This is a genomic window from Microbacterium sp. As-52, assembly GCF_049949185.1.
Taxonomy (GTDB): Bacteria; Actinomycetota; Actinomycetes; order Actinomycetales; family Microbacteriaceae; genus Microbacterium; species Microbacterium maritypicum_A.
On sequence record NZ_CP188171.1, the window covers coordinates 3,375,673 to 3,599,590 of the forward strand.

Genomic DNA, 223,918 nt, shown 5'->3' on the forward strand with positions numbered 1-223,918 from the left:
GGGTCGACAGTCAGGCAGGCGGCCTTATCGCGCCAGTCCATGGGGGCTCCTCGGTGTGGATTTCAAGAGATGTCGCGATGCGACCTCTCGGATTCGGGTAGTAGTTCGGGTTCCGCTACCCTGTTGAGATGCGGACGGAATGCCCGCGAATTGTGATGCGAGCGTGAACGCTCGCCCCACGCCGCTGTGGGAGCACATGACTTTCTCTATTCTGTTACATGAAAACCGTGAAATCAAGGGTTTTCTCCTCTTTCGATCCTTGGGAGACACCGTGCGCGCACCCGGAATCGCCCTCGCAGCTGCGGCGGTCCTCGCCCTCGAGGCGGTGGCTCTCCTGGTCTTCGCCGTGATCGAGCTCGCCGGCCTCGGTGCGGGCGACGCGGCCTCGCTGCCGACGGCGCTGGCACTCATCGTGCTCACGCTGATCGGTGCCGCAGCCCTCGTCGCGTTCGCCGTCGGCACACGCGTGGGCAAGTCGTGGGCGCGGTCCGGGGGAGTGGTCTTCCAGGTGCTCGCCGTGGCTCTCGCGCTGGCGTCTCTCACGCTGCAGCCGATCGCGTGGACATTCACCCTCGGTGTCGGGCTTCCCGGGCTGGTCGGATTCGTCCTGCTGATCTCGAGCGCGCGTCTGGAAGGCCCGCAGCGCGCTGCCGAGTGACCTCAGCGCCGTGCGGGCCGCGGGGCCCATCGGCCTCGGATCGAAAGTCGCGGCTCAGGCGTCGATGCCGAGCTGCTTGCGCAGTCGTGCGACGTGGCCGGTGGCCTTGACGTTGTACTGCGCGAGAGCGATCTTGCCCTCTTCGTCGAGCACGAAGGTCGAGCGGATAACGCCCTCGATGCGCTTGCCGTAATTCATCTTCTCGCCCCACGCGCCGTACGCCGTGTGCACCGCGTGGTCGGGATCGCTCAGGAGCGGGAAGGTCAGCCCGTCGCGCTCGCGGAACTTCGTCAGCGTGGCGGGTTCGTCGCGCGAGATGCCGATCACCCGATAGCCGGCGCCCTGGAGCGAGGAGATGCTGTCGCGGAAGTCGCAGGCCTCGGTGGTGCATCCGGGGGTCATCGCCGCCGGATAGAAGTACAGCACGGTCTTCTGGCCGCGCAGGTCGTCCAGACGGACGGTGTTCCCGTCCTGGTCGAGGAGGGAGAAGTCGGGGGCGGCGGTTCCGGGTTCGAGGCGCTGAGTCACGTGTCCAGCCTAACGGCCGGGCGCCTGCTCCGCCTTGTCCGCGAAGGTCTGCAGGAGCCGCTGCAGGGAGTCGAGCCGCGCTCGACCGGTCTCGCCCAGTTCGCCGCTCTCCGCGGCCTCGATGAGGGCACAGTCGGGGGCGTCGGCGAGGTGGGTGCAGCCGCGAGGGCAGTTCTCGGCGATCGCGGCGAGCTCGGTGAACGCCGCAAGGATGTTCGCGGGATCGACGTGTCCGAGACCGAACGAGCGCACGCCGGGGGTGTCGATGACCCAGCCGGTCCCGCGGGGGCCTTCGTAGCGCAGCGACACCGTCGACGACGAGGTGTGCCGCCCGCGTCCGGTGACCTGATTCACGTGGCCGGTGGCGCGCAGCGCCGTCGGGACGAGCGCGTTGACGAGCGTGGACTTGCCCACCCCGGAGTGGCCGACGAAGACGGTGGAGTGTCCGACGAGGGATGCGCCGATCTCGTCCACGGGCATCTGATCCTGCGCACTGGTGAACACCCGCAGGTCGAGCCCGTCGAAGTGCGTGAGGAACTCGGTGGGATCCGCGATGTCGGTCTTGGTGACGACGAGGAGTGGGCGGATGCCGGCATCCAGCGCGGCCACGAGATAGCGGTCGACGAGTCGGGCGCGGGGCTCGGGGTCGGCAGCCGCGACCACGACGAGCATCTGATCGGCGTTGGCGACGATCACGCGCTCGACCTGGTCGGTGTCGTCGGCACTGCGTCGCAGCAACGAGGTGCGGTCGATGATGCCGACGATGCGGGCGAGGGTGCCTTCGTCTCCCGATGTGTCGCCGACGACTCGTGCCTGATCGCCGGTGACGATCGGCATACGTCGCAGCTCCCTGGCGCGCGTGGTGGTGATCATGCGCTCCTCGGCGGTGTCCTCGCCGAGGAGGACGGAGTACCTGCCGCGGTCGACGCCGAGCACTCGACCCACCTGCGCATCCTCGTGCGCTGGGCGACGTTTGGTGCGCGGGCGGTTCGCCTTCGGGTTGGGGCGCGTCCGGATGCTGCTCTCGTCGAAGTCCTCGAAGTCGTCTTCGAGGTCGTCGGCGTCGTCGAGCCAGCTCATCCTCAGCCCCGCAGCATCCGCTCCCAGAGCATCGTGAACTCCGGGAGGGTCTTGGCGGTCGTACCGATGTCGTCGATCTCGACGGCGGGGATGCGCAGGCCGATGAGCGCTCCGGTGGTGGCCATCCGGTGATCGTGATGTGCGGCCCATCCGCCGCCCTGCAGTGGGCGGGGGATGATGCGGAGGCCGTCGGGAAGTTCTTCGGCTTCGCCGCCGAGCTTTCGGAGGTTGCCGATCAGTGCGGCGATCCGGTCGGTCTCGTGCAGACGGATGTGCCCGATGCCGCGGATCGTGGTCGGAGACTCCGCGAAGGCGGCGAGGCCGACCAGGGTCGGCGTCAATTCGCTGGCCGCGGAGAGGTCGAGATCGAGGCCGCGGATTCCGGAGCCGGCGCGCACGGTGAGCGTGCCGCCGTGACGGCCGACGTGCGCTCCCATGGCCTGGAGGATCTCGGGCAGCAGCGCACCGGGCTGGGTGGAGTGGGCGGGCCAGCCCGTGATCGACACCGATCCGCCCGTGACGAGTGCCGCAGCGAGGAACGGTGCGGCGTTGGAGAGATCGGGTTCGATCGCGATCTCCTTGGCGCGCGGCACGCCCGCTTCGACCAGCCATTCGCCGACAGCGGGGCGCTCGATGCGGATGCCGCGTCGGCTGAGGGCCTCGATCGTCATGTCGATGTGCGGGAGGCTCGGCAGGTGCTCGCCGGTGTGGACGAGGTGCAGGCCGACGTCGAACCGAGGAGCGGCGAGCAGAAGCCCGGAGACGAACTGGCTGGATGCCGAGGCGTCGATCTCGACCCGTCCACCGCGGATCCGACCGTGACCGCGGATCGTGAAGGGGAGGGCCCAGGTGCCCTCGTCGTCGATGTCGACGCCGAGATCGCGCAGCGCGCTGATCAGGCCGCCCATCGGACGGTGGAGGGCGGTCTCATGGGCGGTGAGATGCACGTCATGTTCCGCGAGTCCGGCGAGCGGGGCGATGAATCGCATCACGGTTCCGGCCTGCCCGCAATCGATCGTGGTGCCGCCACGGAGCTTCGCAGGGGTGACGACCAGATCGGGTCCGAACTCGTGTCCGGCGTCCACCTCCTCGATACCGACCCCGAGAGCGCGGAGAGCGTCGACCATGCGCGCGGAGTCGTCGGAGTGCAGCGGCGAGATCAGGCGGCCGGGACCGTCGGCGATCGCGGCGATCATCAGCTCGCGGTTCGTCAGCGATTTGGAACCGGGGATCGTGAGCTCGGCGTGCACCGGCACGTCGATCGTGGGCGCGGCATAGGCGCCCTGCACACGGGAAGGGGAATACCTGTTGGCGCTCATCGGTTCTCACCTTAGTAAACACAGGGAGCTTCGTCGCGAAAGACAGGCATCCGGACGCGAAGGAGAGAGTATGCCGGCGACGTTGGAGCGCGAGGTGTTCGACCTCAGCGGCCTAGACTGGCCGATGATGGATGACACCGCAACCGCAGACACCGTCAGCGACCCTCGGCGCGAGTTCGAGGAGCAGGCGATCCCTTTCATGGATCAGCTCTACGCCGCGGCGATGCGCATGACGCGCAACCCGGCCGACGCCGCCGACCTCGTGCAGGAGACCTTCGTCAAGGCCTACGGGTCCTGGGCGACGTTCTCGCAGGGCACGAACCTCAAGGCGTGGTTGTACCGGATTCTCACGAACACCTACATCAACATCTACCGCAAGCGCCAGCGGGAGCCGTTCCAGGGAACGATCGACGAGCTCGAGGACTGGCAGCTGGGCGGAGCAGAGTCGACCACGGCGTCGCACAGCCGGTCGGCCGAAGCCGAAGCCATCGACCGGATGCCCGCGTCGGTCGTCAAGGACGCGCTGCAGGCCGTTCCGGAGGATTTCCGGCTGGCGGTGTATCTCGCCGACGTCGAGGGCTTCGCGTACCAGGAGATCGCCGACATCATGAAGACCCCCATCGGCACCGTCATGAGCCGTCTGCACCGTGGCAGGCGGATGCTGCGGGAGCTGTTGGCAGATTACGCCGCTGAGCGGGGCATCGCCGCGGCTGAGACGAGGAGCAAGAAATGAGCGACTGCGGCTGCGACAAAGCCCGTCAGGATCTGGAGGAGTACCTCCGCAACGAGGTGTGCAAGACCGAGCACACCGAGATCCGCGAGCATCTCGAGAACTGCCCGTCGTGCCGGGACGAGGCGCTCGTCGCCACCACCCTCACCGATGTGATCGCCCGTGCCTGCAAGGAGACGGCTCCGGAGGAGCTGCGCGACCAGGTGTTCGCGCGTCTGCGGGCCGTTCAGGCGACACAGCACTGACACACGCGTCGGAGGCCGTCGCTAGTGTGGATGGATGACCTCCATCGATGCGCGCGACGTTCCCGCTGACAACACCTCGACGGAAAGACTGGCCGGATCCGGGCTCGAGTACCGAGTCGTCGATCTGAGCGACGAGGCGAGCGCTTCCGCCTTCGCCCGCGCTGTCGACCGAGGGTTCCTCGGGTCCGACCCGAACGCCGAGATGCGGGCTCAGGTGCGGAAGACGTTCGCCGAGCGACGGAACATCGGTGTCTTCGAGAAGACACCGCCGGCGACCGCTCTGCCGGTGGCGACGATCAACAGCTGGGTGACTCCGCTCACCGTCCCCGGCGGCGAGATCCCCATGTGGGCCATCAGCGTGGTCACGGTCTCGGCGACGCACCGGCGTCGCGGGATCGCCCGGGCACTGCTCGAGGGCGAACTGCGCGCGGCAGCATCCGCAGGGGTGCCGATCGCGGGGCTCACCGTGTCTGAGGCGACGATCTACGGTCGGTACGGGTTCGGATCGGCGATCCCGGTCGCGCGTCACACGGTCGACACCCGACGCGCAGGCTGGAGCGGTCCGACGCCGACCGGCCGGCTCGAGTACATCGATGGCGAGACCCTCGCCGCCGATCTCGGCACGGTGCACGAGCGCGCCCGGGGCCGGGCGTCGGGCCAGATCCCCGGCTGGCAGGGTCGATGGGAGGGGTACGCGGGCGTCGCGCCCACCCCGGATCGCGACCAGGCGCGCGGGGTGCGCTACCTCGACGAGGAGGGTGCGCTGCGCGGTGTGATGGCGTACACGGTGGGGGAGGCCGGCGGAACCTTCCGCTTCCGGATGGACGTGCGCCTGCTGGTCGCCGAGACCGACGATGCGCGCACCGCGCTGTGGCGTTTCGCGCTGCAGCACGATCTCGTCGACGAGGTGGTCGCCGACCTCCGCCCGATCGACGACCCGCTGCCGTGGCTGGTCCACGACACCCGCGGGGTGAAGCAGGAGGTGCACGATCACGGGTGGCTGCGCATCCTGGATCTGCCGACCGCCCTGACCGCGCGCCGCTATTCCGCACCGATCGACACGGTCCTTCGCGTGGAGGACTCTCTGGGCTTCGCGAGCGGCGACTGGCGTCTGCGCGTCGATGACGCCGGGGTCGCGACGGTGGACGCGGCCGCGGGAGGCTCCGCGGTCGACGTCACACTCGACGTCTCGACGCTCTCCGCGCTCTACGCGGGGGGTGTCCGTGCGTCCACACTGCACGGTGCCGGACGGATCTCCGCCGAATCCGAGGCGGTCGAGGCGCTCGATCGGGCGCTCGTCGCCTTCCCGGCACCGTCGCTCGACATCTGGTACTGATTCCGGAGGGGAAAACGAAAGGGGCGCCACGACCGAAGTCGCGGCGCCCCTTCTCGTCTGACGATCAGCCGAGGGTGACCGCCGCGCGGATCAGCGCGGCCTGCTCAGCCGCGTGGACCTTCGAGGATCCGGTCGCCGGCGATGCCGAGGCCGGGCGCGACACCGGGCGGAACGAGCGGTCTCCGGGAACGTCGGCGAAGGCGAGCGCCAGGAACGGCCAGGCGCCCTGGTTCTCCGGTTCTTCCTGCACCCACACCAGTTCTGCGTTCGGGTAGGAGTCGGTGATGGCCTTGAGCTCGTCGATCGGCGTCGGGTACAGCTGCTCGAGCCGGACGAGGGCGACCTCGGGGTTCGGGTTCTTCTCGAGCTCGGCACGCAGATCCCAGTGCACCTTGCCCGAGTGCACGAGCACCCGCTTGACGGCGGTGCGGTCGAGCCCGCGGTCGTCATCGATGACCGGCTCGAAACGACCCTGCGTGAACGCCTCGACCGGGCTCGTCGCGCCGCGCAGACGCAGCATCGCCTTCGGTGTGAAGACGATGAGCGGCTTGCGCGGTCGGGCGTAGGCCTGGCGGCGCAGCAGGTGGAAGTACGACGCGGGGGTCGACGGACGCGACACGATCATGTTGTCCTGCGCGCACATCTGCAGGAAGCGCTCGATGCGTGCCGACGAGTGGTCCGGCCCCTGGCCTTCGTAGCCGTGGGGGAGGAGCAGGGTCACGCTGGACTGCTGTCCCCACTTCTGCTCGGCGGCCGAGATGTACTCGTCGATGACCGACTGGGCACCGTTGACGAAGTCGCCGAACTGGGCCTCCCAGAGCACGAGCGCCTCGGGAGCCTCCACCGAATAGCCGTACTCGAAGCCGAGGGCGGCGTACTCGCTGAGCAGCGAGTCGTAGACGAAGAAGCGCCCTTGAGCGTCGGAGAGGTTCGACAGCGGCAGCCATTCCTGGCCGTTCGCACGGTCGTGCAGGGTCGCGTGCCGCTGCACGAACGTGCCGCGGCGAGCGTCCTGGCCGGCGAGCCGGACGGGCGTTCCCTCCACCAGCAGCGAACCGAATGCGAGCAGTTCGCCGAAGCCCCAATCGATGTTGCCGTTTCGGCTCATGTCGAGGCGCTTGTCCAGCAGCTGCTGGATCTTCGGGTGCACCGTGAAGCCCTCGGGCTTGTTCACGAAGGCGTCGCCGATCATCTGGATGACCTCGCTCGGCACACCGGTGACCTCGGGGGCACCGACCTGGTCGTCGACGGGGGCCTGCTCCGGAGCGATCGGCAGAGCGCCGGTCTCGGCGGCGTGCGTCTCGGCGAACGCGATCTCCAGGCGGTTCTGGAAATCGGCCTTGGCCTCGTCGTACTCCTGCTCGGTGATGTCACCACGGCCGACGAGCGACTCGGTGTACAGGCGGCGGACGGAACGCTTCGCCTGGATGAGGTCGGTCATCAACGGCTGCGTCATCGAGGGGTCGTCGCCCTCGTTGTGACCACGTCGGCGGTAGCAGACGAGGTCGATCACGACGTCACGGTGGAAGCGCTCGCGGTACTCGAACGCGAGCTGCGCGACGTGGATGACGGCCTCGGGGTCGTCGCCGTTCACGTGGAACACCGGCGCCTGGATCGTCTTGGCGACGTCGGTCGAGTAGATCGACGTGCGGCCGTCGTTCGGCGTCGTGGTGAATCCGACCTGGTTGTTCACGACCACGTGGATCGTGCCACCGGTGCGGTAGCCGCGCAGCTGCGACATCTGCAGCGTCTCGACCACGACACCCTGACCGGCGAAGGCCGCGTCGCCGTGCACGAGGATCGGCAGCCAGGCGAAGGTGCCGATCGGCTTGCGGTCCTGTTTGGCGCGGACGATGCCTTCCAGCACGCCATCGACGGTCTCGAGGTGCGAGGGATTGGCGGCCAGGTAGACCGGAAGCTCGGAGTCGTCGTCGGCGACGAAGGTGCCCTCGGTGCCGAGGTGGTACTTGACGTCGCCGGAACCGCGCTGGTTGCCCGGGGTCTGCGTGCCCTCGAACTCACGGAACACCTGGCCGTAGGTCTTGCCGGCGATGTTGGTGAGCACGTTCAGACGGCCGCGGTGCGCCATGCCGATCGCGGCGCCCTCGAGGCCGGCGGTCGCGGCGCCCTGAAGGATCTCGTCGAGCAGCGGGATGAGCGATTCGCCGCCCTCGAGCGAGAAGCGCTTCTGACCGACGAACTTGGTCTGCAGGAAGGTCTCGAAGGCCTCGGCCTCGTTGAGCTTGCGGAGAACCCGCAGCTGCTCGTCGTGGCCGGGCTTCTGGTACTTGACCTCCACCTTCTCCTGGAACCAGCGACGCTGCTCCGGGTCCTGGATGTGCATGTACTCGATACCGAGCGTGCGGCAGTACGAGTCGCGGAGCACCCCGAGGATGTCGCGGAGCTTCGCGATGCGCCGACCGCCGAACCCGCCGGTGACGAACTCGCGGTCCAGGTCCCAGAAGGTGAGGCCGTGGCTCTCGATCTCGAGGTCGGGGTGCGAGCGCTGCACGTACTCGAGCGGGTCGATGTCGGCCATCAGGTGTCCGCGCACACGGAACGAGTTGATGAGCTCCTGCACACGGGACTGCTTGTCGACGCGCTCGGCGAGGTCGACGGCGATGTCGGGGTTCCAGCGGATCGGCGCGTAGGGGATGCGCAGGGCCGCGAAGATGTCGTCGTAGAAGCCGCGCTGGCCGATGAGCAGCTCGTGCACCTTCTTCAGGAACTCGCCGGAGCCGGCGCCCTGGATGACGCGGTGGTCGTAGGTGCTCGTGAGCGTGATCGTCTTGCCGATCGCCAGCTCGTTGAGCGTCTTCTCGCTCGCGCCCTGGAACTCGGCGGGGTACTCGAGGGCACCGGCTCCGATGATGCAGCCCTGGCCCTTCATCAGACGCGGCACCGAGTGCACGGTTCCGATGCCACCCGGGTTCGTCAGCGACACCGTGGTGCCCTGGAAGTCGCCGGCCGTCAGCTTGTTGCCGCGGGCGCGGGTGACCAGGTCTTCGTAGGCGGAGAGGTACTCGGTGAAGGTGAGGGTGTCGGCGCGCTTGATGCTGGGCACCATGAGGGCGCGTGTGCCGTCGGGCTTGGGCAGGTCGATCGCGATGCCGAGGTTGACGTGCGCCGGCGCGACCACGGAGGGCTTTCCGTCGACCTCCGCGTAGAACACGTTCTGGCTGCGGAACTCGTCGAGTGTCCGGATGAGCGCCCAACCGATGAGGTGGGTGAAGCTCACCTTGCCGCCGCGGGTGCGTGCCATGTGGTTGTTGATGACGATGCGGTTGTCGATCATCAGCTTGGCCGGCACGGTACGCACGCTGGTGGCGGTCGGGACGGTGAGCGACTCGTCCATGTTCGCCGCGAGGGTCTTGGGCAGACCGCGCAGCGGCGTGACCTTGTCCTCTTCGGCGGGCGCCGGAGCGTCCTTCGACTCGGATTTCGCCGGCTTCGGGGCCTGGGCGGGGATCGGCGCGGCAGCGGCGGGCTTGGCCGTCGTGCGCGCCACCGGCTGCGAACCGATCACCGGGATCGGTGCGGTGACGGGATGAGCCGCCGCCGGCGCATCGGGTGTTGCCGCGGGAGCTGCGGAAGCCGTCTCGGAGTGGTACTTCTCCAGGATGGGCCACCACTCCTTGTCGACGGAGTCGCGGTTCACCTTGAACTGCTCGTAGAGCTCTTCAACGAGCCAGGAATTGGCTCCGAACCCCCCGTCGCCGTTGACGCCGGTCACCTGGTTCGACACTCTCGATCGCCCTCTTTCATCGCTGAAGCTCTCTGGTGCGGACGTCGACGCAGGATGCGTTCGGGCCCGCACACTCTCGACCAACAAGCCTAATGTGTTTCGCTATGGGAATCGTCGAAGCTGAGCGCCCACCGCGTCGCGATCTGGGTACCGTGGAAGCATGAAGTTCTCTGGAGAGCAGCCGGCCGTCGATCTGACCTACTCCGACGTCTTCCTGGTACCGCGCAGATCCGCGGTCACCAGCCGTCTCCAGGTCGACCTCGCCCCGCAGGACGGCACCCCGGCGACCCTGCCACTCGTCGCCGCGAACATGAACTCCGTGACCGGCCCGCGCATCGCAGCCGTGCTCGCGCGGCGTGGCGCGCTCGGCGTGCTGCCCCAGGACCTGCCGCTGCAGGATCTCGATGCGGCGATCCGCGAGGTGAAGTCGCAGCCCGTGCTCTGGGACACGCCCATCGTGCTGCCTCCCGAAGCATCGGCGGCCGATGCGCTCCGTCTGCTCCCGGCGACCAGCGGTCACGGGATCGTCGTCGCCCGCGGCACGGCGCCGATCGACGTCGAGCACATCCTCGGGATCCTCCCGGCGACCCGCCTGGCCACGGCGCTCCCTGATGCGCAGCTCGGCGACCTCGTGCACCACGGCACGCCGGCGATCGACGCGGACGACATCGGCTCGGAGCGGCACGCGTTCGATGTGATCACCGACGCAGGCGTCGAGATGGTGACCGTCGTGCACCACGGACACCTCGTCGGAACGCTGAGCGCCCGGAGTGCGCTGCGCTCGACGCTCTACCGCCCTGCGGTCGATTCCGATGGGCGCCTCGCGGTCGCCGCGGCCATCGGGATCAACGGCGACGTCGCGGCCAAGGCCAAGGCACTCGCAGCGGCAGGCGTCGACGTTCTGGTCGTCGACACCGCACACGGCCACCAGGAGGGGATGCTGCGGGCTCTGCGCGCGGTGGCGGAGCTCGACCTCGGCCTCCCCGTCGTCGCAGGCAACATCGTCACCGCCGACGGCGTAGCCGATCTGGTCGACGCGGGGGCCTCGATCCTCAAAGTCGGCGTCGGCCCCGGCGCCATGTGCACCACCCGCATGATGACCGCGGTCGGCCGCCCGCAGTTCTCCGCCGTGCTCGAGACCGCGCAGGCGGCACGCGAGCTCGGTGCGCACGTCTGGGCCGACGGTGGCGTGCGCTATCCGCGCGATGTCGCTCTGGCCCTCGCCGCCGGCGCGGCCTCCGTCATGGTGGGATCCTGGTTCGCCGGCACCATCGAGGCGCCGGGGGAGTTGCAGCGCGACGCAGAGGGGCGTCTGTTCAAGGAGTCCTGGGGCATGGCGTCGACCAAGGCCGTCCAGGCGCGCTTCGGTCGCCTCGACGCCTACGAGCGTGCTCGCAAGGAGCTCTTCGCCGAGGGCATCTCCTCATCGAAGATCTATCTCGACCCGCTCCGTCCCGGGATCGAGGACCTTCTCGACATGATCACCTCCGGTGTCCGCTCATCCTTCACCTACGCCGGCTCCTCGTCTGTACCGGAGTTCCATGAGCGCGCAGTGGTGGGCCTGCAGTCGGCGGCCGGCTACGAAGAGGGCAAGGCGCTGCCGGTCAGCTGGTGACCGCGAGCGCACTCCCCGTCGTCTTCGGTACAATCGTCGGCATAATGGACGACCCTCCCAGTTGTAGAACATCGCCCCACTGTCCGCCTCTCTCACAGGAGAGGAACCTCTGATGGACTACATCATGTTGGGCGTGGGGCTCCTGCTCACGGTCGGCACCGGCCTCTTCGTGGCGAGCGAGTTCGCATTGGTGAACCTCGATCGCGCCGAACTCGAGGCCAGGCAGGCACGCGGTGAATCGCGGCTCTCGCTCACGATCAGCGCCCTCAGGCACACATCGACGCATCTCTCGGCGGCCCAGCTCGGCATCACGCTCACGACGCTTCTGACCGGTTACACGATGGAGCCGGCGCTGTCGAACCTCCTGCGCCCGACCCTCATCGCCTGGAACCTCCCTGAAGCGGCCGTCGCGCCGATCGCGACCATCGTGGCGATGCTGGTGGCGACGGTGCTCTCGATGATCCTCGGCGAACTCGTGCCCAAGAACTTCGCCCTCGCTCTGCCGCTGGCCACGGCGAAGCTCGTGATCCCTTTCCAGATCGCGTTCACGACCGTGTTCAAACCGGCCGTCGTGGTGCTCAACGGCAGTGCGAACGGCGTACTGCGCGGCATGGGGATCGAGCCGAAGGAAGAGCTCTCAGGCGCCCGCAGCGCGGAGGAGCTGTCATCGCTCGTGCGGCGGTCCGCCAACGCGGGCCTGCTGGAGGCCGACACCGCCTCGCTGCTCGACCGCACCCTCATGTTCTCGCGCCTCACGGCCGCCGACGTGATGACGGCCAGACCGAGCATGCACGCGATCGCTGCAGGCGACTCGGTGGACGACGTCATCCAGCTCGCGCGACGCACGGGCCACAGCCGCTTCCCCGTGTACGACGACGACCTCGACGACATCACGGGCGTCGTGCACCTGAAAGCCGCCATCTCGGTTCCGCGCGAGCGGCGCACGGAGGTGCCGGTGGGCGCTCTCGCGACGGAACCGCTCCGCGTTCCGGAGACCGTGCACGTCGACGCCCTGATCGCGGAACTCCGTGCGCGCGGTTATCAACTCGCGATCGTCGTGGACGAGTACGGCGGGACCGCGGGGCTGGTGACCTTGGAAGACCTCGTCGAAGAACTCGTCGGAGAAGTCGCCGATGAGCACGATCGCACCCGCGCGGGAGTCATCCGCAACCGGGAGGGCGTCACGTTCCCCGGAGAGCTGCGCCCGGACGAGCTGCGTCGCCGTGCCGGTGTGGAAGTACCCGAGGGCGATGTGTACGACACCGTCGGCGGCTACGTCATGAGCGTGCTCGAGCGCGTGCCCGCGGTGGGCGACGAGGTCTCTCTCGACAGCGGCGTGCTGCAGGTGGTCCGCATGGATGGCAGACGGGTGGATCGGGTGCGCTACGTGCCGAATCCGCTCGATGGCGATGAGGAGGTGACCCGATGAGCGATTGGGCAGGACTCGCCTGGCTCGTCGTGCTCCTGGTCGCGAATGCGTTCTTCGTCGGTGCCGAGTTCGCGGTGATCTCGGCCAGACGATCGCAGATCGAGCCTCGAGCCGACCAGGGCTCACGCGCCGCGAAGACCGCGCTTTACGCGATGGAACACGCGACGCTGATGCTCGCGACGTCGCAGCTGGGCATCACGATCTGCTCGCTTCTCATCCTCAATGTGTCCGAACCGGCGATCCACCATCTGCTCTCCGTGCCGTTGCACGCGCTCGGGTGGCCGGACGGTGCGGTCGACGCCGTGTCGTTCACGATCGCATTGGTGATCGTGTCCTTCCTGCACGTGGTGTTCGGCGAGATGGTGCCGAAGAACCTGGCGTTCTCGGTGCCGGACCGTGCCGTGCTGATCCTCGCCCCACCGCTGGTGTGGGTGTCGAAGGTGTTCATGCCCGTGATCTGGGTGCTCAACGCGGCAGCCAACGGCGTCCTGCGCCTGTTCCGGGTCGAGCCCAAGAACGAGGCCGCATCGACGTTCACGCTCGATGAGGTCGCGACCATCGTCAGCCAGTCGCGTCGCGAAGGCGTGCTCATGGACACGGCGGGAACAGTCGCCGCAGCGGTCGAGTTCACCGACAAGAAGGCGCGGGACGTCGCGGTGCCGCTGAGCGATCTGGTCACGCTGCCCCAGTCGACGACGCCCGACGACATCGAGAAGGCGGTCGCACGATACGGGTTCTCGCGCTACGTGATCGTCGACGATGCATCCGTACCGATCGGCTATGTGCACCTGAAGGACATCCTCCGCGCGTCCGAAGGCCCCGACGCCGAGGCCAAGATGGTCGAGCCGGTTCCGGCCAAGCGCATCCACCACATGGTGCCGGTGCAGGAGGACACGGATCTCGAGGACGCCCTCGCGGTCATGCGTCGCGCGGGTCGGCATCTGGCGAAGGTGCGTGACGCGCAGGGCAACACCACCGCCGTGCTGTTCCTCGAGGACATCCTCGAGGAGCTGGTCGGGGAGGTGCAGGACGCGACCCGCCGCTTCCGCGGACGCTGATCGTCGCTCGGACGGACGAAGGCCGCCGACCCCTCTCAGGGGATCGGCGGCCTTCGTCGTCCGAGCACTGTTCAGCGCAGGCGGGCGCGCTCGTACTGCGGTGGCCAGACGATCTCGGCGTCGAGCTCGTGCGCGGCACGGAGCGCGAAATGGGGGTCGCGCAGCCACTCCCGTCCGGCGAAGATCGCGTCCGCGGCTCCCTCGCTGAGCACCTGCTCGGCCTGGGCCGCCGCGGTGATGAGACCGACCGCCGATACCGGGATCCGGCCACCCTGTCGCACGGTCTCGGCGAGCGGGACCTGATACCCGGGGAAGACGCTGATCCGCTGGTGCGCGACCAGGCCGCCGCTCGAGACGTCGATCAGATCGGCACCCCGCTGCGCGGCCCAGTCGCCGACGATCGCCGCTTCCTCAGGTGTGAAGCCGCCGTCGGCATGATCTGTGGCGGAGATGCGCACGAACAACGGCACATCGGCTCCTATGGCTTCGCGGACCGCGTCGACGACGCGCAGCAGCAGGCGGGCACGATTCTCGAGGGAGCCGCCGTACTCGTCCCCGCGCAGGTTCGACAGGGGAGACAGGAACTGGTGCAGGAGGTACCCATGCGCCCCGTGCACCTCGAGCACGTCGAACCCGGCGTCCGTCGCGCGCCGTGCTGCGGACGCGAATGCGTCGACCACACGGTCGATCCCGGCGAGGTCGAGGGCGACCGGCTCGTCGAAGCCGTCGAAGGCGATGGCCGAGGGAGCGGATGTCGTCCACCCGCCATCGGCGGCCGGCACCGATCCGCGTTCGGGTGCCCAGGGCCACCACGTCGATGCTTTGCGGCCGGCATGGGCGAGCTGGATGCCGGCGTGGGCTCCGCGGTCATGGATCGCCTGGACGATCGGGACGAGGGCGTCGCGCTGCTCGTCATCCCAGAGCCCCAGGTCACGCGGTGAGATCCGTCCCTCGGGGACCACGGCCGTCGCCTCGGCGATGATGAGTCCCGCGCCGCCGGACGCGAACTGTACGAGGTGCGTGTGATGCCACTCCTGGGCCACGCCGTCGACTGCGCTGTACATGCACATGGGCGAGACCCAGAGGCGGTTGCGGAAGTCGACGGAACGGATGCGCAGCGGGGAGAAGAGAAGACTCACGGTTCGACGGTACCGCCGCGCGGGTGCAGGACGGGCCGTCGCACTAACGTGGAGTCATGTTCGAGGTGCGCGAGTGGACACGCGGCGACACGGCGCGGTTGTTGCGTGCGCCGACCGCGGATGACGACAAGTACGCCCGCGGCGTGGTGGCGCTGCGCACCGGATCGCCCGCGTATCCCGGTGCCGCGGTGCTCGGCGTCGAGGCGGCGTGGCGAGCCGGGGCGGGCTTCGTCCGCTACGTGGGCACGGAGCGGGTGGCGGATGCCGTTCTCGCCCGACGACCGGAGACCGTCGCCGGGGCGGACCCGGGGCGTTCGAGGGTCGACGCCTGGGTGATCGGATCGGGGACGGACCCGGCGCACCGCAGCGACACGGAATCCGGGGCTCTGCGGGAGATCCTCTCCGGCACCGCCGCCGTCGTGATCGACGCCGGAGCGCTCGATCTCGCCGAACGCGCGACGGCGCCGTTCCTCGTGACGCCCCACGCGCGGGAGTTCGTCCGGCTGCAGGAGAGGCTCGGAATGTCCTCGACCGCGGAGGATCGCGCGCAGGCCGCGCGGCACATGGCGGATACGCTCGGGGGCGCCGTGCTGCTCAAGGGCGCGCGTACGCTGATCGCGGCCCCGGATGGGACGGTCATCGCCGTCGAAGCGGGGACCGGCTGGCTGGCCACCGCGGGGACGGGCGACGTCCTCGCCGGCGCGCTGGGTGCTGTGCTCGCGGCGAACCCCGGACGCCCGATCGCCGAGGTCGCCGCGGCCGGAGCATGGCTGCACGGCCACGCCGGGCGTATCGCCGCCGGCGTGCGTGACGGCGGGACGGGGCATCCGATCGTCGCGATGGACGTGGCCGAGGCCCTTCCGCTCGCGATCGCGGACGTCCTGGCGTGAATCGCGCGTCGACGGCCCGGGTGGTCGCGCTGTGGAGCGTCTTCCTCGTCGTGCACGCGCTGACCGCATGGGCCGGCTGGGTCTACCCCAGCCAGCCCATGGGCGATGTGGTGCTCGTGTACGAGCCCTGGGCGTCCTCTGCACTCGGCGGGGGACCGATCGTCGGTGTCACCGAGACATGGGTCTACCCTCAGCTCGCCCTCGTGCCGATGCTCGTCGCCGCCGTGCTCTCCGCGCCGCTCGTGCCTCTGCTCGGAGTATCCAGTGCGTATCTCGTCGGATGGGCCGTCCTGGTCGTGATCCTCGACGCTGTCGCCTTCGCTGTGCTGGTGGGGCGCGCGCCCTCGCACGCGCGCCGTGTCGCGGCCTGGTTCTGGTGCGGCGCACTGGTGCTCCTCGGACCGATCGCGCTCTACCGGATCGATGCGATCACCGTCCCGATCGCCGTGATCGGCGGACTCTGGCTCGTGTCGCGGCCCGCTGTCGGAGCCGCTCTCCTCACGATCGGGGCATGGATCAAGATCTGGCCCGGTGCGCTCGTGCTCGCCGCCGTCGTCGCGCTCCGCGCGCGCGTGCGGGTGCTGGTCGCCGCCGCCGTCGTCAGTGTCGGGGTCGTCGCGACTCTGCTCCTGCTCGGGGCAGACACCGAGGTCCTCGGCTTCCTGACCGAGCAGACCGGACGAGGGCTGCAGATCGAAGCCGTGGCCGCCACCCCCTTCCTGTGGCTCGCGGTCGCCGGCGCCGCCCGCATCGAGTACAGCTTCGAGATCCTGACCTTCCAGATCACCGCGCCGGGGGTCGACGTCGTCGCCGCGGCGCTCACACCCCTCATGGCGATCGCGGTGCTCGCGGTGACTGCGGTCGGGGCACTCAAGGCGGTGCGCGGCGCGAGCTTCCCGAGACTGTTCCCTCCGCTCGCTCTCACACTGGTGACGCTTCTGATCGTCACCAACAAGGTCGGTTCACCGCAGTTCCAGACCTGGTTGATCGCTCCGGTGATCCTGTGGCTCGTGCTCGATCGGGCCCGAGCACGCGTTCCCGCCGTCCTCGTCCTCGCGCTCTGCCTGCTCACGTGCCTCGTCTATCCGATCGGCTACGACGGGCTGCTGCGGGCCGACGCCCTCTCGGTCGCCGTCCTCACGGTGCGCAACATCCTTCTCGTCGTCCTGCTCGTCCTCGCAGCCCGCGCTCTCCTGCGCGTGCCTGTACGCCATCCGAAAACCCAGGAGTGAAACCATGCTGATCGCCTTCTCCGTCGCCCCGAGCGGCACCCCCTCCGCGGGAGCAGAGCGCACCGATGCCTCCGTGCATGACGCCGTGGCCGCCGCCGTGCGGGTGGTGCGCGAGTCCGGACTGCCGCACCGCACCACGAGCATGTTCACCGAGATCGAGGGACCGGACTGGGACACGGTCATGGACGTCGTGAAGCGTGCGACCGAGGCCGTGATGCCCTTCGGCTCGCGGGTCTCGCTCGTGCTCAAGGCCGACATCCGCCCGGGCTACTCCGGAGAGCTGGACGCGAAGATCGAGCGGCTGGAAGCAGCCATCGACGAAGCAACGGTCGAGGAGTCCGGTGACTGATTCCCCGTCGTCCATGTCGATCGCTCTTCGACCGGCGACGGCCGACGACTCCGAGTGGATCGCGGAACTCCGCGCCGAAGTGCTTCGGGCCGACCTGGAGCGGCTGGGGCGTTTCGACGAGACCCGCGTCCGGCAGCGGTTCCGTGATGCGTTCGAACCGACGCAGACCCGGATCATCGTCGTGGACGGCACCGATGTCGGCTCGGTCGCCATCCGTGCGGAGGGGGAGTCCCGCTGGCTGGAGCACTTCTACATCGCGACCTCGCATCAGGGCCGTGGTCTCGGTGACCGCGTGCTGGGGATCGTGCTCGATGACGCGACCCCGTATCGACTCAACGTGCTCCAGGGCAGCCCGGCGCGCCGTCTTTACGAACGCCACGGTTTCGTCGTCGACACCCAGGACGACGTTGATGTCTTCATGACGCTCGATCGCGCAGGGCGGGCGACCTCCGGGTCCGACGGCCGCTAAGCTGATCCGGTGAATCCCTCGACTGAATCGAGGGGTGCGGCGAAGTGGGCGCTCCTCTCCCTCGCCATCGGCAGCTTCGGCATCGGCATGACCGAATTCGTGGTCATGGGCCTGCTGCCCAACATCGCCGCCGACCTGCTGTCTTCGCTCTGGGCGACCAGCCAGGAAGATGCGCTGAGCCAGGCCGGCTGGCTGATCTCGCTCTACGCGCTCGGCGTGGTGGTGGGCGCACCGACCATCGCCGGCTTCGTCGCGCGTTACCCGCGGCATCGGGTGATGATCGTGCTGGCCCTCGCGTTGACGGTGTTCAACGCCCTCACGGTCGTGCTGCCCACGTTCGAGCTCGTCGCCGCGTCGCGCTTCCTCGCCGGGCTGCCGCACGGTGCATACTTCGGCATCGGTGCGCTCGTGGCCGCCGATGTGATGGGGCCGGGCAACCGCGCCAAGGGTGTGGCGTTCATCCTCACCGGCCTCACGGTCGCCAACGTCGTGGGCGTGCCGTTGGGGACGTTCCTCGGGCAGCAGTGGGGCTGGCGCTCCGCCTTCGCCGTCGTGGCGCTCGTCTTCGCTCTCGCCACCCTCTGCATCGCGCTCTTCGTCCCGGAACATCCGGGAGACCCGGGGCGCACGATGCGCCAGGAACTGCGGGTGTTCCGTATCCCGCAGGTGTGGTTCACCCTGGGCGTCGGCGCGATCGGTTTCGGCGGATTCTTCGCCGTCTACAGCTACATCGCCCCGCTGGTGACCGAGGTCTCCGGCTCCCCGGAGTGGGTGGTGCCGATCGTCCTCGTGCTCATGGGGCTCGGGATGACGGCGGGAAACCTCGTCGGCGGTCACCTCGCCGACATCGACCTGCGCCGCACGCTGCTCTTCGGACTCGCCGCCATGGCCGTGGTCTTCGCGCTGCTGGCGTTCCTGTCGTTCTGGATCGTCAGCCTGGCCGCGGTGGTGCTGGTGGTCGGGTTCGTCTCCTCCGTGCTGAGCCCGACGATCCAGACCCGGCTCATGGACGTGGCGGGCGACAACCAGTCGATCGCCGCAGCCATGAACCACTCGGCGCTCAACATCGGCAACAGCCTGGGCGCGTTCCTCGGGGGCGTCGTCATCGCCGCCGGCTGGGGCTTCACCGCACCGGCATGGACCGGTGCCGCGCTCGCCGTGGCCGGTCTGCTGATCGCGCTGCTCTCGTACCGCGTCGAAGGACGTCGCCCGGCGGCAGCGGAGCTCGTCGCCTCGTAGTTTCGCCGCGGTCGGTCCGGTCGTAGAGTGACGGGGTGAGTGCCCCCGAGCTGTCCCTGCCCGTCGCCGGCACTGCTGTCCTGCTGCGCGCGTCGGACCCCGCCTTCGATGTGCTGCTGATGCGTCGGCCCGATCGCGGGTCGTTCGCGGGAGCGTGGGTCTTCCCCGGAGGCAAGGTCGAACCGGGCGACGTCCACGACGGCGACGACGAGTCCGAGAACGCGCGCCGTGCCGCGATCAGGGAGACGCGCGAGGAGGTGGGCCTCGCTGTCGACGACCTCGTCGTGCTCTCCGAGTGGCAGCCGCCGGTGGAGGCCCCCACGCGTATCCGCACCTGGTTCTTCCTCGCCGAGGCGCCGGCCGGAGAGCCTTCGCCCGCTGCCGACGAGGTCGTGGAGATCGCCTGGGTGCCGCCGGGAGAGGCGCTCGCGAGGCACGCGGCGGGGGAGTGGACGCTGTATCCGCCGACGTGGATCACGCTCCACCAGCTTGCGGCGTTCAGCGACGTGGAATCGGCCCTGTCGTCGGGCGGTGCGGCGCAGCTGTTCCAGACCCGGGTGCTCGAGTCCGAAGCCGGGCGTGCCTTCGCCTGGGAGCAGGGACGCCTCGAGGCGGGTGCCCTGCCGTGGCGGTTCGTCGAGGCCTGAGGGATCGGGCTCAGCTGTCGAGCAGACGTCGTAGGTTCGCGCCCACGGCCTCGGTCTCGATGAGGAAGCCGTCGTGCCCGAAGTCGCTGGTGATGACGACGGCCTCGTCGTCGATGACGTTCGGGATGCTGCGGGCGATGCGCTGCTGCCCGTCGACGGGGAAGAGGCGGTCGCTGTCGATGCCGAGCACCAGCGTGGTGGCGGTGACGGCGTGCAGAGCTTCTTCGACGCCACCTCGCCCGCGACCGACATCGTGCGAGTTCATGGCTTCGACGAGCGTGATGTAGCTGTTCGCGTCGAAGCGGCGTGTGAACTTGTTGCCGTGGAAGTCGAGATACGACTCCACGGCGAAGCGACCGCCGTGCCCGAGCGGCGACACGTCGGACTGCCACGAACGCTGGAAACGCTGGTTGAGCTCGATCGGGCTGCGGTAGTTCAGCAGCGCCATGCGCCGGGCCAGTGCGAGGCCACGGTGTGGGCCGTCGCCGTCACCGAGGTCGTAGTACTCGCCGCCCTGGAACCGCGGATCCATCCGGATGGTCTCCAACTGCACGGTGTTGAGCGCGATCTGGTCGGCGGTGGTCACCGGGGGAGATGAGAGCACGGCGAGGCGCTGCACGCGCTCGGGATGTGTGGCCGCCCACTCCAGCGCATGCATCCCGCCCATGGAACCGCCGATGACAGCGGCCCAGCTCTCGATGCCGAGCGCATCCGCCAGGCGGACCTGGGCGGCGACCTGGTCACGGATCGTGAGGTACGGGAAACGGGAGGCCCACTCGTAGCCGTCGGGGGCGACGCTCGCGGGGCCCGTCGAGCCCTGGCAGCCGCCCAGCATGTTCGGGGCGATCACGAACCAGCGGTCCGTGTCGAGCGGAGCTCCCGGACCCGTGATGTCCTCCCACCAGCCCGCGGTGGGGTGCCCGGATCCCGCTGCGCCGCGCACATGGCTGTCCCCGGTGAGCGCGTGCAGCACCAGCACGGCGTTGTCCCGTGCCGTGTTCAGCTCGCCCCAGGACTCGTAGGCGATGCGGATGCCGGGGAGCTCGGCGCCGCTCTCCGTCGAGAAGGCGCCGAAGGCGGCGAACCGGCGACCGCCCACCGGGTCTCCGTCACGCCATGCTCCGGTCGCCGGCGGGCGGGCACGGAGCAGCCTGACGTCGGCCTCCGTCACGGGCGCCGAGGGCACCGTGTCCTCGGAGGTCGTCTGCCAGTCCATGCTCCCATTCTCGCCTGGTCCGCGACTCGTCGGTGGCAAGTTACGCTCCGATGTCCCGACCCTCCCGACCGCGACGATCGAGGCGGCCCGTCGGCATCGTCGCGTCGGTCGTCGGTCGTCGGTCGTCGGTCGTCGGTCGTCGGTCGCGGTCGTCGGTCGTCGGCAGGTGTATCAGCGCACTCGGGTCAGGGTGGCGAGATGATCGCTGTTCCCCGCCCGTATCGTGCCCGACGTGACGACATCGAGGCCGCGGACGAAGACCTGGTCGATGCGTACGAGGGGGAAGGCGACGGGCCAGGTGAGCCCGAGGCTCCCATCCGTCGGACGCACCCAATCGGCTTCCGCGCGCAAGGCCGTCAGGCTCGGATCGGTCGACGGTGCGTTGAAGTCGCCGACGGCGATGAGGGAGTCCGCAGGGTCGGAGCCGACCCGGTCCGCGAGTCCGCTCAGCATCGTGTCGCGGTCCTGCTGGTGCCCCGGCCGCACCGACGCGGCGTGCATCACGTAGACGGCGACCGGCGTGGACGGCACCTGCACCTCGACACGGAGCGCACGCTTCCAGCTGAGTCCCAGCGTCAGGGGCTCGGCGTTCGCGAGGGGATATCTGCTCCACACACCGACGGTTCCGACCGTGTACGAATGCGGGTACTGCCCGGCGAGGGCGTTCTGCGCCGCGGAGAGGCTGTCTCCATCGAGCTCCACGAGGGCGATCACATCGGCGCCGCTCTGCGCGAGCTCGGTCGCGGATGCGGCCGCCCCGCCGGATCGCGCCCTCACGTTCTGGCTCACGACCGTCAGCCCGGAAGCGGAGGCCGACTCCGACCCCGTCGGACCGGGGAGGGCGGGAAGAGCCGGTGCCATCGCGAGGATCCACAGGAGTGCGGGAACCAGGATCACGACGACCACTCGGCGGGCGAGGAACAGCGCGGCGATCAGCAGTGCGAGAAGCACGAGACCGAGCCAGGGGAGGGCGGCAGCGACCGCTGTGCCGACGATTCCGGGGATCCAGCCGCCGGCGATGACGAGCAGCACGGCGACGCCGGCGGCGGCGAGCCATCGCGCGCGGGTCGTCGTCACGCGTCGGACGCGCGGCGGTCGGTGTTCGACGTCGATCATGCTCTCCTCACGGCGGTCTTCCATTGTCGAGGCCGTCGCCTGTGGGTCGGCCGGGTGAAGACGTCGCCTGCACGCGAAGATGCCCCGGAGCTCGGGCTCCGGGGCATCTCGTGGGGTGTGCGGGTCAGGCGCGCGCGGCCTCCGACACGGCGCGGGCCGCGGCGAGAGCCTGCTCGAGGTCGGCCTTGAGATCGTCGACGTTCTCGATGCCGACGGAGAGTCGGACCAGGCCCGGCGTGACTCCGGCGGTGAGCTGCTGCTCCGGCGTCAGCTGCGCATGCGTGGTCGATGCGGGGTGGATGACGAGCGAGCGCACGTCGCCGATGTTGGCGAGGTGGCTGAACAGCGACAGGCTGTTCACGAACTCGCGTCCGGCTTCGACGCCGCCCTTCAGCTCGAACGACAGCACGGCGCCGACGCCCTTGGGCGCGTACTCGTTCGCCTTGGCGTACCAGGGTGAAGAGGGCAGACCAGAGTAGTTGACCGTCGCGACATCGTCGCGGCCGTCGAGCCACTCGGCGATCTCCTGGGCGTTCTGCACGTGGCGCTCGATGCGCAGGGACAGGGTCTCGACGCCCTGGATGAGGTTCCAGGCGCTCTGCGGGGCGATAGCGGATCCGAGGTCGCGCAGGAGCTGCACGCGGGCCTTGATGATGTACGCGAGCGGGTCGCCGACGGCGGCGGTGTAGCTGGCGCCGTGGTACGAGGGGTCCGGCACCGTGAGGCCGGGGAACTTGTCGACGTTCTTCGACCACTCGAACTTTCCGCCGTCGATGATGACGCCGCCGATCGTGGTGCCGTGGCCGCCGAGGAACTTCGTGACCGAGTGCACGACGATGTCGGCGCCGAACTCGAACGGACGGATCAGGTACGGGGTGGCGATCGTGTTGTCGACGATCAGCGGGACGCCGTTCTCGTGGGCCACATCGGCGACGGTGCGGATGTCGAGGATGTTGATCTGCGGGTTTCCGATCGTCTCCGCGAAGAACAGCTTCGTGTTCGGGCGGACCGCTCGACGCCACTCCTCGGGGTCGTCCTGGTTCTCGACGAACGTGACCTCGATGCCGAGCTTCGCGAGCGTGTACTTGAAGAGGTTGTAGGTGCCGCCGTATATGGAGCTCGACGCGACGAAGTGGTCGCCGGCCTGCGCGATGTTCAGGACCGCGAAGGTCGACGCTGCCTGGCCGCTGGCGAGCACGAGAGCACCGGTGCCGCCTTCGAGCGCGGCGAGACGCTGCTCGAGCACGTCCTGCGTCGGGTTCTGGATGCGGGTGTAGATGTTGCCGAACTCCGCGAGGGCGAACAGGTTAGCCGCATGGTCCGCACTGTCGAACACGTACGAGGTGGTCTGGTAGATCGGCGTGGCACGTGCCTTGGTGACCGGGTCGGGGGCAGCGCCCGAGTGGATCTGCTTGGTCTCGAAACGCCAGGACTCGGGTGCGGACATGTGATTCCCCCAGGAGTGGTCGGAAGGTCGTGTGGCGGATGCCGTTGCAGCGACAGTACGGAATATCGCTGTCTGTCAACAACAGACGGGAAATGTGACGTAACAGAGCGGAGGCCCGGAATCCTGCGGCGGATCGATCGACGACAACCCCAGGGGGGAGTCCGCATTCCGGGGAGAACGCCGTACGGTGGAGGCATGGTGAACAGACGAGCAGTGGTGACAGGTGCGAGTTCGGGCATCGGCGCGGCGACGGTGCGTGCCCTCCGTGCCCGGGGATGGGACGTCGTGGGGGTCGCGCGACGCGAGGACCGACTGTCGGCGCTCGCCGCGGAGACCGGAGCCTCGGCCATCGCCTGCGACCTCACCGATGCCTCCGCCGTCGACGCGCTCGTGGGCGAACTCGAGCGGTCGGGCCCCGTGCACGCTCTCGTCCAGGTCGCCGGCGGTGCTCGCGGCACCGACCGCATCGAGGACGCATCGGTCGACGACTGGCAGTGGATGTTCGACGCGAACGTGCTGGCGAGCCAGCGTCTCGTCGCGGGTCTGCTCCCGCTCCTGCGCCGAGCCGCGGCAGCGGACGGTCACGCGGATGCGATCTTCGTCACCTCCACGGCTGCGCAGACCGCGTACGCCGGCGGTGCAGGCTACAACGCCGCGAAGGCCGCGGAGTCGATGCTGGTGAAGGTGCTCCGTCAGGAACTCAACGGCGAGCCGATCCGTGTGGTCGAGGTGGCGCCGGGAATGGTGCACACCGAGGAGTTCACGCTCAATCGCCTGGGCGGAGACTCGGTCGCTGCCGAGGCCGTGTACGCGGGTGTCGACGCCCCGCTCGTCGCCGACGACGTCGCCGACGTGATCGCGTATGCGCTGGAGTCGCCCGGACGCGTGAACCTCGACCTGATCACGATGCGGCCGGTAGCGCAGTCCGCGCAGCACCTGCTCGCCCGCGGCCCGCTGCGGGTGCGCTCCATCGACTGACGATGGCCCAGACTCTCGCAGAGCTCGCCGAGGGCGGGCTGATCGACGCCGGATGGGCGGAGGCGCTGGCCCCCGTCCAGGACACGATCACCTCCCTGGGGGAGCGGCTCCGCGACGAGCAGGAGGCAGGGCGGGGATACCTGCCGGCGGGCGCGAACGTGCTCAGGGCCTTCCAGCGGCCGCTGTCCGACGTCCGCGTCCTCATCACCGGGCAGGATCCCTACCCCACGCCCGGACATCCCATCGGACTCTCGTTCGCCGTCGATCGCGATGTGCGCCCGCTGCCGCGCAGTCTCTCGAACATCTACAAGGAGCGCGAGACCGACCTGGGCATCCCTCCCGCACCGCACGGTGATCTGACGGCGTGGAGCGATCAGGGCGTCCTCCTGCTCAACCGTGTGCTCACCGTGCGTCCCGGTGAGGCGGCCTCTCACAGAGGGTGGGGGTGGGAGAAGGTCACGGAGCTCGCGATCCGTGCGCTCGTCGCGCGCGATCAGCCGCTCGTCGCGATCCTGTGGGGGAAGGACGCAGCCAACCTGCGGCCCCTCCTCGGGGAGACGCCGGTCATCTCCTCGGCTCATCCATCCCCGCTCTCGGCCCGCCGCGGCTTCTTCGGATCACGTCCGTTCTCGCGGGCGAACGCCCTCCTCGAGGAACGGGGTGCCGAGCCCGTGGACTGGAGGGTGGAAGGCGAAGCCTCTCCCTCTCTAAGCTGAGCGCATGCAGTTCGAGCCGGGGGACCGTCGTCGTGTCCTGCCGCGCCACCTGCGGCCTGCGCCCGCGCCCGAGATCTTCTCGTACACGATCCGCGCCGCGCGGCCTGCCGACCTGCCCCATGTGCGCGAGATCTACAACCACTTCGTGAGCAATTCGGCCGTGACACTCGACGAGCGACGCAGCAGCATTCCCTACTGGCGCGACAAGTACGCTCTGCTCGCCCGGCTCGAGCTTCCGTTTCTCGTCGCGGTGTCCCCGGGCGGCGAGGTGATGGGCTACGCCCTCGCGCAGCCATGGGCAGGCAAGAACGCCTACAAGTACACCGTCGAGGATTCGATCTACCTCGGTCCCGGTGCGGGAGGCAAAGGCCTGGGGGCGGTGTTGCTGCAGGCGCTCATCGATGCCTGCGAGCAGATCGGCCTCCGAGAGATGGTCGCGGTCATCAGCGACCACGGTGCGGAGGCGTCGATTCGACTGCACGAGAAGCTCGGCTTCGTCGAAGCGGGACGGATGGGACGCGTCGGGTACAAGTTCGGCCGAGACCTCGGTACCGTGTACATGCGCCGCGTGCTCAAGCCGACAGGGCGGCGGCGGGGAGGGCTCTTCGGCTCGCGGCGCTGAGGACGCTCGTCCGGTCTCGCGATCGATCTCTCAATGCCCGGGGCCGGCGGGGATGACGGGGATGGCCGAGAGCAGCCTCTTCGTGTAGTCCTGTGTCGGATGCAGGAGCACGTCGCGAGTAGCGCCCCGCTCGACGATACGGCCGTCCTTCATCACGACGACCGTGTCGCACAGGTTCTGCACCACTCCGATGTCGTGCGACACGAGCACCAGCGTGAGGGCGGTCGTGTGTCGCAGTTCGATCAGCAGCTCGAGGATCTGGGCACGAACGGTCACGTCCAACGCCGACAGCGGCTCGTCGCCGACCAGGATCCGCGGGCCATGCACGATCGCTCGCGCGAGGGCGATCCGCTGCCGCTGCCCGCCCGAGAACTCATGCGGATAGCGGTCACCCATCTCGGGTTCGAGCCCGACCCGGGCGAGCACCTCCCGCACACGCGCACGGTGATCCCCCTCGATGCCGAGGGCCCAGAGCGGTTCTCGCACGATCTGACCGGCCGTCATCCGGGGGTCGAGCGACGCGTACGGGTCCTGGAACACCAGCCCTGTCTCGCGGCGCAGCCAATGCAGGGACCTTGCCGATGCGGTGGCGTCGACCGGGCGGCCGCCGACGGCGATCGTGCCGGACGTCGGGCGGTCCAGTCCCAGCAGCAGCCTGACCAGCGTGGACTTGCCCGATCCGGACTCGCCGATGATGCCGACGGACGATCCTTCGACGATGTCGAGGTCGGTGGGAGCCAGGGCGGTCTGCGTGCGGGTGCGCTCGAATGCGGAGCGTTTCGGGACGAAGAAGTCGCGACTGAGCCCTCGGGCCTCGATCAGACTCACGCGGCACCCCCATCCGGACGCCACAGGGTCGCCGTCGCATCCCGCAGCAGCCCCTGGGTGATGGGCGAGGACGGTGCGGAGAGAAGGGTCGAGACCGGGGCGGCTTCGACCACGTGCCCGTGTTCGAGCACGACTCCCTCGGTCGCGACCTGTGCGAGCACGGCGAGGTCGTGGGTGATGAACACGAGGGACATGCCCTCGTCCGCGACGAGCGCGAGCAGCAGGGAGAGGATCTCGGCCTGGATCGTGACGTCGAGCGCGGTCGTCGGCTCATCGGCGATGAGCAGTCTCGGACGACACGCGAGTGCCATCGCGATGGCGACACGCTGGCGCTGACCGCCGGAGAGCTGGTGCGGGTACCGGTCCACGATCGACGCGGGGTCGGGAAGCCGCACTCGTGCCGCTTCCGCGATCGCCCTCTCCCGGGCCTCGCGGCGTCCGAGTCCCTCGTGGATGCGGATCGATTCCGCGATCTGCCGCCCGACGGTCCTGATCGGATTCAGTGCCGTGCGCGGCTCCTGGAACACGATGCCGATGTCGTCGCCGCGAAGGCGGGCCAGCTCGCGATCCGGCATCCCCACCAGCTCGGTGCTGTTCCAGCGGATGCTCCCGCTCGTGGTCGCGCCGTCCGGGAGCAGTCCCAGCACAGCGAGCGCGGTGAGGGACTTGCCGGACCCGGACTCGCCGATGAGTCCGAGTCGCGCGCCGTCGGGCACCTCGAAGGAGATGCCGTCGACGACGTGTCGCCCATCGATCTCGACCACGAGGTCCTTCACGGAGAGGCTCATGCGACCACCCCCGGGGTGTGGATCTCGGCGGCGCGATGCCGCAGCGTCGGATCGGTCGCCTCGCGCAGACCGTCGCCCAGCAGGTTCAGCGCGAGGACGGTGATCGTGATCGTGAGCCCCGGCCAGAGCACGGACAGCGGATGCACCCCGATATACCGTTGGAGGTCGGCGAGCAGCAGGCCCCAGCTCGGTTCGACCACCGAGGCGCCGAAACCCAGATACGAGAGACCGGCTTCGGCGAGGACTGCGACCGCCATCGACCACGACAGCTGCACGATGAAGACGGGGGCGACGTTCGGCAGCAGGTGTCGCACGAGGCTCTGAGCAGGCGTGACCCCCGCGGCTCGCGCAGCCAGGACGAAGTCGCTCTGCTGCACACGGCGCAACTCGGGGCGGGTGACGCGCGCGATGTTGACGCCGAAGCCGATTCCCACCGCCCAGATCACCACCCAGAGGGATCCGCCCCAGACCGAGGAGATCATCATGGCGATCAGCAGCACGGGGAATGCGATCAGGATGTCGACGAGTACCGCCACGGTCTCACGCAGCCAGCGTGCGGTCAGTGCTCCGAGGGCTGCGAGTGCGATACCGACCACGGTGGCGACGAGCCCTGCTCCGATGCTCACGAAGACGGTCGTGCGGGCACCCGCCATCAGCAGGCTCAGGATGTCGCGACCCGTGTCGTCGGTGCCCAGCAGATGCGGCCAGCTCGGCGGCAGCCAGCGATCGCCGATGTCCGATGCCTGCGGATCGAAAGGTGTCCAGAAGAGGGCGACGAGCGCGGTGAGGGCGATCACGACGACGACGATGGCACCGAAGCGCCCCGTCGAGGTGTCCCACAGTCGGCCCAGCCAGCGCGGGGTCATGCGGCCTCCCGCTGTCGAGGGTCGATCGCGCGGTGCACGAGGTCGACCAGGAAGCCCACGACCAGCACGAATCCGGTGAGCACGAGCAGCTCGCTCTGCACCTTGATGAGGTCTCGCGTTCCGACATCGGCGACGAGCATGCGTCCGATCCCCGGGAGGGTGAACAGCTGCTCGATCACGACCGATCCGACGATGATGCCGGCGACCTGGAGGCCGAGCACCGTGATGATCGAGAGACCGACGGCCGGGATGCCGTGCTGGATGAGCGCTCGGGTGCGAGTGAGCCCCTTCGCCGCGGCGGTGCGGACGAAGTCCTGTCCTGCGGCTTGGAGCGTCGCACTGCGTACGAATCGCATCAGCATCGCCCCCTCCACGATCCCGATCGTCAGCGCGGGGAGCAGGAGCGACTCGATCGCCCTTCCGGGCGTCGACCAGCCGGTGCGGGGGAACCCCTGCGGTGGAAGCCAGCCCAGCCAGACCGAGAAGACGACGATGAGCATCATGCCGGCCCACACCACGGGGACGGCGGCCAGCGCCTGAGCGCCGACGCTGAGCGCGGTGCCGCCGCGTCGGTTGCGCAGGAGCGCGGCCAGGATGCCGAAGGGCACGGCGATGAGCACGGCGATCAGGAGCGACATGATGCCGAGCGGGACGGTGACCTGGGCCTTGAGGAGGAGCTCTTCGCCGACGGAGGCGCCCGACAGCAGAGACGTGCCGAGGTCGCCGCGGAAGATGCCGCCGATCCAGTCGGTGTACTGGGCGAGCAGAGGCCGGTTCAGTCCGAGGGATTCGCGCAGGGCCTCGACCTCGGCGGGGGAGGCCTGGGTGCCGGCGATGAGCTGTGCGACATCGCCGGGGAAGACGCGGAGCGTCAGGAAGATGAGCACGCTCGACACGAGGAGCCCTGCGATGAGCAGGACTCCTCGGACGAGCGCATAGCGGATCACGAAGGGGTGACCGCTCGCTACTTCTCGGCGGAGACGGTGACGCCCGCGAGGTTGATGCGCGAGTTGATCGAGTCCTCAGGGAAGCCGGCCACGATCGGGCTCACCGCCGTGATCGTCTCGCCGTTGTAGAGCCAGTCGGCGGCGTGGTCCTCCGACACGATGCGTGCGGCCTGCGCGAGCAGGTCAGCGGACTTGTCCGGGTCGACCTCGGCCAGTGCCTTCGCGTACAGGTCCTGCACCTCGGCGTTGTCGTAGCCGAAGTAGTAGTCCGGGTCGGCGAAGTTGCCGAAGTCCCGCGGCTCGACGTGCAGAACAAAGCTGAGGTCGTAGTCGTGGTTCGTGTAGACGTCCTCCAACCAGGTGGGGAACTCGACGGAGTTGACTTCGAGCGTCACCCCGATCTTCTTGAAGTCCGAGATCAGGACCTTCGGCACGGTCGTGCCGTAGAAGGAGGGGATCGTGAGCGTCAGCTCCAGGTCCTTCTGGCCGGCCTCTGCGAGCAGGTCCTTGGCCTTCTCGGGGTCGTAGGAGATCACGTCGGACAGGTCTTCGTAGCCGGGGTCGAGCTCGGGGATCGGCCCGTACAGCGCGGTGCCGGCGCCGACCGCCTCGATGAGAGCTTCGTGGTCGATGGCGAGCCGGAGTGCTTCGCGCACGCGGACGTCGTCGAGCGGGGCCTTCTTGTTGTTGAAGGCGAGAGTGGCCTTATCGGTGGTGCGCCCGGTCGTGAGTGCGAAGTCTCCCGAGTCCTCGAGCTGCGGCGCGAGGTTCGGATCCACGGCCGTGAGCACGTCCACGTCGCCGGCCAGCGCGGCGTTCACCCCCGCGGTGAAGTCGGGGATGTACTGGAACTCGACCTGAGCGACGCCGGCCGGATCGCCCCAGTAGGCGTCGTTGCGCGCGAAGGTGATGGTGCTGCCCTTGTTCCAGCGCGTCAGAGTGAAGGGACCGGTACCATTCTCGGCCGTCTTCAGATCGGTGGTGTCTCCGGTCTTGAACACCAGACCGGCGGGCCCCGTGAGGGCGAACAGGAAGTTCTGGTTCGGTGCGGACAGCACGATCTCGACCGTCGTCGGGTCCGGTGCAGTGATCGCCGTCACCGAGGCGAAGTCCGCGTTGCCCTGGACGGTCGCATCCGTGCGCACGGTCTCGTACGAGGAGACGACGTCGGCGGACGTGAGCGGCGTGCCGTCGTGGAAGACGACGCCGTCGTTCAGGGTGAACGTGTACGTGAGACCGTCGGACGAGACGGTGTAGTCGGAGGCGAGGCGACCCTCGATCTCATTGTCCTGCGTGCGGGTGACGAGACCCTCGTAGATGTTGTCGATCAGGATCTGCTCGAGCGCGGCACCACTGGTGTGGCGGATGTCGAGATTGGTCGGCTCGAGGACGAGTCCGACGTGGAGGGTGGCGCTCGGGTCGGGTGTTCCCGCTGCGCTGCTGGGCTCGGGCTCGGTGGTGCCGGAGCAGGCGCTCAGGATCACGGCGGTGGCCGCGAGCGCGGATATCAGCGCGAGACGTCGGGTGCGTCGGAACATGGGCGTTTCCTCTCGGTGCGGCAGCTGCTGTGTGCCGTGGAATCGAGCCTAGAGATGTGAGGCGGGGTGAGGGTCGTGTATGGAACGGAGAGTCATATTCCGGCGGCGGGTGCTGCCGAGCCGATGAGACCGGCGAGAGCGGTCGGTGCCGTCTCCTGCACGTTATGGGTGGCATCGAGGACGACCAGCTGCGCCGCAGGCACGCGTCGCTGGAGCTCGGCGGCATCGGCTTCGCTGACGAATCCTCGTGCGGCCCGCACCAGGGTGATCGGCGCGCTGACTGCGGCCAGGTCATCCCAGCCCGTCTCGTGCAGCACCGACGGGGCGGTTGCCGATCCGGGGTCGTGAGCGGCGAGAGCCTGGGCGGCGAGGTGTGCGAAGTGGTGCTTCCACTCCACGCGTCCGTCCTCGCGTACGCGCGTGTTCAGGAAGACACCGCGTTCGGTCTCGGGGCGGGATCCGCCGAAGCCGAGCGCGATCGCCTTGTCGACGAGTTCATCCCGCGTGGCGAAGTCGGTCGGGCCCGCGTAGAACTCGCGCAGCGCTGCGGGTCCGGCTGTCACGTCGATCCCTGGCGTGATGTCGACGATGATGAGCTCGGCTACCAGATCGGGTCGTGCGGCTGCGAGCGCGGCACCGGTGAGTCCTCCGAGCGACTGGCCGACCACGACCTGGGGCTGCGTGGCCCAGGCGTCGAGCGCGGCGGCCACGTCGCGGGCGAGCGTTCGCGGCGTGTAGTCGATGTCGTCACGCCAGGAGGAGTCGCCGTGCCCGGCGAGATCGATCGCGAGCAGCGGCTGCTGCAGCGCAAGCGATGTGGTGTCCCAGGTGTGCGCGTTCAAGCCCGCTCCGTGCAGCAGTGTCACGCGCGGCTCGTCGGTTCCGAAACGAAGGGCGCTCAGGGTGCGTCCGTCCGGCAGCGGAAGGGTGAGACGCTCCACCGCCGGGAACGGCACGCCGAGTGCTTCGGCTTGTGCGGGAAGATAGCTGAACTCGCTGATGTCGATCGCCACCTCCACATTCTGCGCCCTCGCGCAGACGCGCAGGAAATACAGGACCATTACGACAAGCAATTGCGGCGTTTGGTTGCACATTATGTCTCTATGTTTCGCTCTCCTGTTGTCAATATGCATTTCCTGCAGACGCGTCAGTCGGAGCGTGGGCGATGCTCGCCGAATATCATGGAGTCATGAGCGAGACGCGTGTGCACCTGTCCAAGACCGAGCCGACGGCGTACCAGGCGCTTGACGCGTTCTCGAAGACCGTGGGGCAGATCTGCGCGGCCAACGGCATCGACGACCGCCTCAAGGAGCTCGTCATGATCCACTGCTCGCAGCTCAACGGCTGCGCGTACTGCGCGCGGATCCATGTCGACCGAGCGGTGGCGGCGGGGGTCGACACCGACACTCTCACGCAGATCCCCACGTGGCGCGAGAGCGGTGTGTTCAGCGAGCGGGAACGCGCCGCCCTCGAGCTCGCCGAAGCGTTCACGTTCATCGCCGAGGACGGGATCTCCGACGAGGTCTACGACCAGGTGGGAAGTGTGTTCACCGAGAAGGAGTACGCGGCGCTCAGCTGGGCCTGCGTGTCGATCAACGCCTTCAACCGCATCGTGATCGCGGGACGCTACCCCGTTCCTGCTCGCGATCCGAAGGGTCAGGCATGACGATCCTCGAGGTCGAGGGTGTCTCGAACATCCGGGATGTCGGGGGTATGCCGGCGAACGGTGGTCGTATCCGTTCCGGGGTGCTGCTGCGATCGGGACAGCTCTCGGGTGCGACCGCATCCGGCGCCGCCGCGCTGCGGGCACAGGTTCGGCACATCGTCGATCTGCGCGACGGCGAAGAGGTCGCTGCGGAACCCACGGAGATCGAGGGGCCGGACACCACACACCTTCCCTTGTTCCTGGGTTCGGTGCGATCCTTCTTCGAGGCCGACACGAGTCTCGAAGACCTGTATCTGCATCTGCTCGAGGAGAGCGGCGAACGACTCGTCGACGCCATCCGCATCATCGCCGCGGGAGAGTGCACGCTGGTGCACTGCACCGTCGGCAAAGATCGGACCGGCGTCACCGTCGCCCTCGCTCTCGCCGCCGTCGGAGCCGATCGCGAGGCCGTGATCGCCGACTATGCGCTCACCGAGTCGCAGCTTCCTGCTCAGCGCACGCGGTGGATCGCCGAGTACCTGCGGACCCAGCACCCGGAGGCCGTGCACGCGGTGGCGCTCGCGACCCAGTCCCCGGCGCCCGTGATGCGTCGTCTGCTGCAGCAGGTCGACGAACGGTGGGGGTCTGCTGCCGCATACCTGCGCGCGCAGGGGATGACCGAGGCCGAACTGGCCGCCTTGGTGGCGGCGCTCGTCGAACCGGCTTCCTCCACCGAAAGCTCCCGGCGATGACCGAGCTGATGCAAGGTTAGGCAAGCCTTCACTTGGTGTACGATGAAGACACCATGGACACCTCGCTCGAGACTCGCGGCACGCGCGCCGAACGTCGCGCGGCACGTCAGCGTTCCCATCACCTGGTGACGGCAGACGAGCACTCGCTCACTGAGCTCGAGGTGTTCCTCACCACGCTGCCGTTGTGCGCGTCGGGTCGTATCTTCATCGAGGTGCCCGAGGTCGCCGACATCGGCGTGATCGATGCTCCTGGTCGAATGACGGTCACGTGGCTCGCTCGTGAGCAGCGGTCCGGTGCTCCCGGAAGCGGTCGGGCGTGCGCACCCGGTCAGGCTCTGGCAAGAGCGACCTGCGCGTGGGCCGACGAGATGATGTGCGACGACGAGATCGAGACCCACGTCACTCTGCTCGGCAGCTACCTCGGCACGGCCGACATCATCGACCACCTGACGAGTGCGCTGGAGATCTCCCCGTCGCTCATCCACGCTCCCGAGCGCTTCGGCCTGCTGCCCGTCGACCGCTGATCCGCACGCGCAGGCGGCTCACGGCATGTTGACGTGCCGTCCAGTGGCCCGCGCCCATGCGAAGGCCGTCAGCCCGTCACCGCGTGCGGCGCACGTAGTTGCCGTCTTCGAGTCCCGCCTCGATCTCGAAGCGATTGCGTAGGGGGTTCCTCCCCGCAAAGAGGTACAGCACCGGCATCAGGAAGCCGTAGCGAAGCCACTGCTCCTTGTGCACGGCTTCGTGGCGGAGAACCGCCTCGCTGGGGCGGGTGCCACCCGTCAGGAAGCAGCCGCCGACGCACACCCCGCCGCGATTGAAGGTCCATGAGGGCATGCCCTGGAAGATCCACAAGCCTTCGCGCCGCTCGACGGGGCCGGTGCTCCACAGCGAGCCCCAGATCCACCCGATGGCCGTGCCCCAGGCGTAGCCGAGGCGGCTGATCGGAGAGCGCAGCAGGAAAGAGGGAATCCGTCGGTCGAGGCGTCTTCCGCGAGCGAGAGCCTGTTCTGCGGCCGGCCGCCAGTCCGTGGCGGCGGTCACGCCACCGCTCCGACCAGCCGCAGCAGCGCACCGAGGTCGTCGACCGCGTCGGCCGGAGACCGGGGAGCGAACCCGGCGATCGTCGCGCCCGCCAGTGGCACTTCGCTGCGCAGTGCGCGGATGGCAGTGCTCAGAGCCGCGGGCGAGAGTCCGAACGGCACGGAAGACGACACGCCCGCGAACTCCGAGGGATCGAGCACATCCACGTCGATGTGGACCCACACCCGCGTCGCCCCGGTCGCGCGGACCGCGTCGAGCAGCGCTTCGGGGCGTGCGAGGTCGTCGACCGAGAGGTTGCTCAAAGGGGCGATCTGCTCGACCTCGGCATCGTCGAGATTGCGCATCCCGACGGTCACCACACGGTGCGCGGGGATCGCGGGGGAGAGCACGAGTTGATCCTCACCCTCACCGAGCAGCGCCCGCAGCGCCATGCCCGAGAATGCACCGGACGGTGAGGTCTCGGGCGTGTGCATGTCGGCGTGCGCGTCGCACCACACCACGGCGAGCCCTTCCGTCCCTCCCGGGAGGGCATCGAGAGCGGCGACGGTCACGCTGCAGTCGCCGCCGATCACCACGGTGTCGTGGTCGATGTGCCCGTGTACTTGTTCACGGGTGCGGAGCAGAGTGCTCAGGCGTCGGACGTCGGTGCCCAGGGATTCGCCGGCCTCGACCGGCACGTCGAGCACCGTGGTCGCCGTGCGGGGGAGATCACCGGCGATCGCTGCGGCGCCGTCGGTGAGAAGCATCGCGCGCGGTGCGGGTGAACCCTGCCACTGCGGGATGACGAGGAATCGCACCATGGGTGCCTCCGAAGAAGAGAGGGCGGATGCCCCGGCGCGCTGCCCGGGGCATCCGCCGGTCGTGTCAGTTGCCTTCGATGGCCTGGCGGGGAGCGCTGCCGCCGGCCTTGAGCTCGGCGAGACGTGCCTCGACCTCGGTCAGTTCGCCGAGGTCTTCCAGGCTCTCGAACTGGGCATCGAGGCTCGACGCTGCGAGCTCGATCTTGCCCTGCGCGATGGCCTCCTGGCGGCGGACCTTGTCCTCGAACCGCCCCAGCTCGCTGGTGGGGTCGAGCACGTTGATCGAGCCGACAGCGTCCTGCACCTTGGTCTGCGCCTCGGCGACCTTGGCGCGCGCGAGGAGTTCGCTGCGCTTGTTCTTGAGCTCGACCAGCTTGTCCTTCATGCCGTTCAAGCCGCTCTTGAGCTTGTCGACGATCTCGGTCTGCGCCGCGATCTGGGGCTCAGCACCGGTGGCCTCGCGCTCGGCGCTGATCTGGCGCTGCAGGGCGATCTTGGCGAGGTTGTCGAACTTGTCCGCGTCGGCGGTGTTGCCGCTCGCGCGCATCTCATCGGCCTTGCGGCTGGCGGCGAGGGCTTTGTTGCCCCACTCGGTCGACGCCTGGACGTCTTCCTCGTGGTCGCGCTCGAGCAGGCGGAGGTTGCCGATCGTCTCCGCGATCGCCGACTCGGCGTCGGCGATGCTGTTCGTGTAATCGCGAACGAGCTGGTCGATCATCTTCTGCGGGTCCTCCGCAGAGTCCAGCAGGGAGTTGATGTTCGCGCGGACGAGGGTCGAGATACGTCCGAAGATGGACTGCTTGGTCATGCGTGATTCCTTTCAGAGGGCGTCTTCGAGAGCTTGTCGTATGTGTCTGTGTAGCGGATCAGAAGCGTCTACCTCCTGATCGGCCACTGCGGCCGCTGCTGCGGGAGCCGCCGCCTCCGCCGAATCCGGAGCTGCGGAATCCTCCTCCGGAGGAGCGCCAGCCGCTGCTGCTTCCCCGCCGCGAGGATCCGCCGCTTCCGCCGCCGGCGAGCAGCCCGCCGATGATGCCGCCGAGGATGTCCCCGCCGATCCCCGAGCCGCTGGACGACGACCCGGATCCGCCGAACAGGCCTCCGAAGCCGCCCTGGTCGTAACCGGGAGGGGCGTACGCCTGCACATCGGATTGCGCAGCCGACGTCGCCTGGCCTGCCAAGGCGAGCGCCCGGTTTGCCTCCGCCAGCGCGGCGTCGGGGTCGGTCGCCCGCAGGTTGAGCGCCTGCGCCAGGCTCGCTTCCGCGTTCGCGAGGCGGGTGCGTGCGGTGGAGCCCACGGTTCCTCGGCGGGTCTCGATGAAGTCACGAGCCGCGCGGATCTCGGAGTTCGCCTGTGCGAGGCTCTGATCGAGCATCTGCTGCACACGACGCGCGCGTTCGACGCTCTCTCTGCCCTGAGCGATCGCGGCATCGATCTGCGCGTTGGCGGCGGTGAGCGCCTCGAGAACGCGCTGCGGATTACGCGTGGAGCCGGCGAGGTCGGTCTGTGCCACCTGGAGCTGCTGTGCGGTCGCGGAGGCCGCGCCGGCGATCGCTCCCGAAGGATCGGGCAGCTGCTGCGCCGCCGCGAGGTCTCCCTGCAGCTCGGTGACGAGCGCCTGGGACTGCGCCTCGATCGTCGAGAGCTCGGTGCCCAGCGTCGTCACAGCCTGGGCGAGCTGTGCCGCCTGCGCCACCGACTGCTCTGCGGTGCGGATCGCGAACGCCGCCTCGCCCGAACGGCCGGCCGCGATCGCCTGCGCCGCTGCCTCGATCGATCGATCCGCGAGGTCGGCTCGCTCGCGGGCCTGTGCGGGGTTGTCCGCGACCATCGCGAGCGCCGCCGGAGCGTAGGTGGACGTGAGTGCGGAGAGGGCTGGAGCGGCCGCGGCGAGGACCGGGTCGAGCGCCGCGCGCTCACGACGGACCCGCTCGAGCTCCTGCGGGGCGTTCTGCTCCAGTTTGCGGAGCTCGTCGAATGCGGCGGTGTTGTCATCCAGGATGTCGTCGATCTCGTCCGCGATCTGGATGATGCGAATATGCCACGCCCTGCGGTCGTGGATCGTGTCCTCGATCTCGTCGTCGAGCTTCTGCTTCAGGTCGAAGGCCTCGGAGATCTTGGCCTTCGCCGCATCGACGACGCGCGTGAACTCCTCGGTCGCGCCCTCGCCGAACTGGGCGACGGCGAAGCCGAGTTCCTCCCGGCTCGAGGTGATCGCATCGTCCGCCTGCACGAGCGCGAGTCCGGCCTGTGTCTCGACCTGCTGGTCGGTCAGAGCGGAGAAGGGATCGGCGGGATCGGGGGTCTCGGGCATGGCGCCGCGCTCACGGATCTCGGCGCGGCGGCGCGCGCGGCGCACGAGAGCGACGACGAGCCACACCAGCAGCGCGACCACGACGATCGCGACGACGATCAGGCCGATCCGGAGCGCGCCGGCGCCCCCGTCTCCCTGGATCTCATCGGCGGCGAGGGTGATCGCTCCGACCCAGTCGCCGTCGGACGCGAAGGGAACCATCTTGTCCTCGATGCTGTCGAGCTGTCCGAAGCTCACGGGCCCGTCGGGGGCGGCGGAGATGTAGTAGCTCCGGCCGTCGACGGCGATCGCGAGAAGATACTGCTCGGTGCCGAGATTGTTGTCCTGTGCGACCGTATCCGCCCACTGCACGTTGTCGCTGGGATTGGTGAAGTCGTCGACGAGGACGACGAAGAGGTCGGCGTTCGAGTTGTCGGTGAGCTCCTGGAGCCGGGCTTCGACGGTGGCCTCTTCGTCGGCGCTCAGCACACCCGCCTGATCGGTGACGTACCCGGCATCGAGGGTGAGCGGATCGGTGGCCGATGCCGCGGAGGCGGTGAACGCTCCAGCGACCGCGGCGAGCGTGAGTGCGGCCAGCGCGAGCCACCGTTTCGTCATCGTGTTCCCTCCGACCGGCAGCCGAGCCCCATGCCACGAGTCTATGCACTGGATCCGACACGCGACAGCACTCGATGGTGCTTCTCCGTTCGCCCTCAGCGCAGACACATACGCTGGGAGGCATGGACGACATGTACGGTTCGGATGTGCTGGCCACCGGCTGGCGCGACCGCGGCGCGAAGCAGGTGCCGCAGGTCGCGGCGGAGACGGATCTCGTGGTGGAGGTCGCCGACGACGGTTTCTGCGGTGCCGTGACCCGCGTGCAGGGTGGGAACGTCGAGCTGGAGGACCGGGTCGGACGTCGACGCCTGTTCCCCCTCGGCGGAGGATTCCTGATCGACGGCGCACCGGTTCGTCTGGTCGTCCCCGCGGCGAAGTCCCAGGGCCCGCGTCGGACGGCGTCCGGGTCCTTCGTGGTCGCCGATCAGCGCGCCCGCGTCGCGCTGCCCAGCCGCATCCTCGTCGAGGGCAAGCACGATGCCGAGCTCGTCGAGAAGGTATGGGGTGCAGATCTGCGGGTCGAAGGCGTGGTCGTCGAGTTCCTGCAGGGGGTGGATCTGCTCGACGATCTGCTGGCAGCCGAACCACCCAGCGCGACGCGACGCTACGGAGTTCTCGTCGACCATCTCGTCCCGGGCTCCAAGGAGTCGCGGATCGCGGATGCGGTCGCCCGGGGCCCGCACGGTCGCCATCTCCGCATCGTCGGTCACCCCTTCGTCGACGTCTGGCAGTGCGTCACGCCGCGAGCCCTCGGCATCGCGAAGTGGCCGGAGATCCCGCGCGGCATCGAGTGGAAGGTCGGTATCTGCCGTGCCCTCGGGTGGCCGCACGAGACGCAGGCCGACACCGCGCGCGCCTGGCAGCACATCCTCTCGAAGGTGACGACCTATCGGGATCTGGAACCCGCCCTGCTGGGCCGTGTGGAGGAACTCATCGACTTCGTGACGGCGCCGACGCACTGAGCGCGGCTCTCGCGGGAGGTATCCGAGGCGCCGGACGCCGCGACGCCGACGGCTACCCTGGATTCATGCCCGAACCCCGTACCTTCCGAGACGAACCGGTGTCGTTCGTGCGCCGCAGCGGTCGGATGTCCGACGCCCAGGAGCGCGCGTTCTCCGAACTCGGCCCGCACTACCTGCTCGACGTGCCGCGAGACGTCGCCTGGACGTCCGTGCACCCCGAGGCCCGTCTCGACCCCGCGACCGAGTACGGACGCTCGGCCGATCTCTACGTGGAGATCGGCTCCGGGCAGGGGCATGCGATCGTGGCCGCGGCGTCGTCGCGCCCGGACGACGACTTCCTCGCCGTCGAGGTGTTCCGCGCTGGACTCGCGCGGACGATGCTCGACGCCGATCGCGAGGGTGCCGGCAACCTGCGCGTGGTCGAGGCGAACGCGCCGGAGGTGCTCTCCTCATTCCTCCCCGAGGCTGCGGCACGGGAGGTGTGGATCTTCTTCCCCGACCCGTGGCACAAGAAGAAGCACACCAAACGACGTCTGGTTCGCCCCGGTTTCGGCGACACCGCGGCGAGAGCATTGCGTGACGGCGGACTGCTGCGACTCGCGACGGACTGGGAGGACTACGCGCTGCAGATGCGCGAGGTGCTCGATGCCGAGCCGCTGTTCGAGCGTGCATTCGACGGGGAGTGGGCTGACCGCTTCGACGGTCGGGTGATGACGGCATTCGAGCGCAAGGGCATCGCGAAGGGGCGTGACATCCGGGACCTCGTGTATCGGCGCAGGACGCGCGCGTGACGGACGTGCGGCGTGACACGATGCAGCGGCTGGGCTTCGTGCCGGCGCTGCTCGTGTGTGCGGCGGCTCCGGCATTCTTCGTGCTGGAGATCCCCTGGATCGGCTGGACGCTGCTCGCGGCGGGCATCGCCGTGGCGGGTCTGATCGAGCGCGGCCGCCGCGCCGAGGACGAGGTCGTGCGCGTGGGGTCTCGGTTGGAGACCGCGAGGGTGATCGGAGTGCACAGGCCGCCGTCTCTCACGAGGGATCTCTCCCTGATCGCGATCGGTCTTCTGATCGTGAGCATCATCCCGTTGGCTGCGGAGCTCGACAACCTCGCGATGCTGCGCTTCACTCTTGCACTCGGCGGGGCGGTCGCCGTGCCGTACGTCATCTCGCGGTTCGTCTACTGCGACCGCGCGATCAGCTTCCCGTGGCGAACGCGTAGACGCTGGGGTCGGCTGCAATGGGGCTGGCTGGTCGCCGTGCTGGTGCTCGGCTGGCTCATCCTGCCCTTCTACTTCATCACCAGCGGGGTTTACCAGAACTGGCCGGTGGTCGACACCCCCGACCTCATCGCGAGGCTCTTCGTCGGCGTCGGCGCCGTCGGCATCTGGGACGAGCTGTTCTTCATCTGCACGGTGTTCGCGCTGTTGCGACGCCACTTCCCGGACCTGGTCGCGAACCTGCTCCAAGCGATCGTCTTCGTCTCGTTCCTCTGGGAGCTCGGCTACCGGGAGTGGGGACCGCTGCTGACCATCCCGTTCGCCCTGCTGCAGGGGTACATCTTCCTCCGCACGCATTCGCTCGCCTATGTCGTCACGGTGCATCTGCTGTTCGACGCCGTGGTGTTCGCCGTGCTGGTGCACGCACACAATCCGGGGCTGCTGCCGATCTTCCTCGTGTAGCCCCGCTCACCGGTCGGCTTGCTCCCGACCCCTCGGAACGGGAGAATCAGCCCATGCTCATCGTCGGTCTCGTCCTCGCCGCAGCCGCCGCTGCGTTCCACGTCTTCATCTTCGCGCTCGAGTCGCTCAGGTGGACCGATACCGAGACGCGGAAGATCTTCGGCGTCGCCAGCGAGGCCGATGCGGTCACCATGAAGCAGTTGGCCTTCAACCAGGGGTTCTACAACCTCTTCCTCGCGCTGACGACCCTGCTCGGCATCGGTCTCGTGATCGTGGGAGCCGAGACGGTGGGGCTCACACTCGTCTTCGCCGGTACCGCGATGATGCTCGCAGCCGCGCTGGTGCTCGTGCTGTCCGACCGCACCAAGGTGCGCGCGGCCACGATGCAGGGAGCCCTGCCACTGCTCGCGGTGGTCGCCACGGCGATCGGCGTCGCGATCAGCTGATGCTCGAGGGGTGACATCCGCGCCGTCAGCGACCACACTCGTTGCATGGCCGACTGGGTGCTGCACGTGGACATGGATCAGTTCATCGCCGCGGTCGAGGTGTTGCGCAGGCCCGAGCTCGCCGGCCTCCCGGTGATCGTCGGTGGTCGGGGAGACCCCACCGAGCGCGCCGTCGTGTCGACCGCCTCGTATGAGGCGCGCGCCTTCGGCATCGGTTCGGGCATGCCTCTGAAGATCGCCGCGCGCAAGGCACCCGATGACGCGGTCTTCCTCCCCGTCGACCACGAGGCCTATGCTCTGGCTTCCGGTGAGGTGATGGCCGCGCTCCGGGCGCTGCCGGATGTGGTGCTCGAGATCGTGGGGTGGGACGAGTGCTTTCTCGGCGTGACCACGGACGATCCGGAGAAAATGGCGAGGTCTGCGCAGGCCGCCGTGCTCCATGCGACCGAGCTGCACTGCTCGGTGGGGATCGGCGACAACAAGGTGCGGGCGAAGATCGCGACCGGATTCGGCAAGCCCCGCGGCATATTCCGCCTCACAGCGGACAACTGGTTCGAGATCATGGGAGACAGGCCGACGCGCGAGCTGTGGGGTGTCGGGCCGAAGGTGCAGAGGAGATTGGCCGCTCACGGCATCCTGACCGTGCGCGAGCTGGCCGATGCGGACGAGCCGGCTCTGGTTGCGGAGTTCGGACCGCGGATGGGCGTCTGGTATCACGGCTTGGGATCCGGAATCGGTCCGCGTACCGTCGACGACACCCCATGGGTCGCTCGTAGCCACAGTCGCGAGATGACCTACCAGCAGAACCTGACGACACCGGATCGGGTCGAGACGGCGATCAGAGAACTCGCCGCGCAGGCCTTCCAGGACTGCGCCGCCGAAGGGCGACCCGTCGTGCGTGTGCACCTCAAGGTGCGGTACGCCCCGTTCGAGACCAGGACGATCGGTCGCACGCTTCCGGGGCCGACCACGGATCGCCAGGAATTCGTCGCGGCCGCGGCAGCACTCGGCGCGACGCTCGATCCCGAGCGCGAGGTTCGCCTGCTGGGCGTGCGCGCGGAGATGACCATGCCGGACGGCGCCGACGATGCGGCGCGGACTCCGGTGCGCGGCAGGATCTGACCTCCTTCCCGCATGCCCCCACGGGTGCAGGGGGGTTCGATCAGTCCCGGACGACGGCGGCGACGGCGCTCACCTCGATCAGCGCACCGGGCACCCCGAGCCCTGCCACCAGCGCAGCCGTGACGAGGGGCGGGGCGCCTTCCCTGGCGAGCCTCGAGGCGACCGCTCCATAGGCTGCGCGCAGATCCGCTTCCTGATGGATCAGCACGGTCCAGCTGATCACGTCGTCGAGTCCGGCACCGACCGACTCGAGAGCGATCCTGGCGTTCTCCACCGCGCGCAGCGACTGCTCGCCGGCATCGGAGGAGACGACGGCCCCCGTGGTGTCGACGCCGTTCTGGCCGCCGATGTAGATCGTCGTCGCTCCAGGCGGAACGACCGCCACGTGGCTGAATGCCGGACTCGCGACGAGCCCTTCAGGCTGAGTGAGTGTGATGTTCATGCGCACACTCTGCCTTGGGGTACCGACATCGGAGAGCTCCTCGGAGGCGCACGCGCTCAGAAGCGGAGGAGCACCTTGCCGACGCGCCCTGCGGTGTCGCTCGCCTGCACGGCCGCGCTGATGTCGGCAGCGTCGAAGATGCCGGCGACGGGAAGGGTGAGGCTGCCGTCGGCGAGACGCTGGAAGAGCTCGCCGAACAGAGCGGTGCGCGTTTCGGCATCCAGACGGGGGATCACCTTGCTGCCCCAGAAGCCCTTCACCGTGGCCTGCTTGAAGATCACATCGGAGGACGCGATCTCCATGATGGGCGAGTCCATCGCGCCGAAGGCGACCAGGGTTGCTCCCTCGGCGAGCAACGAGAGCACCTGGCCCGCAGAAGCGCCGCCGACCGAGTCGACACCGGCGACGACGGGGGCACCGCCGGTGAGGGCTTCCACCTGTGCCTTCCAATCGGCCTGATCGGTGGCGACGATCCGGTCGATGCCCTGCTCGTGGAGTTCCGTGATGCCCGCCGCCCGACGCACGAGGCCGACCACGTTCACACCACGTGCGGAGGCGAGCTGCGCGAGCATGCGCCCGACGGCGCCGTTCGCGGCGTTCTGGACGATCCAGTCGCCCTCCTTCACCGCGAGGAAATCGAGCAGGGTGATCGCGCTGAACGGCATCGACACGAGCTGGGCGGCCGTCTCGTGGGGAAGCCCGTCCGGGATGGGGATGAGCCCCGCGGCGTTCGTCACGATGTACTCGGCCCATGCGCCGAAGGTCCCCCCAGTGGCGACGCGCTGGCCGACGGCGAGGTTCTCGACGCCGGCGCCGAGCGCATCCACCACGCCCAACGCCTCTGTGCCCGACGCCGCAGGGAGTTCGGGAGTGAAGCCGTAAGTGCCGCGCACCGTCCAGAGATCGTGATTGTGGATGGGGGAGAGGACCACTCGCAGGCGGACCTGTCCCTCGCCGGGCTCCGGAACGGGCCGGTCCTCGACGCGGAGGACTTCCTCCGGAGCGCCGAAGGTGGGGTGGATGAGTGCGCGCATGGCGGCTCCGTTCTGTCGGGGGTGAGGTCAGCGGGCGTCGCCCGGGCGGGCGCTGCCGAGGTCGATGGTCGCCTGCTGGAGGCGATCGGTGATGTCGTGCAACTCGGTGATGAGTGCTCTGCGGTGTGCGTCGTCGTGGAGTCCCGAGATCGCGGTGATCCTGGAATGGAACGGCGCGACCTCGGAGCGAAGGTCGCGCCCTTTTTCAGTGAGCGTCACGGTCACGACGCGCTCATCCTCGCGACTCCGCGATCGCGCCACGAGGCCTGCCTGTTCGAGTCGCCGAACGAGCGGGGAGAGCGTGCCGGAATCCAGGCGCATCACCTCGCCGAGTGAGCCGATCGTCTGCTCGCCGTCGAGCCAGAGCGCGGCGAGCACCAGGTATTGCGGGTACGTCAGTCCCCACGGCGCGAGCAGCGCCCGATATGCCTGCGTGGTGGCGCGAGCCGCGGAGTAGAGGGAGAAGCACACCATCTCATCGGTCACCGGCATGGATAAATCATTGCATGCAATTCGATTGTGCACAACTTGAATGACGGAGAACAGGGCGTGCCCGCGGTGCGCGGACACGCCCTGTGTCGGTCCTAACGGAGGACCTTGGCCTTGATCGTGTTGTACTCCTCGGCCGTGATGGTCCCGGAGTCCAGCAATGCCTTCGCCTTCGCGATCTCGTCACTCGGGCTCGTGCCGGCGACCTGCTGGATATAGGCATCTGCCGCGCTGCGGGCGCTCGCGGCCTCCGCATTGCTCCGCTCTGCCATGCCCGATCCCCGTGCGATCAGGTACACGAGCACCGTGAGGAACGGAACGAAGATCAGGAAGATGATCCACACCGCCTTCCACCAGCCGTTGAGCTTCCGGTCACGGAACAGATCGGCGACGATGGCGAACAGGGCGAACAGGTAGGAGATGAAGACGAACGCCAGCAGGAACCACCAGATGATGTCCCAGAACGATCCCCAAAAACTCATGACTACTCCTTCAAAAGATGTTCCGCGCGAAGTCGGCGGCTCGTCGGACGTTACCGGTGCGCAGGGCCGGCGGCACTGTCCGCGGCGGGAGTTCACCAGGGTGAGCCGCGCGTGGGACCCTTTCACCCGTGTTCCTCGCGGTGTCCGCCGCAGTACGCTTCTGACGACCCGACGACGGAGAGGCCGATGACAGTGACGAGACGACCCCCGTGGCTGTTCAGCACCGTCGTGGGCTACCGACGTTCCTGGATCCTTCGCGACGTGATCGCGGGGCTCTCGGCCGGTGCCGTCGTGATTCCGCAGGCGATGGCCTATGCGACGATCGCGAACCTGCCCGTGCAGGTGGGCCTCTACACCTGCATCCTGCCGATGCTCGTGTACGCGTTCCTCGGGGGGAGCAGGGCGATGAGCGTCTCGACGACGTCGACCATCGCCACGCTGACGGCGACGACCCTGGTCACGGCGGGCGTGGCGGCCGGGGCCGAGGACGCGATGGGTTCGTTGATGATGCTGACCCTGCTGGTCGGCGCGATCCTGCTGATCGCCCGGCTCTGCCGGCTCGGCTCGCTCGTGGAGAACATCAGTGGCGCCACGGTCCTCGGCCTGAAGATCGGTGTCGGTGCGACGGTCGCGGTCGGACAGCTGCCGAAGCTGCTGGGCGAGAGCGACGACTTCTCCGGTCATGGATTCCTCGCATCGCTCGGCGCGGTGGCGCAGGCCTTCGGAAGTGCGAACGGGCCCACGATCGCCCTCTCCGCAGGCTCCATCGCGGTGATCCTCGTGCTCAAGCGCTTCGCTCCGAAGGTTCCGGGCACGCTGGTCGTCGTGGTCGGAGGGATCCTCCTGGTCGGGCTGGCCGGAATCGATCGGCTCGGCGTCGACCTGATCGCTCCGGTGCCCAGCGGCCTGCCCGTTCCAGGAATCCCGGACTTCGGACAGACGGTGGTGCTGTTTCCGGGCGCGCTCGCGATCGCCGTGATGGCCTTCCTCGAGTCCGCAGCCGTCGCCCGAAGCCTTCGCGTCGCCACCGAGCCTCAGATCGACAGTGACCAGGAACTGCTTGCGACCGGCGCGGCGAACACAGTCGGGGCCTTCTTCGGAACGATGCCTGCGGCCGGAGGGTTCTCGCAGAGCGCGGTCAATCAGAGCGCGGGGGCGCGCTCGCAGGTGGCGACCCTCGTGACCGTGGTCCTCGCCGTCCTCGTCGCCCTCTTCCTCGGCCCTGTGCTCAGTCTGCTGCCGGAGGCGACGTTGGCCGCGATGGTGTTCGTCGCCGTGGCGGGGCTCATCAACATCCCGGAACTCGTGCGCTGGGCACGCATCAGCCGCGTCGACTTCTGGATCGCCTCGTCCGTCGCCGTCCTCGGTCTCACCGCGGGTCTGCTCCCGGCCGTGGCGGTCGGCGTCGTCGTGACGCTGATCCTGGTGCTGCGCGAGGTCAACATCCCGAAGGCGACCATCGTGGGTGGTGACGGCGGGGTGCTGGGCATCCGCCTGGACCGCGGTCTCTACACTGCGAACGCCCTGGCGAACGAGCGGATGCTCCTCGAGACCGTGGCGGCCCAGGGGGCTCCGGTCCGCGCGCTCGTGCTCGGGTTGACGCAGCAGGAGGTGATGACGATCACCGTGCTCGACGCGCTGGAGGATCTCGACCGCGAGCTCTCGCAGCTCGGGGTCGTGCTGCACCTGGCTGCGGTGCCGGCATCAGCCAAGGTCGTGGCGGAGCGCACACCGTGGTTCGCAGGCCTCGAATCGGCGGGGCGCGTCCACGGGACGTTGCGAGAAGGCATCACCGCAGCCGAATCGGCGATCGATGCGGGGATGCCCAGCCTTCACCAGGGTGAAGTGGACGACGCGCCCTGACGCACCGACGGCCTCCTCCCTAGGCTGGCTCCACAAGTGGGAGCGGCGGGCAGCCCCACGAGAGGGGGCGGTCGTGTCGAGCGACGAGCGGGCGGTTGCGGGGCCGAGGTGGACAGGATGGACGACCGCGCAGGGCTGAGTTGGCGGTGGTCTCGGTTCGGCCTCGGCATGCTCTTCGCCGTGCCCGCCATCGTGGTCGCCCCGTTCGATCTGTCGCTGGCGGTCGCCTTCGGGATCGGGGTCGTGCCCGCGGCGGCTTTCGGCATGCCGCCGCGACGGCGCAGTCGAGCGATCATCCCGGTCGTCGGGGTGCTCAGCGCCATGGCGCTGCTGCTCGGGTCCGTGCTGGCGGCTTCGCCCGTCATCGCCGTCGTCGGGGTGTTCGTGCTCGCGGTCCTGGCGAGCGTCAACGCGACGCGCGGACGCGGGGGTCAGCTCCTGCTGGTCCTGGCGCTGCCGATGACCGGTATCGGGCTGAGCTTCACCTGGTCGCCGGTCACCCTCGGTTTCGCGGCGTGCATCGTGGCCGGTTCGATCTATGCGTGGATCCTCATGCTGCTCTGGCCGGAACGCGACGAAGAGCCCCATCCGCCGCCGCCGGTGCCGCGCGGTCGCGCCATGCTGGTCTACGGAATCCTTCTCGGCGCGGGTGCGGCCACTGCCGCGGCGCTGGGCTTCCTGTGGGACCTCGAGCATGTCGGCTGGGCGACTGGTGCGGTGCTCCTGGTGATGAGGCCGGTGCGGGGGCAGCTCATCGCGCGCAGCATCGGGCGTGCGGTGTCCGTTCTGATCGGCGCACTGGCGGCGGCGGTCGTGGCGGTGCTCGACCCGGCGGACGTGGTCGTGGGGATCGTGGTGGGACTGGTCATCGGGTCGGCGTGCGCGATTCAGGAGAGCCGTTGGTACGTCGTGCCCGGATTCACCACGTTCCTCGCTCTGACGCTCATCATGTCGACGTCCCCGGAGCCCCCGGCGGAGCGGTTCGTCGAGCGCGCCGTGGAAACGCTGCTCGGGGTCGGACTCGCTCTCTTCTTCGGAGCCGTGGTGCCCTCGATCGTCTCGCTGCTCGCGAGGGTTCGGCGTCGTTCCTCCGCGTGATTCCACGCTAGACGAAAGTTCCTTGAGCCCGTGTTCTCTGGGGTGGGATACTTCGAGTGGGAGAGGGTCGAGTATCGTCTAACATGTTACGGGGGGTTCCGATGGCATCAGATGAACAGGCGTTCCGGCCGTCCTCTCGATCTCGACCGTGATCTGGAGGATCCGGACAGGGCGTACCAGGAGATCTGCCGGGCGTTGGGAAATTCGGACGAGCGTATGCACCTGATCGTCGACGATGCGCAGCGCGCGGGCGAGGAATGGCGCAGGGGACTTCTCGGCATGCTCGCCGAGCAGGCGCCGGAGAGTCTGCACGTCGTCCTGGTAGGGACGACCCTGCTCGAGCTGACGCTCTCCCGTCATCGGCTGATGCACCCGGAGGCCTTCGTCGGCGTCGACACCCTCAGCTTCACGGGAGAGGAGGTGCGACTGCTGCTCGACGGGGACGCCGTCCACCTCGAACCTGAGACGATCCTCGACGAGACTCAGGGGTGGCCGATCGCCGTCAGACTGATGATGATCGGCGGAGCGAGACCCGACGCGCAGGCGCAGAGCGCCTCGAGTTTCCTGGGCAGCTACGTGAGGGAGCATGTGCTCGGGAGCCTTCCTCCCGACGTCGCGGACTTCGTGCTCGAGGCGAGCGTCTGCGGAGAACTCACCCCCGAACTCGCCGCCGCTGTCACCGGGCGCCCCGACACCGTCACGCTGCTCGAGACCTGCGTACGGCTCGGTCTGTTCCTCGACCGGTTCGAGAGTCCACAGGGCGTCGTGTATCGATGGCATGCCGCCTTCGCACGACGATGCGCCGAGATCCTGGGCCAGGATGCAGCGCGCGCGAAAGAATGCCACAGGCGCGCCGCCGCCGCCCTGGAACCGACGGATCCGACGGCGTCGATCGCGCATTCGCTCCAGGCGTTCGACTTCCTCGCTGCGCGCTCGACCCTTCTTCGGCACTGGCTCGGGCTCGTGGTCGGGGCGAGGGCGGACGAGGTCGAGCGCACCGCGACCGAGATGCTGCGACGCACGCCCGACGACGCCCAGGTGCTGCTCGTGCGCGCCTGCGCGAGCGATGTGCTCGGTGACCATCGCGTGGCGCGCGAGTTGTTCCGGCGTGCGGAGGCGTCGATCGCGCGATCGGCCGAACCCGATGAGCCTGTGGTGCTCCAGATCGCCCGACTGTTCATCGCCGATGAGCGCGCGGAGGTCGCGAGCGCGAGCGCCACGGTGCGGCAGATGCTGCTCGATGACGATTCGACGGAGCTGAGCGACCGCGCCGCGCTCAACTACCTGCTGGGATGGACCGAGATCCGGCATCGCGGCAATCCCCTGATCCCGCTCGAGTACTTCTCCGCGGCGGCCAGGGAGGCACGCGGCTCCGGAGATCGGGAACTCGCGAAACGGGCATCGGGACACCTCGCCTTCGGGCAGACGTGGGCGGGTCGCCTCACCGAGGCCCGGCAGTCGCTCACCCGTGTGCACGAAGCGGAGGACGTCGGTCTGCCCTGGAGCACATACGCCGGCGGCAGCGCCGCGGCGGCCGCGGGATTCGTCTCCTACTGGTCGGGTGACCTCGTCGACGCCATCCGCGAGTTCGGGACGGTGATCGCCAACGGCAGCTCCGATCGCTCCTTCACGAGCGTGGCGCGCATGATGATCGCCTATGCAGCGGCGGAGACCGGAGACGTCACCGCCTGCCGTCGCGCGGCGATCGGCATCCAGGACATCCCGCTGGAGGTGGTGCACGGCATCTCCTGGCCGGCGTTCCGTGAATCATCGGTTGCCCTGCTCGAAGAGGCGGTCGGCCGGCAGGACCGGGCGATGCGGATCGCGCGCAGGTATGTCCATTGCCCCGACCTCCCCGTCGTCAACGTCGCACTGGCAGGGGTGTTCCGCCGGTCCGGCGAGTACTCGGCGGCGTTGGAGATGCTGCGATCCCTGCGGGCATTCAGCGAGGTGTCGTACGTGAAGTCGGCGACGCTCATCACGGCAGCTCTCCTACGCCGTCATGGCGGGCACCATGAGGAGGCGCACGAACTGTGCGAGGCTGCCGTCGCCGTCGCGGCGGGGGAGAACATCCGCCTTCCCTTCGGCCCGCGCGAGACAGCGGTGCGCAAGCTGTTGGGAGAGCATGTGCATTTCGGCACGCAGTTCGAGGACTTCATCGGCAGGTGTCTCGCCACGGATACGGCCGGGTCGCTCGTGGACGCGCTCTCGGAACGTGAGCGTGATGTGTTCCAGCAGCTCCAGACGGCGCGTACGCTGCAGGAGATCGCGCGGGAGCTGGCGGTGTCGATCAACACCGTGAAGACCCACCAGCGAGCGATCTACCGCAAACTCGGGGTGTCGTCGCGACGTGAGGCCGTGCGGACCACCGTCTGACGTCGACGGCGGCCCGGCAGGAGGCCTCACACCTGGTGCAGTGCCGACGAGAGGATCGTGTTCGCGATCGACGCCGGTATCGGCTGGGTCGCGAGGATGCGGTCCTCTCGGTGGTCGACGTCACGGGCGAACCGCTCGACCCAGATCGGCTCCACCAGGATGAGCGCCGCGAGTGCGCCGAGGGGAACCGTCGCCGCGAAGTGACGAGCGTCGTCCTCGCCGATGAGACCGGGAGTCTCGAGGGCGAGGCCGGCGAGTGCGAACTCGTCACGGTCGACCTCGACGATCCGGTGCTCCTCGAGGTCGAGCCGCTCGATCATCAGGAAGTCGAGGAGGCGGATGGCGCCGGCCTCCACCTGTCGCAGCAGGGCCTCGAGGACGTTCGGGCCGAGGCGGTCGCCCTCGAGGTGCACGGCGACGAACTCGACGTCGCCGAGCGCCTGCAGAGTCGTCACATCGACCACCTCGACCATGGCCTCAGCTCAGAGCGCGGGTCTTGATGGCCGCGAACTCGTCGGGGGTGATGGTCCCCGCGGCGAGCAGCTTCGATGCCTTATCGATCTCGTCGCTCGGGCTGGAGCCGGCGACGCTGCGGATGTAGGAGTCGGCTGCCTGCTGCTGGTCCCTGTAGGCGGAGACACTCCGCTCGCCCATGCCTCTGCCACGCGCGATCAGGTAGACGAGCGCCGTGAGGAAGGGGACGAAGATGAGGAAGATGATCCACACGGCCTTCCACCAGCCGTTGAGCGTGTGGTCGCGGAACAGGTCGGCGACGATGTTGAAGAGCACCATCAGGTAGGAGACGAACACGAATACCCAGAAGAACCACCAGATGATGTCCCAGAAACTGTCCCAGATGGACATGTCGCACCTCTTTCGTCGAGTGACTGCGTACGGCGATCGTGACAGGACGCATCTTCGCGTGGGGGAGTCGCTCACCCTGATCGGGCGACCCCGCACGACCGGCGGCGTGAGGGTCTCATCCGCTCGGGGTGAGAGAGCGGCCCGCACCGGGCGCGGCGATGCGAGCATGGTGCACAGTCGTGGCCGTGTGCCCCGTGAGAGAGGACCATCCATGAATGATTTCCGTTTCGGTCCCGCCGAGTTCTATCTCGTCGGGTTCGAAGGAACCCGGCCGGACCCCGCGACGTTCCGCGCGTTGACCGACCTCGTCGACAGCGGGATCGTGCGCCTGCTCGACTTCGTCGTGCTCGCGAAGTCGGAGACCGGGAAGGTCGAGATCGTCGAGCTCGACGACGACGACGGAGTCCTGGACCTCGGCGACTTCGAGCCGATCGCGGCTGGTCTTGCGGGCGAAGAGGACGTCGAGTCGTTGGCGGGCGCGCTCGCCCCGGGACAGTCGGCTGCCCTGGTCGTCCTGGAACTCGCGTTCGCTCGCACGCTCGCACAGAATCTCGCCGCGGCGGGCGGCCAGGTGCTGCGCACCGAGCGTGTTCCGGCGCCCGTGGTGAACGCCATGATGGACATCCTCGATCAGGAAGGTGAATGACATGCCCTTGAGAAGATTCGGTCGCCCCGGACTGATCGGCCTCGCCGCCCGGACGGCAGTCGTGGCCGGGACCGCATCGGCTGTCGGCGGCGCCATGTCGCGGCATCAGCAGGAGCGTGCCCAGGGAGAGTACGAGCAGCAGCAGTACGAAGCCGCGCAGCAGCAGGCGCAGATCGACGCCGCGGCTCAGAACGCCGCATCGCAGTACTCGTCTCCGCCTCCGGCCGCGCCCGCACAGGGGGATGACCTGATCGCGAAACTGCAGCAGCTCGCGTCCCTCAAGGACTCCGGCGTCCTCTCCGAGGCTGAGTTCGCCGCAGCGAAGCAGAAGCTCCTGGGCTGAACACACCGATGATCCGTCGTCTGCGGAATGGCCGAAGCGAGAAGGACGAATGAGCGAACTGGACGATCTGCGAGCGCGTGTCCTGCTTCTCGAACAGGAGAACGAGACGCTCAAGAAGCCCCGTCGGCGTCCGGTGGCCAGAAGCATCGTCGCGGGGATCGTGCTGACCCTCGCGGTGCTGATGGCCCCGGTCGCCGCGATGGGCACCTGGGCGCGCCTGCAGCTCGTCGATGCCGATCGGTTCGTCGCGACCTTCGCGCCTCTGGCCGAAGACCCGGACGTACAGGACTTCGTCGCGGATCAGGTCAGCTCGGCGATCCACGAGCAGGTGGACTTCGACGCGATCGTCGGCGAGGTGTTCGACGGGATCCGCGAACTCGACCTTCCGCCCCGTGCCTCCTCCGCCCTGTCGTTGCTGGAGGCTCCGGCGGCCAGCGGGCTGACCTCCCTCGTCGACGGTGTCATCCATGACGTCGTGGCATCGGACCAGTTCGCCGACATCTGGGCGCAGACGCTGCGCATCACTCATGAACGTGCCGTCGCGATCCTGCAGAACAGCCCTGACACCGCCCTGCAGCTCGCAGACGACGGGGTTCTCTCGATCGACCTGGGTCAGGTCGTCGACCGCGTCAAGGCGGTGCTGACGGAGCGCGGTGTCGGGTTCGCCGACCTCATCCCGGAGATCGACCGATCGGTTCCCATCGCCCAGGCGGATGCCCTCGTCCTGGTGCGCACGATCTATCAGATCGCGGTGGCCGCCGGATTCTGGCTGCCATGGGTCGTTCTCGGTCTCGTCGTCGTCGGCATCCTCCTCGCGAGGAACCGCGCGCGTGCTCTCTTCTGGACCAGCGCGGGATTCGCCGTCGCGTTCCTGCTCCTGTCGGCGGGGATGGGCATCGGAAGAACGTTCTTCATCGGCGCCGTGAGCCCGTCGATCATGACGGCGGCGGCCGCGCAGTCGCTGTTCGACGAGGTCACGTCGCTGCTGAGCTCGACGATCGTGGCTCTGGCCCTGGTCGGAGTGCTCGTCGCCGTGTGGGCGTGGCTGGCCGGATCGAGCCGCAGCGCCGTGGTGACGCGCGGAATCCTGGAGAGCGGCTTCACGGCGGTCCGGAGCACCTGGGAACGACGAGGCCTGTCGACCGGACGATTCGGCCTCGCGGTCGATCGCTTCCACGCTCCGATCCTTCTGGTCGGGTTGGTGCTCGCGCTCCTCATCCTCATGGCGTCGAGACCGGTCTCGTTCGGAGCGGTGTCCGGGGTGACCGTCGGACTGCTCGTCTTCGCCATCGTGGTCGAGCTGCTCAGGCGACCCCCGGGCGCAGCGATCGTTTCCCCGAGGGAAGAGCCACTGGTCGAAGAGCCGGAGGAAACCGACCCGGCCGACGCGGAGAACGCCCGACGGTGAGTCTCCGACGGGCGTTCTCCCCGACATCTCAGGCGCGCGCGGAGTCGGGAAACACCTGCTCCCAGTCGTCTCTGACGCTCACGACGGTGTAGCCCTTGTCCGCAGCGTCCGCGAGGGCCTTCTCGGCGCCCGCGTCGTAGGGGATGTCGCCGCGTGACGGGTCGTCGTGGTGGACGAGGAGTGCGAAACCCGGCCGGGGTCCTCGGCGTGCGAAGTCCATCATCGCCGTGTCGCCGTTGGAGTTGCCCCCCACGAACAGGGGGCGCCGGCCGATGCGGGTCCAGATGCGGATCGGCTTCTCGGGGCCGTCGTCGAAGAAGGCCAAGGAGGACGAGTACCGCACGGTCGCCTCGGCATCGTCCCACGCGAGACCGAAGGCCGACCCCACCACGCGCTCCGGGGGGATCCCGTAGTTGGCCTGCGTCATCGGACGCATGAAGTCACGCTCACCTCCCGAGACGATGTAGCAGGTGAAGCCGTGGTGCTCCAGAAACCTGAGCAACTCGACCATCGGCTGATACACGGTCTCGGCGTAGGGGCGCTGCAACGTCGGATGCTGCGCGGTGCGGTAGAACTCCGCCACCGACGTCGCGTAGTCCTCCACGCTCATCCCATCCGTGAGCCCGACCAGCGCCTGGATGATGATCCCGAGGTCGGAGTCGTCACCACCGTAGTGCTTGTCGATCGCCGCTCCCAGCCACGCGAAGTCGCCGCTCACGGCTGCGAGATACGGCTGCCTCTCGGCGAGCTCCGGTTGCCGCTCCGCAGCCGCACGCCACTGCTCCACGACGAAGTGCAGCTGTGTGATCATCGGCTTCTCCGACCACAGGGTCCCGTCGTTGTCGAACACCGCGATGCGCTCCTCGACGGGGACGGCGTCTGGCCCCGATGTCACGGAGGCGACGAAAGCCTCGATGTCTCGGCGTGTGCGGGTGTCGCGCCAGGAGGGGAGGGAAGGGTGAGCGGTCATGTGCGATCCTCGCGTCTCTTCGAATGCCGGCGGAAGCATCAGCGTGGCATCGTCCCGCGGTTCTCGACAGGCTGACATCACCCCGCCGGGGCGATGGTCCGCGCGGTCGAACACGGAGATCACCGCGTGATCGGAATACCCCAGGAGGGTATAGGGTTGACACGAAGGAGTACCCCACCCGGGTATGCTGAATCGAGAAAGGAACCCTCATGAACACGAGCGAGTACCAGGTGAGCGGAATGAGCTGCGGCCACTGCGAGGTCGCTATCCGCGGCGAAGTCAGCCAGATTCCCGGTGTCGATGCGATCGACATCAGCGCTCAGACCGGCAGGCTCGTCGTGACGAGCGCAGAACCCCTCGAAGACGCGGCGATCCTCGCGGCGGTCGACGAGGCGGGCTACCAGGCAGTACCTGCCTGATGAACACCGCAAGCCGTCTCGGTCTCTACGGCGCAGGTCTCGTGGTGGTCTTCGGGGTCGCGTTCGCGGTGGCCGGCGCCGTCGTTCCCGACAGCGCTGTGGCCTCCTGGACGGAGCGCGGGGGAGACGGCCACGATGAGCAGTCGGCGGAACCCGCCACGCAGAACACGGATAACGGGAAAGAGCAGGGGACAGACGTGAGTGGAGTGATGATCGCCGCATCCGGATACACCATCGGCGCGATCTCGGCCCCGGGGGAGACCGGGACCGCGGGGGAGCTCTCCTTCGTGGTGCGAGGGCCCGAGGGCGAGCCGGTCACCTCGTACGAGACGGCCCACGGCAAGCAGCTTCACCTGATCGTGGTGCGCAGTGACGGCAGCCGATATCGGCATGTGCATCCCGTGCTCGATGTCGGGACGGGGGCCTGGTCGCTGCCATGGACCTGGGAGGCTGCGGGTACGTACCGTGTGTACGCCGACTTCACCGCATCGGACGGGCCCGGGGTGACGCTCTCACGGACCGTCGATGTGGGCGGGCCGTTCACGCCGCAGCCTGCGGCCGAGACGCGGTCCACCGCCACCGTCGATGGATTCGACGTGTCGATCAGCGGTGACCTCGTCGCCGGTGCCGGGAGCGAGTTGACGGTCGAGATCGCTCGGGACGGGGTGCCCGTCACCACGCTCGAGCCCTACTTGGGTGCGTTCGGGCATCTGGTCGCACTCCGTGACGGAGACCTGGCCTACCTGCACGTGCACGCGCACGGAGATGAGCCCGCACCGGGTGAGGTCGCCGGTCCCGAGGTGGTCTTCACCGCGCAAGCTCCGACCGCCGGCAGGTACCTGCTCTACCTCGACTTCCAGGTCGACGGGAAGGTCCACACCGCGCCGTTCGTCCTCGATGCGGTTCCCGCCGACCTGTCGTCGAACGACACGGGCGACGACCACGGCGGGCACTGAACCGCACCACCCCACTCTTTCCGCGTCCTCGGACGCGGAGCGCAAGTATCGAGGAGATCATCATGACGGACACGCAGTCCGCGGCCGCACCGGCCAGCGTGGAGCTGGAGATCGGCGGCATGACCTGCGCATCGTGCGCGATGCGGATCGAGAAGAAGCTGAATCGGATCGACGGCGTCACGGCGACCGTGAACTATGCCACGGAGAAGGCCAAGGTGATCGCCCCGGCCGGCTTCGATCCTGCTCTGCTCATCGCGGAGGTGGAGAAGACCGGATATACCGCGGCCCTTCCTGCGCCCGAAGCCGAGACGCGTCAGGACGATGCGGGCGATGCCCCCGATGCCGAACTCACGAGTCTCAAGCACCGGCTCATCGCCTCGATCGTCCTGACGGTCCCGGTCATCGCGATGGCGATGATCCCGGCGCTCCAGTTCATGTACTGGCAGTGGCTCTCACTCGCGCTCGCCGGTCCCGTCATCGTGTGGGCGGCGTGGCCGTTCCACAAGGCGGCGTGGACGAACCTGCGCCACGGCGCAGCGACCATGGACACCCTGATCTCGATGGGGACCATCGCCGCATTGCTGTGGTCGCTCTACGCCCTGTTCTTCGGGACTGCAGGAGTCCCCGGGATGACGCACCCGTTCGAGCTGACCGTGGCTCCGAGTGACGGCGCCGCGAACATCTACCTCGAGGTAGGGGCGGGGGTGACGATGTTCATCCTCGCCGGGCGCTATTTCGAGAAGCGCTCCAAGCGCCAGGCCGGGGCCGCGCTGCGCGCGCTGCTCGAACTCGGAGCCAAAGACGTCGCCGTGATCCGCGACGGTATCGAGAAGCGGATTCCCACGGCCGACCTCCAGCCGGGCGATGAGTTCGTCGTACGCCCCGGTGAGAAGATCGCCACGGACGGGGTCATCGTCTCGGGGACCTCGGCCGTCGACGCCTCGATGCTGACCGGCGAGTCGGTGCCGGTCGAGGTCGGTGAAGGGGACGCCGTGACCGGCGCGACCGTGAACGCCGGTGGCCGCCTGGTCATCCGGGCGACCCGTGTCGGCTCCGACACGCAGCTGGCGCAGATGGCGAAGCTGGTCGAGGACGCGCAGACGGGGAAGGCCGAGGTGCAGCGCCTCGCCGACCGCGTCTCCGGGATCTTCGTGCCGATCGTCATCGCGATCGCCCTCGCCACCCTCGGGGCATGGCTGGGAGCCGGGTTCCCTGCCTCCGCAGCCTTCACGGCGGCCGTCGCCGTGCTCATCATCGCCTGCCCGTGTGCACTGGGCCTCGCCACACCGACCGCTCTGCTGGTGGGGACGGGACGCGGAGCGCAGATGGGCATCCTCATCAAAGGACCCGAGGTGCTCGAATCCACCCGCAAGGTCGACACGGTCGTGCTCGACAAGACGGGCACCGTGACGAGTGGCAAGATGACGCTCATCGCCGTGCACACCGCGGAGGGCGTCGATCGACGCGAGCTCCTGCGGCTGGCAGGCGCCGTGGAAGACGCGTCGGAGCACCCCATCGCGCAGGCAGTGGCGAAAGCCGCGACTCAGGAGATCGGCGCAGTCCCGGTGCCCGAGGACTTCGTCAACGTCGAAGGCAAGGGTGTTCAGGGCGTGATCGAGGGGCACGCGGTGCTCGTGGGTCGGGAATCGCTGTTGGCCGAGTGGTCGCTGCACCTGCCCGCCGAGCTCGCTGCCGCGAAAGCGGAGGCCGAGAGTCAGGGCAAGACCGCCATCGCGGTCGGGTGGGACGGCGAGGCGCGTGGCGTGCTCGTCGTCGCCGACACGGTGAAGCCGACCAGTGCGCAGGCCATCTCGCAGCTCAAGAGTCTGGGTCTCACGCCCGTCCTCCTCACCGGCGACAACCGGGCGGTGGCGGAGCAGATCGCGGCAGAGGTCGGCATCACCGATGTCATCGCCGAGGTGCTCCCGAAGGAGAAGGTCGATGTGATCACACGGCTGCAGCGCGATGGCAAGGTCGTCGCGATGGTCGGGGACGGCGTGAATGACGCGGCCGCACTCGCCCAGGCCGATCTGGGGCTCGCGATGGGCACAGGGACCGATGCGGCGATCGAGGCCAGCGACATCACACTGGTCCGCGGAGATCTGCGCAGTGCCGCGGACGCCATCCGCCTGTCCCGCAGGACTCTGGGCACGATCAAGGGCAACCTGTTCTGGGCCTTCGCCTACAACGTCGCGGCGATCCCGCTCGCAGCGCTCGGCTTGCTCAACCCCATGCTCGCCGGCGCGGCGATGGCGTTCTCCAGCGTCTTCGTGGTCGGCAACAGCCTCCGCCTGCGTTCCTTCCGGAGCCAGACGGCGGACCCCTCTCCGGCAGGGAGCCGTGCGGCGCGGGAACGCGCGACACCGGCAGTCCCCGCAGGAACCCACTGAAACCGAAAGAGGAGCATCTCATGTCCGATTCCCCCGCAGGATCCTGCTGCAGCGTCACCAGCAACGGTGCGGTCTCCGCCGAAGGTCGAAAGGATCTGCTGGCGTCGCCCTCCGGCGCCATGGCAGAGTGCCCGGTGATGGTCGGCAGCGCGGTCGTCGTCGCGGATGCCGAGGCCGCCGGCCTGTTCCGTGACTACGAGGGCACCCGCTACTACTTCTGCTGCGCAGGATGCGGGCCGGCGTTCGACGCCGACCCGGCGAAGTACGTCGCCGCAGCCTGACCGTTTCACCCGTGCGGGGCCGCCACACGCGGCCCTGCACGGGAATCGTCTTTCCGAGGAGGAGAGGTAATGAGCATTCCGCACCACGACAGCACCGCACCCGGCGCCCCGCACCACGAGTCGAACGACTCCGACCATATGCATGGGGGACACGACGCCCACGGGGGACACGACGCCCACGGCGCCCACGGGGGACACGGCGGACACGGCGGACACGGAGGGCACGCCGACCACGTCGGCCAGTTCCGGCGGCTGTTCTGGATCATGCTCGCGCTTGCCGTCCCCACCGTCGCGTTGTCGGGGATGTTCGCGATGATCCTCGGCTACCCCCTTCCCGACCTCCCCGGGCTGATGTGGGTCTCGCCCGTGCTGGGAACCGTGATGTACGTGTGGGGAGGCAAGCCCTTCCTCGTGGGCGCCGTCAGCGAGATCCGCGCGCGCAAGCCCGGCATGATGCTGCTCATCGGCCTGGCGATCACCGTGGCCTTCCTCGCATCGTGGGGGGCGAGTCTCGGCATCCTCCATCACGAGCTCGACTTCTGGTGGGAGCTGGCCCTCCTCATCGTGATCATGTTGCTCGGGCACTGGATCGAGATGCGCTCGCTCGCGCAGACCACCTCTGCGCTCGACTCGCTCGCCGCTCTCCTGCCGGACGAGGCCGAGCGTGTGGAGGACGGTCAGGTCGTGATCGTCTCACCCGCAGATCTGGCCGTCGGCGACATCGTCGTCGTTCGCCCTGGCGGAAGCGTTCCGGCCGACGGGCGCATCGTCGACGGACGCGCGTCGATGGACGAGTCGATGGTGACGGGGGAGTCCCGCACGGTCGCACGCGGTGCGGGAGACCAGGTCACCGCCGGCACCGTCGCCACGGACTCCGGGCTCCGGGTGGAGATCACTGCGACCGGAGACGACACCACCCTCGCTGGAATTCAGCGCCTGGTGACCGAGGCGCAGAGCTCGTCTTCGCGAGCTCAGCGCCTCGCGGATACCGCAGCGGGGTGGCTGTTCTGGTTCGCTCTGGGATCCGCGGCGATCACCGCGATCGTGTGGACTCTCGTCGGATTCCCCGACGCGGCCGTCATCCGCACGATCACCGTGCTCGTGATCGCCTGCCCGCATGCGCTGGGTCTGGCGATCCCGCTCGTCGTGTCGATCGCGACCGAGCGCGCCGCCCGGGGTGGAGTCCTCGTGAAGGATCGCCTCGCCCTGGAGAGTATGCGAACCGTCGACACCGTGCTGTTCGACAAGACCGGAACCCTCACCAAGGGCGAGCCCGTCGTGTCGGAGGTGTCGGTCGCGGGCGAGCATGACGCCGATCGCGTGCTGGCGCTCGCCGCCGCTGCGGAAGCCGACAGTGAGCACCCGCTCGCGAAGGCGATCGTCCGCGCCGCCACCGAGAGGAGCCTCTCGGTGCCGCAGAGCCGCGACTTCACGTCGTCGCCTGCTGTCGGGGTCACGGCTACCGTCGAGGGATCGACCGTGCGCGTCGGCGGCCCGCACCTGCTCACGGAGGAGCAGGTGGACGAGCTCGCCGTCGCCGAGCAGTGGCGGGAGGACGGCGCAATCATCCTCCACGTCGTCCAGGACGGCCGAGTGATCGGAGCGCTGAAGCTCGCCGACGAGGTACGTCCGGAATCCCGCGAAGCCGTGGACGCGCTGCATGCGCTCGGTGTGCAGGTCGTCATGATCACGGGTGATGCCGAGGCCGTCGCGCAGACAGTCGCCGCCGACCTGGGGATCGACCGGTTCTTCGCGGGGGTGCGCCCCGAGGACAAAGCCGCGAAGGTGCAGGAGCTGCAGCACGAGGGGCGCAAGGTGGCGATGGTCGGCGACGGCGTCAACGACGCACCCGCGCTGGCGCAGGCAGACGTGGGGCTCGCCATCGGGGCGGGCACAGACGTCGCCATCGCCTCTGCCGGCGTGATCCTCGCAAGCGATGACCCGCGCTCTGTTCTCTCGGTCATCGAACTCTCGCGGGCCGCGTATCGGAAGATGAAGCAGAATCTGTGGTGGGCCGCCGGGTACAACCTGCTCTCGGTGCCGCTCGCGGCCGGCGTGCTCGCGCCGATCGGGTTCGTGCTGCCGATGTCGGTGGGGGCGATCCTGATGTCGCTGTCGACCATCGTCGTCGCGCTCAACGCGCAGCTGCTGCGGCGCCTCGATCTGCGGCCTGACGTCGCGACCCGCGCCATCCTCGATCGCTGATTCCCGTACGCAGAAAGACCCCGTCCAGCCGGACGGGGTCTTTCCGCGCACGGTTCTCGCGACTCACTGATGCCGCAGCGCGGCGTTCAAGTGCTCCTCTGGGTCGACCAGGTGGTTGTGATCGTCGGTGCCGAGTGCGACCTCTGCCCAATCGATCGTGCCGGTGAACTTGCCGCCCCACTCCTTGTATCCCTCGTAGGCGGGCATTCCGGTGTCCTCGCCGGTGTCCAGGCCCTCGTCGAAGGAGAAGTACAGCGGGTGCGTGTGCTCCACGCGTCCGGAGCCGACCGCGGCACCGTCGATGAACAGCGTGACCTCGCCGCCCTTGCCGATCCCCCCGCCGTCGTAGGCGAACTCCGCACGCACGAGGTGATCGCCGCCGCCGATGGTCGTGTCGGACAGCACGGTCGTGCGGACCAGCCCGCAGTAGTTGTAGTGGTACCCGAGCTTGCCGTCTTCTGCGAAGAACGACCACCCGCCGGTGCGCCCGCCCTGGGCGACGATGGCACCTTCGACTGCGCCGTCCTCGGGCACCGTGAGCTGGGCCGTCACCGAGTACGAACGGTTCTTCACATTCAGGGCGACGTTCTCTCCCAGGCGGATCATCCCCGGGTACAACCGCAGTCGGTCGCCGGTGACGAGCGTGGGCCTGCCGGCGATCGCGGGATTCATGCGCTCGGCCGCGCGGTCGTCGAGCGGGAACACGTTGTGCCGAGCCGCCTCGATCAGGAACATCTGCTGCATCTCTGCCAGCTTCTCCGGGTGTGTGGACGCCAGGTTGTCCGATTGCGTCCAGTCGACCGAGGTGTCGTACAGCTCCCACACGTCGGCCGAGAAATCCGGAGCCTTCGAGACGACGTCCCACGGAGTGCGGTGCTTCGTCTGCGCCGTCCAGCCCTTGTGGTAGATTCCGCGGTTGCCCATCAGCTCGAAATACTGCGTGACGCGCCGTTCATCGGCGTCCGGGGCGTTGAAGCTGTAGGCCATCGAGACGCCGTGCATCGGAATCTGGGTGACCCCGTTCACCGTGTGCGGCTCGGCGAGGCCCGCGACGTCCAGGACGGTCGGGGCGAGGTCGATCACGTGGTGCCACTGGTGCCGGACCTCGCCGGATCCCTCGATCGCGCTCGGCCAGTGGACGATGGTGCCGTTGCGCGTTCCGCCGTAGTGCGATGCCACCTGCTTGGTCCACTGGTAGGGCGTGCACATCGCGTGCGCCCACGCCACGGAGTAGTGGTTGTACGCCTCTGGACCGCCGACCTTGTCGAGATGCTCGTTCCAGAACTCAACGGTCTCGAACTGACCGCCGCCGTTGGAGGCGGTCGTCAGCATGTAGGCACCGTTGATGCCGCCCTCCGCGCTCGCCCCGTTGTCGCCGATGATGTAGTAGACGAGGGTCTCGTCGAGGATGTCCTGCTCCTCGAGCGCGTCGATGACGCGACCGGTGTGGAAGTCGGCGTACTCCAGGAACGCCGCATAGACCTCCATCTGGTGCGCGAGGATCGGCTTCTGCTCGTCCGGGACATCGTCCCAGGCCGGCAGTCCCTCCGGGCGTTCGGTGAGCTTCGAGTCCGGCGCGATCACGCCGAGTTCGATCTGCTTCGCGAAGGTCTGCTCGCGCTGCGCGTCCCAGCCCTGGTCGAAGGCCCCCTTGTACTTCGCGATCCAGTCCTTCGGAACGTGATGCGGGGCGTGCGTCGCGCCCGGGGCGAAGTAGATGAAGAACGGCTTGTCCGGCGTCAGGCTCTTCTGCTGCCGGATGTAGTCGATGGTCTTGTCGGCCAGATCGGGCATCAGGTGGTACCCCTCGTCCGTCGGCGGCTCGACCGCGGTGACTCCGTCGACGAGGGCCGGCGTCCACTGGTTCGTCTCACCGCCGATGAAACCGTAGAACCTCTCGAAGCCCGAGAAGGCAGGCCAGTGGTCGAACGGTCCCGTGGGGCCTGTCTCCCACACCGGCACCTCGTGGCACTTTCCGAACTGCGCGGTGTTGTAGCCGTTCTGGCGAAGGATCTCGGGCAGCGGGACGGCCGAGTTCGGACGCGTGGAACGGTAGCCGGGGGAAGGGGTCGCGGTCTCGGTGATGTGGCCCATGCCGACGGCGTGGTGGTTGCGTCCGGAGAGCAGCGCGGCACGGGTGGGGGAGCACAGCGCGGTCGTGTGGAATCGGGTGTACTTCAGCCCGGCGTTCGCGAGGCGTTCGGCCGTGGGGGTGTGGATCGGGCCGCCGAATGCGCTCGATGCGCCGAAGCCCACATCGTCGAGGAGGATCACGAGGACGTTCGGCGCGCTCTTGGGCGGGCGCTTGGCGACGAGGGGAGGGAAGTCGGCCTCCGACTTCTTCGCGTCGAAGACGACGGGCCCCTGATACTCACGGTCAGGAAGCGGCAGGATCGATCCGGGCAGTTCCGCGGTCATGGAAGTTCCTTCTTCGTATACATGGGGTGTATCGCGAGTGCGTGGGGGTGTATCGCGAGCTGGACGCCGAGCACCGCGGGTCGGACGGAGCCGGCCACCGTGCTCGACGTCCGTGTGAATCGACTACTGCGCGCCGCCGAGGTCGTGGATGAGCTCCTTCTCGTCCTCGGCGGAGAGGGAGGTCTGGACGACCGTGCCCTGGAACGGCGCGAGTGCGGCGGCGAACTTGTCCTCGGTGATCTTCGTCGCGTACACGACGACGGCGGACTTGCCGGCGGAGACCGTGCTCTTCACCCGGTCGCGGAACTCCGCATCGATCCCGGTCTTGTCGAGGCCGGCGAACAGCGCGCCGAAGAGGCCGCCGAAGAGCAGTCCGGCGATCGGCACGAAGAACAGGAGGCCGATGAGCATGCCGAAGAGTGCACCGCCTGCGGCTCCGACACCGACGTTGCCGGCAGCGCCCGGATACTCGACCTTGGTCTTGCCCTTCTCGTCGACCTTCACGAGCGCGAGGCCCGCGAGCTCGACGACCAGGTCGTTCTGCAACGACAGGATCTCGTCGTAGGCGCCTTCCGCCTGGGGCTCGGAGTCGAAGGAGATGACGATCAGTTCGGCCATGGGTGAGTTCCCTTGTTCAGGGCTGAGTCGACCACCCTCAGCCGTTGACGACAGGAGGCCACTCCGCGGTGGCTCCCGCTCGAGGCCAGGCTAACCGTGCTGCACCCGCGAAACGCGGGCGTCATCGCGAATTCACCCGGGGGACCTTCGGCGATGACAGGGGATACGCAGGGAACTGATCACGCTCTGTAATGATTGCCCGCCGTCGTGGGAGGTCGGTCGAAAAATACTGGGCACACCGAAACGAAAGGTGTTCCCCGTGTCCGCTCCTGCTCCTCCTGTCGTATCCCCGTCCGCTCCGTCCGCCCGCCGCACGATCCTCGACATGCTCAGCCGGTGGATGTGCGAACAACCGCTGGCCGTCGCGGCCCGGCACGCAGCGCGGGAGCTGACATACGGAGAGCTCGATCAGCTGTCCGGCATGCTGGCGGCGGATCTCCGACGGAGAGGCGTCGGGAGAGGTGATCGGATCGGGATCTTCGTGGAGCGCGGATTCGAGATGGTGGTCGCCATCGTGGCCGCACTGCGGCTCGGGGCGGCGTACGTGCCCGTGGATCCGCGAATCGCCACCGAGGTCCATATGGCGCATGTGGTCGCCGTGACGGGCATGCGTGTCGTGCTCACCCAGGCGCGGTTCGCGGACCGCATGACGTCGGCGACGGGCATCCTGGTCGTGCCGATCGAGCGCGCCCGCACCGCGGACGCGGATGCCTCTTCGCAGGGGACCGTCGCGCCACGCGCCGGAGATGAATGCGTGATCATCTTCACGTCCGGAACGACGGGTACGCCCAACGGCGTGCGGGTGACCCACCGCAACCTCGAGAACTTCCTGTTCGGAGGGCCCGGAGCGCTCGGCATGAAGCCCGGGACCGTGGTCGCCCAGATCCTCAACATCGCTTTCGACATGGCGGTCTGGGAGATCCTCGGCGCGCTCACCCACGGTGCCACGCTGCACATCCGCGGACGGGACTTCGCCGAGGCTCTGCGTGCCGCAGACGTCGTGATCGCGACCCCGTCGATCCTCACCCCGCACGACCCGCGACGGCTGGGCCGGTTCACCGCTGTCGCCGTCGCGGGGGAACGGTGCCCTCGTGCCCTCGCCAACCGCTGGGCTGCCGTGACGGATTTCTACAACTCGTGCGGTCCGACCGAGATCACGATCGTGAACACGATGCATCTGTGCACCCCCGATGAGGCGGATCCGCCGATCGGGCGGCCGATCCCGGGAACGACCGCCTACATCCTGGATGAGGGTGGCGCTCCGGTCGCCGACGGCGAGGTCGGGGAGATGTGGGTCGGGGGAGCGGGGGTCACCGCCGGGTACCTGGGAAACCCGCGTCTGACCCGCGACCGTTACCGACTCGACCCGTTCTCCGACGACGGCAGTCTCATGTTCCGCACCCGCGACCTCGCCCGATGGAATGCGGACGGAGATCTCGAGCACCTCGGACGCACGGACGACCAGGTCAAGATCCGGGGCTTCAGAGTCGAACCCGACGCCGTGAGCGCACTGCTCGAGCGGGAAGACTCCGTGCAGCACGCGGCCGTCCTCCCCACCGATGACCGCACCGCGCTGGTCGCTTTCGTGACTCCGGAGGACGCCGACGTGGAGGCTGCGCTCGCCCATGTGCGCGAAGCGCTACCGTACTACTGCGTCCCCAAGATCGTCCATCTCGAACCGGCTCTTCCGATGACGACGCGCGGCAAGGTCGACCAGACGGTGCTGAGGAGCCACGCATGGCGAGCAGCGTGACTCCCGAGACCCACGTGCGCCCCGCGGCGCTCACCGGGTGGCGGCTTCTTCTCACGCGTCCTGCACTGATGCCCTACAACAGGCTGGTGGTGCTGGTTCTCGCGATCAACGCCGTCGTCGCCGGGATCATCGCCACGACCCTGGCCTCGATGCCGCCGGCCGACGTCGCCACCCTCCTCATCACCATGAGCGGCGTGAACCTCACAGCCGCAGTGTTGATCCGCCAGCAGTACGTGATCAACCTCCTGTTCCGGCTCGCGACGAGCGTGCCGAAATCGGCGCCGCTGGCGGTCCGTCGACGTCTCGCGAAGGTCTACCACTTCGGTGGGATCCACGTCGGAGCCGCGGTCGCGGCCGTGGGCTGGTTCCTGGGGGGAGCCGCCACCGTCGTCTTCAGTGATTCCTTCTCCGTGTTCTCGAAGGGCGTGGCCGTCGCCCTCGTCGCGTGCCTGGTCGGAATCCTCGTACCGGCGCTGCCTCCGATCCGCCAACGCCGCCATGACCTGTTCGAGATGACCCATCGCTTCGGAGGATGGTCCGCTCTCACCCTCTTCGCCGTACTCACCGTGGCGCTCGCCGCCGATGCCGCCGACTCCGCCGGCGCTGCGGGGATCGGACGAGTCCTCGCCGCGTCGCCGTCGTTCTGGCTGCTGCTGGTCATCGTGCTCAGCGTCGTCGCACCGTGGCTGCGGCTCAGGAAAGTGCCCGTCCGCATCGCGACGCCGTCGTCTCACGTCGCACTCGCGGACTTCGATCACGGCGTGCGTCCCTTCGCCGGTTCGTCCACCACCCTGGCGCGGCATCCGCTCGGCCAGTGGCACTCGTTCGCGAATGTCGTCACCCGCGACGAGACCGGCTTCCGGCTCACCATCTCGCGGGCGGGGGACTGGACCGGAAGACTCATCGACGACGCGCCCTCGCATGTGTGGACACGAGGGATTCCGACGGCGGGCGTGGGAAACGTGGACCAGCTCTTCGAGCGCGTCGTGTGGGTCGCGACCGGAAGCGGGATCGGCCCGTGCCTGCCGCACCTCTTCGCCGACACCACGCCCTCGAAGCTCGTGTGGGCGACCAGAGAACCGGAAGCCACCTACGGCGACGATCTCGTCGAGTCCATCCGTGCCTCGCACCCCGATGCCGTGATCTGGAACACCAGCGAACAGGGGCGCCCCGACCTCGTGGCACTGGCGCTCGAAGAGTTCACGTCGTTCGACGCCGAAGCGGTGATCTGCATCTCCAACCAATCGACCACCCGCCGGGTCGTCTCCGCGCTGGAAGCCCTCGGGGTCCCCGCGTACGGGGCGATCTGGGACTCCTGAAAGGGCTTACCGTGTCCACACTGCTCATCAGCTCCGAGGGGACCACCCTCACCGTCACCCTCGACCGCCCCGCTCAGCTCAACGCCATGGGCATCGACGAGCTCGATGCCATCCGGCAGGTGTTCACACAGCTCGCCGAGACGGTGCCCGCGGATCGCCACCGCGCCGTGGTCGTGCGTTCGACCGGAACACGCGCGTTCGTGGCCGGGGCCGACATCGCCGAGATGGCGGCCGCATCGTCCGACTCCGGTGAGCGCATCAGCCGCGCCGGACAGGCGGCCATGGACAGCATCGCCGCCTGCCCCGTGCCGGTCATCGCCGCCGTCGACGGTCACGCGCTCGGAGGTGGGTGCGAACTCGCGGCCGCCTGCGACCTCGTGTACGCCACGGCGAACTCGCTCTTCGCGCTGCCCGAGGTCGGGTTGGGCCTGATCCCGTGCTTCGGCGGCACGTATCGTGTTGCCGCCCGGATCGGCGACGGCCGGGCGCGACGCATGGCCCTGACGGGCGAGCGGGTGACGGCCGCGACGGCGGAGGAGTGGGGTCTCATCGACGCCGTGCTTCCCGACGCCGATGGGCTCGCCGCCGCGGTGGACGGCCAGGCGCTCGCGTTCAGCCGTGCGTCGAGGAGTGCGCTCGCCGCCGTGAAGGCCGCTTTCGCGCTGCCCGCGCCGCTGCGTGCGGTGGCGGAGCGCACACTGTTCCGGGACGCTCTGGCACACGCGGATGGCCAGGAGGGCATGGCGGCGTTCCTGTCGAAGCGCGCCCCGTCGTTCCGCTGAGAGTGCAGGACTCTGTCGGCAACGACGACGTATCTTCGGAAGGTGCGCAGAACCGTGGAAGTGCAGTTGGCCGACCTCGCGAACGGCCGGGTGCTGGTCGTCGAGGACGATGAGGAGCTTCGCAGCATCCTCGTGGCCTATCTGCGTCGTGCCGGGTTCTCCGTCGAAGCGGTCGCCGACGGCTTCGCGGCGTTGGAAGCCGCGACGCTCAGTCCTCCGGATGTGGTGCTCCTCGACCGCATGATCCCCGGCGTCGACGGCGTGGAGATCTGCCGTCGTCTGCGCACCACGTCGAACGCTCCGATCCTCCTGCTCACGGCGATGGGGCAGCCGCATGAACGCATCGACGGCCTGGAAGCCGGCGCGGATGACTACGTCGTCAAGCCCGTCGCACCGCGCGAGATCGTGCTCCGCGTGATCCGGCTGTTGCAGCGGACCGCGCACCAGGGCGCCGGCGAGTCGCCGATCACCCTCGGACGGTTCCGTTTGACGCCGGCGATGCGGGTGATCCAGAACGATGGCGTCGACCTGGAGCTGACCGTCCGGGAGTTCGAGCTGTTCGCTTTCCTCCTCCGCCACCCCGATCGGGTGCACTCGCGCGAGGAGATCGCCGGCGGAGCGTGGGGATGGGAGGCCGGAGACACCTCGGCTGTGGCCGTCAACATCCGTCGCCTCCGCCTGAAGGTCGAGCCCGATGCCTCCCGGCCGGTCGTCATCCGCTCGGTGTGGGGGCACGGCTATCTGCTCGACAGCGAAGGGACGAGATGAACGCGATGCTCCTCGAAACGCTCGGAGTCGTCGTGGCGGCGGTGATCCTGACCGGAGTCTTCGGGGCGGTCGCGCTTCGGCTGACCCGCAGGTACTCGATGCGCTGTCAGATGATGATCGTCGTGATGACGGTGGTCGTGGGGATGTCGGCATCCTTCGCCTTCGCGGCCTCGCGGATGCAGATCGAGGAGGACGATCTGCCGCTCATCCTCGGAGCGACGATCCTCGCCGGCTCGGGCACGATGCTGCTGGCGTGGCGCCTGGGAAACCGGCTGGTCGAGGAGAGCAGACGGATAAGCCTGCACACCCGGCAACTGGCATCGGGTCGTCCCCTCGACGACCACACGGTGGTGTCGAACTGGGAGTATCGGCAGATCGATCGAGAGCTCCACAACGCTGCGCGCGCGCTCCACGAGGCACGGGAGACGAATCTCCGGCAGGAGGAGGCGAGACGGCACCTCATCACCGGGATCTCCCATGATCTGAGGACACCGTTGGCCGCCATCGACGCGATCGTCCGCGCTCACGAGGACGGGATCATCGAGGACCGTGTCGAGTTCACGACGAGGCTTCGCGCGCAGAGCAGTCGTCTCGGGGCGCTGGTCGAGGACTTCTTCGCGTTCTCGCTCATCGAGATCGATCGGGTGCCGCTGAGCCCGGAGCACCTCGATGTCGCCGATCTGGTCGGCGATGCCGTGGGCACAGCCCGGAATCTCGGCGCGACGGTGCACCTGGAAGTCCACGAGTCAGGCGGCGTCACGGCCTTCGCCGATCCTCTCAGCATCGAGCGCATCTTGATGAACCTGCTCGCCAATGCGGTGCAGCACACCCCTGAGGGGACCGCGGCGACGGTCTTTCTCGAGGCCGATGCCGACGCGGTCAGGATCAGCGTGGAGGACCACGGCTCCGGCATGACCCCTGAGGCTCTCGAGCAGGCGTTCGATGCCGGATGGCGTGGCGACCTCGCCCGCACCCGGAGCATGGCCCCCTTGGCGACGAGCGGAGCCGGGCTGGGGCTGGCGATCGCGCGCGGACTCGCGGTGGCGAACGGCGGAACGCTGGAAGGTCGTTCGCAGAGTGGGGCCGGCTGCCGGTTCACCCTCACGCTGCCGCAGCGAAACCGTCCACATGGATGATCCGCCTCCGTCGGGTCGGTCGTCGTACGCGCAGGTCGTGACTCCTCACTCCTTGCGCTGCGGTGCCGGTGCCTCGGTCTTCACCTGCGGACGGGCGGGCGCGGAGGCGAGCACCGTCGAGGGGCCGCTCAGCGCCCGCAGCGCGTACAGGATCGTCGCGAGATCGACGAGCTCCTGGACGAGTGCTCCGACCACCGCGGGGATGAGGCCGGTCATCGCGACGATCATGAGGCCGACGCTCAAGCCGATCCCGATCCAGATCGCGGTCAGGGCGACCCGCAGAGTGTGGCGACCGATCGACACCGCATCGACGAGCTTCGCGAGCGAGTCGACGAGGATCACGACATCAGCGGCATCGCCGGCAGCGGTCGCTCCCTTCGCGCCCATGGCGACGCCGATGTCGGCGGCGGCGAGCACAGGGGCGTCGTTCACGCCGTCGCCGACCATCATGATCGGCCGCGGTTGGAGTTCACCGGCGAGAGCGACCTTCTCGGGCGGAAGCAGCTCGGCGTGGATCTCCGAGATGCCCACCTGATGAGCCACTGATTCCGCCGTCGGCCCGACGTCGCCCGTGAGCATGACCACGCGATCCACCTCGTGCGTCCGCAACCACGAGACGACGGCCGCTGCTTCGGGCCTCGGGTGGTCGGCGAGTACGAGCACCCCGGCGAAACGGCCGTCGACGGCCACGTAGGCTGCGGCCTGACTCAGCTCCAGCGTCGCCCGCACGGTGTCGGGCGCGAGGGCGGCCACGTAGGCGGGCTTGCCGACGACGACCGCTCGACCATCGATCTCGGCGACGACACCGTTCGTGGCCTCCTCCCTGGCCTCTGTCGCGACACGCAGCGCGAGTCCGCGCGCGTCTGCGGCGCGACGGATGCCCTCGGCGAGCACGTGCGTCGAGTACTGCTCCGCCGAGGCGGCGAGTTGCAGGACCTCGTCCGCGCCGAAGCCGTTCGCCGGCCGGACATCGACGAGTTCCGGGCGGCCCTGCGTGAGCGTTCCCGTCTTGTCGAAGGCCGCCGATCGCACGCGCGCGATCTGTTCGATGACGGCGCCGCCCTTCATGATCACGCCTGACTTCGCCGCGCGTGAGAGGCCTCCCAGGAACGCGACCGGGGCGGCGATCAGGAGAGGACAGGGCGTCGCGAGCACGAGGACCTCGGCGAAGCGCGTCGCGTCGCCCGAGATGGCCCAGGCTGTGCCGGCCAGGACGAGCGACACCGCGGTGAAGGGGATCGCGAAGCGGTCGGCGAGCCGCACCACCGGCGCGTGGGAGTCCTCCGCGGCGTGCACGAGTGCGACGATCTGCTGGTACTGGCTGTCTGCGCTCGAGCGAACGGCCTGGATCCGCACAGCGCGACTGCCGTTGATCGCTCCGGAGAGCACCTCCCCTCCGGACTCGCGGGCCACGGGCATGCTCTCGCCGGTCAGCGACGACTCATCGAAGGTTCCGGTCTCGGTGAGCAGCACACCGTCGACGGGCACCACCTCCGACGGGCGCACGAGGAGCACATCGCCGATCGCGACCTCGTCGACGGGGAGATCCCTCACCTCGTCCGAATCCGCGGCCTGTGCGTGCACGAGCACGTGGGCGATGCGCGGAGAACGATCCAGCAACGCGGACAGGTCGCGCTTCGCGCGACGGCCGGCGAAGTCCTCGAGCGCCTCTCCGCCCGACAGCATGAGCACGATGATGAGGGATGCGATGTACTCGCCGACGGCGAGCGTCGCCACCATCGCGACCACCGCGAGGATGTCGAGACCCACGTGGCCGCGAAGCACATCCCGCACCATGCCGACGAGGGTCCAGACGACGAACGCGGCCACGTAACCGGTGGCGATCCACCGCCCGATGACGGCCGCGTCGACCGCGTGCAGGATGAGCACGCCGACGAACACGAGGACGGTGGTCGTGATCGCCGGATAGCGCCACAGCAAGCGGAGAAACCTCATGCTCCAGCTTCCCGCGAATCGGTGCGGAGTGCCACCGACGGGCGGCGGGTTCGGGTTAATCCCATGAAATCCCTGTGAGTGGACTGTGGCGAGGTCATTCTTAGAACCGTCTCAGAGCCTGGTCTCCAGGATGACCCCATGACCACTCTCACGAACAGACCCCGAGGTGCCCTCTCCCCGGTGATCGGAGAGCACCATGGCTCGGCCCACCGCCGCGCTCAGGCATGGCGGGCGGGCGCGATCATCGTCATCTGGGCGACGAGTCTCCTCGTCGTCGCGCTCTGGGTGGCCGGGGGAGGGATCGGTGCCGTCCTCGGAGCCAGCGGGGAGACCGTCACCACGCTGGGACGACTGACGGGTCTCGTCGCCGCCAACCTCCTGCTCTACCAGGTGCTCCTCATGGCGCGGGTTCCACTCTTCGAGCGCGGATTCGGCCGTGACGGCATCACCCGTATGCATCGCTTCGTCGGGTTCTGGTCGTTCTGGCTGATGGGCGCGCATATCGCTCTGCTCGCGCTGGGCTACGCGATCACCGCCGGCATCAACCCCTTCGTGCAACTGTGGGGATTCGTCTGGGACTACCCGGGCATGCTCCTCGCCACCGCAGGGACCCTGCTGATCCTGCTCGTGGTGGTCACCTCGATCCGACGTGCGCGTCGGCGCCTGCGCTACGAGTCCTGGCATCTCCTGCATCTCTACGCGTACCTCGGTGTGGGCCTGGCCCTCCCGCACCAGCTGTGGACGGGCGCGGACTTCCTCTCGTCGCCGCTCGCGACCGCGTACTGGTGGACGATCTGGGCGCTCGCGGCGGCGTCGATCCTCGTGTTCCGATTCGGTATGCCCGTGCTGCGCTCCTCGCGGCGTGCCCTGCGCGTGGCGAGCGTCGAACCCGACGGTGCGTGGGGAGTGACCATCCGCGTCGTCGGGCGTGATCTCTCGACCCTGGGTGCCCGTGCCGGACAGTTCTTCGTATGGCGCTTTCTCGACGGGCAGGGGTGGACGCGTGGTCACCCGTTCTCGCTCTCCGCTGCGCCAGGGAGCGAGCTCACGCTGACGGCCCGAGTGGTGGGGGACGGTACGCGCCGTCTAGCATCGCTCACACCGGGCACGCGCGTCATCGTCGAAGGACCGTACGGGGAGATGACGGGGGAGCGTCGTACCGGGACGAAGCTGCTCATGATCGGTGCAGGTGCCGGGGTGGCCCCTCTTCTCTCCCTGTTGGAAGCCGAGGATTACGCGCCGGGGGAGGCGACTCTCCTCACCCGCGACTCCGTCGCCGAAGATGCACTCCGGCAGGACGCGATCGCCGACCTCGTCTCGCGTCGAGGAGTGCGGTACCTGCCCTTCATCGGTCCCCGGTCCTCCGGCCCGTCGAGCTGGATCGCGGCCAGCCACAGCGCCTGGAACGGTCCCGACCTGCTCCGCCACCTCGTTCCCGACCCCGAGGCCTACGACGTCTTCGTCTGCGGAACCGAGACCTGGATGAAAGGGCTCACGCGCGACCTCGAGAGCGCCGGGTTCCCTCCGCACCGCATCCACTCCGAATCGTTCACCGTCTGACCAGGGAGGTCGCCATGAAGAAGATCCTGTATGCCGTGCTCGCGACGATCAGCGGGCTCGTGCTGCTGTTCAGCTATCGCACGTCGCTCGATGCGGTCATGCCGCACGACGCGACTCCTCCGACCACAGGCGCCGTCGGCAGCTCCGGGACGTCGAACTCCGGAGCGTCGAACTCCGGAGCGTCGGACTCCGGAGCGTCGGGCTCCGGAGCGTCGGCGGGTACCGGTCTCGCCGACGGGACCTACACCGGCGCGTCGTCGCAGACCCGGTACGGACCGGTGCAGGTCAGGATCACGGTTTCCGGCGGACAGATCAGCGACGCGCAGGCCATCGATTATCCCGACGGCAACGGCCGGGACCGTCAGATCAACGGCACCGCGATTCCTCGGCTGGTTTCGGAGACTCTGCAGTCGCAGAGCGCGCAGATCCAGATGGTGTCGGGAGCCACGTTTACCAGCGACGGCTACCTCTCGTCGCTGCAGAGCGCGATCGATCAGGCGCACAGCTGATGCGTGGCGCACCGGAGAGCACGCGGGTCTGGGTCGAGAAGATCATGGGCATCCCGATGAGCATCCACCTGATCTCCGCGGGAGATCAGGATGCTGTGGCGACCGAGGGGGCGATCAGAGCGTGCTTCGATGAGCTGCACGACGTGGACGGCATCTTCTCGACCTATCGACCGGACTCCGACATCAACCGCATCCGCCGAGGAGAGCTGTCTCTGGCTGACGCCGACCCGCGGGTGGCGTTCGCGTCTGCTGCGTGCGAACGCGCAGCGCACGCGACCGGTGGGCTGTTCTCTGGGTATCGGGAAGGGTGGTTCGATCCCACCGGCTGGGTCAAGGGGTGGGCGGTCGAGGAGGCGAGCCGTCGCCACCTCGCACCGCTGCTGACCTCGGCGGTCGCGGTCGGGATCAACGCGGGCGGAGACCTGCAGCTGTTCACGGCGGACGGATCGGATCGGCGGTGGCACGTGGGGATCGCTGATCCGCACGACCGCGGTCGGGTGCTCGCCACGCTCGATATCGCCAACGGTGCTGTCGCCACATCGGGCACTGCCGAGCGCGGCCACCACATCCTCGATCCGCGAACGGGCGCGCCGGCGACCGGCGTGGCGTCCGCGACCGTCGTCTCTGACGGCCTCGCGCAGGCGGACGTCTGGGCGACCGCAGCCGTCGTGGCAGGAGCTCTTGATCATTCCTGGATCGAGGCTTCCGCCTCGCGCACCGGCATCGTGGTGGACCACGAGGGGGCTGTCACGCGCTGGCTCGGTTCGACGATGATCGACGTGTGCGCGGTCAGCGGGACGCGGGAAGTGTGAGGAGGAAGGTCGTGCCGCGGGCGGTCGAACTCTCGACCTCGATGGAACCGCCGGCCCGGCGCGCGACATCGCGCACGAGCGAGAGTCCGAGGCCGAAGCCGCGCAGGCGCCCGCTCTCGGGCGGGCGGGCGAAGCGCTCGAAGATCTGATCCGAGGGGATCCCGGCGATGCCCGGTCCCTCATCGGTCACACGAACGGTGACGTCACGCGCGTCCGTGCCGATGCGGATGGTGACTGCGCCGCCGGCAGGAGAGTGCTGTACCGCGTTGTCGAGCAGAGCGACGAGGACGCGGACCAGTGTCACCGTGGGGATCCGAGCGACGGCCCCGTCGTCGACGACGGTCACCGTGAGAGCCACCTCGTGCTCGTCCGCGATCGTCGAGATCGCGGCGACCGCCGTGGACGCTGCACTCGCCACTTCGGCCTCTCCGTCGTCATGGGACGCCCCCTCGGCCGCTATCAACAGGTCGTTCAGCACATCTCCCATGGAGTCTGCATCTCGACGGAGCTCGACCAGGCCGGGGCCGATGTCCTCACCCCGGTCGAGGCGTCGCTGAAGCACTTGGATGCGACTCGTCACCGTCGTCAGGGGCGTGCGCAGCTCATGGCTGGCATCGGCCACGAAGTTGCGCTGTCGGCGCAGTGCCTCACCCAGCGGGCGAACCGACCGTCGGGCGGCGACGGCGGCCACGATCCCCAGCAGCACGACGCCGATGACGCCCAACACGATCACCACGGGCACGACCACATCGATGTCGACGATGAAGTCGTCGCGTGCACCGACGGGGCCGCCGAACCATCCACCGCCGTGTTCTTCCCCTTCCCGTCGGGAGGTGGAGAGGATCACGGTGATCAGGATCCCGATGCCCATCGCAACGATCACACCCGACGCGACGCCCACCCACAGCCCGATCGACAATGCCGCTCGGCGCACCCGCGCCGCGTCGTCGCTCATGAGGGCGTCCCCGCCCGGTACCCCCGTGCACGCACGGTCTCGATCATCTCTGCGCTCGTCTTGCGCCGCACATAGTGCACATACGTGTCGACGGAACTCGTCGTGTCCCCCTCGTGGAACACCGCGTGCAGGATCTCTTCCCGGGTGAACACATGCTCGGGGCTGGCCGTGAGCAGCTCCAGCAGGGCACTCTCGGTCGCCGTCAATGCCACGCGATACCCCGTCGGGTCGTAGATCGCCTGGGCATCAGGGACGAAGACCCACTCGCCCAGGGGCCTGCGCGCGCCCTGCGCACGGAACGCTCTCCGCAGCGCGCGAAGGCGCGCCAGCAGTTCGTCGTAGTCGAACGGCTTCACCAGGTAGTCGTTCGCTCCGCCGTCGAGACCTGTCACGCGATCATCGACGGTACCGAGGGCCGTCAGCATCAGGACGGGCGTCGTGATGTGTGCTGTGCGCACCGCATGCACGAAGGCCACGCCGTCCATGCCCGGGAGCCTCCGGTCGACCACCATCACGCCGTAACGCCGACTCAGTGCGAGTCGCAGGGCGCTCTCGCCGTCCGGAGCGTGATCCACGTCGTACACGTCGCCCAGCACCTCCACCGTCAAGGCGGCGATCTCCGCGTCGTCCTCCACGTAGAGGAGCTTTCCGCGCGGCGCATCGGTCTGGTTCATGGCGGCCGTCCTCGGGGAGTCGTCCGTGATCTTCGTGATCAGAGTACGCCCGCACCGGCGTCGTGAACCTCACGACGCCCCCGTGCATTGCTGCGTGCCAGGATGATCCCGCCGAGCAGGGCGGCGATGAACGATCCGACCAGTACCCCGATCTTCACGTGTTCGTCTGCAACCGAGCTCGATCCGTAGGCGAGTTCGCCCACCAGGAGGGACACCGTGAACCCGATACCGGCGAGGAACGCCATTCCGGTCAGATCGGGCCAGCGCAGCGACTCGTCCAGGCGCAGCGCAGGGAGGCGACTCAGCAGGAAGGTCGTGGCGAGGATGCCGATCGGCTTCCCGATCACGAGGCCGACGACGATTCCGATGGTGATCGGGTCCGTGAACGCCGACGTGAGGCCTGCCCACCCGCCGACGGTGACCCCGGCGGCGAAGAAGGCGAAGACCGGGACCGCGAACAGCGTGGCCACGATGCTCCAACGGTCGGCGAAGTGCGCGGCCATGCCGTCGTAGACCGGTCGGCCGGTATCGTCCGTGCCGACCCGCACGCGGGCGCGCTCCGTCGCCGTGACGGGCACGACGAAGCCGAGAAGCACGCCGGCGACGGTCGCGTGCACACCGGATGCGTGGATGCACACCCAGACGGCGATGGCGAGGGGGAGCAGGATCCACCACGCCCGCACCCCCTTCGCCACCAGGGCGGCGAATCCCGCCAGCGGCAGCAGCGCCAGGATCAGCCAGGGAAAGCTGATGGTGTCGGTGTAGAACGTCGCGATGATGGTGATCGCGATGAGGTCGTCGATGATCGCCAGCGTGAGCAGGAAAACCCGAAGGGCGGGAGGCAGGAACTTGCCGACCACGGCGATCACGGCCACGGCGAACGCGATGTCGGTGGCCGTGGGGATCGCCCAGCCGCGCAGGGCATCCGAACCGCCGGCGGCGTTGATCACGACGAAGATGAGAGCGGGAACCACCACGCCGCCGATCGCGGCCGCGATCGGCAGGGCGGCTCGACGCGGATCGCGCAGGCGTCCGGCGACGAACTCCTCCTTCAGCTCGAGACCGACGACGAAGAAGAAGATCGCCAGCAGGCCGTCGGACGCCCAGGCGCCGACGCTGAGTTCGAGATGCAGTTCCGGGATGCCGAACGTGAAGTCGCGCACGGACTCGTACCAGGGGGCGGCGGGACTGTTGGCGAGGACGAGCGCGGCGAACGTCGCCGCGAGCAGGAGCGACCCGCCGAGGACGTCGCTGCGGGCGTTGGAGCGGATGCCGTTCCACAGCGCATGCGGGGCGAGGGAGAAACGGGCAGGGGAAGAATTCGGGGACACGGAAAAGACCTCACGCGAGAGAAGGGGTGAATGGCGCAGAAGACCAGCGCCCCGTTCGAGGCGTGGTCTAGTTCCGTGGCGGCGGGCAGCCGGCGATCTCGCCGTGCGAGAGGGTGCCCCAGACACTGGTCCACCCGTTCGTGCCCGGGTGCAGGATGACCCGCATCCATTCCCTCATCGGGGTCGCCGAACGGAGACGGTGCGGGGCACGCGTCGAACCGGCGATCGAGAGGAGGGGCACGTATCGAGCCTATCGTCGTCCCGCTGGGATAACGCCTACCGCGATCGAATTTCGCTAACTAGGCTAGCGATCATGGAAAGATACGTGCGCTGGCGTTGGCTCGGGCTCGTCTTCATCAGCATCGCGGTCTCGCTGATCATCGTCGATTCGACGATCGTCAACGTGGCGATCCCCGCGATCGTGGAGGACCTCGGCATCACCTCGACCGAGGTCCAGTGGGTGCAGGAGTCGTACACGCTCGTCTTCGCGTCGCTGCTGCTCGTCTTCGGCAGCCTCGCCGACCGTTTCGGTCGACGCCGGGTGATGATCATCGGCGTCGTCGTCTTCGGAGCCTCGTCGGTGTTCGCCGCCCTGTCGCCGGACGGCGGCATGCTCATCCTGGCCCGACTGGCGCAGGGCGTCGGCGGTGCGATGATCCTCCCCACCACCCTCTCGATCATCAACGCGACCTTCCGAGGCAGGGAGCGCGGAATCGCGTTCGCCGTATGGGGTTCCACGATCGGCGGCATGGCGGCCGTCGGTCCGCTCCTCGGCGGGTGGCTCACGACCGCCTACTCGTGGCGCTGGGCTTTCGGCATCAACATCCCCCTCGGCGTCATCATCGTGGTCGGCGTGCTCCTGACCGTCGCGGAATCGCGCAGCGATCGCGTCTCCCGCGTCGACATCATCGGAGCATTGCTGTCGATAGCGGCGATGGGAAGCCTCGTGTTCGGCCTGATCGAGGGACGGACCTACGGCTGGTGGCTCGTCGACACGCGGCCGCAGATCGGTGACTGGGCCTGGCCGTGGGAGCTGTCGCCGATCCCGCTGTTCTTCGCCGTCGCCGTCCTCGCCGTCATCGCGTTCATCCTGTGGGGACGGCACCGCGAACGGGTGGGGAAGTCGACGCTGCTGGCGCTGCGGCTGTTCTCGATCTCCTCGTTCCGCAACGGGAACATCGCCGCAGCGGTGGTGTCGTTGGGGGAGTTCGGCATCATCCTCGCGCTTCCGCTCTGGCTGCATTTCGTTCTCGGTTTCGAAGCCGTGCAGACAGGGCTGCTCCTGCTCGCACTGGCGGGCGGATCGTTCCTCGCCAGCGGTGTCGCCGGAGCCTCGAGCGGAAAGGTCGCCCCGGTCTGGGTGGTGCGTGCCGGCCTCATCGCCGAGATCATCGGTGTCGCGGGAGTCGGCTTCGTCATCGGCCCTGATGCATCCTGGGGACCGCTCATCCCGTTCCTCTTCGTCTACGGACTCGGTGTCGGCCTCGCCACGGCGCAGCTAACCGGGGTCGTGCTCGCCGAGGTGCCGGTCGCGGACAGCGGGGCGGCCTCGGGCACGCAGTCCACGTCTCGGCAGATCGGCGCCGCCCTCGGCGTCGCTGTTCTTGGCACTGTTCTCTTCACCAGTACCGCCGGGATCCTCGCGTCTTCGCTCGACGAGCGCGGTGTCCCCGCCGCCCAGCGCGACCAGATCGTGTCGGCCGTGGTCGACAGCGCAGGGGCGGCGATCAGCGGGCTGGAATCGAATGCCGCGACCGCTGATGCGGCCGATGATGCCAAGGCCGCCTTCTCCGAAGGGACCCGCTACGCCGCCTGGACAGCGGCAGGGTTCCTCGCCCTCGGCCTGCTCGCCACCGTGTCCCTCGGATCGACCACGGTGCGCACCCGGCCGGAGGACGAGGACGGGCGGACGGAGGAAGAAGGCCGCCAGCAAAACGACGAAAGAGCAATCTGACGGAGGGCGTCGCCACTCCCGCCCTACTGTCGCGAAGCAGGATCTCCGGTCCGCCGGTCGAAGCGCCCCGCGTAGTCGTCGTCGGTGATGTGCTCTTTCCGCTCCGTGGTCTCCGCAGGGTCGTCCGCGTTCTCGAGCATGGCGATGTGCTCCATGAAAGAGTCTCCCGCAGCGGCGTGCCAGTGATCCTGTCCGGGCGGCGTGTACAGCGTCTCTCCGGGGTGCACGTCGATGATCTGCCCGTCGCGCGTCCCGAAGCGGGCGACGCCCTGGGTGACACGAAGGTACTGACCTCGGGCGTGCGAGTGCCACGCGGAGCGCGAACCGGGGGCGAACTTGACGATGGCCACGGTCATCCGTTGGTCCCCATCGTGCGGTGCGGCGATTCGGTCCACCCAGACGTCTCCCACGAACTGGTCTGCAGTGTTCTTGGCGGTCGGTGTGGTCGGTTCGAGGTTCACAGTGGCGTTCCGATCGCAGTGAAGGAGAAGGGGGGCAGAGGAGGCGGGGAGTCGGGTCAGCGGAGAGCATTCTCGCGGATGTCGGCGAGCGCGTTCATGAACCCTTCCGAACATCCGCTGGAGCCCGCGAGTCGGTCGACCACGATGTCGTCGAGCGGCGTGCCCACCACCTCTCTCGGGAGGGCATCAGCGAACCGCTGTTGATACCCCAGCGATATCTCGTCATCTGCCGGCGTGGTGATGTCGACGTCTGTGACGATGCCGTTCTCGATGGTGAGAGTCACGTCGTGATGGGACGGGAGCGAGCCATACCAGCCGCGTGCGGAGTACTCTCCGTCACGATAGGCGTCCGTGGTCACGGCGTCTCCCTCGACCCTCGGTGGTGCTGATGGTGCCGAGACGTCGGGCCGTGCATCGTCTGATCCGGCGCACGCGGCGATCGAGACGGCCGATGCCACGATGCCGACAGCAGCGGCGACCCGGCGCCCGACTTTCGTAGGGCGTTGCGGGGAAGCGGTGCGGGCCATGTTTCGACGGTACGCCCATGCCTCATCGCCTGGGGTGCTCTGCTGTTACCTGGATAGGTGGCCCCTGGTGCTGCGTTGCGGCGGGCGGGACTGACCGCTTATCCGTGTAACGACAGTCACTCCCAGGTGCTGATGGATGGTCATAGTGTCGATCCCATGACGAACACTCACCTCACCCTGAACAACGGCGTCGAGATGCCCGCATTGGGTTTCGGCGTCTTCCAGACACCGCCGGACGAAACGGTCGAGGCTGTCTCTTCCGCCCTCTCCACGGGGTACCGTCTCATCGATACCGCCGCCGCATACGCCAACGAGCGAGGAGTGGGCGACGCCGTCAAGGCGTCCGGTCTTTCCCGCGACGACGTGTTCATCGAGTCGAAGGTCTGGATCAGCGACTACGGCTACGACCAGACGCTGCACGCGTTCGAGAAGAGCGCCCGCAAGCTCCAGGTCGACGTCATCGACCTCTTCATCCTCCACCAGGCCCTCCCCGGTGAGTTCGACAAGACCATCGCCGCCTACACGGCGCTGGAGACTCTCCTCGCCGAGGGCAAGGTCCGCGCCATCGGCGTGAGCAACTTCATGGTCGACCACCTCACGACGCTGCTCGCGCAGACCGAGATCGTGCCGGCGGTGAACCAGATCGAGGTGCACCCGTACTTCCAGCAGCGCGAGCTGCAGGCGTTCGGCAAGGACCGCGGCATCCTCACACAGGCCTGGTCGCCCATCGGCGGCATCACGTCCTACCGAGGGGACGATTCCCAGAGCACGTTCAACGACCCCGTCATCGTCGCCATCGCCGACGCACATGGAAAGTCGGCAGCGCAGGTGATGCTCCGCTGGCACATCCAGAACGGCGTCCAGGCCATCCCCAAGTCGGTGAAGCCTGCTCGTATTGCGGAGAACTTCGACGTGTTCGACTTCGAACTCACCGACGACGAGATCGCTCGCATCGACGCTCTCGATACCGGCGTTCGCGGGGGCCCGGAGCCCGAGGTCATCACGCTCGAGGCGTTCGGTCGCGATATCCCGGAGAACTGACATGAGCGAGCAGTCCACGGTTCTCGTCGTGGGGGCGACCGGAAGCATCGGCGTGCACGTCGTCCGCGAGGCCCTCACGAGAGGACGACACGTGCGCGCGTTGGTGCGTGACGCATCTCGTGCCGCGCGGGTCCCGGAGGGCGCGGAGATCGTCATCGGTGATCTCACCTCGGCCGAGACGCTGGCGGACGCTGTCGCCGGGATCGGCTCCGTGGTCTTCGTCCACGGCTCCCATGGTGGCCATGGTGTCGCCGAGAAGGTCGACTACGGAGCAGTGGCCAATGTGCTCACTGTGCTCGACGGACGCCCTGTGCGCATCGCCCTGATGACCGCTGTCGGCACGACGGATCGGGCGAACGAAGGTCACGACTGGAAACGGAGGGCCGAGCGCCTCGTCCGCGCGTCCGGCAACCGGTACACGGTCGTCCGCCCCGGCTGGTTCGACTACAACGCACCGGACGAGCGCCACATCGTCTTCCGCCAAGGGGACCAGTACAGCACGGCCTCGCCGGCAGACGGGGTCATCGCCCGCGACCAGATCGCGCGCGTGCTGCTCGACTGTCTGGAGATCGACGCGGCGGACCACCGAACCCTTGAATTGGTCGCGGAGCGAGGGGCAGCGCAGGAGGACCTGGCCCCCGAGTTCGAGGCGCTCGTCCGAGATACTGGAATCGACGGCGCACTCGACATCCCGAACATGCCCCTCACCGACGAACCGGCCACCGTGCGGGACGACCTGAGCCGGCTCGGCCGGTAGCTCGTCGACCGGCGGCTCGTGAGCGCCGCCGGTCGGAACGTATCCGCACACGACACCCATCCACACACGACACCCATCCACACACGACGGGAAGGCACGACGTGGCAGGCATGACGCAACGAGCCGAGGTGAGTGAGTTCCTCTCCACGCGGCGAGCACGACTCACCCCGGAGCAGGCCGGCATCATCGGCGGAGGCCGACGACGTGTCACCGGTCTCCGCCGCGAAGAGGTGGCCATGTTGGCCGGGATGAGCGTCGACTACTACGCGAGGATGGAGCGCGGCAACCTGTCCGGCGTCTCCCCGGAAGTGCTCGAGTCGCTCGGGCGCGCACTCCACCTCGACGACGCCGAGCTCGCCCACCTCCATGACCTCGCCCGAAACGCCGCGCCAAACCGTTCGGCACGCGCACGTCCGCGGGCTGCGACGCCCGCCATCCGCCCCGCACTTCAGCGACTCCTGGACAGCATCAGCGTTCCCGCCTACATCTCGAACGCACGCAAGGACTTCCTCGCCGTGAACGTCATCGGTCGGGCCGTCTTCGCGCCGATTCTGGACGACGCCGCCAATCAGCGCAACAACGCCCGCTACACGTTCTTCAACCCCGCTGCGCAGAACTTCTACGTCGATTGGGAGTCCGGGGCCAACAGCATCGTCGCCTCACTCAGAATCGAAGCGGGACGCAACCCGCACGACAAGGACCTCACCGATCTGATCGGCGAACTCGTCACGCGTAGCGACGTCTTCCGCACGCGCTGGGCAGCCCACGATGTTCGCTTTCACCGCACCGGCAGCAAACGGATCCACCATCCGGACGTCGGGGCACTCCTCTTCGACTACGAGGGTTTCGAGCTGCCTGCGGATCCCGGGCTCGTCATGTTCACCATGACCCCCTCGCCGGGCGGCCCCACCGAAGAGCGTCTCCGATTGCTGGGGAGTCTGTCCGCCATGGAGAGCGCTCAGTCGGAGTGATCCACCGACGTCGAGCGGGCCCGGTGCTCGCCATGACGCGGGTCCGAAGCCCCACTAGTGCTCGCCGGTCCTGTGTACGAGAAAAGCCGCCTGAAACCAGGCGGCTTTCTCATACTCGGATGGACTTCGTATGGATTGACGTTCCATTCGCGTACAACGTGTGTGCCCCCGACAGGAGTCGAACCTGCGACCTACGGTACCGGAAACCGGCGCTCTATCCACTGAGCTACGGAGGCGTACCGATCGACAATATCACTCGTCGGGGGTGGTCTCCGACCCACCGGCCACGGTGACGGGCGCGGCGCGCAGTTCGTCCAGCGCCGCAGCGAGCTTCTCGGCCAGATAACGGTGGCCGTCCGTGGAGGGATGCTGGCGTCCCGCGTCCACGTCGATCACATCGAGGTAGTTCTGCGGGGTGATCCAGTCCTGGGCGATGGGGGAGATGTACCACCAGCCGCGTGCGGCGGCGAGCTCGGAGAGATCCGCGTCGATACGCGCGGTGGCCGTGCCCACGGGGAGCTCGTGCGGCGCCGGACCGAGCACCACGATCGTCGCCTCCGGGTAGGTGGCGGCCATCGCGTCCCACGCGGCGTTGACGGCCTCGCGGTACCCGGCGACACCCTGTGCGCGGTCGTTGATGGACCCCTGGAGGATGACGAGATCCGGCGAGAGGGACGGGTCGAGGGCGGCGATCCGCTCGCCGAAGGAGGGGCCGTCGATCCCGGGCTTCAGGTATCCGCTCCCGCGGACTCCGTTCACGACGGTTTCGCCGTCGAGCAGGTCCGCCAACAGGTAGGCGTAGCCGAGGGTCGGGACGGTCGCCGCCGAACCGTAGGTCCAGGAGTCGCCGAACACCAGCACGGTCGGATGCTCCGGCAGGACGAGCGGCGCCGGAGCGATGACCGCCGAGGGGCCGGATGCCGCATCGGCGGGTGCGCTGATCGGAGTCGTGGAGGGCGCCGGGATCCATGGCCGCCACACGCCGAGGACCACTGCCGCGACGGCGATGAGCAGGCCGGCGGCGATACCGGCGGCGCCCACTCGGCGACGGGTGGCGGGCGGCTTCATGGCATGAGAGTAGATCACCGGAGGCCGAACGCAAATTCGGGGAGCCCCGCGCCGTCGGTCGTGACCTTCCGGCCCCGTAAACTGGGGAGGCTATGAACCCCGAAACCCTCGCCGCAGCCGTCCTCGCCGTCCTCGCACCGATCGCCGAGGAACGACGTCCCGGCGAGCCGCTGGAGCTCTCCGCATCCGACATCGTGCTCGAGCGCCCCCGCAACCGCGACCACGGCGACTGGTCCTCGAACATCGCCATGCGCATGGCCAAGCCGTTCGGCGCGAACCCGCGCGAGCTCGCGCAGCAGATCGTCGACGGCCTCGCCGACGTCGACGGCATCGCCAGCGCTGAGGTCGCCGGCCCCGGGTTCATCAACATCCGTCTCGACGCCGCAGCGGCGGGTGCGCTGGCGAAGGTCATCGTCGATGCCGGCGCCGCCTACGGCACGAACACGTCGCAGGCGGGAGTGAGTGTGAACGTCGAGTTCGTGTCGGCGAACCCGACGGGACCGCTGCACATCGCCCACACGCGCTGGGCCGCCCTCGGCGACTCGATCGTGCGTCTACTCCTCGCGAGCGGTGCGAACGCCGTGCGTGAGTACTACATCAACGACGCGGGTGCGCAGATGGAGCGCTTCGCGAGCTCGGTGCTCGCGGCGGCGAAGGGCGACCCCACCCCCGAGGGCGGCTACCCGGGCGCGTACATCACGACCCTCGCCGGTCGCGTGCTCGAAGCGCGCCCCGATCTGCTGCAGCTTCCCGAGACCGAGCAGTCCACCGTCGCGATGGAACTCGCGTACGAATTCCAGCTCGCCGAGATCAAGAGCTCGCTGGACCGCTTCAATGTGCCGTTCGACGTCTGGTTCTCGGAGCGCACGCTGCACGCCAAGGATGCGTCCGGCACGAGCCTGATCGACCAGGCCGTCGACCGTCTGCGCGAGCAGGGACACGTGTTCGACGACGAGGGCGCCGTGTGGGTGCGCACGACCGACTTCGGTGACGACAAGGATCGTGTCATCCGCCGGTCGAACGGCGAGTACACGTACTTCGCCGCCGACGCCGCCTACTACCTGAACAAGGGCGACCGCGGCTTCCAGAACAAGATCTACCTTCTCGGCGCCGACCACCACGGTTACGTGCACCGCCTCAAGGCCGTCGCCGGAGCGGCAGGAGAGGACCCGGAGAAGAACGTCCAGGTGCTCATTGGCCAGATGGTGTCGATCAACGGTGCGCGCCTCAGCAAGCGTGCGGGAAACATCATCGAGATGGATGATCTGCTCGACTGGCTCGGTAGCGATGCGCTGCGATACTCGCTGGAGCGCTCGCCCGCCGACTCGCCGCTCGACCTCGACCCCGAGCTTCTGCAGAAGCGCACGAACGACAATCCGGTGTTCTACGTGCAGTACGCCCACGCGCGTACCCACAACGTCGCACGCAACGCCGGCCAGTCCGGTGTGGACCGCTCGGAGTTCGCTCCCGAGACGCTCACGCACGAGACCGAGGCGGCGCTGCTCGGTGCGCTGCAGGAGTTCCCGCGCATCGTGGCGTTCGCCGCCGAGGTGCGCGAACCGCACCGTGTCGCCCGCTACCTCGAGGAGCTCGCCGGCCTGTACCACCGCTGGTACGACAACTGCCGCGTGATCCCGCTGAGCGAAGACCCGATCGAGAGCGTCCACCGCACCCGGCTGTGGCTCAACGACGCCACAGGTCAGGTGCTGCGCAACGGACTCGAGCTCCTCGGCGTCTCCGCACCAGAGCGGATGTAGTGCGGCTCGGCGTTCTTCTCGGTGCGGCAGGATGGCAGGCATGAGCGACGACAACCACACCCTGCCGTACCCCGACGCCGCCGCGGAGCATCCGACGCTCGTGATCCCCGGTTCTGCCTCCGCTCAGGAGGCGGCCGCGCCGCGCACACGGCCCCGCTGGCCATGGGTGCTGCTGATCGTGGTCGTCGTGCTCGCAGTGCTCGTGGTCGCTGCGGAACTCATCGCTCGCGCCGTGCTCCCCGGCGTCGTGCGGTCGATCGTCGTGGAACAGCTCGACCTGCCCGCCGACCAGCAGCTCGACGTCGAGACGCAGGGGCTCCTGCTGCCGCAGCTGATCGGCGGCACCCTCGACACGCTGCGTCTGTCGACGGATTCGGTGACGTTGGAGGGCATCACGGGCGCCGTCGATGTGACAGCGACGGACGTCCCGCTGCACGGCGGCGATCTGGGCGGCGCCTCCGGGACCATCCGCATCGATCAGGAGCAGTTCACGTCTCTGCTCGCCGGGACCGATCTGCCCGTCGACTCCGTGGAGTTCGCCGCCCCGAACGCCACGGTGAGCGGGTCGATCAGCGTGCTCGGGGCCGCCGTTCCGCTGTCGCTCACGCTCACGCCCGGAACAACCGACGGCGACCTCGAGCTGACACCGGTCGCCGCGAGTATCGGCGGACTGGACATCGACATCGACCGGGTCGCCTCCACTCTCGGATCCCTCGGCGAAGGCCTGACCCAGCCGCAACGGGTGTGCATCGCCGATCAGCTACCCGCAGGCCTCGCCCTCACCGGTCTCGAGGTCGTCGACGGTGCGGCCGTGATCGATATCGATGTCGACGGGGCGATCGTCACCGACACCACGCTCCAGGACAAGGGCGTCTGCCCGAGCTGACCCCGAGTCGTCTTCCGGCGGCGCTCTGACCCGGCGTCCCGGGCTACGCGGGGTGAGGGGGCTCGTCGAGCGTCGCCTCGATGTGTCGGGCGAGCCACGAGGGACGCTGCAGGGGGATGCCGTGTCCGCAGTCGTCGACGACGCGCAGATCGCTGTGGGGGAGTGAAGCGTGGAGCAGAGCGGCTGAGCGCTTCATGAGCGACCTCTCCTTCCCCCCGACGAGGATCGACGCCGCTCCGGGATACGACCGCCAGGCTGGCGGTGGTGAGAATCGAAGGTTCTCCGCGACGGAGTGGAGCAGACTCTCCCGTGAGATGCCAACCGACGTACGCACGTAGTCGTCCAGGAGCTCGTCCGGGATGAACAGCTCCCGGGCCTGCATCCGGGCGAACCACTGCTTCTTCGCGAGGCCGGCGGTCGCGCCGAGAAGCGCGAGTGTGGGACGGGTCGCCCACATCGGAGCGGCCTGTGCGCTGACCACGACGACGTTCCGCACCCTCTCTGCGTGCCGAGCTGCGAGCTGCACGGTCAGCTGGGCGCCGAGTGAGAAGCCGACGACCGTGGCGGGTCTCCCGAGGTCGTCCAGCAGGCGGGCGAGGGCCGTGGTCGTGACCGCGTGAGACACATATGCCTCGTCGGTGCTGTGACCATGTCCGGGAAGATCGGGGACGACGATGCGTAGACCCTCGCCGAGGTGCGCGCGCAGCGGCTCCCACATCCACCCGGCGACACCTCCACCGTGCAGGAGCAGCAGGGGATGTCCGTCGCGTGCTCCGAAGCTCTCCACATGCATGGTCAGGTCCTCTCGAAGGTCTCGGCCATGCGGCCGATCGTGTCGATCGCGCGTTCGAGTTGCGCGGAGTCGAACGGTCCGAGCAGTCGTGCCGCCGAGAGGAGGCCGATCGACGCGCTCGAGAGCGCGAGGGCGAGCGCCTCGACGTCCACGTCCGCCACGATCTCGCCGCGCCGTTGCAGGCCGTGCAGCCACTCGACGACGCGTCGCTGCCGATCGCGATACCGGCTGTCCGTGATCTCCGCCACGTGCGCACCGAGGATGCCACGGTCGTCGAGGAACGCCGCCGTCATGAGCGCATCGGCACTCAGCGCGCGTGCGGAGGCGCGATACGCAGAACTCAGGCGGGGTCGGTCGCCCAGTTCGCGGCTCAGGCGGTCATTCATGCGCGCCGTCCCGCGCTGCAGGAGTGCATCGAGGATCTCCCGCTTGCCGCTGAATTCCAGATAGACCGCACCCTTGCCGATCCCGGCGCCGTCGGCGATCGACGACACGCTCACGCTGTCGAAGCCTTGCGCGAGCACCAGTCGTTCGGCCGCGTCGAGGATGCGCTCGCGACGGTCAGGGACGCGGGGTCTGGGCATCGCCGCTCCTTTCCAGGTGTTCCCGCATGGCCGGGATGACGAGGTCGGGGCGGTCGCGCTGCACCCAGTGTCCGGCACCGGGTACGGTCACCAGCGACCCCACCGGCAGCTGCTCGGCGGCGATCCGGATGCGCGCGAGGGGAACGCCGGAGTCACGATCGCCGTGCACGAGGAGCGTGGGCGTCGTGATCGAAGGCAGCTGCTCGACGTACACGGTGCGCAGTCGATTCCAGAGCACCTGATCGCGCTGCCATTCCCCGAACGTCTCCAGGCCGGTGCCGGTGGCGGCCTCGGCGAGCACCGCATCCACGAGTTCAGGCGTGCGCGCTGTCGGGTTCCGCACCAGCTCTCGCAGCCCTCGTTCCATCGCCGAACGGTTGTGCGCGTACGCGCGGGTCATCCGGGCGAGCAGACCCGAACGCAGCAGGAGGAATGTGCCGAAGTGCGTGAACCGACCGGAGAAGCCGTCGGCCAGACGGGGCATCAGACCGTAGCATCCGAGAAGTATCGCTGATCGTGCGCGGCCGGGTCGATCCAGGAGATGCCCGACCGCCATGCCGCCGCCGAGTGAGAGGCCGGCGACGGCGTAGTCGGCGAGACCGATCCTGTCGACGAGCTCGCCCACGTATCGCACGAGCCGTTCCTGAGTGAGCGGCCGGTCCGGACGTGGACTCTGCCCGAAGCCCGGATGGTCGGGCGCGATCACGCGGTGCCCCGCCTCGGCGAGAGCATGTCCGACCGCGCTCCACGAGAGTTGGGCGTTGTCGGCACCGCCGCCGTGCAGGAGCAGGACGGGCATACCGGACTCGCATGCCGGTCGCCACTCCAGAGCGGAGACCGTGGCATGGGGGAGGACGATGCTCGTGCGCCGGGGATCCATGGCATCCTCTCGTTGTGACCAATCTACTCGATCTGGTCACAACGAGAGCACCCGGTCACGAAGTGGTGTCAGGACTCGCGGCCTTCTGCGCCGCTCGCAGTTCGGCCGTGGCGATCTGCACGTCGACCTCCGCGCGCTGCAGTCGTCGCTGCGGAAACGTGGTCGCCGCGAACTTCGCGTGCACGCGATCGGACTTCTCCTCTTCGGCAGTCACGATGTAGGCGCAGGCGAAAAGCATCACCTGTGCGGAGAAGTTCAGCCAGATCAGCAGCGCGAGCAGCGAGGCGAACGAGGCCAGCAGCGGATTGCTCGTGGCGCCACCCACGAAGAGGCCAGACAGCTCCTGCAGTGCCAGGAGTCCCAGCGCGCCCAGCAGCGCACCGGACCAGAGCGATCGAGGCGACGGGCGGACTCCGGACAGCAGGCGGAACACACCGATGATGATCACCGCGTCCAGGGCGAAGACGACCACGAGCGACACCAGGCGCACCGTCCAGGCCGCGACGGGTGAGTCCTCGGGAAGGCCGAGCATTCCGGCGATCCATGTGACGCCGAGCTGGCCGGCGAAGGTGAGGAAGGCCGAGGCGACGAACGCGACACCGATGCCGAGCGCGAGCGCGAGGTTGCGCAGGATCACCCAGATCCAGAGGATGTCGTCCTGCACGGTCCCGGCGAGCACGCGCACGGCCGTGCGCAGTGAGCCGATGGCGCCGAGCGCGGACCCCACGAGGGCGACGAGGGAGATGATCCCGGCGATCGACAGCGAGGCGGGCGCACGCAGATCCTCGGTCTTGATCACGCCATCCTCGCCGATGAGCCCCGGTACCGCCGCCTGCACGGAGCCGATGATCGCCTGCCAGGCCACGGGATTCCCGGCGAGCCACAGCGCCGCGATGGAGAAGCCCAGCAGCACGCCGGCGAACACGCTGAAGAGCGCCCGGTACGTGACGCTGTCGGCGAGCATCGGTCCGCGACGCTCGGTGTAGAGCAACGCGGCGCGCACCGGTCGGCGCGCGAGAGCCCAGGCGATCACCGGCCCGGTGATGCGCGCGATGAGTCCCGGCTCTGCGGGGGAGTCTGATCTCGTTTCGCTGTTCGTCACGCCCCCACACTATGAGGCGACGCCGGTCGCCCGCAGGGGCTTGACGCCGCGCGTCACCCTGACCAAGGGCGACCGGGCGGTGCCCTAGAATCGGGTCAGCCTCGATGTGCGTGCCCCGCCCGAGATCCTTCCCACGATTGGTGATCAGTGCTTCTCCCTGCCGATTCGCTCGCTCCGGAATGGCTCGCCGTCCCCGAAGACGCGAACGACCTCGCCGACGGCGTCTGGCCCGCCTCCGCGGTGCGCGATCCCGACGGCGTTCTCGACATCGCGGGCGTCAGCGCCACCACGCTCGCCCGCACCTACGGCACCCCGCTGCTGGTGCTCGACGAAGACGAGGTGCGGGGGCGTGCACGGCGGTTCCGGCTCGCCTTCGACCAGGCGGCGGCCGAGAACGGCACCACGGCTCAGGTCTATTACGCGGGCAAGGCGTTCCTCTGCACGACGGTCGCGCGGTGGGTGGTCGACGAGGGGCTTCGCGTCGACGTGTGCACCGGGGGAGAGCTGGCGGTGGCTCTCGCGGCCGGCGTCGTGCCGGCATCCATCGGCTTCCACGGCAACAACAAGTCGGTCGCCGAGCTGGAGAGAGCCGTCGAGGTCGGCGTCGGCACGATCATCGTCGACAGCGCTGTCGAGATCGAGCGCCTCGCGGCGATCACCGCTCGCACCGGAGCCACACAGCGTGTGCTGGTGCGCGTGATCAGCGGGGTCCATGCCGAGACCCATGATTTCCTCGCGACCGCTCACGAGGACCAGAAATTCGGCTTCCCGCTCCCGGATGCGGAGAAGGCTGTCGCGCGCATCCGTGAGATCCCCGGCCTGGTCTTCGCCGGTCTGCACTGCCACATCGGATCGCAGATCTTCGGCGTCGCCGGGTTCCGCGAATCGGCGTCCCGCGTGCTCGACCTGCATGCGGCGCTGCTCGAGGGCGGCCCCGTGCCGCAGCTCAACCTCGGCGGCGGCTTCGGCATCGCCTACACGCGCGTCGACGACCCGACGCCCATCGAGGAACTCGCAGGCGCGATCATCACCGCCGTCGCCGAGGACTGCGCGGCTCGGGGCATCCCCGTCCCCGCGCTCTCGTTCGAGCCGGGCCGTGCCATCGTCGGCACGGCGGGCGTCACGATCTACGAGGTCGGCACGACCAAGGACGTCACGATCGATTCCGGAGCCGTACGCCGCTACATCAGCGTCGACGGCGGCATGAGCGACAACGCGCGTCCCGCTCTGTACGGGGCCCAGTACTCCGCACGGCTCGCCTCCCGCGTGGGCGAGGGCGAGCCCCGTCTCAGCCGTGTGGTCGGCAAGCACTGCGAGTCCGGCGACATCGTCGTCGACCACGAGTACCTGCCCGAAGACCTCGTGCCGGGCGATCTGCTCGCGGTTCCGGCGACCGGCGCGTACTGCGTCTCGCTCGCGAGCAACTACAACCATGTGCCGCGTCCGCCGGTCGTCGCCGTGCGCGGTGGACGTTCGACGGTCATCGTCCGCGGCGAGACCATCGACGACGTGCTGGCCCGCGACGCGGGCATCGACGGGGCGAGCGCCCCCGAGGGAGACCAATGACCCACCTCCGAAGGAGTAACCATGACTGACTACCGACGACTTCGCGTGGCGCTGCTGGGTGCCGGAGCGGTCGGCTCTCAGGTGGCGGCACTCCTGCTGCGACACGGCGACGAGCTCGCCGACCGTGCCGGCGCCGAACTGAAGCTCGCCGGCATCGCCGTGCGCGACGTCGACGCTCCCCGTGACGTCGACCTGCCCAAGGAGCTCTTCACCACCGACGCCGAGTCGCTGATCCTGGGTGCCGACATCGTGATCGAGCTCATCGGCGGAATCGAGCCGGCCCGCACGAGCATCCTGCAGGCGATCGGATCCGGAGCCGACGTCGTGACAGCCAACAAGGCGCTGCTGGCGACGCACGGGCCCGAACTCTTCGAGGCGGCCGACCGCGTGGGCGCCTCCGTGTACTACGAGGCCGCGGCCGCGGGAGCGATCCCGATCATCCGTCCGCTGCGCGACTCGCTCGCCGGCGACCGTGTGGTGCGCATCATGGGCATCGTGAACGGCACCACGAACTACATCCTCGACCGGATGGACACCGAGGGCGCCGACTTCGCCGACGTGCTCGCCGATGCGCAGCGCCTGGGCTACGCAGAGGCCGATCCCACGGCCGACGTCGAGGGGTACGATGCCGCGCAGAAGGCCGCCATCCTCGCGAGTCTCGCGTTCCACACCGCGGTCCCGCTCGACGCCGTCTACCGCGAGGGCATCACCTCGATCACGGCCTCCATGATCGAAGAGGCTCGCGCCGCCGGCTTCGTGATCAAGCTGCTCGCCGTCTGCGAGCGCATCGAGGCGAACGGCGCCGAGTCCATTTCGGTGCGGGTCTACCCGGCCCTGGTGCCCACCTCGCATCCGCTCGCCTCCGTGCACGGCGCGAACAACGCGGTGTTCGTCGAGGCCGAGGCCGCCGGCTCGCTGATGTTCTACGGTGCAGGTGCCGGCGGTGTGCAGACCGCGTCCGCGGTGCTCGGCGACGTCGTCTCGGCCGCTCGTCGCCACATCGCCGGCGGGGTCGGGGTGGGGGAGTCCACTCGCGCCAACCTTCCCGTCGTGCCGATCGGCCACGTCACCACCCGTTACCAGATCACGCTCGAGGTCGCGGATGCGCCCGGCGTGCTGGCCACCGTCGCGAGCATCCTCAGCGACGGCGACGTCTCGGTCGCGACCGTGGTGCAGACCGTCGAGGGTGAGGACGAACCGACCGCCCGTCTGATCATCGGCACGCATCGCGCGACCGAGCAGGCACTCAGCGCCACCGTCGACGCTCTCGCCGACAGCGAGGTCGTGGCCCGCGTGGTCTCGGTGCTCCGGGTGGAAGGCGAGTGACGATGGCAGCAGCCGTCGCGCCGGCCGCGGGTGACGCGGTCCCGGGGCGCACCGTCGAGGTGCGGGTTCCCGCGACGAGCGCCAACCTCGGCCCCGGCTTCGACACGCTGGGCCTGGCGCTCAGCATCTACGACACCCTCGAGGTGACGGCCCTGCCCCCGGGGCAGTTGGAGATCGAGGTGACAGGATCCGGCGCGACCGAGATCCCCCGCGACGGGTCGAACCTGATCGTCCGCACCATCGCGTATGTCTTCGCCGACGCTGGCCGCCCGGTACCCGGGCTGCGGATCGTCGCCGAGAACGGCGTGCCGCACGGTCGCGGCCTCGGGTCCTCCGGAGCCGCCGTCGCCGCGGGAGTCCTCGCCGCGAAGGGGCTGCTCGCGGGCGACGTCGAGATCGGCGACACCGACCTCCTCCGCCTCGCGACCGAGCTGGAGGGCCACCCCGACAACGTGGCTCCGGCGCTGTTCGGCGGGCTGACGATCGCGTGGATGTCCGAGCGCGGACCACAGCACAAGAAGCTGCTCGTGCATCGCGGCGTGTCGCCTCTCGTGCTCGTCCCCGCGTACACGATGTCGACGTCGCAGGCGCGATCGCTGCAGCCCCCGCAGGTGTCCACCGCCGATGCCGTGTTCAACGTCTCGCGCTCGGCGTTGCTGATCGCCGCTCTGATGCAGAGCCCCGAACTCCTCCTGGACGCGACCGCCGACCGCCTGCACCAGGACTACCGGGCCGGAGCCATGCCCGAGACGCAGCGTCTCGTGCAGGCACTGCGGGCCGCAGGCTTCGCGGCCGTCGTCTCCGGAGCCGGCCCGAGCGTCCTCGTGCTTGCCGACGGTCCCGGCAGCCGCCAGGATGCGGTCGAGCTGGCCGATAGAGTCACCGACACCCCGTGGGAGGCGCTCCTGCTCGCAGTCGACGTCCGTGGTGGTACAGTGGGGACTCGAGCGGAGGGCTCCACGTAACTGCGTGAATCTGGCCCCATTGCATCTCTTGCAAGACCCGCACGCAAACCCCTGTGGCAGAGCTCATTCCAGAGCCGCCTGCCGAGGCTGGCTGGCGCCGAGCGTCAGCCCGTGCGATCGCGCGCAGCACCCGTTGTGTGCGTTCAACGCTCATTCCCCATGACATATAAGGGAGTACTCGTGGAGAACCTCTCCGAGACCCAGAACGATCAGTCGGCGCCCACCGCCGAGGCACCCGCGGCATCCGCGGAGTCGACGACCGAGTCCGCGCCTGCCCGCAAGCGCGCGCCGCGTCGTGCGAGCACCGCGACGGCTGCGGCCAAGGCCGAGAAGGCCGAGGCGGCGAAGGCCGAGAAGGCGGCGAAGACGGATGCCGCGCCGGAAGCGGCTGCAGCCGATTCCGCATCCGCCGGCGCAGATGCCGCCGAAGCCGCGCCGAAGGCGAAGCGCCCGAGCCGCAGCCGTGCGAAGAAGGCGGATGCCGAGGCTCCTGCCGCGGATACCGCTGCCGCCGAAGCGCCTGCTGCCGATGCCGCAGCTACTGCCACGGCCGAGGCTCCGGCCGAGCCCGCACCCAAGACGACCGGGCGCGGACGCCGCGGAGCACAGAAGCCCGCTGCCGACGCCGAGGCGCCCGCTGCCGAGCCGACGGCGGAAACCGGTTCCGACGCCGCGCCCGCGGAGAACTCGCAGAACGGCGACTCGGACTCGTCCGACGGTGGCGAGGAGCAGGGTGGCCGCGGTCGCAACCGCAACCGCAGCCGCAACCGCGGACGTGGCCAGAACGGCGCGGCGCAGGAGCAGCAGGCACAGCCCGCTGCCGATGACGACCAGGCCGGTGGCAACAACCGCAACCGTCAGCGCAACAAGCGCCGCAGCGGTGTGCCGACCGACGAGTTCGACACCGAGATCGGCGAGGACGATGTCCTGATCCCGATCGCCGGCATCCTCGACGTGCTCGACAACTACGCGTTCGTCCGTACGACCGGATACCTCGCCGGTCCGAGCGACGTGTACGTGTCGCTCGGTCAGGTGAAGAAGTACAACCTGCGCAAGGGCGACGCCGTCGTCGGTTCGATCAAGCAGCCGCGTGAGGGCGAGCAGCAGGGGCGCCAGAAGTACAACGCCCTCGTCAAGGTCGACTCGATCAACGGCCTCTCGATCGACGACGCGGCCACCCGCGTGGAGTTCGGCAAGCTCACCCCGCTGTACCCGCAGGAGCGCCTGCGCATGGAGACGGCTCCGGAGAAGCTGACCCAGCGCATCATCGACCTGGTCGCCCCGGTCGGCAAGGGCCAGCGTGGCCTGATCGTCGCGCCGCCCAAGGCCGGAAAGACCATCGTCCTGCAGCAGATCGCGAACGCGATCGCGCAGAACAACCCTGAGGTCCACCTCATGGTCGTGCTCGTCGACGAGCGCCCCGAAGAGGTCACCGACATGGAGCGCTCGGTCAAGGGCGAGGTCATCGCCTCGACGTTCGACCGTCCGGCCGAAGACCACACGACCGTCGCCGAACTCGCGATCGAACGCGCGAAGCGCCTGGTCGAGCTCGGCCGCGACGTCGTGGTGCTGCTCGACTCGATCACCCGCCTCGGCCGGGCCTACAATCTGGCGGCCCCGGCATCGGGTCGTGTGCTCAGCGGTGGTGTCGACGCGTCGGCGCTGTACCCGCCCAAGCGCTTCTTCGGCGCTGCGCGGAACATCGAGAACGGCGGATCCCTCACGATCCTCGCCACGGCGCTGGTCGAGACCGGCTCCAAGATGGACGAGGTCATCTTCGAGGAGTTCAAGGGCACCGGCAACAGCGAGCTGCGTCTGTCCCGCCAGCTGGCCGACAAGCGCATCTTCCCGGCGGTCGACGTGAACGCGTCGAGCACTCGTCGCGAGGAGATGCTGCTCTCGGCCGACGAGGTCAAGATCACCTGGAAGCTGCGTCGCGCCCTCGCCGGCCTCGACCAGCAGCAGGCCCTCGAGGTCGTGCTCGGCAAGCTCAAGGAGACCAACTCGAACGTCGAGTTCCTCGTGCAGATGCAGAAGTCGATCCCGACGCTCCCCTCCGGTGCGCACGGGCACGACAACAACATCCGCTGAGCGGCTGAGCCGTGTTCGAGTCCGTCCAGACTCTGATCGACGAGCATCGCCGGGTGCAGGAGGAGCTCTCCGACCCGGCGGTGCACGCCGACGCCGCCCGGGCCAAGCGCGTCAACCGCCGCTACGCCGAGCTGTCGCGCATCGTCGCCGCGTACGAGGCGTGGGTCGCTGCGACCGACGACCTGGAGACCGCTCGCGAGTTCGCCCGCGAGGACGAGTCCATCGCGGCGGAGATCCCGGCGATGGAGGAGGAGCTTCAGCTCTCGCAGGAGCGCCTCCGACGTCTGCTGATCCCGCGCGACCCGGACGACGCCCGCGACGTGATCATGGAGATCAAGGCGGGGGAGGGCGGCGCGGAATCCGCGCTGTTCGCCGCCGACCTGCTGCGCATGTACATCCAGTACGCGGCCTCCAAGGGCTGGAAGACCGAGCTGCTCGAGCGCAATGAATCCGACCTCGGCGGCTACAAGGACGTCCAGGTCGCGATCAAGGGCTCGTCCTCCGATCCCGCACAGGGCGTCTGGGCGCACCTGAAGTACGAGGGCGGAGTTCATCGCGTGCAGCGTGTACCGGCGACGGAGTCGCAGGGACGCATCCACACCTCCACCACCGGTGTGCTGGTGTTCCCGGAGGTCGATGAGCCGGAGGAGATCCACATCGACCAGAACGACCTGAAGATCGACGTCTTCCGGTCGTCCGGTCCTGGCGGTCAGTCCGTGAACACGACGGACTCCGCCGTGCGCATCACCCACGTGCCGACCGGCATCGTCGTCTCGATGCAGAACGAGAAATCCCAGCTGCAGAACCGCGAGGCCGGCATGCGTGTGCTGCGCGCCCGGCTGCTCGCGCGACAGCAGGAGGAACTCGACGCCGCGGCTTCCGACGCCCGCAGATCGCAGATCCGGGGCATGGACCGCTCGGAGCGCATCCGCACCTACAACTTCCCCGAGAACCGCATCGCGGATCATCGCACCGGGTTCAAGGCGTACAACCTCGATCAGGTGATGGACGGCGCGCTCGATCCGCTGATCGAGAGCGCCATCACCGCCGACGAGGAAGCCCGGCTCGCCGCGGTCGGCTCCGAGTCCTGAGCGAGGGGCACGCGCCCCGCATCAGGTCCGTGCGATGTACCGATGCTCGGGACGTCCCGTCGTGCCGTAGTTGAGTCGAACCTCGACGACGGTCCTGGCGGCCAGCGCCGCCAGATGCCGTTGTGCGGTCGCGCGGGAGATCCCGACGCGTTCGCCGATCTCGGCGGCTGAGGCTTCGCCGTCGCCGAGTGCCGCGAGCACGAGCTGCTCCGTCGCCGAGCGCGAGATCGACACCGACTCACCTGCACCGTGCAGGATCGCCGCGGCGCGATCGATGTCTTCCTGGCGCAGCGCACGATCACCGCTGAGGAGGTTCCGATAGCGGATGTAGCGGTCGAGGAGGCTCGACAGCGCTCGTCGCTCGAACGGCTTGACGAGGTAGCCCACGGCCCCCGACCGGAGCGCCCTGCGCACGGTGGACGCGTCGTCGGCCGCGGAGATGAGGATGGCGTCGACCCCGGACTCCCGCACGAGCGCGATGCCGTCGCCGTCAGGGAGGAAGACGTCGGCGACGAGGAGGTCAGGGCGCGACGAGCGGATGCTGTCGCGTGCCTCTGCGAGGGAGCGGACGGTCTCGGTGACGGTGCAGCCGGGGTGCTCCTCGACGATGCCCTGATGCAGCTGGGCCACTCGGAAGTCGTCGTCGAGGATGAGCACGCACAGAGGCTCGGTCATGTGTTCTCCTTCTCACCGTGGCGGGCTCTGTCGATGGCTCCGCCGATGCGCGCGGCGAACACCGCGCCGCTGTCGGGCCCGCCCGGATCGATCACCCAGAGGTCTCCACCGCTCCGACGGGCGATCTCCGTCGAGAGGGGCAGCCCGATCCCGTGCCCGTGCACGTCTCCGGCGGCATCCTGCTCCCGCGACGGCGGCGCCCACGGGTCGCTGCCCCCGAGGCCGGACCCCGAATCGGAGACGGTGAACACGAGGGCGTCGCCGTCGTCCAGCACGGCGACCTCGACCCAGCGTGGTCTCCGCTCGCCTGCGACGGCGGCGGCGACGGCGTTGTCGATGAGGTTGCCGAGCACGGCGGCGACGTCTTCCGCCTCGCGGACGGTCCCGAGCAGCTGGGTGTCGTCCGCGATCCGAAGGGCCACCCCGCGCTCCCCGGCCTCGACGCCCTTGGCGCCGAGGAACGAGTGCAGGAAGGGATCACCGAGGAGTTCCAATCCCTCGACGGGGAACACCACCGGACCCCGCTCCACGAGTTCGCCGAGGAACGTGCGCGCCTCTCGCACCCGATCGGCGTCGATGAGCCCGGCCGCCACATGCATGCGGTTGGCGAACTCGTGCCGCTGTACGCGCAACGCCGCCGTCATCGTCCTGACGGTCTCCAGGCGCTCGGCCAGGGCGACCAGATCCGTGCGATCACGCACGATCAGCACGTCGCCGAGCGCGTGGCCGTCGCGCACCACGGGGCGCGAGTCGAGGTAGAGCATCCGGTCGCCGACGATGGCACGGGAACGGGTGCGTGCGCCTGTCGCCGCCTCGAGGACGGCTGTCGCCAGGCCGAGTTCCTCGATGGGCCTTCCGATGGGATCGTCGAGCCCCAGCAGGCTATCGGCGGCGGCATTGCTCACGCGCACCACTCCTCGGGGGTCGACGGCGACGACGCCGTCGACCACGCCGTCCAGCACCGCCGTCTGGTTCTGGACGAGTGCCACGAGTTCTTCCGGCTGGACTCCGAAGGTCAGACGCTCCCAGCGCCGGCGGAGCAGCAGGAATGCTAGGCCGGCCAGGGCGAGCGCGCCCGCCGCCGTGACTCCGATCACCGTCAGCAGGGGAGGGAGATCATCGAACACCCCGGCACGCTCGAACCCCACGCTGACCTCGCCCACCGGCGTGCCGGCGTCGTCGCGGACGGGGACTTTCGCCCGTGCGGATTCGCCGAGTGTGCCCGTCTGCCAGTCGACCACCTCCGCGCCAGCGAGCACCTCCTCGTAGGGAGTGCTGACCTCTTCGCCTATGCGCGAGGGAGTGGGGTGCGCGAGTCGGATGCCGTTGTCATCGGTGAGCACGACGAACAGCGCTCCGGTGCGGCTCGTCACGTCGGAGGCGATGCGCTGCAGGTCGCCGTCGCGCAGCTCCGCCGCGTCGGGAGTGCCCTCCGAGAGGGAGATGCGCGTGACCTCTGCACGCACCTGCGGGTCCTCGGCGAGGGTGCGGGCGATGCCCATCGCGGTCGACTCGGCCTCTGCGCGCAACTGCTGCACGGTGAGCAGCAGATACACGCCCGTGCAGAGGGCGACGACGAGGGTCACCGTGGCGAGCTGGAGCAGCAGGGCGCGCGTGGCGAACCGCGGTCTGGTCGACATCGTCCTCGGCACCGTGCTTCTCCTCCGCTCCTGCCGCGCAATATGCGCAGAACCCACGCTACGCGCACAACGTCAGGGAATGCGGGATACCGCACCCGGACGTCGTCGATTGCCTAGTCTCGACGGGATCCGTCGCCGATGACGGAGCCACGACGAAGGAGTCAACGCATGCCAGACGCACTCACCGGCCTGTTCGCGGCCGCCGAAGAGGCGCCGACCTACGACGTGGCGTTCGTGCCGCCCGAGTGGGTGCTGGTGCTCCTCGGATTCACCATGGTGCTCGCGTTCATGACGCTCATCATGGCCAAGCGCCTCACACCCATGGTGGCCCTGATCCTCGTACCGACCGCGTTCGGACTCTTCGCGGGAGCGGGCCTCGGCCTCGGCGACATGATCCTCGACGCGATCGGCGCGATGGCCCCGACCGCGGCGCTGCTCATGTTCGCGATCATGTTCTTCGGCATCATGATCGACGTGGGGCTCTTCGATCCCCTCATCCGGCTGATCACCCGCCTGCTCGGAGACGATCCCGCCAAGGTGGTGCTCGGCACCGCGATCCTCGCCGGTGCGGTGTCCCTCGACGGCGACGGCTCGACGACCTTCATCATCACGACCTCGGCGATGCTGCCGATATACCTCCGACTGGGGATGAGCCCGGTCGTGCTGACGTGCGTCGCCGGACTCATGAACGGCACCCTGAACATCGTGCCGTGGGGAGGGCCCACGGTCCGGGCGGCGACCGCTCTGGGACTGCAGCCGACCGACATCTTCGTCCCGATGCTTCCCGCGCTGGGCGCCGGGATCGTCGTGACGCTCGGCTTCGCGTGGATCCTGGGGCTGCAGGAACGCCGTCGACTCGGACGGCTGGACTCCGAGGGGCTGCTGGTCGGGGCCGACGGGGGATCGCTCTCGACGGTGCCGAAGATCTTCCGCGGAGCCGAGCCGAAGCCGGGTGCACGTGCGTCGCTGCGCACCGGGAACCTGGTGGTCGTCGCCGGTGGACACGCCCCTGTCTCGGCCGCGAACGTCGATCCCGCCGATACGGCCATGGCCGACACGATGCTGGATCCTGCACGCCCCACCCTCCGGCCGAAGCTCATCTGGTTCAACCTGGTGCTCACCGTCGCGGTGATGGTGCTGCTGGTGCTCGACATCCTGCCGCTGCCGTACGTGTTCATGGTGGGTGCCGGGCTGGCCCTCGTCATCAACTTCCGCGGCATCAAGGAACAGGCGTCGGAGATCGTGGCGCACGCTCCGAGCATCGTGGGGGTCGTCTCCATGGTCATCGCGGCCGGGGTCCTGGTCGGCGTGCTCACCGGCACCGGGATGGTCGATGCGATGGCCACCTGGATCACGAACGTGCTGCCGCCGGCCCTCGGACCGTTCCTGGCGCCGATCACCGGCGTCCTCTCGATCCCGTTCACGTTCTTCATGTCGAACGATGCGTTCTACTTCGGCATCCTCCCGGTGCTCGCCCAGAGCGCGGCGAACTTCGGCATCGATCCTGTCGAGATGGCGAGGGCGTCCATCACGGGGCAGCCCGTGCACCTGCAGAGCCCGCTCGTGCCGGCGATCCTGCTGCTCGTGTCGCTGGCGAGCGTCAACCTCGGCGATCACCACCGCAAGGTGCTGTGGCGTGCGACGATCGTCTCGCTGGTCATGCTCGGTGTCGGCATCCTGACCGGCGCCGTCCCGTTCTTCGTGGCGCAGTGACGACCCGCCGACGGGGAGCGCGGATGCCGCGTTCCCCGTCGGCCGGCGTGCGGAGCGCTATGCTCGGCGCGTGATCACATTCCTCTTCCGCGGCCTGCTCTACGTGGTGTCGGCCGGTCTCGGCCTGATCGCCGCCGACCTCCTGCTCGACGGCTTCGAGATCGAATGGGACAAGTGGTGGGGCTTCGTCATCTGCATCCTGATCTTCGCGATCCTGCAGAGCGTGCTCGCGCCGTGGGTCGCCAAGGTCGCCAATCGCTACGCGCCGGTGCTGATGGGAGGCATCGGGATCTTCTCGACGCTGATCTCCCTCATCGTCGTCGTCCTGCTCCCCATCGGCGGGCTCCGCATCACGGACCTCACCGGCTGGCTGCTCGGTTCGGTCATCGTGTGGCTGATCACCGCGGTGGGCAGCGTAGTGCTCCCTCTCATCTTCCTGCGCAAGAAGGTCGAGTCCGTGAAGTCCGCACGCCGCTGACGGGCCCACGCGGCACCGGGTTCAGATCGCGTAGTGGTCGGGAGCGGTGAGGAGCGCCCTGGTGTCTTCTCCGAGCGTGCGGTGGCGCGGCTTCGCCGGCACCCCGACGAGCACGCTGTCAGCCGGGGCATCGCGTGTGACGACGGCATTCGCCCCGACCACGGATCCCGCGCCGATCGTGACGGGCCCCAGGATCTTGGCACCGGCGCCCACGGCGACGCCGTCTCCGAGCGTGGGGTGACGCTTGCCCGATGTCCGCGTACGTCCGCCGAGGGTGACGCCGTGGTAGAGCATCACGTCATCGCCCACCACAGCGGTCTCCCCGATCACGACGCCCATTCCGTGATCGATGAAGAAACGCCGGCCGATCCTCGCACCGGGGTGGATCTCGATCCCGGTGAGCCAGCGCGAGACCTGCGAACCGGCGCGCGCGAGCAGGCGCAGCCGTCGCCGCCAGAGCGCGTGCGAGACGCGGTGCGCCCAGATGGCATGCAGGCCGGGGTACAGCAGAGCGACTTCGACGGCGCTGCGCGCGGCTGGATCGCGGAGGCGCGCTGCTGCGATGTCCTCGCGCATCCGCCCGAAAATGCCCATCGACAGCCTCAGTCTTCGCGCAGGTCCTCGAACAGCGCGGTGGAGAGATAGCGCTCACCGGTGTCCGGGATCACGACGACGATCGTCTTGCCAGCGTTCTCCGGACGGGCGGCGAGCTTGAGCGCCGCGGCGACGGCAGCACCCGACGACATGCCGACGAGGAGACCCTCCTTGGCCGCGAGCTCACGCGCGACGCGGATGGACTCGTCGAACTCCGCCGTGAGGATCTCGTCGAGCACGTCGCGGTCGAGCACGTCGGGGACGAAGTTCGGGCCGATCCCCTGGATCTTGTGGGGGCCGGGGCGTCCCTCGGTCAGCACGGGGGAGTCCTTGGGCTCGACGGCGATCACCTGGACGCCGGGCTTGGCGGCCTTGAGCGCCTGGCCCGTTCCGGTGACGGTCCCACCGGTACCGACGCCCGCGACGAGGATGTCGACGGCGCCGTCGGTGTCGCGCAGGATCTCCTGCGCCGTGGTCTCGCGGTGGATCTGGGGGTTCGCGGCGTTCTCGAACTGCCGGATCCAGATCGCGCCGGGAGTCTCGGCGACGATGCGCTTGGTCTCCTCGATCGCACCGCTCATGCCCTTGGTGGGATCGGTGAGCACGATCTCCGCGCCGAACGCCTTGAGCAGGACCCGGCGCTCCTTCGACATGGACGCAGGCATCGTGAGGATCACCCGGTAGCCCCGCGCGGCACCCACCATCGCGAGGGCGATGCCGGTGTTGCCGCTGGTCGACTCGACGATCGTGCCGCCCGGCTTCAGCTCGCCCGATGCCTCGGCGGCGTTGATCATGGCGATGCCGATCCGATCCTTCACGCTCGACGCGGGGTTGTAGTACTCGAGCTTGGCGAGGACGGTGGCGCCCAGTCCCTCGGTCACCCTGTTCAGCCGGACGAGCGGGGTGTTGCCGAAAGCGGTCGTGATGTCGGAGTGGATACCGGGCATGGTGAGCCTTCCTGTGCGGGGGTCGCTGCCGCACCAGCCTAGGGGAGCGTCCCTATGGGCGAGGCTTTGTGACGTCAGCGCGCGCTCTACGCTGGAAGACATGTCCGACACCTCCCTCGCCGCCGTGGTCCGCACGGCTGCCCAGCGTCTCGCCGACGTCGGGGTCCCCGATCCGCTGGTCGACGCCGAGCTCCTCGCCGGTCACGTGCTCGGCCGTCGGCGCGGCGAGGTGCAGGCGGCGATCGTTCGCGGAGACGACGTCGACGACGAGACGGCAGCGGCTCTCGACATCCTCATCACGCGTCGGGCTGGCCGTGAGCCGCTGCAGCACATCACCGGTACCGCGCCGTTCCGTCACCTCGAGCTCGCGGTCGGTCCCGGCGTCTTCGTGCCGCGTCCGGAGACCGAGACCGTCGTCCAGTACGCCATCGACGCCCTGTTGAACTCGGCGGAGCCCGCACCGATCGGGATCGATCTCGGAACCGGCAGCGGCGCGATCGCCCTCGCGATGGCCACCGAGGTGCCGCACGCCCGCATCTTCGCGGCCGAGCTCTCCGCGGACGCCCACGCCTGGGCGCGTCGAAACGTCGCAGGGATCGACAACCTGACACTCGTCCTGTCCGACCTGGGCGAGGCGTTCCCGGAACTCGAGGGCACGGCGTCCGTGGTCATCTCGAACCCGCCGTACGTGCCCGACGCCGCGATCCCGCGCGATCCGGAGGTGCGACTCTTCGACCCGGCGATGGCGTTGTACGGGGGAGAGGACGGGCTCGACATCGTGCGCGTGCTCAGCTCGCGGGCGCTGCGATTGCTTCGTCCCGGGGGCCTGCTGGTCATCGAGCACGGCGAACTGCAGGGCGAACCGATCAGGGAGATCCTCACCCTCGACGGCTGGCGCGCGGCGGCGACACATCGCGACCTGACACTGCGCGATCGCACCACCACCGCACTCCGACCCTGATCAGCAACCTCGGAGCGTGCTCACCGGCCGCGCCGCATAGAATCGAACCGTCATGTCAACCATCTTCGACTGCAGCGACGAGTCGCAGCTCCTCGCCGGAATGCGTCATGCGCGCCAGGCGATCGGCCGTGGCGACCTCATCGTCATCCCCACAGACACGGTGTACGGCGTCGGCGCCGATGCCTTCTCGCCGGCCGCTGTCCAGCGGCTCCTCGACGCGAAGGGGCGGGGCCGCGACCAGCCGCCGCCCGTGCTGATCGGCACGAAGGAGACACTCGCCGCCCTCGCCGAATCGGTTCCCGAACCGGTGGAGCGGCTGGTCGAGGCGTTCTGGCCCGGTGGGCTCACGATCGTGCTGCCCGCGCAGCCGTCGCTGGTCTGGGACCTCGGTGAGACGCTCGGCACCGTCGCCGTCCGCATGCCGGAGGGGCGGGTCGCACTCGAACTGCTCGCGGAGACCGGTCCACTGGCCGTCTCCAGCGCGAACCTCACGGGGGAGGCCGCCGCCATCTCCGCGTACGACGCCGAGAAGATGCTGGGTGACAGCGTCGCGGTCTACCTGGCGGACGGACTGAGCAAGAACGGCATCGCGTCGACCATCGTCGATGCGACCTCGTTGGTCCGCCGCGGTGCGGACTCCGAGACGGGAGGCGTGCGCATCCTCCGCGACGGCGCCGTGACACGGGAGCAGCTGCAGGAGGTGCTCGGAGATCTCCTCGAGCCCGAGGACGATGCCGAGCACGAGCATCACCACCAGCATGCACCGGACCAGGACGGGGATTCGTGAAGCAGTATCTCTTCACGATCATCCTCACCGCCGCGATCACGTTCGTACTGACCTGGGCGGTGTGGAAGCTGAGCCTCCGGTTCAAGCTGTACCCCGCCATCCGCGACCGTGACGTGCACACCACGCCCAAGCCCCGTCTGGGCGGCGTCGCGATCTTCCTCGCCATCGCCGCGGCGTTCGGGTTCTCCGCGATCAATCCCTTCTTCCAGAGCATCTGGATCCCCCCGCAGACCATGTGGTCGATCCTCGGCGCCTCGCTGCTGATCGCGATCATCGGGGTCGTCGACGACCTGTGGGACATCGACTGGATGATCAAGCTGGGCGCGCAGTTCCTGGCGGCGGGCGTCATCACCGTCGGCGGCGGCCTGCAGATCCTCTCGTTGCCGTTCGGTGACCTCATCGTGGTATCGAGCTGGCTGAGCATCACCATCACGATGTTCGCGATCGTCATCGTGATGAACGCGGTGAACTTCATCGACGGGCTCGACGGGCTCGTCGCGGGCGTGTGCCTGATCTCGAACGGTGTGTTCTTCGCCTATTCCTACATCTTCACGCGCGACTCGGGCGCGTCCAGCTACTTCAACCTCTCGACCTTCATCGCGGCGGTGCTCATCGGCGCCTGCCTCGGCTTCCTGCCGTTGAACTGGAGTCCGGCGAAGATCTTCATGGGCGATTCCGGGGCGCTGGTGATCGGCCTGCTGATGGCCACATCGGCGATCGCGATCACCGGGCAGATGGACCCGTCCGCCCTCGACCCCGAGCGTCTCGGGCGTTCCCAGCTGGTCGGCGCGTTCCTGCCCATCCTGCTGCCACTGCTGGTCGTGCTGCTCCCGCTGCTCGACTTCGGGCTCGCCGTGCTCCGCCGGATGAGCGCCGGTCGCTCGCCGTTCTCGCCCGACCGGAAGCACCTGCATCACCGCATGCTCGATCTCGGTCACCGCGACCGCGACGCCGTGCTCATCTTCTATGCCTGGACGGCCGTCGTCTCGCTCGCCGTCCTCCTGATGTACGTCGGTGCCCGGGAGGACTGGCCCGGCCAGTATCTGCCGGGCGTCGGCTTCGGCATCGTGGGCATCGCCGCCTGCCTCGTCGTCACGCTGAGTCCCACCCGCCGCAGGAAGAGCGCAGCGGGCGCCGAACCCGAACCGACACCCGTGGAGTCCTGATGAGCCCGAGCCCCGTTTCCAGCACGCCGATCCTGCGCCGGACCCTGATCTGGTCGGCGATCGCCACCGCGGTGCTCGCGATCGTGGCGGGCGGAGTCGGCTATCTCGTCGCCCAGGGGGAGGGGCTCGTCAGTGGCCTGCTCGGTGTCGTCCTGGCTGCCGTCTTCCTCGGGATCACCGGACTCAGCATCCTGATCGCCAACCGCTGGTTCGGGGATCCGCTGTACGTGCAGCTGTTCTTCGCGATCGTCCTGGGCGGCTGGCTGCTGAAGCTCGGCCTCTTCGTTGTCGTGATGATCCTCCTCGCCGGTCAGCCGTGGCTGCAGCCGATGGTCTTCTTCCTCTCGATCGTCGCCGGTGTGCTCATGTCGCTCGTCATCGACGTCGTCGTGCTCACCCAGATGCGGCTCCCGAACGTCAGCGACACCACGCTGCCGACCGAGGTGCCCGAGGAACGTGCCCCCGGCGCGGCCAATCACATCGACGGCGGGCCGGTCGAGGGTGGCCAGCGGTCTTAGGGGACCCTCAGATTCTGATAGTGTTGAGACGTGCCCGCCGCTCGCCCGCGAGCGCTTGCGCTGTGAAGCACACCGACCATCGTCGCCCCGGTTCTGACCGGTGCCCCGAAGCTGGAGCCCGCGCTGTTTAATATCGCTGCGACCCTGACCCCCCGACTTGCCACCGACGGCGAGTTCCACGGCCCTTCGATCGATGAGTTCTTTCCGGAGATCCTCTTCCACGTAGGACCCATCCCGGTGAACCGGATCCACCTGATCCAGTTGCTCTCGGTGATCGCCGTGGTCCTCATCCTCTGGCTCGGCACCCGACGCATGAAGGTCGTCCCCGGACGTTTCCAGAGCGTCGTCGAGATGGGCCTCGGCTTCGTCCGTGGCGGCATCGCCCACGACCTGCTCGGTCGCAAGGACGGTGACCGGTTCCTCCCGATCCTGATGACCATCTTCTTCATGACTCTGTTCATGAACATCACCGGCATCATCCCGTTCCTGAACATGCCGGGTACGGCGATCATCGCGGTGCCGCTCACGCTCGCGGTGGTCAGCTACGTCACCTTCATCTACGCCGGCATCAAGAAGAGCCCCAAGAACTTCTTCAAGAACTCGCTCTTCCCCTCCGGTGTGCCGTGGCCCGTGTACTTCATCGTCACGCCCATCGAGCTGATCTCGACCTTCATCATCCGCCCGGTGACCCTCACCCTGCGACTGCTGATGAACCTGGTCGTCGGTCACATGATCCTGGTCCTCTGCTTTGCAGCGACCCAGTTCTTCTTCTTCACCGCGGGTGGCGGCTGGGCCGCTCTCGGTATCGGAACCCTCGCCTTCGGCGGCGCCTTCACTCTCTTCGAGATTCTGGTCGCCGTCCTCCAGGCATACGTCTTCACCGTCCTCACCGCGGTCTACATCCAGCTCGCGGTCGCAGAAGAGCACTGAGCGGGCGGGCAACAGCCCTCCCACCCAACGAAAGGAAAAACCCCGTGGACGCAACTACGGTTCTCGCTGACATCAACGGCAACCTCGCGGTGATCGGCTACGGCCTCGCAGCCATCGGCCCGGCCATCGGTGTGGGCATCGTCGTGGGCAAGACCATCGAGGGCGTCGCTCGTCAGCCCGAGCTGGCCGGCCGTCTCCAGGTCCTCATGTGGATCGGTATCGCCTTCACCGAGGCGCTTGCATTCGTCGGCATCGCCGTCGGATTCATCCCCTTCCCGTAATCCGAACCGACTTCTGAAGGAGACAGGATGCTGAACGCTCTTGTCACGAACCTCGCAGCAGAGGAGGGCGCGGTCAACAACCCGCTCATCCCGGCGTGGTACGACATCATCTGGTCGGGCCTCTGGTTCCTCATCATCCTCATCGTCGTGTGGAAGGTCGCCCTTCCCAAGCTGACGAAGATGCTCGACGAGCGGTCCGCCGCCATCGAGGGCAACATCGCCAAGGCCGACGAGGCGCAGAAGCAGGCGGAGGCGGCACTCGAGGAGTACACGCGTCAGCTCGCCGAGGCGCGTACCGAGGCCGGCGAGATCCGCGAGGCCGCCCGCGAGGACGGCAAGAAGATCGTCGCCGAGGCGAAGGACGCCGCGACCGCCGAGGCCGCACGCATCACCGCCACCGCGCACACGCAGATCGAAGCAGAGCGTCAGACCGCTCTCGTCTCGCTGCGCAGCGAGGTCGGATCGCTCGCTCTCGACCTCGCCGGTGGCGTGGTCGGCGAGACGCTCTCCGACGACGCACGTGCGACGGCTGTCGTCGATCGCTTCCTCGCCGAGCTCGAGGCATCCGAGAAGGCGGCTCAGTAATGGGCAGCGCGACCACTCAGGCACTCGCGGCATCCATCAAGACGCTTGCCGCAGCGAAGGACGTCACTCTCGACACCGCGCGGGAGCTGTTCGCTGCCGCGCATGCCGTGAGCGAGTCGTCCCAGCTGAGCGGCGCGCTTGCTGATCCTTCCGCACCCGCCGCGGCACGACAGAACGTCGTCGCCGCGGTGTTCGGCGGGTTCTCCGCAGGCGCCCAGGGCGTCTTGAAGACCGCCGTCGCCGAGCGCTGGTCCCACGCGGGTGAGCTCGTCGACGGTATCGAGGAGCTCGCGATCCGCGCCGCAGCGATCGCGGAGCCCGGCACGGACATCGAGGGGGAGCTCTTCGGATTCTCCCGGGTGATCGCGGCGAACCCCGAGCTCGAACTCGCTCTGGGCAGCCGCGTCGGTGGAGAAGACGCCAAGAGTGCACTCGTCGAGCGCCTCCTGGCCGAAGGCTCCACCAACGCCGCGACGACGCTGATCATCACGTCGCTCGTGCGCGAGCCGCGCGGGCGACGGGTCCGACGGCTGCTGAACCGGGCGATGAGCGTCGTCTCGAGCCAGCGTGGTCGAGTGGTCGCCACGGTGCACACCGCGGCCCCTCTCAGCGACGCGCAGCGCGCCCGTCTCAGCGACTCGCTCTCGCGTCGCTACGACGGCCAGGTATCGCTCAACGTCGTCATCGACCCTGCCGTCGTCGGAGGCCTGCGCGTGCAGATCGCCGATGACGTCATCGACGGCAGCATCTCCGCACGACTCGCCGACCTTCGCCAGAAGCTCGCGGGCTAACACGACTTCGCGCGGGGAACCGCGCACCCAGATACAAAGGGAAGACAATGGCAGAACTATCGATCAGCCCCGACGTCATCCGTGACGCGCTGAAGGACTTCGCCGCAGCATACGAGCCCTCCGGGGCCGGGGCGACCGAGGTCGGCACCGTCATCGACGCCGCAGACGGCATCGCGCACGTCGAGGGACTGCCCGGCGTCATGGCGAACGAGCTCGTCATCTTCGCCGACGGCACCAAGGGTCTCGCACAGAGCCTGAACGAGCACGAGATCGGTGTCGTCGTCCTCGGCGAGTTCACCGGCGTCGAGGCCGGTCAGGAAGTCACCCGCACCGGCGAGGTCCTCTCGGTCCCGGTCGGCGACGGCTACCTCGGCCGCGTGGTCGACCCGCTCGGCAACCCGATCGACGGACTCGGTGTCATCGAGACCGAGAGCGTCCGCGCCCTCGAGCTCCAGGCTCCCGGCGTCATGCAGCGCAAGTCGGTGCACGAGCCGATGCAGACCGGCATCAAGGCCATCGACGCGATGATCCCCGTGGGCCGTGGCCAGCGTCAGCTGATCATCGGCGACCGCCAGACCGGCAAGACGGCCATCGCGATCGACACGATCATCAACCAGAAGGCGAACTGGGAGTCGGGCGACGTCAACAAGCAGGTCCGCTGCATCTACGTCGCCATCGGCCAGAAGGGCTCGACCATCGCTTCGGTGAAGGGCGCGCTCGAAGAGGCCGGCGCTCTGGAGTACACCACGATCGTGGCGGCTCCGGCGTCCGACCCCGCCGGCTTCAAGTACCTGGCTCCCTACACGGGTTCCGCCATCGGTCAGCACTGGATGTACGGCGGCAAGCACGTCCTCATCATCTTCGACGACCTGTCGAAGCAGGCTGAGGCCTACCGTGCCGTCTCCCTCCTCCTGCGCCGCCCGCCGGGCCGTGAGGCCTACCCGGGTGACGTCTTCTACCTGCACTCGCGTCTGCTCGAGCGTTGCGCGAAGCTGTCCGACGAGCTCGGCGCCGGTTCCATGACGGGTCTCCCGATCATCGAGACCAAGGCGAACGACGTCTCGGCCTACATCCCGACCAACGTGATCTCGATCACCGACGGCCAGATCTTCCTCCAGTCCGACCTCTTCAACGCCAACCAGCGTCCTGCGGTCGACGTGGGTATCTCGGTCTCGCGAGTCGGTGGTGACGCGCAGGTCAAGTCGATCAAGAAGGTCTCCGGAACGTTGAAGCTGGAGCTCGCGCAGTACCGCTCCCTCGAGGCGTTCGCGATGTTCGCATCCGACCTCGACGCGGCTTCGCGTCGTCAGCTCTCCCGTGGTGCGCGTCTGACCGAGCTGCTCAAGCAGCCGCAGTACTCGCCGTACCCCGTCGAGGAGCAGGTCGTCTCGATCTGGGCCGGTACCAACGGCAAGCTCGACACGATCGAGGTCTCCGACGTGCTGCGCTTCGAGCGCGAGCTCCTGGACTACCTTCGTCGCAACACCCAGGTCCTCGAGACCCTCCGCGACACCAACGTCCTCGACGACGCCACGGTCGCCGAGCTCGACAAGCAGACGGATGCCTTCATCCTGGAGTTCCAGGGTGGCAAGGGACACGCCATCGGCGCCCCGGGTCACGAAGAGCACGCTGCGGCCGAGGCGGAAGACGTCAACCAGGAGAAGATCGTCAAGGGTCGTCGCGCGTAACCGCGTGAGGTACTGACATATGGGCGCTCAACTCAGGGTCTACAAGCAGAAGATCTCTTCTGCTCAGACGACCAAGAAGATCACGAAGGCGATGGAACTCATCGCGGCTTCGCGCATCCAGAAGGCGATGGCACGCGTCAAGGCGTCCACTCCCTTCGCGCGTGCCGTGACGAGGGCCGTGTCGGCCGTCGCGACGCACTCGAACGTGGATCACCCGTTGACCCGCGAGTCCGAGAACATCACCCGCTCCGCGGTCGTGATCTTCTCCTCGGACCGCGGTCTGGCCGGAGCCTTCAACTCGCAGATCCTCCGTGAGGGTCTCGAGGTTGCGGAGCTCCTGCGGGAGCAGGGCAAGGAGCCGGTCTTCTACCTCATCGGTCGCAAGGCCGTCGGATACTTCCAGTTCCGACGCCTGGCTGCCGCTGCGGAGTGGACGGGCGACACCGACACCCCGTCGTTCCACACCGCGGAGGAGATCTCCGCGACGCTGCTCGAGTCCTTCTCCCGCGGGGGACAGGACGGCGGCGTCGACGAGATCCACCTCGTGTACAACCGTTTCGTCAGCATGATGACGCAGTCGCCCGAATCCGTGCGTCTGCTCCCGCTGGAGATCACGGAAGCCGATGAGTCGGAGGCCGGTAACACCGTTTACCCGCTGTACGAGTTCGAGCCGGACGCCGAGACTGTTCTCGACGCGATCCTGCCGGTGTACATCCAGAGCCGAGTCTTCAACGCTCTCCTGCAGTCGTCTGCCGCAAAGCAGGCGGCGACGCAGAAGGCGATGAAGTCGGCCAGCGACAACGCCGACAAGCTCATCACCGACTACACCCGTCTGCGCAACAACGCGCGCCAGGCGGAGATCACGCAGCAGATCGCCGAGATCGTCGGCGGCGCCGACGCCCTCTCGAGCAAATAGACCATCAGGAAAGAGACGAAAATGACCCTCACCGCTCCGGCTGACCAGCCGGCGACCGCGGTCGTCGGGCGCGTCGCACGCGTCAACGGTCCGGTTGTCGACATCGAGTTCCCTCATGACTCGATCCCCGACATCTACAACGCGCTGAAGACCACGATCGCGATGGGCGAAGAGTCCACCGAGATCACGCTCGAGGTCGCTCAGCACCTCGGCGACGACCTCGTCCGCGCCATCGCGCTGAACCCGACCGACGGCATCGTCCGCGGCCAGGAAGTCCGCGACACCGGTGAGGCCATCTCGGTCCCCGTCGGCGACGTGACCAAGGGCAAGGTGTTCAACGTCATCGGCGAGGTGCTGAACCTCGAGCCCGGCGAGACCATCGAGGTCACCGAGCGCTGGCCGATCCACCGCAAGGCCCCGAACTTCGACCAGCTCGAGTCCAAGACTCAGATGTTCGAGACCGGCATCAAGTCGATCGACCTCCTCACCCCGTACGTGCTGGGTGGAAAGATCGGTCTGTTCGGTGGAGCCGGTGTCGGTAAGACCGTCCTCATCCAGGAGATGATCCAGCGCGTCGCGCAGGACCACGGTGGTGTGTCGGTGTTCGCCGGTGTCGGTGAGCGCACCCGTGAGGGCAACGACCTCATCCACGAGATGGAAGAGGCGGGCGTCTTCGACAAGACCGCCCTGGTGTTCGGCCAGATGGACGAGCCGCCGGGAACGCGTCTTCGCGTCGCCCTGTCGGCTCTGACGATGGCGGAGTACTTCCGTGACGTGCAGAAGCAGGACGTTCTGCTCTTCATCGACAACATCTTCCGCTTCACGCAGGCCGGTTCCGAGGTCTCCACGCTGCTGGGCCGCATGCCCTCCGCCGTGGGTTACCAGCCGAACCTCGCCGACGAGATGGGTGTGCTCCAGGAGCGCATCACCTCGACGCGTGGTCACTCGATCACCTCGCTGCAGGCGATCTACGTGCCCGCCGATGACTACACCGACCCGGCTCCGGCGACGACGTTCGCCCACCTCGACGCGACGACCGAGCTCTCTCGTGAGATCGCCTCGAAGGGTCTGTACCCGGCCATCGACCCGCTGACCTCGACGTCGCGCATCATGGACCCCCGCTACTTGGGCGAGGACCACTACCGCGTCGCGACGACCGTCAAGCAGATCCTCCAGAAGAACAAGGAGCTGCAGGAGATCATCGCCATCCTGGGTGTCGATGAGCTCTCCGAGGAAGACAAGATCGTCGTGTCGCGTGCACGTCGCATCCAGCAGTTCCTCTCGCAGAACACCTACATGGCCAAGAAGTTCACGGGCGTCGAGGGTTCGACCGTCCCGCTGAAGGAGACCATCGAGTCGTTCGACGCGATCACCCGCGGTGACTTCGACCACGTGGCCGAGCAGGCCTTCTTCAACGTCGGTGGCATCTCCGACGTCGAAGAGCAGTGGGCGAAGATCCAGAAGGAGAACGGCTGACCATGGCGCTGCATGTCAGCCTCGTCTCCGCTGATGCGGAGGTCTGGACGGGAGAGGCGAGCCTCGTGGTCGCCAAGACCGTCGAGGGTGAGATCGGCTTCATGACCGGCCACGAGCCGGTGCTGGCCATCCTCGCCGAGGGCCAGGTTCGCATCACCCAGTCGGATGGCACCAAGGTGCTGGCCAACGCGCAGGACGGGTTCCTCTCGATGGAGGGCGACACCCTGACGATCGTTGCCGGCAACGCGGCTCTCATCGCTTAGCAGTTCCTGTTTCACGCGTCCGCCTCGGCACCCGCACGGGTTCCGAGGCGGACGCGTCTGTATCCACCGAGGTTCCATGAAGATCCTGCTCCCTCCGTCGGAGACCAAGCATGAGGGCGGTGAGGGGTCCCCGCTCGATCTCGCGTCGCTGGCACTCCCGTCTCTGAACGAGCGGCGCGCCGTTGTCATCGAGGCGCTGATCGACCTCGCTGCCGACGAAGAGGCTGCCCGTCGGGTGCTCAAGCTGAGTGCTCGGCAGAGCGTCGATATCGCGCACAACAGGGCGCTTCGCTCCGCTCCCACGATGCCCGCGATCGACCGGTACACGGGGGTGCTGTTCGATGCGCTCGATGCCCGATCGCTCTCCGTCGCGTCCCGTCGATGGCTGGGTGCCCATGTCTGGATCCACAGCGCTCCGCTGGGACCGGTGGGCGCGCTCGACGCGGTCCCGACGTATCGGCTGGCCGCCGGCACCTCCGTCCCCGGGCTTCCCGCGCTTCGGCGGCATTGGGCGGAGGCCACCTCTGCAGCGATCGCGGAGGCGGATCCGTCGTTCGTGCTCGACCTGCGGAGTGAGGCGTACGTCGCGCTGGGGCCCGTGCCGGACTCCGTCTCCTCCGCTTACGTGCGGGTCGTGACGGAGCACGGGAGGGCCCTCAATCACTTCAACAAGAAATCGAAGGGTGCACTCGTCCGGGCGATTGCCGAGGATCGACCGCGGGTCGGTTCCCTTCGCGGTCTTCGGCTCTGGGCGGAGAAGCGAGGGATCATTCTCCGCGATGGCGCACAGCCGGGCGTGCTGGAGCTCGTCGTCGACGAGTGAGCAGGGGATCGGCCGGGTGCGCCGTGCGGCCACGCGCGACCACGAGTCGAACGCGCCCGACGGCGTAAGAGACATGCGCGCGTACCCCGGGAAGCGCTAGTGTGTTCAGCGCATGATGCCGCATCATGACTTTCTGGAGGGAACCATGAACGACTACTACGGCTATGACGGCCTGTCAGGCGGAGCGATCCTCGCGCTGACCCTGGTCTACACGATCCTGCCACTCGCCATCTACGCACTCTACTCGTGGTTCTACATGAAGATCTTCGAGAAGGCGGGAGTGCAGGGGAAGTGGCGTGCGTGGGTGCCCGTCTACAGCACGATGATCTTCTACAAGCTCGGCGATCTGAGCCCTTGGCTCGTCCTCTACCTGATGGGTGCCGGTATCCTCGGCGCGATCATCCCGTTCCTCGGGTGGTTCCTGATCCTCCCGCTCGTCGGCATCGCGGGTCGCGTGGTCGACCTGATCGCCGCCTGGCGCGTCGGGCTGAAGCTGCAGAAGGACGCCGTCTGGGTCGTCCTCTACTTCTTCCTGCCTCCGGTGTGGCTCGGCATCAACGCGTTCGACAAGTCGCGCTGGAACCCGAGCATCCAGCCCGCTTCCTGGGCTGCCAACGGTCTGCTCGGCGACCGCACCGCGTGGGAAGGCATCCCCGCTCAGACGTCGGCCGCGGCGCCGCAGCCCGGTTACGGTGCTCCGCAGGGCTACGCGCAGCCCGGACCGCAGGGATACGCGCCTCCCGCGCAGCCGGGGTACGCACCGCCCGCGCAGCCCGGCTACGCACCTCCCGCAGGCCCTGCAGCTCCGGCGACCGGTGCCCCGGTTCCGCCGGTGCCGCCGACCACGCCGCCGGCGCCCCCTGCGGCACCGCCCACGGCTCCGCCCGCACCGCCGACGGCTCCGCCCGCTGCTCCGCCGGCTCCTCCCGCAACCCCGGCGTCCCCGCCGACCGATCCCACACAGCCTCCGGCGTGATGGTCTGACGGTGTGACCTTCTGACACAGAGCCCCCGACCTCGGTCGGGGGCTCTGTGCTGTTCCGAGTGGTCGTCTATCCGCAGCGGCCGCTAACGTGGGGGCATGGTCTCGTCCCAGCGCCGTGTGGGTGCCTCCGGTCTTCTCGTGTCCGCCACCGGCCTAGGCTGCAACAACTTCGGGCGCGCGGGGACGATGACGGAGAGTCTTGCCGGCACGCGCGAGGTGATGGATGCGGCTCTCGCCAACGGCATCACCTTCTTCGACACCGCTGACATGTACGGAGCAGCAGCGGGGGCGAGCGAGCTGCTGATGGGCGAAGCCCTCGAGGGACGCCGCGACCGTGTGGTGCTGGCGACGAAGTTCGGACACGAACGCGACATGGGTTACGCGTTCCCCGCTGCCCGGGGTTCTCGTCGCTACGTGCGTCGGGCCGTCGAGGAATCGCTGCGCCGGTTGCGCACGGACTGGATCGACCTCTATCAGCTGCATCTCCCCGATCCCGAGACGCCGATCGCGGAGACCACGGATGCCCTCGATGAACTCGTGCGCGAGGGCAAGATCCGCTACTACGGGCACTCGAACTTCGCCGGGTGGCAGATCGCCGAAGCGGAGTTCACGACGAGGGCGCGATCGAGTGGCAGGTTCATCTCGGCTCAGAACCACTACTCCCTGCTGGCTCGGGCGGCGGAGCGGGAAGTGCTGCCGGCGGTGGAACGCTACGAACTCGGCTTCTTCCCGTACTTCCCCCTGCACAACGGCCTGCTCACGGGGAAGTTCACTCGCGACGGCGGGCCGCAGCAGAGCCGGATCATGTCGACACGGCGCCACGTGTGGGAGAGCGCACCGTGGGATGCCCTGGATGCATTCCGCGATTTCTGCGATGAGCGCGGCATCACGATGGTCCAGGCGTCGTTCGGCTGGTTGCTCTCGCATGCGGCGGTCTCGAGCGTGATAGCGGGCGCGACCTCGGTCCCGCAGGTCGAGGCGAACGCAGACGCGGGGGAGGCCTGGCGCCCCGACGCGGCCGAACTCGCCATCATCGATGATCTGTTCCCGCTGCCGGCCGATCCGGGTGCCAGGGTGTGATCGAGGTGCGCGTGACTTCTACTACGATGTGTTGTGAGTATCCTGCGACCGTCCGACCCGCCGCAGGCCCATCGGAGGCAGCACGTGGCTGAGACGAAGACGCACCGCGTCACGGTTGCGCAGCGCCCGCTGCTGCTGTCGTGGTCCGGGATCACCGATCAAGGCCGACGCCGGGAGACGAATCAGGACGCGTTCCTCGCCGACTATCCGCTGTTCATCGTCGCTGACGGAATGGGCGGTCATGCCGGCGGCGAGATCGCGAGTCAGAGCACGGTGGCCCGGTTGCAGGCCGTCGTCTCCTCGGGCAAGGTCGACGGACCGTCGATCGAGAACGCGCTCGAACTGGCTGTCGGAGACATCGCGGAGCATCCCGAGACCACCGACGAGGGCACGGGGACCACGCTCACGGGGGTGTACTTCGAGACCGATGGGGACGAGCCGCACTGGACCGCACTGAACATCGGCGACTCCCGCGTGTATCTCCTTCGCGACGATCGACTGGTCCAGATCACCACCGATCACTCGGTCGTGCAGGAACTGATCACAGCGGGCAAGCTCAGCCCGGAGGAAGCTGAAGGGCACCCCTACAGCAACGTGATCACGCGTGCCGTGGGGGCGAGTGAGCTCACAGCTCCCGATTACGTCTCCATCGACGTGCGTCCCGGTGACCGATTCGTCATCTGCTCGGACGGCCTCACCAAGGAACTGACCGACTACGGGATCCAGCATTTCCTCCGGGAGCACGACGATCCGGGTGCCGCGGTGGACGCGATGCTTGCGGCGGCGTTGGAGAACGGCGGTCGCGACAACGTGACCCTCATCATCGTCCAGGTGGCGGCAGAGGACGACTCGTCCTCCCCAATCGAGAACACCGCGGAGTAACGCTCCAGCGCTGTGCACAGCCCTGTTTCACGGGCCGTGATGCGGTCCACTGGATTCCATGGAATCCCCTCCGATCGTGCTTCCCGCGGCTCCGGCAGCGTCGCCTCGCGCTCCACTGCCTTTCATGGCCGCCCTCGTGCCGGTGGCTACGGGAGTGGTGATGTGGTTGGTCACCGGCTCCCTCCTCGCGCTCTGCTTCGCGGCATTGGGGCCGTTGATGATCGGCGCCTCACTGCTCGACGCGACACGTACCCGGCGCCGTGAACGCCGACGAACCGAGCAGCAGCTCGAAGCCGAGTGGGTTGCGGCGGAAGCGGATCTGGTCCAGCGTCAGCAGGACGAGCTCGAAGCCCTGTGGCAGCGGTGGCCCGACGCCGCGACCTGCATCGCACAGGCGCCTCTGCGCGGCGCTCAGGGAGTCGACGCGACGACTCCGATCGTCATCGGTGCCGGCAACACGACGAGTGCGGTCCGCTGCACCGGCGCGGATGACGCGCGCGGGCGGGACTTCCGTGAAAGATGCCGTGTCATCGCGGACGCGCCGGTCTCCGCGCCGATCGGTGGGGGGATCTGTCTTCGAGGTGCGCGGCCTGTGGCCGAGGCGGCAGCGCGCGCTCTTGTCGTGCAGCTGTGTCTGCGGTTCGGCACCGGCCAGCTGTCGCTGATCGGCATCGATCCGGAAGACACTGATCTCGCTGACCACGGCCTGGCGAGCCTGCCCCACGCCCGGAGTGCGCGGCGTGGTGCTTTCCGGATCGGGTTCGGTCCTGCGGCGGGCGTCCGGGGGGACGCGGACGCCCTGATCGTGTTGACCGCGGTGGGGGAGGATGTCCCGGCGGGAATCACGACGGTCATCGACATCGTCGAACCTCGGCGGGCGACGTTGCGCACCCCGACAGGTAGCCAGCCAGTCGCTGTCGAGTGCCTGTCGCGTGCCCAAGCGGAGGCCGTCTCCGCGGAGCTGGCGCGTCGGGACGACGAGACGGATGCGATCCCCGACGCGGTGCTGCTCTCCGAGCTCGAGCAGACCTCGGCCGGAGGCGGGCTCGTCGCGACCATCGGCCGAGGCGAACGCGCGAACATCACGGTCGACATCGTGGGAGACGGACCGCACGCGATCGTGACGGGGATGACGGGGACCGGCAAGAGCGAGCTGCTGGTCAGCTGGGTCACTGCGATCGCCACGGCGCACGGCCCGGACGAGGTGACGTTCGTGCTCGCCGATTTCAAAGGCGGAACGGCTTTCGAACCCCTGAGCGCACTGCCTCAGGTGGCCGCCGTCATCACTGATCTCGACGATCAGGGTGCAAGACGAGGCGTCTCCAGCCTGACCGCCGAGCTGCGACGTCGAGAGAGGGTGCTGGCCGCCGCCGGGGCGCGCGACGTCAGCTGTGTGTCGATGCCGCGGCTGATCATCTTCGTCGACGAGTTCGCGGCGCTTCTGACCGAGCACCCCGAGCTCGGTGCGGTCTTCATCGATATCGCTGCCCGTGGCCGCGCCCTCGGGATGCACCTGATTCTCGGGACACAGCGTGCTGCCGGGGTGATCAGAGACGCCCTGGCTGCGAACTGCCCCCTTCGCATCAGCCTGCGCGTCGGCGACGCCGCCGACAGTCGGCTCGTGATCGGTACCGATGCTGCCTCCGCGCTCACGGGAGACGCCGGTTCCCGCGGTCTCGGCTTGCTGCGTCGACCATCCGACCAGGAACCCGTCGCGATGCGCATCGCCCTGACTGAGGCTTCCGATATTCGTGGTGTCGGTCTGCGGTGGGCGGCAGCGGGCGAGTCATCCAGCCCGTGGCTTCCCCCGCTTCCGGCCATCCTGCCGATCGCCGAACTCGTCACGGAGGCCGGAATCCTCCCCGATGCGATCATCCTCGGTCGCGCCGATGACCCTGGTCGCCAGGCGCAGCCGCTGGAGATGCTCCGGCGCGGAGAGGAACGGGGGCTGGTGGTGCTGGGCGCCCCCGGATTCGGTAAGACCTCGGTGCTGAGAGCGGTCGCGGCGCAATGCGATGACGCATTCTGGATGCCCGGCGATCCCGAGGGCGCCTGGGACGTGCTCGCCGCATGGGTCGAGGGCGGGGAGCGTCCGCCCTCGGTCGTCCTGATCGACGACGTGGATGCGATGCTGGCGGCTCTGCCGGCCGAATACGCGCAGCAGCTCGCCCACCGCTGGGAGCGCGTGCTTCGGGCGACTCCGGACACGACCTTCGTTCTGACGGCCACCAGGGCGAGCGGGGCGTTGGGACGTGTACTCGATCTGGTGCCGCGTCGGGCGCTGTTGCGGATGCCGACGAGACTCGAGCATCTGGCGGCCGGCGGAGAGGCATCGGGGTTCGTGCGCGACCGCGTACCCGGGCGCGCCGTAATCGGAGATCGCGAGGTGCAGTTGGCGTGGGTCGACGAGGGCCGATGGCTGCCGCAGGCAGCGCAGACGCCACGGTGGACGCCGTCGTCTGCGATCACCGCTGTCGTCAGTGCCGGCACCGATACGGTCATCACCGCTCTGCGTGACGCGCACCCCGCATGCGAGGTGGTGGTGGCAGGATCTGAGTCGACTTCGCCGGGAACACGCTGCATCGTGGTCGCCGATGCGGAGACCTGGCAGCGGAACTGGTCGCTGTGGCAGCGCATCAGATCGGCAGGCGAGGTGCTCATCCGATGTGAACACCCCGGTGAGCTCCGGCAACTGGTCGGCGCGCGGGAGCTTCCTCCGTATGCACACCCGCACGCAGGCCGGGCCTGGTCGGTCACCGGCACCGGTGCGCCGAAACGTGTCCACCTCGCCGAGCTGTCGCCTCGGTGAGGCGTTGCCGTGAGAAGCGATGCCCTGAGAAGCGATGCCCTGAGAAGCGTTGCCGTGAGAAGCGTTGCCGTGCGGAGACGTTGTCGTGAGGAGAAGGCGCCGCGAATCGACGCTCGGCGACGAGGAACGCCGCCGCGGGCGTCAGACTCCTGCGCCGGGTCGGATGGAGCCGACGTTCTCCCCTCCGCCGAGCACGGCGAGCGGAAGTGCGTCCGCGAGCGATGCCACGTCGGCATCGCTCAGCCCGCCCGCCCGAGCGAGAAGGGTCGCGGCAACGATCGTCGAGGCGCGAGTGGCACCGTCGAGCATCTTCAGCGCCACGGTCGTGCCGTTGGGGGCGACCATCACCATCACGCCCTCGGCGCCGTACTTGGTGAACACGCCGAGCCTCTCGGTCGCGATCGTGTCGGGGCGGCCCGGACCCTCGATCGTCCAGGGATTCTCCCGCACGGCGCGGACCAGGGAACCGGCCACGCGGTGGAGGGCGAAGGGCGAGCGGTCGGAAGCGGTGCCGATGCGGTGGATCGCGCGTGCCAGGCCGGTCAGTGTCATCGCATGGACCGGCGCACCGCACCCGTCGATAGCGGTATGGGCGATCTTCTCGCCAGTGAGGCGCTCGATGACGTCGCGGATGTGCTGTTGCAGTGGATGGGTCGGGTCGAGGTATCCGTCGGTCGGCCAGCCCGTCGCCACGCATGCGCGGAGCATCGCGGCGTGCTTGCCGGAGCAGTTCATGCGCACCCGGGTCGGCTCGCCGTGCTCGCGGACGAGCTCGTCTCGCGACGCCGAGTCGCTCGGCCACGTGGCCGGGCAGCGGAGATCGTCTTCCGTCAGCCCGCCCTCGGTCAGGATGTCGCGTACCACCGAAGCGTGACGGTCGGTGCCGACGTGACTGGCCGTGGAGAGCGCGAGCTGCTCGCCTTCGAGGACGGCACCTGCGGTGATGCAGGCGATCGCCTGGAGAGGCTTGAGGCTGGATCGCGGCAGGATCAGCGCATCGGCATTTCCATGGCGACCGACGATGTCCCCGTCGGGGGAGAGCACGACGGCCGCGCCGGCGTGGCGGGATTCGACGAATCCGCTCCGCTCGACGACGGCGAGTTCCACGGAATCCTGAACGGTGAGAGTCTCCAGCACCCGTCAACTCTAGCCCGGGGCGTGCGGCGTCTCGCGTCGTGTCGGAGGAGCCTGACAGACTGAGCAGATGGCAGAGACGACCACGCGCACGCTCGGCGAACACCGCTACGCGCTCACCTCGACGTGGACCGGCAACACCGGCACCGGGACGACCGGATACCGGGACTACCGGCGAGACGTGACGATCGAGGTCGAGGGGAAGCCCGATCTCCTCGCCTCGGCAGACAAGCCGTTCCGCGGCGATCCCTCACGATGGAATCCGGAGGACCTGCTGCTCGCCTCCCTCTCCGAGTGCCACCTACTGTCATACCTGCACGCGTGTGTGACCGCGGGCGTCGTCGTGGTGTCCTATCGCGACCAGGCCAGCGGGACGATACGCGAAGACGGTGCGGGGGGCGGATCGTTCGTCGAGGTGATGCTGCGGCCCGAGGTCGTCGTCGCCGACGCCTCGATGATCGACGCAGCAGAGCGCGCCCACGCCCAGGCGAACGAGTGGTGCTTCATCGCGAACTCGATGAACTTCCCCGTACGCCACCAGGCGACGGTCACAGCCCTCGCCTGAGTGGGGCTCACAGGCCTCAGCGACGCTCGTGCGGGAGGGCCTGCTTGATCTTCTCGATGGCACCTTGCGCCGGTGCCTCGTTGTACGCGCCGGCGAGCTCCTGGCCGGAGAGACCGTGGATCGCCGCCATGATCTGATCGGTGGCGAGACGACGTGCCCGCCCACTGGTCGCGGGCCCGTGCGGCGAGAGGTCGAGCGGCTCGCCGAAACGCACGGTGATGCGCTCCTTGAGGGTGGGGATCTTCGCTCCCACCGGCATCACCTTGTCCGTGCCGATGAGGCCGACCGGCACCACAGGGGCGCCCGTCTGCAGAGCGAGGAACGCGACGCCCGTGCGGCCTTTGTAGAGGCGGCCGTCGGTCGAGCGGGTCCCCTCCGGATACAGGGCGACGGCGAGACCTTCATCGAGGAGCTGGCGTTGCAGGTCGAGCGCGTCCAGCGCGGCTTGTCCGGCACCGCGTCGCACCGGGATCGCGCCGATCGATTCGAAGAAGGTCTTGCTCATCCAGCCTTTGAATCCGGTGCCTTCGAAGTACGTCGACTTCGCGAGGAAGTGGACGGGACGAGGGGCCGCGACCGGGATCGCGATCGAGTCGATGAATGACAGATGGTTGCTCGCGAAGATGACGGGACCGGTCAGCGGCACGTTGTCGCGCCCCTCGATCCGAGGGCGGTACACCAGACGGGCGAGCGGCGTGATGAGGCTGCGGCCGAGCGTGTAGGCGAACCCGGCGTGGCGAGGCTTCGCAGTCTCCTCTGACGAGGATTCCTCTTCTGACGAGGATTCGGGCTCGACGGACTGCTCAGAGGTCATCAGAGCAGATTACTCCCGGATCCATGCCGGGGTGGGAATGAAGAGTTGCGCCGCGCCTCCCAGCGCGAGCAAAGGGGTATGGGGCAGGATGGAGTTTCCTGCCCGCGATCCCGAGGTCTCACTGTGCGCAAGCGTCCGCTCATCGTTCTGTCCACCGTCGCCGCGGCGACCCTGCTGCTGGCGGGTTGCGCCGGTGGTGGAGCCCCGGATAGCTCCGGCACCCCGTCGCCCTCCGCATCGAGCACGTGCCAGCTGGACGCGAAGTCCGGGGATACCTCGGACGCGGTCGTCGTGGAGGGGGAAGGGGCAGACACCACCGTGACGGTCCCGGCCGATGCGCCGTTCGCCGGCGTCGAGAGGACCGTCATCTCCGAGGGAGACGGAGACGACGTCGTGGTCAATGACCTGGTGTCCGTCGAGTACCAGATCGTCGACGCGACCAACAATCAGGTGCTCGACTCGTCGGCTCGTGGTGAAGGCGGTGTGCTGCCCGTTCTCCTCGACACCAACCAGTCCTCGCTCTTCGTCGCGGCGCTCGAGTGCAAGCCGGTCGGCTCGCGCATCGTGCTGACTCTTCCCGGAAAGGTCCTCGGCGAGGGCGCCAACAACGTGGTCGTCTACGCCGAGGCCGTCGAGCAGCTACCCGAGGTGGCGACGGGAACGCCGGTCGACCCGACTCCCGGCATGCCGACTGTCAAGCTCGACGACAAGGGCGCTCCGACCGTGACGATCCCGGACGGCGACGCGCCGACAGAGACCCAGGTCGCCGTGCTCAAGCAGGGTGACGGTGCGACGGTCGCCTCCGGTGACCTCGTCGTCGTGCAGTACCTGGGCGTCAAGTGGTCCGACGGCAAGGAGTTCGACTCCAGCTGGAGCCGCGACGCCGCGCCCGCGCAGTTCCAGACCACCGGCGTGGTCGCGGGCTTCCAGAAGGCCCTCGAAGGTCAGAAGGTCGGCTCACAGGTCATCGTCGTGATGCCGCCGTCCGACGGATACGGTGCGAGCGAGGGACATGAGCTCCAGAAGGAGAGCCTCGTGTTCGTCGTGGACATCCTGGCGACGACACCGGTCCAGGCGCAGCAGTAGCCGCTGGGTGCCGAGGGCGTGACCTAGGCTGACGGTATGCGTCGCGTCATCGTCCTCGGCTCCACCGGTTCCATCGGCACCCAGGCACTGGATGTGATCCGTGCCAATCCTCGCCGATTCGAGCTGGTAGGTCTCGCTGCCGGGTCCAACGCCGAGATGTTGGAAGCGCAGGCCGCACAGTTCCAGGTCGAGTCGACCGCTCTCGGCGCGCTCGAGGCCGAGCAGCTGGTCCGTGACGTCGAGGCGGACGTGGTGCTCAATGCCATCACCGGCTCGATCGGACTGGGCTCGACGCTCGCGGCGCTAAAGGCGGGACGCGTGCTCGCTCTCGCGAACAAGGAGTCCCTCATCGTCGGCGGCGACCTGGTCCTCGCCGCCGCCGCTCCCGGTCAGATCGTCCCGGTCGATTCCGAGCACTCGGCTCTCGCGCAAGCGCTCCTGGCCGGTACCCATGCCGAGGTGCGCCGCCTCGTGGTGACGGCGTCGGGCGGGCCGTTCCGCGGTCGCAGCCGCGCGCAGCTGACCGAGGTCACTCCGTCCGAGGCTCTCGCGCATCCGACATGGGACATGGGACGGATGGTCACGACCAACTCCGCGACCCTTGTCAACAAGGGACTCGAGGTGATCGAAGCGCACCTGCTGTTCGACGTCGCCTACGACGACATCGAGGTCGTGGTGCACCCGCAGTCCATCGTGCACTCGATGGTCGAGTTCATCGACGGTTCCACGATCGCACAGGCCTCCCCGCCCGACATGCGTCTGCCGATCTCCCTGGGTCTGGACTGGCCGCACCGCGTCGGTGGCGTCGGACGGCCCCTCGACTGGTCATCCGCCACTTCCTGGACGTTCGAGCCGCTCGACGCCGTGGCGTTCCCCTCCGTCGCACTCGCGAAGGCGGTGGGCCGCGCCGGCGGCACGTTCCCTGCTGTCTACAACGCCGCGAACGAACAAGCGGTCGACGCGTTCCACGAGGGACGGCTCTCGTTCCTCGGCATCGTGGACACGATCGCTCGGGTCGTCGACGCGCACGATGCACCGGAGGCCCTCACCGTCGAGACGCTCGCCGAGGCCGAGACATGGGCGCGCTCGACGGCCGATCGGATGATCGCGGCGCTCTGATCGGGGACCAGGGCGGAGTCGCCCTGGTCGAGCAGGTCAATCCTCGTCGGGGTACGGGACCGGCCAACGCGAATCGGGTACGGGCCAGCCGGCGTCGCGCAGCGCGCGGCGAGCGAGCTCGCGTGCCGAATACGGTGTGCGGACGCCGCGGATGTCGCGATAGTCCTGGTGCCCGGGGCCGGCCCACAGGATGGCGTCGCCGTCGCCGACCAGGCCGACCGCGGTGATGATGGCGTTCTCGGGCGGTGAGGCCTCGTGGATCTCGGCATCCGGTCGTGCCGTGCGGGCGCCCTCGATGAGGGTCGCCCGGATGGACGCGGGGTCCTCGAAGCGGGGGTGGTGATCGGTGACGACGAGGATGTCACTGCCTTCGACCGCCGTGCGCGCCATGTCGAAGCGCTTGCTCGCATCGCGGTCGCCGTCGGCGCCGAAGAGCATCAGCACCTTGCCCGGTGTCACACGCCGGACGGCGGCGAGGGTCTTCTCGAATGCGTCGGGTGAGTGTCCGAAGTCGACGAAGACGGCAGGCCCACGATCGCCGGAGACCAGCTGGGTGCGACCGGGCAGGTAGGCGCGGATCCCCCCGTCGCGGGTGAGCGCATCGACGATGCGATCCCAGGCGTAGCCGCCCTCGAGGAGCATCACGATCGCCAGAGCCGCGTTGGCCGCCATGTGCGGTCCGATCACCGGGACCGTCGTGGTGAGGGACCCGGCGGGGCCGGTCATCGTGAAGGTCGTACCGGCGGCGCGCTCCTCGTCGATGACGACCACCCAGTCCGCGGCGGTCGCGGCGTCGGGATCGGCGGCGATCGACGGAGTGCCGACAGTGACGACCGGGATCTCGGCCCGGTCGACGACGACCGCACCGGACGGGGAATCCAGGCAGATGACTCCGCGCTGGGCGCGGTCGGGACGGAAGAGGGGCAGCTTCGCCTCGAAGTACTCCTCCATGTCGGCGTAGTCGTCGAGGTGATCGTGGCTCAGGTTCGTGAATCCGGCGACGTCGAACAGGATGCCGTCGACGCGGTGACGTGACAGCGCCTGTGCGCTGACCTCGACCGCGACGGCTTCGACCTGGCGCTCACGCATCAGCGCCAGGAGGGCGTGCATCTCGGATGCTTCGGGGGTGGTCAGGCGCGAGACGATGACCTCGCCCGCGATGTGACGTTCTGCGGTGGAGGAGAGGCCGGTGACCACGCCGATCTGATCGAGGATCCCCTCGAGCAGGTGGGAGACGCTGGTCTTGCCGTTGGTGCCCGTCGTCGCGAACAGCAGGGGGAGCGGGTCACCGGCGCCGGTGCCGTAGACCCACGCGCTGAGATCACCGAGCACGGCGCGAGGGTCGTCGACCACGAGGATCGGAAGCCCCGCGGCTTCGGCGATCTCCGCGCCAGCGTCGTCGGTGATGACGGCGACGGCACCCTTCTCAGCGGCGGTGACGGCGAAGTCCGCGCCATGCCGGTTGACGCCGCGGATCGCGACGAATGCCTCGCCGGGACGCAGGTCTGCCGTCGCGAGGGTGATGCCGGAGAGGGCGATTCCGTCGACATCGCCGCGGACGGTGCGGGCGAAACGGGAAGCGAGTTCGGACAGCTCACGCCGGGGCGGGTTCGCGGGGCGGAGCACGGGAGGCAGGCTCGGTTGTTGTTCAATCGACATGGCGCATCCATGATCTCACGACCGTGGTGGGAACCCTTCGCCGAGCGCCCCCTCGCGCGCCGCGTTGCGGAGCACGAGGGGGAGCTCGAGTCGTCAGGCTCGGCGTCGGTAGGCGAGGATCGCGACGACCAGGGCGGCGAAACCGGCGAGAAGCCCACCCGCCCCGAGCGCCACACCCAGGGGATCGGCGACCGTGGTCGGAGCCGTGCTCGCGGCCGCAGTGTCGGATTCGGTGTGCTCGCCGTGCCCGTCGGCGGCAGCGGCCGTGACGGAGACGACCGGAGCCGGCGCGTCGAGGCTGTGCGGATCCTGGCCGTCCTCGGCGATCTGCGTCCATTCGGTCGAGCCCTCGACGCACTGTTGGACCACGGGGAACGCCAGAGTGTCGGGGGTGGTCTCGTCCAGACCGACCCCCATGCTCACCGCGCCGCGAAGGTCGGTGGGCACCGGGGTGACCGCCGTATAGGTCACGGCGCTGACGAGACCGTCGTCGCCGCGCTCGACCTGGATGTCCCAGTCGGAGTCCATCGTCGGCGAGACGGATGCGAGCCCCTCGGGCATCGTGATGCGCAGCGCGGTGGTGGGGGAGTTCTCGCAGCCGTGGGAGAACGAGAACGTGAGCACGCCGTGGTCGCCCGCAGCGATCTCGTCGGGGCTGACGCCCACATGGGCACCTGCCATCGTGGGAACGGCCAGGGCGAGTGCGGCTCCGCCGAGGACACCGAGCGCGGCGCGTCGCAGAGTGAGCGAGCGCCGAGCGGTGGAGCGCAGGGTGGTGGGGCGCGGACTGCGGGTACGGATGTTGCGGGACATGAGAGTTCTCCTGGTGCTCGAAGTGCGGGCGCGCCACGGTGGCGCATCTCCGCGAGAAAGGGACGCTGCCCGTGTCGGAGCAGCGGATTCGAGTGCGACGGATCAGTCGCGCAGGAGAGCGGGAGGCCCGCGCCTCGGCACAGCGGCCGAGATGGTGACGGCGAAGCTGGCGATGGTGGTCGACCGCAGCCGCGGCGGCCGGCGATGCATGGCCGGTGCCCCGGCGGACGCGCGCCGGAAGAGGGCATCCACCCAGCGGGCGACGACCCGAACGACCGCTTCTCCGTGCCACACGAGAAGCGTCGTGAGCACGGCTGCGACGACGTGCGCGAACAGCATCAACGTGCCAGGGGCTGCGGTGGGCGCCGTGGAAGAGAGCGCGCTCAGATCGAGATGATGGGCGTGACCGCCGCCGGCGATCGGAGCGGTACCGGTGGGCGAGCCCAGCAGTTGGAACACGACGTGGAAAGCGGCCTGTCCGAGGAACACGGCGATGGCGACACGACCCCGCGACTCACGGATGCCCACCAGGAGCGCCGACAGAGGGGTGAGCAGGGTCGCGACCGCCAGGATCAGCAGCATGTGCGGGACCGCTCCGCCGCCGAGGGTGTGCGAGAGGGCTGCGAGCAACGTCGCCACCGAGGAGACGGCGGCAGCGCGCACGAGTCGCAGCTGCCGGGCATTCACCGTCTCAGCCTAGCCGCGCGGCGTGCCGGGCGGATTCCTAGCTGTGGGCACTAACGTTGGCACGTGGAATTCCTGCTCTATCTGGCCGGCATCCTCTTCATGCTGATCGGCCTCGGGCTCTCGATCGGCCTGCATGAGGTGGGCCATCTCGTCCCCGCGAAGCTCTTCGGCGTGCGTGTCGGCCAGTACATGATCGGCTTCGGGCCGCGGCTGTGGTCCCGGCGCATCGGCGAGACCGAGTACGGGTTCAAGCTGCTCCCTCTAGGGGGCTTCATCTCGATGTCGGGCATGTACCCGGCGTCGAAGAACTCGGGCCCGGCGTCCGGCGTGTTCCGCTCGTTGATCCAGGACGCGCGCAGCGCCAACGACGAGACCATCGCCGAGGGTGCCGAGGATCGCGTCTTCTATCGTCTTCCCGTGTGGAAGCGCGTCGTCGTCATGCTCGGCGGGCCGGTGATGAACCTTCTCCTCGCGACCGTGATCTTCACCGTGCTGCTGTCGGGCATCGGCCTGCAGCAGGGAACGACGACGATCGCGTCCGTCACCGAGTGCGTCGTTCCGGCCGGTTCGACGGCGACCGAGTGCACACCCGATGACCCGGCCTCACCCGCCGCGGAAGCCGGGATCAAGCCGGGCGATGTGATCCTGTCCATCGACGGACAGCCCGTGTCGACGTTCGCCGAGGCGACGGCGATCGTGCAGGCCGCGCCAGGCGAGACGCTGGACATGGTCGTGAGCCGCGACGGGGCGGAGCAGTCGCTGAGCATCACGCCGATCGCCGCGGAACGCTCGATCACGGATGCCAGCGGCCAGCCCGTCCTCGATGAGGCCGGAAAGCCTGTCGTGAAGGAGGTCGGCTACGTCGGCATGGGCGCCCAGATGGGCTACGTGCAGCAGCCCCTCACCGCCGGCCCCGAGATGGCGGCGGACAGCACGGCGCGTGTCGCATCCTTGATCGTCACGCTCCCCGTGCGTCTATGGGACGTCGGCGTCTCACTCGTCACCGGCGGAGAACGCGATCCGAACGGACCGCTGAGCGTCGTCGGCGTCGGACGCCTCGCGGGAGAGGCGGCCGCTACCGATGCGCCGATCCTCAACAGGTTCGCGTTCCTGCTCGGTCTGCTGGGGTCGCTGAACATCGCGCTGTTCGTGTTCAACCTCATCCCGCTGCTCCCGCTCGACGGCGGTCACATCGTCGTCGCACTGTGGGACGGCATCAAGCGCGCGTGGGCCAAGCTCTTCCGCCGGCCCCCTCCGGCGCCGGTCGACGCGACCAAGCTCGTGCCGCTGACGGTGGTCGTCGCGGTGCTCCTGATCGGGATGGGAGCGCTGCTCCTGGTCGCCGACCTCTTCAACCCGGTCAACCTTCTCGGCTGAGGTCGCAGGCCTCGCCGGACCGCGCGGGAGGCGAACGCGAGCAGGGATTCCTGCTCAGGCCAGCGCGTGGGAGACGAGACGCTCGAGCGTGCGGATCCCGTCGCGGGACAGGATCGACTCCAGGTGTCCCTGCACCGAAGCGAAGTGGTCTCCGCGGAGCGCGTACACGTCTCCCGAGTCGGGGTCCGCCGAGACGTCGGCGGCGCCGACGACCGTCGTGCCCGGTGCGACCCGCGCGGTGAAGGTGTTGTAGAAGCCGATCGATGCGGTCTCCCCGAAGACCGGGACGGGCTTCTGCAGGCCCTGGTGAGGGGCATCGAGCGGAGTCAGGGCGATGCCGAGCTTGTCGGCGAGGATCTGGTGGCTGAGGCACACCGCGAGCAGCGGCGCGTCGGAGTCCAGTCGGCGGGCGACGACATCGCGCATCCTCGCGATGCGGGCGTTCCGTGTATCCCGAGGGTCGCCGGGGCCCGGGCCGGCGACGACCAGATCGGCGGCGTCCAAGTCCGCGTCCCGCACGTCGGCCCAGGGAGCGATCGTGACGGCGAGCCCGAGATGACGCAGCTGGTGGGCCAGCATCGTCGTGAACCGGTCCTCCGCGTCCACGACGAGAGCGGAGCGGCCGGCGAACGGACCGGTGAAGTCCTCGCCCTGCGGGTTGAGCCAGAACTCGGCCAGGCGGGCGTTGCGCGATGACAGCAGCTCGGCGACGGTCGGGTCGTCGGCGAGGGCGCGCGCGTCGCCGGGCGCGTCGGCGTCGCTACGTGCCTCTGCCACCCGGTCGCGGTCGATCGCGCCGATGGCGCCCAGGACGCCGGCGGCCTTCCCGTGGGTCTCGGAGACCTCACCCATCGGATCGGAGTGTCGAACCAGCGTCGCGCCGACCGGAACGCTGAGGGTGCCGTCCTGGAGGTAGACGGTCCGGATGAGGATAGGCGCATCCAGGTCGTGCCCGCCGTCCGCATTCGGGGTGAACAGCGCGGCGACACCGGAGTAATAGCCGCGGGGCTTCTGCTCGTGACGGCGGATCACCGCGCAGGCGTTCTGCATGGGCGAACCCGTCACCGTCGGAGCGAACATCGTCTCGCGCAGGATGTCGCGGGGATCGAGGGCGCTGCGACCACGGAGCATGTACTCGGTGTGCGTGAGTCGCGACATCTCCTTGAGGTGCGGGCCGGTGATGCGGCCGCCGTCGGAGCAGACGGCGCTCATCATCTTGAGTTCCTCGTCGACGACCATGAAGAGTTCCTCGGTCTCCTTGGTCGAGGCGAGGAAGTCGATCAGCGTCTCCTTCGTCGCCCCTCCCGCCGGATGACGGAAGGTCCCGGAGATCGGGTTCATCGTGACGACGCCCTCGCGGGCGACCACATGCGCCTCGGGGCTGGCCCCCACGGCGATGTGCCCAGGAGTGACGACAGCGAACGTCCAGTAGGCGCCGCGCTCGTGCGTGAGGAGAGCACGGAACCACGTGAGTGCCGCAGTGCGGTCCTCGACGTCGATGGTCGCGGTGAAGTCTCGACGGATGACGAAGTTCGCGCCCTCGCCGCGTCCGATCTCGTCGGCGATGACCGTCTCGACGATGGCCGCGTAGTCCGCGTCGGCGATGTCGAAGCCGTCGTCGTGGAGGGGGACGGGCGTGCTCGGGAGCGCGGGCAGAAGCTCGGCTGTCGGGAGGTGCAGGTGCTCGTCGACGATCACGCAGCGCAGCGGCGCCCCGTCGTCCTGGGCGACGAAGCCGCGTTCGCGCACCTGGCGATAGGGCACCATGGCGAACACCTCGCGCGGGGTGCCGTCGACCGAGAGGGGGATGTCGGCAAGCAGCTCGACGTCGACGACGTCCCCGCTGAGCAGCTCGACGGTGTCCGCGCCGTCGCGTGCGATGAGCACGAAGGATGCCGTGGGATCGGCGCTGAGCTCGGCGAGTCGTGAGAGGGTCATCGATGTCTCCTGTGCAGTGCTCCGGCTCGGCGCAACGAAAAGACCGCCCCGGAGGCGGTCTGAATTCGTGGGAACGCGAACACACCGCCTAGAAGGCGGGCCACCAGGTGAAGTTCGCGAGCATGGGGCCGAAACTACCACATCGCGAGCGAGGGTCACGGCGCGATGACATCACCAGATGCTGCCGCCGGCCTCCGTCGACTCGGCGTCGAGGGCGTGATCCACGATGAGGCGCAGGGCGCGCGCCAGTTGCGCGTCGGCGAGGTGCAGCCCGCCTGCAGGGACCGTGGTCGTCGACCACGGAAGGTGCACGAATCCGGCACGCGCATCCGGCCGGACGGCACCCACTGCCGTGTACAGCACGTGGTTGCACACGTAGGTTCCCGCAGAGAGCGACAGCTGCGCCGGCAGCCCTTCCGCGGTCAGAACCTGGAGCAGGCGCTTCACGGGGAGCGTCGAGAACCGCGCGGCGGGACCGCCGGCCTCGCTGGGAGCATCGACGGGCTGTTCGCCGTCGTTGTCGGGGATGCGGGCGTCGATCAGGTTGACACCGATGCGCTCGATCGCGACCCTGCTGCTCCCGGCGGCGAGCCCGGTAGCGATGACGACATCGGGGGAGTGCGCGGCGATCAGGGTCCGGAGCCGGTGAGCGGATGCCTCGAACGCGACCGGAAGTGTGGCCACCACGAGCTCGTGCGGACCGTCGTATGCGGCCGCGACCGCGTTCACGGCATCGGCAGACGGATTGCGGTCCGCCCCGTCGAAGGGTTCGAATCCGGTGAGGAGGACGACGGCCATGCCTCCAGCGTAGGTGCGGCTGTTCAGCCCACTTGCATCCAGGCGGCGTAGGCTTGGGGCGTGCCAGCAGTGAACCTCGGAATGCCGAAGATCCCCGAAGTCCTCGCCCCGCGCCGCAAGTCCCGGCAGATCAAGGTGGGCAAGGTGCTCGTGGGCGGCGACGCTCCGGTCAGCGTGCAGTCGATGACGACCACCAAGACGACCGACATCAACGGGACGCTGCAGCAGATCGCCGAGCTCACGGCTTCGGGCTGCGAGATCGTCCGCGTCGCGGTGCCGCATCAGGACGATGCCGATGCGTTGAAGATCATCGCGATGAAGAGCCAGATCCCCGTGATCGCCGACATCCACTTCCAGCCGCGCTACATCTACACGGCTATCGATGCCGGATGCGGGGCGGTGCGGGTGAATCCCGGCAACATCCGCGAGTTCGACGGCAACGTGGGCAAGATCGCCGAGGCCGCGAAGGCGGCGGGAGTCTCTCTGCGCATCGGCGTGAACGCCGGATCTCTGGATCGCCGCATCCTCACCAAGTACGGCAAGGCGACGGCAGAGGCGCTGGTCGAGAGCGCCGTGTGGGAGGCGTCGCTGTTCGAGGAGCACGACTTCCACGACTTCAAGATCTCCGTCAAGCACAACGACCCCATCGTCATGGTCAAGGCGTATCGGCAGCTGGCCGAGCGGGGCGACTGGCCTCTTCACCTCGGTGTGACCGAGGCGGGCCCGGCGTTCCAGGGAACGATCAAGAGCGCCACCGCGTTCGGAATCCTCCTCGGCGAGGGCATCGGCGACACGATCCGCGTGTCGCTCTCGGCGCCGCCCGCCGAAGAGGTCAAGGTCGGACACCAGATCCTTCAGTCCCTCAACCTGCGCGAGCGCAAGCTCGAGATCGTCTCCTGCCCCTCGTGCGGACGCGCTCAGGTCGACGTCTACACCCTGGCCGAGAACGTCACGGAGGGGCTCAAGGACATGACCGTTCCGCTGCGCGTCGCCGTGATGGGCTGCGTCGTCAACGGACCGGGCGAAGCGCGCGAGGCCGACCTCGGCGTGGCTTCGGGTAACGGCAAGGGGCAGATCTTCGTGAAGGGCGAGGTCATCAAGACCGTGCCGGAGGCCGACATCGTCGCCACCCTGATCGAAGAGGCCAACCGGATCGCCGCTGAGATGGGACCTGAGGCCCCGCTCGGCACGGCCCAGGTCGTCACGGCCTGAGCTCGGAGGAGCGCGAGATGTCGGATGTCACCCTGCCCACGCCTGTCCAGGTGATGGTCGATGCGATCAACGCGGCCGATACCGATGCGTTCGTCGATGCCTTCACCCCGGACGGGCATGTCAGCGATTGGGGCACGGTCAAGGCCGGCCCTGATGGGGTGCGCGAATGGGCAGGCAGCGACGCGATCGGCGCCGGAGCGAGGATGACCGTGCTCTCCGCCGAGACCGACGGCGACACGACCCGCATCCGCTTCGGATGGGCGAGCCGGGTCTTCAACGGAGAATCCGACGGCATCTTCGTCGTCGAGGGCGACAAGCTCGCCAGCTTCACCATCCCGCCGTCCCACTGACCTTTCGTACCGGGGTCCGCCCCGCTCTCACGACGGCCCGACGGCCGCGAACACCGTCGAGATCACCGACGAATCCGAGGAGAACCATGTCGACGCCCACCACTGTGACCTTCTCGGACGGGACCATCGCCGGAGACGGCATCGTCACACGTGTGGAGAGCTTCGCCGATGGAGCGGTCGTCGTCGTCGACGCGACGCCCTTCCATCCGGTCGACCACACCTGGCCGGATCAGCCGGGCGACAGCGGAACCATCACGGCCGCCGGCGTCACGGTCACGGTGACCGAGGCTCTCATGGCCGCGATCTCTGACGAGGGCGAGTTCGCCGTGGGCCGCGAGATCCCGGTCAAGCGCGGTGCGGAGGGCTGGACGTGGCTGGTCGGGCATCGCATCGAGGGTGTCGTGCCGGCATCACTCGTTGAGGGAGCACCGGTGGCGCTCGCGGTCGACGGTGCCCGTCGCGCGGGACTCAGCCGCGGCCACACGGCATGTCATGTCGCTTCACTGGCGCTTGATCTGGCCCTCGTCGATCTCTGGCGGAAGGACCCGGGGGAGGACGCTCTCGGGAACCCCGACTTCGAGGGTCGCGCCAACCAGTCCAGTCGTATCCACGAGGACGGGGCCGTCGACGAATACCGGCTCGGCAAGAGTCTGCGCAGGGCAGGCTTCGACACCGAGACGTTCGCTGCGACCCTCCCCGACCGCGAGGCGCAGGTGAACGACCGACTGGCCGCTTGGATCGCCTCGGGCGCTTCCAGCAGCATCGAGACCGAGGGGCCGACGATCGTCGACCGGCGTCGCTGGCACTGCTCCCTCCCAGAGGGCGAAGCCGTGATCCTCTGCGGGGGAACCCATGCCGACTCCCTCGCCGCGTTCGGATCGATCACGGTGTCGCTCGATCTCAGCGATCCCCAGCTCCTCGTCATGACGACCACGGCTGTCCCCGCCCCCTGACCTCAGCGCACGAACCCGGCCTGCAGCCGTCCGCCCGCTCGATCGAGCTCCTCCTCGACGCGGTCCGCGAAGGCTGCGAAGTCTCCGGCGAGCAGCGGCGCACTCAGCCGCTGGGTGCGCTCCTCGCTCAGAGCGCGCAATCGACGGGGGAGCCACTTCCCGGTGGCGATCCAGCGGCGGTCGCCTAGCAGCATCAGCTCCGCGATCCGCTCGAAGAGCACGTCGGCGACCACGCGTCGCCGATGAGCAGAAGGTCAGATCGCGAACTCGACCTCGCCCTTCGCGATGTCCGCACGCACGATGCGGAGTCGCACGATATCACCCGGCTTCGCACCCGGCCGTAGCGGTGCAGTCGCTGTCACGGCGGGATCGGCGATCTGCACGGCCGCGCGTTCACCGCGCAGCTCGATCACGGTCGCCTCGATCGTCGTGCCGACCAGGGGCGTGAGCAGCGCGGCCTCGACGCTGTTGATCGTCGCCGCGTTGAGGCGCGATGCACGCTGGCCGGATTCCTGCATGAGGGCGGGGAGCTCGCCGAGCGATGCGCGAGCCCATTCGGGGGCGGGCTCGCCGTTCGCTTCGGCGAGGCAGATCGCCAGTGCCCACCGGTCTACGAGTCGGCGCAGGGGAGCGGTCGCGTGGGCATACGGCGCGGCGATGGCGGCCTGCACGGCGGCGGCCGGCGCTTCGCCGTCGAACACCAGGTACCCGGCTCCGCGGAACAGCGACGACGCGGCCTCCAGCACGGGGAGGGTCATCGGGTCGGCGCGGTCGAGCCCGCGAAGGTAGTCGCCGTATGCACCGGCCGTCCACGGGCGCCCGAGGGCCTCGGTCTGATGCCGGAAGGTCTCGAAAGCGGCCGCATCCGGCTCCGGCATCGTCCGGAGGATGCCGACTCCGGCGTCGAGCATGAGGGAAGCTGCGGCCATCCCGGTCATGAGCGAGAGCTGGGCGTTCCACTCCTCCACGGGGAGTGGGCGGCGTCGTTCGATCGCATAGGTGCCGTCTTCTGCACGCACGACCTCTTCGTCGGGCAGATTCAGGCTCGCTCCTCCTCTCAGGCGCTCCCGCTCCATGCGCAAGGCTCCGATCTCCGGGAGCAGTGCCGCCGGGCCGTCCTCGCCGCGGTCGATCGCCAGCTGCGTCGTCGCGTAGTCGAGCTGTGCGCGCGAACGGATCAGCGCGCGTTCCAGGCGGAAGTCGGAGACGACACCGCTGGAGTCGAGGGCGAAGGTCCACACCAGCGCCGGTCGGTCGACGTCGGCGAGCAGCGAGGCTCGATCCTCGCTCAGCACGCGCGGATGCAGCGGGATCGAACCATCCGCGGCATACAGTGTCTGTCCGCGACGCCGTGCCTCGGCATCCACCGCTCCGCCCGGTGCGACGAACCCCGGGACGTCGGCGATCGCGTAGCGAACGGTGTATCCGGTCCCCGCGCGCTCGAGGTGGAAGGCCTGATCGAGGTCGCGAGACCCTTCAGGGTCCAGCGTTGCGAAGGGGACGTCGCGAAGGTCGATCTGTGGCACGGGGGCGGTGGATGCCTCGGCCTCGGCGATGACCTCGTCGGGGAAGTCGAGGGGAGCATCGACAGATTCCCGCAGCTCGGCGAGTGCCGAGGCCAGCTCGGTCTGCGCAGCGGACGGGGCGACGTGTGATCGGCGCTGGGGCATGGCTCCACCCTAGGCGTGGCGATCAGGCGGAGCGGAATGAACCGGCCCCGTGGACGTCATCCCGCGTTAGCGTGGAATCATGACCACTGCAGCCAAGGCCCAGACCCTTGTCGGACTCTATGACGCACCGGAGATCCTTCGCGTCGTGAATGTGTGGGACGTCGTCTCCGCGCGGGCGGTCGCCGCCCTCCCCGAGACCCAGGCGATCGCCACCGCCGGACACGGCATCGCGGCGTCGTTCGGCTATGACGACGGCGCCACGCCGCGCGAGATCATGATCGACATGGTGGGTCGCATCGCGGCCGCCGTCCATGTGCCCGTGACCGCCGATCTCGACGACGGATACGGCGACGCGGGGGAGACCACCCGCCTCGCCATCGGGGCAGGCGTCGTCGGCGCGAACGTCGAGGACCGACTCAAGCCGCTCGACGAGTCCGTCGCCTCCGTCGAGGCGATCGTGAAGGCGGCGGAGGCCGAGGGCGTCCCGTTCGCCCTCAATGCGCGCACGGACGCCTTCGTCCGCGCCGGCGGTCGGCCCGTGCAGGAGAGCATCGCCGATGCCATCCAGCGTGGGCGGGCTTACCTCGACGCCGGAGCGACCGCGGTGTTCGTGCCCGGCATCCTCGACATGAACGTCACGCGTCAGCTCGTCGAGGGCATCGGCGAGCGCAAGATCAGCGTCATCGGGATTCCGGGCGCCCTCGCCGCCTCGGAGTACGAGAAGCTCGGCGTCGCGCGCATCTCCTACGGTCCGCTCCCGCAGCGGGTCGCGCTGACGGCGCTGCAGGAGCTGGCGGCCGACCTGTACGCGGGCGGCGTCGTGCCCGCGAACCTCCCGGCGCTCAACTGACGTCGTCGAAGACGAGTGACCGCGGCTCACTAGACTTGCTCCGTGGTCACTCGTCTTTCGAACTTCTTCCTCCGCACGCTCCGTGAAGACCCTGCAGGCGCAGAGGTCGCCAGCCACCGGCTGCTGATCCGGGCCGGATACATCCGCCCGCAGGCCGCCGGCATCTTCGCGTGGCTGCCACTGGGGCTCCGCGTCAAGTCGAAGATCGAGACCGTCGTCCGCGAGGAGATGGCCGCCGCCGGTGCGCAGGAGGTGCATTTCCCCGCCCTCATGCCCCGTGAGTCCTACGAAGCCACCGGCCGCTGGGACGAGTACGGCGACCTGCTCTTCCGTCTGCAGGATCGCAAGGGTGGCGACTACCTGCTCGCGCCCACGCACGAAGAGGCCTTCACTCTGCTGGTGAAGGACCTGTACTCCTCGTACAAGGACCTGCCGCTCACGATCTACCAGATCCAGGACAAGTACCGCGACGAGGCGCGCCCGCGGGCGGGCCTGCTCCGTGGACGCGAGTTCACGATGAAGGACGCGTATTCGTTCGACTCGTCCGATGAGGGGCTGGACGCCAGCTACCAGGCGCAGCGCGACGCGTACGAGCGCATCTTCCAGCGTCTCGGTCTCGAGTACGTCATCGTCCAGGCCGATGCGGGGGCGATGGGCGGATCCCGCAGCGAGGAGTTCCTGCACCCGACTCCGGTCGGCGAGGACACCTTCGTCCGCAGCGCCGGCGGCTATGCGGCGAACGTCGAGGCGTTCACCACCGCGGTGCCCGAGGCGATCGCGTACGACGCCGACGAGTCCCCGGTGATCTTCGACTCTCCCGACACACCGACCATCGAGACGCTGGTCGCGCATGTCAACCGAGAGCTCGAAGGCGAGTACACCGCAGCCGACACGCTCAAGAACGTCGTGCTCGCGCTGACCCACCTCGACGGCACCCGCGAACTCGTGATCGTCGGCATCCCCGGCGACCGTGAGGTCGACGAGAAGCGCGCCGAGGTCGCCTTCGCGCCTGCCGAGGTCGAGACCGCCACAGCGGACGACTTCGAGAACAACCCGCTGCTCGTGAAGGGCTACATCGGCCCCTGGTCGCCCACCGGTGCGGTGCTCGGCGAGGAGTCGGCCACGGGCATCCGGTATCTTGTCGACCCGCGCGTCAGCGAGGGCACCAGCTGGATCACCGGCGCGAACATCGACGAGAAGCACGCGCACTCCGTCGTGGCCGGGCGTGACTTCGCCGCGGACGGCATCGTCGAGATCGCGAACGTGCGCGCCGGGGACCCGGCTCCCGACGGCTCGGGCCCGGTGGAGCTCGCGCGCGGCATGGAGATCGGACACGTCTTCCAGCTGGGCCGGAAGTACGCCGAGGCTCTGGGGCTGAAGGTGCTGAACGAGAACGGCAAGCTCGTCACCGTCACGATGGGCTCGTACGGCATCGGCGTGACCCGCATCCTCGCGATCATCGCCGAGCTCAACAATGACGACAAGGGCCTCATCTGGCCGGCGTCGGTCGCACCGTTCGACGTGCAGGTCGTCGCGGCAGGTCGTGATCAGGTCGCATTCGAGGTGGCGGAAGGTATCTCCGCGCAGCTCGAGGCCGCCGGCCTCGATGTGCTGTACGACGACCGCCCCAAAGTGTCGCCCGGTGTGAAGTTCGGCGATGCCGAGCTCGTCGGAGTGCCGAAGATCGTCATCGTCGGCCGCGGGGCCACCGACGGCCAGGTCGAGCTGTGGGATCGCGCCACGGGGGACCGTGACGCGATCTCCGTCGACGAGGTCGTCGAGCGCCTCACCGTCGCACGCTGAGATCCACGGCCGCGTCGTCAGCAGACGATGCGGCCGTGGTTCATGATGTCGTCGTCCGGCGTATCGCGGGTGACGAGGGACTTGAGCGCTCCGGCAGCGAGGGCGAGTTTTCCCTTCGACGGCTCCCAGAACTCCGTGACCTTCGGAGTCACCTTGAGGAGAGCGATGCCCGGGGTGTCGAGGCCGTCGGCGAACCAGATCTCCAGCGACGCCGAGTAGAGCTCTTCCATCTTCGCGCGGTCGTGCACGACCTCTGCCGTTCCCGCGACGGACACGTAGCGCATCCCCTTCGCATCGCAGTAGGCGAGGCCGACATCGCGGTGCTTGCGTGCCTCATCGACCTTCTCGGTGTCTTCGGCCGTGAAGAACCAGATGTCGCCGGCGTCATCCATCTGCCGGGTCGACATCGGCCGACTCACGAGGTTGCCGTCGTCGTCGGTGGTGGTGAGCATCGTGATGTCGATGTCCTCCACGAGCTCGACGACGCGGGCGAGGGCTTCGGGTCCTGTGATCTCGGTCATGATGTCAGCGTGCCGCCTGCGGGCGTCGTGGTCACGGGCATTGACACCGTGGCGGTGTCGTGACAGGGAGGCGACGGCGTCTCGCGGCGACACCCCGGCGTTGCGGCCCGTCGTCGCACTGCCGCATGACACCCTGGTGACATGATCGACGCACCCCTCCCCGAAGCCCTCAGCTCCGAGATCAACGCCGTCCTCGACGATGCGGGAGTGCATACCGACCGCAGGCTCGTGATGCGGATGCTGCGCACCGCGATCCTGCTCGGCGAGGACGGCGCCGATCGGCTCGACCTGAAGATCGCCTCGGCGGCGTTGGCCGAGATGCGTGACGCGTTCCGCCTGTTCGCGCCGTTCCGGGGAGTCCCCAAGGTGACGGTGTTCGGGTCGGCCCGAACCCGGCAGGACGATCCGCTCTACCTCACCGCCCGCGACGTCGCCGCCGCACTGGCCGGCGACGGCTGGATGGTCGTCACGGGAGCCGGCCCCGGCATCATGCAGGCGGCTTCCGAGGGCGCGGGCCCCGCGCTCTCCCTGGGGGTCTCCATCCGCCTGCCCTTCGAGGAGAAGCCCAACGGCTTCGTCGCGGGCCAGGACCACGTGGTCGCGATGAAGTACTTCTTCACCCGCAAGCTCATGCTCATCAAGGAATCGCTCGGATTCATCTGCCTCCCTGGCGGCTTCGGCACGCTCGACGAGATGTTCGAGCTGCTCACGCTGCAGCAGACGGGGAAGGCGGAGCCGACGCCCATCGTGCTCCTCGACGAGCCGGGCGGCACCTTCTGGCAGGGGCTGCGGAGCTTCATCGACGACCACCTCGCCCCGACCGGCGTCATCTCGGAGGGCGACTTCGACCGCGTCGTCATCACCGATTCGGTCGACGCGGCCCGGGCGGAGATCACCGGCTTCTGGCACAACTACGACTCGCTGCGATGGGTCGGCGACGCGCTGGTGCTGCGTCTGCGGGCCGAGCCGACGGATGCCGAGATCGAGACGCTCAACGAGCAGTTCGCCTCGATGCTCTCGTCGGGACGGATCGAGCGGACGACGCCGCGGCCGCCGGAGGTGGCAGACGACGACAACCTCGACCTGCCGCGTCTGATCCTGCACCTGGATCAGCGCCAGGTGGGCAACCTGTTCCGGCTGATCGGTGCGATCAACGCACTTCCGTCTGCTCCCGCGCGGTGATACGGGCGGCGAAGTCCGCGAGGTCGACCGGCCGATCGAGGATGCGCTCCGCGGCCCTGTGCCCGGAGTAGAACGCCGCGCCGACCGTCGCCGGCTCGTCACCCCAGGTGGCCTCGCCGGCGAAATGCAGAACGCCGTCGACGGGTCCCGCCAGCGCGTCATGATCGTGATGCGTCGAGCCCAGCGCGAGGTGCGAGTAGGAGCCGTTCGAGAACTCGTCCTCACCCCAGCGGGTGACCCAGTGAGCGAGTGGCTCGCCGACGGCGTCCCCGTAGAGGAGACGCAGCGCGCTGACCGCGTCGGCGACGATCTCGTCGTCCGGACGGTTCTGCATCCGGCGGCCGAACGGCCCGGCGGCAAAGGTCAGCAGGGTGGGGATGCCGCTGACGGCGGAGACGTCGTACCAGGAATGCCAGTGCTCGCCCGCCTCGCCGAGCGCGCGGATCACATAGCTCTCCTCGTTCCAGAACCGCTCGGGGAATTGGACGAACACCTTGTTGAAGACGCCCATCCCCAGCCGTGAGACGGGACCGGCGACCGCATCCGGTAAAGCCGGTTCGAAGGTGATCGTCCCGGCTTTGAGCACGCCGAGCGGCACGGTGACGATCGCCCGGTCTGCGCGGTACTCGGTGCCGCCCGCGTGCACGACGACTCCGTCCGCCGAGCGGGTCACCCGGGTCACGACGGTCTTCAGCCGCACGTCGAGGCCGGCCCCGATGCGCCGCGGCAGCTCGTCGTACCCGCGAGGGAAGATCACCTCGTCTCCGTCGATCGCATCCTCGTCGAGACCGTGCGCGTCGAGGTCGCCGATCCACGCGCCGCACTGCTCCTCGACCCGATGGCGGAAGAACTCGCGGATGTCGTCGATGCGCTCGGGCGACAGCCCCGACCGGTCGAGAGCGCGTTCGGTGACATCCAGATAGGTGTCGCCGGAGGAGGACGCGGCGATCTCCTCGACGAGAAGACGGTCGGAGAGTTCGACGTCGGCGACCCATCGCGAGGTGGCTGCCTCGTCCATGGCACGACCCTCGCCGTCGAAGTTCTCGATCGGTCGACCACCCACCTGGAAGCTGCCCACCGTGTACTCGATCGCCGGGATCCTGAGCGCGTGGACGAGGTTCCACAGCGGCGAGTCCTCGATGCCGTGGATCCACGATGCACCGAGATCGACGGAGAATCCGGTACTTCGGTCGGTGTGCATCCGGCCCCCGATGCGGTCACGTCCCTCGAGGACGACGACACTCCGGCCCGCGTCGGCGAGCATGCGGGCGCTCGTGAGCCCCGACATCCCCGCGCCGATCACGATCGTGTCGAATGTGCTCACGTGCTCCTCCTCGAGCGGCTCCGGATCCCGACACCGCCGCCGCCGTGCGAGGGCCGGTGGGCACAGGGTATCGTGGTACGGATGTCGCGCGTGCGAACAGGCGCGACGAGAGCTGAATAGAGAGGCCGTCATGGACATCGAACTGAGTCTGCTGCGAGGGATCGAGAAGGAGAAGGCGATCCCCTTCGACGAGCTCGTCGCGATCATCGAACAGGCGATCCTGACCGCGTACTCCAAGCACGTCTCCGCCGACGGCGTCACTCCCGAGGGCGTCCGCGTGGATCTCGACCGCAAGACCGGCCACGTCGCCGTGCTGCAGGTCGTCAAGGACGAAGAGGGCGCGATCATCGGCGAGGAGGACGCCACGCCGGACGACTTCGGGCGTATCGCGGCGTTCGCGGCCAAGCAGGTCATCAGCCAGCGTCTGCGCGACATCGCGGACGACGTCGTGCTCGGTGACTTCAAGGACAAAGAGGGCGACATCGTCGCCGGTGTGATCCAGCAGGGCCCGAACCCCCGCATGATCCACGTCGATCTCGGAGCCGTCGAGGCGATCCTGCCGCCTGAGGAGCAGGTTCCCGGCGAGGAGTACACGCACGGCTCGCGTCTGCGCGTGTATGTCACCAGTGTCGCCAAGGGTCTCAAGGGGCCGCAGATCACGGTCTCGCGCACGCACCCCGGCCTGGTCCGCAAGCTCTTCGCCCTCGAAGTGCCCGAGATCGCTGCCGGTCTGGTCGAGATCGTCGCCCTGGCCCGCGAGGCCGGTCACCGCACGAAGATCGCGGTGAAGGCGAACGACCCGTCGATCAACGCCAAGGGTGCCTGCATCGGCGAGCTCGGGCGTCGCGTGCGCGCAGTGACCGAGGAACTCGCGGGCGAGAAGATCGACATCGTCGACTACGACGCCGATCTGCCGACCTTCGTGGCGCACGCGCTCTCACCGGCCAAGGTGACGAGCTCCTTCGTGCTCGACGCCAGCACCAAGGCCGTCCGTGCCCTGGTGCCCGATTACCAGCTGTCGCTGGCGATCGGTAAGGAAGGTCAGAACGCTCGTCTGGCCGCCAAGCTCACCGGCGCGAAGATCGACATCCAGCCGGACAGCGTCCTCGACTGACACGGCTTCGGCCTTCCGCCGCGCCCGGGAGCGGGCGAGGTGGGGTGAAACGCAGGTGTAAGATGGAACCCGTACGAACGTGCGTCGGTTGTCGCACGCGTGCTCCCCGCTCCGCCCTTCTCCGGGTGGTGGCCCAGAACGACACCCTCATCCCCGATGAGCGTGCTGTCCTGCCGGGGCGTGGCGCGTGGGTGCATCCGACAGCTGAATGCATGGCGGCCGCTCTGCGGCGGCGAGCTTTCGGACGAGCACTGCGTGTGACCACTCAGCTGGACACACGGACCTTCGAACAGCACCCACCAAGAAACAAAGGCTGAACAGCTATGGAAACAAAGTGAACGGCTCGAAATGAGACCCGTCCGCGACTAGTGGTCTGCCCTGTCTGGGTGGACCGACTCAGACAGGAGAATTGTGGCTGGTAAACCACGCGTACACGAGATCGCCGCCGAACTCGGCGTCGACAGCAAGATCGCACTTGCGAAGCTCAAGGAACTCGGCGAGTTCGTGAAGAGCCCGTCCTCGACCATCGAACCGCCCGTTGCGCGCAAGCTGCGCGCGGCGATCGAGGCCGATGGCTCGCTCAAGGGCTCCGCTGACGCCGCTCCCGCGGCGAAGCCCGCGGCTGCGAAGCCTGCAGCTGCGAAGCCCGGTGCCAAGCCGGCACCGACCCCGGGCCCCAAGCCCGGTCCGAAGCCTGCCCCGGAAGCTCCGGCCCCCGCACCCGCTGCGCCGGCTCCCGCCCCTGCCCCCGCGGCAGAGGCTCCCGCCGCATCCGATGCGGCGAAGCCGGCCGAGAGCGGCGCGCCGACTCCCGGTGCTCCGCGTCCGGGTAACAACCCCTTCTCGTCGGCGCAGGGCATGGGCCAGCGTCCGGCCGGTCCGCGTCCGGGTAACAACCCGTTCGCGTCGGCTCAGGGCATGGGCCAGCGTCCGACGCCGGGCAACATCCCGCGTCCGCAGGCTCCGCGTCCCGGCGCACCCCGTCCGGGTGCCCCTCGTCCCGGCTCGCCTCGTCCCGGTGCACCGCGCGGTGGCCAGGGCGGTCGTCCCGGTGCTCCGTTCCAGCAGCGTCCCGGCGGCCCCGGTCGTCCCGGCGGTGCCGGCGGACCCGGCGGTGCCGGCGGTCCTGGAGCACGCCCCGGCGGCGGCGGTTTCGCCGGTCGTCCCGGTGGCGGTGGCGGTCGCGGCCGTGGTCCCGGCGGTGGTACCGCAGGTGCCTTCGGCAAGGGCGGCGGCAAGAGCAAGCAGCGCAAGTCGCGGCGGGCGAAGCGGCAAGAGTTCGAGATGCGGAGTGCTCCGGTCGTCGGTGGCGTCAACGTCACCCGCGGTAACGGAGAGATCATCCGCATGCGCCGCGGCGCATCGATCGCGGACTTCGCCGACAAGATCGAGACGCTGACCGGCTACACGGTCCAGCCCGGAACCCTCGTCACCATCCTCTTCAACCTGGGTGAGATGGCCACGGCCACCGAGTCCCTCGATGAGGCGACGTTCGAGGTCCTGGGTGCTGAGCTCGGCTACAAGATCCAGATGGTCTCGCCCGAGGACGAGGACAAGGAGCTCCTCGAGGGCTTCGGCCTCGACCTGGAGGCCGAGCTGGAGGCCGAGAGCGAAGACGACCTCGAGATCCGTCCGCCGGTGGTCACCGTCATGGGTCACGTCGACCACGGTAAGACGCGACTGCTCGACGCGATCCGTCAGACCAATGTGATCGAGGGTGAAGCCGGTGGCATCACCCAGCACATCGGTGCCTACCAGGTGTGGACCGAGCACGAGGGCATCGAGCGCGCCATCACGTTCATCGACACCCCGGGTCACGAGGCGTTCACCGCCATGCGTGCTCGTGGTGCGCAGGTCACCGACCTCGCGATCCTCGTGGTCGCGGCCGACGACGGCATCATGCCGCAGACGGTCGAGGCGCTGAACCACGCCCAGGCGGCGAACGTGCCGATCGTGGTCGCGGTGAACAAGGTCGACAAGCCCGACGCCAACCCTTCGAAGGTGCGTCAGCAGCTGACCGAGTACGGGCTGGTCGCCGAGGAGTTCGGTGGAGACGTCATGTTCGTCGACGTCTCGGCTCGTGCGGGCACCGGCATCCAGGAACTCCTGGACGCCGTGCTGCTCACCGCCGACGCCGGTCTCGACCTGACCGCCAACCCGAACAAGGCCGCTCGTGGTGTCGCCATCGAGGCGAAGCTCGACAAGGGCCGCGGTTCGGTCGCCACGGTGCTCATCCAGTCCGGAACCCTCCGGATCGGTGATGCGATCGTCGCGGGCACGGCGTACGGCCGTGTGCGTGCGATGGCGGACGAGAACGGCGAGCAGGTCCTCGAAGCCTTCCCGTCGCGCCCGGTGCAGGTGCAGGGTCTGAACTCCGTGCCGCGTGCCGGCGACGTCTTCATCGTCACCGAGGAAGACCGTATGGCCCGCCAGATCGCTGAGAAGCGTGAAGCGGTCGAGCGCAACGCCCAGCTGGCCAAGGCCCGCAAGCGCATCTCGCTCGAGGACTTCACCCGTGCGCTCGAAGAGGGCAAGGTCGAGTCGCTCAACCTCATCATCAAGGGTGACGTCTCCGGTGCCGTCGAGGCACTCGAGGAGTCGCTCCTCAAGATCGAGGTCGACGACTCGGTGCAGCTGCGCATCATCCACCGCGGTGTGGGTGCCATCACCGAGTCCGACGTGAACCTGGCGACGATCGACAACGCGATCATCGTGGGCTTCAACGTCCGTCCCGACACGAAGGCGCGTGAGCGTGCCGCCCGTGAAGGCGTGGACATCCGCTTCTACTCCGTCATCTACAACGCGATCGACGAGATCGAGAGCTCGCTCAAGGGCATGCTCAAGCCGGAGTACGAAGAGGTCCAGTCGGGTGTCGCCGAGATCCGCGAGGTGTTCCGCTCCTCGAAGTTCGGCAACATCGCCGGTGTCATCGTGCGGTCGGGAACGATCACGCGAAACGCCAAGGCTCGCGTCATCCGCGACGGTGTCGTGCTGGCCGATGGTCTCGCCATCGAGTCGCTGCGTCGCTTCAAGGACGATGTCACCGAGGTCCGCACGGACTACGAGGCCGGTATCGGCCTCGGCAAGTACAACGACATCCAGATCGGCGATGAGATCGAGACGACCGAGCTCGTCGAGAAGCCTCGCGGCTGATCACTTCGAAACACCTTCGGGCGTCTCCCTCTCCTGCTCCTTCCGAGCACGGAGACGGGGGACGCCCTGAGGGTTCCTGGACAGGGAGAGAATAATGGCAGGCGAAAGACAGGCCCGTCTCGCGGATCGGATCCGCGTGATCCTCGCCGAACGGCTGGAGAAGGGGCTGCGAGACCCGCGCCTCGGCTTCGTCACCATCACGGATGTCCGCGTGAGCGGCGACCTTCAGCATGCATCGGTGTTCTACACGGTGCTGGGGACCGAGGAGGAGCGCATCTCCAGTGGTGCGGCGCTCACGTCGGCGACCGGAATGCTGCGTAGCGAGGTCGGACGCCAGCTGAGCACTCGGCTGGTTCCGACGCTCGAGTTCATCCCCGACGCGCTTCCGGAGAACGCCGACCACATCGGGGCGCTGCTCCGTGAGGCGCAGCAGCGTGATGCCGACGTCGCCAAGCTCGCCTCGTCGGCATCCCATGCCGGTGACGCGGACCCCTACCGTGCGGACGACGACGCGGAGTGAGCGCCGTTTGATACGCTCGGCTTCGCGGGACCGGCTCCCGCGAAGCTGAGGGGGATCGGCATCGAGGGTACGGGCACGTCTGGGGGGCCGTTCATCGCGCCCGCCGCCGTCGGTCTCCTCCTGGAAGAACTGCTCGCGCAGGATCTCGGCTGTGCTCCACATGTGCTCGCCCGGTTGGCCGGCGATCTGGATGCCGACGCTGCCACGATCCGCGCTGTCGTCGAGCGGTTGACTCCGCACCAACGCCATGGGCTCCGACCGTTGCCGTCGCCGTTGCCCCTGGTCGCGGCGATCTCACGCAGGTTCGAGGGACTGCTGCTCGACGAGCGGGATCGTCAGCTCCTCCTCGCGCTCGCGGTCTGCTTGGACGATTCATTGGGTCCGCTCCTGGAGTTCGACGGACGCACGGCGACCGAGATCGCCGCTGCCGCCGTCGGCGATCACTTGACCCTGCACGCCGGCCGCGTGCGTTTCGTCGACGCCCGACTCTCGATCTGGGTGCGGGCGACGACCTGCACTGCCGGGACCGCGCTGGTCCATGAGCGTCTGAGCGCGGTCTTCCTCGATCGTGGTGACCCGATGAGCGCGGACTGGCACCGGGCTCGGGCATCTCTCGAGGGCGACCCGTCGACCGCACGGGAGCTCACCCTCATCGCGCGGCAGCTGAGCGAAGCCGGACATCCGGAGCGTGCACTGATGCTGGCGCGTGAGGCGGCAGAACATGCAGTCGGCGAGGATCAGGACGAGGCGCGGCTCGTGGCCGGGGCGTCGGCGGTCGGTGCCGGGTTCGCGGTGGAGGCCGCCGCCTGGTTGGGGACGCTGTATCCGCACAGCGGTGAACGACACAGGTGGGCGGGGCTCGGGGCTCTGATCGTGGCGCAGACCTTCGTGCAGGGGGCTGTTCCCGGGATCGATCCGACCACCGTGCGGCCGGGATCCGCCGACGAGAGCGATTGGCGTCATTGGACCAGAGCAGCCGCTCTCGCCGCCATCCTCTGCGCCGAGCGAGGAGACCGGCGGGGGATGCGCCTGTGGCTCGATGCCCTCCGGGACGGTGCCGTGCGGATCGGTGCCGAGCAGGAGCTGAGGGATCCGGTCGTCGCGCTGGGGTGGCTCATGGCCGGAGATCGCGATGCCGACATGGTGACGGAGTCGAGCTCGGTGAGCGGGGGGATGCTCCGAACTCTGCGCGCCGCGGTAGAGGGAGACATCGATCTGGGGCTGCGTCTGCTCGTCGTCGATGAATCGACGCCGTCCGGCGGTCCTGATCCTTTCGTGCCGGGCTACGAGCACAGCCCGGTCGTCCATGCGTATCGGTCGGTCGTCGAGGTCCTCCTGCTCGCGTGGCGAGGTGACATCGGTATCGCGCGGGACAGGCTGATCCAGGCGGCGCTCACCCTTCCCATCGCGCTGCCCCTCGCCGGGCTCGGAGTCGTCCTCGCCCGACGCCTCGATCTGGCGGTGCACGGCGAACTCGGCCCGTTCGCCCGGTCGCTCACGCTCACCCTTCCGCCTGGCGCGAAGATGGATCTGCTCGTGGACCGTGGTGTCCGGTCCTTCCTCACCGGCTCCTTCGACGATGCCGCAGCCACGGTCCGGCTCTGGTCCGATCTCGGCGCCCCGCAGACGACGATGACCGTGCCGGGTCTGGACGAGCTGGCCTCGCCTTCTCCCGGTGTCCCGTTGGCGGCCGCGTCTCTCGAGCCTCCGGAGATCGCGCTGGCGCAGCAGCTGCGGACACGCATCGCGACGGCGGCGGACGGGCGATGGCGTGCGGACGGCGACGAGGTCGCGGAGATCGCGCGAACGTTGCGTTCGCCGTTCGAGCGGGCGCGCGTGGAGATGATGCTCGGAAGCCGGCATGCGATCCGCGACGATCACTCGGCCGCGAGGATCCATCTGCAGTATGCCGAACGACTGTTCGAGCTCTCCGGCGCGACGGCATGGGCGAAGTCGGTGCGCGGGAGGCTGGACCGACTCGAGGCCAGAGAGGGGAGCATCGTCCCGGCGATGGGCCTGCTCTCGGCATGCCGTGCCGCCTGGTCGCTCCGGCTCACCGCCCGGGAGCTGGAAGTGGCGATGCGCGCGGTCCGAGGTGCAGCGAACCGTGAGATCGGCGAGGAGCTGAACGTTTCGGTCCGCACCGTGGAAGTCCACCTCGGCCGGATCTTCACCAAGCTCGACGTGCGGAGCCGCGTCGAGCTGACGGTACTTGCACATCGCACGGATCAACACGTCTGAGTCGTCATCGTCCGTGATCCGCCGTCGCGCGCGGCGCCGTCAGCGGGGCAGGAACAGGGTGGCCCCGTCGGCTTCGGCGAGCCCGTCGGCGATCAGCGAGTCGATCGCTCGGTCGCGCTGTCCGGTGTCGGGCCAATCCGGGAGGACGGCATCGAGCGGGACGGCCTCCGGATCCCGGCTCCGCAGCAGGCGCAGCACCGCGCCGCGTGCTTGCCGATCGGACCCTTCATAGGCGGCCTGGCGTCGGCGTCCGTCTCCCGTGTCCGGCCTGCCCGCTGCCAGCCATGCGCAACTCCCGGCGAGAGGGCAGAGCGGGCACCGGGGTGCCCGTGACGTGCAGACCGTGGCGCCGAGCTCCATCGCCGCCGCGTTGAACACGGCCGCCTCCGCGACATCCTCCGGCAGCAACGATGACATCAGGTCGAGGTCTCGGCGAGATGCCGCTCCCGGCTGCGCCCGGCCCTCGACGGCACGGGCGAGAACGCGCCGAGTGTTCGTATCGACCACGGGGTGCCGGTCGCCATAGGCGAACACGGCCACGGCGCGGGCGGTGTAGTCGCCGATGCCGGAGAGGGCCAGCAGCGCGTCCACGTCACGCGGAACGACTCCGCCATGACGATCCGTGATCTCGACGGCAGCGCGGTGCAGCCAGAGCGCGCGTCGGGGATACCCCAGGTTCGCCCATTGCTGCACGACCTCCGCCGTCGACGCCATCGCCATCGTGGCAGGGGTCGGCCACCGATCCAGCCATGCCTCGAGATGCGGAATGACCCTCGTCACCGGGGTCTGCTGCAGCATGAATTCGCTCACGAGAACGCCCCAGGCGCCGAATTCGTTATGAAACGCAGACCGACGCCACGGCAGGTCGCGCGCTGTGGATCGATACCATGCGGACAGGCGCGATCTCATCTCGGGACGGGCCTGTATATCGGGCATCCATCCAGCCTACGTGAGCTGCGAGACGAGCCCGGGACCGGAGACAGGGGCATCCATGATCAACACACGTACGAGCGCGCTCATCTTCGTGACGGCCTTGGCCGTCACGAGCCTGGTCGGGTGCACGGGAACGTCGGCACCCGCTTCGACGCCCAGCGGCGGATCCACGCCGAGCGGAACGACGTCGACCCCACCGACGCCGACACCGACAGCGGAGCCTCGGATCGAGGATCCGGCTGACCCCGGAACCTGGATCATCCACGAGGCGGGCGTCGGACCGATCGACGTCGGGGGCGACTTCACCTCGACGCTTGCCGGCCTCACCGGCTCCTGGACCAACGACACCGCGAACTGTTCGTGGTCGGCGTGGTGGATGGCAGCCGACTCCGCCTACGGTATCTCCTTCGTCCGCGGGACGGAGAGCGAGACGGCGCCCATCCGCGAGATCTCCGTCTACTCCGCGGCCGAAACTCCCGCCGTGGTCCCTGGACCGGTGACGGAGGACGGCCTCGGTATCGGAGCGACCATGGCCGAGGTGCTCGCTGCGTATCCTGACGCGCAGGAGGGGGTGTCGACGATGGGGAGCGACACCTGGCTCATGCTTCCGAGCGCGACCGACGCCCACGTCTTCTTCGCGTTCCGCGAAAACAGCGACACCGCATGGGACGTCACGGTGACGACCGGCGCCGAACCCTCGTACGAGGTCTGCGGCTGACCCCCGGGCCGGTGCACGGCGTCGCTCTCGGTAGGCTGGGGGGATGGTCTCGCCCGGCATCCTTCTCGTCGACAAGCCCGCAGGGCTGACCAGCCACGACGTCGTCGCCCGCACGCGACGAGCGTTCGGCACCCGCAAGGTGGGGCACGCCGGAACGCTCGACCCGATGGCGACCGGTCTGCTGGTCATCGGCATCGAGGGAGCGACCAGGCTCCTGACGTACGTCGTGGGGGCTGACAAGACCTACGCGGCGACGATCCGGCTCGGACAGACGACGGGCACGGACGATGCGGACGGCGAGATCCTCACGACGGCGGCTCCCGAGGCATGGGAGTCCGTCAGCGATGAAGCGGTCTCCGCCGGAATCGCGAGGCTCACGGGCGAGATCTCCCAGGTCCCCAGCGCTGTCTCCGCCATCAAGGTGGACGGTCGCCGCGCGTACGAGCGTGTGCGTGCCGGTGAAGAGGTCGTGCTCGCAGCGCGCGACGTGGTCGTCTCGCGGTTCGATCTGCTCGGCCGTCGCGAGGGCGACGGGTACATCGATCTCGACGTCGTGGTCGACTGTTCATCCGGAACATACATCCGTTCGCTCGCCCGCGACCTCGGCTCCGCTCTCGGCGTCGGCGGTCACCTCACCGCGCTGCGACGTACTCGTGTCGGGCCGTTCGATGTGACGGATGCCGTCGGCATCGAAGCGCTCGAGGGTGCACCGACCCTGACCCCCGGTGAGGCTGCAGGACGCCTTCTCCCGGTCCTTGCGATGTCGGTCGATGACGCGCGGGACCTCCGCCACGGCAAGCGTCTCGCAGGGCAGGCCGTCCGTCTCGAGAGCCGCCTCGGCGCAGCGATCGACGAGGACGGGGTTCTGATCGGGATCGTCGAGAGGCGCGGCGCAGACCTCAAGAGCGCCATGAACATGCCGGAGGGCGACCGATGATCCTGTGGTTCACGATCGCGCAGATCGTCGTCGCGGTCGCCGCGGGCGTGTTCTGTCTCGTCGCGGGGCTGATCGGCAGGCGACCGAGTGACTTCAGCGTCGGTGCTCTGGCCCTCGTCGAGGCGCTGCTCGTCGTCCAGGTGATCGTCGCCATCATCGCGCCCTTCTCAGGAAACCCGCCGACCGGAGACCTGCTCGAGTACTGGGTCTACCTGGTCTCCGCCGTGCTCCTGCCCGTCGGCGCGGTGCTGTGGGCGCTCATGGAACGCAGCCGCTGGAGCACCGTGATCCTGGGCGTCGCCGCACTCGCGATCGCGATCATGCTCTGGCGGATGCAGGTCATCTGGGCCGTCCAGCTCGCGTGAGGCGAGAGGCTTGCGCGGAGACCGGCCGTCTTCCGCGGCTCTAGGATGGAATGCGCTATGAGCTCCACCGCCCCCTCCTCTCGGATGACCGGAATCGGTCGTGTCCTCGTGATCGTCTACGCCGTCATGGCGCTGGCCGCCACGGGACGCAGCTTCGTGCAGATCGTCCGTCGGTTCGACGAGGCGCCGCTCGCGTACTCGCTCTCCGCACTCGCCGCGCTCGTCTACATCCTGGCCACGCTCGCCCTCGTCCTGGCTCGTCGTCGCGGCTGGTACACCGTCGCCTGGATCGCGATCGTCTTCGAGCTCACCGGCGTGCTCGTCGTCGGATTGCTGAGCATTCTGCTGCCCGAGCTGTTCCAGCATGAGACCGTGTGGTCGCTGTTCGGGCGGGGCTACCTGTTCATCCCGCTGGTCCTCCCGATCTTCGGCATCTGGTGGCTGCGCACGCATCGCCCCGCCGAAGTCGCGCGCCCTGTCGAGGTCGACGCGTGATCATCTTCCGAAGCCCGGATGAGGTGCCGGACGACTTCGGCCCGAGCGCGGTCGCCATCGGCAAGTTCGATGGGGTCCACGCCGGCCACCGCGCTGTGATCGCGCGCCTCGAGGAGGCGGCTGCTGCTACCGAGAGCCGATCGGTCGCGGTCACGTTCGATCGCAACCCGTTGGCCGTCATCCGCCCGGATCGCTGCCCCGAGAACGTCGTCACGGTCGACCGCAAGCTCGAGCTCCTCGGTGAGCTCGGGCTCGACGCGACGCTGGTGCTCACGTTCGACGAGGAACTCGCGGCCCGCAGCGCGGAGGATTTCGTCGTCGACATCCTCGTGGGAGCCCTCCAGGTGTCGACGGTCCTGGTCGGGCAGGACTTCCGGTTCGGGAACAGGGGAGCGGGGACGCCGGAGCTGCTGCGCGAACTCGGACCCCGCTACGGCTTCTCGGTCGAGGTCGTCGATGACGTCTACCTTCCGGGTTCTTCGCGGCGCGTGTCGTCGAGCTGGATCCGCGAACTGTTGATGGAGGGCGATGTCGCGACAGCCGCGACCGTTCTCGGGCGGTACCCGGATGTGCGCGGCGAGGTCGTGCACGGGCTCAAGCGCGGGCGGGAGCTGGGCTTCCCCACCGCGAATCTCTCGACCATCGTCGATGCCTTCGTTCCGGCGGACGGCGTCTATGCCGGGTGGCTCGTCGACCACGACACCGGCATCCGGCACCCTTCGGCCATCTCGGTCGGGACCAACCCCACGTTCGACGATGTCCTCGTGCGCCAGGTCGAGGCCCACGTGCTGGGCGAGACCGGCCTCGACCTCTACGGGCACGACGTCACGGTCGAGTTCGTCGACAGACTGCGGGGCATGGTGGCCTTCGAGGGCATCGACAAGCTGATGGAGCAGATGGGTGCCGACGTGAACGATGCCGCACGGGCCCTCGGACTGACGTCGTAGCGCGCGACCCGTTCGGCGGTTCGAATGGGCGGCTCGGCGTGGGCGATCGCGTCCACGCGGGCACGATGACATAGAATGGACATCGGCTCCCGCCGAACTTCGCGAATCTCGCGATCCCCGACGGGAAGAAGATCCACTGTTCGTACGGTCCTGGCTCACGCCACACGCGGACAACGAGAACGGCCCATGGCTTCCTGGGGAAGCCGGAGCCTTCACGCTCAGGAGGAGCATGCCGACTACGGCAACCGCCGCCACGCGGCGCAAGAAGACGTCCCGTCGTGACGACGAGGCACCCCTCATCCCGATCCTCGCGCGCAAGGTGCGCGAGATCGAGGCCAAGTCGCAGCGAGGGAAGCTCGGCCCCACGAATCGGGTGAAGTTCCAGGTGATCGCCTTCCTGGTGCGCGAAGAGCGCGCGCGTGTGAAGGCGGATGCCGAGATCGGTGATCCTGCTCGCGCCGAGCTGTTGAAGCGGCTCGACGGCGTCGCCACGATCCTCGCGAAGACGGCTGCGCGCGACACCTCGCTCATCCAGCTGCTGGAGGCCGACCAGGCGACATCGCCGGTGGCGAAGCGCATGCGCCGCGACTGGCTGCTCGAATCCGGCGCCGACCTCGCCCCGGAAGAGCTCATCATCGCCGACGCGGCACCGGTGCAGATCTCCACGATCCCGGCGGCGATCGCCGAGCGACAGGTCACCCCGCCGTCCGTCGAAGCTCGACAACTGGCCAATCCCTTCCTCGCTCCCGACCTGACGCCCCGACCGAGCGCCACGCCGCGACGCCGCCTCGACGGCTGGGAGCTCATGGGGCCGCTGTACAAGGCCTTCGAGACCGGAGCCGGCGGATCCGCCGCGTCCATGGATCTGCCTCCGGCGCCGGAGTTCGACCACATCTCGCCCAAGGGCCTCGAGGTCATGGTGCACCAGTCCCGGTTCCTCGAAGCCGTGAAGGCGGGGCACCGCAGCTTCCTCCTCGCCGATGAGCCAGGACTCGGCAAGACCGCGCAATCAGTGCTCGCCGCTTCCGTGGCGGGCGCGTACCCGCTGCTCGTCGTCGTCCCCAACGTCGTGAAGATGAACTGGGCGCGCGAGGTCGAGCGCTGGACGCCACAGCGTCGCGCCACGGTGATCCAGGGTGACGGCGACGACATCGATGCGTTCGCCGACGTGTTCATCGTGAACTACGAGATCCTCGATCGGCACATGTCCTGGCTCGCCTCGATCGGGCTGCGCGGCATGGTCGTCGACGAGGCGCACTTCATCAAGAATCTCTCCTCGCAGCGTTCCCAGAACGTGCTGTCGTTGGCCGCCCAGGTGCGCGAGCGCACTCCCGGGCACGACCCCCTGATGCTCGCCCTCACGGGTACGCCGCTGATCAACGACGTGGAGGACTTCGACGCGATCTGGCGCTTCCTCGGCTGGACCACCGGCGAGAAGCCGGGGCCCGAGCTCATGGAAAAGCTCGATGCGACCGGATTCACCCCGGCGGACAAGGCCTTCTATCCGGAAGCGCGCGACGCGGTGATCTCGATGGGCATCGTCCGCCGCAAGAAGAAGGACGTCGCAGCCGACCTGCCCGACAAGCTGATCGCCGATCTGCCGGTGCAGCTCGACGACGAGTTCGGGCGCAGCATCCGACAGGCCGAGCGCGAGCTGGGGGAGCGCCTCGCCGCTCGCTACCGCCGCATCATCGAGGCCCGCGGCGACCGTGGACTCGCACCCGGAGAGATCGACGACGACATCGTGCGGCTGGTCGCCCAGAACGAGCTCGAGGAGTCGAAGGCCGCCGGCACCGGGGGAGACAATGTCTTCACCATGGTCCGGCGCATCGGTCAGGCCAAGGCGCCACTGGCTGCCGACTACGCCGCTCAGCTGCAGCGTTCGGTCGGCAAGGTCGTGTTCTTCGCGAAGCACATCGACGTCATGGACCAGGCCGAGGCGCACTTCGCCGCCGCCGGCATCCGTTCGGTCTCGATCCGTGGGGACCAGACGTCCACGACCCGCCAGCAGGCGATCGACGACTTCAACGGCGACCCCGAGGTCGGCATCGCCGTCTGCTCTCTCACCGCTGCCGGTGTGGGACTCAACCTGCAGGCGGCGTCGAACGTCGTCCTCGCCGAGCTGTCGTGGACGGCAGCCGAGCAGACGCAGGCGATCGACCGCGTGCACCGCATCGGGCAGGACGAGCCGGTGACGGCGTGGCGGATCATCGCCGCGCACACCATCGACACCAAGATCGCCGAGCTGATCGACCAGAAGCAGGGACTCGCGGCACGCGCCCTCGACGGGGAAGCGGTCGAGGAGTCGGCCGGGGAGCCGGTGCAGCTGGCGGCGCTCATGCACCTGCTGCGACAGGCGCTGGGCGGAGCGTAAGCCTCAAGATCGGCTGTTCTTAACGCGGGATCTGGTGCGAAAGCCGGCGTCGGCGGGAAGTTCATCGATATCGGCGAATCGCCTTGTCAAGATCGGCGTTTTTCGTCGAGCCCGAATGGCGCCCGGGCACGCAGGGGCGCTAGTGTCGATCGAAGGCAGCGTCGCCTGTTCCCCCCCATCTCCCGAACGTCTGAAGGCACCAGCATGAAGATCGGCATCCTGACGAGCGGCGGCGACTGCCCCGGCCTCAACGCGGTCATCCGCGGCATCGTGCTCAAGGGCACGACCTCATACGACCTGGAGTTCGTCGGCATCCGCGACGGCTGGCGCGGACTCGTCGACGGGGACTTCATGCCGCTGACCCGGCACGAGGTGAAGGGGCTGTCGAAGGTGGGCGGCACGATCCTCGGCACCAGCCGCACGAACCCGTATGAGGGCGAGCGCGGGGGAGCCGAGAACATCGCCAAGACCCTCTACGGGCACAAGATCGACGGCATCATCGCGATCGGCGGTGAAGGCACGCTCGCAGCCGCCGACCGCCTCGCCAAGGACGGCATCAAGGTGATCGGCGTCCCCAAGACGATCGACAACGACCTGCAGGCGACGGACTATTCGTTCGGCTTCGACACCGCCGTGAACATCGCCACGGACGCGATGGATCGCCTCCGCACGACCGGTGACTCCCACCAGCGCTGCATGGTCGCCGAGGTCATGGGTCGGCACGTCGGCTGGATCGCCCTGCACGCCGGAATGGCTGCCGGTGCGCACGTCATCTGCATCCCCGAGGTACCGATGTCGATCGACGACATCACGGAGCTCGTCACCAGCGCCCACGACCGCGGTCGCGCGCCCCTGGTCGTCGTCTCCGAGGGGTTCAAGCTCCTCGGGATGGACGAGGCATACAGCGACAAGGGGCTCGACGCCTTCAATCGACCGCGCCTCGGCGGTATCGGCGACCAGCTCGCCCCCGAGATCGAGCGCATCACCGGCATCGAGACGCGTGCGACGATCCTCGGCCACATCCAGCGCGGTGGATCGCCGTCGGCCTTCGACCGCGTTCTCGCCACGCGCCTGGGGCTGCATGCGGCGGACGCGATCGTGGACGGCGCGTGGGGTCAGATGGTCGCCATGCAGGGCACCGACATCGTGCGGGTGCCGTTCGCCGATGCGCTCGGCGAACTGAACACCGTCCCGCGCTACCGCTACGACGAGGCTGCGGCGCTCTTCGGCTGAGTCCGAGAGCGATCGGATCCATCACGCCGAATCAGGCGACCTCGCGGAATCAGGCGACTTCTCCTCCCGCGTGCCTGATGCGGCGTGTTCGCCTGATCTCGCGTGCTCTATGTCGCGCGTCGAATCGCGCCCGGGTCGCGCGGTGAAACAGCCGCGGGTTCTCAGGTGTGCGTCTTGTGCCGGTGCAGACCCTGGACTGTTCTGACGTGATCGCCTGATGTGGCGCCCACGAACGGGCGCTCACACCAGGAGGTCCGGCGCTCAGGCGTCGGCGAGGCCGAGCGTCTCGAGGAGCCAGGCGAGTTCGAAGGCCCGCTCCTTCCAAGAGTTGTAGCGCCCGCTCACGCCGCCGTGCCCGGCGACCATCTCGCACTTGAGGAGCACGTCCTTCGCCCCGGCTTCGCGTAGACGGGCGACCCACTTGGCGGGCTCCACGTAGAGCACACGGGTGTCGTTCAGGGATGTGACGGCGAGGATCCGCGGGTATTCGACGCCGTCTCGGACATTCTCGTACGGGCTGTACGACTTCATGTAGGCGTACACATCCGGGTCGTGGAGGGGGTCGCCCCATTCGTCCCACTCGATCACGGTCAGCGGCAGCGACGGGTCGAGGATCGTGGTCAGGGCGTCCACGAAAGGCACCCCGGCGAGGATGCCGGCGAAGAGCCCGGGCGCGAGGTTCGTCACAGCCCCCATCAGCAGGCCCCCGGCGCTGCCGCCCTCGGCCACCATGAGAGTCGGTGCCGTGACCCCGGTCTCGACCAGGTGCTCGCCGCAGGAGACGAAGTCCGTGAAGGTGTTGCGCTTGTGGAGGAGCTTGCCGTCCTCGTACCACTGTCGCCCCATCTCTCCTCCACCGCGGACGTGCGCCACCGCGAAGATCACACCCCTGTCCAGCTCGGAGAGGCGCGCGACCGAGAAGCCGGGATCGATCGAGTGCTCGTACGAGCCGTACCCGTACAGGTGCACCGGCCGTGCCTCGCCCCCGGGTTCGCCGAACGAGCGCTTCCAGACGAGCGAGATCGGCACGCGGACGCCGTCCGCAGCGGTCGCCCACTCACGCCTCTGCCCGTAGTCGGCGGGGTCGTATCCACCCAGCACCGGCACCTGCTTGCGCAGCACGAGCTCGCGGGTCGCGAGATCGAGGTCGTACACGGTCCCCGGCGTCACGAACGACGTGTATCCCAGGCGCAGGAACGGGGAGTGCCATTCGGGGTTCCCGCTCACTCCGGCGGAGTAGAGCGGCTCGTCGAAGGCCAGCTCGTCGACGACATCCGTCTCGTAGTCGAGCAGGCCGACGCGTTCGAGTCCTTCGCTGCGGTACTCCACGGTGGCGAAGTCGCGGAACGCGTCCACACCCAGCAGGCGTCTGCCCTGTTCGTGCGCCACCACCACGTGCCGCGATCCCCGGGGGTCCGCGGCGGCGACCGACACGAGCTCGAAGTCGAGGGCTCCGTCGTTGTGCAGCACGAGCAACCGGTCCTCGCCGCCCACGACCGCGTGCTCGACGGAATACTCGACGCCTTCGCGACGCGGCCAGACCAGCTGCGGCTCAGCGGTGAGCTCGCCGGTCAGATCGACGAGGTACTCCTCGCTCGTGATGCTCGAGCCGACCGCGATGACCAGATACCGGCGGCTGCGGGTGATCCCTGCCCCGAGCCAGAACTTCTCGTCCGGCTCGTGGAAGAGCCGCACGTCGTCCGACACCGGCGTGCCGAGGCGATGCAGCCACAGGGTGTCGGGGCGCCAGGCCTCGTCACGGGTCGTGTAGAGCACCCCGGTGCCGTCGGGCGTGAAGAAGGCGCCGCCCGTGTTCGGGATCTCGTCGTCGAGCGTGGTGCCCGTGGCGAGGTCGCGCACGTGCACGGTGTAGAGCTCGTCACCCTCGAAATCGGTGGACCAGAGCAGCTTCGTGGCGTCGTCAGACGTGTCGAAAGCGCCGAGCGAGAAGAAGTCGTGTCCTTCCGATTCGACATTGCCGTCGAGGAGCACGATCTCTCCCGGAACCGCGACTCCTGGCTCGAGACGCGGGGGAGTCCAGTCGTCCGGGGCGGCAGCGGCGCGGCAGTGGATGCCGTACTGGGCCCCCTCCTCGCTGCGGCTGTAGTACCACCAGTCCCCTCGGCGAGTGGGGACGGACAGGTCCGTCTCCTGGACACGGCCCTTGATCTCCTGGAAGAGTCTCTCGCGCAGATCGGCGAGGTGCGCCGTCTCGGCGTCTGTGTGGGCGTTCTCCGCTTCGAGGTGGGAGATGACCTCGGCGGATTCCTTGGCACGAAGCCATTCGTAGGGATCCTCGAAGGTGTCACCGTGATGGGCGCGGAGGGTCGAGCGGCGGTCGGCGGCAGGGGCGTCAGTCACCGTCTCACGCTATCCCAGGTCGAGTTGACCGGCACGGGGGAGGGTGGGAGAATTCACCGGGGCCGGTTAACGGAAGTCAAACCCACGGTGAACTCTTCGTTCGTCACGTCGATCTCGTCGACATCTCCTTCTTCCTCAAACGACCGAAAGCGAACGGTGGAAACCGCAGCCCTCATCGTCGTGCTTGTCATCGCGCTGGCACTCTTCTTCGACTTCACCAACGGCTTTCACGACACGGCGAATGCCATGGCGACGCCGATCGCCACCGGCGCGCTGAAGCCCAAGACCGCCGTCCTCCTCGCCGCAGTGCTGAACCTCGTCGGCGCCTTCCTGTCCACCGAGGTCTCCAAGACCATCTCGGGCGGCATCATCCGCGAGGATGCGATCATCTCCGCGGGAGCCGATCTGTTCCTCTCGTTGATCTTCGCCGGTCTCATCGGCGCGATCACCTGGAACATGCTCACATGGCTCCTGGGGCTGCCTTCGAGCTCGTCGCACGCGCTCTTCGGCGGACTCATCGGCGCCACTCTGGTCGGTGCGGGGATCGGGGGCATCGACTTCGGCATGGTGCTCTCGAAGATCGTGCTCCCCGCCCTGATCGCCCCTGTCACGGCAGGGCTGATCGCGTTCGCCGCGACGAAGATCGCCTACTCGGTCACCCGTCGCTACGACGGGAAGCCCGACGGCCGCGACGGCTTCCGATGGGGCCAGATCTTCACGTCGTCCCTCGTCGCGCTCGCCCATGGGACCAACGATGCGCAGAAGACGATGGGAGTGATCACCCTCGCGATGATCACGATCGGCTGGCAGTCCGGCGCCCATCACGAGCCCGAGCTGTGGGTCATCGTCGCGTGTGCCTTCACCATCGCCCTCGGCACCTACCTCGGCGGATGGCGCATCATCCGCACCCTCGGCAAGGGGCTGACCGACGTCAAGCCCGCCCAGGGCTTCGCTGCGGAGAGCTCGACCGCGGCCACCATCCTCGCCTCCAGCGCCCTCGGCTTCGCCCTCTCCACCACGCAGGTCGCGTCCGGTTCGGTGATCGGCTCCGGCCTCGGCCGCCGCGGGTCCACCGTGCGCTGGCGGACCGCCGGCCGCATCGGAGTCGGCTGGCTGCTGACGCTTCCCGCTGCCGGAGGCGTAGGCGCTCTCGCGGCGCTGCTGGTGGTCTGGCTGGGCAACTGGGGAGTGGCGATCGATGCCGTGATCGCCCTGGTGATCATCCTCGGCCTCTTCATGCGTTCGCGTCGCAATGCTGTCACCCCGGCGAACGCGATGAGTGACGTCGCCGAGTCCGGCAGGGCCGTCGAACTCCCCGATACGCCTCCGCCGACGCGCCGCCAGCAGCGCATCGAGCAGGCCAAGGCCGAGGCCAGGGCCCGTGCCGAGGCGCGCGAGCAGGCGAAGGCCCAGGCGAAGGCCCAGGCGAAGAAGGACGCCGAGAAGAAAGCCGAGAAGAAGAAGGCCAAGAAGGCGGAGGCCAAGGCCGGTGCCGGCTCGTCGAAGGCTGCGGCCTCGACGACGAAGCCCGACGCCGACCGGAACGGGGAGTCCGAATGAACGTCGTGATCGACTGGGTCGCCTTCCTCCAGGTGTTCGCGGCAGCCCTCATCGGCGCCGCCGCCATCGTCACGTTCTACGCGCTGGGACTCCGACTGCTCGTGCGCAGCGGGCGGGCCCCGGTGGTGAGTCCTGCAGAGTTCACGGACGCCATCACCGTGATCACGGAGAAGGAACTCAAGCGCGCCGAGAAGCAGGCGGCGAAGGCGGCACGCAAGAGCCCGCTGACCGAGGGCCAGAAGACGGTGGCCCTGGTCGGCGCCTACGGCTGTTTCGCGCTCTGCGCCGCCGCCGTGGTGAGCGGAATCCTGCTCCTCGTCGTCGGTCACTGACCTCGGAGGGCGAGCGCGGGTCGCGTCCGCCGCTGCCGGTGCGGCAATAGGCTGAGGCCATGTCCGCAGGAACCGGCAGTCCGTACGTCTTCGGCAGGCACGAGCCCGCGTCGCACGTGCTCATCCACGTCAGCGACCCGCATTTCCTCGCGGGGGGAGCGCGCCTGGGCGGACGCTACGACGTCGAGGCGAACTTCGACCGCACGCTCGACGCGATCCGCGCGGTGCATCCGCATCCGACGGCGATCGTCGTCACGGGTGACCTGGCCGACCTCGGCGAGCCCGACGCGTATCGCCGTCTGCGCGCTGCGGTCGAGCCGGTCGCGGCGGAACTCGGCGCCCCGGTGATCTGGGTGGCGGGAAACCACGACGAACGTCCGGCGCTGCGTGAGGGGCTGCTCGATCTGGCTCCGACCGAGGAGCCTGTGACCGGTGTCTGGGACCTCGAGGGTCTCCGACTCGTGGCGCTGGACACGAGTGTCCCGGGCTGGCATCACGGGGATCTCGATGACGGTCAGCTCTCCTGGCTCGCCGAGGTCCTCGCCGAGCCGGCCCCGCACGGCACCCTGCTCGCAATGCATCATCCGCCTCTTCCGAGCCACCTCCCGCTGTTCGACACCCTGGAGCTGCGACATCAGGACGAGCTCGCCGCCGTCGTCCGCGGCAGCGACGTCCGAGGCATCCTCGCCGGGCATCTGCACTACTCCTCGCACGGCACCTTCGCCGGCGTGCCGGTGAGCGTGGCATCGGCGACGTGCTACACCATGAACGTCGCGCGCCCGTCTGCCGAGGTCAACGGAATGGACGCCGCTCAGGCGTTCCAGCTCGTGCACGTGTACCCCGACACGATCACCCACACCGTGGTCCCGGTGACCAGTGCCGACACCGGCGACTACTTCTCCGAGGCCTGGCTGGAGCGCATGGCGAAGCTCGACCCGGAAGGGCGACTCGAAGCCTTCTCCCGCAAACCCGCACGCTGAGCGGCGTAGACTGAAGACATCCCCCACCCTTCTCACCCGCCACGACCCACGAGGATGTGACATGGCTTCTGCCGCGCCTACCCTGACCCGCACCGAGACCGATTCGCTCGGGAGCATGGAGATTCCCGTCGACGCGTACTGGGGGATCCACACCGCCCGCGCCGACGCGAACTTCCCGATCACGAAGCGGCCCATCTCGGTGTATCCCGACCTCGTGGTCGGCCTCGCGATGGTCAAGCAGGCCAGCGCCCGTGCGAACCGCGAGATCGGCGTGCTCGACCCGGAGCGGGCGGACCTGATCGACCGGGCGGCTCAGCGCGTGATCGACGGCGAGTTCCACGAGCAGTTCACGGTCGGCGTCATCCAGGGTGGAGCCGGCACGTCGACCAACATGAACGCGAACGAGGTCATCACCAACATCGCGCTCGAGATGGCGGGCCGCGAGAAGGGCGACTACGCCTTCCTTTCGCCGATCGACCACACCAATCGCAGCCAGTCCACGAACGATGTGTACCCGACCGCGGTGAAGATCGGCCTCTCGCTGACCCTGCGCTCGCTGCTCGAGGAACTCGACCTGCTGCGGCTGTCGTTCCTGGGCAAATCGCGCGAGTTCCACGATGTGCTGAAGGTGGGGCGCACGCAGCTGCAGGATGCCGTGCCGATGACGCTGGGGCAGGAGTTCAACGGCTTCGCCACGACGCTCGGCTACGACCACACCCGTCTCACCGAGAACGCCTCGCTGATGTTCGAGATCAACATGGGCGCCACCGCGATCGGCACCGGGATCACCACCCACCCCGGTTACGCACCCGCCGTGCTCAAGCACCTGCGCGAGATCACGTCGCTCGACCTCCGCACTGCCGGTGACCTCGTCGAGGCCACCAGCGACACCGGCTCGTTCATGTCGTTCTCGTCGACTCTCAAGCGCAACGCGATGAAGCTGTCGAAGATCTGCAACGACCTCCGTCTTCTCTCGTCCGGCCCGCAGGCGGGTCTCGGCGAGATCAACCTTCCTGCCATGCAGGCGGGCTCCAGCATCATGCCCGGCAAGGTCAACCCGGTCATCCCCGAGGTCGTGAACCAGGTGGCGTTCGCCGTCGCCGGTGCGGACATGACGGTGACGATGGCGGCAGAGGCCGGACAGCTGCAGCTGAACGCCTTCGAGCCGGTCATCGCGCATTCGATCTTCCAGTCGATCACCTGGATGCGTCAGGCGATGTGGACTCTGCGAGTGAACTGCGTCGACGGCATCACCGCGAACCGTGACCGCCTCGGCGCGATGGTCGGTGCCTCGGTCGGAGTCATCACGGCGCTGACCCCGTTCATCGGCTACGCCGCGGCGGCCGCTCTCGCGAAGACCGCACTGCTGACCAACCGCAGCGTGGCCGACCTCGTGGTGGAGGCCGGCCTCATGTCGCGCGACGAGGTCGTCAAGCAGCTCTCGCCTGCGCGCCTGTCGGGACTCGAGACCATCACGGCCGCGATCCCGGTGATCTCACCGGAAGACCTGATCGAGATCTGATCTCACAGACGGATAGACGAAGGGGACGGATGCGCCGGCATCCGTCCCCTTCGTCTCCGTGAAGTCAGTCGGTGATGCGGCAGTGGGTGGTGAGCTCGCCGATGCCGTCGATGCCCACCGTGACGGTGGACCGGTCGCGAAGGAAGATCTGCGGGTCGCGCGAGTAGCCGGCACCGCCGGGGCTGCCGGTCGAGATGAGGGTGCCGGGGAGCAGCGTGAGCGACTGCGAGAGGTGCGCGATCAGCTTCGCCACCGAGCGCACCATCTGATCGGTGCTCGCATCCTGCACGGTGTGACCGTCGACGATGGTCCAGATGTGCAGGTCCTGCGGGTCGGCGATCTCATCCGCGGTCACCGCGAACGGCCCGGTCGGGGTGAATCCGTCGAACGACTTGCAGCGTGACCACTGAGCCTCGGAGAACTGGATGTTCCTGGCGGTGATGTCGTTGACCACCGTGTATCCCCAGACGTGCGACAGCGCATCAGCCTCGGCGACGTCCTTCGCAGGCGAGCCGATGAGCACGCCGAGCTCGGCCTCGTAGTCGACGGCCTCACTCAGCGTGCGCGGCCAGGATGTGGTCTGGTCGTGTCCGGTGAGCGAGTTCGGCCAGAGTGTGAAGACGGTCGGGGCGGCATCGGTCTTGAGACCGAGCTCACTCGAGTGCGCGGCGTAGTTGAGGCCGACGGCCAGCACCGCGGGCGGAGCGAGCACGGCCGAGGCGAAAGTCCATCCCGCGAGCGGATGCCGCGGCGCGGTGGTGTCCGCCAGAGCGCGGCGCAGTGCGTCGAGACCATCGTCCCCTCTCTCGATCAGCTGCTGCAGCGTGGCAGGAGGGTCGGTCAGGAGATCAGAGACGAGGACGGCGTCCGAGCCCTCCACGACGGCGAGAACCGCGAGAGGGGAGTCGGGACGGCGCAGGTGAGCGAACCGCATGCTTCTACGCTACCGGGTGGGTGCAGGTCGCCGGGTGGAGGGGGTCGCCATATCCGGGTGCCCGGCGTTGTGCCCATAAGCTTTGCCTATGAGTTCCGGAGGACCGTCCCAGCCGCAGCAGCCCTCGCCGTATGCGCCTCCGCCGGCACCGCCGTTGCCGTCGACACCGCCGCAGCAGGTACCGCCGCGAGCCTTCGCGCCCGCGCCGTACGCGAGCCAGGTCTCGGCGCCCGCGGCCCGCACCTCCGTCACGGGGTATGCATCGTCCCTCGCGCAGCCGACGCCCTACACGCCGCCGGCTCCCGTCGCTCCGTCGCCGGCGGAGTCGCTCCCGGCGCTGCCCGTTCCGACGAGGAAAGGGCGCACGGTGTCGCTCTGGCTCTTCGGGGTGCTCGGCTTCCTCCTGATCGCCCTCGTCGGCTACTTCGTCTGGGCGCTCGGATCGTTCGCTTCCGTCGTGGGGCTGGTGCTCGCGCTCATCCCTCTGACCATCGTGTTCCTGGGCGTGCGCCTGATCGATCGGTGGGAGCCCGAGCCCAAGCGGCTGGTGGCGTTCGCCATCGCATGGGGCGCCGTCGCGGCCGTCGGGCTCACCCTTCTCGTCGACACCGCGCTGACCCTCCTGCTCGACATCCGCTCCGAGGAGTTCACCGCCGTCGTGCAGGCGCCTATCGTCGAGGAGCTCTGGAAGGGGCTCGGCGTCTTCCTCATCTTCCTGCTCGCCCGACGAGCGTTCGACGGCCCTGTCGACGGCATCGTGTACGGCGCGCTGGTCGGGGCGGGTTTCGCTTTCACCGAGAACATCCAGTACTTCGGGGTGAGCCTCATCGAGGGTGGCGGCGAGCAGCTGACCGTCACGTTCGTGGTGCGCGGGCTCTTCTCGCCCTTCGCTCATGCCATGTTCACCGCGATCACCGGCTTCGCGATCGGCCTCGTCGCTCGGCGTCACGGCTCGGCGAAGGCCGCGCTCGGTGCTGGCGCGGTGGGGGTGGTCGGGGCGATCCTGCTCCACGCCCTCTGGAACGGCTCGGCGACGTTTGCCGACTTCTTCGGTCTCTACTTCACCCTTCAGGTGCCGCTCTTCATCGGATTCATCCTGTGCATCGTCGCGTTGCGTCGTGAGGAGGCCCGACTCACCCGTGCCCGCCTCGAGGACTACGCCGCGGCCGGATGGTTCACGCCCGAGGAGGTCACCATGCTCGCCACCCCTGCCGGGCGCAAGGTCGGACTCGCCTGGGCGTCGCAGCTGCGGGGGGACCGTCGTCCGCTGATGCGCGCCTTCATCAAAGAGGCGACCGAGCTCGCCGCTGTCCGTCAGCGGGCGATCACCGGCCGCGACCCCATGGCCGTGGATGACGAGCGCGCGCTCCTGATCCGCACCAGGGCGACCAGGGCGGCCCTTCTGGCGTACTGACGCGACACGCGACGGCGTACCCTTCTCGGAGGGAAGGCGGTGGCGGATGAGCACCTTCGTCGTGATCCACGGTGGCGGAGATGTCGGATGGTCCTGGCATCTGGTCGCCGCCGAGCTGCGAGCGCGCGGGCAGGAGGTGTTCGCGCCCGACCTTCCCGCCGACGACGACACGCTCACTCTCGACGACTACGCCGAGGCGGTTGCGGAGCTGGTGGGTGCGCAGGCGGGGGTGGTGGTCGTCGGTCATTCCTTCGGGGCCTTCACCGCGCCGCTGGTCGCCGAGCGCCTCTCCGCCGATCTCCTCGTCCTGATGGCGGGGATGATCCCGTCCCCGGGCGAGTCCCCGGATCAGTGGTGGGCGAACTCGGGATACGTCACGGCGTCTGCCGCCCAGTCGGCGCGGGACGGCGGGTTGACCGGGAACGACGACCCCCTCGTCAGTTTCTACAACGAAGTTCCGCACGAGCTGGCAGAGGAGGCGCTCCGACGGGAGAGGGCGCATCCGTCGCAGGCGGCGATGGAGAGGCCGTGGCCTCTGGCGGCGTGGCCCGACGTGCCGACGAGATTCGTGCTGTTCGCCGACGATCGCTTCTTCCCTGCCGCATTCCTGCGCGACCTCGCCGAGACCCGCCTGGGAGTGGTCGCGGATGAGCTGCCCGGCGGACACTGCGCGATGCTGAGCCGACCGGTGGAGATCGCCGAGCTCCTCGCAGGATACGTCGAGTGAGGGGCCGGGAATCGCTCCAGGACAAGACTCAGCGCCCGGTGCTGCGGCGATGCCTGCGAGTCTCCCGGGCGCTGAGTTGATCTGTAAACAGGGTGCACCCGGCCCTGCATGAGTGTCAAGAGCTTGTTGCCGAGGTTCGCCGGCGAGGGTGTGAGGTGTTCGCTGTGAGCAGGTGTGCGTGCGTTGACCGGGTCCGTCGGCCTCGGGTTTGATGGAGACATGACTGAACGCACAAAGCCTGAGTTCGAAGCCCCCAGCACTCCCGCTCCGGCGGAGCTCGTCGTCCGCGACATCATCGAGGGTGACGGCGCCGAGGCGAAGCCCGGCGACACCGTCACGGTCCACTACGCCGGCGTCGAGTTCGACTCCGGCGAGGAGTTCGACTCCTCGTGGGGCCGTGGCGAGACGATCCAGTTCCCGCTGCGCGGCCTGATCCAGGGGTGGCAGGACGGGATCCCCGGCATGAAGGTGGGCGGTCGCCGCGAGCTGATCATCCCGCCGCATCTCGCCTACGGCCCGGTCGGCGGCGGGCACTTCCTCTCCGGCAAGACGCTGATCTTCATCATCGATCTGGTCGCCGTCGGCTGACATCGGTCTCTTCCACGAGGCGTCTCTCTCCTCCGGGAGGGAGGCGCCTCGCGGCATGTGCGGGAAAGATTCTTCATTCAGGGGAATACATGCGAATGAATGTAAGTTGTCACAGTGGTCGCGGCGACGCGGCCCCTGTCCCTTGCCGCAGCAGCGGCTGAAGTCTCCAGAGGAGAAGCAATGACCAGCATCGACATCCCCGGCTACCGTCCCGGCGCCTGGGTCCTGGACCCTTCGCACAGCGAGGTCACCTTCAGCGTGCGCCACATGATGATCTCGAAGGTGCGCGGCACCTTCGGGGTGAAGAGCGCGACGCTGATCGCTCCGGAGAACCCGCTGGACGCCAAGGTCGAGGCGACGGTCGACGTGACCTCCATCGACACCAATGACGAGGGTCGCGACGCGCACCTGCGCTCGGCGGACTTCTTCGACACCGAGAACTTCCCGACCATGGAGTTCGTCTCCACCGGTGCGCACGTCAAGGGCGACGACCTGTACGTCGACGGCGACCTCACCATCCGCGGCGTCACCAAGCCGGTCAGCTTCGAGCTCGACTTCGGCGGCTTCGGCACCGACCCCTACGGCAACTACAAGGCCGGCGCCTCTGCCAAGACCGTCATCAACCGCGAGGACTTCGGCCTCACCTGGAACGCGGCACTCGAGACCGGTGGCGTTCTCGTCGGCAAGGACGTCACGATCAGCCTCGACCTGCAGGGTGCCCTGCAGCAGGACTGACCTCCACGGAGCATCGTCCGGACCCCGGGCCCGTCAGGGCTCGGGGTTCTCTGCGTCGTAGTCGTGGAATCGGCGGTTGCGCTGCGCGAGCGCGGCGACGAGGGCGATGACCAGCACTCCACCGAGCAGGGGAGGGAACCAGAGGGTCGTGAGCGTCGCCAGCGTGCCCGCGTACAGCGCCCCGACGCGGGGCCCGCCGGCGACCACGACGATGAACAGGCCCTGGAGGCGTCCGCGCATCGAGTCGGGTACGGCGGCCTGCATCATCGTGTTGCGATAGATCGAGCTGACGTTATCGGAGGCGCCGGACAGCGCGAGGGCGATGCAGGCGGCGACGATCAGTCCGACGTGAGGAGCAGCCGCACTCGCGGGGGCCGAGAATGCGCCGACGAGCAGGACGAGCCCGAACAGCAGGATCGATGCGCCGTACGCCTCCACCGCCCGGGCGATGCCACGGCCATGCCAGCGGTACTGCACGACGCGACCGGAGAACAGGCTCGACGCGAAGGTGCCCACCGCCACCGCGGCGGTGAGGATGCCGGTCGTGAGCGCTCCGCCGCCCAGCAGCACCGTGCCGAGCGCGGGGAAGAGGACGAGCGGCTGCCCGAACGTCATCGCGATGATGTCGATGATGTACTGCATCCGGATGTTGCCTGCTCTGCGGAGGAAGCGCCAGCCGTCCACCAGCGACTCGAGGCCGGGGCGGACGATCTCTCCCTCCGGCCGCAGCGCCGGGAGCGTCCACAGTCCCAGGAACATCGACAGCATGAGCACGACGTCGATCGTGTACGTCCAGCCGTAGCCGGTGAGGGCGACGAGGAGGCCCGCCAGCGCGGGTCCGGCCATGACCGTCAGCCCGAAGGCCACACCGTTCAGCGCGGATGCTGCGGCGAGCTTCTCGCGGGGGATGAGCCGCGGCACTATCGCCGTGCGCGTGGCCATGCCCACCGAATTGGCGGCGGAGTTGATCATGCTCAGCGCATACAGCCACCAGATGGTCTCCATACCCGTCCAGGTGAGAGCCGCGAGCAGGGCGGTGGAGACGAAAGTGATGGTCGCCGCGATCAGTGCCACCCGGCGTCGGTCGAACGCATCGGCGAGCATGCCGCCGTACAGGCCGGCGAGGATCATCGGCACGAGTCCGGCCACGGCGATCATCGAGACCGCGAAGGTGTTCTGCGTCAGGGCGAACACGTGCAGCATCACCGTGACGATGGTGAGCTGGCCGCCGATGCCGGCGAGTGTCGACCCGATCCACATCCGGGCGAACGCCGGACTGGACTTCAAGGGGGAGAGGTCGATCAGATGACCGCGGCGGGCGCTCACTCCTCGAACTTCTTCTGCACGTTTCGAGACTAGTTGACCCTGACGGACTCGTTCCGCCGCCGGTGTCACCGAGGGTGGTCGTCGGCTGGTAGACTCGTCAGGTTGCCGTTCGATCGGCCGCGGATAAAGAGAGCCCACGTATCAGGCGTCGGGCGCCGCGCAACAAGCAGAGAGGGGATCGAATCTATGGCACTGGAAGCAGACGTCAAGAAGGCGATCATCGAAGAGTACGCGACGCACCCCGGTGACACCGGATCCCCCGAGGTGCAGGTCGCAATGCTGACGCAGCGCATCAAGGACCTCACCGAGCACCTCAAGGAGCACAAGCACGACCACCACTCGCGTCGTGGGCTGTTCCTGCTCGTCGGTCAGCGCCGTCGTCTGCTCGGCTACCTCCAGGACATCGACATCGCGCGCTACCGCTCGCTGATCGAGCGTCTCGGACTCCGCCGCTAAGGCACTGCGATCCTGCGTTCAATCGCGCAGAACATTCTTGAGAAGGCCGCCCCACGGTGTGGGGCGGCCTTCGTCATGTCCGAGGGTTGATTCCCCACTCGCTTTCCGATAGGAAAGTAGAGAGCTTTCCACAAGGAAAGTGGGGGAGGCCCGACATGCAGCAGAAGCCGATTCCCGGTCACGACGCTCTCGTGCCGCCGGATGCCGACATCGCGCGCCGGTATCTGGCCGCAGCGGACGCGGTGGTGGAGCGCCGAGGCCGCGCCGTCGACCGACGTGCGCTCGCCGGGCTCCAGATCGCCAATGCGGTGATCACGGCCGGGTATCTCGTCGCGTTCGCGCTCGTCCTCCGGCAGAGCGATGTCCTCGCCTCCCAGGTGATCCTGTTCACCTTTCTGGTGTGGGGGCAGCTGGCGAGCGGGATGGCGCAACGCAACGGGATGCAGTGGCGCTGGAGCGCTTCCCGGTGGCCGCTCATCCTCGGCGAAGTCGTGGTTCTCGTCGGCGCTGTCGTCGTGTTCGGTCTCGTCGCGTTGGATCCCGGTCTCCCGGTCGGCGTCGTGCTGATCCCCGCGGGCATAGTCCTGGTGGGTATCGGCGGTTACGGCGTGGTCCAGCTGTTCCGCGCGGCCGGAGATTCTCGGTCCCCGCGGCCTCCGCGGGTCACCCTGCCCGCTCCGATCCGATGGGGGACCCTGCTCCTCGGCGTCGCTCTCGGCGTGCTGACCATGCTCGCGGGGGCGCCGGACGATGTGCTGCGCAGCGTGATCACCCTGCTGGTGATGCTGGTTCTCCTCGCCTGGATCGTCGCCTTCAACACACCCGTCGGGCTTCCCGCCATCGGTGCTTCCTGGCGGTGGCCGCATGTGGCGGCATTCTTGCTCGCGGCAGGCATCCCTGTGGCTCTCGTGCTGGGGGGAGGAGGGGGCAGCGCATCGGGGCTCGCCGGTGTCGTCGGAGGTGTCGTCGTGATCGTGCTCTTCGTCCTGGTGTCGTTCGTTCCGGGGCGGGAGGGTCGTGGCTGAGGCGGGGTTCCGGCCGCACCCGCGCACGCAGCTGGACGACAACTTCGCCTCACCGATCCGGTTCTCGTTGATGGCCGCGCTCGGCGACGGCATGGAGTTCGACTTCCCGGCGCTCCGCGACATCCTCCAATGTGGTGATTCGCCGCTGAGCAAGGCGATCGCGCACCTGCAGACCGCGGAATACGTGCTCGCGCGCAAGGGCGTCGTCGGGGGTCGCACGCGCACGTGGGTGCGTTCGACGAAGGCGGGCCGCGATGCTTTCGCGGCCCACCTCCAGGCGCTCCGGCAGATCGTCGCTCTCGGCGGCGGGCAGGAGTTGTGACCCGTGCGTCAGGCGGGCGCGTTCACGAGGTCGGCGTGGTGGATCGCGGCGACATCCGGGTGGGCGCGCAGGCGTGACTTGAGGGCGTTCTCGCCGTAGAGCGCGTGGATGGGATTGCTCGGGTCATCGGTCACCCCGTTCGCTTCGGCGGCCAGCTCCTCGGGCAGCGCGATCAGGGGCAGCCGCTTGTCGAGCGCAGGGTTGAAGAAGAACGGGATTGAGATCCGCTCGTCCGGTGCCTGCGGCGAGACCACCCGGTGGTTCGTCGCTTTGAGGTACCCGCCCGTCGCGTACTCCAGCAGCTCGCCGATGTTCACGACGAAAGCTCCGGGCACCGGGGGAGCGTCGACCCACGTGCCGTCGCGTTCGACCTGCAGACCGCCCTTGCCCGGCTCCACCCAGAGGAGGGTGAGCACGCCGGAGTCCTTGTGCGCACCGACGCCCTGCTGAGGCTCTGGTTCGTGCGTTCCGGGATAGCGGACGATCTTGATGAGGGTCGACGGCTCGCCGAAGTGCTCGTCGAAGTAGGACTCGTCGGCGCCGAGGGTCTGGGCCCAGGCGCGCAGCAGTTTGCGAGCGACCTCGGACAGGGTCTCGTGCCACTCGGCCACGACATCCTGCAGCTCGGGCTGCGCCGACGGCCAGAGGTTCGGCCCGATGAGGCGGTTGAAGGCGGGGCCGTCGTCGACGGGTTCGCGCTCGGGGCCGATGTCGATCTGCTCGCGCCAGTCGACCTTCCCCTGGGTGCGTTCTCCGCCGATGCGCGTGTAGCCGCGGAAGTGCGGGCTGTTCACGTTCTCGATGGCCAGCTTGTCCTCTTCGGGGAGGGCGAAGAAGTCCAGGGCGGCCCGGTGGAGCCGTGCCTCGAGCGCGGGGGAGATCCCGGTGCCGGTGAGGTAGAAGAAGCCGACGTCGTGGGTCGCCGCCCGCAGGTCGTCGCGGAATCTTGCCGCGGCCTCGGGGCTTTCGTCGAGCTGGGAGAGGTCGAGAATGGGGAGCGAGAGTTCAGCCATGGACCGAGGCTACGTCGCGTCGACCGGGGTGGGATCCTGTGTTGCGCTCCGTTACTTCCGTCCCTCGTGTGCGGTGGACGTCGATCTCGGTGCTAGAGTCTCCTCGGTAAGGGCTGCCTTACCTCAGTCACCGCCAGAGAGTGTTCTTCCGTGCTCGCCACTTTTCTCATCGGGCTCCGCGAGGGCCTCGAAGCCGCACTCGTCGTCGGCATCCTCGTCGCCTACCTCCGTCGTCTCGGACGGCAGGACGCCCTCCCGAAGATGTGGGCGGGCGTCGGACTCGCGATCGCACTGGCTCTCGGCATCGGCGCGGTGCTCACCTTCGGGGCCTACGAACTCACGTTCCAGGCGCAGGAGCTGATCGGTGGCGGCCTGTCGCTGCTCGCCGTCGCGATGGTGACCTGGATGATCTTCTGGATGCAGCGGGCCGGGCGCAGCATGAAGGCGACGCTGGAGGGTGGCATCGACCGCGCCCTCACTGCCGGCGGCCTGTGGGCGCTCATCGCGATCGGCTTCGTGTCCGTCGCCCGAGAGGGCATCGAGACGACGCTGCTGCTGTGGTCGATGGTCCAGTCTTTCGGCGACGCACCCTCGGCGCTGATGGGCGCCCTGCTCGGGCTCCTCACGGCCGTGGTCGTCGGATGGCTGATCTCCCGCGGTGCGCTGCGACTCGATCTGCGTCGCTTCTTCGCCTGGACCGGCGGGTTCCTCGTGATCGTCGCGGCCGGCGTGCTCGCCTACGCGCTGATGGATCTGCAGGAGGCCGGTGTGCTTCCCGGGCCGTTCACCGCGCTGGCACCGATCGATGCCGTGACCGGCGGCGTGGCTGTCGGATGGGCCGCCTTCCCGTTCGGGTGGGCGTTCGACGTCTCGGCGACGATCGCTCCCGGTGGCCCCCTCGCATCGATTCTGCAGGCGACGGTCGGCTTCATGCCCGCGATGACCTGGATGCAGGTCGTCGCCTGGGTCGCGTACATCTCCGTCGTCGGATGGCTCTACGTCCGCGGACTCCGCTCGAAGCGCCCGTCGAAGCCGCAGGACCCGACGGAGCCGCAGGACCCGACGGAGCCCTCGTCTGAATCTCCCTCCCTCTCACCACAAGGAGCAGCATGACCACCTCGCACCGGATCCTGGGGGCGCTGGCAGCCACCGGCGCCGCGGTTCTCGTCCTGAGCGGCTGCGTCGCGAAGAGCGACGCCGGAGCCACCGCGGCCTTCGACGTCTCCTCGACCGACAGCGACTGCGCGGTCTCCGCGGCGACCGCGAAGAGCGGGACCCTGACCTTCAACGTCAAGAACGACACCGCTCAGGTCACGGAGTTCTACCTCCTCGCAGACGACGGCCTCCGGATCGTCGGCGAGGTCGAGAACATCGCGCCGGCCGCCTCGCGCACGCTCACGGTCGTCGCACAGCCCGGTGACTACTTCACTCTCTGCAAGCCGGGGATGATCGGCGATGGCGTGGGGAAGACCGCGTTCACCGTGACCGGGGATCGCGTCGCGGTGGAAGGTCCAGACGCCGAGCAGAAGCAGAAGGCCGTCGACCTCTACGGTGCGTTCGTGAAGGACCAGGTCGGTCAGCTCGTCCCCGCAGTCGAGGACTTCGTCGCCGCCTACGAGTCCGGTGACGACGAGACCGCGCGCACGCTCTTCCCGCAGACCCGCGCGTTCTACGAGCGCATCGAGCCGGTCGCCGAGGCGCTGGGCGACCTCGACCCGCGGATCGACTATCGCGAGGTCGATGCCGTCGCCGAAGGACTGGACTGGACGGGCTTCCACCGCATCGAGAAGGACCTGTGGGTTCCGGCGCAGGACGCGCTGAACGCCGACGGGGAGACCCCCGCGTGGCAGGACTGGGTGCCGTCCACGCCGGAGGAGCGCGCCGACTACGGCGATCTGCTGCTCGCCGACGTGCAGGAGCTCTACGACTACGTGCACTCCGACGACTTCACCACCGCCCTCGACGACCAGGGCATCGGCGGCATCTCGAACGGCGCCATCGCGCTGCTCGACGAGGTCGCGACCGGGAAGATCTCCGGGGAGGAGGACTGGTGGTCCGGGACCGACCTCTACGACTTCGCCGCGAACGTCGAAGGGTCGAAGATGGCGTTCTCGCTCGTGCAGGACTTCGCCGTCGCGCAGGGCGACGAGGGGAAGGCTCTGGTCGCGGAGATCGAGTCGGGTTACACCGCGCTCGAGGAATCTCTCGCGGCTCACGGCTCGCTGGCCGACGGCTTCGTGGGCTACTCGCAACTGACCGAGGCCGACAAGCGCGAGTTCACCGACCTGATCAACGCTCTGGCCGAGCCGCTCTCGCAGCTCACCAGCACGGTCCTCGACTGATCAGCCGCACGCTACGGGATACCATCACGGACGTGAACGAACCAGAAGCGGATGCCGCACCCGAAGAGTCATCGATGGGCGCGGCGTCCGCTCCTGCCGGTTTGAGCAGGCGGGGCCTGCTCGGCCTGGCCATCGGGGGCGGCGTCGCGGGCCTCGCGGTCGGCGCCGGTGCGGGTCTCGCCGGCGGCGTCGCGCTCGGGCGGGCGCGTGCGGCGGAGGACGCGCATTCCGCATACGCGTTCTTCGGCGATCACCAGGCAGGCATCACCACTCCGGTGCAGGACCATCTGCATTTCGCCAGCTTCGACATGATGCCGCGCACGGATCGCGACGACCTCATCTCGTTGCTGCAGGACTGGTCGTACGCGGCCTCCCGCATGGCGCAGGGCCTCGAAGTCAGTGCGACGGGTGCGGTCGGTGGGCCGGCCGAAGCGCCGCCGGACGACACGGGGGAGGCGCTGGGGCTTCCCGCCGCCGGGCTCACGATCACGTTCGGCTTCGGGCCGGGACTCTTCGAGAACGAGGACGGCGACCGCTACGGGATCGCCGCGCAGCGTCCCCCGGGGCTGGAACGGCTCCCGGCGTTCCTCGGTGACGATCTCGATCCGCAGACCTCTCACGGCGACCTGTGCATCCAGGCCTGCGCCGACGACCCGCAGGTGGCGGTGCATGCGATCCGCAACCTCAGCCGCATCGCCTTCGGCCGGGCTCGGCTGCGCTGGTCGCAGCTGGGATTCGGCAAGACGTCGCGCACGACGGCGACGCAGGCGACGCCGCGCAATCTTTTCGGGTTCAAGGACGGCACCGCGAACATCCTGGCCGATGACACCGAGGCGCTCGGCGATCACGTCTGGGTATCGGAGAAGGACGAACCGGCGTGGCTGGCCGGCGGGTCCTACCTCGTGGCCAGGAAGATCGCGATGCTCATCGAGACCTGGGACCGCGTGCGCCTGTCGGAGCAGGACACCATCATCGGTCGGGACAAGGGCGAGGGTGCACCGCTCTCCGGCGGAGACGAGTTCACGGCACCGGACTTCCACAGCAAGGCGATCGACGCGAACAGCCACGTGAGTCTCGCGCATCCGGAGAAGAACGACGGCATCCGCATCCTCCGCCGCGGCTACAACTACGTCGACGGGAACAACACGCTCGGACGCCTCGATGCCGGGCTCTTCTTCCTGTCGTACCAGCGCGATCCTGCACAGTTCATCTCGCTGCAGCGTCGGTTGTCGACAGATCTCATGAACGAGTACATCCGCCACGTCGGTTCGGGCATCTGGGCGGTGCCGGCGGGGGTGAAGCCGGGGTCCTTCGTGGGGGCCGGGCTGTTCGCCTGAGCGGTCACGGCTCGTGTGTGCTCGTGAGCGCCTCCACCGCGAACGCGGCGATGGCATCGGCGCCGAAGTGATCGTCTGCCGTGATCGTGACCACCGCGTCGTCGAGGAAGATGAGCAGCTGGCCGTAGGCGCCGTGAAGTCTCCACGCCGGCCCCGGCCCGCCCCATCCTGCAAGGGCGTAGCGATCGTAGTCCGTGCTCTCGCCGGCGACCCGCCATTCCGTGTGCATCGCGTCGATCCATCCTGGGGCGATCAGCTGTCGGCCCTCCCACACCCCGCGATCTCTGATCAGGAGTCCGAGACGGGAGAGCTCTTCGGTGCGCAGAGAGAGCCCGCCTCCGGCGACGATGCGACCCTGAGGGCTGCGCTCCCACTCCACGTCGATGATGCCGAGCGGGTCGAAGAGACGGGGGACGAGATAGTCGCCGATGTCTCCGACTAGCGCGGCCAGCGCCGTCATCGCGGTGTACGTGCTCGCGTTCGAGTACTGGAACGACCGTCCGCCCGACGGGCGTCGCAGGAACTCGCGGGCGAGGTCCGGCCAGTCCGTCATCAGAGTCTCCGACCAGGGCAGATCGATCCCGCTGGTCATCGAGAGCAGGTGCCGCAGCGTGACGTCCTCGACGCCAGCTCCCAGCTCGAAGCCGGGGAGGTACGTGCCGACGGGCATGTCGAGCGACACCGCACCCTCGTCGGCGGCCAGTCCCGCAGCCAGAACGCAGACGCCTTTCGCGACGGAGTGCACGTCCTCCCGCACGTCGTCGGTCCAGCGGTGGTCGGCGGTCTCAGTGGCGACGCGGACGTGCAGCCCGTGAGCGCCGAACCCCGTCTCCTCGATGCGTTCGACGATGCGGTCTCGAACGGTCTGTGCGCGGCTCACACCTTCGAGGTTATCGTCCGGTCTGGCGCGGGCGCCGCGAGCCCGTCGGGTCGTTCCGGCGCCCCTCCTTGGAGGCCAGCGCCGGGTCGGCGAAGAGCCACCCTGGGCGGGGTTCCACCAGCGGGCGGAAGACCCACCTGACCGGCTTCGTCGCCAGCGCGAGGGCGATCAGCACTGACGCCACGGTGACGAGGGGGAGCCAGATCCAGGTCGGCTCGAGGCTCTGCAGGATCCCGCTCTCGCGGAAGGGGTACAGCACGAACGAATGCAGGAGGAACACGTACATCGTGTACTGGCCGAATGCCGTCCACCAGTGGGCGCCCCGTGGGATGAGGGCGAAGAAGGCGGCGCTGAGCACGACGGCGAGCAACATCAGGAGTATCCGCACCCCGCCGGCCCACCACTGCTCGCCGCCCAGGTCGGCATAGGAGTCCTCGTAGAAGAGCCAGTGCCGCAGGTCGGACGCCTGCCACAGCGGAAGCCAGTTCCAGGCCGCAAAGCCGGCCAGAGCGAAGATCGCGACGGCGCCGCCCCGGATCCACCAGGGGCGGAAGTCGAGGAGGCGGAACCTGTCGACGATGTCGTGCTCGCGCAGCCACCAGCCCAGTGTGAAGAAGGGAAGGAGCCCCAGGGTGCGGGACAGCGAGAACGTGCTGTCGACGTTCGGCAGGTATCCCACGCCGACCGAGATGACCACGGTCCACAGCAGCGGCCACCGAAGCAGTGCGAGGTACGGGAGCACGAGCCGGAAGATCCCGAGCGCGAGGAGGAACCACAGCGTCCAGCTCGGTTTCGTGATGTTCGGATCGACCTGGCCCTCGACCAGCCATTTGGTGAGTGTCCACAGCGTCTCGAAGATGACGTAGGGGAGCAGGATGTCCGTGATCACCCTGGCCATCTGCGTCTTGGAGGGTGAGCCGGACTTCGAGAAGTAGCCGGAGATGATGGCGAACGCCGGCATGTGGAACGCGTACAGCGCGAGGTAGAACGCGAAGGCGATGTCGGAGTCGTACGTCAGGCGCTGGATCGCGTGACCGAGCACGACGAGCACGATGCAGACGTAGCGCGCGTTGTCCCAGAACGGCACACGTCTCCGCCTGCGGGGAACCGATCCTGTGGTGGGCCCTGAGATGTCGGCGCCGGCAGTGCTCATCGTTCGAGGCTACAGGCCGGGAATAAAGTTGCTGTGAGCGCGTTGACACAGATACATTCAAATGAATAGAAACGGATGCGAGTCATCCGATTCGGAGACACGGAGCAATCATGAGCGAGCAGTCAGGCGCGCAGGCGATGCAGTTCGGCATCATGTCGGTCAGCGACATCACCCGCGATCCCACCACCGGGATCACCCCCAGCGAGCAGGAGCGCATCAAGGCGACCACGGCGATCGCCGTGCACGCCGAAGAGGTCGGACTCGACGTCTTCGCGATCGGCGAACACCACAACCCGCCGTTCTGGTCCTCCAGCCCCACGACCTTCCTCGCGGCGCTTGCTGCGCAGACCGAGCGCCTGATCGTCTCCACGTCGACGACGCTCATCACCACGAACGATCCCGTGCGCATCGCCGAGGAGTACGCGATGCTGCAGCATGTCTCTGACGGCCGCATGGACCTCATGCTCGGTCGTGGCAACACCGGTCCTGTGTATCCCTGGTTCGGTCAGGACATCCGCCAGGGACTCCCGCTCGCGATCGAGAACTACGCCCTGCTGCACAAGCTGTGGCGTGAGGACGTCGTCGACTGGGAGGGCAAGTTCCGCACGCCGCTGCAGGGCTTCACGTCGACTCCGCGCCCCCTCGACGGGATCGCGCCGTTCGTATGGCACGGATCCATCCGCACCCCGGAGATCGCCGAACAGGCCGCGTACTACGGTGACGGCTTCTTCGCGAACAACATCTTCTGGCCCAAGGAGCACTACCAGCGCCTCATCGAGCTGTACCGCCAGCGCTTCGAGCACTACGGCCACGGCACACGGGAACAGGCGATCGTGGGTCTCGGCGGACAGGTGTTCATGGCCGCGAAGTCGCAGGACGCGGTGGACCAGTTCCGTCCGTACTTCGACAACGCGCCCGTCTACGGTCACGGTCCGAGCATGGAGGACTTCACCGAGATGACTCCGCTGACGGTGGGTTCCCCGCAGCAGGTGATCGACCGGTACGCCGCGATGCGCGAGCACTACGGTGACTACCAGCGGCAACTCTTCCTGATCGACCACGCGGGTCTGCCGCTCAAGACGGTGCTGGAGCAGCTCGACATCCTCGGTTCCGAGGTCGTGCCGGTGCTCCGCAAGGAGCTCGCGAAAGACCGCCCCGCCGCCGTGCCCGACGCGCCGACCCACACGGCACGCGTCAGGGCCGAATTCGGCGACGGTCCGACCCGTCAGGCGCGCCCCGGCGCCAACCGCGGTGACAACCTGACAGGCGATTCGCCCTACCAGGACAGCCCGGCCCCCGCAGGCGCAGCCTTCGGGCTCGGCCGCACGGAGGCGTGACATGACCGTGCGTCGTATCGCCGTGGTCTCCGCCGGCCTGTCGAACCCGTCGTCCACGAGGATGCTCGCGGACCGACTCGCGGCCGAGACCGTGAAAGCCCTCGCCGAGCACGACATCGAAGCGAGCGTCGACGTGATCGAGCTGCGGGACTATGCGCACGACATCACGAACAACCTGCTCACTGGGTTCGCGCCGCCGGCCCTGGAGACGGCGATCAACACCGTGGTCTCCGCCGACGCGCTGATCGCGGTGACGCCGATCTTCTCGACGAGCTACTCGGGGTTGTTCAAGTCCTTCATCGACGTGCTCGACCCGGATGCGCTCACCGGCACGCCCGTGCTGATCGGTGCGAACGCCGGCACCGCGCGGCATTCGCTGGCGATCGACTACGCGATCCGCCCGCTCTTCGCCTATCTGCATGCGGAGCCCGTCTCGACCGGGGTGTTCGCGGCGTCGAGCGACTGGGGTGGGGCGGGAGACGACGTCGCGCCGCTCGCCAAGCGCGTCGAGAAGGGGGCCAGGGAGTTGGCGGAGGCGATCGCCCGACGCGAGGCGACCGCCGTCGCCGACCCGTACGATCCGGCGACGTACCTGGGAGAGGGGCGTTCCTTCGGCCACATGCTCGGCGGTCTCGCGGGCGAGTGAGCGGCGCATGACGCCATCGACGATGTCCGAGGGATATCGTACGGTGGCGTCATGTCCACACACCCCGCGCTCGTCGCGCTCCAGGAACGACTCACCGGCACCCTCCTCCTCCCCGAAGACGACGCTTACGATGCAGCGCGACAGCCGTGGAATCTCGCGATCGAGCAGCGGCCGGATGCGGTGGCGATACCTGCCGACGTCGACGACCTCCGTGCACTGCTGAGTGCGGCACGCGAGTCCGGCACGCCGCTCGCGATCCAGCCGAGTGGTCATGGCGCCTCCGGATCCCTGGCCGGCACCGTGCTCGTGCGCATGGGTGCTTTCGACGATCTGGAGGTCGACCTCGAAAGCGGCATCGTCAGAGTCGGTACCGGCGTGCGCTGGGGAGCTGTCGTCGAGGCGCTCGAAGGCTCGGGGTGGGTCGCTCCTGCCGGAACCAGTCCGGTGGTGAGCGTCGCGGGGTACACGCTGGGCGGCGGACACTCGTGGTTCAGCCGGACGGCGGGTCTCGGGTCCGACAACCTGCGCGCGGCGTGGGTGCTGCGCACCGACGGCACGCACGAGCGCGTCGACGACGACACCGATGCCGACCTCATGTGGGCGCTGCGGGGCGCCGGCGGCCTCGTCGGGATCGTGACCGCGACCGAGATCGATCTGGTGCGGGCACCCGCCGTCTGGGGGGCGAACCTCACCTTCGACGTCGCTGATGCCCCAGCGGTGGTCCGTGCCGTCCGCGACCTCGCAGCCTCGGCTCCGTCGACGCTCAACGTCTTCCTCAACTCGATGCGCATGCCGGACGCCCCGCAGCTTCCGGAGGAGATCAGGGGAAGGAGCTTCCTCACGGTCCAGGCGCTGTCGGCCGACGGGCCGCAGGAGGAGCTGATCGACACCATACGGCGGGCTGGGACGGTGCGCAGGGAGATCACCGGGCCGACGTCGCCGGCGGCACTCGCGGCCGCCTCGAACGAGCCGACGGATCCCACGCCGGGGCGTGGGGCGTCGATGGCGCTCAGCGTGCTCGACGATGCGACAATCGACGCCCTCCTCGAATTCCGGGAGCTGCCGGAGCAGTGGCCGATCATGGGCATCGACATCCGTATGCTCGGCGGTGCTCTCGATGCACCGCGGCGTGAGGGCTTCGCCTCGCTCGAATCCGTGGGCTGGCTGTTGCATGCTCTCGTGCCGGTGATCCCGGGAGTGCCCGCAGAACCGGGAGAGATGAGTCTCGAGGCCTTCCGAGAGCTGCTGGGACCGAACGAGGCATCGCAGACCGTGGCGACCTTCCTCGAACCGGAACAGACCCTCGAGCGCTGCGGGTCCGACGACGAGATCGCCCGGCTTCGTGATCTGCGTGCGCGCTTCGATCCGCACGCGGTGCTGCACGACGGACGGCTGCCGCGCTGACGGTCAGGTCCCCGGGCCGGGTCGCCTCTTCCAGTCGTACTCGGTCTCCGGCCGTCCGCGGGTCCCGTATCGCGCAGAACGCGTGAGTACGCCTTCGGCGACCAGGTGTTCCAGGTAGCGACGCACGGCGACCCGCGACATACCGAGACGCTCTGCCGCCTCGCTCGCCGAGAGCGGCCCGTCGGTGCGCAACTCGGCGGTGACCCTGTCGAGCGAGGCCGCCGAGAGCCCCTTGGGGAGGGGGATCGTCGCGGTGGAACGCCCGAGCAGGGCGTCGATTTCCGCCTGCGTCGCTTCGCCCTCGGTGCTCCGCGCCTGTTCGCGGTGCGTACGGTACTGCTCCATCCGCTCGCGGAACACCGCGAAGGGGAACGGCTTGATCAGATACTGGAAGACACCGAGTGCGGCCATCTGTCGAACGGCGTCGGCGTCGCGGACGCCGGTGATGGCGATCACATCCACGGCCGCGGATCGCCCGCGAAGCGTGCGGAGCACGTCGATGCCGGAGCCGTCCGGCATCGTGATGTCGAGCAGAACCAGGTCGAACGCATCGGGGCGCTCGAGCACGGCGCTCATGGCGGCTCGAGCCCCCGTGCACTCGCCGGCGACGACGAACCCGTCGAGGCGGGCCATGTAGTCGCGATGCAGTTCGAGGGTCAGAGCATCGTCATCGACGATGAGTGTGCGGATCATGCCGGAGACCTCCGTGGCCCTGCTGCGGGGAGGACGACCCGGAACGTCGTCGGATCGTCACTCACGGTCACAGAACCGCCGGCGCCGGTGACCACGGAATGGACGAGCGCGAGCCCGACGCCGCGACCCTGCGCGTCGGCGGGCTTCGTGGAGTAGCCCTGGTCGAAGATACGCTCCCGCAGGGAAGGCGGGATGCCGGGGCCGCTGTCCGAGACCTCGAGCATGATCCCGGCACCGTGCGGGCGGAGCGAGACCTGAACCCAGCGGTCGTCGGACTCAGCGGCCGCATCCATGGCGTTGTCCACGAGATTGCCGAGCACCGAGACGGCGTCCACCGGGGACAGCGGTGTGCGAGGTGTGTCGGGTTCGATGCGCACCCGCCAATCGATGCCGCGTTCCTTGGCCTGGGAGGCTTTGCCGAGAAGGAGAGCACCCACGGCGGGATCCCCGTGTCGTCGTGCGGTCACCTGGTCGACGAGCGACTGGCTCTGTCGAGAAGTCTCGGTGAGGATCTCGATCGCCTGGTCCCGGCGCCCGAGTTCGAGTAGAGCGACGGCGGCGTGCATCCGATTCCCGTGCTCGTGGGTCTGCGCGCGCAGGGCTTCGCTCAGAGTGCGGATCGATTCGTAGGAAGAGACCGCGTCGCGCACCTGACCGGGTGGCAGATCGCCCGCGATGCGGCGGGTCACGCGTCGGGCGATCACGGCACCGCCGGCACCGAGGGCGACGAGGCCGATCGTGATGCCGAGGGTGAGAGGCAGGCGGCGGATCAGGGTGTCGGTGATCGACTCTGTCGTCACGCCGGCCGACACCCAGCCGATCAGCGCGCCGTCCGTCGTCGTCACCGGCGCGATGGTGCGCACCGAAGGGCCGAGGGTGCCGGTGAACTCCTCGGTGAGTGGGATGGGCGACGACGGGATCGTTCCCAGGTAGTGTCCGCCGATCTGGTCGGTGTCGGGGTGCGTGATCCGCGTGCCGTCCGGCGTCATGACCGTGATGAAGTCGAGTCCTGCACTGGCGATCACCGCGAGCGAATAGGGCTCGAGCACCGGGGTCGCTGAGCCCGGATCATCCCCGCGCAGACCGTCGATCACCAGGGGAGAGGAGGCGAACGCGGCGGCGGTGGCCGCCGTCACCCGTTCGGCCTCGGCGCGGATCGACCGCTGCGCCTCGACCACCAGGTAGACGGCCACCACAGCGCCGATCACGACGGCCGCGACGAGCAGCACCGCGAAGACTCGGGATGCGGCGCTGCGTGCGCGGGAGGTGTGCGCCATCGCTTCCTCCGATCGTCGATGCTCCGGTGCCGTGACCAATACGACCACAAGTCGCCTCCGTGCGCGAAGTCGGAGACCGTGAGATGTGATCGGCGGCGACGCAGCCGCCCACCAGACGAAGACGTCGATGATCGAGGAGGATGCGATGGCGCTCACAACAGGATTCTCACTGCCGAAATTCAATTGGCGGCGAGGGAAGCAATCGTGGGACCGGCACACCTGGCTGTATGTGTCCGTGCTGCTGGCGGTCGTCCTCGGCGCCGTCGTCGGTCTCGTGTGGCCGGAGGTCGGCCAGGCGTTCGAGCCGCTGGGCAAGGGGTTCGTCGCTCTGATCAAGATGATGATCGCGCCGATCATCTTCTGCACGATCGTCGTCGGGGTGGGATCGATCGCCAAGGCGGCCACCGTCGGCAAGATCGGCGGACTGGCGCTGCTGTACTTCATGATCATGTCGACCTTCGCACTCGCGATCGGCCTCGTCGTCGGCAACATCATCCACCCCGGTGCCGGTCTCGACATGGCCTCCTCGACCTACGATGCGGTCGAGACCGAGGCCAAGACCACGCAGGAGTTCATCCTCGGCATCATCCCGACGACGTTCTTCTCGGCCTTCACGGGGGAGAGCGTGCTGCAGGTGCTGTTCATCGCGCTGCTCGTCGGCTTCGCCCTGCAGGGGCTCGGCGATCGCGGTGCACCGATCATGGAGGCTGTCAAGCAGCTGCAGAAACTGGTCTTCCGCATCCTCGGCATGATCCTGTGGCTTGCGCCTCTCGGAGCGTTCGGCGCCATCGCCGCGGTGGTGGGCAAGACCGGTGTCGCCGCCATCTGGAGCCTCGGAACGCTGATGGTCGCGTTCTACATCACCTGCATCCTGTTCATCGTCGTGATCCTCGGAGCGCTGCTGTGGACAGTCACGCGGGTGAACATCTTCTCCCTCATGAAGTACCTCGCCAGGGAGTACCTGCTCATCGTCGGCACCTCGTCGTCGGAGTCAGCGCTGCCTCGACTGATCGCGAAGATGGAGTTCGTCGGCGTCTCCAAGCCTGTCGTCGGCATCACCGTACCGACCGGATACTCGTTCAACCTCGACGGCACGGCCATCTACCTGACCATGGCCTCGCTGTTTATCGCCACCGGTATGGGGCAGCCGATGACGATCGGCGAGCAGATCGGCCTGCTGGTGTTCATGATCATCGCCAGCAAGGGGGCAGCGGGTGTCACCGGTGCCGGTCTCGCTACCCTCGCCGGTGGTCTCCAGGCCTACCGTCCCGATCTGGTGGACGGTGTCGGCGTGATCGTCGGCATCGACCGGTTCATGTCCGAGGGCCGCGCGCTCACGAACTTCACCGGCAACGCGGTGGCGACGCTCCTGATCGGCACCTGGACGAAGCAGATCGACCGCGACCGTGTGCGGCGCGTGCTCAGCGGCGAGCTGCCGTTCGACGAGTCCCTGCTCGACGGCGTCGACGCCCACGGACACGCGGACGCTCCGCAGGCGGCGGACATGCAGGAGCTGCGTGAGGCGGCGGTCACCGAGATGGCGGCGAAGGAGGAGCGGGCCAGGCTTCGCGCCGATCGCTCCTGACGCGAGATCGCGCACGACGAGAGGGTGAGGGATGCGGGAGGCCGGCCGAGCCGGCTCCCGCATCCGCGCGGTCAACCGCTCTTGCGTCGGAACTCGCGCCGGGTCTGCGGGGCGTTCGCACTGTGCACGGCGGAGTCGCCGTCGAGGTGTGCCTCGCCCTGCCGGTGGTGCGCGTTCTTCTTCTCGAGCGCTTCCTTGAACTTGCGCTTCATCTCCTCGGACGAGGAGGCGCCTTCTTCGGTGCTCATGCCCCGAGCCTAGAGCAACCGGTCCGGCCGGTCATCCTCTGGTGCGGCGCACGCACAGGTCGATCACCGCTCCGAGTCCGATCGCGAGCACGATCGACACCGGCACCGCGACAAGGGGGCCGCCGGGAAGGATCGCCGCAACGGCTGCACCGACCGCTGCCTGGTAGAGCGCCCACCCGGTCGCGGCCAGGGCGACGAGAGCGAGATAGCGGGGAGGATGGATGCGCGATGCTCCGGCGACCAGGTTGATCGCCAGGCGCGCGAACGGCACGAACCGGGCGGTGAACAGCACCGTCGCCATCCCGCCGTCCAAGCGGCGTCGGGCCCACACCAGAGCCTGCTGCACACGGGGCATCCTCATCCACCGCCAGCGCTCGGTTCCCACCGAACGCCCGATGAGGTAGCAGCAGGCGTCTCCGACGGCCGCGGCGACGGCGGCGCAGACGACCACGGCCCAGAGCGGCGGGGAACCCGTGGTCACGGCGACGGCGCCGAGCGCCGTCACCGCGACCTCACCCGGCACGACGACGAAGAAGGCATCGCCGACGACGAGCAGACTCATCACCGCCAGGCTCCACGGGCTGGCGAGCGATGCGGTCAGCAGATCCGTCGGCACGTCGCCCACTGTGCCCGCGACGGGTGAACGGGAACCAAAGACCGGATAGCCGGTGACCCGTTCTCCAGCATCCGGTGAACATCTGGTGCAGGGGAGCGTCTCCGGCGCATGGAGCTCCCGAGTCCCGTCATCCTGGTGCTGTGAGAGTAGCGATCGTCACAGAATCCTTCCTTCCGCACATGAACGGCGTCACCGGTTCGGTGCTGCAGATCCTGCGGCACCTCGAGCGGCGAGGGCATGAGGCACATGTCGTCGCCCCCGCTGCGGTCGGCGTCCCCGCCGAGGTGAGCGGGGCACGCATCGAGGCGATTCCGAGCCTCGCGCTGCCGGGGTACCGTCATGTGCGGGTGGGCACGTCGAGCGCTCGCCGGGTCACGTCCTCACTCGCGCGCTTCCAGCCCGATGTCGTGCACCTCGCCTCCCCGTTCGCTCTGGGATGGCGGGGGGTGCTCGCAGCCGAACGCCTCGACCTGCCTGCCGTCGCCGCTTACCAGACCGATGTCGCCGCATACACCCAGCGCTACCGGATCGCGGCGACCACCGGCATCGCCCAGACTCACATCGCCCGCTTGCACAGGCGCGCGACCCTGACCCTGGCGCCTTCGGCTGACTCGGCCGGGCAGCTCGCCGCGCTCGGCATCGATCGCGTCCGGCGGTGGGGGAGAGGTGTCGATGCCGAACGCTTCCAGCCCGCGCGGCGCCAGTATGCGCTCCGCTCCGAGTGGGGCGCCGACGTCGTGATCGGCTATGTGGGACGCCTCGCTCCTGAGAAGCAGGTCGAAGACCTCGCCGCGCTCCGCGACATCCCGGGCACGCGACTGGTGATCGTCGGAGACGGACCCAGCAGGGCACGGCTGCAGGGCCTGGTCCCCGACGCCCTGTTCCTCGGCCACCTCGACGGCGGTGAGTTGGCCGCGGCGATGGCGTCGTTCGACCTCTTCGTGCACCCGGGCGAGAGTGAGACCTTCGGGCAGACCCTGCAGGAAGCGCACGCGAGTGGCGTACCCGTCGTAGCCACGGGGCGTGGCGGCCCGCTCGACCTCGTACGCATGGGAATCGATGGTTGGCTCTACCGGCCGGGCGACCTCGACGATCTGCGGATGCGCGTGGCCGATCTCGCCGGAGATGCGCGCAAGCGACGCGCGTTCGGCGATGCGGGGCGCGTAGCCGTGCAGGAGCGCAGCTGGGAGAGCGTGTGCGATCAGCTCCTCGGCCACTTCGACGAGGCTCGGATGCTGCAGAGGGCCGATTCCGGGGCGCGCTCCCGCCGCGTCGTGCGACCGGAACCGTCCGCGCCGGTCACCGCCCGTCGATGGCACCGCTACGTCGCTCTCGGCGACTCCCTGACGGAAGGACTGTGCGACCCGGCACCCGACGGTGCCCTCCGCGGGTGGGCCGACCGCCTCGCCCTGCTGCTCGCCGCCAGAGGAAGCCTGCACTACGCGAACCTGGCGGTCCGGTCCAAGCGCGTGCGCGACCTCACCGGCCAGCAACTGACGCGAGCACTCGAACTGCGCCCCGACCTCGCGTCGATCCTGATCGGGGCGAACGACCTCGTGAAGCGCCGTGTCGACGTCACAGCGCTCGCCGCGGAGCTCGAGGGGGCGGTGCGACAGTTGCGGGGGATCGGTGCCGACGTGCTTCTGGTGACGCCGTTCCTTCCCGGGCGCCGCGCGGCATCGCTCTACACGAGGAGGTTCTCCGCCTTCGCGACCGCATTGACCGGTATCGCGGCTCGCACCGGAGCGATCCTGATCGACACGGACCTGCATCCCTCATTGGGCGAGCGCCCGAACTGGGGCGAAGACCTGGTGCACCTCAGCAGTCGAGGGCACCGTTTCCTCGCCTATCGCGCCGGCGAGATACTCGGAGTGCCCGATGCGGACACACTGGGAGTGCTCGATGCCGCGATGCACGAGCATGAGCCCATCGGCGCGGGGGTATGGTGGCGCCGTCACGCGTTGCCCTGGGTCTGGCGTCGGCTGCACGGGCGGGCGGCGGGCGACGGGCGGCTCGCGAAGCACGACGACTACGTCTACCTCGGTCGCTCGTCCGCAGCGAGGACGGCGTTCGTCCGCTGACCTCGTGCTCCGGTGGAGTGTTCGGTGCCGCCCCTGCCGTGGGTGCCTCAACGCCGCCCCATCCCGTGGTACTGCCAACCGGCAGCACGCCAGGAGAGGGAGTCGAGACAGTTCCGTCCGTCGATGATGATCCGTCCCCGCACGAGTGCGCCGGCGTGCTCGGGCGAGAGGTCGCGCCGGTACTCGTCCCATTCGGTGACGACGACGACGGCGTCGGCCTCCCGCAGCGCCTCGTCGCGGTCACGCGCGTAGCCGAGCTGAGGGTGCGCAGCCGCGGCGTTGTCGACGGCAGCCGGGTCGGTCACGACGACATCCGCGCCCAGCCCGCGCAGTCGCACGGCAACGTCCAGGGCCGGTGAATCGCGGATGTCGTCGCTGAACGGTTTGAAGGCGGCGCCCAGCACGGCGATCCGCCGGCCGAACACGAGCCCGCCCAGCGCGTCGACCACGAGCTGCACCGCCCGATCACGGCGACGGAGGTTGATGCTGTCGACCTCGCGCAGGAACCCGACCGCTTCGCCGCGTCCCAGCTCTTCGGCCCGTGCGGCGAACGCGCGGATGTCCTTGGGAAGGCACCCTCCGCCGAAGCCGATGCCCGCGCCGAGGTAGCGTCGGCCGATGCGGGTGTCATGCCCGAGCGCGTCGGCGAGCAGGCCGACATCGGCACCGGACGCCTCGGCGATCTCGGCCATCGCGTTGATGAACGAGATCTTGGTGGCCAGGAACGCGTTCGCCGCGCCCTTGACCAGCTCGGCCGTCGCGAGATCCGTGACGAGGAAGGGCGTCCCCGCGTCGAGGGCCGGCGCGTACACCTCTCGCAGGACTCCGACCGCGCGCTGACCCGCCGCATCGGCCTCGGCGCCGACCACGAGGCGGTCCGGGGTCAGAGTGTCGTGCACGGCCCAGCCTTCGCGCAGGAACTCGGGGTTCCACACGAGCGTCGCTCCCGTGACGGCGATGCGCCCGGCGACCGCGACGGCTGTACCGACCGGCACGGTGGATTTGCCCGCGACGACGTCGCCGACGCGCAGATGGGGGAGCAGCCCGTCGACTGCCGCATCGACGTGACGCAGATCCGCGGCATGCCCACCCGGCATCTGCGGAGTGCCGACGGCGAGGAAGTGCACGTCCGCACCCGCGGCGTCCGCCATCCGGTCGCTGAAGCGGAGCCGCCCCGAGCGCAGGCCATCCGCCAGCAGCTCCGGCAGCCGTGGCTCGAAGAACGGTGCGGTGCCGGAAGCGAGGGCCGCGATCTTCTGCGCGTCGACGTCGATGCCGATCACGTCGTGTCCGATGGAGGCCATGGCGGCGGCGTGCACGGCACCGAGGTAGCCGCAGCCGATCACTGACAAGCGCATGGACTCCACCACAGCGGACGCCCGTCGCTTCGCGGAGTCCGCACGGTGAACGGGCTGTGGACGCGAGATGTCGGATCCGCGATGCGCGACGAGACGCAGGATTTGAGGTCAGCGCTGGTAGGGTGGATGCGGTTGACGTGTGTCAACCGCATAATTTCATATCGACTCATGGAGCGATCGGCGGAGAAGCTGGTCCCCTGTGGTGGGTTCCTCGGCGGATGTCGGGTGGCTTTCTACTGGTGGCCAGCGCAGGCGAGATTCGCGGGAGTGCCCGCGCGCCCGAACCCCTCTGTTCCGCTCCTTTGAACACGCTCGCGCGTCACATGGATTCGCGAGTCTAAACAAAGAAGGAGAGACCTCTTGGAAGGTCCTGAAATCACCGCCACCGAGGCCGTTCTCGACAACGGCCGCTTCGGCACCCGCACCATCCGCTTCGAGACCGGCCGCCTCGCGCAGCAGGCTCAGGGCGCCGTCGCCGCGTACCTCGACGGCGAGACCATGCTCCTCTCGGCCACCAGCGCAGGCAAGCACCCGCGCGAGGGCTTCGACTTCTTCCCGCTGACGGTCGATGTCGAGGAGCGTTCCTACGCTGCCGGCAAGATCCCCGGTTCGTTCTTCCGTCGCGAGGGCCGCCCCTCCACCGAGGCGATCCTGGTCTGCCGTCTGATCGACCGCCCGCTGCGTCCGTCGTTCGTCGACGGCCTGCGCAACGAGGTCCAGATCGTCATCACCGTCCTGTCGATCGCACCGGGCGAGTTCTACGACGCTCTCGCGATCAACGCCGCTTCCGCGTCGACGCAGATCTCGGGTCTGCCGTTCTCGGGTCCCGTCGCCGGTGTGCGTCTCGCGTTCATCCCCGGCCAGGGCGAGCACGCCGACCAGTGGGTCGCGTTCCCGACCGCCGAGCAGGTCTCGGAGGCCGTGTTCGACCTGATCGTCGCCGGTCGCGTCGTGACCAAGGCCGATGGCACGGAAGACGTCGCCATCATGATGGTCGAGGCCGAGGCCACCGAGCACAGCTGGAACCTGATCAAGGCCGGCGCCACCAAGCCGAACGAGGATGTCGTGGCCCAGGGCCTCGAGGCCTCGAAGCCCTTCATCGCGCAGCTCGTCAAGGCTCAGGCTGAACTCGCAGCGACCGCCTCGAAGGAGCCGGGCGTGTACCCGGTCTTCCCCGCGTACAGCGACGAGGTCTACAGCTTCGTCTCGGAGCGCGCATTCGCCGAACTCAGCGACGTGTACCAGATCGCGGACAAGGTCGAGCGTCAGACCGCTGACGATGCGATCAAGGACCGCGTCAAGGCAGAGCTGATCGAGGCCACCGAGGCGGGTTCGCTCCCGGCCGCGGCGCCGCTCGAGTTCTCCGCCGCGTACAAGTCCGTCACGAAGAAGATCGTGCGCGGACGCATCCTCACCGAGGGCGCCCGCATCGACGGTCGTGGTCTGGCGGACATTCGTCCGCTCGACGCCGAGGTGCAGGTCATCCCGCGCGTGCACGGCTCCGCGATCTTCCAGCGCGGCGAGACCCAGATCCTCGGTGTCACCACGCTGAACATGCTCAAGATGGAGCAGCAGATCGACTCGCTGTCGCCTGTGACGAGCAAGCGCTACATGCACCACTACAACTTCCCGCCCTACTCGACCGGTGAGACCGGCCGTGTCGGTTCGCCGAAGCGTCGCGAGATCGGGCACGGCTTCCTGGCCGAGCGCGCCCTCGTGCCGGTGCTGCCGAGCCGCGAGGAGTTCCCGTACGCGATCCGTCAGGTCTCCGAGGCGCTGAGCTCCAACGGCTCCACCTCGATGGGCTCGGTCTGCGCGTCGACCCTGTCGCTGCTGAACGCGGGTGTGCCGCTGCGCGCCCCCGTCGCCGGCATCGCGATGGGCCTCGTCTCCGACGAGGTCGACGGCGAGACCCGCTACGCGGCTCTGACCGACATCCTGGGTGCGGAAGACGCTCTCGGTGACATGGACTTCAAGGTCGCCGGTACCAGCGAGTTCGTCACGGCGATCCAGCTCGACACGAAGCTCGACGGCATCCCGTCGTCTGTGCTCGCCGGCGCGCTGACCCAGGCCCGTGAGGCTCGTCTGACGATCCTCAACGTCCTGAACGCCGCGATCGACGCTCCGGACGAGATGGCGCCCACCGCGCCTCGCGTCATCAGCGTGCAGATCCCGGTCGACAAGATCGGCGAGCTGATCGGCCCGAAGGGCAAGACGATCAACGCGATCCAGGACGAGACCGGTGCGCAGATCTCCATCGAGGAGGACGGCACCGTCTACATCGGCGCGACCGACGGCCCCTCGGCCGAGGCCGCCCGCGCCCAGGTCAACGCGATCGCTAACCCCACGAACCCGGAGGTCGGGGAGCAGTTCCTCGGCACCGTCGTGAAGATCGCCACCTTCGGTGCGTTCGTCTCGCTGCTCCCGGGCAAGGATGGCCTCCTGCACGTCACCGAGGTGCGCAAGCTCGCCGGTGGCAAGCGGGTCGAGAACGTCGACGACGTGCTCTCGGTCGGCCAGAAGATCCTCGTGAAGATCACGAAGATCGACGACCGCGGCAAGCTCTCGCTCGAGCCCGTCCTGGACGACGCTCCTGCCGCTGACGCAGCACCCGCCGAGGACGCTGCAGCCGAGTAAGCGCAGCGTTCCAACGGAACCCGGGTCTCTCCGTCAGGGAGGGGCCCGGGTTCTGCGCTGTCACGGTGTGACCAAATCGTTATCGGGCGTTTCCGCGCCGTTCCCCGGATTGGTCAGGACGTTCGCTGAATTCGCTTACCCTCGAAGTACGCACCGGGGGGTGCAGATCGAGCAGGTACGCAGGTCGGCACGCACCGATCGACGCGGGGGTGAGAGAGTATGCGGTTGTTCAGCGTAGGCGCAGGAGCGTCTGAGGAACGTGCCCAGCAGGGCATCGCCGAGCATCCCTCTGCGCCCATCCCGATCGTCGGGCCAGGGATAGGGGAGACGATCCGAACCGCTCTCGGCGAGACCGGCTACGAGACGTTCCCGTTGATGCTGGGAGCTGCGGAGTTCGGCTGGAACGTCGACCTCGAGACCAGCCACGGCATCCTCGACCGCTACGTGGAGTTCGGCGGAAACGCGATCCACACGGCTGACGGCTTCTCCGGGGGTCGCAGCGAGCACATCATCGGGCAGTGGCTGCGTTCACGCGGCCAGCGCGACCGCAGCATCGTGAGTGTGCGCATCGGGGCCCACGCCGACAACCCCGGTCTGGGCTCGGTCAATCTCGTCCGCGCGGTGGAGGGGTCCCTGACGCGTCTCGACGTGGATCGCATCGATGTCGTCTACCTCGACGCCACCCTCGATGCGACCACGAACCTCGAAGACACGTTGGCGACCGTCGAATGGTTGATGGAGGCCGGAAAGATCGGTGCGCTCGGTGCGTTCGGGTTCGCGCCGGAGCGACTCGTCGAGGCGCGCATCCTTGCGTCGGCCGGCTACCCGCGCATCAAGGTGATCGATGCGCCGTACAACCTCGTCCGTCGTCAGCCGTTCGAGGGTGATCTCCGGCTCGTCGCGGGTGCGCAGAACCTCGCGGTCACGCCATCGCACGCGCTCGAGCACGGCTTTCTCTCCGGGCGCCACCGCAGCAAGGCGCTCACCTCGCGCGGCGTGCGGGGCGAGCAGCTGCGAGGGCATCTCAACCGCCGGGGCATCAAGATCCTGCGCGCTCTCGATCAGGTCGCCGACGAGGTGAGCGCTCCGGTCGCGGCGGTGTCCGTGGCTTGGTTGCTCGCCCAGCGCACGGTCGCCGCGCCGATCGTCAACGCCTTCGCCAGCGATCACGTCGATGAGCTCATGCAGGGAGCGGGCGTCTCGCTTTCGCGCAGCCAGGTCGCCGAGCTCACCCGGGCGGGAAACTGAGTATCCCTTCACCCGTGACATAGGGTGGAAGGGAGGCCCGGCGGATGCTGGCGATGAAGCGAGCGAGTTGTGACGCACTACATATATCTGGTCAGACACGGTGAACATCAGGATGCCGAGCATGGTCTCGCCGACGGACCCCTCTCTCCGAGAGGCCAGCGTCAGGCGGAACTGATCGCCGACCGTCTGTCGGGGCTTCCTCTCGATGCCGTCTGGCATTCACCGTTGCTGCGCGCGAACGAGACGGCGCGGGCGATCGCGGCGCGCCTTCCGTCGGTCGACCCCGAGCCGACCGCTCTGCTCTTCGATTGCGTTCCCACGGGGATGACCGAGGAGACTCCCTCGGTGTTCGAGCCGTTCTTCGGATCCGTCACCGAGGCGGAGATCGAGGCGGGGCGGGCGCAGATGTCGGATGCCGTGAACGAGTTCCTGGTGCGCAAGACCGGCGATGTGCACGAGGTGCTCATCACCCACAACTTCGTGATCTCTTGGTTCGTCCGGGAGGTGCTCTCCGCCCCCGAGTGGCGGTGGATGACCCTCAACCAGTCGCACTGCGGTCTGACGGTGATCGCGCAGAAGCAGGGGCGACCATGGACGCTGCTCACGCACAACGACACCGGCCACCTTCCGGTGGAGCTGCGGACCGGGATCCCCGACGCGCTCCTGGTCTGAGCCACCTGCGCAGGCGCAAGATGGTGCGTCCGGCCCCGCGCGCCCCGGGCCGGACGGCGTCACCCGCGAAATAGACTGGACGCATGACCACGCAGGTAGCACTCGTCGGCGGAACCGGGAAGCTCGGCACGATCATCGGTGCGGTGATCGACGAGCTCGAGGGCTTCGAGGTGAGCCGGGTGCTGACCTCATCCAGTGATCTGTCCGAACTCGACGGCGCCGACCTCGTGGTCGACGCGTCGACGCCGCAGGTCAGCATCGACGTCGTGCGCGCCGCCGTGGAGCGCGGCATCAACGTGCTGGTCGCGACCTCCGGCTGGTCGGCTGAGCGCATCGCTCTAGTGCGCCCTCTCGTCGAGGCGGCGGGCACCGGCGCGGTGTTCATCCCCAACTTCTCGCTGGGATCCGTTCTGGGTTCGGCACTGGCCGCCGCGGCTGCGCCCTTCTTCGGCTCGGCCGAGATCATCGAAGCCCATCGTGAGACCAAGATCGACTCGCCGAGTGGAACCGCTGTGCGCACCGCGGAACTGATCGCTGCCGCCCGTGCCGAGCAGGGGCCGGTCAGCGCACCGCACGCCGACCAGCGCGCCCGCGGGCAGCAGGTCGGCAGCGTGCCGATCCACTCGCTGCGTCGTCCCGGTGTCGTCGCCAAACAGGAGGTCATCCTCTCCGGTCCCGGCGAATCGCTCACGTTCACGCACGACACGATCGATTCGGCGCTCGCCTATGCCCCCGGCATCCGGCTCTCGGTGCCGTTCGCGGTGCAGGCCACCGGTGTGTTCGTGGGTCTCGAGCACATGATCGACATCGGCATCCGGTCGTGATGTCGCGCATCGGCGTCGCGCTGATGGCCGCGGCGCTTCTGGTCTACCTGGCGGTGGCGATCTGGCTCGCCGTGATGTTCATCTCGGTCGGCACACCCGTGTCGATCGGTATGGGGATCACGCTCCTCGTTCTGGCGCCGATCGGAGCCTGGGCGCTCATCCGCGAGATGATGTTCGGATTCGGTGCCGACCGCCTTGGGCGACTTCTCGATGCGGAAGGCGGGATGCCGCCGGTTGAGACCGAACTGACCCCCAGCGGCAGGATCGCCCGCGCTGACGCGGATCCGCTCATCGCGCGGTACGCGGCCGAAGCGGATGCGGCAGGCGAGGACTGGCGGGCGCGCTACCGGTTGGGCGTGGTGCAGGATGCGGCGGGCCGCCGCAAGGACGCCAGGGCCAGCATTCGCGAGGCCATCCGTCTCGCGCCGCGCCGACCCTGACGACGCACTCAGGCGAGCGTGGCCTCGAGGGTGATCTCGATTCCGGCGAGCGCCTGCGACACCGGGCAACCGGTCTTGGCGCCGTTCGCGATCTCCTGGAATGCCTCGGGCGTCAGGTTCGGGACCGTCGCGTTGACGTTGAGGTGGCTGCCGGTGATGCCGACGCCGGGCTTGAAGGTGACCGAGGCCGTCGTGTTCACGCGCTCCGGCGGGGTGCCGTTCTCGGCGAGCGCGTGCGAGAGCGCCATGCTGAAGCAGGAGGCGTGCGCGGCGGCGATGAGCTCTTCCGGGGTGGTCGTCGTGTCGCTGCCTTCGCTGCGGGCCTTCCAGTTGATCGGGAAGGTGCCGAGGTTCGACGACGAGAACGCGACGGTGCCGGATCCCTCCATGAGCGATCCGGTCCAGGTGCTGGCGGCTTCGCTGGTGACGGGCATGATTCCTCCGGTTCTCGAGCTGCGGGCGCAGCGTCGACTCGTGGTCAGCCTAGCGAGCGTCCTGCCGACGCGGAACCGCGGTCAGGCGGGGGTGGCTTCGCGACCGACGACGCCCGCGCGCTGCAGCAGGAGGTAGAGCTGGCAGCCCAGGCAGAAGGCGAAGGCGGCGTTGAGGAATGCGGCGATGAATGCCGCGGACGTCGCGATCGGCAGCGCCCACGGAACACCCAGGAGGTGCAGGACGAGGCCGACACCCACGACGAAGAGCCCGACGCCCTGCGAGAACCGCGGCGGCCGCGGGTCTTCGAGCTCCGTCGGAGCGGCGAGGCGTGGGCGGATCGCTGAGCGGAACAGCGTGGCCCAGGGGGCCGTCTGCGGAGAGACCAATCCCCAGAGGAACAGGAGAGCGATGACGACCGTGAGGAGGAACCCCGGGTCGAGAGCGCGCTGCAGGAGCGGGGCCGAGGAGATCGCCCACCCGGACGGAACGAATGTGGCATCGGCGAGGGGCTGGTAGGCGAACCAACCGAACGAGGCGATTCCTGCCCGGAGAGTCGAGATCCCGATCAGGGCCAGGAACGTCGCCACCAGCAGCAGGACCGCGGTGATGGCGGCGGCGAAGCGGGGGCCTCGGGGGTCGATGCCTGCGGGGGTGCTCATGGGGCGCTCCGGTCTTCCGGCTCAGACGGCGGTGAGGGCTTCGGTGAGGGCGTGCCTGGTCGGCACTCCGTGGAATCTGGCGCGGACGGCACCGGCACCGTCGACCACGAAGGTCGTGGGCGTCTGGAGCACCTTGTAGCGCGCGGAGAGATCGGGCCGGTGCGTCAGATCGACCTCCACATGGGCGAGACCGTCGTGGTCGTCGGCATACGAACCGAGCAGACGTCTCACCTGTGGGCACCGCGCGCACATCTCGGTGCTGAACTGCACGAGAGTCGCGCGGGACCCGAGCTCCGAGGTGACCGCGTCCGCCGGATCGAAGCGGAGAGCACCGCCGTCCCGCCGTCGTCCGTCTCGCCGGCGCAGCACGACGCCGATGCCCGTCGCGAGCACGAGGAGTGCTGCGGCGATACCGAGGGCGAGCGCGGGCGACATGGGTCGAGGATATGTCGTGTCGAAGCGGGATCGGGTCGATGTTTCCGACGATGACGGAGGGCCCACGCGCGGAAGCGGTTCCGCCCGAGGAGGCGAGCGTGACGGTATCGTGGCTGTCATGAGCGCAGCCGTCCCGACTCCTTATGAAGACCTGCTCCGCGACGTCCTGGAGACCGGCACGCATAAGTCCGATCGCACCGGGACGGGGACGACGAGCGTCTTCGGGCGTCAGATCCGCTTCGATCTGTCGAAGGGCTTCCCCCTCATCACCACCAAGCGCGTGCACTTCAAATCCATCGCGTACGAGCTCCTCTGGTTCCTGCAGGGTGATTCCAACGTCGGGTGGCTCCGCGAGAACGGGGTCACGATCTGGGACGAGTGGGCCGATGAATCCGGCGACCTCGGCCCGGTCTACGGGGTGCAGTGGCGTTCGTGGCCGACGCCGGACGGGGGGAGCATCGACCAGCTCTCCGACGTGATCGAGCAGATCCGACGCTCGCCCGACTCCCGTCGGCTCATCGTGTCTGCCTGGAACCCGGCCGACATCCCGGACATGGCGCTCGCGCCCTGTCACGCGCTGTTCCAGTTCTACGTCGCCGACGGCAAGCTCTCGTGTCAGCTGTATCAGCGCAGCGCCGACATGTTCCTCGGTGTGCCGTTCAACATCGCCTCCTACGCCTTGCTGACCATGATGATCGCCCAGCAGGTGGGCCTCGAGCCCGGAGACTTCGTCTGGACGGGCGGAGACTGCCACGTCTACGACAATCACGTCGATCAGGTGCGGGAGCAGCTCAGCCGTGAGCCCTACCCCTACCCGACGCTGCGTTTCGCGCGGAAGCCCGAATCGATTCTCGACTACCGCTATGAGGACTTCCTCGTGGAGGACTATCAGCACCACGCGCCGATCAGGGCGGCGGTGGCGGTATGACCTGGGTCGGGTTGATCTGGGCCGAGGCGCACGGAGGGGTCATCGGTGCCGAGGGTGGCATGCCCTGGCACGTGCCCGAAGACCTGGCGCACTTCAAGGAGGTCACCCTCGGCGCTCCCGTGGTGATGGGGCGCAAGACCTGGGACTCGCTGCCCGAGCGATTCCGCCCGCTCTCCGGACGGGACAACATCGTGGTGACCCGGCAGCAGGACTGGTCCGAAGAGGGCGCGCGGCGTGCATCCACCGTCGCCGAGGCCGTTCGCGGACTCGACAGGGTCTGGATCATCGGTGGGGCGGAGATCTTCCGACAGGTGATCGGCGACGCCGATCGGCTGGAGGTCACCGAGCTCGATCTCGACGTCGCCGGCGACGCCTACGCACCGGCGAAGACCGGGTGGCGCCTCATCGACGAGGGGGAGTGGCTCACGTCGCGCACGGGAGTGCGGTACCGCTTCCTGGGATACGAGCGCTGATGCCCACCGCACTGATCACCGGAGCCAGCGCCGGACTGGGCGCCGAGTTCGCGCGTCAGCTCGCGCGGCGACGTGCCGACCTCGTCCTGGTGGCGAGATCAGAGGACGCGCTGGAGACGCTGGGCGCCGAACTGCGGAGCGAATACGGGGTCGCGGTCGAGATCATCCCCGCCGACCTGGCGGATGAGGCCGGCGTGGAGAAGGTCGCCGTGCGCCTGCGCGACACGGCGGACCCCATCGACCTCTTGGTGAACAACGCCGGGTTCGGTCTTCCGCTGCAGTTCGCCGACAACGACATCGACGATGAGGTGCGTCATCTCCGTGTACATGTGGAGGCGTCGATGCGGCTCATGCACGCGGCACTGCAGTCCATGCGTGGTCGTGGCGGTCGCATCATCAATGTGGCTTCCGTGGCCGGCGTCATCTCCCGGTCGACGTACTCCGCCTGCAAGGCCTGGCTCATCGGATTCAGCCGCTGGGCGAATGCCGAGTACACGCGCGACGGCGTCTCTGTCACGGCGCTGTGCCCCGGGTTCACGCACACGTCCTTCCACGAACGCATGGGGCTCGCGGTGGGCCAGGAGGGCGTTCCCGGCATCATGTGGTTGAACGCGCGGGACGTCGTGCGCGTCGGCCTGCGCGATGCCGCCCGTGGCAGGTCGGTCTCGGTGCCGTCGCTCCGGTACAAGGTGATCGTGGCGCTGACACGCCTCCTCCCGAGCACGCTCACCTCCCGCGTGGCGCGCCGAGGCCGCGTCTGACCGGCAGCGGTCATCTGATCGGCAGCGGTCAGTGGAACCTGCCGAGCAGGATCCCCGCCTTGGCGATCGCCGCGATGGTCTCCCCATCGGTGATGTCGCCGTCGGCGATCATGCGCAGCACGTGCGCGAAAGGTACCCACGAGACGGCCTGGATGCCTTCTTCGGTCTGGCTCTCGGCGGCGTCGCTCCCGTTCGCGTCGTCGTCCTCAGCGACCGGGCGCAGATCGCGTGCGAGGAAGACGTGTTCGGGTGCCTCGGCGATCCCGTTCAGAGCGTGCATGGCCCCCAGGGCCGTCCACTCACCGGCTTCGAATCCGGTCTCCTCCCGGAGCTCGCGTCTCGCCGCGAGCAGGGGGTCTTCCCCGTCGCTGCCGCCAGCGGGGACCTCGATGGTCGTCCCCACGGTGTAGCGGTCGATCGTGACGAGACACACACGGTCTTCCTCGTCCACGGCGACGATGAAGACCGCCGGGTGCTGCATGGTGACGACACCATAGATGCCGTCCGCGCCCGCTGGTCCCGTGACCTGGTCCTCCCGCACACGGATCCACGCGTTCTCGTACTTCGTCTCGGTGTCTCGTGTGACCCATGTCATGCTTCGAGCGTAGAACGGAGACGTCATGCGCGTCACCGCGTCCGCATGAGCGGCAGCCGAACCGATACGCTGGGTCTATGACGCACTCGGGCAACCCATTCGGACAGGTTCTCGTCGCGCTCGTCACTCCGATGACGGCCGACGGCGAAGTCGACTGGCCCGCCGTCGAGAAGCACATCGATGACGTGATTACCGCGGGAGCGGACGGCATCGTCGTGACGGGAACGACAGGTGAGACCTCGACCCTGACGGACCCCGAGAAGCTCAAGCTCGTCGAGGTCGGCAAGTCCGTCTCCGCAGGCCGCGCCAAGATCATCACCGGCGGCGGCTCGAACGAGACCGCCCACGCGATCGAGCTCTACAAAGCCAGCGAGAAGGCCGGCGCCGACGGCATCATGATCGTCACGCCGTACTACAACAAGCCGACGCAGGCCGGCATCCTCACGCACTTCCGTCTAGTCGCAGACGCGACCGATCTCCCCGTGATCCTCTATGACATCCCCGGGCGCACGGGTGTGCCGATCAAGTACGAGACGATCCTGCGTCTCGCGAAGCACCCGAATATCCTCGCCGTGAAAGACGCCAAGGGCGACTTCTCCGAGGTGAGCCGCGTGCTGAACCAGACCGATCTGATGTACTTCTCCGGCGATGACGCGAACGTGCTGCCGCACCTCGCGATCGGCGCGACCGGTCTCATCGGCGTGACGGCGAACGTCGCAGCGGCGCCGTACCGCACGATAATCGACGCGGTGAACGCCGGCGACCTCGCCACGGCGACCGCCGAGCACCAGCGCCTCGAACCGCTCGTCCGCGCGGTGATGACGCATGTTCCCGGAACCGTTGCGGCCAAGTACATCCTGCACGGACTCGGTCGCATCTCGAGCCCGCGCGTTCGCCTTCCCCTGGTCGGTCCCGAGGAATGGGAGGCTGCGCTCATCGAGGATGAGCTCGACCTCGTGCAGAACGTTCCCGGAGCCGATTTCTCGAACTTCCGACCCGACCGCAACGCGGCTGCGGGTGGTGCCCTGCCGAAGGTGCACGGCACGACGCGCTGAGTCGCGTCGCCATGAACGAACGGACGCGCGGAGTGTCCGACTGAGGAGACAGCATGTCCATTCCCCTGGTAGAACCGACCGCTCTCGACGAAGGGACGCTGCGGGTCATTCCGATCGGCGGACTCGGCGAGATCGGTCGTAACATGACCATGTTCGAGTACGACGGGAAGATCCTGATCGTCGACTGTGGTGTGCTCTTCCCCGAGGAGCACCAGCCCGGTGTCGATCTGATCCTTCCCGACTTCGAGCCCATCCGCGACCGGCTCGACGACATCGTCGGCGTGGTGCTCACGCACGGTCATGAAGACCACATCGGCGCGGTTCCGTATCTGCTCCGGCTCAAGAGCGACATCCCCCTGATCGGCTCGGGCCTCACCCTCGCATTGGTCGAGGCGAAGCTCAAAGAGCATCGGATCAAGGCCTTCACGCTCACGGTGAAAGAGGGGCAGCAGGAGCGGGTCGGTCCGTTCGACCTCGAGTTCGTCGCCGTCAACCACTCGATCCCCGATGCACTGGCCGTCGCCATCCGCACACCCGCAGGCATGGTGCTCGCCACCGGTGACTTCAAGATGGACCAGCTGCCGCTGGACGGTCGGATCACCGACCTGCGTGCGTTCGCCCGCCTCGGTGAAGAGGGCGTGGACCTGTTCCTCGTCGACTCGACGAACGCCGACGTCCCCGGCTTCACCCCGACGGAGCGCTCCATCGGTCCCGTGCTCGACCAGGTGATCGCGAAGGCGCCCCGTCGCGTCATCGTCGCGAGCTTCTCCAGCCACGTCCACCGCGTGCAGCAGGTGATCGACGCCGCGCACGCCAACGGCCGCCGTGTCGCGTTCCTCGGCCGCAGCATGGTCCGCAACATGACCATCGCCGAGCAGCTCGGCTACCTCAAGGTGCCGGACGGGGTGCTGATCGACTTCAAGAAGGCGCGCGACCTGCCGGACGAGCAGATCGTCTACATGTCGACGGGCTCCCAGGGCGAGCCGATGGCCGTGCTCAGCCGCATGGCGAACATGGACCACGCGATCGAGATCAGCGAGGGTGACACCGTCATCCTCGCCTCCAGCCTCATCCCCGGCAACGAGAACGCCGTGTACCGCGTCATCGACGGACTGACCAAGCTCGGCGCGAACGTCGTGCACAAGGCGAATGCGAAGGTGCACGTCTCCGGGCACGCCGCCGCCGGTGAGCTGATCTACTGCTACAACATCCTGAGGCCGAAGAACGTCCTCCCCGTGCACGGCGAGTATCGGCACCTGATCGCTAATGCCAAGCTCGCGCAGGACACCGGTATCTCCGAGGAGAACACGATCATCGCCTCGAACGGCACCGTGATCGACCTCAAGGACGGCGTCGCGAAGGTCACCGGGCAGCTCGACCTCGGATTCGTTTACGTCGACGGCTCCACCGTCGGAGAGATCACCGATGCCGACCTCAAGGATCGCCGCATCCTCGGCGAGGAAGGCTTCATCTCCGTGATCGTGGTCGTGGACGCCGGCACCGGACGCATCATCTCCGGTCCCGAGATCCACGCGCGCGGTGTCGCCGAGGACGACTCGGTGTTCGACGACGTCACGCCGAAGATCGTCGCTGCGCTCAAGGAGGCGTCGGGCAACGGCGTCCGCGACACCCACGCACTGTCGCAGGTCGTGCGACGCACGATCGGTCGCTGGGTGAACCAGCGGCTCCGTCGCCGTCCGATGATCGTGCCGCTCGTCATCGAGGCATGACGACAGGCGAGTCGTCTCGCACTCACGGGTGAGCGTCATCCCGATGTAACACCGACGTCCTATGCTCGCGTCATGTACAGGGGCTTCTCCCTTCGCAGGGCGGCGCAGACGGATGCGATGTTCCTTGGCGACATGCTCGTCGAGGCCGCCAATTGGCGCGCCGGGGGAGTGCGTCCCCGTCATGAGGTGCTGACGTCGCCCGACCATCGGCGTTACCTCGCGGGCTGGAAGCGCATGGCGGACGACGGACTGGTCGCGGCCGGCGACGACGGCACCCCGGTGGGTGCGGCCTGGTACCGGGTGCTCCCGCAGAACAATCCCGGGTTCGGTTTCATCGGCGTCGCGGTCCCGGAGCTGATCATCGGTGTGCACCCGCTCTGGCGTGCCCGAGGCGTCGGGCGGACGCTGCTGCGCGGCGTCGTGCACCTGGCGGGCTCGCAGGGGCATGCCCGGATCAGCCTGAGCGTGGAACGGGACAACTTCGCGCGCAACCTGTATCGAGCCGAGGGTTTTGCCGTGGTGAGTCAGGGCGCGACCCGCGACACGATGGCTCGCGGCACGGCGTGATCGCGCCCCTCGGATCCATGGAAAGCCGCGTCATTACGCGGAGATGTCGGCTGTTGGACGTAACGTGAGAGCATGGCCAGGAGTACCACGAAGACAGAGAGCGCGTCGACCAGCGCACCGTCGCGCCCCAAGCGGCAGACGGCTCCCAAGGCCCAGCCCGCCCGCAAGGCGCAGCCCGCTCCCAAGAAGTACATCGACGAGGCAGACACGCCGCCGGTCGCCGTCCGGGCCTGGGTCGGGCTGGCGCACGGCGTCGGCGGACTCTTCCGCGCGTTCGGCCCCGAGACTCTCGAGAAAGACGATCGTCGCGACGGTTTTCCCTTCCTCCTCGTGCTCCTCGCCGTGCTCGGTGCGGTCAACGAGTGGTTCTTCATCGGCAACGAGGTCGCTGCGAACATCAGCGCGTATTCGGTCGGAGGGCTGATCGGGCGCGTCGCATTCGTGATGCCCGTTCTGCTGCTCCTGCTCGCCGGATGGCTGTTCCGCCACCCCTCGTCGGTTCACGACAACGGCCGCATCGGAATCGGTTTCGGATTGTTCGTCCTGACGCTCGCCGGCTTCTGCCACGTCGCGGGCGACGGCCCTCAGCCCAAGGAGGGCATGCTCGCACTGAGCGAGTCCGGCGGACTCTTCGGATGGATGCTCGGCCAGCCGCTCAGCTACCTCACCGACATCCCCGCGTACATCGTGCTGTCGCTGCTGGCGGCGCTCAGCATCCTCATCCTCACCAAGACTCCGCCGAACCGCATCGGCGCCCGTCTCGGCGATCTCTACGCCTGGATGTTCGACGCCGAGCGTCCGGAGAAGTCGACCAAAGACTCCGCGGCGATCGACGACACCGACAAGGTCGACGATCCCGACGTGCTGCCGTGGTGGCGGCGCAACAAGACCGGCCGTGAAGAGGACCCCGACGAAGGCACGCTCGGCTCCGACGACATCACCGCACTGCTCACGACCTCCGACCCGACTCCCGCCTACGATCAGGCCGTCGTCGTCGAGAACCCGTACGACGCCGCCACCGAGGTGCTGTCCGACGTGAGGTCCGTCGCCGATTCGCTCGCGGAGCAGCAGACCACGGCACTGCTCGACGACTCCTCCGACACCGGAGAGGTGCCGGAGCTTCCCGGCCTCGACGGCTTCGGCACCGAGGGGCCAGGCGACCGCGGGCCGCAGGCGCCCGTGACGCCGTACATCCTGCCCTCTCCCGGTCTTCTGGTCGAAGGGCCGCCTCCGGTGATGCGCTCCGAGGCCACCGACAAGGTGATCGAGCAGATCACCAGTGTGCTGTCTCAGTTCAAGGTGGATGCGAAGGTCACCGGCTTCTCGCGCGGCCCGACGGTCACCCAGTACGAGGTCGAGGTCGGCCACGGCGTCAAGGTCGAGAAGATCCTGCAGCTGAGCAACAACTTCGCCTACGCGGTCGCCTCGAACGACGTCCGCATCCTCTCGCCGATCCCGGGCAAGAGCGCGATCGGCATCGAGATTCCCAACGCCGACAAGGAGATGGTCGCACTCGGCGACGTGCTGCGTTCGCCCGCCGCGCAGAAGAGCACGCATCCGATGACGATCGGCGTGGGCAAGGACGTCGGCGGCAACATCGTCATCGCGAACCTCGCGAAGATGCCGCATCTCCTGGTGGCAGGTTCCACCGGCTCCGGTAAGTCGAGCTTCGTGAACTCCATGATCACCAGCCTGCTGATGCGGGCGCGGCCCGCCGATGTGCGCATGGTCCTCATCGACCCGAAGCGCGTGGAGCTCACCAGCTACGCCGGTGTCCCGCACCTGATCACGCCCATCATCACGAACCCCAAGAAGGCGGCCGAAGCGCTGCAGTGGGTCGTGAAGGAGATGGACATGAGGTACGACGACCTCGCGTCTTTCGGCTTCCGTCATATCGACGACTTCAACCGTGCCGTGCGCGCCGGGGAGGTCGAGCTGCCGGTGGGCAGCGAGCGCGTTCTGAAGCCGTACCCGTACCTCCTGGTCGTGGTCGACGAGCTCGCCGACCTCATGATGGTCGCCCCTCGCGACGTGGAGGACTCGATCGTGCGCATCACGCAGCTCGCGCGAGCCTCCGGCATCCACCTCGTCCTCGCGACCCAGCGGCCGAGCGTCGACGTCGTCACCGGACTCATCAAGGCGAACGTCCCGTCTCGACTGGCCTTCGCCGTCACCAGTGTCACCGACAGCCGCGTCATCCTCGACAGCCCCGGGGCGGACAAGCTCATCGGTCAGGGTGACGCGCTGTTCTCGCCGATGGGCTCGTCGAAGCCGTTCCGTCTGCAGGGCGCGTGGGTCGACGAGAAGGAGATCGACGCGGTCGTCAAGCACGTCACCCGCCAGGCTCGTCCGGACTATCGTCCCGACGTGCAGGAGGCGATGGAGCCGACCAAGAAGAAGGAAGTCGACGAGGACATCGGCGACGACCTGGAACTGCTGCTCGCGGCTGCCGAGCTCATCGTCTCGTCGCAGTTCGGATCGACCTCGATGCTCCAGCGCAAGCTGCGGGTCGGCTTCGCGAAGGCCGGTCGCCTCATGGACCTGCTGGAGTCACGTGAGATCGTCGGCCCGTCCGAGGGCTCCAAGGCGCGCGACGTGCTGGCCACGGCCGAGCAGCTCCCACAGGTGATGGCGAAGCTGCGCGGTGACGACGTTCCGACGTCGCCGCCCGCTTCCGCCGCCCCTGTCGCTCCGCCGGTGCCACCCCTGCCCCAGACGCACGATCCGGTCGCTGCCCAGTATGAGGGGCTTCCCGAGGTGGAGGCCGAGGGCGACGAAGACGCCTGGGGCCTGACGGGACGCGACTGATGGCCATCCCGCGGCAGCTGCCCAACGCCATCACCGTCGCGCGCATCCCGCTGGCGGTCGTCTTCTTCGTCCTGTTGCTGCTGGGCGGAACCTACGGCCTCGCCGAGCCCGGCCTCCGGTGGGCGGCCGCGGTCATCTTCATCGTGGGGATCTCCACGGACTGGGTCGACGGCTACCTCGCGCGCAAGTACGACATCGTCAGCGATTTCGGCAAGCTCTGGGATCCCATCGCCGACAAGATGCTCACGGGGGCCGGGTTCATCGGACTCGCCATCCTCGGCGAGGTCGGCTGGTGGATCGTCGCCCTCATCCTCGTGCGCGAGTGGGGGATCACAATCCACCGGCTCATGGTCGCCAGCGAGCATGTCGTCGCTGCGGCCTGGATGGGCAAGATCAAGACGGCGTTCCAAGGTGTGGCGCTCGGCTGGGCGTTGCTTCCGCTGCACTATTTCGTCGGTCTCGACGCATGGACGTTGATCACCTTCATCCTCATGCTCATCGTCCTGGTGCTCACGGTCGCGAGCGGTATCGACTACATCGTGGCGCAGGTCCGCGGCTCGCGCCGGAAGTCGTGAGCGACGCGGCTGCTGCCGTCCTTGCGGCGCTGGGTCGACGGGGATGGACGCTCGGAGTCGCGGAGTCGCTGAGCGGCGGCGCCCTGTGCGCCGACCTGGTCTCGGTTCCCGGCGCGTCCACGGTGCTGCTCGGCGGGGTGGTGGCGTACGCGACGCCGGTGAAGGCGTCGGTGTTGGGCGTCGACGCGGATCTTCTCGCCGCGCACGGGCCGGTGCATCCGCAGGTCGCGCTGCAGATGGCAGACGGAGTGAGGAGTGTCGTGAGCGTCGGTGGCTCGCCGGCCGATGTCGGGGTGTCGACGACGGGAATCGCCGGTCCGGATTCCCCCGACGGGCAACCGGTCGGCACGGTGCACATCGGCGTGGCGACGCCGGCGGCGATGAGGACGACGGCCTTCCGTTTCCTCGGAGATCGCGACTCGATCCGCGCGCAGACGGTCGCGGCAGCGCTCGAAGAACTGCGCGCGATGCTGGCGGAATAGCAGGACCGCCGGGGTGGTTATCTCTGATGTGCTCACACTTAAACCACAGAGTGCAGGGGTAGATTCTGTGCATGCCAGGGGTACTAGACTGGCTGTCTCATCGGGGGAGACCTCGAACGATCACATGGGGAGGAGGTTCCGATGATTCTTGTACGACAGGAAATCGGCGATGTGCTGAGGGACTTCCGCCTGCAGAAGGGGCGCACGCTCCGGCAGGTCGCAAGCAAGGCGTCGGTTGCGCTCGGCTACCTCAGCGAGGTCGAGCGTGGGCAGAAGGAGGCGTCGAGCGAGATCCTCGCTTCCGTTGCCGACGCGCTCGACGTTCCCATTTCGACGATCATGCGCGAGGTCGGAGACCGCATCTCGGTGCTCGAGGGCATCCAGGTCTTCCCGGACGTCGTTCCCGACGACCTCGTCGCGTCGATCGAACCTCAGCTTTCGCTGCACTGATCCCCGGTCGGGGAAGCCATGCGTCGTAGTGAGTTCCTTCGCGCCGTCGAGACCGAGTTTCAGGCGCGCGCGTCCTCTCTGGTGAACGACCTGACGCTCAGCGCTGTCGGCGGTCGAACAGCGCTCGAGGCGCTGGCCGAGGGAACCCCACCACGCGACATCTGGTTGGCGTTGTGCGTCGAGATGGACGTTCCGGAGAACAGGCGACACGGCGTCGGTCGGCAGGAGCCGCGCGGACGCTGAGTCGTTCGTCGATCTCCGATGCCTACGGGAAACGACCTGAGATTCACGGCGTGTCGTCGAAGATCTGTTCGAAGCGGGCGTAGTCTTCTGCACAAGTGGTTCAGGGAATCTGTTCTGCACGGTATGTGAGCTCTCCGCGTCGATGTCGGTGGCCTCTCCTACGGTGGAAAACAAGCCGAAGAGCCATTACGCCTTGTCGGAGAGTTTCTCCCAGCCGGGAGAGCCGCGACAGCCTACAGGCGGCATCACGCGCGCAGAAGGAGCACATCATGCCATCACCCGCCGACCGCGAGAAGTCCCTCGAGACCGCCCTCGCCCAGATCGATCGCCAGTTCGGAAAGGGCTCGGTCATGCGGCTGGGCAGCGATGAGCGCGCCCCCGTGGCGGTCATCCCCACCGGCTCCATCGCCCTCGACGTCGCTCTCGGCGTCGGAGGCCTCCCGCGTGGTCGAATCGTCGAGATCTACGGACCGGAGTCCTCGGGTAAGACGACCCTCACCCTGCATGCGATCGCGAACGCTCAGCGCGCAGGCGGAATCGCCGCGTTCATCGACGCCGAACACGCGCTCGACCCCGACTACGCCGCGAAGCTCGGCGTCGACATCGACGCGCTCCTGGTGTCGCAGCCCGACACCGGTGAGCAGGCCCTCGAGATCGCCGACATGCTCGTGCGCTCGGGAGCCATCGACCTCATCGTCATCGACTCCGTGGCGGCGCTCGTGCCCCGCGCCGAGATCGAGGGCGAGATGGGCGACTCGCACGTCGGTCTGCAGGCGCGACTCATGTCGCAGGCGCTGCGTAAGCTCACCGGTGGCCTGAACCAGACCAACACGACGATGATCTTCATCAACCAGCTTCGCGAGAAGATCGGCGTCTTCTTCGGCTCGCCCGAGACGACCGCCGGTGGTAAGGCGCTGAAGTTCTACGCCTCGGTCCGCATGGACATCCGTCGTATCGAGACCCTCAAGGACGGAACCGACGCCGTCGGAAACCGCACCAGGGTCAAGGTGGTCAAGAACAAGATGGCGCCGCCGTTCAAGCAGGCCGAGTTCGACATCCTCTACGGCGTCGGCATCTCCCGTGAGGGCAGCCTGATCGACTTCGGCGTCGAGCACGCCATCGTGAAGAAGTCGGGCTCGTGGTACACCTACGACGGCGACCAGCTGGGCCAGGGCAAAGAGAACGCGCGCACCTTCCTGTTGAACAACCCCGATATCGCGCTGGCGATCGAGACGCAGATCAAGCAGAAGCTCGGTATCGGCGGCCCCGCTTCGGTACCGGCAGCTGCAGACGAGCTCGCTGAGCGTCGTCCGGCCTGATGAACGACACGCGTGGGGGCGATCCCGACCGGATCGCCCCCATCATCCCCCTCTTCGGCGGTGGGTCGAAGAAGCAAACGCACACGCCGCCGCCTCGCCTGGCGGAAGGCGACGACCAGTCGACGGACGATCCCCGCGCCAGCGACGCGGCGGTCTGGCGCACGACCTGGGATGCCCCTCCGGACAGTGTCTCGCACATCGACGCGTCCGACGCGGGTACTCCCAGCGATCGTCATCCCGCGCGGGGGATCAGGGGCAGTTCCGCCACAGCGTCGACGCGCCCGACGAAGTCCGCTCCTCACCTTCGCGCACTCGGCGGCGGAGAGAGCGACGATGCCGGCGCCGACGAGAAGGCATCGTCGGACGAGGTGCGTGTGGCCGCGGAGGAGTCTCTCGTCCGTAAGCTGCGGGCGCGATCGTTGTCCATCTCGGAGGCCCGGCAGGTCCTGCGAGGCGTCGGCCTCGACGGTGGGGTCGTCGACGACGTGATCGATGAGTTCTCCCGACGCGGCTATCTCGACGACGCCGCCCTCGCTGCCGTGCTGGTGACATCGGGCGTCGAGCGGAAGGGACAGGGACGGGTCGCGTTGTCTCGCGCACTCGCGCAGCGGGGCATTCCGCGCGATGTTATCGACGGCGCTCTCGACGAGTTGCCGGACGACGATGAAGATCGCGCGCTCGAGTTCGCTCGCGGCAAGGCGCGGTCGATGAGTCGGCTCGATCACGACACGGCTCTGCGGCGGCTGGTGGGCCAGCTCTCACGACGCGGCTACAACGGAGCCGTGGCGATGAAAGCCGCGAAGGCTGCGCTGCGGGAGAACTCCTTCGGAGGTTCCACGTCCGGGGTCCGGTTCGTCGACTCGGACTGATGCCGGGACGCCGCGACAGCTCAGCAACGGCTCGTACAATGGGGAGATCATGACTATCCCGCGCAGCGAACCGACGATCATCGGCGCGTCGTCGGCAGCCGTCGACGACGACGGACGACAGCGATCGTATGAAGTGCGCACCTTCGGGTGCCAGATGAACGTGCACGACTCCGAGCGGCTCTCGGGCTCGTTGGAGAGCGCCGGCTATGTGAGAGCCGTCGACGGTGACGAGGCCGACGTGGTGATCATCAACACCTGCGCCGTCCGCGACAACGCGGCAGGCAAGCTGTACGGCACCCTCGGGCACCTCGCTTCCGTCAAGCGTCGCAAGGAAGGCATGCAGATCGCCGTCGGCGGCTGCCTGGCACAGATGGACAAGCAGGCCGTGCTCGACAAGGCCCCCTGGGTCGACGTGGTGTTCGGCACGCATAACATGGGCTCATTGCCGGGTCTGCTCGAGCGCGCGCGACACAACGGCGATGCCGAGCTCGAGATTCTCGAGTCGCTCGAGGTCTTCCCCTCGACGTTGCCGACCAAGCGCGACTCGGCGCACAGCGGCTGGGTCTCGATCTCGGTCGGCTGCAACAACACCTGCACCTTCTGCATCGTTCCGAGCCTGCGCGGCAAAGAGAAGGATCGTCGCCCCGGCGACATCCTGAACGAGATCCGTCTCCTGGTCGAAGACGGCGCGATCGAGGTCACGCTTCTCGGCCAGAACGTCAACTCCTACGGGGTCGAGTTCGGTGACCGTCAGGCCTTCGGCAAGCTCCTGCGCGCGGCCGGCGACATCGAGGGGCTGGAACGGATCCGGTTCACGAGTCCCCACCCCGCGGCGTTCACCGATGACGTGATCGACGCCATGGCCGAGACGCCGAACGTGATGCCGCAGTTGCACATGCCGCTCCAGTCAGGGAGCGACCGCATCCTCAAGGCGATGCGCCGCTCCTATCGGAGTGAGCGTTTCCTCGGGATCCTCGAGCGGGTTCGTGCCCGCATCCCGAATGCCGCCATCACCACGGACATCATCGTCGGGTTCCCCGGTGAGACCGAAGACGACTTCGAGGACACGATGCGGGTGGTCGAGCAGGCGCGTTTCTCCAGCGCGTTCACCTTCCAGTACTCGATCCGCGAGGGCACACCCGCGGCGACGATGGAGGATCAGGTCCCCAAGGAGATCGTGCAGGCCCGCTACAACCGCCTGATCGCTCTGCAGGAACGTATCTCGCTGGAGGAGAACCGGAAGCAGGTCGGCCGTGAGATCGACGTGCTGGTCTCGACCGGCGAAGGCAAGAAGGATACCGAGACACACCGCCTCACGGGACGCGCCGAAGACAACAGGTTGGTGCACTTCGAGGTGACCCCGGGGTCCGAGCTGCCTCGCCCCGGAGACGTGGTCACCGTGACCGTGACACACGGCGCCCCGTTCCATCTGCTCGCCGACGATCCGACGGGCGCGCCCCTGAAGATCCGTCGGACCCGCGGCGGCGACGCGTGGGATCGATCGCAGTCGGAATCGTGCGCAGTCCCCGCCTCTGTCGGCGACGGTGCGCCGAAGGCCGTGTCGCTCGGTCTGCCCACGCTGCGCGTGGGCGTGTGACCGGACGGAACGTGCCAGCGCCACGTCTCTGGGCGATCGTCGGGGCGACCGGCACCGGTAAGAGCGATCTCGCGATCGAGCTGGCCGAGACGCTGCGTGCGGAGGGAAACCCCGCCGAGGTCGTGAACGCCGATGCCATGCAGCTCTATCGCGGGATGGACGTCGGCACCGCGAAGGTCTCGATGACGGAACGCCGGGGCATCCCGCACCACCTCTTCGACGTACTCGACGTCGACGAAGATGCGGCTGTCGCGTGGTACCAGCCGAAAGCTCGTGAGGCGATCGAAGAGATCCACCGCGGGGGAGGAGACGCGATCCTCGTCGGCGGATCCGGTCTCTATGTATCGAGTGTCGTCTACGACTTCCGATTCCCTCCGCGCGACCCGGAACTGCGGGATCGTCTCGAACAAGAGCTCGAGACCCGAGGGGCCGCGCATCTGCTCGAACGTCTGCGAACTCTCGACCCGCAAGCGGCTGCTCGCGTCGATCCACAGAATCCGCGCCGCATCATCCGTGCGCTCGAGGTTCTCGAGCAGGGGAGCGAGACGCACGGTGCCTCGCTTCCGGAGAAGCCGGTCCTGTGGCATCCGCATACTCGTCTCATCGGTCTGCATGTTGACCGCCCCTCTCTCGTGGAGCGGCTGGATTCCAGAGTCGAGCGCATGTGGAAGGGCGGCCTCCTCGCCGAAGTCGAGGATCTTCGTGCGCACGGGCTCGAGCGTGGAGGAACGGCTCCTCGCGCGATCGGGTACGCGCAGGCCCTGGCGCAGCTCGACGGCGGCCTCAAGGAGCGTGAGGCGATCGCACAGACCCAGGCGCTCACGAGACGCTATGCGCGACGCCAGGTGTCCTGGTTCAAGCGGTATCCCGACCTGGAGTGGTGGGAGGCTCCGGTGCGGGCCGTGACGCTTCTCCACGCCTGATCTCGATGTCGGAGGGTGCTGCGAAGCTGGCCGGATGACGACGCACTTCTACACGGCCTCCAGCCTCGACGGTTTCATCGCCACCGAGGAGCACTCATTGGACTGGTTGCTCACACAGGACATCGACCAAGACGGACCGATGGCGTACACGGGTTTCGAGCGGAACATCGGCGCTCTGGCGATGGGGTCCTCCACCTACGAGTGGGTGATGCGCCATGAAGAGGGCCGCTGGGGGTACACCCAGCCCACGTGGGTGTTCACCCACCGTCCACTCGACCTCCCGAAGGAGGGCGATGTCCGACTGACGCAGGCCGACATCCGCACGGTGCACGCGGAGATGGCGCAGGCGGCGGGTGGGAAGGACCTCTGGGTCGTGGGCGGCGGAGACCTGGCGGGTCAGTTCGCCGACGCCGGGCTGCTCGATGAGGTGTGGGTGCAATACGCACCCGTCACCCTCGGCTCGGGAGCCCCGTTGCTTCCGCGCAGACTCGACCTCGAGTTGATCGAGGTGGCGCGAAACCGGAACTTCCTCTGCGGTCGGTACCGGCTCGCGCGGGACGGAGAAGTCCGCGACGATCTCTAGACTGGACCCATGGTCGCATTCACCAAGGGGCACGGCACGGGCAACGATTTCATCATCATCGCTGACCCGGACGGTGAGCTCGACCTCACCGTCGAGCAGGTCGCCGTGCTCTGCGATCGTCACTTCGGCATCGGTGCAGACGGAATCCTCCGCGTGGTGAAGTCGTCGGCGATTCCCGACGGTGCGGCTGCACTCGACGAAGAGCCGCAGGCGGAATGGTTCATGGACTACCGCAACGCCGATGGATCGGTCGCCGAGATGTGCGGGAACGGCGTCCGCGTGTTCGCCCACTATCTCGTGCGCTCCGGCCTTGCGGCGATCGAACCCGGCTCGACATTGCCGATCGGCACGCGGGCGGGAGTGCGCGATGTCACCCGAAGCGCGACGGGATATCAGGTCGACCTCGGCCGGTGGAAGCTCTCCGGGGACGACCCGCTCGTTCGAGTGGACGGCCTGTCTGTCACCCGTCCAGGTCTCGGAATCGACGTCGGGAATCCGCACGTCGTGGTGGCGCTCGCGTCGGAGGCTGAGCTCGCTTCCCTCGAGCTCCACCGTGCGCCCGGCCTCGACCCGCTGCTGCCCGCGGGAGCCAACATCGAGTTCGTCGTACCCGGCGAACCGCTCGTGCGCGACGGTATCGGACATGTGAGCATGCGTGTCTATGAGCGCGGGGTCGGAGAGACTCTGAGTTGCGGCACGGGTGTCGCGGCGACGGCCCTGGCGGTGCGCTACTGGGCGGGCGAGAACGCTCCGAGCAACTGGCAGGTCGAGGTGCCCGGGGGGACGCTCGGCGTTCGGATGTTCCCGGCGGAAGACGGCGAGCACGTCGCTCTGTCCGGGCCGGCTCAGCTCGTGTTCCAAGGTGAGGTCGACCTCGCCTGAGGTCCCGACCGTCGGCTTCGGCAGGCCCGCATCGGCCTCATCCGAGAATGATCGGCTCCGTCGGCGGGTTTCCGTGCTTGCGCACCTTCAGGATGCGATAGCCCTTGCCCGTAGCGGTGCGGAAGACGCTGTAGCCGGGCTGGAAGGTCGATCCGATCCACCGCTGGAGCGAATCCGCACCGAGATTGCGCTGCACGACCAGCCAGGCATCACTGCGCTCGTCGAGGCGCGGGATCCATCGCTCCAGAAGGCCGTGGAGTTCGTTCTTCCCGACGCGGATCGGCGGATTCGATCGGATCGTGCGGAATGAGACGTGCTCGGGAACATCGTCGGGCAGGGATGCGTTGACATTGGTGAGCCCGAGAGCTGCGGCGTTGCGACGCACCAGATCGAGGGCACGCTCATTCACGTCGACGGCCCATACCGTCGCATGGGGAGCGGCCAGGGCCATCGACAATGTCACCGGACCCCAACCGCTGCCGAGGTCGAGAAGATCGCCGCCCGGGGGTACCGGGGGCATGTTGGCGAGGAGCACTGCAGTGCCGGCGTCGAGACGATCCGGGCTGAAGACCCCACCGGCGGTGGTGACTTCGAGCTCTCGACCCGCGAGTGATACGCGGATCTTACGCAGATTCTCGGGGCTTGCCGGGGCCGCAGTGAAGTAGTGATCTGACCCCATACGGTGAGCGTACCGGACAGCGCGGGCTAAGGTTAAGGCTCGCAACAAATCCCAGAGACAAGGAACGGATGACGGAGACCACCACACCCTCCACCGACGACCACACGGTCGATCGTGTGCTCGCGAACGCGGAGAAGCGCTCGGACGTCCACGTCTTCGGCGCCGCACAGGCGCTGCAGGACGAATCGACGGCATCGCACGCGAGTACGGACGGCGCGCAGTGGGATCTCGAAGACCGACACGCTCTCCGACGCGTCGGTGGACTCTCGACAGAGCTCGAGGATGTCACCGAGGTCGAGTACCGGCAGTTGCGACTCGAGAACGTCGTACTGGTGGGGGTCTACCCCCAGGGGGCGCAGGAAGATGCCGAGAACTCTCTGCGGGAACTCGCTGCTCTGGCGGAGACCGCCGGCGCCGTCGTGCTCGACGGTGTCCTGCAGCGCCGCCCGCACCCCGACGCCGCGACATACCTCGGCCGCGGAAAGGCCCAGGAGCTCAGAGACATCGTCGCCGCTGTCGGGGCCGACACCGTCATCGCCGACACGGAGCTCGCGCCGAGCCAACGACGCGCTCTCGAGGACGTCGTCAAGGTCAAGGTCATCGACCGCACCACCGTGATCCTCGACATCTTCAGCCAACACGCGAAGAGCCGAGAAGGTAAGGCCCAGGTCGAGCTCGCCCAGCTCGAGTATCTGCTGCCTCGTCTTCGCGGTTGGGGTGACTCGATGAGCCGCCAAGCCGGTGGTCAGGTCGGCGCCGGCGGCGCAGGCATGGGCTCGCGCGGTCCCGGTGAAACCAAGATCGAACTCGATCGCCGACGGATCCGCACGAAGATGGCTCTGCTTCGACGCCAGATCCGAGACTTCGGCCCTGCCCGCGACGCCAAGCGCGCCGAGCGCAAGCGGAACACGATTCCTTCCGTCGCGATCGCCGGATATACGAACGCCGGCAAGTCGAGTCTGCTCAATGCGCTGACCAGCGCTGGCGTCCTGGTCGAGAATGCCCTGTTCGCGACGCTGGATGCGACCGTGCGTCGTACGGAGACGGAGGACGGTCGCGTCTACACGCTCACGGACACCGTCGGGTTCGTGCGCAATCTCCCGCATCAGCTCGTCGAAGCGTTCCGGTCGACCCTGGAAGAGGTCGGCGAGGCCGACGTCGTGCTCCACGTCGTCGACGGTTCGCATCCCGACCCGGCGGGTCAGCTGCAGACCGTGCGCGACGTGCTCGGGGATGTCGGCGTCCGTGACCTTCCGGAGATCGTCGTCTTCAACAAGGCCGATCTGATCGCGGAGGACGAGAGGCTCGTGCTCCGAGGCCTTCAGCCGCACGCCCACTTCGTGTCGTCGCGGTCGGGCGAGGGAATCGCGGAACTGCGCGCAGCCGTCGAAGAAGCGCTCCCGAAGCCCGCCGTCGAGGTGCATGCCGTGATTCCGTATGACCGCGGCGATCTCGTGGCAGCGATCCACGAGTCGGGCATGCTCCTCTCCGTGGACCATCGAGAGGATGGCACCGCGGTGCATGCACGCGTGTCAGAGCGTCTCGCCGCGGAACTGGCTCCTTTCACCGCCCACGGCTGAACGCGACTATCGCGCGAGGAACCGCGCCTCCACCGTTGCGGAGATGACGATCTCCTCGGGCTCGTACTCCATGGCCGGTGCCGAGTCGGCGGCGAACGCCACACCTCCACGCGCTTTGAGCATCGGAGCCCCAGGTGACGGCTGTCCGCTGGAGATGAGGCCGGTATCGGCGATCTCCAGCGGCGTGACCTCACCGAGGCCGAGCGCGCCCGCGTAAGCCTCGGCTCGGGTCACGGCGACACCGACAGCGTCCGCCGCCACATCGCGCTCGATCCGCGTGCGTGTCTCGGGCGTGAGGTGCCAGTCCACCCCGCCGACCTCGACGCCGTCCCAGGGGGAGATGTCGGAGACCCACAGCGAGAGCTCGGATGCTTCCGCGAAGGTGGCGGTGTAGTCGATGCTGGCGTAGTAGACGGGGGCGAGGCGCTTGCCCTCGCTGCTCCAGGGGCGTTCGGCGCGCACCGAGAGCCGCTTGCTGGTCCAGTCGACGACGCTGCCGGCGTCTGCGCGCTCGGTGATGCTCGCGCGCACCGGCTCGGCGAGCCGCATCACGTTCTCGACGACCGTGGTGCGCTCGGGGCCCTCGGCGCGTACCCCGACACGGATGGTGGCGCGCTCCGGCGCGACTCGCGCTTCATGCTCGCCGCGGACGGTGACGGTGACTTCGCTCATGGGGCGACTCTACGCCAGCGGCTGGACCCGCCGTGGAATGGCGTGGCGGCGGAGAACGTTGTAGTCTGTGATGCTCGGGTGTTCCTCACCCGGGATGGTAATTCCACAGTGTGACAGCGGCTCCTTCGAGAGAAGGACCACGGGGCTGATCGGTTTCGACAGCGCCTGTGAATCCACGAGAAGCGGGCCGAGGATGCAGAGTTATCTCGTAAACGCTCTCTGCAAAACAATAGTTGCCGAAACCAAGCGCAACGACTTCGCCCTCGCTGCATAAGCGAGCCCGATAGTCCGTCAGGCCGTATGTGATTCCGATACGGATCCTGGCGTCATCTAGGAATCTTGCTGCGTGATGGCGTCTGGACGTCACGTGGGACTCTTCCCAGGCTGGGCTCGTCGACTTAGGTGTCTGTGACAAAGGTCGGAGCCGAGCAGAACGTCTTCACAGACTGCGCCCGGAGAAGGCGTGGAGACTCAGCGTTGGACGGGGGTTCGATTCCCCCCAGCTCCACCATGTCGCTGTCACACAGGAATGAGGCCCGCCTCCCCAGTGATCACTAGGGAGGCGGGTCTTTTCATGTCCGCTCAGACGCCTGGGTACCGATGTCGTGGACCTATATTGAAGTCTGTGGACACGACCCCCGCAGACGTCTCAACCGGTCTCACGCAAGCTCAGGTCTCCGAACGCGTCGCCGCCGGAAAGACGAACGCCTTCGTTGCCGACACGAGTCGCAGCGCCTGGAGCATCGTGCGCGCGAACGTGTTCACGCTCTTCAACGGCATCGTCTTCGCCTGCTTCTTCGTGCTGTTCCTGGTCGGACGCTGGCAGGACGCACTCTTCGGACTCGCCGCGTTCGCGAACGCGATCATCGGATGTGTGCAGGAGTTCCGGGCGAAGTCGGCGCTCGATCGTCTGGCGCTGATGAACGCGCCGCGTGCGCTGGTGCTGAGAGACGGCGAGGAGGCGGAGATCGCCCCCAGCGACGTGGTCCTCGACGACGTCCTCGTGCTCCGCGCCGGCGAGCAGGTGCCGGCCGATGCGCGGGTTCTCGCGTCGCGCGGGCTCCAGATCGATGAGTCGATGCTCACCGGGGAGTCGGACCCGGTCGAGAAGCAGCCCGGCGACGATGCGCTGTCCGGAGCCGTGGTCGTCGCAGGGGAGGGGACCGCGATCGCGACCCGCGTGGGCGCCGATTCCTACGCGAACCACTTCGCCGGGGAGGCGAAGCGTTTCTCCCTCGTCTCGAGTGAACTGCGCACCTCGGTCAACCGGGTGCTGAAATGGGTGAGTTGGATCATCGGCCCCGTCGGCCTGCTCGTCCTGAACGCGCAGATCATCGTGCTCGGCGGCTACACGACCGTGTTCTCGAACGGCGCGTGGGTACAGGCGGTGGTGAACACGATCGCGTCGTTGACGGCGATGATCCCGCTCGGCCTGGTACTCATGACGAGCATCGCCTTCGCCGTCGGAGCCTCACGACTCGCACGCCGGCAGGTTCTGGTGAACGAACTACCGGCTGTGGAAGGCCTCGCGCGCGTCGACGTCATCTGCCTCGACAAGACCGGCACGCTCACCGTCGGGGAGATCGGCTTCGACGAGGCACATCGCCTCCACGGCCTCGCCCCGGAACAGGCAGAGGACGCGGCGGCGGCGCTTGCCTGGTATGCCGCGGCGCCCGATGCGAACCCGACAGCACGGTCGATGCGGACGGCCTACCCGGTCGCCTCGCCACTCGTCGTGTCGGGGTACATCCCGTTCTCATCTGCACGAAAATGGAGTGCGGCGTCTTTCACCGGCATCCCTGGGACCTGGGTGATGGGAGCACCGGAGATGGTGTTCGGCGATGCGGCCACATCGGCGGAGACGGAGCTGGGGCGCACCGTGACGGCACTCGCCGAGACGGGCCGCCGCACTCTCGTGCTCGGCCACGCGCACGCGACGCTCTCGGACGCCGACGTCGACTCCGAGCGGCTCCCTGACGGACTCGCGGCCATCATCGTGCTGACCTTCCGCGAGCAGGTGCGCCCCGACGCCGCTCAGACACTCGCCTATTTCGGGCGCCAGCAGGTGGGCATCCGCATCATCTCCGGCGACAACCCGCGTACGGTGGCGGCCATCGCCCGAGAAGTCGGTCTCGACGTGGCCGACGGCTTCGATGCCAGAGAGCTTCCCGATGATGACGCCCAGCTCGCCGACGTGCTCGACCAGCACACGGTGTTCGGGCGCGTCACCCCCGAGCAGAAGAAGCGCATGGTGACGGCGTTGCAGAGCCACGGACACACCGTCGCGATGACCGGAGACGGTGTCAATGACGCCCTCGCGATAAAGTCCGCGGATATCGGCATCGCGATGAACTCGGGCTCGCCGGCCACGAAGGCCGTTGCGAGGCTCGTGCTGCTTGACGGACAGTTCTCGCACCTGCCGGACGTCGTCGCCGAGGGGCGCCAGGTCATCGCGAACATCGAGCGCGTGTCGATGCTGTTCCTGAACAAGACGGTCTACGCGACACTGCTCGCGATCATCTTCGGGGCGTTCCTCCTCGAGTTCCCGTTCCTGCCGCGACAGCTCTCCATCACGGACGGCCTCACGATCGGCATCCCCGCCTTCTTCCTCGCGCTCATGCCGAACGCGGCGCGCTACGTGCCGGGTTTCCTCCGACGGTCTTTGAGTTTCGCGATCCCGTCGGGCATCGTCGTCGCGCTCGGGCTGACCTGGTACACGTTCGTCGCGCGTGGACTCGGTGTGCACGAGGAGCAGCTGCGCACGGGCGCCACCGTGATCCTGGCCGTCGTCGGCATCTGGATTCTGGCGGTCCTCGCCCGCCCGCTCAACCGGTTCAAGGTGGCGGTCGTCGGGGCGATGTTCATCTTCCTCATCGCAGTGTTCACGATCCCGCTCGCTCGCGAGTTCTTCGTGCTCGTCGACCCGGGGGAGGACCTCGCCGTCGCGCTCACCGGGATCACGATCGTGATGGTCGCGGCCATCGAAGTTGTGCGCTTCGTGCATCGCCGTCTGGTGCTGACGGTGCCGACGAGGAACGCTCCACGCGTGACGACGTCCTCCTCCACGGTGCCCGTCTCCTCGTCGGCCCCCGTCGCCACGGTGATCACCACGGTGGTCGCCGTGCTCGCATACGTCTTCGGCGCGCTGGCGACGGGCTTCGGGATACTGGTGTTCCTGGGACGCTACGACCCGGACGTGAGCGCCTCGGCCTTCTCGCTCACCGGTGCCGCCATCGCCCTGTTCGGTCTTCTGGTCTTCGCCGTCGCCGCCGGGGTCCGCCGCGGAAGCGGGCTCTCCCGCCTCATGCTCACGATCTTCCTCGGCATCGCGATCGCGTTGAGTGCGGTCGTCCTCGTGTTCGGAGACCGCTGGGACTGGGGAGCGGCCTTGACGGTCGCGTTCGCGGCCGCGATCATCGTGCTGCTGTGGACGCCACCGGTCTCCCGCACCTTCGGGCGGATACTCGAGAGTTCGATGGGGTCGGGTCGCCCCTGACGGAGATCGACCCCGACGGGAGTCGACGAGGGATCTAACGCGGCCACTCGATCAAGATGAGCCCCTGGCGCGTGTCCGCGAGGCGCACCCATCCGTCGCCGAAGAGATACGTCATGCCGTAGCCGTCTTCGTCCGTGCCCATGGCGTATCGGGCGTCTTCGGTGAAGTAGACGCCGTCAGGGCCGTCTTCCCGTTTCCAGCCCTCGGCGAGGAGTGCGGCCTGTGCCGCTGCGGCATCGGAGTCGTCGATCGGAGACCAGCCGTACAGCTGCCCATGGTCGGATCCGACGGTGTAATCGGCCCAGAAGCACAGCAGCCCCTCGGTCAATTCGACACCCCCGACGACGAACTCCTTCGTCTCGGCGGTCCAGCCGGCATCGGCGAGAGCGGTGACCGTGCCGGCCGAGATCATCGACTCGCAGGTGAGTTCCGTTTCGGCCGGCTCCGGCGTCGGCGAGGTCACCGGCACGGAGGACGGCGTCGGCTGCGGACTGCCGGCATCAGGCGTGGGCGACGTACGCGGCTCCGGAGCGGCGCACGCGGTGAGGGCTCCGACGAGCAGCAGGACGCCCGCGGCTGCGGACATGATGCGGAAATTCATCGCGGGGGCCTCGTGGTTCGATCAGTTCTGCATCAGGGTGAGGAAGTCGTCGTGAAGGGTGCCGTTGGTTGCGAGTGTCGAGCGGGCGGAGATCGTCTCGACACCGTCGACGTCGGTCATGCGCCCGCCGGCCTCGCGGACGATCGGGACGGCCGCTGCGATGTCGTACTCCTTGACGTCGAACTCGGCGACCATGTCGATGCGTCCTTCGGCGAGGAGCATGTACGAGTAGACGTCCCCATAGGCCCGGTCTCGCCAGACACGCCCGGCCACGGCCAGCAGGGTGTCGAGGCGCCCCGCCTCCGACCACTGCGCGATGCTCTGGAAGCTCACGCTCGCGTCGTCGAGAGAGGAGACCGACGACGTCCGGAGCCGACGCGGTTCGCCCTCGAGCGTGGTCCAGGCGCCTCCGCCGGCCGATGCCCACCAGCGCCGTCCGAGCGCCGGCATGCTCACCACTCCCACCTGGGGGACGCCGTCGATAGCCAGCGCGATCATCGTGCCCCACAGCGGGACGCCACGAAGAAAATTGGCCGTTCCGTCGATCGGGTCGATGATCCACTGACGCTGGGTACTGCCCTGCGCGCCGAACTCCTCGCCGAAGATGCCGTCTTCCGGCCGCTCGGTTTCGAGGATGCTGCGGATCGCACGTTCCGTCGCGAGATCGGCGTCCGTCACATGGGAGTTGTCGGCCTTCGTCGAGATCTCGAGGTCGGACGCGTCGAACCGGGGGAGCGACTGGGCATCGGCGGCATCGGCCAGGCGGAGTGCGAGGTCGAGGTCGTGCCGCAGGCTGTCGGCGGAGGTGGTCACGGTCTAAGAATACTGGCCGGATCGGCGGGGCCGGAGGGCCGAAAGACCATGTTTCGCTGCCCGCCCGGCGGCGGCGCGCCCGGGTGCCGGTCTCGATTTCACATGGGACCGGTCGGCTGGTAATGTAATTCCTCGGTCGGGGTTATCCCGGGCCACGCACCTCTAGCTCAATCGGCAGAGCAACTGACTCTTAATCAGTGGGTTCTGGGTTCAAGTCCCAGGGGGTGCACGGAACAAGCCTCAGAGATCTCGCCATCTCCGGGGCTTTTTCTCTGTCCTGGCCAAGCCGCCCGGATCGGCAACAGCGCGAAAACAGCGCGTGTGTCTCAGCGTCGGGTGTCGGCGGGCTGCGGCACAATGGGGACTATGACCTGGACACCCCTCGGAGCTGACCCCAGCGTGCACCACGCGCTTGTGGAAGGTGTTCCTGTTTGGATGCGCTCATCATTGCGCGCATGGCTGGTGTCGGAGTACTCGTATCGGTCGTCATCCACGTACAAGATGGTCAACAAGGTCGAGCGCATGCGCGAGTACGACCTAGCCGCGCGTTCCACTCCGCTGGCTCCGAAGTTAGCCAATGACGGTCCTGCTGCGCTCTTCAATGGGCTTTCTGACGACGAGATACTGCGTCTTCTCGATTGGACGGTCTATTCAAACTCGAAGCGGTACGGAGGCGACGTCTCTAACACCGAGCTTGAGAAGGTCTTGCAGAGCGGTGGATCGGCATGGAAGGTGGGACTGCGCTCGAGCGCTGCCGGTCTCGAGCGGCGCGTCCCGGAAGGTGTGATGGATGCTGCTGAGGCAGGGATGAACGCTCCGGGCGATGCGGGTCGTCTGCTTTCCGAAGCATGGGCGGCGACATATGGAGTCAACCCACAGCCCGACCTTGGATATCGCAAGTCGATCGAGGCAGTCGAGGCTGCTGTTCTGCCGCTTGTCACCAAGAACGACAGCACCGCGACGTTGGGCAAGGCGATCGGGCAGATGCGAGCGAATGGCGATTGGAAATTGCCGTTCATCAAAGAGCACGCACAGAATCCGAGCGAGACGGTGGTCCTCGGAATGCTGCAAGCATTGTGGTCTGGCCACAGCGATCGGCATCCGGGGACTCCCAGTTACGTTCTATCGACGCAAGCTGCAGCGGAGGCGGCGGTCTCGCTTGCAGTAACGCTCGTCAACCTATTCTCGAACGGCGGCATCGCCCGCCGTCCTTAGATCAGGCGGCGGAGCGGCCTAAGCGTCCCGGCTTCCCCCTCAGTCGCCGCCATGATGTCGTCCAGAATGTCCACGTTCGGCTTGGCTTCGAGAAGGTGGCCGTAGACGTCCACCGTCGTCTGGTAGCTCGCGTGCCCCATCCATCGGCTGACCTCGTAGAGCGTGTACTGGGCACCCTTGCCGATCATGGAGATCATGACCGTGGCGTAGTAGTGGCGGAGGTCGTGCCAGCGGACGCCGACCAGCCCAAGCTCTTTCAGCGCAGGCTTGAAGTAGTACCGGATGACCGAGCCGACGTCGAACTGTCGCCGGTAGTCCAGCCCGCGCGAGTCGCCGCCGCTCCCAGGGATTCGCCCTGGCCACAGAGCGGCGCTGGGGCCGTCCCGGTGTGGGCGCTCGGCGAGATAGGCCGCGAGCTCGTCGCGTAGCGCTCGGGCAGAGGCGTAGAGCGCCGGCCCGCCGCCGTCTTGCGCGTGTCCGTCTTCCATCCGCCCTTCACGCGGCGCACCGACCGCTCGACCCGGACCTCGCTCCGGGATGTACTGGACCGGGCCGACGTTCTGCTCGTACTTGCGACGGAGGTGGTTGGGCGTCTGGTCGACGATGCCGGGGTCGGCCTCGCCGAGAGCCTCGGCCTCGGTCACGCGGCGGCGGTTCGTGTTCCTTCTGTGGGTCAGCCACGCGGCTTCAGCCGGTGAGCCGTGGCGGTCGTGCTGATGCGGTCACGGACGGCGGCGCGCTCGTCGTCCTGCTGGAAGCGGATGGCGAACTCGTCGGCCAGGTCGGTCAGCTCCTCATCGACTTCGCTGAGCTTGCTGATGGCGGTGTCGGCGAGGCGTCCCAGGACGCGCTCATAGGCGGGGTTGCCGTTGGCTCCTGCCAGCGGGGGCAGCGCGGCGAGCTTCCGTTCTCGCGTGGCGTCTGCCGGGAGCGGGGTACGGGGCATGGTGGTGTCTCCTTCGTTGTGTTGTGCGTCGAAAGCCTCGATCTCTGCGATCTCAGCCGGGGTGAAGAGCTTGTTGATGGGCGGGTCGCCGATGCGGTCGCTCATCGGCGGACCCGCCTGCGGGGCGCAGGGGTCGCGGGCATCTGCTCCATCGCCGCGACCGTGTTGGAGTAGGCCTGCATGCCGGTCGTGATGAACAGCCGAAGCAATGACCTCTCGCTCATGCCGCTCTCGTCGGCCATCGCCGCCAGCGCCTTCTTGTCACTGCGGGCCACGGTCGTCTCGACACGCACCATGTCGTCGCTCAATACCTTGGGTCGCCCCATCTGATCGCTCACGCCGCCTCCTCTGCCGGACTTTCCGACGGGATTTATTCTCGTCGTAATTGCGACCGGTCCGCTACTCAATATTCAAAACAATGATCGAAGTGAATATGCAAGGTGAGTTGTGCATAGCTCATTTGGCGTGACCGCTGAAGCGCCTATTCAAGCGGCAGAATGCGCCCGCGAGCGAGAATTGTTCTCACGAAAGAGAACACAATGAACACTCCCGTGGCCCAGGTAATGACCCAACTACAGTTTGGACATTCGAAGATATGTGCAAGCGCGAAACCCTCAGCCGAGAGGCGTCACGCATCCTGAAGAGTGCAGGCGTAGGGCTCCCGGAGTACACCGCACGCCTCGGCATCCTCGGCGGCGTCCTGGCGCTCAGGCCAAATGTCGGCGGTTGGTGATTAGCTTCTAGTCATGGAGAGGAGGAGCCTGAACATGACTACTTCCTTACGCGCGACGGTT

217 protein-coding genes, 2 tRNA genes and 1 other RNA gene (1 of these 220 cut by a window edge) are annotated in these 223,918 nt (G+C 68.2%); 141 read left to right on the forward strand and 79 right to left on the reverse strand.

All coding sequences use genetic code 11. From position 1 onward, the window contains the following. Positions 1 to 41 carry the beginning of a WhiB family transcriptional regulator gene (locus tag ACLFA2_RS16275; RefSeq protein ID WP_017203224.1) on the reverse strand. The gene continues 208 nt to the left of window position 1, outside the view, so 41 of the gene's 249 nt are visible here — the first part of the coding sequence; it begins with the start codon at positions 39 to 41; the stop codon falls past the left edge of the window. A gap of 230 nt (positions 42 to 271) precedes the next feature. Between ACLFA2_RS16275 and ACLFA2_RS16280 the strand changes: the two genes are divergently transcribed. Further along, entirely contained in the window at positions 272 to 658 is a 387-nt protein-coding gene (locus tag ACLFA2_RS16280; protein WP_029258238.1) for a hypothetical protein, read from the forward strand. 54 nt (positions 659 to 712) lie between these two features. On the opposite strand, the gene bcp is transcribed toward ACLFA2_RS16280, so the two are convergent. From bcp to aroA, 3 genes are read right to left on the reverse strand one after another with little or no spacing between them, the layout of a single operon-like run. Beyond that, a complete protein-coding gene (gene bcp, locus ACLFA2_RS16285; protein ID WP_021199860.1) occupies positions 713 to 1,186 on the reverse strand; it encodes a thioredoxin-dependent thiol peroxidase in 474 nt (157 codons plus the stop codon). A gap of 9 nt (positions 1,187 to 1,195) precedes the next feature. Beyond that, on the reverse strand, positions 1,196 to 2,266 hold the full coding sequence (rsgA, locus tag ACLFA2_RS16290) for a ribosome small subunit-dependent GTPase A (protein WP_021199861.1): 1,071 nt from the start codon (positions 2,264 to 2,266) through the stop codon (positions 1,196 to 1,198). A 2-nt stretch (positions 2,267 to 2,268) separates the two neighbouring features. Next, entirely contained in the window at positions 2,269 to 3,585 is a 1,317-nt protein-coding gene (gene aroA, locus ACLFA2_RS16295) for a 3-phosphoshikimate 1-carboxyvinyltransferase (RefSeq protein WP_031207372.1), read from the reverse strand. Positions 3,586 to 3,655: 70 nt separating this feature from the next. Between aroA and ACLFA2_RS16300 the strand changes: the two genes are divergently transcribed. The 3 genes from ACLFA2_RS16300 to ACLFA2_RS16310 are packed head-to-tail and all read left to right on the forward strand — an operon-like array spanning position 3,656 to position 5,896. Further along, positions 3,656 to 4,318 carry a sigma-70 family RNA polymerase sigma factor gene (locus ACLFA2_RS16300; RefSeq protein WP_021199863.1) on the forward strand — a complete coding sequence of 221 codons (663 nt, stop codon included), beginning with the start codon at positions 3,656 to 3,658 and terminating at the stop codon, positions 4,316 to 4,318. After that, on the forward strand, positions 4,315 to 4,560 hold the full coding sequence (locus tag ACLFA2_RS16305) for a zf-HC2 domain-containing protein (protein ID WP_021199864.1): 246 nt from the start codon (positions 4,315 to 4,317) through the stop codon (positions 4,558 to 4,560). Before ACLFA2_RS16300 ends, ACLFA2_RS16305 begins: the two co-directional genes overlap by 4 nt. A 34-nt stretch (positions 4,561 to 4,594) precedes the next feature. Beyond that, positions 4,595 to 5,896: a GNAT family N-acetyltransferase gene (locus ACLFA2_RS16310; RefSeq protein ID WP_292775361.1), complete on the forward strand. Its 1,302-nt coding sequence runs from the start codon at positions 4,595 to 4,597 to the stop codon at positions 5,894 to 5,896. Positions 5,897 to 5,960: 64 nt separating this feature from the next. On the opposite strand, the gene ACLFA2_RS16315 is transcribed toward ACLFA2_RS16310, so the two are convergent. Further along, positions 5,961 to 9,641 (reverse strand): multifunctional oxoglutarate decarboxylase/oxoglutarate dehydrogenase thiamine pyrophosphate-binding subunit/dihydrolipoyllysine-residue succinyltransferase subunit, encoded by a 3,681-nt coding sequence (locus ACLFA2_RS16315; protein ID WP_426621627.1) that lies wholly within the window; start codon positions 9,639 to 9,641, stop codon positions 5,961 to 5,963. Between the two features lie 160 nt (positions 9,642 to 9,801). Here ACLFA2_RS16315 and ACLFA2_RS16320 point away from each other — a divergent pair, with 160 nt between their 5' ends. The 3 genes from ACLFA2_RS16320 to ACLFA2_RS16330 all read left to right on the forward strand — a co-directional run bounded on the left by ACLFA2_RS16320 (position 9,802) and on the right by ACLFA2_RS16330 (position 13,743). Further along, positions 9,802 to 11,256 (forward strand): GuaB1 family IMP dehydrogenase-related protein, encoded by a 1,455-nt coding sequence (locus ACLFA2_RS16320; protein ID WP_021199867.1) that lies wholly within the window; start codon positions 9,802 to 9,804, stop codon positions 11,254 to 11,256. Positions 11,257 to 11,368: 112 nt separating this feature from the next. Then, entirely contained in the window at positions 11,369 to 12,685 is a 1,317-nt protein-coding gene (locus ACLFA2_RS16325) for a hemolysin family protein (RefSeq protein ID WP_021199868.1), read from the forward strand. Next, complete coding sequence (locus tag ACLFA2_RS16330; RefSeq protein WP_021199869.1) at positions 12,682 to 13,743, forward strand: hemolysin family protein; 1,062 nt, start codon at positions 12,682 to 12,684, stop codon at positions 13,741 to 13,743. Before ACLFA2_RS16325 ends, ACLFA2_RS16330 begins: the two co-directional genes overlap by 4 nt. Positions 13,744 to 13,814: 71 nt before the next feature. Here ACLFA2_RS16330 and ACLFA2_RS16335 read toward each other — a convergent pair whose 3' ends face one another. After that, entirely contained in the window at positions 13,815 to 14,882 is a 1,068-nt protein-coding gene (locus ACLFA2_RS16335; RefSeq protein ID WP_167254446.1) for a tRNA-dihydrouridine synthase, read from the reverse strand. A gap of 56 nt (positions 14,883 to 14,938) precedes the next feature. Between ACLFA2_RS16335 and ACLFA2_RS16340 the strand changes: the two genes are divergently transcribed. Genes ACLFA2_RS16340 through ACLFA2_RS16365 form a run of 6 tightly spaced genes read left to right on the forward strand, consistent with a single transcriptional unit; the run spans position 14,939 to position 19,708 of the window. After that, positions 14,939 to 15,772, forward strand: coding sequence for an ADP-dependent NAD(P)H-hydrate dehydratase (locus ACLFA2_RS16340; protein WP_167254444.1), 834 nt, complete (start codon positions 14,939 to 14,941; stop codon positions 15,770 to 15,772). Continuing rightward, positions 15,769 to 17,004, forward strand: coding sequence for a hypothetical protein (locus ACLFA2_RS16345; RefSeq protein WP_347122961.1), 1,236 nt, complete (start codon positions 15,769 to 15,771; stop codon positions 17,002 to 17,004). The genes ACLFA2_RS16340 and ACLFA2_RS16345 overlap by 4 nt, the downstream gene beginning before the upstream one ends. Before the next feature lie 4 nt (positions 17,005 to 17,008). Next, positions 17,009 to 17,353 (forward strand): thiamine-binding protein, encoded by a 345-nt coding sequence (locus tag ACLFA2_RS16350; protein ID WP_021201024.1) that lies wholly within the window; start codon positions 17,009 to 17,011, stop codon positions 17,351 to 17,353. Further along, positions 17,346 to 17,822, forward strand: coding sequence for a GNAT family N-acetyltransferase (locus ACLFA2_RS16355; RefSeq protein ID WP_373695392.1), 477 nt, complete (start codon positions 17,346 to 17,348; stop codon positions 17,820 to 17,822). Before ACLFA2_RS16350 ends, ACLFA2_RS16355 begins: the two co-directional genes overlap by 8 nt. A 9-nt stretch (positions 17,823 to 17,831) precedes the next feature. Next, a complete protein-coding gene (locus ACLFA2_RS16360; protein ID WP_347122960.1) occupies positions 17,832 to 19,061 on the forward strand; it encodes an MFS transporter in 1,230 nt (409 codons plus the stop codon). Between the two features lie 35 nt (positions 19,062 to 19,096). Continuing rightward, positions 19,097 to 19,708: an NUDIX hydrolase gene (locus tag ACLFA2_RS16365; protein ID WP_021201021.1), complete on the forward strand. Its 612-nt coding sequence runs from the start codon at positions 19,097 to 19,099 to the stop codon at positions 19,706 to 19,708. Positions 19,709 to 19,718: 10 nt separating this feature from the next. On the opposite strand, the gene metX is transcribed toward ACLFA2_RS16365, so the two are convergent. The 3 genes from metX to ACLFA2_RS16380 form a co-directional block, all read right to left on the reverse strand. Further along, on the reverse strand, positions 19,719 to 20,924 hold the full coding sequence (gene metX, locus ACLFA2_RS16370) for a homoserine O-acetyltransferase MetX (RefSeq protein WP_347122957.1): 1,206 nt from the start codon (positions 20,922 to 20,924) through the stop codon (positions 19,719 to 19,721). A gap of 171 nt (positions 20,925 to 21,095) precedes the next feature. After that, on the reverse strand, positions 21,096 to 22,040 hold the full coding sequence (locus ACLFA2_RS16375) for an endonuclease/exonuclease/phosphatase family protein (RefSeq protein ID WP_426621628.1): 945 nt from the start codon (positions 22,038 to 22,040) through the stop codon (positions 21,096 to 21,098). 124 nt (positions 22,041 to 22,164) lie between these two features. Beyond that, positions 22,165 to 23,487, reverse strand: coding sequence for a bifunctional o-acetylhomoserine/o-acetylserine sulfhydrylase (locus ACLFA2_RS16380; protein WP_021198513.1), 1,323 nt, complete (start codon positions 23,485 to 23,487; stop codon positions 22,165 to 22,167). 195 nt (positions 23,488 to 23,682) lie between these two features. Between ACLFA2_RS16380 and ACLFA2_RS16385 the strand changes: the two genes are divergently transcribed. From ACLFA2_RS16385 to ACLFA2_RS16395, 3 genes are read left to right on the forward strand one after another with little or no spacing between them, the layout of a single operon-like run. Then, a complete protein-coding gene (locus ACLFA2_RS16385; RefSeq protein ID WP_029258481.1) occupies positions 23,683 to 24,465 on the forward strand; it encodes an SDR family oxidoreductase in 783 nt (260 codons plus the stop codon). A gap of 2 nt (positions 24,466 to 24,467) precedes the next feature. Next, positions 24,468 to 25,181, forward strand: coding sequence for a uracil-DNA glycosylase (locus tag ACLFA2_RS16390; RefSeq protein ID WP_021198511.1), 714 nt, complete (start codon positions 24,468 to 24,470; stop codon positions 25,179 to 25,181). Between the two features lie 4 nt (positions 25,182 to 25,185). Further along, entirely contained in the window at positions 25,186 to 25,803 is a 618-nt protein-coding gene (locus ACLFA2_RS16395) for an N-acetyltransferase family protein (protein ID WP_426621629.1), read from the forward strand. 30 nt (positions 25,804 to 25,833) lie between these two features. Here ACLFA2_RS16395 and ACLFA2_RS16400 read toward each other — a convergent pair whose 3' ends face one another. From ACLFA2_RS16400 to ACLFA2_RS16425, 6 genes are all read right to left on the reverse strand, one after another. Next, on the reverse strand, positions 25,834 to 26,631 hold the full coding sequence (locus tag ACLFA2_RS16400) for an ABC transporter ATP-binding protein (RefSeq protein WP_426621630.1): 798 nt from the start codon (positions 26,629 to 26,631) through the stop codon (positions 25,834 to 25,836). Next, positions 26,628 to 27,419 carry an ATP-binding cassette domain-containing protein gene (locus tag ACLFA2_RS16405; RefSeq protein WP_426621631.1) on the reverse strand — a complete coding sequence of 264 codons (792 nt, stop codon included), beginning with the start codon at positions 27,417 to 27,419 and terminating at the stop codon, positions 26,628 to 26,630. The genes ACLFA2_RS16400 and ACLFA2_RS16405 overlap by 4 nt, the downstream gene beginning before the upstream one ends. Then, positions 27,416 to 28,285, reverse strand: coding sequence for an ABC transporter permease (locus ACLFA2_RS16410; RefSeq protein WP_029266365.1), 870 nt, complete (start codon positions 28,283 to 28,285; stop codon positions 27,416 to 27,418). The genes ACLFA2_RS16405 and ACLFA2_RS16410 overlap by 4 nt, the downstream gene beginning before the upstream one ends. Further along, complete coding sequence (locus tag ACLFA2_RS16415; protein ID WP_426621632.1) at positions 28,282 to 29,232, reverse strand: ABC transporter permease; 951 nt, start codon at positions 29,230 to 29,232, stop codon at positions 28,282 to 28,284. The genes ACLFA2_RS16410 and ACLFA2_RS16415 overlap by 4 nt, the downstream gene beginning before the upstream one ends. Before the next feature lie 17 nt (positions 29,233 to 29,249). Beyond that, on the reverse strand, positions 29,250 to 30,770 hold the full coding sequence (locus ACLFA2_RS16420; RefSeq protein WP_029258474.1) for an ABC transporter substrate-binding protein: 1,521 nt from the start codon (positions 30,768 to 30,770) through the stop codon (positions 29,250 to 29,252). A gap of 92 nt (positions 30,771 to 30,862) precedes the next feature. Then, a complete protein-coding gene (locus ACLFA2_RS16425) occupies positions 30,863 to 31,789 on the reverse strand; it encodes an alpha/beta fold hydrolase (protein ID WP_029258473.1) in 927 nt (308 codons plus the stop codon). A 170-nt stretch (positions 31,790 to 31,959) separates the two neighbouring features. Between ACLFA2_RS16425 and ACLFA2_RS16430 the strand changes: the two genes are divergently transcribed. The 3 genes from ACLFA2_RS16430 to ACLFA2_RS16440 are packed head-to-tail and all read left to right on the forward strand — an operon-like array spanning position 31,960 to position 33,691. Continuing rightward, positions 31,960 to 32,436 (forward strand): carboxymuconolactone decarboxylase family protein, encoded by a 477-nt coding sequence (locus ACLFA2_RS16430; RefSeq protein ID WP_021198503.1) that lies wholly within the window; start codon positions 31,960 to 31,962, stop codon positions 32,434 to 32,436. Further along, positions 32,433 to 33,167 carry a tyrosine-protein phosphatase gene (locus ACLFA2_RS16435; RefSeq protein WP_021198502.1) on the forward strand — a complete coding sequence of 245 codons (735 nt, stop codon included), beginning with the start codon at positions 32,433 to 32,435 and terminating at the stop codon, positions 33,165 to 33,167. The genes ACLFA2_RS16430 and ACLFA2_RS16435 overlap by 4 nt, the downstream gene beginning before the upstream one ends. A 35-nt stretch (positions 33,168 to 33,202) precedes the next feature. Continuing rightward, positions 33,203 to 33,691 carry an SIP domain-containing protein gene (locus tag ACLFA2_RS16440; protein ID WP_426621633.1) on the forward strand — a complete coding sequence of 163 codons (489 nt, stop codon included), beginning with the start codon at positions 33,203 to 33,205 and terminating at the stop codon, positions 33,689 to 33,691. 76 nt (positions 33,692 to 33,767) lie between these two features. Here ACLFA2_RS16440 and ACLFA2_RS16445 read toward each other — a convergent pair whose 3' ends face one another. The 4 genes from ACLFA2_RS16445 to ACLFA2_RS16460 all read right to left on the reverse strand — a co-directional run bounded on the left by ACLFA2_RS16445 (position 33,768) and on the right by ACLFA2_RS16460 (position 37,923). Then, positions 33,768 to 34,211, reverse strand: coding sequence for a hypothetical protein (locus ACLFA2_RS16445; protein ID WP_021198500.1), 444 nt, complete (start codon positions 34,209 to 34,211; stop codon positions 33,768 to 33,770). After that, positions 34,208 to 35,011: an arginase family protein gene (locus ACLFA2_RS16450; protein WP_426621634.1), complete on the reverse strand. Its 804-nt coding sequence runs from the start codon at positions 35,009 to 35,011 to the stop codon at positions 34,208 to 34,210. The genes ACLFA2_RS16445 and ACLFA2_RS16450 overlap by 4 nt, the downstream gene beginning before the upstream one ends. Before the next feature lie 64 nt (positions 35,012 to 35,075). Continuing rightward, a complete protein-coding gene (locus tag ACLFA2_RS16455) occupies positions 35,076 to 35,819 on the reverse strand; it encodes a PspA/IM30 family protein (RefSeq protein WP_017831053.1) in 744 nt (247 codons plus the stop codon). Positions 35,820 to 35,877: 58 nt separating this feature from the next. Further along, positions 35,878 to 37,923 (reverse strand): TPM domain-containing protein, encoded by a 2,046-nt coding sequence (locus ACLFA2_RS16460; protein WP_426621635.1) that lies wholly within the window; start codon positions 37,921 to 37,923, stop codon positions 35,878 to 35,880. Between the two features lie 122 nt (positions 37,924 to 38,045). Here ACLFA2_RS16460 and ACLFA2_RS16465 point away from each other — a divergent pair, with 122 nt between their 5' ends. The 5 genes from ACLFA2_RS16465 to ACLFA2_RS16485 all read left to right on the forward strand — a co-directional run bounded on the left by ACLFA2_RS16465 (position 38,046) and on the right by ACLFA2_RS16485 (position 42,131). Next, positions 38,046 to 38,885 carry a DUF3097 domain-containing protein gene (locus ACLFA2_RS16465; protein ID WP_426621636.1) on the forward strand — a complete coding sequence of 280 codons (840 nt, stop codon included), beginning with the start codon at positions 38,046 to 38,048 and terminating at the stop codon, positions 38,883 to 38,885. Positions 38,886 to 38,950: 65 nt separating this feature from the next. Then, the gene (gene trmB / locus ACLFA2_RS16470) at positions 38,951 to 39,676 is read left to right on the forward strand and encodes a tRNA (guanosine(46)-N7)-methyltransferase TrmB (protein WP_426621637.1); all 726 of its coding nucleotides are present in this window, start codon (positions 38,951 to 38,953) and stop codon (positions 39,674 to 39,676) included. A gap of 20 nt (positions 39,677 to 39,696) precedes the next feature. Continuing rightward, complete coding sequence (locus ACLFA2_RS16475) at positions 39,697 to 40,563, forward strand: CPBP family intramembrane glutamic endopeptidase (RefSeq protein ID WP_347125983.1); 867 nt, start codon at positions 39,697 to 39,699, stop codon at positions 40,561 to 40,563. A gap of 53 nt (positions 40,564 to 40,616) precedes the next feature. Beyond that, a complete protein-coding gene (locus ACLFA2_RS16480; RefSeq protein ID WP_021198039.1) occupies positions 40,617 to 41,009 on the forward strand; it encodes a DUF1304 domain-containing protein in 393 nt (130 codons plus the stop codon). A gap of 45 nt (positions 41,010 to 41,054) precedes the next feature. Continuing rightward, a complete protein-coding gene (locus ACLFA2_RS16485) occupies positions 41,055 to 42,131 on the forward strand; it encodes a DNA polymerase IV (RefSeq protein WP_426621638.1) in 1,077 nt (358 codons plus the stop codon). Positions 42,132 to 42,171: 40 nt separating this feature from the next. On the opposite strand, the gene ACLFA2_RS16490 is transcribed toward ACLFA2_RS16485, so the two are convergent. From ACLFA2_RS16490 to ACLFA2_RS16505, 4 genes are all read right to left on the reverse strand, one after another. Beyond that, positions 42,172 to 42,573, reverse strand: coding sequence for a RidA family protein (locus ACLFA2_RS16490; RefSeq protein ID WP_029258462.1), 402 nt, complete (start codon positions 42,571 to 42,573; stop codon positions 42,172 to 42,174). A gap of 56 nt (positions 42,574 to 42,629) precedes the next feature. Continuing rightward, entirely contained in the window at positions 42,630 to 43,607 is a 978-nt protein-coding gene (locus ACLFA2_RS16495; RefSeq protein WP_426621639.1) for a zinc-binding dehydrogenase, read from the reverse strand. 27 nt (positions 43,608 to 43,634) lie between these two features. Then, positions 43,635 to 44,099, reverse strand: a complete 465-nt coding sequence (locus ACLFA2_RS16500) for a MarR family winged helix-turn-helix transcriptional regulator (RefSeq protein ID WP_426621640.1) — start codon at positions 44,097 to 44,099, stop codon at positions 43,635 to 43,637. Between the two features lie 92 nt (positions 44,100 to 44,191). Next, positions 44,192 to 44,578, reverse strand: coding sequence for an SHOCT domain-containing protein (locus tag ACLFA2_RS16505; RefSeq protein WP_426621641.1), 387 nt, complete (start codon positions 44,576 to 44,578; stop codon positions 44,192 to 44,194). 186 nt (positions 44,579 to 44,764) lie between these two features. On the opposite strand from ACLFA2_RS16505, the gene ACLFA2_RS16510 reads away from it, so the two are divergent. The 3 genes from ACLFA2_RS16510 to ACLFA2_RS16520 all read left to right on the forward strand — a co-directional run bounded on the left by ACLFA2_RS16510 (position 44,765) and on the right by ACLFA2_RS16520 (position 49,915). Then, on the forward strand, positions 44,765 to 46,441 hold the full coding sequence (locus ACLFA2_RS16510) for a SulP family inorganic anion transporter (RefSeq protein ID WP_167254427.1): 1,677 nt from the start codon (positions 44,765 to 44,767) through the stop codon (positions 46,439 to 46,441). Positions 46,442 to 46,558: 117 nt separating this feature from the next. Further along, positions 46,559 to 47,539, forward strand: coding sequence for an FUSC family protein (locus tag ACLFA2_RS16515; RefSeq protein ID WP_426621642.1), 981 nt, complete (start codon positions 46,559 to 46,561; stop codon positions 47,537 to 47,539). A gap of 111 nt (positions 47,540 to 47,650) precedes the next feature. Next, on the forward strand, positions 47,651 to 49,915 hold the full coding sequence (locus tag ACLFA2_RS16520; protein ID WP_426621643.1) for a LuxR C-terminal-related transcriptional regulator: 2,265 nt from the start codon (positions 47,651 to 47,653) through the stop codon (positions 49,913 to 49,915). Between the two features lie 26 nt (positions 49,916 to 49,941). On the opposite strand, the gene ACLFA2_RS16525 is transcribed toward ACLFA2_RS16520, so the two are convergent. Next, positions 49,942 to 50,388, reverse strand: coding sequence for a DUF6325 family protein (locus ACLFA2_RS16525; RefSeq protein WP_347122928.1), 447 nt, complete (start codon positions 50,386 to 50,388; stop codon positions 49,942 to 49,944). A 4-nt stretch (positions 50,389 to 50,392) separates the two neighbouring features. Then, positions 50,393 to 50,779 carry an SHOCT domain-containing protein gene (locus tag ACLFA2_RS16530; RefSeq protein ID WP_029258448.1) on the reverse strand — a complete coding sequence of 129 codons (387 nt, stop codon included), beginning with the start codon at positions 50,777 to 50,779 and terminating at the stop codon, positions 50,393 to 50,395. Positions 50,780 to 50,990: 211 nt separating this feature from the next. On the opposite strand from ACLFA2_RS16530, the gene ACLFA2_RS16535 reads away from it, so the two are divergent. Genes ACLFA2_RS16535 through ACLFA2_RS16545 form a run of 3 tightly spaced genes read left to right on the forward strand, consistent with a single transcriptional unit; the run spans position 50,991 to position 53,176 of the window. Next, entirely contained in the window at positions 50,991 to 51,425 is a 435-nt protein-coding gene (locus ACLFA2_RS16535; protein ID WP_021198022.1) for a DUF6325 family protein, read from the forward strand. Between the two features lies 1 nt (position 51,426). Further along, the gene (locus ACLFA2_RS16540) at positions 51,427 to 51,768 is read left to right on the forward strand and encodes an SHOCT domain-containing protein (protein ID WP_401121922.1); all 342 of its coding nucleotides are present in this window, start codon (positions 51,427 to 51,429) and stop codon (positions 51,766 to 51,768) included. Between the two features lie 49 nt (positions 51,769 to 51,817). Beyond that, the gene (locus tag ACLFA2_RS16545) at positions 51,818 to 53,176 is read left to right on the forward strand and encodes a hypothetical protein (protein ID WP_426621644.1); all 1,359 of its coding nucleotides are present in this window, start codon (positions 51,818 to 51,820) and stop codon (positions 53,174 to 53,176) included. Between the two features lie 28 nt (positions 53,177 to 53,204). Here the strand turns inward: ACLFA2_RS16545 and ACLFA2_RS16550 are convergent, their stop codons facing one another. Further along, the gene (locus ACLFA2_RS16550; protein WP_031206625.1) at positions 53,205 to 54,146 is read right to left on the reverse strand and encodes an HAD family hydrolase; all 942 of its coding nucleotides are present in this window, start codon (positions 54,144 to 54,146) and stop codon (positions 53,205 to 53,207) included. Between the two features lie 209 nt (positions 54,147 to 54,355). On the opposite strand from ACLFA2_RS16550, the gene ACLFA2_RS16555 reads away from it, so the two are divergent. From ACLFA2_RS16555 to ACLFA2_RS16575, 5 genes are all read left to right on the forward strand, one after another. Then, positions 54,356 to 54,565 carry a heavy-metal-associated domain-containing protein gene (locus ACLFA2_RS16555; RefSeq protein WP_021198018.1) on the forward strand — a complete coding sequence of 70 codons (210 nt, stop codon included), beginning with the start codon at positions 54,356 to 54,358 and terminating at the stop codon, positions 54,563 to 54,565. Next, complete coding sequence (locus ACLFA2_RS16560) at positions 54,565 to 55,521, forward strand: heavy-metal-associated domain-containing protein (protein WP_426621645.1); 957 nt, start codon at positions 54,565 to 54,567, stop codon at positions 55,519 to 55,521. The genes ACLFA2_RS16555 and ACLFA2_RS16560 overlap by 1 nt, the downstream gene beginning before the upstream one ends. A gap of 62 nt (positions 55,522 to 55,583) precedes the next feature. Next, positions 55,584 to 57,911, forward strand: a complete 2,328-nt coding sequence (locus ACLFA2_RS16565) for a heavy metal translocating P-type ATPase (protein WP_426621646.1) — start codon at positions 55,584 to 55,586, stop codon at positions 57,909 to 57,911. Between the two features lie 20 nt (positions 57,912 to 57,931). Then, positions 57,932 to 58,192 carry a YHS domain-containing protein gene (locus ACLFA2_RS16570; protein WP_021198015.1) on the forward strand — a complete coding sequence of 87 codons (261 nt, stop codon included), beginning with the start codon at positions 57,932 to 57,934 and terminating at the stop codon, positions 58,190 to 58,192. 138 nt (positions 58,193 to 58,330) lie between these two features. Beyond that, positions 58,331 to 60,397 carry a heavy metal translocating P-type ATPase gene (locus tag ACLFA2_RS16575; protein WP_426622483.1) on the forward strand — a complete coding sequence of 689 codons (2,067 nt, stop codon included), beginning with the start codon at positions 58,331 to 58,333 and terminating at the stop codon, positions 60,395 to 60,397. Between the two features lie 63 nt (positions 60,398 to 60,460). On the opposite strand, the gene ACLFA2_RS16580 is transcribed toward ACLFA2_RS16575, so the two are convergent. After that, entirely contained in the window at positions 60,461 to 62,815 is a 2,355-nt protein-coding gene (locus ACLFA2_RS16580) for an arylsulfatase (protein WP_426621647.1), read from the reverse strand. Positions 62,816 to 62,938: 123 nt separating this feature from the next. Beyond that, positions 62,939 to 63,433, reverse strand: a complete 495-nt coding sequence (locus ACLFA2_RS16585; protein WP_029258438.1) for a DUF1269 domain-containing protein — start codon at positions 63,431 to 63,433, stop codon at positions 62,939 to 62,941. 259 nt (positions 63,434 to 63,692) lie between these two features. Here ACLFA2_RS16585 and ACLFA2_RS16590 point away from each other — a divergent pair, with 259 nt between their 5' ends. The 5 genes from ACLFA2_RS16590 to ACLFA2_RS16610 are packed head-to-tail and all read left to right on the forward strand — an operon-like array spanning position 63,693 to position 69,191. Then, positions 63,693 to 65,186, forward strand: coding sequence for an amino acid adenylation domain-containing protein (locus ACLFA2_RS16590; RefSeq protein WP_426621648.1), 1,494 nt, complete (start codon positions 63,693 to 63,695; stop codon positions 65,184 to 65,186). After that, the gene (locus tag ACLFA2_RS16595) at positions 65,171 to 66,505 is read left to right on the forward strand and encodes a hypothetical protein (RefSeq protein ID WP_426621649.1); all 1,335 of its coding nucleotides are present in this window, start codon (positions 65,171 to 65,173) and stop codon (positions 66,503 to 66,505) included. Before ACLFA2_RS16590 ends, ACLFA2_RS16595 begins: the two co-directional genes overlap by 16 nt. An 11-nt stretch (positions 66,506 to 66,516) precedes the next feature. Beyond that, positions 66,517 to 67,287, forward strand: coding sequence for an enoyl-CoA hydratase/isomerase family protein (locus tag ACLFA2_RS16600; RefSeq protein ID WP_426621650.1), 771 nt, complete (start codon positions 66,517 to 66,519; stop codon positions 67,285 to 67,287). 42 nt (positions 67,288 to 67,329) lie between these two features. Beyond that, positions 67,330 to 68,055 (forward strand): response regulator transcription factor, encoded by a 726-nt coding sequence (locus ACLFA2_RS16605; RefSeq protein ID WP_426621651.1) that lies wholly within the window; start codon positions 67,330 to 67,332, stop codon positions 68,053 to 68,055. Positions 68,056 to 68,060: 5 nt separating this feature from the next. After that, entirely contained in the window at positions 68,061 to 69,191 is a 1,131-nt protein-coding gene (locus tag ACLFA2_RS16610; RefSeq protein WP_426621652.1) for a sensor histidine kinase, read from the forward strand. Positions 69,192 to 69,236: 45 nt separating this feature from the next. Here ACLFA2_RS16610 and ACLFA2_RS16615 read toward each other — a convergent pair whose 3' ends face one another. After that, positions 69,237 to 71,147: a heavy metal translocating P-type ATPase gene (locus ACLFA2_RS16615; protein ID WP_347122911.1), complete on the reverse strand. Its 1,911-nt coding sequence runs from the start codon at positions 71,145 to 71,147 to the stop codon at positions 69,237 to 69,239. Positions 71,148 to 71,285: 138 nt separating this feature from the next. Here ACLFA2_RS16615 and ACLFA2_RS16620 point away from each other — a divergent pair, with 138 nt between their 5' ends. The 3 genes from ACLFA2_RS16620 to ACLFA2_RS16630 are packed head-to-tail and all read left to right on the forward strand — an operon-like array spanning position 71,286 to position 74,028. Beyond that, a complete protein-coding gene (locus ACLFA2_RS16620; protein WP_426621653.1) occupies positions 71,286 to 72,707 on the forward strand; it encodes a ferredoxin reductase family protein in 1,422 nt (473 codons plus the stop codon). Between the two features lie 14 nt (positions 72,708 to 72,721). Further along, the gene (locus ACLFA2_RS16625; protein ID WP_426621654.1) at positions 72,722 to 73,216 is read left to right on the forward strand and encodes an FMN-binding protein; all 495 of its coding nucleotides are present in this window, start codon (positions 72,722 to 72,724) and stop codon (positions 73,214 to 73,216) included. After that, positions 73,216 to 74,028, forward strand: a complete 813-nt coding sequence (locus ACLFA2_RS16630) for an FAD:protein FMN transferase (RefSeq protein ID WP_315073021.1) — start codon at positions 73,216 to 73,218, stop codon at positions 74,026 to 74,028. The genes ACLFA2_RS16625 and ACLFA2_RS16630 overlap by 1 nt, the downstream gene beginning before the upstream one ends. Here ACLFA2_RS16630 and ACLFA2_RS16635 read toward each other — a convergent pair. From ACLFA2_RS16635 to ACLFA2_RS16650, 4 genes are all read right to left on the reverse strand, one after another. Continuing rightward, positions 74,006 to 74,983, reverse strand: coding sequence for a sensor histidine kinase (locus ACLFA2_RS16635; RefSeq protein WP_167254394.1), 978 nt, complete (start codon positions 74,981 to 74,983; stop codon positions 74,006 to 74,008). The two genes, ACLFA2_RS16630 and ACLFA2_RS16635, sit on opposite strands and share 23 nt — an antisense overlap. Continuing rightward, entirely contained in the window at positions 74,980 to 75,657 is a 678-nt protein-coding gene (locus ACLFA2_RS16640) for a response regulator transcription factor (RefSeq protein WP_426621655.1), read from the reverse strand. Before ACLFA2_RS16640 ends, ACLFA2_RS16635 begins: the two co-directional genes overlap by 4 nt. 38 nt (positions 75,658 to 75,695) lie before the next feature. After that, positions 75,696 to 76,988: a Na+/H+ antiporter NhaA gene (gene nhaA, locus ACLFA2_RS16645; RefSeq protein ID WP_426621656.1), complete on the reverse strand. Its 1,293-nt coding sequence runs from the start codon at positions 76,986 to 76,988 to the stop codon at positions 75,696 to 75,698. A 67-nt stretch (positions 76,989 to 77,055) separates the two neighbouring features. Beyond that, positions 77,056 to 77,229, reverse strand: a complete 174-nt coding sequence (locus ACLFA2_RS16650) for a hypothetical protein (protein WP_017831028.1) — start codon at positions 77,227 to 77,229, stop codon at positions 77,056 to 77,058. A 72-nt stretch (positions 77,230 to 77,301) separates the two neighbouring features. Between ACLFA2_RS16650 and ACLFA2_RS16655 the strand changes: the two genes are divergently transcribed. Beyond that, on the forward strand, positions 77,302 to 78,942 hold the full coding sequence (locus tag ACLFA2_RS16655) for an MFS transporter (protein WP_426621657.1): 1,641 nt from the start codon (positions 77,302 to 77,304) through the stop codon (positions 78,940 to 78,942). Positions 78,943 to 78,965: 23 nt separating this feature from the next. Here ACLFA2_RS16655 and ACLFA2_RS16660 read toward each other — a convergent pair whose 3' ends face one another. Then, a complete protein-coding gene (locus ACLFA2_RS16660) occupies positions 78,966 to 79,403 on the reverse strand; it encodes a cupin domain-containing protein (protein WP_426621658.1) in 438 nt (145 codons plus the stop codon). Between the two features lie 56 nt (positions 79,404 to 79,459). Then, on the reverse strand, positions 79,460 to 79,930 hold the full coding sequence (locus tag ACLFA2_RS16665) for a hypothetical protein (RefSeq protein ID WP_426621659.1): 471 nt from the start codon (positions 79,928 to 79,930) through the stop codon (positions 79,460 to 79,462). A 156-nt stretch (positions 79,931 to 80,086) separates the two neighbouring features. Here ACLFA2_RS16665 and ACLFA2_RS16670 point away from each other — a divergent pair, with 156 nt between their 5' ends. The 3 genes from ACLFA2_RS16670 to ACLFA2_RS16680 all read left to right on the forward strand — a co-directional run bounded on the left by ACLFA2_RS16670 (position 80,087) and on the right by ACLFA2_RS16680 (position 82,699). Next, the gene (locus ACLFA2_RS16670; RefSeq protein WP_347122902.1) at positions 80,087 to 80,971 is read left to right on the forward strand and encodes an aldo/keto reductase; all 885 of its coding nucleotides are present in this window, start codon (positions 80,087 to 80,089) and stop codon (positions 80,969 to 80,971) included. 1 nt (position 80,972) lies between these two features. Next, positions 80,973 to 81,728, forward strand: coding sequence for an SDR family oxidoreductase (locus tag ACLFA2_RS16675; RefSeq protein WP_426621660.1), 756 nt, complete (start codon positions 80,973 to 80,975; stop codon positions 81,726 to 81,728). A 110-nt stretch (positions 81,729 to 81,838) separates the two neighbouring features. Then, positions 81,839 to 82,699: a helix-turn-helix transcriptional regulator gene (locus ACLFA2_RS16680; protein WP_426621661.1), complete on the forward strand. Its 861-nt coding sequence runs from the start codon at positions 81,839 to 81,841 to the stop codon at positions 82,697 to 82,699. Between the two features lie 163 nt (positions 82,700 to 82,862). On the opposite strand, the gene ACLFA2_RS16685 is transcribed toward ACLFA2_RS16680, so the two are convergent. Next, positions 82,863 to 82,935: transfer RNA gene (locus ACLFA2_RS16685), tRNA-Arg, on the reverse strand. A gap of 16 nt (positions 82,936 to 82,951) precedes the next feature. Beyond that, on the reverse strand, positions 82,952 to 83,767 hold the full coding sequence (locus tag ACLFA2_RS16690) for an SGNH/GDSL hydrolase family protein (RefSeq protein WP_029258420.1): 816 nt from the start codon (positions 83,765 to 83,767) through the stop codon (positions 82,952 to 82,954). A 92-nt stretch (positions 83,768 to 83,859) separates the two neighbouring features. Between ACLFA2_RS16690 and argS the strand changes: the two genes are divergently transcribed. Together argS and ACLFA2_RS16700 are read left to right on the forward strand one after the other, a co-directional pair. Beyond that, complete coding sequence (argS, locus tag ACLFA2_RS16695) at positions 83,860 to 85,524, forward strand: arginine--tRNA ligase (RefSeq protein WP_426621662.1); 1,665 nt, start codon at positions 83,860 to 83,862, stop codon at positions 85,522 to 85,524. A 40-nt stretch (positions 85,525 to 85,564) separates the two neighbouring features. Beyond that, on the forward strand, positions 85,565 to 86,410 hold the full coding sequence (locus tag ACLFA2_RS16700; protein ID WP_426621663.1) for a DUF2993 domain-containing protein: 846 nt from the start codon (positions 85,565 to 85,567) through the stop codon (positions 86,408 to 86,410). Between the two features lie 43 nt (positions 86,411 to 86,453). On the opposite strand, the gene ACLFA2_RS16705 is transcribed toward ACLFA2_RS16700, so the two are convergent. Genes ACLFA2_RS16705 through ACLFA2_RS16720 form a run of 4 tightly spaced genes read right to left on the reverse strand, consistent with a single transcriptional unit; the run spans position 86,454 to position 89,769 of the window. Continuing rightward, complete coding sequence (locus ACLFA2_RS16705) at positions 86,454 to 87,203, reverse strand: alpha/beta fold hydrolase (RefSeq protein WP_426621664.1); 750 nt, start codon at positions 87,201 to 87,203, stop codon at positions 86,454 to 86,456. Between the two features lie 2 nt (positions 87,204 to 87,205). Further along, positions 87,206 to 87,787 (reverse strand): TetR/AcrR family transcriptional regulator, encoded by a 582-nt coding sequence (locus tag ACLFA2_RS16710; RefSeq protein ID WP_426621665.1) that lies wholly within the window; start codon positions 87,785 to 87,787, stop codon positions 87,206 to 87,208. Further along, a complete protein-coding gene (locus ACLFA2_RS16715) occupies positions 87,765 to 88,667 on the reverse strand; it encodes an alpha/beta fold hydrolase (RefSeq protein WP_426621666.1) in 903 nt (300 codons plus the stop codon). The genes ACLFA2_RS16710 and ACLFA2_RS16715 overlap by 23 nt, the downstream gene beginning before the upstream one ends. A gap of 55 nt (positions 88,668 to 88,722) precedes the next feature. Then, entirely contained in the window at positions 88,723 to 89,769 is a 1,047-nt protein-coding gene (locus ACLFA2_RS16720) for a YihY/virulence factor BrkB family protein (RefSeq protein ID WP_426621667.1), read from the reverse strand. Between the two features lie 147 nt (positions 89,770 to 89,916). Here ACLFA2_RS16720 and lysA point away from each other — a divergent pair, with 147 nt between their 5' ends. The 5 genes from lysA (at position 89,917) to prfA (ending at position 96,808) form a co-directional block, all read left to right on the forward strand. Continuing rightward, on the forward strand, positions 89,917 to 91,335 hold the full coding sequence (gene lysA / locus ACLFA2_RS16725) for a diaminopimelate decarboxylase (RefSeq protein ID WP_426621668.1): 1,419 nt from the start codon (positions 89,917 to 89,919) through the stop codon (positions 91,333 to 91,335). Positions 91,336 to 91,356: 21 nt separating this feature from the next. Continuing rightward, the gene (locus ACLFA2_RS16730) at positions 91,357 to 92,661 is read left to right on the forward strand and encodes a homoserine dehydrogenase (protein ID WP_426621669.1); all 1,305 of its coding nucleotides are present in this window, start codon (positions 91,357 to 91,359) and stop codon (positions 92,659 to 92,661) included. Between the two features lie 2 nt (positions 92,662 to 92,663). Continuing rightward, positions 92,664 to 93,626, forward strand: coding sequence for a homoserine kinase (thrB, locus tag ACLFA2_RS16735; RefSeq protein ID WP_426621670.1), 963 nt, complete (start codon positions 92,664 to 92,666; stop codon positions 93,624 to 93,626). 180 nt (positions 93,627 to 93,806) lie between these two features. Continuing rightward, on the forward strand, positions 93,807 to 95,717 hold the full coding sequence (gene rho / locus ACLFA2_RS16740; RefSeq protein WP_029266458.1) for a transcription termination factor Rho: 1,911 nt from the start codon (positions 93,807 to 93,809) through the stop codon (positions 95,715 to 95,717). Between the two features lie 11 nt (positions 95,718 to 95,728). Beyond that, positions 95,729 to 96,808: a peptide chain release factor 1 gene (prfA, locus tag ACLFA2_RS16745; protein ID WP_021199361.1), complete on the forward strand. Its 1,080-nt coding sequence runs from the start codon at positions 95,729 to 95,731 to the stop codon at positions 96,806 to 96,808. Between the two features lie 21 nt (positions 96,809 to 96,829). On the opposite strand, the gene ACLFA2_RS16750 is transcribed toward prfA, so the two are convergent. After that, positions 96,830 to 97,483 (reverse strand): response regulator, encoded by a 654-nt coding sequence (locus ACLFA2_RS16750; RefSeq protein ID WP_426621671.1) that lies wholly within the window; start codon positions 97,481 to 97,483, stop codon positions 96,830 to 96,832. Continuing rightward, positions 97,480 to 99,123 carry an ATP-binding protein gene (locus tag ACLFA2_RS16755; protein ID WP_426621672.1) on the reverse strand — a complete coding sequence of 548 codons (1,644 nt, stop codon included), beginning with the start codon at positions 99,121 to 99,123 and terminating at the stop codon, positions 97,480 to 97,482. Before ACLFA2_RS16755 ends, ACLFA2_RS16750 begins: the two co-directional genes overlap by 4 nt. Positions 99,124 to 99,291: 168 nt before the next feature. On the opposite strand from ACLFA2_RS16755, the gene ACLFA2_RS16760 reads away from it, so the two are divergent. Next, positions 99,292 to 100,836: a CitMHS family transporter gene (locus tag ACLFA2_RS16760; RefSeq protein ID WP_426621673.1), complete on the forward strand. Its 1,545-nt coding sequence runs from the start codon at positions 99,292 to 99,294 to the stop codon at positions 100,834 to 100,836. A 70-nt stretch (positions 100,837 to 100,906) separates the two neighbouring features. Continuing rightward, a complete protein-coding gene (locus ACLFA2_RS16765; protein WP_031207104.1) occupies positions 100,907 to 101,314 on the forward strand; it encodes a phage holin family protein in 408 nt (135 codons plus the stop codon). 21 nt (positions 101,315 to 101,335) lie between these two features. Here ACLFA2_RS16765 and epsC read toward each other — a convergent pair whose 3' ends face one another. Together epsC and cysK are read right to left on the reverse strand one after the other, a co-directional pair. Next, a complete protein-coding gene (gene epsC / locus ACLFA2_RS16770; RefSeq protein WP_029258405.1) occupies positions 101,336 to 101,908 on the reverse strand; it encodes a serine O-acetyltransferase EpsC in 573 nt (190 codons plus the stop codon). A gap of 8 nt (positions 101,909 to 101,916) precedes the next feature. Further along, entirely contained in the window at positions 101,917 to 102,855 is a 939-nt protein-coding gene (gene cysK / locus ACLFA2_RS16775) for a cysteine synthase A (RefSeq protein WP_426621674.1), read from the reverse strand. A gap of 100 nt (positions 102,856 to 102,955) precedes the next feature. Between cysK and prmC the strand changes: the two genes are divergently transcribed. The 17 genes from prmC (at position 102,956) to ACLFA2_RS16860 (ending at position 119,795) form a co-directional block, all read left to right on the forward strand. Further along, complete coding sequence (prmC, locus tag ACLFA2_RS16780) at positions 102,956 to 103,816, forward strand: peptide chain release factor N(5)-glutamine methyltransferase (RefSeq protein ID WP_426621675.1); 861 nt, start codon at positions 102,956 to 102,958, stop codon at positions 103,814 to 103,816. Positions 103,817 to 103,868: 52 nt separating this feature from the next. Then, entirely contained in the window at positions 103,869 to 104,603 is a 735-nt protein-coding gene (locus ACLFA2_RS16785) for an L-threonylcarbamoyladenylate synthase (protein ID WP_021199369.1), read from the forward strand. Further along, positions 104,600 to 105,769, forward strand: coding sequence for an MraY family glycosyltransferase (locus ACLFA2_RS16790; RefSeq protein WP_021199370.1), 1,170 nt, complete (start codon positions 104,600 to 104,602; stop codon positions 105,767 to 105,769). The genes ACLFA2_RS16785 and ACLFA2_RS16790 overlap by 4 nt, the downstream gene beginning before the upstream one ends. After that, positions 105,769 to 106,287, forward strand: a complete 519-nt coding sequence (locus tag ACLFA2_RS16795; RefSeq protein WP_426621676.1) for a hypothetical protein — start codon at positions 105,769 to 105,771, stop codon at positions 106,285 to 106,287. Before ACLFA2_RS16790 ends, ACLFA2_RS16795 begins: the two co-directional genes overlap by 1 nt. 132 nt (positions 106,288 to 106,419) lie before the next feature. Beyond that, complete coding sequence (atpB, locus tag ACLFA2_RS16800) at positions 106,420 to 107,217, forward strand: F0F1 ATP synthase subunit A (RefSeq protein WP_036271459.1); 798 nt, start codon at positions 106,420 to 106,422, stop codon at positions 107,215 to 107,217. Positions 107,218 to 107,261: 44 nt separating this feature from the next. Then, positions 107,262 to 107,498, forward strand: coding sequence for an ATP synthase F0 subunit C (gene atpE / locus ACLFA2_RS16805; RefSeq protein WP_021199373.1), 237 nt, complete (start codon positions 107,262 to 107,264; stop codon positions 107,496 to 107,498). Positions 107,499 to 107,525: 27 nt separating this feature from the next. Further along, a complete protein-coding gene (locus tag ACLFA2_RS16810) occupies positions 107,526 to 108,083 on the forward strand; it encodes a F0F1 ATP synthase subunit B (protein WP_021199374.1) in 558 nt (185 codons plus the stop codon). Beyond that, positions 108,083 to 108,874 (forward strand): F0F1 ATP synthase subunit delta, encoded by a 792-nt coding sequence (locus ACLFA2_RS16815; RefSeq protein WP_426621677.1) that lies wholly within the window; start codon positions 108,083 to 108,085, stop codon positions 108,872 to 108,874. The genes ACLFA2_RS16810 and ACLFA2_RS16815 overlap by 1 nt, the downstream gene beginning before the upstream one ends. Before the next feature lie 47 nt (positions 108,875 to 108,921). Next, entirely contained in the window at positions 108,922 to 110,562 is a 1,641-nt protein-coding gene (gene atpA, locus ACLFA2_RS16820; RefSeq protein ID WP_426621678.1) for a F0F1 ATP synthase subunit alpha, read from the forward strand. Between the two features lie 19 nt (positions 110,563 to 110,581). Next, a complete protein-coding gene (locus ACLFA2_RS16825) occupies positions 110,582 to 111,478 on the forward strand; it encodes a F0F1 ATP synthase subunit gamma (protein WP_017830990.1) in 897 nt (298 codons plus the stop codon). A 21-nt stretch (positions 111,479 to 111,499) separates the two neighbouring features. Then, positions 111,500 to 112,954, forward strand: a complete 1,455-nt coding sequence (atpD, locus tag ACLFA2_RS16830; RefSeq protein WP_017830989.1) for a F0F1 ATP synthase subunit beta — start codon at positions 111,500 to 111,502, stop codon at positions 112,952 to 112,954. Positions 112,955 to 112,956: 2 nt separating this feature from the next. After that, positions 112,957 to 113,217: a F0F1 ATP synthase subunit epsilon gene (locus tag ACLFA2_RS16835; protein ID WP_017830988.1), complete on the forward strand. Its 261-nt coding sequence runs from the start codon at positions 112,957 to 112,959 to the stop codon at positions 113,215 to 113,217. A 76-nt stretch (positions 113,218 to 113,293) separates the two neighbouring features. After that, positions 113,294 to 114,040, forward strand: coding sequence for a YaaA family protein (locus tag ACLFA2_RS16840; RefSeq protein WP_426621679.1), 747 nt, complete (start codon positions 113,294 to 113,296; stop codon positions 114,038 to 114,040). A 145-nt stretch (positions 114,041 to 114,185) separates the two neighbouring features. Further along, positions 114,186 to 115,016, forward strand: coding sequence for a DUF5684 domain-containing protein (locus ACLFA2_RS16845; protein ID WP_052514688.1), 831 nt, complete (start codon positions 114,186 to 114,188; stop codon positions 115,014 to 115,016). Between the two features lie 104 nt (positions 115,017 to 115,120). Further along, entirely contained in the window at positions 115,121 to 116,104 is a 984-nt protein-coding gene (locus tag ACLFA2_RS16850) for an aldo/keto reductase (RefSeq protein WP_029258167.1), read from the forward strand. A gap of 84 nt (positions 116,105 to 116,188) precedes the next feature. Next, positions 116,189 to 116,986 carry a PP2C family protein-serine/threonine phosphatase gene (locus ACLFA2_RS16855; protein ID WP_021199379.1) on the forward strand — a complete coding sequence of 266 codons (798 nt, stop codon included), beginning with the start codon at positions 116,189 to 116,191 and terminating at the stop codon, positions 116,984 to 116,986. Positions 116,987 to 117,110: 124 nt separating this feature from the next. Further along, positions 117,111 to 119,795 (forward strand): FtsK/SpoIIIE domain-containing protein, encoded by a 2,685-nt coding sequence (locus tag ACLFA2_RS16860; protein ID WP_426621680.1) that lies wholly within the window; start codon positions 117,111 to 117,113, stop codon positions 119,793 to 119,795. 141 nt (positions 119,796 to 119,936) lie between these two features. Here ACLFA2_RS16860 and ACLFA2_RS16865 read toward each other — a convergent pair whose 3' ends face one another. Then, on the reverse strand, positions 119,937 to 120,932 hold the full coding sequence (locus ACLFA2_RS16865; protein WP_029258169.1) for an asparaginase: 996 nt from the start codon (positions 120,930 to 120,932) through the stop codon (positions 119,937 to 119,939). A gap of 67 nt (positions 120,933 to 120,999) precedes the next feature. Here ACLFA2_RS16865 and ACLFA2_RS16870 point away from each other — a divergent pair, with 67 nt between their 5' ends. Then, positions 121,000 to 121,494, forward strand: coding sequence for an OsmC family protein (locus tag ACLFA2_RS16870; protein ID WP_426621681.1), 495 nt, complete (start codon positions 121,000 to 121,002; stop codon positions 121,492 to 121,494). Between the two features lie 16 nt (positions 121,495 to 121,510). Here the strand turns inward: ACLFA2_RS16870 and ACLFA2_RS16875 are convergent, their stop codons facing one another. Continuing rightward, positions 121,511 to 122,308, reverse strand: a complete 798-nt coding sequence (locus tag ACLFA2_RS16875) for a lysophospholipid acyltransferase family protein (RefSeq protein ID WP_029264704.1) — start codon at positions 122,306 to 122,308, stop codon at positions 121,511 to 121,513. Between the two features lie 123 nt (positions 122,309 to 122,431). Here ACLFA2_RS16875 and ACLFA2_RS16880 point away from each other — a divergent pair, with 123 nt between their 5' ends. After that, positions 122,432 to 123,394, forward strand: a complete 963-nt coding sequence (locus ACLFA2_RS16880; protein WP_426621682.1) for an FKBP-type peptidyl-prolyl cis-trans isomerase — start codon at positions 122,432 to 122,434, stop codon at positions 123,392 to 123,394. 36 nt (positions 123,395 to 123,430) lie between these two features. Beyond that, a complete protein-coding gene (dxr, locus tag ACLFA2_RS16885; protein ID WP_426621683.1) occupies positions 123,431 to 124,513 on the forward strand; it encodes a 1-deoxy-D-xylulose-5-phosphate reductoisomerase in 1,083 nt (360 codons plus the stop codon). Positions 124,514 to 124,549: 36 nt separating this feature from the next. On the opposite strand, the gene ACLFA2_RS16890 is transcribed toward dxr, so the two are convergent. From ACLFA2_RS16890 to ACLFA2_RS16900, 3 genes are all read right to left on the reverse strand, one after another. Next, positions 124,550 to 126,172 (reverse strand): Mur ligase family protein, encoded by a 1,623-nt coding sequence (locus ACLFA2_RS16890; protein WP_046398913.1) that lies wholly within the window; start codon positions 126,170 to 126,172, stop codon positions 124,550 to 124,552. A 93-nt stretch (positions 126,173 to 126,265) separates the two neighbouring features. Continuing rightward, positions 126,266 to 126,985: a YcnI family protein gene (locus tag ACLFA2_RS16895; RefSeq protein ID WP_426621684.1), complete on the reverse strand. Its 720-nt coding sequence runs from the start codon at positions 126,983 to 126,985 to the stop codon at positions 126,266 to 126,268. Between the two features lie 102 nt (positions 126,986 to 127,087). After that, positions 127,088 to 127,672 (reverse strand): hypothetical protein, encoded by a 585-nt coding sequence (locus ACLFA2_RS16900; RefSeq protein ID WP_029264700.1) that lies wholly within the window; start codon positions 127,670 to 127,672, stop codon positions 127,088 to 127,090. A 63-nt stretch (positions 127,673 to 127,735) separates the two neighbouring features. On the opposite strand from ACLFA2_RS16900, the gene ACLFA2_RS16905 reads away from it, so the two are divergent. Then, complete coding sequence (locus ACLFA2_RS16905; RefSeq protein ID WP_021199389.1) at positions 127,736 to 129,049, forward strand: M50 family metallopeptidase; 1,314 nt, start codon at positions 127,736 to 127,738, stop codon at positions 129,047 to 129,049. 54 nt (positions 129,050 to 129,103) lie between these two features. Here ACLFA2_RS16905 and ACLFA2_RS16910 read toward each other — a convergent pair whose 3' ends face one another. Together ACLFA2_RS16910 and ACLFA2_RS16915 are read right to left on the reverse strand one after the other, a co-directional pair. After that, a complete protein-coding gene (locus tag ACLFA2_RS16910) occupies positions 129,104 to 130,987 on the reverse strand; it encodes a chorismate-binding protein (protein WP_347122865.1) in 1,884 nt (627 codons plus the stop codon). A gap of 171 nt (positions 130,988 to 131,158) precedes the next feature. Further along, positions 131,159 to 131,785, reverse strand: coding sequence for a pyroglutamyl-peptidase I (locus ACLFA2_RS16915; protein WP_426621685.1), 627 nt, complete (start codon positions 131,783 to 131,785; stop codon positions 131,159 to 131,161). Positions 131,786 to 131,866: 81 nt separating this feature from the next. On the opposite strand from ACLFA2_RS16915, the gene ispG reads away from it, so the two are divergent. The 3 genes from ispG to ACLFA2_RS16930 all read left to right on the forward strand — a co-directional run bounded on the left by ispG (position 131,867) and on the right by ACLFA2_RS16930 (position 134,300). Beyond that, positions 131,867 to 132,997 carry a flavodoxin-dependent (E)-4-hydroxy-3-methylbut-2-enyl-diphosphate synthase gene (gene ispG, locus ACLFA2_RS16920; protein ID WP_401124550.1) on the forward strand — a complete coding sequence of 377 codons (1,131 nt, stop codon included), beginning with the start codon at positions 131,867 to 131,869 and terminating at the stop codon, positions 132,995 to 132,997. A 17-nt stretch (positions 132,998 to 133,014) separates the two neighbouring features. Continuing rightward, the gene (locus ACLFA2_RS16925) at positions 133,015 to 133,347 is read left to right on the forward strand and encodes a nuclear transport factor 2 family protein (RefSeq protein ID WP_136023690.1); all 333 of its coding nucleotides are present in this window, start codon (positions 133,015 to 133,017) and stop codon (positions 133,345 to 133,347) included. An 86-nt stretch (positions 133,348 to 133,433) separates the two neighbouring features. Beyond that, positions 133,434 to 134,300 (forward strand): hypothetical protein, encoded by an 867-nt coding sequence (locus ACLFA2_RS16930; RefSeq protein WP_021199394.1) that lies wholly within the window; start codon positions 133,434 to 133,436, stop codon positions 134,298 to 134,300. Between the two features lie 2 nt (positions 134,301 to 134,302). Here ACLFA2_RS16930 and ACLFA2_RS16935 read toward each other — a convergent pair whose 3' ends face one another. Beyond that, positions 134,303 to 134,533, reverse strand: coding sequence for a hypothetical protein (locus ACLFA2_RS16935; protein ID WP_426621686.1), 231 nt, complete (start codon positions 134,531 to 134,533; stop codon positions 134,303 to 134,305). 21 nt (positions 134,534 to 134,554) lie between these two features. Beyond that, positions 134,555 to 135,970 (reverse strand): RNB domain-containing ribonuclease, encoded by a 1,416-nt coding sequence (locus ACLFA2_RS16940; protein ID WP_426621687.1) that lies wholly within the window; start codon positions 135,968 to 135,970, stop codon positions 134,555 to 134,557. Positions 135,971 to 136,049: 79 nt separating this feature from the next. Here ACLFA2_RS16940 and ACLFA2_RS16945 point away from each other — a divergent pair, with 79 nt between their 5' ends. Both ACLFA2_RS16945 and ACLFA2_RS16950 read left to right on the forward strand, forming a co-directional pair. Next, entirely contained in the window at positions 136,050 to 136,820 is a 771-nt protein-coding gene (locus ACLFA2_RS16945; protein WP_021199397.1) for an isocitrate lyase/PEP mutase family protein, read from the forward strand. 42 nt (positions 136,821 to 136,862) lie between these two features. Next, a complete protein-coding gene (locus tag ACLFA2_RS16950) occupies positions 136,863 to 138,623 on the forward strand; it encodes a proline--tRNA ligase (RefSeq protein ID WP_292764747.1) in 1,761 nt (586 codons plus the stop codon). Between the two features lie 17 nt (positions 138,624 to 138,640). Here ACLFA2_RS16950 and ACLFA2_RS16955 read toward each other — a convergent pair whose 3' ends face one another. Beyond that, positions 138,641 to 139,144 carry a pyridoxamine 5'-phosphate oxidase family protein gene (locus ACLFA2_RS16955; protein ID WP_029258182.1) on the reverse strand — a complete coding sequence of 168 codons (504 nt, stop codon included), beginning with the start codon at positions 139,142 to 139,144 and terminating at the stop codon, positions 138,641 to 138,643. Positions 139,145 to 139,285: 141 nt separating this feature from the next. On the opposite strand from ACLFA2_RS16955, the gene ACLFA2_RS16960 reads away from it, so the two are divergent. Further along, positions 139,286 to 140,326 carry a TIGR00730 family Rossman fold protein gene (locus ACLFA2_RS16960; protein WP_021199400.1) on the forward strand — a complete coding sequence of 347 codons (1,041 nt, stop codon included), beginning with the start codon at positions 139,286 to 139,288 and terminating at the stop codon, positions 140,324 to 140,326. Here ACLFA2_RS16960 and ACLFA2_RS16965 read toward each other — a convergent pair. Then, entirely contained in the window at positions 140,295 to 141,650 is a 1,356-nt protein-coding gene (locus ACLFA2_RS16965) for a flavin monoamine oxidase family protein (RefSeq protein ID WP_426621688.1), read from the reverse strand. The genes ACLFA2_RS16960 and ACLFA2_RS16965 overlap by 32 nt on opposite strands. 130 nt (positions 141,651 to 141,780) lie before the next feature. On the opposite strand from ACLFA2_RS16965, the gene nusA reads away from it, so the two are divergent. The 5 genes from nusA to ACLFA2_RS16990 all read left to right on the forward strand — a co-directional run bounded on the left by nusA (position 141,781) and on the right by ACLFA2_RS16990 (position 148,678). Further along, positions 141,781 to 142,764 carry a transcription termination factor NusA gene (gene nusA / locus ACLFA2_RS16970; protein ID WP_021199402.1) on the forward strand — a complete coding sequence of 328 codons (984 nt, stop codon included), beginning with the start codon at positions 141,781 to 141,783 and terminating at the stop codon, positions 142,762 to 142,764. Between the two features lie 62 nt (positions 142,765 to 142,826). After that, the gene (locus ACLFA2_RS16975) at positions 142,827 to 143,081 is read left to right on the forward strand and encodes a YlxR family protein (protein ID WP_081859620.1); all 255 of its coding nucleotides are present in this window, start codon (positions 142,827 to 142,829) and stop codon (positions 143,079 to 143,081) included. 94 nt (positions 143,082 to 143,175) lie between these two features. After that, positions 143,176 to 145,917, forward strand: coding sequence for a translation initiation factor IF-2 (infB, locus tag ACLFA2_RS16980; protein WP_021199403.1), 2,742 nt, complete (start codon positions 143,176 to 143,178; stop codon positions 145,915 to 145,917). Positions 145,918 to 146,011: 94 nt separating this feature from the next. Beyond that, complete coding sequence (rbfA, locus tag ACLFA2_RS16985; protein ID WP_426621689.1) at positions 146,012 to 146,437, forward strand: 30S ribosome-binding factor RbfA; 426 nt, start codon at positions 146,012 to 146,014, stop codon at positions 146,435 to 146,437. A gap of 162 nt (positions 146,438 to 146,599) precedes the next feature. Beyond that, positions 146,600 to 148,678, forward strand: a complete 2,079-nt coding sequence (locus ACLFA2_RS16990; protein WP_426621690.1) for a response regulator transcription factor — start codon at positions 146,600 to 146,602, stop codon at positions 148,676 to 148,678. Positions 148,679 to 148,717: 39 nt separating this feature from the next. On the opposite strand, the gene ACLFA2_RS16995 is transcribed toward ACLFA2_RS16990, so the two are convergent. Further along, entirely contained in the window at positions 148,718 to 149,614 is an 897-nt protein-coding gene (locus ACLFA2_RS16995; RefSeq protein WP_167254336.1) for an A/G-specific adenine glycosylase, read from the reverse strand. 55 nt (positions 149,615 to 149,669) lie between these two features. On the opposite strand from ACLFA2_RS16995, the gene ACLFA2_RS17000 reads away from it, so the two are divergent. The 7 genes from ACLFA2_RS17000 (at position 149,670) to ACLFA2_RS17030 (ending at position 156,680) form a co-directional block, all read left to right on the forward strand. After that, entirely contained in the window at positions 149,670 to 150,329 is a 660-nt protein-coding gene (locus tag ACLFA2_RS17000; RefSeq protein WP_426621691.1) for a hypothetical protein, read from the forward strand. Positions 150,330 to 150,372: 43 nt separating this feature from the next. Further along, positions 150,373 to 151,266, forward strand: coding sequence for a tRNA pseudouridine(55) synthase TruB (gene truB, locus ACLFA2_RS17005; RefSeq protein WP_021199409.1), 894 nt, complete (start codon positions 150,373 to 150,375; stop codon positions 151,264 to 151,266). Further along, positions 151,263 to 151,631: a hypothetical protein gene (locus ACLFA2_RS17010; RefSeq protein ID WP_021199410.1), complete on the forward strand. Its 369-nt coding sequence runs from the start codon at positions 151,263 to 151,265 to the stop codon at positions 151,629 to 151,631. The genes truB and ACLFA2_RS17010 overlap by 4 nt, the downstream gene beginning before the upstream one ends. 57 nt (positions 151,632 to 151,688) lie before the next feature. Next, on the forward strand, positions 151,689 to 152,126 hold the full coding sequence (locus ACLFA2_RS17015) for a hypothetical protein (RefSeq protein ID WP_231479831.1): 438 nt from the start codon (positions 151,689 to 151,691) through the stop codon (positions 152,124 to 152,126). Continuing rightward, positions 152,123 to 153,073: a bifunctional riboflavin kinase/FAD synthetase gene (locus tag ACLFA2_RS17020; protein ID WP_021199412.1), complete on the forward strand. Its 951-nt coding sequence runs from the start codon at positions 152,123 to 152,125 to the stop codon at positions 153,071 to 153,073. The genes ACLFA2_RS17015 and ACLFA2_RS17020 overlap by 4 nt, the downstream gene beginning before the upstream one ends. 229 nt (positions 153,074 to 153,302) lie before the next feature. Further along, positions 153,303 to 155,447, forward strand: a complete 2,145-nt coding sequence (locus ACLFA2_RS17025) for a DEAD/DEAH box helicase (protein ID WP_136023701.1) — start codon at positions 153,303 to 153,305, stop codon at positions 155,445 to 155,447. Between the two features lie 204 nt (positions 155,448 to 155,651). After that, positions 155,652 to 156,680 carry a 6-phosphofructokinase gene (locus tag ACLFA2_RS17030; RefSeq protein ID WP_021199414.1) on the forward strand — a complete coding sequence of 343 codons (1,029 nt, stop codon included), beginning with the start codon at positions 155,652 to 155,654 and terminating at the stop codon, positions 156,678 to 156,680. A 261-nt stretch (positions 156,681 to 156,941) separates the two neighbouring features. On the opposite strand, the gene ACLFA2_RS17035 is transcribed toward ACLFA2_RS17030, so the two are convergent. Next, positions 156,942 to 159,041, reverse strand: a complete 2,100-nt coding sequence (locus ACLFA2_RS17035; protein WP_426621692.1) for a S9 family peptidase — start codon at positions 159,039 to 159,041, stop codon at positions 156,942 to 156,944. Between the two features lie 156 nt (positions 159,042 to 159,197). On the opposite strand from ACLFA2_RS17035, the gene ACLFA2_RS17040 reads away from it, so the two are divergent. From ACLFA2_RS17040 to ACLFA2_RS17055, 4 genes are all read left to right on the forward strand, one after another. Then, entirely contained in the window at positions 159,198 to 160,601 is a 1,404-nt protein-coding gene (locus ACLFA2_RS17040) for an inorganic phosphate transporter (protein ID WP_021199416.1), read from the forward strand. Next, positions 160,598 to 160,933, forward strand: a complete 336-nt coding sequence (locus ACLFA2_RS17045; protein ID WP_021199417.1) for a hypothetical protein — start codon at positions 160,598 to 160,600, stop codon at positions 160,931 to 160,933. The genes ACLFA2_RS17040 and ACLFA2_RS17045 overlap by 4 nt, the downstream gene beginning before the upstream one ends. A 59-nt stretch (positions 160,934 to 160,992) precedes the next feature. Beyond that, a complete protein-coding gene (locus tag ACLFA2_RS17050; protein ID WP_426621693.1) occupies positions 160,993 to 161,913 on the forward strand; it encodes a phosphodiesterase in 921 nt (306 codons plus the stop codon). A 61-nt stretch (positions 161,914 to 161,974) separates the two neighbouring features. Beyond that, positions 161,975 to 163,435 carry an aspartate ammonia-lyase gene (locus tag ACLFA2_RS17055; RefSeq protein WP_021199419.1) on the forward strand — a complete coding sequence of 487 codons (1,461 nt, stop codon included), beginning with the start codon at positions 161,975 to 161,977 and terminating at the stop codon, positions 163,433 to 163,435. A 64-nt stretch (positions 163,436 to 163,499) separates the two neighbouring features. Here the strand turns inward: ACLFA2_RS17055 and ACLFA2_RS17060 are convergent, their stop codons facing one another. Beyond that, positions 163,500 to 164,369 carry a fumarylacetoacetate hydrolase family protein gene (locus tag ACLFA2_RS17060; protein WP_426621694.1) on the reverse strand — a complete coding sequence of 290 codons (870 nt, stop codon included), beginning with the start codon at positions 164,367 to 164,369 and terminating at the stop codon, positions 163,500 to 163,502. A gap of 88 nt (positions 164,370 to 164,457) precedes the next feature. On the opposite strand from ACLFA2_RS17060, the gene ACLFA2_RS17065 reads away from it, so the two are divergent. The 4 genes from ACLFA2_RS17065 (at position 164,458) to ACLFA2_RS17080 (ending at position 167,833) form a co-directional block, all read left to right on the forward strand. Then, entirely contained in the window at positions 164,458 to 165,783 is a 1,326-nt protein-coding gene (locus ACLFA2_RS17065) for a PrsW family intramembrane metalloprotease (protein ID WP_235045212.1), read from the forward strand. A gap of 46 nt (positions 165,784 to 165,829) precedes the next feature. Next, positions 165,830 to 166,510 (forward strand): alpha/beta fold hydrolase, encoded by a 681-nt coding sequence (locus ACLFA2_RS17070; protein ID WP_426621695.1) that lies wholly within the window; start codon positions 165,830 to 165,832, stop codon positions 166,508 to 166,510. 219 nt (positions 166,511 to 166,729) lie between these two features. Continuing rightward, the gene (locus ACLFA2_RS17075; RefSeq protein WP_021198599.1) at positions 166,730 to 167,098 is read left to right on the forward strand and encodes an FKBP-type peptidyl-prolyl cis-trans isomerase; all 369 of its coding nucleotides are present in this window, start codon (positions 166,730 to 166,732) and stop codon (positions 167,096 to 167,098) included. A 180-nt stretch (positions 167,099 to 167,278) separates the two neighbouring features. Beyond that, positions 167,279 to 167,833: a YceI family protein gene (locus ACLFA2_RS17080; protein WP_426621696.1), complete on the forward strand. Its 555-nt coding sequence runs from the start codon at positions 167,279 to 167,281 to the stop codon at positions 167,831 to 167,833. A 33-nt stretch (positions 167,834 to 167,866) separates the two neighbouring features. Here ACLFA2_RS17080 and ACLFA2_RS17085 read toward each other — a convergent pair whose 3' ends face one another. Next, positions 167,867 to 169,159 (reverse strand): MFS transporter, encoded by a 1,293-nt coding sequence (locus ACLFA2_RS17085; protein ID WP_167254326.1) that lies wholly within the window; start codon positions 169,157 to 169,159, stop codon positions 167,867 to 167,869. 186 nt (positions 169,160 to 169,345) lie between these two features. Here ACLFA2_RS17085 and rpsO point away from each other — a divergent pair, with 186 nt between their 5' ends. From rpsO to ACLFA2_RS17100, 3 genes are all read left to right on the forward strand, one after another. Then, positions 169,346 to 169,615: a 30S ribosomal protein S15 gene (gene rpsO, locus ACLFA2_RS17090; protein WP_017830938.1), complete on the forward strand. Its 270-nt coding sequence runs from the start codon at positions 169,346 to 169,348 to the stop codon at positions 169,613 to 169,615. Between the two features lie 155 nt (positions 169,616 to 169,770). Continuing rightward, positions 169,771 to 170,640: a hypothetical protein gene (locus ACLFA2_RS17095; protein ID WP_167254324.1), complete on the forward strand. Its 870-nt coding sequence runs from the start codon at positions 169,771 to 169,773 to the stop codon at positions 170,638 to 170,640. Beyond that, positions 170,633 to 170,962 carry a transcriptional regulator gene (locus ACLFA2_RS17100; protein WP_021198603.1) on the forward strand — a complete coding sequence of 110 codons (330 nt, stop codon included), beginning with the start codon at positions 170,633 to 170,635 and terminating at the stop codon, positions 170,960 to 170,962. Before ACLFA2_RS17095 ends, ACLFA2_RS17100 begins: the two co-directional genes overlap by 8 nt. A gap of 8 nt (positions 170,963 to 170,970) precedes the next feature. Here ACLFA2_RS17100 and ACLFA2_RS17105 read toward each other — a convergent pair whose 3' ends face one another. Then, a complete protein-coding gene (locus ACLFA2_RS17105) occupies positions 170,971 to 171,975 on the reverse strand; it encodes an isopenicillin N synthase family dioxygenase (protein WP_167254320.1) in 1,005 nt (334 codons plus the stop codon). A 150-nt stretch (positions 171,976 to 172,125) separates the two neighbouring features. On the opposite strand from ACLFA2_RS17105, the gene efeU reads away from it, so the two are divergent. The 3 genes from efeU to efeB all read left to right on the forward strand — a co-directional run bounded on the left by efeU (position 172,126) and on the right by efeB (position 175,654). Beyond that, on the forward strand, positions 172,126 to 173,088 hold the full coding sequence (gene efeU, locus ACLFA2_RS17110; RefSeq protein ID WP_297554339.1) for an iron uptake transporter permease EfeU: 963 nt from the start codon (positions 172,126 to 172,128) through the stop codon (positions 173,086 to 173,088). Further along, complete coding sequence (gene efeO, locus ACLFA2_RS17115) at positions 173,085 to 174,317, forward strand: iron uptake system protein EfeO (protein WP_297554336.1); 1,233 nt, start codon at positions 173,085 to 173,087, stop codon at positions 174,315 to 174,317. The genes efeU and efeO overlap by 4 nt, the downstream gene beginning before the upstream one ends. Positions 174,318 to 174,391: 74 nt before the next feature. After that, entirely contained in the window at positions 174,392 to 175,654 is a 1,263-nt protein-coding gene (gene efeB / locus ACLFA2_RS17120; protein WP_029258998.1) for an iron uptake transporter deferrochelatase/peroxidase subunit, read from the forward strand. Between the two features lie 4 nt (positions 175,655 to 175,658). Here the strand turns inward: efeB and ACLFA2_RS17125 are convergent, their stop codons facing one another. Together ACLFA2_RS17125 and ACLFA2_RS17130 are read right to left on the reverse strand one after the other, a co-directional pair. Continuing rightward, positions 175,659 to 176,534: a serine hydrolase domain-containing protein gene (locus tag ACLFA2_RS17125; protein WP_021198608.1), complete on the reverse strand. Its 876-nt coding sequence runs from the start codon at positions 176,532 to 176,534 to the stop codon at positions 175,659 to 175,661. A gap of 10 nt (positions 176,535 to 176,544) precedes the next feature. Then, on the reverse strand, positions 176,545 to 177,687 hold the full coding sequence (locus ACLFA2_RS17130; protein WP_031206754.1) for an acyltransferase family protein: 1,143 nt from the start codon (positions 177,685 to 177,687) through the stop codon (positions 176,545 to 176,547). A 110-nt stretch (positions 177,688 to 177,797) separates the two neighbouring features. On the opposite strand from ACLFA2_RS17130, the gene ACLFA2_RS17135 reads away from it, so the two are divergent. The 3 genes from ACLFA2_RS17135 to ACLFA2_RS17145 are packed head-to-tail and all read left to right on the forward strand — an operon-like array spanning position 177,798 to position 181,074. Further along, on the forward strand, positions 177,798 to 179,024 hold the full coding sequence (locus ACLFA2_RS17135; RefSeq protein WP_426621697.1) for an LLM class flavin-dependent oxidoreductase: 1,227 nt from the start codon (positions 177,798 to 177,800) through the stop codon (positions 179,022 to 179,024). A 1-nt stretch (position 179,025) separates the two neighbouring features. Then, the gene (locus ACLFA2_RS17140) at positions 179,026 to 179,670 is read left to right on the forward strand and encodes an FMN reductase (RefSeq protein WP_029259001.1); all 645 of its coding nucleotides are present in this window, start codon (positions 179,026 to 179,028) and stop codon (positions 179,668 to 179,670) included. A gap of 51 nt (positions 179,671 to 179,721) precedes the next feature. Further along, positions 179,722 to 181,074, forward strand: a complete 1,353-nt coding sequence (locus ACLFA2_RS17145; RefSeq protein ID WP_426621698.1) for an FAD-binding oxidoreductase — start codon at positions 179,722 to 179,724, stop codon at positions 181,072 to 181,074. A 3-nt stretch (positions 181,075 to 181,077) separates the two neighbouring features. Here the strand turns inward: ACLFA2_RS17145 and ACLFA2_RS17150 are convergent, their stop codons facing one another. Further along, complete coding sequence (locus ACLFA2_RS17150; protein WP_426621699.1) at positions 181,078 to 181,767, reverse strand: response regulator; 690 nt, start codon at positions 181,765 to 181,767, stop codon at positions 181,078 to 181,080. Further along, positions 181,764 to 183,044, reverse strand: a complete 1,281-nt coding sequence (locus ACLFA2_RS17155; protein WP_426621700.1) for an ATP-binding protein — start codon at positions 183,042 to 183,044, stop codon at positions 181,764 to 181,766. The genes ACLFA2_RS17150 and ACLFA2_RS17155 overlap by 4 nt, the downstream gene beginning before the upstream one ends. A 145-nt stretch (positions 183,045 to 183,189) precedes the next feature. Here ACLFA2_RS17155 and ACLFA2_RS17160 point away from each other — a divergent pair, with 145 nt between their 5' ends. Beyond that, positions 183,190 to 184,629, forward strand: a complete 1,440-nt coding sequence (locus tag ACLFA2_RS17160; protein WP_031206756.1) for a cation:dicarboxylate symporter family transporter — start codon at positions 183,190 to 183,192, stop codon at positions 184,627 to 184,629. Between the two features lie 71 nt (positions 184,630 to 184,700). Here the strand turns inward: ACLFA2_RS17160 and ACLFA2_RS17165 are convergent, their stop codons facing one another. Continuing rightward, the gene (locus ACLFA2_RS17165) at positions 184,701 to 184,877 is read right to left on the reverse strand and encodes a DUF5302 domain-containing protein (RefSeq protein WP_017830923.1); all 177 of its coding nucleotides are present in this window, start codon (positions 184,875 to 184,877) and stop codon (positions 184,701 to 184,703) included. Positions 184,878 to 184,908: 31 nt separating this feature from the next. After that, complete coding sequence (locus ACLFA2_RS17170; RefSeq protein WP_031206757.1) at positions 184,909 to 185,493, reverse strand: DedA family protein; 585 nt, start codon at positions 185,491 to 185,493, stop codon at positions 184,909 to 184,911. Positions 185,494 to 185,672: 179 nt separating this feature from the next. On the opposite strand from ACLFA2_RS17170, the gene ACLFA2_RS17175 reads away from it, so the two are divergent. Next, positions 185,673 to 187,574 carry a GDSL-type esterase/lipase family protein gene (locus tag ACLFA2_RS17175; RefSeq protein WP_426621701.1) on the forward strand — a complete coding sequence of 634 codons (1,902 nt, stop codon included), beginning with the start codon at positions 185,673 to 185,675 and terminating at the stop codon, positions 187,572 to 187,574. Between the two features lie 47 nt (positions 187,575 to 187,621). On the opposite strand, the gene ACLFA2_RS17180 is transcribed toward ACLFA2_RS17175, so the two are convergent. Continuing rightward, the gene (locus ACLFA2_RS17180; RefSeq protein WP_322953718.1) at positions 187,622 to 188,932 is read right to left on the reverse strand and encodes a UDP-glucose/GDP-mannose dehydrogenase family protein; all 1,311 of its coding nucleotides are present in this window, start codon (positions 188,930 to 188,932) and stop codon (positions 187,622 to 187,624) included. A gap of 360 nt (positions 188,933 to 189,292) precedes the next feature. Here ACLFA2_RS17180 and ACLFA2_RS17185 point away from each other — a divergent pair, with 360 nt between their 5' ends. The 5 genes from ACLFA2_RS17185 to ACLFA2_RS17205 all read left to right on the forward strand — a co-directional run bounded on the left by ACLFA2_RS17185 (position 189,293) and on the right by ACLFA2_RS17205 (position 194,753). Beyond that, positions 189,293 to 191,569 carry a polyribonucleotide nucleotidyltransferase gene (locus ACLFA2_RS17185; RefSeq protein WP_021198619.1) on the forward strand — a complete coding sequence of 759 codons (2,277 nt, stop codon included), beginning with the start codon at positions 189,293 to 189,295 and terminating at the stop codon, positions 191,567 to 191,569. Positions 191,570 to 191,788: 219 nt separating this feature from the next. Further along, a complete protein-coding gene (locus ACLFA2_RS17190) occupies positions 191,789 to 192,817 on the forward strand; it encodes an aldo/keto reductase (protein WP_021198620.1) in 1,029 nt (342 codons plus the stop codon). A 69-nt stretch (positions 192,818 to 192,886) separates the two neighbouring features. Beyond that, positions 192,887 to 193,489 carry a histidine phosphatase family protein gene (locus ACLFA2_RS17195; protein WP_021198621.1) on the forward strand — a complete coding sequence of 201 codons (603 nt, stop codon included), beginning with the start codon at positions 192,887 to 192,889 and terminating at the stop codon, positions 193,487 to 193,489. Positions 193,490 to 193,572: 83 nt separating this feature from the next. Continuing rightward, positions 193,573 to 194,313 (forward strand): 4-hydroxy-tetrahydrodipicolinate reductase, encoded by a 741-nt coding sequence (dapB, locus tag ACLFA2_RS17200; protein WP_021198622.1) that lies wholly within the window; start codon positions 193,573 to 193,575, stop codon positions 194,311 to 194,313. Continuing rightward, positions 194,313 to 194,753: a hypothetical protein gene (locus ACLFA2_RS17205; RefSeq protein WP_021198623.1), complete on the forward strand. Its 441-nt coding sequence runs from the start codon at positions 194,313 to 194,315 to the stop codon at positions 194,751 to 194,753. Before dapB ends, ACLFA2_RS17205 begins: the two co-directional genes overlap by 1 nt. A gap of 8 nt (positions 194,754 to 194,761) precedes the next feature. Here the strand turns inward: ACLFA2_RS17205 and ACLFA2_RS17210 are convergent, their stop codons facing one another. From ACLFA2_RS17210 to ACLFA2_RS17220, 3 genes are all read right to left on the reverse strand, one after another. Beyond that, the gene (locus ACLFA2_RS17210) at positions 194,762 to 195,187 is read right to left on the reverse strand and encodes an OsmC family peroxiredoxin (protein WP_021198624.1); all 426 of its coding nucleotides are present in this window, start codon (positions 195,185 to 195,187) and stop codon (positions 194,762 to 194,764) included. Positions 195,188 to 195,268: 81 nt separating this feature from the next. Beyond that, positions 195,269 to 195,847 carry a DUF4395 family protein gene (locus ACLFA2_RS17215; protein WP_167254304.1) on the reverse strand — a complete coding sequence of 193 codons (579 nt, stop codon included), beginning with the start codon at positions 195,845 to 195,847 and terminating at the stop codon, positions 195,269 to 195,271. A 21-nt stretch (positions 195,848 to 195,868) separates the two neighbouring features. Then, positions 195,869 to 196,282 carry a thioredoxin family protein gene (locus ACLFA2_RS17220; protein ID WP_021198626.1) on the reverse strand — a complete coding sequence of 138 codons (414 nt, stop codon included), beginning with the start codon at positions 196,280 to 196,282 and terminating at the stop codon, positions 195,869 to 195,871. 118 nt (positions 196,283 to 196,400) lie between these two features. On the opposite strand from ACLFA2_RS17220, the gene ACLFA2_RS17225 reads away from it, so the two are divergent. Genes ACLFA2_RS17225 through ACLFA2_RS17235 form a run of 3 tightly spaced genes read left to right on the forward strand, consistent with a single transcriptional unit; the run spans position 196,401 to position 198,444 of the window. After that, a complete protein-coding gene (locus ACLFA2_RS17225; RefSeq protein ID WP_029259014.1) occupies positions 196,401 to 197,210 on the forward strand; it encodes a thymidylate synthase in 810 nt (269 codons plus the stop codon). Beyond that, positions 197,207 to 197,683 (forward strand): dihydrofolate reductase, encoded by a 477-nt coding sequence (locus tag ACLFA2_RS17230; protein ID WP_021198628.1) that lies wholly within the window; start codon positions 197,207 to 197,209, stop codon positions 197,681 to 197,683. Before ACLFA2_RS17225 ends, ACLFA2_RS17230 begins: the two co-directional genes overlap by 4 nt. Next, positions 197,683 to 198,444 carry an SDR family NAD(P)-dependent oxidoreductase gene (locus ACLFA2_RS17235; RefSeq protein ID WP_167254302.1) on the forward strand — a complete coding sequence of 254 codons (762 nt, stop codon included), beginning with the start codon at positions 197,683 to 197,685 and terminating at the stop codon, positions 198,442 to 198,444. The genes ACLFA2_RS17230 and ACLFA2_RS17235 overlap by 1 nt, the downstream gene beginning before the upstream one ends. Positions 198,445 to 198,472: 28 nt before the next feature. Here ACLFA2_RS17235 and ACLFA2_RS17240 read toward each other — a convergent pair whose 3' ends face one another. Beyond that, the gene (locus tag ACLFA2_RS17240; RefSeq protein ID WP_021198630.1) at positions 198,473 to 199,039 is read right to left on the reverse strand and encodes an NUDIX domain-containing protein; all 567 of its coding nucleotides are present in this window, start codon (positions 199,037 to 199,039) and stop codon (positions 198,473 to 198,475) included. Positions 199,040 to 199,116: 77 nt separating this feature from the next. Between ACLFA2_RS17240 and dapA the strand changes: the two genes are divergently transcribed. From dapA to dapF, 14 genes are all read left to right on the forward strand, one after another. Further along, complete coding sequence (dapA, locus tag ACLFA2_RS17245; protein WP_021198631.1) at positions 199,117 to 200,094, forward strand: 4-hydroxy-tetrahydrodipicolinate synthase; 978 nt, start codon at positions 199,117 to 199,119, stop codon at positions 200,092 to 200,094. Between the two features lie 53 nt (positions 200,095 to 200,147). Next, the gene (locus ACLFA2_RS17250) at positions 200,148 to 201,824 is read left to right on the forward strand and encodes a ribonuclease J (RefSeq protein WP_021198632.1); all 1,677 of its coding nucleotides are present in this window, start codon (positions 200,148 to 200,150) and stop codon (positions 201,822 to 201,824) included. 72 nt (positions 201,825 to 201,896) lie between these two features. Next, entirely contained in the window at positions 201,897 to 202,391 is a 495-nt protein-coding gene (locus ACLFA2_RS17255) for a GNAT family N-acetyltransferase (RefSeq protein WP_426621702.1), read from the forward strand. A gap of 72 nt (positions 202,392 to 202,463) precedes the next feature. Beyond that, on the forward strand, positions 202,464 to 205,199 hold the full coding sequence (locus ACLFA2_RS17260; RefSeq protein WP_426621703.1) for a DNA translocase FtsK: 2,736 nt from the start codon (positions 202,464 to 202,466) through the stop codon (positions 205,197 to 205,199). Beyond that, positions 205,199 to 205,774: a CDP-diacylglycerol--glycerol-3-phosphate 3-phosphatidyltransferase gene (gene pgsA, locus ACLFA2_RS17265; RefSeq protein WP_021198635.1), complete on the forward strand. Its 576-nt coding sequence runs from the start codon at positions 205,199 to 205,201 to the stop codon at positions 205,772 to 205,774. The genes ACLFA2_RS17260 and pgsA overlap by 1 nt, the downstream gene beginning before the upstream one ends. Then, entirely contained in the window at positions 205,771 to 206,256 is a 486-nt protein-coding gene (locus tag ACLFA2_RS17270) for a CinA family protein (RefSeq protein WP_021198636.1), read from the forward strand. Before pgsA ends, ACLFA2_RS17270 begins: the two co-directional genes overlap by 4 nt. A gap of 141 nt (positions 206,257 to 206,397) precedes the next feature. After that, positions 206,398 to 206,706, forward strand: coding sequence for a helix-turn-helix domain-containing protein (locus tag ACLFA2_RS17275; RefSeq protein WP_017830901.1), 309 nt, complete (start codon positions 206,398 to 206,400; stop codon positions 206,704 to 206,706). An 18-nt stretch (positions 206,707 to 206,724) separates the two neighbouring features. After that, positions 206,725 to 206,949, forward strand: coding sequence for a DUF3046 domain-containing protein (locus ACLFA2_RS17280; RefSeq protein WP_021198637.1), 225 nt, complete (start codon positions 206,725 to 206,727; stop codon positions 206,947 to 206,949). 269 nt (positions 206,950 to 207,218) lie between these two features. Continuing rightward, entirely contained in the window at positions 207,219 to 208,268 is a 1,050-nt protein-coding gene (gene recA / locus ACLFA2_RS17285) for a recombinase RecA (RefSeq protein WP_021198638.1), read from the forward strand. Further along, positions 208,268 to 209,137: a regulatory protein RecX gene (locus ACLFA2_RS17290; protein WP_426621704.1), complete on the forward strand. Its 870-nt coding sequence runs from the start codon at positions 208,268 to 208,270 to the stop codon at positions 209,135 to 209,137. The genes recA and ACLFA2_RS17290 overlap by 1 nt, the downstream gene beginning before the upstream one ends. Before the next feature lie 49 nt (positions 209,138 to 209,186). Further along, positions 209,187 to 210,734 (forward strand): tRNA (N6-isopentenyl adenosine(37)-C2)-methylthiotransferase MiaB, encoded by a 1,548-nt coding sequence (gene miaB, locus ACLFA2_RS17295; RefSeq protein WP_021198640.1) that lies wholly within the window; start codon positions 209,187 to 209,189, stop codon positions 210,732 to 210,734. 11 nt (positions 210,735 to 210,745) lie between these two features. Then, positions 210,746 to 211,657, forward strand: coding sequence for a tRNA (adenosine(37)-N6)-dimethylallyltransferase MiaA (gene miaA, locus ACLFA2_RS17300; protein WP_426621705.1), 912 nt, complete (start codon positions 210,746 to 210,748; stop codon positions 211,655 to 211,657). Positions 211,658 to 211,691: 34 nt separating this feature from the next. Next, complete coding sequence (locus ACLFA2_RS17305) at positions 211,692 to 212,240, forward strand: dihydrofolate reductase family protein (RefSeq protein WP_021198642.1); 549 nt, start codon at positions 211,692 to 211,694, stop codon at positions 212,238 to 212,240. Positions 212,241 to 212,249: 9 nt separating this feature from the next. Then, positions 212,250 to 213,122 (forward strand): diaminopimelate epimerase, encoded by an 873-nt coding sequence (dapF, locus tag ACLFA2_RS17310; protein ID WP_029265520.1) that lies wholly within the window; start codon positions 212,250 to 212,252, stop codon positions 213,120 to 213,122. A 37-nt stretch (positions 213,123 to 213,159) separates the two neighbouring features. Here the strand turns inward: dapF and ACLFA2_RS17315 are convergent, their stop codons facing one another. After that, on the reverse strand, positions 213,160 to 213,801 hold the full coding sequence (locus ACLFA2_RS17315; RefSeq protein ID WP_021198644.1) for a class I SAM-dependent methyltransferase: 642 nt from the start codon (positions 213,799 to 213,801) through the stop codon (positions 213,160 to 213,162). A gap of 68 nt (positions 213,802 to 213,869) precedes the next feature. Here ACLFA2_RS17315 and hflX point away from each other — a divergent pair, with 68 nt between their 5' ends. Further along, positions 213,870 to 215,381 carry a GTPase HflX gene (hflX, locus tag ACLFA2_RS17320; protein ID WP_021198645.1) on the forward strand — a complete coding sequence of 504 codons (1,512 nt, stop codon included), beginning with the start codon at positions 213,870 to 213,872 and terminating at the stop codon, positions 215,379 to 215,381. Positions 215,382 to 215,387: 6 nt separating this feature from the next. Here the strand turns inward: hflX and ACLFA2_RS17325 are convergent, their stop codons facing one another. Beyond that, a complete protein-coding gene (locus ACLFA2_RS17325; protein WP_021198646.1) occupies positions 215,388 to 216,053 on the reverse strand; it encodes an SIMPL domain-containing protein in 666 nt (221 codons plus the stop codon). A gap of 141 nt (positions 216,054 to 216,194) precedes the next feature. Here ACLFA2_RS17325 and ssrA point away from each other — a divergent pair. Together ssrA and ACLFA2_RS17335 are read left to right on the forward strand one after the other, a co-directional pair. Then, positions 216,195 to 216,564: a transfer-messenger RNA gene (gene ssrA / locus ACLFA2_RS17330) on the forward strand. Positions 216,565 to 216,627: 63 nt separating this feature from the next. Beyond that, positions 216,628 to 219,549, forward strand: a complete 2,922-nt coding sequence (locus ACLFA2_RS17335; protein WP_426621706.1) for an HAD-IC family P-type ATPase — start codon at positions 216,628 to 216,630, stop codon at positions 219,547 to 219,549. A gap of 34 nt (positions 219,550 to 219,583) precedes the next feature. Here ACLFA2_RS17335 and ACLFA2_RS17340 read toward each other — a convergent pair whose 3' ends face one another. Together ACLFA2_RS17340 and ACLFA2_RS17345 are read right to left on the reverse strand one after the other, a co-directional pair. Continuing rightward, on the reverse strand, positions 219,584 to 220,150 hold the full coding sequence (locus ACLFA2_RS17340) for a hypothetical protein (protein WP_021198648.1): 567 nt from the start codon (positions 220,148 to 220,150) through the stop codon (positions 219,584 to 219,586). Positions 220,151 to 220,171: 21 nt separating this feature from the next. Then, positions 220,172 to 220,963 carry an inositol monophosphatase family protein gene (locus ACLFA2_RS17345; protein ID WP_426621707.1) on the reverse strand — a complete coding sequence of 264 codons (792 nt, stop codon included), beginning with the start codon at positions 220,961 to 220,963 and terminating at the stop codon, positions 220,172 to 220,174. 156 nt (positions 220,964 to 221,119) lie between these two features. On the opposite strand from ACLFA2_RS17345, the gene ACLFA2_RS17350 reads away from it, so the two are divergent. Continuing rightward, positions 221,120 to 221,192, forward strand: a tRNA-Lys gene (locus tag ACLFA2_RS17350). Between the two features lie 137 nt (positions 221,193 to 221,329). After that, entirely contained in the window at positions 221,330 to 222,178 is an 849-nt protein-coding gene (locus tag ACLFA2_RS17355; protein WP_426621708.1) for a hypothetical protein, read from the forward strand. On the opposite strand, the gene ACLFA2_RS17360 is transcribed toward ACLFA2_RS17355, so the two are convergent. The 3 genes from ACLFA2_RS17360 to ACLFA2_RS17370 are packed head-to-tail and all read right to left on the reverse strand — an operon-like array spanning position 222,175 to position 223,462. Continuing rightward, the gene (locus ACLFA2_RS17360) at positions 222,175 to 222,822 is read right to left on the reverse strand and encodes a hypothetical protein (RefSeq protein ID WP_426621709.1); all 648 of its coding nucleotides are present in this window, start codon (positions 222,820 to 222,822) and stop codon (positions 222,175 to 222,177) included. The genes ACLFA2_RS17355 and ACLFA2_RS17360 overlap by 4 nt on opposite strands. A gap of 29 nt (positions 222,823 to 222,851) precedes the next feature. Beyond that, entirely contained in the window at positions 222,852 to 223,229 is a 378-nt protein-coding gene (locus ACLFA2_RS17365; RefSeq protein ID WP_426621710.1) for a hypothetical protein, read from the reverse strand. Then, complete coding sequence (locus ACLFA2_RS17370; RefSeq protein WP_426621711.1) at positions 223,226 to 223,462, reverse strand: hypothetical protein; 237 nt, start codon at positions 223,460 to 223,462, stop codon at positions 223,226 to 223,228. Before ACLFA2_RS17370 ends, ACLFA2_RS17365 begins: the two co-directional genes overlap by 4 nt. Positions 223,463 to 223,918 lie beyond the last annotated feature (456 nt).

Coding starts and splice junctions, on each gene's coding strand:
- rsgA (WP_021199861.1), bottom strand. CDS start 2,266: ATGAGCTGGCTCGACGACGCCGACGACCTCGAAGACGACTTCGAGGAC.
- aroA (WP_031207372.1), bottom strand. CDS start 3,585: ATGAGCGCCAACAGGTATTCCCCTTCCCGTGTGCAGGGCGCCTATGCC.
- ACLFA2_RS16300 (WP_021199863.1), top strand. CDS start 3,656: ATGCCGGCGACGTTGGAGCGCGAGGTGTTCGACCTCAGCGGCCTAGAC.
- ACLFA2_RS16305 (WP_021199864.1), top strand. CDS start 4,315: ATGAGCGACTGCGGCTGCGACAAAGCCCGTCAGGATCTGGAGGAGTAC.
- ACLFA2_RS16310 (WP_292775361.1), top strand. CDS start 4,595: ATGACCTCCATCGATGCGCGCGACGTTCCCGCTGACAACACCTCGACG.
- ACLFA2_RS16320 (WP_021199867.1), top strand. CDS start 9,802: ATGAAGTTCTCTGGAGAGCAGCCGGCCGTCGATCTGACCTACTCCGAC.
- ACLFA2_RS16325 (WP_021199868.1), top strand. CDS start 11,369: ATGGACTACATCATGTTGGGCGTGGGGCTCCTGCTCACGGTCGGCACC.
- ACLFA2_RS16330 (WP_021199869.1), top strand. CDS start 12,682: ATGAGCGATTGGGCAGGACTCGCCTGGCTCGTCGTGCTCCTGGTCGCG.
- ACLFA2_RS16340 (WP_167254444.1), top strand. CDS start 14,939: ATGTTCGAGGTGCGCGAGTGGACACGCGGCGACACGGCGCGGTTGTTG.
- ACLFA2_RS16350 (WP_021201024.1), top strand. CDS start 17,009: ATGCTGATCGCCTTCTCCGTCGCCCCGAGCGGCACCCCCTCCGCGGGA.
- metX (WP_347122957.1), bottom strand. CDS start 20,924: ATGGACTGGCAGACGACCTCCGAGGACACGGTGCCCTCGGCGCCCGTG.
- ACLFA2_RS16375 (WP_426621628.1), bottom strand. CDS start 22,040: ATGATCGACGTCGAACACCGACCGCCGCGCGTCCGACGCGTGACGACG.
- ACLFA2_RS16380 (WP_021198513.1), bottom strand. CDS start 23,487: ATGTCCGCACCCGAGTCCTGGCGTTTCGAGACCAAGCAGATCCACTCG.
- ACLFA2_RS16385 (WP_029258481.1), top strand. CDS start 23,683: ATGGTGAACAGACGAGCAGTGGTGACAGGTGCGAGTTCGGGCATCGGC.
- ACLFA2_RS16390 (WP_021198511.1), top strand. CDS start 24,468: ATGGCCCAGACTCTCGCAGAGCTCGCCGAGGGCGGGCTGATCGACGCC.
- ACLFA2_RS16395 (WP_426621629.1), top strand. CDS start 25,186: ATGCAGTTCGAGCCGGGGGACCGTCGTCGTGTCCTGCCGCGCCACCTG.
- ACLFA2_RS16405 (WP_426621631.1), bottom strand. CDS start 27,419: ATGAGCCTCTCCGTGAAGGACCTCGTGGTCGAGATCGATGGGCGACAC.
- ACLFA2_RS16410 (WP_029266365.1), bottom strand. CDS start 28,285: ATGACCCCGCGCTGGCTGGGCCGACTGTGGGACACCTCGACGGGGCGC.
- ACLFA2_RS16420 (WP_029258474.1), bottom strand. CDS start 30,770: ATGTTCCGACGCACCCGACGTCTCGCGCTGATATCCGCGCTCGCGGCC.
- ACLFA2_RS16430 (WP_021198503.1), top strand. CDS start 31,960: ATGAGCGAGACGCGTGTGCACCTGTCCAAGACCGAGCCGACGGCGTAC.
- ACLFA2_RS16435 (WP_021198502.1), top strand. CDS start 32,433: ATGACGATCCTCGAGGTCGAGGGTGTCTCGAACATCCGGGATGTCGGG.
- ACLFA2_RS16450 (WP_426621634.1), bottom strand. CDS start 35,011: ATGGTGCGATTCCTCGTCATCCCGCAGTGGCAGGGTTCACCCGCACCG.
- ACLFA2_RS16455 (WP_017831053.1), bottom strand. CDS start 35,819: ATGACCAAGCAGTCCATCTTCGGACGTATCTCGACCCTCGTCCGCGCG.
- ACLFA2_RS16460 (WP_426621635.1), bottom strand. CDS start 37,923: ATGACGAAACGGTGGCTCGCGCTGGCCGCACTCACGCTCGCCGCGGTC.
- ACLFA2_RS16465 (WP_426621636.1), top strand. CDS start 38,046: ATGGACGACATGTACGGTTCGGATGTGCTGGCCACCGGCTGGCGCGAC.
- trmB (WP_426621637.1), top strand. CDS start 38,951: ATGCCCGAACCCCGTACCTTCCGAGACGAACCGGTGTCGTTCGTGCGC.
- ACLFA2_RS16475 (WP_347125983.1), top strand. CDS start 39,697: ATGCAGCGGCTGGGCTTCGTGCCGGCGCTGCTCGTGTGTGCGGCGGCT.
- ACLFA2_RS16480 (WP_021198039.1), top strand. CDS start 40,617: ATGCTCATCGTCGGTCTCGTCCTCGCCGCAGCCGCCGCTGCGTTCCAC.
- ACLFA2_RS16485 (WP_426621638.1), top strand. CDS start 41,055: ATGGCCGACTGGGTGCTGCACGTGGACATGGATCAGTTCATCGCCGCG.
- ACLFA2_RS16490 (WP_029258462.1), bottom strand. CDS start 42,573: ATGAACATCACACTCACTCAGCCTGAAGGGCTCGTCGCGAGTCCGGCA.
- ACLFA2_RS16495 (WP_426621639.1), bottom strand. CDS start 43,607: ATGCGCGCACTCATCCACCCCACCTTCGGCGCTCCGGAGGAAGTCCTC.
- ACLFA2_RS16500 (WP_426621640.1), bottom strand. CDS start 44,099: ATGCCGGTGACCGATGAGATGGTGTGCTTCTCCCTCTACTCCGCGGCT.
- ACLFA2_RS16505 (WP_426621641.1), bottom strand. CDS start 44,578: ATGAGTTTTTGGGGATCGTTCTGGGACATCATCTGGTGGTTCCTGCTG.
- ACLFA2_RS16510 (WP_167254427.1), top strand. CDS start 44,765: ATGACAGTGACGAGACGACCCCCGTGGCTGTTCAGCACCGTCGTGGGC.
- ACLFA2_RS16515 (WP_426621642.1), top strand. CDS start 46,559: ATGGACGACCGCGCAGGGCTGAGTTGGCGGTGGTCTCGGTTCGGCCTC.
- ACLFA2_RS16520 (WP_426621643.1), top strand. CDS start 47,651: ATGAACAGGCGTTCCGGCCGTCCTCTCGATCTCGACCGTGATCTGGAG.
- ACLFA2_RS16525 (WP_347122928.1), bottom strand. CDS start 50,388: ATGGTCGAGGTGGTCGATGTGACGACTCTGCAGGCGCTCGGCGACGTC.
- ACLFA2_RS16530 (WP_029258448.1), bottom strand. CDS start 50,779: ATGTCCATCTGGGACAGTTTCTGGGACATCATCTGGTGGTTCTTCTGG.
- ACLFA2_RS16535 (WP_021198022.1), top strand. CDS start 50,991: ATGAATGATTTCCGTTTCGGTCCCGCCGAGTTCTATCTCGTCGGGTTC.
- ACLFA2_RS16540 (WP_401121922.1), top strand. CDS start 51,427: ATGCCCTTGAGAAGATTCGGTCGCCCCGGACTGATCGGCCTCGCCGCC.
- ACLFA2_RS16545 (WP_426621644.1), top strand. CDS start 51,818: ATGAGCGAACTGGACGATCTGCGAGCGCGTGTCCTGCTTCTCGAACAG.
- ACLFA2_RS16550 (WP_031206625.1), bottom strand. CDS start 54,146: ATGACCGCTCACCCTTCCCTCCCCTCCTGGCGCGACACCCGCACACGC.
- ACLFA2_RS16555 (WP_021198018.1), top strand. CDS start 54,356: ATGAACACGAGCGAGTACCAGGTGAGCGGAATGAGCTGCGGCCACTGC.
- ACLFA2_RS16560 (WP_426621645.1), top strand. CDS start 54,565: ATGAACACCGCAAGCCGTCTCGGTCTCTACGGCGCAGGTCTCGTGGTG.
- ACLFA2_RS16565 (WP_426621646.1), top strand. CDS start 55,584: ATGACGGACACGCAGTCCGCGGCCGCACCGGCCAGCGTGGAGCTGGAG.
- ACLFA2_RS16570 (WP_021198015.1), top strand. CDS start 57,932: ATGTCCGATTCCCCCGCAGGATCCTGCTGCAGCGTCACCAGCAACGGT.
- ACLFA2_RS16575 (WP_426622483.1), top strand. CDS start 58,331: ATGCATGGGGGACACGACGCCCACGGGGGACACGACGCCCACGGCGCC.
- ACLFA2_RS16580 (WP_426621647.1), bottom strand. CDS start 62,815: ATGACCGCGGAACTGCCCGGATCGATCCTGCCGCTTCCTGACCGTGAG.
- ACLFA2_RS16585 (WP_029258438.1), bottom strand. CDS start 63,433: ATGGCCGAACTGATCGTCATCTCCTTCGACTCCGAGCCCCAGGCGGAA.
- ACLFA2_RS16595 (WP_426621649.1), top strand. CDS start 65,171: ATGGCGAGCAGCGTGACTCCCGAGACCCACGTGCGCCCCGCGGCGCTC.
- ACLFA2_RS16610 (WP_426621652.1), top strand. CDS start 68,061: ATGCTCCTCGAAACGCTCGGAGTCGTCGTGGCGGCGGTGATCCTGACC.
- ACLFA2_RS16615 (WP_347122911.1), bottom strand. CDS start 71,147: ATGAGGTTTCTCCGCTTGCTGTGGCGCTATCCGGCGATCACGACCACC.
- ACLFA2_RS16620 (WP_426621653.1), top strand. CDS start 71,286: ATGACCACTCTCACGAACAGACCCCGAGGTGCCCTCTCCCCGGTGATC.
- ACLFA2_RS16625 (WP_426621654.1), top strand. CDS start 72,722: ATGAAGAAGATCCTGTATGCCGTGCTCGCGACGATCAGCGGGCTCGTG.
- ACLFA2_RS16630 (WP_315073021.1), top strand. CDS start 73,216: ATGCGTGGCGCACCGGAGAGCACGCGGGTCTGGGTCGAGAAGATCATG.
- ACLFA2_RS16635 (WP_167254394.1), bottom strand. CDS start 74,983: ATGAGCGACGACGCGGCGCGGGTGCGCCGAGCGGCATTGTCGATCGGG.
- ACLFA2_RS16640 (WP_426621655.1), bottom strand. CDS start 75,657: ATGAACCAGACCGATGCGCCGCGCGGAAAGCTCCTCTACGTGGAGGAC.
- ACLFA2_RS16655 (WP_426621657.1), top strand. CDS start 77,302: ATGGAAAGATACGTGCGCTGGCGTTGGCTCGGGCTCGTCTTCATCAGC.
- ACLFA2_RS16665 (WP_426621659.1), bottom strand. CDS start 79,930: ATGGCCCGCACCGCTTCCCCGCAACGCCCTACGAAAGTCGGGCGCCGG.
- ACLFA2_RS16670 (WP_347122902.1), top strand. CDS start 80,087: ATGACGAACACTCACCTCACCCTGAACAACGGCGTCGAGATGCCCGCA.
- ACLFA2_RS16675 (WP_426621660.1), top strand. CDS start 80,973: ATGAGCGAGCAGTCCACGGTTCTCGTCGTGGGGGCGACCGGAAGCATC.
- ACLFA2_RS16680 (WP_426621661.1), top strand. CDS start 81,839: ATGACGCAACGAGCCGAGGTGAGTGAGTTCCTCTCCACGCGGCGAGCA.
- ACLFA2_RS16690 (WP_029258420.1), bottom strand. CDS start 83,767: ATGAAGCCGCCCGCCACCCGTCGCCGAGTGGGCGCCGCCGGTATCGCC.
- argS (WP_426621662.1), top strand. CDS start 83,860: ATGAACCCCGAAACCCTCGCCGCAGCCGTCCTCGCCGTCCTCGCACCG.
- ACLFA2_RS16700 (WP_426621663.1), top strand. CDS start 85,565: ATGAGCGACGACAACCACACCCTGCCGTACCCCGACGCCGCCGCGGAG.
- ACLFA2_RS16705 (WP_426621664.1), bottom strand. CDS start 87,203: ATGCATGTGGAGAGCTTCGGAGCACGCGACGGACATCCCCTGCTGCTC.
- ACLFA2_RS16710 (WP_426621665.1), bottom strand. CDS start 87,787: ATGCCCAGACCCCGCGTCCCTGACCGTCGCGAGCGCATCCTCGACGCG.
- ACLFA2_RS16715 (WP_426621666.1), bottom strand. CDS start 88,667: ATGGATCCCCGGCGCACGAGCATCGTCCTCCCCCATGCCACGGTCTCC.
- ACLFA2_RS16730 (WP_426621669.1), top strand. CDS start 91,357: ATGACTGACTACCGACGACTTCGCGTGGCGCTGCTGGGTGCCGGAGCG.
- thrB (WP_426621670.1), top strand. CDS start 92,664: ATGGCAGCAGCCGTCGCGCCGGCCGCGGGTGACGCGGTCCCGGGGCGC.
- ACLFA2_RS16750 (WP_426621671.1), bottom strand. CDS start 97,483: ATGACCGAGCCTCTGTGCGTGCTCATCCTCGACGACGACTTCCGAGTG.
- ACLFA2_RS16755 (WP_426621672.1), bottom strand. CDS start 99,123: ATGTCGACCAGACCGCGGTTCGCCACGCGCGCCCTGCTGCTCCAGCTC.
- ACLFA2_RS16760 (WP_426621673.1), top strand. CDS start 99,292: ATGCCAGACGCACTCACCGGCCTGTTCGCGGCCGCCGAAGAGGCGCCG.
- epsC (WP_029258405.1), bottom strand. CDS start 101,908: ATGGGCATTTTCGGGCGGATGCGCGAGGACATCGCAGCAGCGCGCCTC.
- cysK (WP_426621674.1), bottom strand. CDS start 102,855: ATGCCCGGTATCCACTCCGACATCACGACCGCTTTCGGCAACACCCCG.
- prmC (WP_426621675.1), top strand. CDS start 102,956: ATGTCCGACACCTCCCTCGCCGCCGTGGTCCGCACGGCTGCCCAGCGT.
- ACLFA2_RS16785 (WP_021199369.1), top strand. CDS start 103,869: ATGTCAACCATCTTCGACTGCAGCGACGAGTCGCAGCTCCTCGCCGGA.
- ACLFA2_RS16795 (WP_426621676.1), top strand. CDS start 105,769: ATGAGCCCGAGCCCCGTTTCCAGCACGCCGATCCTGCGCCGGACCCTG.
- ACLFA2_RS16810 (WP_021199374.1), top strand. CDS start 107,526: ATGCTGAACGCTCTTGTCACGAACCTCGCAGCAGAGGAGGGCGCGGTC.
- ACLFA2_RS16815 (WP_426621677.1), top strand. CDS start 108,083: ATGGGCAGCGCGACCACTCAGGCACTCGCGGCATCCATCAAGACGCTT.
- atpA (WP_426621678.1), top strand. CDS start 108,922: ATGGCAGAACTATCGATCAGCCCCGACGTCATCCGTGACGCGCTGAAG.
- ACLFA2_RS16825 (WP_017830990.1), top strand. CDS start 110,582: ATGGGCGCTCAACTCAGGGTCTACAAGCAGAAGATCTCTTCTGCTCAG.
- atpD (WP_017830989.1), top strand. CDS start 111,500: ATGACCCTCACCGCTCCGGCTGACCAGCCGGCGACCGCGGTCGTCGGG.
- ACLFA2_RS16835 (WP_017830988.1), top strand. CDS start 112,957: ATGGCGCTGCATGTCAGCCTCGTCTCCGCTGATGCGGAGGTCTGGACG.
- ACLFA2_RS16840 (WP_426621679.1), top strand. CDS start 113,294: ATGAAGATCCTGCTCCCTCCGTCGGAGACCAAGCATGAGGGCGGTGAG.
- ACLFA2_RS16845 (WP_052514688.1), top strand. CDS start 114,186: ATGAACGACTACTACGGCTATGACGGCCTGTCAGGCGGAGCGATCCTC.
- ACLFA2_RS16850 (WP_029258167.1), top strand. CDS start 115,121: ATGGTCTCGTCCCAGCGCCGTGTGGGTGCCTCCGGTCTTCTCGTGTCC.
- ACLFA2_RS16860 (WP_426621680.1), top strand. CDS start 117,111: ATGGCCGCCCTCGTGCCGGTGGCTACGGGAGTGGTGATGTGGTTGGTC.
- ACLFA2_RS16870 (WP_426621681.1), top strand. CDS start 121,000: ATGGCAGAGACGACCACGCGCACGCTCGGCGAACACCGCTACGCGCTC.
- ACLFA2_RS16875 (WP_029264704.1), bottom strand. CDS start 122,308: ATGACCTCTGAGCAGTCCGTCGAGCCCGAATCCTCGTCAGAAGAGGAA.
- dxr (WP_426621683.1), top strand. CDS start 123,431: ATGCGTCGCGTCATCGTCCTCGGCTCCACCGGTTCCATCGGCACCCAG.
- ACLFA2_RS16890 (WP_046398913.1), bottom strand. CDS start 126,172: ATGTCGATTGAACAACAACCGAGCCTGCCTCCCGTGCTCCGCCCCGCG.
- ACLFA2_RS16895 (WP_426621684.1), bottom strand. CDS start 126,985: ATGTCCCGCAACATCCGTACCCGCAGTCCGCGCCCCACCACCCTGCGC.
- ACLFA2_RS16910 (WP_347122865.1), bottom strand. CDS start 130,987: ATGACCCTCTCACGACTCGCCGAGCTCAGCGCCGATCCCACGGCATCC.
- ACLFA2_RS16915 (WP_426621685.1), bottom strand. CDS start 131,785: ATGGCCGTCGTCCTCCTCACCGGATTCGAACCCTTCGACGGGGCGGAC.
- ispG (WP_401124550.1), top strand. CDS start 131,867: ATGCCGAAGATCCCCGAAGTCCTCGCCCCGCGCCGCAAGTCCCGGCAG.
- ACLFA2_RS16925 (WP_136023690.1), top strand. CDS start 133,015: ATGTCGGATGTCACCCTGCCCACGCCTGTCCAGGTGATGGTCGATGCG.
- ACLFA2_RS16930 (WP_021199394.1), top strand. CDS start 133,434: ATGTCGACGCCCACCACTGTGACCTTCTCGGACGGGACCATCGCCGGA.
- ACLFA2_RS16940 (WP_426621687.1), bottom strand. CDS start 135,970: ATGCCCCAGCGCCGATCACACGTCGCCCCGTCCGCTGCGCAGACCGAG.
- ACLFA2_RS16945 (WP_021199397.1), top strand. CDS start 136,050: ATGACCACTGCAGCCAAGGCCCAGACCCTTGTCGGACTCTATGACGCA.
- ACLFA2_RS16955 (WP_029258182.1), bottom strand. CDS start 139,144: ATGACCGAGATCACAGGACCCGAAGCCCTCGCCCGCGTCGTCGAGCTC.
- ACLFA2_RS16960 (WP_021199400.1), top strand. CDS start 139,286: ATGATCGACGCACCCCTCCCCGAAGCCCTCAGCTCCGAGATCAACGCC.
- nusA (WP_021199402.1), top strand. CDS start 141,781: ATGGACATCGAACTGAGTCTGCTGCGAGGGATCGAGAAGGAGAAGGCG.
- ACLFA2_RS16975 (WP_081859620.1), top strand. CDS start 142,827: ATGGAACCCGTACGAACGTGCGTCGGTTGTCGCACGCGTGCTCCCCGC.
- rbfA (WP_426621689.1), top strand. CDS start 146,012: ATGGCAGGCGAAAGACAGGCCCGTCTCGCGGATCGGATCCGCGTGATC.
- ACLFA2_RS16995 (WP_167254336.1), bottom strand. CDS start 149,614: ATGCCCGATATACAGGCCCGTCCCGAGATGAGATCGCGCCTGTCCGCA.
- ACLFA2_RS17000 (WP_426621691.1), top strand. CDS start 149,670: ATGATCAACACACGTACGAGCGCGCTCATCTTCGTGACGGCCTTGGCC.
- truB (WP_021199409.1), top strand. CDS start 150,373: ATGGTCTCGCCCGGCATCCTTCTCGTCGACAAGCCCGCAGGGCTGACC.
- ACLFA2_RS17010 (WP_021199410.1), top strand. CDS start 151,263: ATGATCCTGTGGTTCACGATCGCGCAGATCGTCGTCGCGGTCGCCGCG.
- ACLFA2_RS17015 (WP_231479831.1), top strand. CDS start 151,689: ATGAGCTCCACCGCCCCCTCCTCTCGGATGACCGGAATCGGTCGTGTC.
- ACLFA2_RS17025 (WP_136023701.1), top strand. CDS start 153,303: ATGCCGACTACGGCAACCGCCGCCACGCGGCGCAAGAAGACGTCCCGT.
- ACLFA2_RS17030 (WP_021199414.1), top strand. CDS start 155,652: ATGAAGATCGGCATCCTGACGAGCGGCGGCGACTGCCCCGGCCTCAAC.
- ACLFA2_RS17045 (WP_021199417.1), top strand. CDS start 160,598: ATGAACGTCGTGATCGACTGGGTCGCCTTCCTCCAGGTGTTCGCGGCA.
- ACLFA2_RS17050 (WP_426621693.1), top strand. CDS start 160,993: ATGTCCGCAGGAACCGGCAGTCCGTACGTCTTCGGCAGGCACGAGCCC.
- ACLFA2_RS17055 (WP_021199419.1), top strand. CDS start 161,975: ATGGCTTCTGCCGCGCCTACCCTGACCCGCACCGAGACCGATTCGCTC.
- ACLFA2_RS17060 (WP_426621694.1), bottom strand. CDS start 164,369: ATGCGGTTCGCTCACCTGCGCCGTCCCGACTCCCCTCTCGCGGTTCTC.
- ACLFA2_RS17065 (WP_235045212.1), top strand. CDS start 164,458: ATGAGTTCCGGAGGACCGTCCCAGCCGCAGCAGCCCTCGCCGTATGCG.
- ACLFA2_RS17070 (WP_426621695.1), top strand. CDS start 165,830: ATGAGCACCTTCGTCGTGATCCACGGTGGCGGAGATGTCGGATGGTCC.
- ACLFA2_RS17075 (WP_021198599.1), top strand. CDS start 166,730: ATGACTGAACGCACAAAGCCTGAGTTCGAAGCCCCCAGCACTCCCGCT.
- ACLFA2_RS17080 (WP_426621696.1), top strand. CDS start 167,279: ATGACCAGCATCGACATCCCCGGCTACCGTCCCGGCGCCTGGGTCCTG.
- rpsO (WP_017830938.1), top strand. CDS start 169,346: ATGGCACTGGAAGCAGACGTCAAGAAGGCGATCATCGAAGAGTACGCG.
- ACLFA2_RS17095 (WP_167254324.1), top strand. CDS start 169,771: ATGCAGCAGAAGCCGATTCCCGGTCACGACGCTCTCGTGCCGCCGGAT.
- ACLFA2_RS17105 (WP_167254320.1), bottom strand. CDS start 171,975: ATGGCTGAACTCTCGCTCCCCATTCTCGACCTCTCCCAGCTCGACGAA.
- efeO (WP_297554336.1), top strand. CDS start 173,085: ATGACCACCTCGCACCGGATCCTGGGGGCGCTGGCAGCCACCGGCGCC.
- efeB (WP_029258998.1), top strand. CDS start 174,392: ATGGGCGCGGCGTCCGCTCCTGCCGGTTTGAGCAGGCGGGGCCTGCTC.
- ACLFA2_RS17130 (WP_031206754.1), bottom strand. CDS start 177,687: ATGAGCACTGCCGGCGCCGACATCTCAGGGCCCACCACAGGATCGGTT.
- ACLFA2_RS17135 (WP_426621697.1), top strand. CDS start 177,798: ATGAGCGAGCAGTCAGGCGCGCAGGCGATGCAGTTCGGCATCATGTCG.
- ACLFA2_RS17140 (WP_029259001.1), top strand. CDS start 179,026: ATGACCGTGCGTCGTATCGCCGTGGTCTCCGCCGGCCTGTCGAACCCG.
- ACLFA2_RS17145 (WP_426621698.1), top strand. CDS start 179,722: ATGTCCACACACCCCGCGCTCGTCGCGCTCCAGGAACGACTCACCGGC.
- ACLFA2_RS17150 (WP_426621699.1), bottom strand. CDS start 181,767: ATGATCCGCACACTCATCGTCGATGACGATGCTCTGACCCTCGAACTG.
- ACLFA2_RS17155 (WP_426621700.1), bottom strand. CDS start 183,044: ATGGCGCACACCTCCCGCGCACGCAGCGCCGCATCCCGAGTCTTCGCG.
- ACLFA2_RS17160 (WP_031206756.1), top strand. CDS start 183,190: ATGGCGCTCACAACAGGATTCTCACTGCCGAAATTCAATTGGCGGCGA.
- ACLFA2_RS17165 (WP_017830923.1), bottom strand. CDS start 184,877: ATGAGCACCGAAGAAGGCGCCTCCTCGTCCGAGGAGATGAAGCGCAAG.
- ACLFA2_RS17175 (WP_426621701.1), top strand. CDS start 185,673: ATGAACGGCGTCACCGGTTCGGTGCTGCAGATCCTGCGGCACCTCGAG.
- ACLFA2_RS17180 (WP_322953718.1), bottom strand. CDS start 188,932: ATGCGCTTGTCAGTGATCGGCTGCGGCTACCTCGGTGCCGTGCACGCC.
- ACLFA2_RS17190 (WP_021198620.1), top strand. CDS start 191,789: ATGCGGTTGTTCAGCGTAGGCGCAGGAGCGTCTGAGGAACGTGCCCAG.
- dapB (WP_021198622.1), top strand. CDS start 193,573: ATGACCACGCAGGTAGCACTCGTCGGCGGAACCGGGAAGCTCGGCACG.
- ACLFA2_RS17205 (WP_021198623.1), top strand. CDS start 194,313: ATGTCGCGCATCGGCGTCGCGCTGATGGCCGCGGCGCTTCTGGTCTAC.
- ACLFA2_RS17210 (WP_021198624.1), bottom strand. CDS start 195,187: ATGCCCGTCACCAGCGAAGCCGCCAGCACCTGGACCGGATCGCTCATG.
- ACLFA2_RS17215 (WP_167254304.1), bottom strand. CDS start 195,847: ATGAGCACCCCCGCAGGCATCGACCCCCGAGGCCCCCGCTTCGCCGCC.
- ACLFA2_RS17220 (WP_021198626.1), bottom strand. CDS start 196,282: ATGTCGCCCGCGCTCGCCCTCGGTATCGCCGCAGCACTCCTCGTGCTC.
- ACLFA2_RS17225 (WP_029259014.1), top strand. CDS start 196,401: ATGAGCGCAGCCGTCCCGACTCCTTATGAAGACCTGCTCCGCGACGTC.
- ACLFA2_RS17230 (WP_021198628.1), top strand. CDS start 197,207: ATGACCTGGGTCGGGTTGATCTGGGCCGAGGCGCACGGAGGGGTCATC.
- ACLFA2_RS17235 (WP_167254302.1), top strand. CDS start 197,683: ATGCCCACCGCACTGATCACCGGAGCCAGCGCCGGACTGGGCGCCGAG.
- ACLFA2_RS17240 (WP_021198630.1), bottom strand. CDS start 199,039: ATGACATGGGTCACACGAGACACCGAGACGAAGTACGAGAACGCGTGG.
- dapA (WP_021198631.1), top strand. CDS start 199,117: ATGACGCACTCGGGCAACCCATTCGGACAGGTTCTCGTCGCGCTCGTC.
- ACLFA2_RS17250 (WP_021198632.1), top strand. CDS start 200,148: ATGTCCATTCCCCTGGTAGAACCGACCGCTCTCGACGAAGGGACGCTG.
- ACLFA2_RS17255 (WP_426621702.1), top strand. CDS start 201,897: ATGTACAGGGGCTTCTCCCTTCGCAGGGCGGCGCAGACGGATGCGATG.
- ACLFA2_RS17260 (WP_426621703.1), top strand. CDS start 202,464: ATGGCCAGGAGTACCACGAAGACAGAGAGCGCGTCGACCAGCGCACCG.
- pgsA (WP_021198635.1), top strand. CDS start 205,199: ATGGCCATCCCGCGGCAGCTGCCCAACGCCATCACCGTCGCGCGCATC.
- ACLFA2_RS17275 (WP_017830901.1), top strand. CDS start 206,398: ATGATTCTTGTACGACAGGAAATCGGCGATGTGCTGAGGGACTTCCGC.
- ACLFA2_RS17280 (WP_021198637.1), top strand. CDS start 206,725: ATGCGTCGTAGTGAGTTCCTTCGCGCCGTCGAGACCGAGTTTCAGGCG.
- recA (WP_021198638.1), top strand. CDS start 207,219: ATGCCATCACCCGCCGACCGCGAGAAGTCCCTCGAGACCGCCCTCGCC.
- ACLFA2_RS17290 (WP_426621704.1), top strand. CDS start 208,268: ATGAACGACACGCGTGGGGGCGATCCCGACCGGATCGCCCCCATCATC.
- miaB (WP_021198640.1), top strand. CDS start 209,187: ATGACTATCCCGCGCAGCGAACCGACGATCATCGGCGCGTCGTCGGCA.
- ACLFA2_RS17305 (WP_021198642.1), top strand. CDS start 211,692: ATGACGACGCACTTCTACACGGCCTCCAGCCTCGACGGTTTCATCGCC.
- dapF (WP_029265520.1), top strand. CDS start 212,250: ATGGTCGCATTCACCAAGGGGCACGGCACGGGCAACGATTTCATCATC.
- ACLFA2_RS17315 (WP_021198644.1), bottom strand. CDS start 213,801: ATGGGGTCAGATCACTACTTCACTGCGGCCCCGGCAAGCCCCGAGAAT.
- hflX (WP_021198645.1), top strand. CDS start 213,870: ATGACGGAGACCACCACACCCTCCACCGACGACCACACGGTCGATCGT.
- ACLFA2_RS17325 (WP_021198646.1), bottom strand. CDS start 216,053: ATGAGCGAAGTCACCGTCACCGTCCGCGGCGAGCATGAAGCGCGAGTC.
- ACLFA2_RS17335 (WP_426621706.1), top strand. CDS start 216,628: ATGTCCGCTCAGACGCCTGGGTACCGATGTCGTGGACCTATATTGAAG.
- ACLFA2_RS17340 (WP_021198648.1), bottom strand. CDS start 220,150: ATGAATTTCCGCATCATGTCCGCAGCCGCGGGCGTCCTGCTGCTCGTC.
- ACLFA2_RS17355 (WP_426621708.1), top strand. CDS start 221,330: ATGACCTGGACACCCCTCGGAGCTGACCCCAGCGTGCACCACGCGCTT.
- ACLFA2_RS17365 (WP_426621710.1), bottom strand. CDS start 223,229: ATGAGCGACCGCATCGGCGACCCGCCCATCAACAAGCTCTTCACCCCG.